Origin of the sequence: Streptomyces sp. NPDC005931 (assembly GCF_042871235.1) — a bacterium.
Classification (GTDB): Bacteria; Actinomycetota; Actinomycetes; order Streptomycetales; family Streptomycetaceae; genus Streptomyces.
On record NZ_JBIAIG010000003.1, the window covers coordinates 1 to 230,686 of the forward strand.

The 230,686-nt window shown below is 72.4% G+C and carries 184 protein-coding genes, 1 tRNA gene, 1 rRNA gene, 7 pseudogenes and 2 riboswitches (1 of these 195 cut by a window edge); of the genes and pseudogenes, 120 read left to right on the forward strand and 73 right to left on the reverse strand.

Features of this window, described 5'->3' with window-relative positions:
• From rrf to ACFYOV_RS07715, 3 genes are all read left to right on the forward strand, one after another.
• Positions 1-95 (forward strand): 5S ribosomal RNA (rrf, locus tag ACFYOV_RS07705); the annotation flags it as partial.
• Positions 96-209: 114 nt separating this feature from the next.
• Positions 210-872 (forward strand): DegT/DnrJ/EryC1/StrS family aminotransferase, encoded by a 663-nt coding sequence (locus ACFYOV_RS07710; protein ID WP_389085581.1) that lies wholly within the window; start codon positions 210-212, stop codon positions 870-872.
• Between the two features lie 73 nt (positions 873-945).
• Positions 946-1,018: transfer RNA gene (locus ACFYOV_RS07715), tRNA-Thr, on the forward strand.
• A 50-nt stretch (positions 1,019-1,068) separates the two neighbouring features.
• Here the strand turns inward: ACFYOV_RS07715 and ACFYOV_RS07720 are convergent.
• Positions 1,069-3,822 carry a SpoIIE family protein phosphatase gene (locus ACFYOV_RS07720; protein WP_389084151.1) on the reverse strand — a complete coding sequence of 918 codons (2,754 nt, stop codon included), beginning with the start codon at positions 3,820-3,822 and terminating at the stop codon, positions 1,069-1,071.
• Between the two features lie 412 nt (positions 3,823-4,234).
• On the opposite strand from ACFYOV_RS07720, the gene ACFYOV_RS07725 reads away from it, so the two are divergent.
• From ACFYOV_RS07725 to ACFYOV_RS07770, 10 genes are all read left to right on the forward strand, one after another.
• The gene (locus tag ACFYOV_RS07725; protein WP_389084154.1) at positions 4,235-9,703 is read left to right on the forward strand and encodes a HAMP domain-containing protein; all 5,469 of its coding nucleotides are present in this window, start codon (positions 4,235-4,237) and stop codon (positions 9,701-9,703) included.
• A gap of 305 nt (positions 9,704-10,008) precedes the next feature.
• On the forward strand, positions 10,009-10,689 hold the full coding sequence (locus tag ACFYOV_RS07730; protein WP_389084156.1) for a two-component system response regulator: 681 nt from the start codon (positions 10,009-10,011) through the stop codon (positions 10,687-10,689).
• A gap of 156 nt (positions 10,690-10,845) precedes the next feature.
• A complete protein-coding gene (locus tag ACFYOV_RS07735; RefSeq protein ID WP_389084159.1) occupies positions 10,846-13,572 on the forward strand; it encodes a DNA translocase FtsK in 2,727 nt (908 codons plus the stop codon).
• A gap of 264 nt (positions 13,573-13,836) precedes the next feature.
• Positions 13,837-14,670, forward strand: a complete 834-nt coding sequence (locus ACFYOV_RS07740) for a helix-turn-helix domain-containing protein (RefSeq protein WP_389084161.1) — start codon at positions 13,837-13,839, stop codon at positions 14,668-14,670.
• Positions 14,671-14,764: 94 nt separating this feature from the next.
• The gene (gene rimO, locus ACFYOV_RS07745) at positions 14,765-16,240 is read left to right on the forward strand and encodes a 30S ribosomal protein S12 methylthiotransferase RimO (protein ID WP_389084164.1); all 1,476 of its coding nucleotides are present in this window, start codon (positions 14,765-14,767) and stop codon (positions 16,238-16,240) included.
• Positions 16,237-17,145, forward strand: coding sequence for a CDP-diacylglycerol--glycerol-3-phosphate 3-phosphatidyltransferase (gene pgsA / locus ACFYOV_RS07750; protein WP_389084166.1), 909 nt, complete (start codon positions 16,237-16,239; stop codon positions 17,143-17,145). The genes rimO and pgsA overlap by 4 nt, the downstream gene beginning before the upstream one ends.
• Positions 17,142-17,687 carry a CinA family protein gene (locus ACFYOV_RS07755; protein ID WP_389084169.1) on the forward strand — a complete coding sequence of 182 codons (546 nt, stop codon included), beginning with the start codon at positions 17,142-17,144 and terminating at the stop codon, positions 17,685-17,687. Before pgsA ends, ACFYOV_RS07755 begins: the two co-directional genes overlap by 4 nt.
• 109 nt (positions 17,688-17,796) lie before the next feature.
• Positions 17,797-18,177, forward strand: a complete 381-nt coding sequence (locus ACFYOV_RS07760) for a helix-turn-helix domain-containing protein (protein WP_389084172.1) — start codon at positions 17,797-17,799, stop codon at positions 18,175-18,177.
• A 200-nt stretch (positions 18,178-18,377) separates the two neighbouring features.
• The gene (locus tag ACFYOV_RS07765) at positions 18,378-18,848 is read left to right on the forward strand and encodes a Dps family protein (protein ID WP_389084174.1); all 471 of its coding nucleotides are present in this window, start codon (positions 18,378-18,380) and stop codon (positions 18,846-18,848) included.
• Positions 18,849-19,098: 250 nt separating this feature from the next.
• A complete protein-coding gene (locus tag ACFYOV_RS07770; protein ID WP_389084176.1) occupies positions 19,099-19,410 on the forward strand; it encodes a hypothetical protein in 312 nt (103 codons plus the stop codon).
• An 89-nt stretch (positions 19,411-19,499) separates the two neighbouring features.
• On the opposite strand, the gene ACFYOV_RS07775 is transcribed toward ACFYOV_RS07770, so the two are convergent.
• A complete protein-coding gene (locus tag ACFYOV_RS07775; RefSeq protein WP_389084179.1) occupies positions 19,500-20,324 on the reverse strand; it encodes an Fpg/Nei family DNA glycosylase in 825 nt (274 codons plus the stop codon).
• 66 nt (positions 20,325-20,390) lie between these two features.
• Entirely contained in the window at positions 20,391-25,358 is a 4,968-nt protein-coding gene (locus ACFYOV_RS07780) for an ATP-dependent helicase (RefSeq protein WP_389084181.1), read from the reverse strand.
• Positions 25,359-25,503: 145 nt separating this feature from the next.
• Between ACFYOV_RS07780 and ACFYOV_RS07785 the strand changes: the two are divergent.
• From ACFYOV_RS07785 to ACFYOV_RS07795, 3 genes and pseudogenes are all read left to right on the forward strand, one after another.
• Positions 25,504-26,256, forward strand: a pseudogene (locus ACFYOV_RS07785) (AraC family ligand binding domain-containing protein); the annotation flags it as partial.
• A gap of 125 nt (positions 26,257-26,381) precedes the next feature.
• Positions 26,382-27,140, forward strand: a complete 759-nt coding sequence (locus tag ACFYOV_RS07790; RefSeq protein ID WP_389084184.1) for an AzlC family ABC transporter permease — start codon at positions 26,382-26,384, stop codon at positions 27,138-27,140.
• Entirely contained in the window at positions 27,137-27,445 is a 309-nt protein-coding gene (locus ACFYOV_RS07795; RefSeq protein ID WP_389084186.1) for an AzlD domain-containing protein, read from the forward strand. Before ACFYOV_RS07790 ends, ACFYOV_RS07795 begins: the two co-directional genes overlap by 4 nt.
• 12 nt (positions 27,446-27,457) lie before the next feature.
• On the opposite strand, the gene ACFYOV_RS07800 is transcribed toward ACFYOV_RS07795, so the two are convergent.
• On the reverse strand, positions 27,458-28,402 hold the full coding sequence (locus tag ACFYOV_RS07800) for a hypothetical protein (RefSeq protein WP_389084189.1): 945 nt from the start codon (positions 28,400-28,402) through the stop codon (positions 27,458-27,460).
• Between the two features lie 79 nt (positions 28,403-28,481).
• Between ACFYOV_RS07800 and ACFYOV_RS07805 the strand changes: the two genes are divergently transcribed.
• The 4 genes from ACFYOV_RS07805 to recX all read left to right on the forward strand — a co-directional run bounded on the left by ACFYOV_RS07805 (position 28,482) and on the right by recX (position 32,233).
• Positions 28,482-28,676, forward strand: a complete 195-nt coding sequence (locus ACFYOV_RS07805) for a DUF3046 domain-containing protein (protein ID WP_389084191.1) — start codon at positions 28,482-28,484, stop codon at positions 28,674-28,676.
• Positions 28,677-28,736: 60 nt separating this feature from the next.
• Entirely contained in the window at positions 28,737-29,996 is a 1,260-nt protein-coding gene (locus ACFYOV_RS07810; RefSeq protein ID WP_389084194.1) for an AI-2E family transporter, read from the forward strand.
• Positions 29,997-30,277: 281 nt separating this feature from the next.
• Positions 30,278-31,399, forward strand: coding sequence for a recombinase RecA (gene recA / locus ACFYOV_RS07815; protein WP_389084196.1), 1,122 nt, complete (start codon positions 30,278-30,280; stop codon positions 31,397-31,399).
• 3 nt (positions 31,400-31,402) lie between these two features.
• Positions 31,403-32,233 (forward strand): recombination regulator RecX, encoded by an 831-nt coding sequence (gene recX, locus ACFYOV_RS07820; RefSeq protein WP_389084198.1) that lies wholly within the window; start codon positions 31,403-31,405, stop codon positions 32,231-32,233.
• A 91-nt stretch (positions 32,234-32,324) separates the two neighbouring features.
• On the opposite strand, the gene ACFYOV_RS07825 is transcribed toward recX, so the two are convergent.
• The 8 genes from ACFYOV_RS07825 to ACFYOV_RS07860 form a co-directional block, all read right to left on the reverse strand.
• A complete protein-coding gene (locus ACFYOV_RS07825) occupies positions 32,325-32,744 on the reverse strand; it encodes a rhodanese-like domain-containing protein (RefSeq protein WP_389084202.1) in 420 nt (139 codons plus the stop codon).
• Complete coding sequence (locus ACFYOV_RS07830; RefSeq protein ID WP_389084204.1) at positions 32,741-33,268, reverse strand: cysteine dioxygenase; 528 nt, start codon at positions 33,266-33,268, stop codon at positions 32,741-32,743. The genes ACFYOV_RS07825 and ACFYOV_RS07830 overlap by 4 nt, the downstream gene beginning before the upstream one ends.
• A gap of 88 nt (positions 33,269-33,356) precedes the next feature.
• Positions 33,357-33,404 carry a hypothetical protein gene (locus ACFYOV_RS07835; RefSeq protein WP_387543268.1) on the reverse strand — a complete coding sequence of 16 codons (48 nt, stop codon included), beginning with the start codon at positions 33,402-33,404 and terminating at the stop codon, positions 33,357-33,359.
• A gap of 198 nt (positions 33,405-33,602) precedes the next feature.
• Positions 33,603-35,222: an FAD-dependent monooxygenase gene (locus ACFYOV_RS07840; RefSeq protein ID WP_389084207.1), complete on the reverse strand. Its 1,620-nt coding sequence runs from the start codon at positions 35,220-35,222 to the stop codon at positions 33,603-33,605.
• 313 nt (positions 35,223-35,535) lie between these two features.
• On the reverse strand, positions 35,536-36,441 hold the full coding sequence (locus tag ACFYOV_RS07845; RefSeq protein WP_389084210.1) for an amino acid ABC transporter permease: 906 nt from the start codon (positions 36,439-36,441) through the stop codon (positions 35,536-35,538).
• Complete coding sequence (locus tag ACFYOV_RS07850) at positions 36,438-37,115, reverse strand: amino acid ABC transporter permease (RefSeq protein WP_389084212.1); 678 nt, start codon at positions 37,113-37,115, stop codon at positions 36,438-36,440. Before ACFYOV_RS07850 ends, ACFYOV_RS07845 begins: the two co-directional genes overlap by 4 nt.
• A gap of 131 nt (positions 37,116-37,246) precedes the next feature.
• Positions 37,247-38,095, reverse strand: a complete 849-nt coding sequence (locus tag ACFYOV_RS07855; RefSeq protein ID WP_389084215.1) for a glutamate ABC transporter substrate-binding protein — start codon at positions 38,093-38,095, stop codon at positions 37,247-37,249.
• A gap of 79 nt (positions 38,096-38,174) precedes the next feature.
• A complete protein-coding gene (locus ACFYOV_RS07860; protein WP_389084217.1) occupies positions 38,175-38,951 on the reverse strand; it encodes an amino acid ABC transporter ATP-binding protein in 777 nt (258 codons plus the stop codon).
• Between the two features lie 285 nt (positions 38,952-39,236).
• On the opposite strand from ACFYOV_RS07860, the gene ACFYOV_RS07865 reads away from it, so the two are divergent.
• Positions 39,237-39,920 (forward strand): response regulator transcription factor, encoded by a 684-nt coding sequence (locus ACFYOV_RS07865; RefSeq protein ID WP_389084220.1) that lies wholly within the window; start codon positions 39,237-39,239, stop codon positions 39,918-39,920.
• A 9-nt stretch (positions 39,921-39,929) separates the two neighbouring features.
• Positions 39,930-41,336 carry an ATP-binding protein gene (locus ACFYOV_RS07870; protein ID WP_389084222.1) on the forward strand — a complete coding sequence of 469 codons (1,407 nt, stop codon included), beginning with the start codon at positions 39,930-39,932 and terminating at the stop codon, positions 41,334-41,336.
• A 12-nt stretch (positions 41,337-41,348) separates the two neighbouring features.
• On the opposite strand, the gene ACFYOV_RS07875 is transcribed toward ACFYOV_RS07870, so the two are convergent.
• Positions 41,349-42,344, reverse strand: a complete 996-nt coding sequence (locus tag ACFYOV_RS07875) for a TAXI family TRAP transporter solute-binding subunit (protein ID WP_389084225.1) — start codon at positions 42,342-42,344, stop codon at positions 41,349-41,351.
• Positions 42,345-42,519: 175 nt separating this feature from the next.
• Between ACFYOV_RS07875 and ACFYOV_RS07880 the strand changes: the two genes are divergently transcribed.
• From ACFYOV_RS07880 to ACFYOV_RS07890, 3 genes are all read left to right on the forward strand, one after another.
• Positions 42,520-42,927 carry a MazG nucleotide pyrophosphohydrolase domain-containing protein gene (locus tag ACFYOV_RS07880; RefSeq protein ID WP_389084228.1) on the forward strand — a complete coding sequence of 136 codons (408 nt, stop codon included), beginning with the start codon at positions 42,520-42,522 and terminating at the stop codon, positions 42,925-42,927.
• A 76-nt stretch (positions 42,928-43,003) separates the two neighbouring features.
• Complete coding sequence (gene miaB / locus ACFYOV_RS07885; RefSeq protein ID WP_389084230.1) at positions 43,004-44,521, forward strand: tRNA (N6-isopentenyl adenosine(37)-C2)-methylthiotransferase MiaB; 1,518 nt, start codon at positions 43,004-43,006, stop codon at positions 44,519-44,521.
• Between the two features lie 128 nt (positions 44,522-44,649).
• Entirely contained in the window at positions 44,650-45,363 is a 714-nt protein-coding gene (locus tag ACFYOV_RS07890) for a class III extradiol dioxygenase subunit B-like domain-containing protein (RefSeq protein ID WP_389084233.1), read from the forward strand.
• A gap of 73 nt (positions 45,364-45,436) precedes the next feature.
• Here ACFYOV_RS07890 and ACFYOV_RS07895 read toward each other — a convergent pair whose 3' ends face one another.
• Together ACFYOV_RS07895 and ACFYOV_RS07900 are read right to left on the reverse strand one after the other, a co-directional pair.
• A complete protein-coding gene (locus ACFYOV_RS07895) occupies positions 45,437-45,748 on the reverse strand; it encodes an antitoxin (protein ID WP_389084235.1) in 312 nt (103 codons plus the stop codon).
• A gap of 22 nt (positions 45,749-45,770) precedes the next feature.
• A complete protein-coding gene (locus ACFYOV_RS07900) occupies positions 45,771-46,112 on the reverse strand; it encodes a hypothetical protein (RefSeq protein WP_389084237.1) in 342 nt (113 codons plus the stop codon).
• A gap of 182 nt (positions 46,113-46,294) precedes the next feature.
• Between ACFYOV_RS07900 and miaA the strand changes: the two genes are divergently transcribed.
• The 5 genes from miaA to hflX all read left to right on the forward strand — a co-directional run bounded on the left by miaA (position 46,295) and on the right by hflX (position 53,183).
• Positions 46,295-47,233 carry a tRNA (adenosine(37)-N6)-dimethylallyltransferase MiaA gene (miaA, locus tag ACFYOV_RS07905; RefSeq protein ID WP_389084239.1) on the forward strand — a complete coding sequence of 313 codons (939 nt, stop codon included), beginning with the start codon at positions 46,295-46,297 and terminating at the stop codon, positions 47,231-47,233.
• Between the two features lie 107 nt (positions 47,234-47,340).
• Positions 47,341-47,844 (forward strand): hypothetical protein, encoded by a 504-nt coding sequence (locus ACFYOV_RS07910; protein ID WP_389085584.1) that lies wholly within the window; start codon positions 47,341-47,343, stop codon positions 47,842-47,844.
• Between the two features lie 88 nt (positions 47,845-47,932).
• Complete coding sequence (dapF, locus tag ACFYOV_RS07915; protein WP_389084242.1) at positions 47,933-48,802, forward strand: diaminopimelate epimerase; 870 nt, start codon at positions 47,933-47,935, stop codon at positions 48,800-48,802.
• Positions 48,803-49,102: 300 nt separating this feature from the next.
• Complete coding sequence (locus ACFYOV_RS07920) at positions 49,103-51,259, forward strand: RelA/SpoT family protein (protein ID WP_389084245.1); 2,157 nt, start codon at positions 49,103-49,105, stop codon at positions 51,257-51,259.
• 430 nt (positions 51,260-51,689) lie between these two features.
• Entirely contained in the window at positions 51,690-53,183 is a 1,494-nt protein-coding gene (gene hflX / locus ACFYOV_RS07925) for a GTPase HflX (protein ID WP_389084247.1), read from the forward strand.
• Between the two features lie 105 nt (positions 53,184-53,288).
• Here hflX and ACFYOV_RS07930 read toward each other — a convergent pair whose 3' ends face one another.
• The gene (locus tag ACFYOV_RS07930; protein ID WP_389084250.1) at positions 53,289-54,497 is read right to left on the reverse strand and encodes a trypsin-like serine peptidase; all 1,209 of its coding nucleotides are present in this window, start codon (positions 54,495-54,497) and stop codon (positions 53,289-53,291) included.
• Positions 54,498-54,680: 183 nt separating this feature from the next.
• Complete coding sequence (locus ACFYOV_RS07935; protein WP_389084252.1) at positions 54,681-55,901, reverse strand: trypsin-like serine peptidase; 1,221 nt, start codon at positions 55,899-55,901, stop codon at positions 54,681-54,683.
• A gap of 414 nt (positions 55,902-56,315) precedes the next feature.
• Here ACFYOV_RS07935 and ACFYOV_RS07940 point away from each other — a divergent pair, with 414 nt between their 5' ends.
• The 4 genes from ACFYOV_RS07940 (at position 56,316) to ACFYOV_RS07955 (ending at position 63,233) form a co-directional block, all read left to right on the forward strand.
• Positions 56,316-57,965, forward strand: a complete 1,650-nt coding sequence (locus tag ACFYOV_RS07940) for an aminotransferase class III-fold pyridoxal phosphate-dependent enzyme (protein WP_389084254.1) — start codon at positions 56,316-56,318, stop codon at positions 57,963-57,965.
• Positions 57,966-58,071: 106 nt separating this feature from the next.
• The gene (locus ACFYOV_RS07945; protein ID WP_389084257.1) at positions 58,072-60,075 is read left to right on the forward strand and encodes an IucA/IucC family protein; all 2,004 of its coding nucleotides are present in this window, start codon (positions 58,072-58,074) and stop codon (positions 60,073-60,075) included.
• Positions 60,072-60,884 (forward strand): GNAT family N-acetyltransferase, encoded by an 813-nt coding sequence (locus ACFYOV_RS07950; protein ID WP_389084260.1) that lies wholly within the window; start codon positions 60,072-60,074, stop codon positions 60,882-60,884. Before ACFYOV_RS07945 ends, ACFYOV_RS07950 begins: the two co-directional genes overlap by 4 nt.
• Before the next feature lie 360 nt (positions 60,885-61,244).
• The gene (locus tag ACFYOV_RS07955) at positions 61,245-63,233 is read left to right on the forward strand and encodes an ATP-dependent DNA helicase (protein ID WP_389084262.1); all 1,989 of its coding nucleotides are present in this window, start codon (positions 61,245-61,247) and stop codon (positions 63,231-63,233) included.
• A gap of 196 nt (positions 63,234-63,429) precedes the next feature.
• On the opposite strand, the gene lexA is transcribed toward ACFYOV_RS07955, so the two are convergent.
• Positions 63,430-64,209, reverse strand: a complete 780-nt coding sequence (lexA, locus tag ACFYOV_RS07960; protein WP_389084265.1) for a transcriptional repressor LexA — start codon at positions 64,207-64,209, stop codon at positions 63,430-63,432.
• 694 nt (positions 64,210-64,903) lie between these two features.
• Here lexA and nrdR point away from each other — a divergent pair.
• Positions 64,904-65,461 (forward strand): transcriptional regulator NrdR, encoded by a 558-nt coding sequence (gene nrdR / locus ACFYOV_RS07965; RefSeq protein ID WP_389084268.1) that lies wholly within the window; start codon positions 64,904-64,906, stop codon positions 65,459-65,461.
• 163 nt (positions 65,462-65,624) lie between these two features.
• Complete coding sequence (locus ACFYOV_RS07970) at positions 65,625-68,513, forward strand: vitamin B12-dependent ribonucleotide reductase (protein WP_389084270.1); 2,889 nt, start codon at positions 65,625-65,627, stop codon at positions 68,511-68,513.
• A 219-nt stretch (positions 68,514-68,732) separates the two neighbouring features.
• Here the strand turns inward: ACFYOV_RS07970 and ACFYOV_RS07975 are convergent, their stop codons facing one another.
• Positions 68,733-69,266, reverse strand: a complete 534-nt coding sequence (locus tag ACFYOV_RS07975) for a TerD family protein (RefSeq protein ID WP_389084273.1) — start codon at positions 69,264-69,266, stop codon at positions 68,733-68,735.
• A gap of 156 nt (positions 69,267-69,422) precedes the next feature.
• Between ACFYOV_RS07975 and ACFYOV_RS07980 the strand changes: the two genes are divergently transcribed.
• The 3 genes from ACFYOV_RS07980 (at position 69,423) to ACFYOV_RS07990 (ending at position 71,728) form a co-directional block, all read left to right on the forward strand.
• A complete protein-coding gene (locus ACFYOV_RS07980) occupies positions 69,423-70,028 on the forward strand; it encodes a YdbC family protein (protein ID WP_389084276.1) in 606 nt (201 codons plus the stop codon).
• Positions 70,029-70,147: 119 nt separating this feature from the next.
• Positions 70,148-70,807, forward strand: a complete 660-nt coding sequence (locus tag ACFYOV_RS07985) for a histidine phosphatase family protein (protein WP_389084278.1) — start codon at positions 70,148-70,150, stop codon at positions 70,805-70,807.
• A gap of 12 nt (positions 70,808-70,819) precedes the next feature.
• Complete coding sequence (locus tag ACFYOV_RS07990; RefSeq protein WP_389084281.1) at positions 70,820-71,728, forward strand: ADP-ribosylglycohydrolase family protein; 909 nt, start codon at positions 70,820-70,822, stop codon at positions 71,726-71,728.
• 397 nt (positions 71,729-72,125) lie between these two features.
• Here ACFYOV_RS07990 and ACFYOV_RS07995 read toward each other — a convergent pair whose 3' ends face one another.
• On the reverse strand, positions 72,126-73,673 hold the full coding sequence (locus tag ACFYOV_RS07995) for an MFS transporter (RefSeq protein WP_389084282.1): 1,548 nt from the start codon (positions 73,671-73,673) through the stop codon (positions 72,126-72,128).
• 184 nt (positions 73,674-73,857) lie between these two features.
• Between ACFYOV_RS07995 and ACFYOV_RS08000 the strand changes: the two genes are divergently transcribed.
• The 3 genes from ACFYOV_RS08000 (at position 73,858) to ACFYOV_RS08010 (ending at position 75,960) form a co-directional block, all read left to right on the forward strand.
• Positions 73,858-74,481, forward strand: coding sequence for a TetR/AcrR family transcriptional regulator (locus ACFYOV_RS08000; protein ID WP_389084284.1), 624 nt, complete (start codon positions 73,858-73,860; stop codon positions 74,479-74,481).
• A 79-nt stretch (positions 74,482-74,560) separates the two neighbouring features.
• Positions 74,561-75,262, forward strand: a complete 702-nt coding sequence (locus tag ACFYOV_RS08005; RefSeq protein WP_389084285.1) for a ribonuclease HII — start codon at positions 74,561-74,563, stop codon at positions 75,260-75,262.
• Between the two features lie 68 nt (positions 75,263-75,330).
• Positions 75,331-75,960, forward strand: coding sequence for a hypothetical protein (locus tag ACFYOV_RS08010; protein WP_389084288.1), 630 nt, complete (start codon positions 75,331-75,333; stop codon positions 75,958-75,960).
• A 334-nt stretch (positions 75,961-76,294) separates the two neighbouring features.
• Here ACFYOV_RS08010 and ACFYOV_RS08015 read toward each other — a convergent pair whose 3' ends face one another.
• On the reverse strand, positions 76,295-76,909 hold the full coding sequence (locus tag ACFYOV_RS08015) for a hypothetical protein (RefSeq protein WP_389084290.1): 615 nt from the start codon (positions 76,907-76,909) through the stop codon (positions 76,295-76,297).
• 352 nt (positions 76,910-77,261) lie between these two features.
• Entirely contained in the window at positions 77,262-79,427 is a 2,166-nt protein-coding gene (locus tag ACFYOV_RS08020; RefSeq protein ID WP_389084292.1) for a RecQ family ATP-dependent DNA helicase, read from the reverse strand.
• Between the two features lie 197 nt (positions 79,428-79,624).
• On the opposite strand from ACFYOV_RS08020, the gene ACFYOV_RS08025 reads away from it, so the two are divergent.
• The 6 genes from ACFYOV_RS08025 (at position 79,625) to ACFYOV_RS08050 (ending at position 88,476) form a co-directional block, all read left to right on the forward strand.
• Complete coding sequence (locus ACFYOV_RS08025) at positions 79,625-81,448, forward strand: DUF4192 family protein (protein ID WP_389084294.1); 1,824 nt, start codon at positions 79,625-79,627, stop codon at positions 81,446-81,448.
• A gap of 263 nt (positions 81,449-81,711) precedes the next feature.
• Positions 81,712-82,470, forward strand: a complete 759-nt coding sequence (locus ACFYOV_RS08030) for an NUDIX domain-containing protein (protein WP_389084296.1) — start codon at positions 81,712-81,714, stop codon at positions 82,468-82,470.
• Positions 82,471-82,573: 103 nt separating this feature from the next.
• Entirely contained in the window at positions 82,574-84,412 is a 1,839-nt protein-coding gene (locus ACFYOV_RS08035; protein ID WP_389084299.1) for an ATP-binding cassette domain-containing protein, read from the forward strand.
• Between the two features lie 165 nt (positions 84,413-84,577).
• On the forward strand, positions 84,578-85,468 hold the full coding sequence (locus tag ACFYOV_RS08040) for a FadR/GntR family transcriptional regulator (RefSeq protein WP_389084301.1): 891 nt from the start codon (positions 84,578-84,580) through the stop codon (positions 85,466-85,468).
• A 497-nt stretch (positions 85,469-85,965) separates the two neighbouring features.
• Complete coding sequence (locus ACFYOV_RS08045; RefSeq protein ID WP_389084304.1) at positions 85,966-87,495, forward strand: RNA polymerase sigma factor; 1,530 nt, start codon at positions 85,966-85,968, stop codon at positions 87,493-87,495.
• Positions 87,496-87,642: 147 nt separating this feature from the next.
• The gene (locus tag ACFYOV_RS08050) at positions 87,643-88,476 is read left to right on the forward strand and encodes a S1 family peptidase (protein ID WP_389084306.1); all 834 of its coding nucleotides are present in this window, start codon (positions 87,643-87,645) and stop codon (positions 88,474-88,476) included.
• 176 nt (positions 88,477-88,652) lie between these two features.
• On the opposite strand, the gene ACFYOV_RS08055 is transcribed toward ACFYOV_RS08050, so the two are convergent.
• Positions 88,653-88,883: a hypothetical protein gene (locus tag ACFYOV_RS08055; protein WP_389084309.1), complete on the reverse strand. Its 231-nt coding sequence runs from the start codon at positions 88,881-88,883 to the stop codon at positions 88,653-88,655.
• Positions 88,884-89,322: 439 nt separating this feature from the next.
• Here ACFYOV_RS08055 and ACFYOV_RS08060 point away from each other — a divergent pair, with 439 nt between their 5' ends.
• From ACFYOV_RS08060 to ACFYOV_RS08070, 3 genes are all read left to right on the forward strand, one after another.
• The gene (locus ACFYOV_RS08060; RefSeq protein WP_389084310.1) at positions 89,323-91,446 is read left to right on the forward strand and encodes a type IIA DNA topoisomerase subunit B; all 2,124 of its coding nucleotides are present in this window, start codon (positions 89,323-89,325) and stop codon (positions 91,444-91,446) included.
• Between the two features lie 142 nt (positions 91,447-91,588).
• Complete coding sequence (locus tag ACFYOV_RS08065) at positions 91,589-92,161, forward strand: DUF485 domain-containing protein (protein ID WP_389084313.1); 573 nt, start codon at positions 91,589-91,591, stop codon at positions 92,159-92,161.
• Entirely contained in the window at positions 92,158-93,750 is a 1,593-nt protein-coding gene (locus ACFYOV_RS08070) for a cation acetate symporter (protein ID WP_389084315.1), read from the forward strand. Before ACFYOV_RS08065 ends, ACFYOV_RS08070 begins: the two co-directional genes overlap by 4 nt.
• An 80-nt stretch (positions 93,751-93,830) precedes the next feature.
• On the opposite strand, the gene ACFYOV_RS08075 is transcribed toward ACFYOV_RS08070, so the two are convergent.
• The 4 genes from ACFYOV_RS08075 to ACFYOV_RS08090 form a co-directional block, all read right to left on the reverse strand.
• The gene (locus ACFYOV_RS08075; protein WP_389084317.1) at positions 93,831-94,511 is read right to left on the reverse strand and encodes a response regulator; all 681 of its coding nucleotides are present in this window, start codon (positions 94,509-94,511) and stop codon (positions 93,831-93,833) included.
• Positions 94,508-96,181, reverse strand: coding sequence for an ATP-binding protein (locus ACFYOV_RS08080; RefSeq protein ID WP_389084318.1), 1,674 nt, complete (start codon positions 96,179-96,181; stop codon positions 94,508-94,510). Before ACFYOV_RS08080 ends, ACFYOV_RS08075 begins: the two co-directional genes overlap by 4 nt.
• A 192-nt stretch (positions 96,182-96,373) precedes the next feature.
• Positions 96,374-97,315 carry a sucrase ferredoxin gene (locus ACFYOV_RS08085; protein WP_389084320.1) on the reverse strand — a complete coding sequence of 314 codons (942 nt, stop codon included), beginning with the start codon at positions 97,313-97,315 and terminating at the stop codon, positions 96,374-96,376.
• Between the two features lie 24 nt (positions 97,316-97,339).
• Positions 97,340-98,632: a citrate synthase gene (locus tag ACFYOV_RS08090; protein ID WP_389084323.1), complete on the reverse strand. Its 1,293-nt coding sequence runs from the start codon at positions 98,630-98,632 to the stop codon at positions 97,340-97,342.
• A 301-nt stretch (positions 98,633-98,933) separates the two neighbouring features.
• Between ACFYOV_RS08090 and ACFYOV_RS08095 the strand changes: the two are divergent.
• Positions 98,934-99,751, forward strand: a pseudogene (locus ACFYOV_RS08095) (citrate/2-methylcitrate synthase).
• Here ACFYOV_RS08095 and ACFYOV_RS08100 read toward each other — a convergent pair.
• Positions 99,702-99,938: a hypothetical protein gene (locus tag ACFYOV_RS08100; protein WP_389084325.1), complete on the reverse strand. Its 237-nt coding sequence runs from the start codon at positions 99,936-99,938 to the stop codon at positions 99,702-99,704. The pseudogene ACFYOV_RS08095 and the gene ACFYOV_RS08100 overlap by 50 nt on opposite strands.
• 130 nt (positions 99,939-100,068) lie before the next feature.
• Complete coding sequence (locus ACFYOV_RS08105; RefSeq protein ID WP_389084328.1) at positions 100,069-100,620, reverse strand: DUF6082 family protein; 552 nt, start codon at positions 100,618-100,620, stop codon at positions 100,069-100,071.
• Positions 100,621-100,939: 319 nt separating this feature from the next.
• Here ACFYOV_RS08105 and ACFYOV_RS08110 point away from each other — a divergent pair, with 319 nt between their 5' ends.
• Positions 100,940-102,112: a CobW family GTP-binding protein gene (locus ACFYOV_RS08110; RefSeq protein ID WP_389084330.1), complete on the forward strand. Its 1,173-nt coding sequence runs from the start codon at positions 100,940-100,942 to the stop codon at positions 102,110-102,112.
• Between the two features lie 244 nt (positions 102,113-102,356).
• On the opposite strand, the gene ACFYOV_RS08115 is transcribed toward ACFYOV_RS08110, so the two are convergent.
• Entirely contained in the window at positions 102,357-104,810 is a 2,454-nt protein-coding gene (locus tag ACFYOV_RS08115; RefSeq protein WP_389084332.1) for a DNA topoisomerase (ATP-hydrolyzing) subunit A, read from the reverse strand.
• A 413-nt stretch (positions 104,811-105,223) separates the two neighbouring features.
• On the opposite strand from ACFYOV_RS08115, the gene ACFYOV_RS08120 reads away from it, so the two are divergent.
• The 4 genes from ACFYOV_RS08120 to ACFYOV_RS08135 all read left to right on the forward strand — a co-directional run bounded on the left by ACFYOV_RS08120 (position 105,224) and on the right by ACFYOV_RS08135 (position 110,085).
• Complete coding sequence (locus tag ACFYOV_RS08120; protein WP_389084335.1) at positions 105,224-106,663, forward strand: M16 family metallopeptidase; 1,440 nt, start codon at positions 105,224-105,226, stop codon at positions 106,661-106,663.
• Positions 106,660-108,048: a M16 family metallopeptidase gene (locus tag ACFYOV_RS08125; RefSeq protein ID WP_389084337.1), complete on the forward strand. Its 1,389-nt coding sequence runs from the start codon at positions 106,660-106,662 to the stop codon at positions 108,046-108,048. Before ACFYOV_RS08120 ends, ACFYOV_RS08125 begins: the two co-directional genes overlap by 4 nt.
• A gap of 202 nt (positions 108,049-108,250) precedes the next feature.
• Positions 108,251-108,415: riboswitch (cyclic di-AMP (ydaO/yuaA leader) on the forward strand.
• A 12-nt stretch (positions 108,416-108,427) separates the two neighbouring features.
• Positions 108,428-109,192 carry a M23 family metallopeptidase gene (locus ACFYOV_RS08130; protein WP_389084339.1) on the forward strand — a complete coding sequence of 255 codons (765 nt, stop codon included), beginning with the start codon at positions 108,428-108,430 and terminating at the stop codon, positions 109,190-109,192.
• Between the two features lie 197 nt (positions 109,193-109,389).
• Positions 109,390-110,085, forward strand: a complete 696-nt coding sequence (locus tag ACFYOV_RS08135) for a GntR family transcriptional regulator (protein WP_389084342.1) — start codon at positions 109,390-109,392, stop codon at positions 110,083-110,085.
• 217 nt (positions 110,086-110,302) lie between these two features.
• Here the strand turns inward: ACFYOV_RS08135 and ACFYOV_RS08140 are convergent, their stop codons facing one another.
• Positions 110,303-110,584 (reverse strand): HPr family phosphocarrier protein, encoded by a 282-nt coding sequence (locus tag ACFYOV_RS08140; protein WP_389084344.1) that lies wholly within the window; start codon positions 110,582-110,584, stop codon positions 110,303-110,305.
• A 180-nt stretch (positions 110,585-110,764) separates the two neighbouring features.
• On the opposite strand from ACFYOV_RS08140, the gene ACFYOV_RS08145 reads away from it, so the two are divergent.
• The 4 genes from ACFYOV_RS08145 (at position 110,765) to ACFYOV_RS08160 (ending at position 116,381) form a co-directional block, all read left to right on the forward strand.
• A complete protein-coding gene (locus tag ACFYOV_RS08145) occupies positions 110,765-113,746 on the forward strand; it encodes a GNAT family N-acetyltransferase (RefSeq protein ID WP_389084347.1) in 2,982 nt (993 codons plus the stop codon).
• 81 nt (positions 113,747-113,827) lie between these two features.
• Complete coding sequence (locus ACFYOV_RS08150; protein ID WP_389084349.1) at positions 113,828-114,415, forward strand: DUF5998 family protein; 588 nt, start codon at positions 113,828-113,830, stop codon at positions 114,413-114,415.
• Complete coding sequence (locus ACFYOV_RS08155) at positions 114,415-115,656, forward strand: alkaline phosphatase family protein (protein ID WP_389084352.1); 1,242 nt, start codon at positions 114,415-114,417, stop codon at positions 115,654-115,656. The genes ACFYOV_RS08150 and ACFYOV_RS08155 overlap by 1 nt, the downstream gene beginning before the upstream one ends.
• Positions 115,657-115,730: 74 nt before the next feature.
• Positions 115,731-116,381, forward strand: a complete 651-nt coding sequence (locus tag ACFYOV_RS08160; protein ID WP_389084354.1) for a thymidine kinase — start codon at positions 115,731-115,733, stop codon at positions 116,379-116,381.
• Between the two features lie 283 nt (positions 116,382-116,664).
• Here ACFYOV_RS08160 and ACFYOV_RS08165 read toward each other — a convergent pair whose 3' ends face one another.
• From ACFYOV_RS08165 to ACFYOV_RS08180, 4 genes are all read right to left on the reverse strand, one after another.
• A complete protein-coding gene (locus tag ACFYOV_RS08165) occupies positions 116,665-116,907 on the reverse strand; it encodes a DUF5302 domain-containing protein (RefSeq protein WP_389084357.1) in 243 nt (80 codons plus the stop codon).
• A gap of 101 nt (positions 116,908-117,008) precedes the next feature.
• The gene (locus tag ACFYOV_RS08170; protein WP_389084359.1) at positions 117,009-118,361 is read right to left on the reverse strand and encodes a DEAD/DEAH box helicase; all 1,353 of its coding nucleotides are present in this window, start codon (positions 118,359-118,361) and stop codon (positions 117,009-117,011) included.
• A 186-nt stretch (positions 118,362-118,547) separates the two neighbouring features.
• On the reverse strand, positions 118,548-119,375 hold the full coding sequence (locus ACFYOV_RS08175; RefSeq protein WP_389084361.1) for an SAM-dependent methyltransferase: 828 nt from the start codon (positions 119,373-119,375) through the stop codon (positions 118,548-118,550).
• Positions 119,376-119,474: 99 nt separating this feature from the next.
• Positions 119,475-120,278 carry a VOC family protein gene (locus ACFYOV_RS08180; RefSeq protein WP_389084363.1) on the reverse strand — a complete coding sequence of 268 codons (804 nt, stop codon included), beginning with the start codon at positions 120,276-120,278 and terminating at the stop codon, positions 119,475-119,477.
• 327 nt (positions 120,279-120,605) lie between these two features.
• On the opposite strand from ACFYOV_RS08180, the gene ACFYOV_RS08185 reads away from it, so the two are divergent.
• Complete coding sequence (locus ACFYOV_RS08185) at positions 120,606-121,457, forward strand: sulfurtransferase (protein ID WP_389084365.1); 852 nt, start codon at positions 120,606-120,608, stop codon at positions 121,455-121,457.
• Between the two features lie 128 nt (positions 121,458-121,585).
• Here ACFYOV_RS08185 and sepH read toward each other — a convergent pair whose 3' ends face one another.
• The 3 genes from sepH to ACFYOV_RS08200 all read right to left on the reverse strand — a co-directional run bounded on the left by sepH (position 121,586) and on the right by ACFYOV_RS08200 (position 125,573).
• Positions 121,586-122,620, reverse strand: a complete 1,035-nt coding sequence (gene sepH / locus ACFYOV_RS08190; protein ID WP_389084368.1) for a septation protein SepH — start codon at positions 122,618-122,620, stop codon at positions 121,586-121,588.
• A 435-nt stretch (positions 122,621-123,055) separates the two neighbouring features.
• A complete protein-coding gene (locus ACFYOV_RS08195) occupies positions 123,056-124,375 on the reverse strand; it encodes a D-arabinono-1,4-lactone oxidase (RefSeq protein ID WP_389084371.1) in 1,320 nt (439 codons plus the stop codon).
• Positions 124,335-125,573 carry an MFS transporter gene (locus ACFYOV_RS08200; RefSeq protein WP_389084373.1) on the reverse strand — a complete coding sequence of 413 codons (1,239 nt, stop codon included), beginning with the start codon at positions 125,571-125,573 and terminating at the stop codon, positions 124,335-124,337. The genes ACFYOV_RS08195 and ACFYOV_RS08200 overlap by 41 nt, the downstream gene beginning before the upstream one ends.
• Before the next feature lie 158 nt (positions 125,574-125,731).
• On the opposite strand from ACFYOV_RS08200, the gene ACFYOV_RS08205 reads away from it, so the two are divergent.
• Both ACFYOV_RS08205 and ACFYOV_RS08210 read left to right on the forward strand, forming a co-directional pair.
• Complete coding sequence (locus ACFYOV_RS08205; protein ID WP_389084375.1) at positions 125,732-126,859, forward strand: ferrochelatase; 1,128 nt, start codon at positions 125,732-125,734, stop codon at positions 126,857-126,859.
• An 8-nt stretch (positions 126,860-126,867) separates the two neighbouring features.
• Positions 126,868-127,683, forward strand: coding sequence for an inositol monophosphatase family protein (locus tag ACFYOV_RS08210; RefSeq protein WP_389084377.1), 816 nt, complete (start codon positions 126,868-126,870; stop codon positions 127,681-127,683).
• A 54-nt stretch (positions 127,684-127,737) separates the two neighbouring features.
• On the opposite strand, the gene ACFYOV_RS08215 is transcribed toward ACFYOV_RS08210, so the two are convergent.
• The gene (locus ACFYOV_RS08215) at positions 127,738-127,911 is read right to left on the reverse strand and encodes a hypothetical protein (protein ID WP_389084379.1); all 174 of its coding nucleotides are present in this window, start codon (positions 127,909-127,911) and stop codon (positions 127,738-127,740) included.
• 439 nt (positions 127,912-128,350) lie between these two features.
• Between ACFYOV_RS08215 and ACFYOV_RS08220 the strand changes: the two genes are divergently transcribed.
• The 4 genes from ACFYOV_RS08220 (at position 128,351) to ACFYOV_RS08235 (ending at position 131,921) form a co-directional block, all read left to right on the forward strand.
• Complete coding sequence (locus ACFYOV_RS08220) at positions 128,351-129,004, forward strand: response regulator transcription factor (RefSeq protein WP_010353034.1); 654 nt, start codon at positions 128,351-128,353, stop codon at positions 129,002-129,004.
• Positions 129,005-129,008: 4 nt separating this feature from the next.
• On the forward strand, positions 129,009-130,256 hold the full coding sequence (locus ACFYOV_RS08225; RefSeq protein ID WP_389084381.1) for a sensor histidine kinase: 1,248 nt from the start codon (positions 129,009-129,011) through the stop codon (positions 130,254-130,256).
• Positions 130,257-130,648: 392 nt separating this feature from the next.
• A complete protein-coding gene (locus ACFYOV_RS08230; protein WP_003993510.1) occupies positions 130,649-130,945 on the forward strand; it encodes a DUF4193 domain-containing protein in 297 nt (98 codons plus the stop codon).
• A gap of 13 nt (positions 130,946-130,958) precedes the next feature.
• Positions 130,959-131,921, forward strand: coding sequence for a hypothetical protein (locus ACFYOV_RS08235; protein ID WP_389084383.1), 963 nt, complete (start codon positions 130,959-130,961; stop codon positions 131,919-131,921).
• Between the two features lie 24 nt (positions 131,922-131,945).
• Here the strand turns inward: ACFYOV_RS08235 and ACFYOV_RS08240 are convergent, their stop codons facing one another.
• Positions 131,946-132,428 (reverse strand): DUF3093 domain-containing protein, encoded by a 483-nt coding sequence (locus tag ACFYOV_RS08240; protein WP_389084386.1) that lies wholly within the window; start codon positions 132,426-132,428, stop codon positions 131,946-131,948.
• A gap of 112 nt (positions 132,429-132,540) precedes the next feature.
• On the opposite strand from ACFYOV_RS08240, the gene ACFYOV_RS08245 reads away from it, so the two are divergent.
• The 6 genes from ACFYOV_RS08245 (at position 132,541) to ACFYOV_RS08270 (ending at position 137,217) form a co-directional block, all read left to right on the forward strand.
• The gene (locus tag ACFYOV_RS08245; RefSeq protein ID WP_389084388.1) at positions 132,541-133,125 is read left to right on the forward strand and encodes a PaaI family thioesterase; all 585 of its coding nucleotides are present in this window, start codon (positions 132,541-132,543) and stop codon (positions 133,123-133,125) included.
• Positions 133,126-133,208: 83 nt separating this feature from the next.
• Positions 133,209-133,739, forward strand: a complete 531-nt coding sequence (dut, locus tag ACFYOV_RS08250; RefSeq protein ID WP_389085586.1) for a dUTP diphosphatase — start codon at positions 133,209-133,211, stop codon at positions 133,737-133,739.
• A 1-nt stretch (position 133,740) separates the two neighbouring features.
• Positions 133,741-134,493: a DUF3710 domain-containing protein gene (locus ACFYOV_RS08255; RefSeq protein WP_389084391.1), complete on the forward strand. Its 753-nt coding sequence runs from the start codon at positions 133,741-133,743 to the stop codon at positions 134,491-134,493.
• Between the two features lie 757 nt (positions 134,494-135,250).
• Positions 135,251-135,931 (forward strand): response regulator, encoded by a 681-nt coding sequence (locus ACFYOV_RS08260; protein ID WP_389084393.1) that lies wholly within the window; start codon positions 135,251-135,253, stop codon positions 135,929-135,931.
• A 98-nt stretch (positions 135,932-136,029) separates the two neighbouring features.
• Positions 136,030-136,428 carry an OB-fold nucleic acid binding domain-containing protein gene (locus tag ACFYOV_RS08265; RefSeq protein ID WP_389084396.1) on the forward strand — a complete coding sequence of 133 codons (399 nt, stop codon included), beginning with the start codon at positions 136,030-136,032 and terminating at the stop codon, positions 136,426-136,428.
• 3 nt (positions 136,429-136,431) lie between these two features.
• On the forward strand, positions 136,432-137,217 hold the full coding sequence (locus tag ACFYOV_RS08270) for a DUF3159 domain-containing protein (protein WP_389084398.1): 786 nt from the start codon (positions 136,432-136,434) through the stop codon (positions 137,215-137,217).
• A gap of 79 nt (positions 137,218-137,296) precedes the next feature.
• Here ACFYOV_RS08270 and ACFYOV_RS08275 read toward each other — a convergent pair whose 3' ends face one another.
• The gene (locus ACFYOV_RS08275) at positions 137,297-137,974 is read right to left on the reverse strand and encodes a potassium channel family protein (protein WP_389084401.1); all 678 of its coding nucleotides are present in this window, start codon (positions 137,972-137,974) and stop codon (positions 137,297-137,299) included.
• Entirely contained in the window at positions 137,974-138,645 is a 672-nt protein-coding gene (locus ACFYOV_RS08280) for a potassium channel family protein (protein ID WP_389084403.1), read from the reverse strand. The genes ACFYOV_RS08275 and ACFYOV_RS08280 overlap by 1 nt, the downstream gene beginning before the upstream one ends.
• 235 nt (positions 138,646-138,880) lie before the next feature.
• On the opposite strand from ACFYOV_RS08280, the gene ACFYOV_RS08285 reads away from it, so the two are divergent.
• From ACFYOV_RS08285 to ACFYOV_RS08295, 3 genes are all read left to right on the forward strand, one after another.
• Positions 138,881-139,819: an adenosine kinase gene (locus ACFYOV_RS08285; protein WP_389084405.1), complete on the forward strand. Its 939-nt coding sequence runs from the start codon at positions 138,881-138,883 to the stop codon at positions 139,817-139,819.
• Positions 139,820-140,240: 421 nt separating this feature from the next.
• Positions 140,241-142,286 (forward strand): APC family permease, encoded by a 2,046-nt coding sequence (locus tag ACFYOV_RS08290; RefSeq protein WP_389084408.1) that lies wholly within the window; start codon positions 140,241-140,243, stop codon positions 142,284-142,286.
• Between the two features lie 67 nt (positions 142,287-142,353).
• Positions 142,354-143,682: a class I SAM-dependent RNA methyltransferase gene (locus tag ACFYOV_RS08295; protein WP_389084410.1), complete on the forward strand. Its 1,329-nt coding sequence runs from the start codon at positions 142,354-142,356 to the stop codon at positions 143,680-143,682.
• Between the two features lie 162 nt (positions 143,683-143,844).
• On the opposite strand, the pseudogene ACFYOV_RS08300 reads toward ACFYOV_RS08295, so the two are convergent.
• The 7 genes and pseudogenes from ACFYOV_RS08300 to ACFYOV_RS08330 form a co-directional block, all read right to left on the reverse strand.
• A pseudogene (locus tag ACFYOV_RS08300) lies at positions 143,845-144,126 on the reverse strand (thioesterase II family protein); the annotation flags it as partial.
• A gap of 50 nt (positions 144,127-144,176) precedes the next feature.
• Positions 144,177-144,903, reverse strand: a pseudogene (locus ACFYOV_RS08305) (glycosyltransferase family 4 protein); the annotation flags it as partial.
• A gap of 38 nt (positions 144,904-144,941) precedes the next feature.
• A complete protein-coding gene (locus ACFYOV_RS08310; protein WP_389084412.1) occupies positions 144,942-145,388 on the reverse strand; it encodes a hypothetical protein in 447 nt (148 codons plus the stop codon).
• A gap of 114 nt (positions 145,389-145,502) precedes the next feature.
• Complete coding sequence (locus tag ACFYOV_RS08315) at positions 145,503-145,889, reverse strand: hypothetical protein (protein ID WP_389084415.1); 387 nt, start codon at positions 145,887-145,889, stop codon at positions 145,503-145,505.
• Between the two features lie 235 nt (positions 145,890-146,124).
• Entirely contained in the window at positions 146,125-146,697 is a 573-nt protein-coding gene (locus ACFYOV_RS08320) for a hypothetical protein (RefSeq protein WP_389084417.1), read from the reverse strand.
• 210 nt (positions 146,698-146,907) lie between these two features.
• Positions 146,908-147,267, reverse strand: a pseudogene (locus ACFYOV_RS08325) (ABC transporter ATP-binding protein); the annotation flags it as partial.
• Positions 147,243-147,644, reverse strand: a complete 402-nt coding sequence (locus ACFYOV_RS08330; protein ID WP_389084420.1) for an ATP-binding cassette domain-containing protein — start codon at positions 147,642-147,644, stop codon at positions 147,243-147,245. The gene ACFYOV_RS08330 and the pseudogene ACFYOV_RS08325, both read right to left, overlap by 25 nt.
• 238 nt (positions 147,645-147,882) lie before the next feature.
• Between ACFYOV_RS08330 and ACFYOV_RS08335 the strand changes: the two genes are divergently transcribed.
• Positions 147,883-148,716 (forward strand): SDR family NAD(P)-dependent oxidoreductase, encoded by an 834-nt coding sequence (locus tag ACFYOV_RS08335; RefSeq protein ID WP_389084422.1) that lies wholly within the window; start codon positions 147,883-147,885, stop codon positions 148,714-148,716.
• A gap of 55 nt (positions 148,717-148,771) precedes the next feature.
• Here ACFYOV_RS08335 and ACFYOV_RS08340 read toward each other — a convergent pair whose 3' ends face one another.
• Positions 148,772-149,473, reverse strand: coding sequence for a DUF6545 domain-containing protein (locus ACFYOV_RS08340; protein ID WP_389084424.1), 702 nt, complete (start codon positions 149,471-149,473; stop codon positions 148,772-148,774).
• Between the two features lie 243 nt (positions 149,474-149,716).
• On the opposite strand from ACFYOV_RS08340, the gene ACFYOV_RS08345 reads away from it, so the two are divergent.
• Positions 149,717-150,292: an ArsR/SmtB family transcription factor gene (locus tag ACFYOV_RS08345; protein WP_389084427.1), complete on the forward strand. Its 576-nt coding sequence runs from the start codon at positions 149,717-149,719 to the stop codon at positions 150,290-150,292.
• Positions 150,293-150,430: 138 nt separating this feature from the next.
• On the opposite strand, the gene ACFYOV_RS08350 is transcribed toward ACFYOV_RS08345, so the two are convergent.
• The 3 genes from ACFYOV_RS08350 to ACFYOV_RS08360 are packed head-to-tail and all read right to left on the reverse strand — an operon-like array spanning position 150,431 to position 153,391.
• Positions 150,431-151,252, reverse strand: a complete 822-nt coding sequence (locus ACFYOV_RS08350) for an ABC transporter ATP-binding protein (RefSeq protein ID WP_389084430.1) — start codon at positions 151,250-151,252, stop codon at positions 150,431-150,433.
• A gap of 1 nt (position 151,253) precedes the next feature.
• Positions 151,254-152,324, reverse strand: coding sequence for a FecCD family ABC transporter permease (locus ACFYOV_RS08355; RefSeq protein WP_389084432.1), 1,071 nt, complete (start codon positions 152,322-152,324; stop codon positions 151,254-151,256).
• The gene (locus tag ACFYOV_RS08360; protein ID WP_389084434.1) at positions 152,321-153,391 is read right to left on the reverse strand and encodes a FecCD family ABC transporter permease; all 1,071 of its coding nucleotides are present in this window, start codon (positions 153,389-153,391) and stop codon (positions 152,321-152,323) included. Before ACFYOV_RS08360 ends, ACFYOV_RS08355 begins: the two co-directional genes overlap by 4 nt.
• Positions 153,392-153,527: 136 nt before the next feature.
• On the opposite strand from ACFYOV_RS08360, the gene ACFYOV_RS08365 reads away from it, so the two are divergent.
• Positions 153,528-154,526, forward strand: coding sequence for an ABC transporter substrate-binding protein (locus ACFYOV_RS08365; RefSeq protein WP_389084437.1), 999 nt, complete (start codon positions 153,528-153,530; stop codon positions 154,524-154,526).
• Between the two features lie 115 nt (positions 154,527-154,641).
• Here ACFYOV_RS08365 and ACFYOV_RS08370 read toward each other — a convergent pair whose 3' ends face one another.
• Complete coding sequence (locus ACFYOV_RS08370) at positions 154,642-155,526, reverse strand: iron-sulfur protein (protein WP_389084439.1); 885 nt, start codon at positions 155,524-155,526, stop codon at positions 154,642-154,644.
• 219 nt (positions 155,527-155,745) lie between these two features.
• Here ACFYOV_RS08370 and ACFYOV_RS08375 point away from each other — a divergent pair, with 219 nt between their 5' ends.
• The 5 genes from ACFYOV_RS08375 to ACFYOV_RS08395 all read left to right on the forward strand — a co-directional run bounded on the left by ACFYOV_RS08375 (position 155,746) and on the right by ACFYOV_RS08395 (position 162,929).
• Complete coding sequence (locus ACFYOV_RS08375; protein ID WP_389084442.1) at positions 155,746-156,936, forward strand: acetyl-CoA carboxylase biotin carboxylase subunit family protein; 1,191 nt, start codon at positions 155,746-155,748, stop codon at positions 156,934-156,936.
• A complete protein-coding gene (locus tag ACFYOV_RS08380) occupies positions 156,933-158,717 on the forward strand; it encodes an IucA/IucC family protein (protein WP_389084444.1) in 1,785 nt (594 codons plus the stop codon). The genes ACFYOV_RS08375 and ACFYOV_RS08380 overlap by 4 nt, the downstream gene beginning before the upstream one ends.
• A 77-nt stretch (positions 158,718-158,794) precedes the next feature.
• Positions 158,795-159,988 (forward strand): MFS transporter, encoded by a 1,194-nt coding sequence (locus ACFYOV_RS08385; protein WP_389085588.1) that lies wholly within the window; start codon positions 158,795-158,797, stop codon positions 159,986-159,988.
• Positions 159,988-161,730 (forward strand): IucA/IucC family protein, encoded by a 1,743-nt coding sequence (locus tag ACFYOV_RS08390; RefSeq protein ID WP_389084447.1) that lies wholly within the window; start codon positions 159,988-159,990, stop codon positions 161,728-161,730. The genes ACFYOV_RS08385 and ACFYOV_RS08390 overlap by 1 nt, the downstream gene beginning before the upstream one ends.
• A complete protein-coding gene (locus ACFYOV_RS08395) occupies positions 161,727-162,929 on the forward strand; it encodes a type III PLP-dependent enzyme (protein WP_389084449.1) in 1,203 nt (400 codons plus the stop codon). Before ACFYOV_RS08390 ends, ACFYOV_RS08395 begins: the two co-directional genes overlap by 4 nt.
• 783 nt (positions 162,930-163,712) lie before the next feature.
• On the opposite strand, the gene ACFYOV_RS08400 is transcribed toward ACFYOV_RS08395, so the two are convergent.
• The gene (locus ACFYOV_RS08400; protein WP_389084453.1) at positions 163,713-164,489 is read right to left on the reverse strand and encodes a TioE family transcriptional regulator; all 777 of its coding nucleotides are present in this window, start codon (positions 164,487-164,489) and stop codon (positions 163,713-163,715) included.
• 157 nt (positions 164,490-164,646) lie between these two features.
• On the opposite strand from ACFYOV_RS08400, the gene ACFYOV_RS08405 reads away from it, so the two are divergent.
• Positions 164,647-167,025, forward strand: coding sequence for an ATP-binding cassette domain-containing protein (locus tag ACFYOV_RS08405; protein WP_389085591.1), 2,379 nt, complete (start codon positions 164,647-164,649; stop codon positions 167,023-167,025).
• Between the two features lie 87 nt (positions 167,026-167,112).
• Here ACFYOV_RS08405 and ACFYOV_RS08410 read toward each other — a convergent pair.
• From ACFYOV_RS08410 to ACFYOV_RS08420, 3 genes and pseudogenes are all read right to left on the reverse strand, one after another.
• Positions 167,113-167,451: pseudogene (locus tag ACFYOV_RS08410) on the reverse strand (FG-GAP repeat protein); the annotation flags it as partial.
• Between the two features lie 147 nt (positions 167,452-167,598).
• Positions 167,599-169,119 carry a glycoside hydrolase family 3 protein gene (locus ACFYOV_RS08415; protein ID WP_389084455.1) on the reverse strand — a complete coding sequence of 507 codons (1,521 nt, stop codon included), beginning with the start codon at positions 169,117-169,119 and terminating at the stop codon, positions 167,599-167,601.
• Between the two features lie 126 nt (positions 169,120-169,245).
• Positions 169,246-170,010, reverse strand: a complete 765-nt coding sequence (locus ACFYOV_RS08420) for a GntR family transcriptional regulator (protein WP_389084457.1) — start codon at positions 170,008-170,010, stop codon at positions 169,246-169,248.
• A gap of 369 nt (positions 170,011-170,379) precedes the next feature.
• On the opposite strand from ACFYOV_RS08420, the gene ACFYOV_RS08425 reads away from it, so the two are divergent.
• The 4 genes from ACFYOV_RS08425 (at position 170,380) to ACFYOV_RS08440 (ending at position 175,059) form a co-directional block, all read left to right on the forward strand.
• Positions 170,380-171,657, forward strand: a complete 1,278-nt coding sequence (locus tag ACFYOV_RS08425) for an extracellular solute-binding protein (protein ID WP_389084460.1) — start codon at positions 170,380-170,382, stop codon at positions 171,655-171,657.
• Between the two features lie 88 nt (positions 171,658-171,745).
• The gene (locus ACFYOV_RS08430; RefSeq protein ID WP_389084462.1) at positions 171,746-172,732 is read left to right on the forward strand and encodes a carbohydrate ABC transporter permease; all 987 of its coding nucleotides are present in this window, start codon (positions 171,746-171,748) and stop codon (positions 172,730-172,732) included.
• Positions 172,729-173,559 (forward strand): carbohydrate ABC transporter permease, encoded by an 831-nt coding sequence (locus ACFYOV_RS08435; protein ID WP_389084465.1) that lies wholly within the window; start codon positions 172,729-172,731, stop codon positions 173,557-173,559. The genes ACFYOV_RS08430 and ACFYOV_RS08435 overlap by 4 nt, the downstream gene beginning before the upstream one ends.
• A 9-nt stretch (positions 173,560-173,568) precedes the next feature.
• Complete coding sequence (locus ACFYOV_RS08440; protein ID WP_389084467.1) at positions 173,569-175,059, forward strand: glycoside hydrolase family 3 protein; 1,491 nt, start codon at positions 173,569-173,571, stop codon at positions 175,057-175,059.
• A gap of 308 nt (positions 175,060-175,367) precedes the next feature.
• Here the strand turns inward: ACFYOV_RS08440 and ACFYOV_RS08445 are convergent, their stop codons facing one another.
• On the reverse strand, positions 175,368-175,958 hold the full coding sequence (locus ACFYOV_RS08445; RefSeq protein ID WP_389084470.1) for a YdeI family protein: 591 nt from the start codon (positions 175,956-175,958) through the stop codon (positions 175,368-175,370).
• A gap of 162 nt (positions 175,959-176,120) precedes the next feature.
• On the opposite strand from ACFYOV_RS08445, the gene ACFYOV_RS08450 reads away from it, so the two are divergent.
• The 10 genes from ACFYOV_RS08450 to fxsT all read left to right on the forward strand — a co-directional run bounded on the left by ACFYOV_RS08450 (position 176,121) and on the right by fxsT (position 191,604).
• A complete protein-coding gene (locus tag ACFYOV_RS08450; RefSeq protein WP_389084472.1) occupies positions 176,121-176,516 on the forward strand; it encodes a cell division protein SepF in 396 nt (131 codons plus the stop codon).
• Between the two features lie 77 nt (positions 176,517-176,593).
• Entirely contained in the window at positions 176,594-177,829 is a 1,236-nt protein-coding gene (locus tag ACFYOV_RS08455) for an ATP-binding protein (protein WP_389084474.1), read from the forward strand.
• Between the two features lie 8 nt (positions 177,830-177,837).
• On the forward strand, positions 177,838-178,200 hold the full coding sequence (locus tag ACFYOV_RS08460; RefSeq protein ID WP_389085593.1) for a nucleotide pyrophosphohydrolase: 363 nt from the start codon (positions 177,838-177,840) through the stop codon (positions 178,198-178,200).
• Positions 178,201-178,396: 196 nt separating this feature from the next.
• Positions 178,397-178,870, forward strand: a complete 474-nt coding sequence (locus tag ACFYOV_RS08465) for a DUF6099 family protein (RefSeq protein WP_389084477.1) — start codon at positions 178,397-178,399, stop codon at positions 178,868-178,870.
• Positions 178,871-178,988: 118 nt separating this feature from the next.
• Complete coding sequence (locus tag ACFYOV_RS08470; protein WP_389084479.1) at positions 178,989-179,912, forward strand: LLM class F420-dependent oxidoreductase; 924 nt, start codon at positions 178,989-178,991, stop codon at positions 179,910-179,912.
• 279 nt (positions 179,913-180,191) lie between these two features.
• Positions 180,192-181,655 carry a 3' terminal RNA ribose 2'-O-methyltransferase Hen1 gene (locus tag ACFYOV_RS08475; protein ID WP_389084482.1) on the forward strand — a complete coding sequence of 488 codons (1,464 nt, stop codon included), beginning with the start codon at positions 180,192-180,194 and terminating at the stop codon, positions 181,653-181,655.
• On the forward strand, positions 181,652-184,201 hold the full coding sequence (locus tag ACFYOV_RS08480; RefSeq protein ID WP_389084484.1) for a polynucleotide kinase-phosphatase: 2,550 nt from the start codon (positions 181,652-181,654) through the stop codon (positions 184,199-184,201). Before ACFYOV_RS08475 ends, ACFYOV_RS08480 begins: the two co-directional genes overlap by 4 nt.
• A gap of 147 nt (positions 184,202-184,348) precedes the next feature.
• Positions 184,349-185,890 (forward strand): hypothetical protein, encoded by a 1,542-nt coding sequence (locus tag ACFYOV_RS08485; RefSeq protein ID WP_389084486.1) that lies wholly within the window; start codon positions 184,349-184,351, stop codon positions 185,888-185,890.
• Complete coding sequence (locus ACFYOV_RS08490; protein ID WP_389084488.1) at positions 185,887-186,999, forward strand: AAA family ATPase; 1,113 nt, start codon at positions 185,887-185,889, stop codon at positions 186,997-186,999. Before ACFYOV_RS08485 ends, ACFYOV_RS08490 begins: the two co-directional genes overlap by 4 nt.
• Positions 187,000-191,604 carry an FxSxx-COOH system tetratricopeptide repeat protein gene (fxsT, locus tag ACFYOV_RS08495; RefSeq protein ID WP_389084491.1) on the forward strand — a complete coding sequence of 1,535 codons (4,605 nt, stop codon included), beginning with the start codon at positions 187,000-187,002 and terminating at the stop codon, positions 191,602-191,604.
• A gap of 76 nt (positions 191,605-191,680) precedes the next feature.
• Here fxsT and ACFYOV_RS08500 read toward each other — a convergent pair whose 3' ends face one another.
• Positions 191,681-193,006, reverse strand: coding sequence for a cation:proton antiporter (locus tag ACFYOV_RS08500; RefSeq protein ID WP_389084493.1), 1,326 nt, complete (start codon positions 193,004-193,006; stop codon positions 191,681-191,683).
• Between the two features lie 1,034 nt (positions 193,007-194,040).
• On the opposite strand from ACFYOV_RS08500, the gene ACFYOV_RS08505 reads away from it, so the two are divergent.
• From ACFYOV_RS08505 to argF, 4 genes are all read left to right on the forward strand, one after another.
• On the forward strand, positions 194,041-194,268 hold the full coding sequence (locus tag ACFYOV_RS08505) for a hypothetical protein (RefSeq protein WP_389084495.1): 228 nt from the start codon (positions 194,041-194,043) through the stop codon (positions 194,266-194,268).
• Between the two features lie 75 nt (positions 194,269-194,343).
• Positions 194,344-196,647 (forward strand): aKG-HExxH-type peptide beta-hydroxylase, encoded by a 2,304-nt coding sequence (locus ACFYOV_RS08510; protein ID WP_389084498.1) that lies wholly within the window; start codon positions 194,344-194,346, stop codon positions 196,645-196,647.
• A gap of 29 nt (positions 196,648-196,676) precedes the next feature.
• Positions 196,677-197,900: an arginine deiminase gene (locus tag ACFYOV_RS08515; protein WP_389084500.1), complete on the forward strand. Its 1,224-nt coding sequence runs from the start codon at positions 196,677-196,679 to the stop codon at positions 197,898-197,900.
• A 101-nt stretch (positions 197,901-198,001) separates the two neighbouring features.
• Positions 198,002-199,009 carry an ornithine carbamoyltransferase gene (gene argF / locus ACFYOV_RS08520; protein ID WP_389084503.1) on the forward strand — a complete coding sequence of 336 codons (1,008 nt, stop codon included), beginning with the start codon at positions 198,002-198,004 and terminating at the stop codon, positions 199,007-199,009.
• 8 nt (positions 199,010-199,017) lie between these two features.
• Here argF and ACFYOV_RS08525 read toward each other — a convergent pair whose 3' ends face one another.
• Positions 199,018-199,470 (reverse strand): ATP-binding protein, encoded by a 453-nt coding sequence (locus ACFYOV_RS08525; protein WP_389084505.1) that lies wholly within the window; start codon positions 199,468-199,470, stop codon positions 199,018-199,020.
• A 496-nt stretch (positions 199,471-199,966) separates the two neighbouring features.
• Between ACFYOV_RS08525 and ACFYOV_RS08530 the strand changes: the two genes are divergently transcribed.
• A complete protein-coding gene (locus tag ACFYOV_RS08530; RefSeq protein ID WP_389084508.1) occupies positions 199,967-200,794 on the forward strand; it encodes an enoyl-CoA hydratase family protein in 828 nt (275 codons plus the stop codon).
• Positions 200,791-203,142, forward strand: a complete 2,352-nt coding sequence (locus tag ACFYOV_RS08535) for a bifunctional salicylyl-CoA 5-hydroxylase/oxidoreductase (protein WP_389084510.1) — start codon at positions 200,791-200,793, stop codon at positions 203,140-203,142. Before ACFYOV_RS08530 ends, ACFYOV_RS08535 begins: the two co-directional genes overlap by 4 nt.
• 52 nt (positions 203,143-203,194) lie before the next feature.
• Here the strand turns inward: ACFYOV_RS08535 and ACFYOV_RS08540 are convergent, their stop codons facing one another.
• Positions 203,195-204,016: a PaaX family transcriptional regulator C-terminal domain-containing protein gene (locus ACFYOV_RS08540; RefSeq protein ID WP_389084513.1), complete on the reverse strand. Its 822-nt coding sequence runs from the start codon at positions 204,014-204,016 to the stop codon at positions 203,195-203,197.
• A 1-nt stretch (position 204,017) separates the two neighbouring features.
• Positions 204,018-205,658: an AMP-binding protein gene (locus tag ACFYOV_RS08545; RefSeq protein ID WP_389084515.1), complete on the reverse strand. Its 1,641-nt coding sequence runs from the start codon at positions 205,656-205,658 to the stop codon at positions 204,018-204,020.
• 118 nt (positions 205,659-205,776) lie between these two features.
• Here ACFYOV_RS08545 and ACFYOV_RS08550 point away from each other — a divergent pair, with 118 nt between their 5' ends.
• From ACFYOV_RS08550 to ACFYOV_RS08560, 3 genes are read left to right on the forward strand one after another with little or no spacing between them, the layout of a single operon-like run.
• The gene (locus ACFYOV_RS08550) at positions 205,777-206,904 is read left to right on the forward strand and encodes an acyl-CoA dehydrogenase family protein (protein WP_389084517.1); all 1,128 of its coding nucleotides are present in this window, start codon (positions 205,777-205,779) and stop codon (positions 206,902-206,904) included.
• Positions 206,901-207,299, forward strand: coding sequence for a RidA family protein (locus tag ACFYOV_RS08555; RefSeq protein ID WP_389084519.1), 399 nt, complete (start codon positions 206,901-206,903; stop codon positions 207,297-207,299). Before ACFYOV_RS08550 ends, ACFYOV_RS08555 begins: the two co-directional genes overlap by 4 nt.
• Before the next feature lie 23 nt (positions 207,300-207,322).
• The gene (locus ACFYOV_RS08560) at positions 207,323-208,147 is read left to right on the forward strand and encodes an alpha/beta fold hydrolase (protein WP_389084521.1); all 825 of its coding nucleotides are present in this window, start codon (positions 207,323-207,325) and stop codon (positions 208,145-208,147) included.
• 16 nt (positions 208,148-208,163) lie between these two features.
• Here the strand turns inward: ACFYOV_RS08560 and ACFYOV_RS08565 are convergent, their stop codons facing one another.
• From ACFYOV_RS08565 to ACFYOV_RS08585, 5 genes and pseudogenes are all read right to left on the reverse strand, one after another.
• Complete coding sequence (locus ACFYOV_RS08565; RefSeq protein ID WP_389084523.1) at positions 208,164-208,358, reverse strand: DUF5999 family protein; 195 nt, start codon at positions 208,356-208,358, stop codon at positions 208,164-208,166.
• A 1,167-nt stretch (positions 208,359-209,525) separates the two neighbouring features.
• The gene (locus ACFYOV_RS08570; RefSeq protein ID WP_389084525.1) at positions 209,526-210,371 is read right to left on the reverse strand and encodes an energy-coupling factor ABC transporter ATP-binding protein; all 846 of its coding nucleotides are present in this window, start codon (positions 210,369-210,371) and stop codon (positions 209,526-209,528) included.
• Positions 210,368-211,117, reverse strand: coding sequence for a cobalt ECF transporter T component CbiQ (cbiQ, locus tag ACFYOV_RS08575; RefSeq protein ID WP_389084527.1), 750 nt, complete (start codon positions 211,115-211,117; stop codon positions 210,368-210,370). Before cbiQ ends, ACFYOV_RS08570 begins: the two co-directional genes overlap by 4 nt.
• A 452-nt stretch (positions 211,118-211,569) precedes the next feature.
• Positions 211,570-211,873, reverse strand: a pseudogene (locus ACFYOV_RS08580) (energy-coupling factor ABC transporter substrate-binding protein); the annotation flags it as partial.
• Positions 211,870-212,571, reverse strand: coding sequence for an energy-coupling factor ABC transporter permease (locus ACFYOV_RS08585; protein ID WP_389084529.1), 702 nt, complete (start codon positions 212,569-212,571; stop codon positions 211,870-211,872). The gene ACFYOV_RS08585 and the pseudogene ACFYOV_RS08580, both read right to left, overlap by 4 nt.
• Positions 212,572-212,600: 29 nt before the next feature.
• Positions 212,601-212,785, reverse strand: a riboswitch (cobalamin riboswitch).
• Positions 212,786-212,999: 214 nt separating this feature from the next.
• Between ACFYOV_RS08585 and ACFYOV_RS08590 the strand changes: the two genes are divergently transcribed.
• The 6 genes from ACFYOV_RS08590 to ACFYOV_RS08615 all read left to right on the forward strand — a co-directional run bounded on the left by ACFYOV_RS08590 (position 213,000) and on the right by ACFYOV_RS08615 (position 218,567).
• Positions 213,000-214,586 carry an ABC transporter substrate-binding protein gene (locus tag ACFYOV_RS08590; protein WP_389084531.1) on the forward strand — a complete coding sequence of 529 codons (1,587 nt, stop codon included), beginning with the start codon at positions 213,000-213,002 and terminating at the stop codon, positions 214,584-214,586.
• Between the two features lie 20 nt (positions 214,587-214,606).
• Positions 214,607-215,575 (forward strand): ABC transporter permease, encoded by a 969-nt coding sequence (locus ACFYOV_RS08595; RefSeq protein WP_389084534.1) that lies wholly within the window; start codon positions 214,607-214,609, stop codon positions 215,573-215,575.
• 6 nt (positions 215,576-215,581) lie between these two features.
• Complete coding sequence (locus ACFYOV_RS08600; RefSeq protein WP_389084536.1) at positions 215,582-216,511, forward strand: ABC transporter permease; 930 nt, start codon at positions 215,582-215,584, stop codon at positions 216,509-216,511.
• Positions 216,512-216,692: 181 nt separating this feature from the next.
• Complete coding sequence (locus tag ACFYOV_RS08605; RefSeq protein ID WP_389084538.1) at positions 216,693-216,881, forward strand: hypothetical protein; 189 nt, start codon at positions 216,693-216,695, stop codon at positions 216,879-216,881.
• On the forward strand, positions 216,878-217,864 hold the full coding sequence (locus ACFYOV_RS08610; protein ID WP_389084540.1) for an ABC transporter ATP-binding protein: 987 nt from the start codon (positions 216,878-216,880) through the stop codon (positions 217,862-217,864). Before ACFYOV_RS08605 ends, ACFYOV_RS08610 begins: the two co-directional genes overlap by 4 nt.
• Entirely contained in the window at positions 217,857-218,567 is a 711-nt protein-coding gene (locus ACFYOV_RS08615) for an ABC transporter ATP-binding protein (protein WP_389084542.1), read from the forward strand. Before ACFYOV_RS08610 ends, ACFYOV_RS08615 begins: the two co-directional genes overlap by 8 nt.
• A 59-nt stretch (positions 218,568-218,626) precedes the next feature.
• Here the strand turns inward: ACFYOV_RS08615 and ACFYOV_RS08620 are convergent, their stop codons facing one another.
• Both ACFYOV_RS08620 and ACFYOV_RS08625 read right to left on the reverse strand, forming a co-directional pair.
• Positions 218,627-218,776: a hypothetical protein gene (locus tag ACFYOV_RS08620; protein ID WP_389084544.1), complete on the reverse strand. Its 150-nt coding sequence runs from the start codon at positions 218,774-218,776 to the stop codon at positions 218,627-218,629.
• A gap of 376 nt (positions 218,777-219,152) precedes the next feature.
• Positions 219,153-219,557 carry a DUF302 domain-containing protein gene (locus ACFYOV_RS08625; protein WP_389084547.1) on the reverse strand — a complete coding sequence of 135 codons (405 nt, stop codon included), beginning with the start codon at positions 219,555-219,557 and terminating at the stop codon, positions 219,153-219,155.
• Between the two features lie 179 nt (positions 219,558-219,736).
• Between ACFYOV_RS08625 and ACFYOV_RS08630 the strand changes: the two genes are divergently transcribed.
• The 3 genes from ACFYOV_RS08630 to ACFYOV_RS08640 all read left to right on the forward strand — a co-directional run bounded on the left by ACFYOV_RS08630 (position 219,737) and on the right by ACFYOV_RS08640 (position 222,302).
• On the forward strand, positions 219,737-221,104 hold the full coding sequence (locus tag ACFYOV_RS08630) for a rhodanese-like domain-containing protein (RefSeq protein WP_389084549.1): 1,368 nt from the start codon (positions 219,737-219,739) through the stop codon (positions 221,102-221,104).
• 68 nt (positions 221,105-221,172) lie between these two features.
• The gene (locus tag ACFYOV_RS08635) at positions 221,173-221,559 is read left to right on the forward strand and encodes a rhodanese-like domain-containing protein (protein ID WP_389084552.1); all 387 of its coding nucleotides are present in this window, start codon (positions 221,173-221,175) and stop codon (positions 221,557-221,559) included.
• Entirely contained in the window at positions 221,556-222,302 is a 747-nt protein-coding gene (locus ACFYOV_RS08640; protein ID WP_389084554.1) for a sulfite exporter TauE/SafE family protein, read from the forward strand. The genes ACFYOV_RS08635 and ACFYOV_RS08640 overlap by 4 nt, the downstream gene beginning before the upstream one ends.
• A gap of 45 nt (positions 222,303-222,347) precedes the next feature.
• Here ACFYOV_RS08640 and ACFYOV_RS08645 read toward each other — a convergent pair whose 3' ends face one another.
• The gene (locus ACFYOV_RS08645) at positions 222,348-222,635 is read right to left on the reverse strand and encodes a metal-sensitive transcriptional regulator (RefSeq protein ID WP_389084556.1); all 288 of its coding nucleotides are present in this window, start codon (positions 222,633-222,635) and stop codon (positions 222,348-222,350) included.
• 80 nt (positions 222,636-222,715) lie between these two features.
• Here ACFYOV_RS08645 and ACFYOV_RS08650 point away from each other — a divergent pair, with 80 nt between their 5' ends.
• Positions 222,716-223,303 carry a rhodanese-like domain-containing protein gene (locus ACFYOV_RS08650; RefSeq protein ID WP_389084559.1) on the forward strand — a complete coding sequence of 196 codons (588 nt, stop codon included), beginning with the start codon at positions 222,716-222,718 and terminating at the stop codon, positions 223,301-223,303.
• 107 nt (positions 223,304-223,410) lie between these two features.
• Here the strand turns inward: ACFYOV_RS08650 and ACFYOV_RS08655 are convergent, their stop codons facing one another.
• Entirely contained in the window at positions 223,411-223,863 is a 453-nt protein-coding gene (locus tag ACFYOV_RS08655) for an OsmC family protein (protein WP_389084561.1), read from the reverse strand.
• Positions 223,864-224,492: 629 nt separating this feature from the next.
• Between ACFYOV_RS08655 and ACFYOV_RS08660 the strand changes: the two genes are divergently transcribed.
• Positions 224,493-229,523: a beta strand repeat-containing protein gene (locus ACFYOV_RS08660; protein ID WP_389084564.1), complete on the forward strand. Its 5,031-nt coding sequence runs from the start codon at positions 224,493-224,495 to the stop codon at positions 229,521-229,523.
• A 186-nt stretch (positions 229,524-229,709) separates the two neighbouring features.
• On the opposite strand, the gene ACFYOV_RS08665 is transcribed toward ACFYOV_RS08660, so the two are convergent.
• A protein-coding gene (locus tag ACFYOV_RS08665; protein ID WP_389084566.1) for a glutamate--cysteine ligase crosses the window boundary here: on the reverse strand, positions 229,710-230,686 show its 3' portion. 118 nt of this gene lie beyond the right edge of the window; the window shows 977 of its 1,095 coding nt (coding positions 119-1,095); its start codon lies beyond the right edge, outside the window; the stop codon is at positions 229,710-229,712.

Consider the following 230,686-nt stretch of genomic DNA (forward strand, 5'->3'; position numbering starts at 1 on the left):
AAACGCCCGGTTACATTCCGAACCCGGAAGCTAAGCCTTACAGCGCCGATGGTACTGCAGGGGGGACCCTGTGGGAGAGTAGGACGCCGCCGAACAATCATTGAAAGGGTTGGACCCCGAACTTCGGTTCGGGGTCCAACCCTTTTTTGTTCTGCGTCACTTGACGTTCACATTGCGCAACCAGCATCCACCTCATGGGTACTGCTGCGCTGCTCAGGGCCGCCGGTGTCGGAGTCGGTGACGAGGTCGTCGTACCGGCCTTCGGGAACGCGGAGGTCGCCGAGGCCGTTGCTCTCGCGGGCGCGTTGCCGGTGTTCGCCGACATAGATCCGGTGACGTACTGCATCGAACCGGCTGCCGTGGAGGCGGTCATAACTCCGCGGACCGCAGCCCTCGTTGTCGTGCACCGCTTCGGCCGGCCCGCCGACCTCGGACGGCTGCACATGCTCGGCCGGCGGCACGGGCTGCTGGTGCTGGAGCGCTCGGAGACCGAGGCGTCGTACGACGAGATAGCGCGGAGACGCGAGCGGGCTGCCTACCTCGACGCCAAGTTGCGGGGCGTGAGGACGCCCGACGGCGGTGACGGGCACACCTACCAGCAGTACGTCGTGCGGGTGCCCGGGAACGGGCGGCCCGACCGGGACGCTTTCGCACGCGCCGTGCGGGCCAGGGGAGTTGACTGCCGGGTGCCCGTCAAGACGCCAGTGCACCGGCTGCCCGAGTTCCGACGCTGTGTGTCCCTGCCCGAGACCGAGCGGGCTGCCGACGAGACGCTCTCTCTGCCGGTCGACGGTTCGCTGACCAAGCGGGACATGCAACGGATCGCTGCCGCGTGCAATCAGCTCGGCGGGCTGCTGCAACCGGCGTTCTGAGCTGGTTGGGAGCACGGCAGTGTTCAGGGTATGATCTATTCCGTTGCCGCGAGGGAAACCTCGAAAGCGACCGGCCCCCATAGCTCAGTCGGCAGAGCGTCTCCATGGTAAGGAGAAGGTCAACGGTTCGATTCCGTTTGGGGGCTCTGACAGAGGCCCCGCCCCATCCGGGCGGGGCCTTTTTCGTGCCCGGGTGCTAGTCCACGTGGAGGCCCGGGACGCGCATCGCGAGGATCGCCATGTCGTCGGACGGGGCGTCGGAGGCGAAGCGTTCCACGGCGCGCATGATGCGAGCGGCCACCGCGCCGGCGGTCAGACCGGTGCACGTGGTGAGCACCTCGGCGAGACCGTCGTCGCCCAGCATGCGGCTGCCCTCACGGCGCTCCGTGACGCCGTCGGTGACACAGAGGAGGACGTCGCCGGGGTCGAGGGTGACCGTCTCCTCGTAGAGCTCCAGGTCCTCGATGACGCCGAGGAGCGGCTGGGGCTCGGCAGCCGGTTCCACGGTGCCGTTCTGGCGCAGGCGCAGCGGTAGGGGATGGCCGGCGCAGACCACCTTGAGCTCCGCGCTGCCGTCCTCCTGGGGACGCAGCTCACCGTAGAGCAGCGTCAGGAAGCGGCTGCGGGCGCCCTCGTCGAGGATCGCGGAGTTCAGGCGCTCCAGGACCGCCGGGCCGCTGAGGCCCTCGCGGGCCAGCAGACGCAGGGCGTGCCGGGCGAGGCCGGTGACCGCCGCGGCGTTCGGCCCCGTACCGCAAACGTCTCCGATGGCGAAGCCGTAGACACCGTCGCTGATCGGGAAGATGTCGTAGAAGTCGCCGCCCACTTCGTTGCCCTCGCCGGCCGCGCGGTAGATGACCTCGACCTCGACACCGTCGATGCTCGGCTGGTCCGGGGGCAGGAGGCTGCGCTGGAGGGACTGGCTGATCGCCGTGCGCTCGGAGTAGAGGCGGGCGTTGTCCAGGGCCAGGGCGGCCCGGCGGGACAGGTCCTCGGCGAGTTCCAGGATCTCCTGGCGGAAGTGCTCGTCGGTCGGCTTGCCGAGGGTCAGCATGCCGATCACGCGGTTGCGGGCGACCAGGGGCAGCACCACCGTCTCGCCGCCCACCGCGGCGGCGGTGGCAAGGGTGGGGCCGATGCCCGGGGTGACCTGGCGGGTGGGGCTGCCGCCCAGGCCCAGGCTGCGCATGGAGCTGCGCAGGGCCGCCTGGTGCGCCACCTCACCGGGCGCGGACCACACGCGGGCGCCGGGAGTGGGCACCGGGTCGGGTGGCGGGATCTTCGACAGCAGCGACTTGATGCCGTCGATGAGCTCCTCGTCCTCGTGCAGCACGTAGGAGAGATACGGATCGGAGGCCTGGTCGGCGATCGTGTAGACGGCGCACCAGGTGGCCAGGGTCGGCACTGTCATCTGGGCCATCAGCGCGAGCGTCTGGTCGCGGTCCAGGGTGCCGGCGAGCAGGTCGGACGCCTCGACGAGGAAGCTCAGCGAGCCCCGGCGCAGACGTTCCAGCTCGCCGAGACGGGCCGACTCGACGGCCAGGGCGATGCGGTCGGCCGCGAACTGCAGGCGCAGCGCCTCCTCGTTGGAGTACCTGCCCGGCGCCTCGGCGGCGACGCCGAGGGAACCGGTGAGGCGGCCCTCGACCTTCAGCGGGACCGTGACGACCGAACGCATGCCGGTGCTGTTGAGCAGGGGGACCGCGCCGGGGACGGCGGTCAGGTCGTCGTGGACGGCCGGCATGCGGGCGGAACCGTAGCGGCCGGGACCCGCCTCCACGGGGACGCGGGCGAAGCGCTGGCGGGCGGAGGGCAGGCCCGTGGAGGCGCGCACCTCCAGCTCCGTCTCGTCGTCGGTGGCGAGCAGCAGGAAGGCGGCGTCGCCGTCGAGCATGTCGCGGGCCCGTTCCACGGTGCGCTGGAGGAGGCCGTCGAGGTCGTCCGGGGCGGGGGAGCCGATGAACACCTCGAAGGGGTCGGTGCCCTGGCCCTCGGAGGAGCCGGACGCGTCCGAGGACGGCCCGCGCGAGGGGGTCTGGAGCACCGCCCGCTCGTGGTCCCGCACGACGAGGCAGACCGTCGACGGCTCGCCCGAGGTGTCGCGGACCCGCAGGTGGGAGGCGTAGACGGGGGTTACTCGGCCGTTGGCGCCCCTGACGCCGTAGCTGCCCTCCCAGCGGGAGAGCTGGAGCGCCTCGGCGATGCCGGTGCCGGTGCCGGGGGTGTGCGGCCAGGCCGCGAGGTCGGTGAGCGGCTTGCCGGTGACCTGTTCGGCGGTGTAGCCGAACAGCTCCTCCGCGTCCTCGTTCCAGGAGCTGATGGTGCCGGCCCGGTCGATCTGCACGACGGCGACCCGGACCCGGCTGTCGGCGAGAGGGAGCAGGTCGGCCGGGAGGCACGGGCCGGCCGCGCGGGTCCCCACGGGGCGCTGGGGCAGGTCGAGCTGGAACCAGACGGTCTTGTGGGTCGGCGTGTACTCCACGCCCCAGCGGCCGGCGAGCGCCGCACAGAGCTGGAGGCCACGGCCGCCCTCGCAGTCGGGGCTGCCCATGTTGACGGCGGACGACTGGACCGGGATCTCCCGCTCCGGATACCGGTCGGACACCTCGATCCTGGCGCCCTCCTCGCTGCGCAGGCACAGCACGTCCGCGGCGGTGCCGGCGTGCACCACGGCGTTGGTCACCAGTTCGCTGGTGAGCACCACGGCGTCGTCGACGATGTCACCGAAGCCCCAGCCCTGAAGGATGTCGCGCACGAAGGAACGGGCGCTTGCGACCGATCGCCCGACGGGCTCGAAGCTGGCGGCCGCACGCGCGGTGATCACAGAACTCCCCGACCGGTTGTCGACGGACATGGTTCCATGGCCGTCCGGTTCGCGCCGCTGCTGCGGCAGGCCTTCCGTCGGCCGTGGTTCCGGGGGTTGCTCCCCCGGGATCAGTCCGGTGGTCATGTTGTGCGGCCGCCCTCCGATGCCCGCTCGACTCCGTGCCACCGCCCAGGCCGGACGGACCGGTGCGGCTGGACAGCCGCATGCAAGGTTACTTACCTTCGCGCCCCCAGCGGATGCCGGTCGACGGTGTTTCCGTCCGGAGGGGTGCGACATCCGGAAGGTGTGCGGACGATGTGCGAAGCTGCCGAACTGTTATGGCCTGGTTCGGCATGGATGAAACACTGGGCAGGCTTGTTGTGAAGGTCCGGGCGGACCGGGTGTTTTCCGCGGTGGGTGGGCAGCAGCCTCCTGGCGGCGCCCTGGCATGCCGCGCGGGCATCGCAGTAGTACAGGAACGAGCAGCAGTAACAGGTACGCCCGGTGGTCGTACCCGAGCACAGCAGTAACGGTCGACCCCTGCGGGAGGGACACAGTGGAGTCTGGCGCAGCGACGCGGGGCAACAAGACGCGCGCGAAGGGCGGACCGTCCCTGAGTAGCCCCGGGAAGGCGCGGGGTGGGACGACCGTGGTGGACACGGTCGCCCTGAACCGGCTGTTGGTCGCTCTCGTGGCCATGCGGGACGGGAACTTCCGCAAGCGACTCACGGTGTCCGGCGACGGCGTGATGTCGGAGATCGCGGCGGTCTTCAACGAGGTGGCCGACCGCAATCTGCACCTCACGGGTGAGCTGTCGCGGGTGCGGCGCATGGTGGGGCGGGAGGGAAAGCTCACCGAGCGGCTGGAGACCGGGGCCTGCGAGGGCTCCTGGGCGACCGCGATCGACAACTCGAACGCGCTGGTCGACGACCTGGTGCGGCCCGTGTCCGAGGTCAGCCGGGTGCTGTCGGCCGTCGCGGAGGGTGACCTCTCGCCGCGCATGGAGCTGCGCACCCAGGCCCCGGACGGCAGCGGGCATCCGCTGCGGGGCGAGTTCCTGAAGGTCGGGCGCACCGTCAACAACCTGGTCGACCAGCTGTCGACGTTCACCGACGAGGTCACCCGGGTGGCCAGCGAGGTGGGCACCGAGGGCAAGCTGGGCGGTCAGGCGCGGGTGCGCGGCATGTCCGGCTCCTGGAAGGACCTCACGGACTCCGTCAACACCATGGCGGAGCGGCTGACGGCGCAGGTGCGCGACATCGCGCTGGTGACGACGGCGGTCGCGCGGGGTGATCTGTCGCGCAAGGTCACCGTGCACGTCGAGGGCGAGATGCTCGAGCTGAAGAACACCGTCAACACGATGGTGGACCAGCTCTCCGCCTTCTCCTCCGAGGTGACGCGGGTGGCGCGCGAGGTGGGTACCGAGGGCGCGCTGGGCGGCCAGGCGCAGGTGCCCGGGGTGGCCGGGGTGTGGAAGGAGCTCACCGACTCCGTCAACACCATGGCCGGGAACCTCACCGCCCAGGTGCGCGGTATCGCCGAGGTGACGACCGCGGTCGCCAACGGCGATCTGTCGCGGAAGGTGACGGTGCCGGCGCGCGGCGAGGTCGCGCAGCTGGCCGAGACGATCAACCAGATGACCGAGACGCTGCGGATCTTCGCGGACGAGGTCACGCGTGTCGCCAACGAGGTCGGTGCCGAGGGGCGGCTCGGCGGTCAGGCCAACGTGCCGGGTGCCGCGGGGACCTGGAAGGACCTGACGGACTCCGTCAACACGGTATTCCGCAATCTCACCACGCAGGTGAGGGACATCGCGGCGGTGACGACGGCGGTGGCCAACGGTGATCTGTCGCAGAAGGTCACCGTGGACGTGGCCGGCGAGATGCTGGAGCTGAAGAACACCGTCAACACGATGGTGGACCAGTTGTCCGCCTTCGGTGCCGAGGTCACGCGCGTGGCCCGGGAGGTCGGCGTCGAGGGCGAGCTCGGCGGCCAGGCGCAGGTACCGGGGGCGGCCGGAACGTGGAAGGACCTCACCGACTCCGTCAACACGGCGTTCCGCAACCTCACCGGGCAGGTGAGGAACATCGCCCAGGTGACGACGGCGGTCGCCAACGGTGATCTGTCGCAGAAGGTCACCGTGGACGTCTCCGGCGAGATGCTCCAGCTGAAGAACACCGTGAACACCATGGTGGACCAGCTGTCGAGCTTCGCCGACCAGGTCACGCGGATGGCGCGGGACGTGGGCACGGAGGGGCGACTGGGCGGTCAGGCCCGCGTGGACGGCGTGTCCGGCACCTGGAAGGAGCTCACCGACTCCGTCAACTTCATGGCCGGCAACCTCACCTCCCAGGTGCGGCAGATCGCCCAGGTGACGACGGCCGTCGCGCGCGGTGACCTGTCGCAGAAGATCGACGTCGACGCGCGCGGGGAGATCCTGGAGCTGAAGAACACCATCAACACGATGGTGGACCAGCTGTCGTCGTTCGCCGAGCAGGTCACCCGGGTGGCCCGTGAGGTGGGCACGGAGGGCCGCCTGGGCGGTCAGGCGCAGGTGCCCGGTGTGGCCGGCGTGTGGCGGGACCTGACGGACTCCGTGAACGGCATGGCGGGCAATCTCACGGCCCAGGTCCGCAACATCGCGCAGGTCGCGACCGCGGTGGCGCGCGGTGACCTGTCCCAGAAGATCACCGTGGACGCGCGCGGGGAGATCCTGGAGCTGAAGAACACGCTGAACACGATGGTGGACCAGCTGTCGTCGTTCGCCCAGGAGGTCACCCGGGTGGCCCGTGAGGTGGGTACGGAGGGCATTCTCGGCGGGCAGGCCGAGGTGCAGGGTGTCTCCGGTACCTGGAAGGACCTCACGCAGTCGGTGAACGGCATGGCGAACAACCTGACCCTCCAGGTGCGGAACATCGCCGAGGTGACGACCGCGGTCGCCAAGGGCGACCTGTCGAAGAAGATCACCGTCGACGCCAAGGGCGAGATCCTCGAGCTCGTCACCACCGTCAACACGATGGTGGACCAGCTGTCGTCGTTCGCCGAGCAGGTCACCCGGGTGGCCCGTGAGGTGGGCACCGAGGGCATCCTCGGCGGCCAGGCGCACGTGCCGGGTGTCACGGGCATCTGGAAGGACCTCAGCGACAACGTCAACCTGATGGCCAAGAACCTGACCACCCAGGTGCGGAACATCTCCCAGGTCTCCGCCGCCGTCGCCAACGGCGACCTGACGCGGCAGGTGAGCATCGAGGCGCGCGGTGAGGTCGCACAGCTCGCCGACACGATCAACACCATGGTCAAGACGCTGAGCGCGTTCGCCGAACAGGTCACCAAGGTGGCCCGTGAGGTGGGCACGGACGGCATCCTCGGCGGTCAGGCGCAGGTCCCGGGTGTGGCCGGTACGTGGAAGGACCTCACCGAGTCCGTGAACCAGATGGCGTCCAACCTCACCGGCCAGGTGCGCAACATCGCCATGGTGACCACGGCCATCGCCAAGGGCGACCTCACGAAGAAGATCGACATCGACGCGCGCGGGGAGATCCTCGAGCTGAAGACCACCATCAACACGATGGTCGACCAGCTGTCCTCCTTCGCCGAGGAGGTCACGCGCGTGGCCCGGGAGGTGGGCACGGAGGGCCAGCTGGGCGGTCAGGCGCGCGTGCGCGACGTGGACGGCACCTGGCGGGACCTGACGGAGTCCGTGAACGAGATGGCCGGGAACCTGACCCGGCAGGTGCGTGCCATCGCGCGGGTGGCGACCGCGGTCACGCGCGGCGACCTGAACCTGAAGATCGACGTGGACGCGTCCGGGGAGATCCAGGAACTCCAGGACTACATCAACAAGATGATCGCCAACCTGCGCGACACCACGATCGCGAACAAGGAGCAGGACTGGCTCAAGGGCAACCTTGCGCGGATCTCGGCGCTGATGCAGGGCCGCCGGGACCTGGACGACGTGGCCTCGCTCATCATGAGCGAGCTGACGCCGGTGGTCTCCGCCCAGCACGGCGCGTTCTTCCTCGCCATGCCCCTGGTCGACGGCGAGGACCTGAGCGCGGCCGACGACGACCAGTTCGAGCTGCGGATGCTGGGCTCGTACGGCTACTCGATGGGCTCCATGCCGACGTCGTTCCGGCCCGGCGAGGGGCTGATCGGGACGGCGGCGACGGAGAAGCGCACGATCCTGGTGGAGAACGCCCCCAGCGGCTACCTGAAGATCTCCTCGGGGCTCGGGGAGGCGCCGCCCGCGCAGGTGATCGTGCTCCCGGTGCTGTTCGAGGGCAAGGTGCTCGGTGTCATCGAGCTGGCGTCCTTCACGCCGTTCACGGCGATCCAGAAGGACTTCCTCAACCAGATCGCCGAGATGATCGCCACCAGTGTCAACACCATCTCGGTCAACACGAAGACGGAGCGGCTGCTGAAGCAGTCCCAGGAGCTGACCGAGCAACTGCGAGAGCGTTCCGCCGAGTTGGAGCAACGGCAGAAGGCCCTCCAGGCGTCCAACGCCGAGCTGGAGGAGAAGGCCGAGCTGCTGGCGCGGCAGAATCGCGACATCGAGGTGAAGAACACCGAGATCGAGGAGGCGCGGCAGGTCCTGGAGGAGCGTGCCGAGCAGCTCGCCGTCTCCATGCGCTACAAGAGCGAGTTCCTGGCCAACATGTCGCACGAGCTGCGCACCCCGCTCAACTCGCTGCTGATCCTGGCCAAGCTGCTCGCCGACAACGCCGAGGGGAACCTCTCCCCGAAGCAGGTGGAGTTCGCCGAGACGATCCACGGCGCCGGCTCGGACCTGCTCCAGCTGATCAACGACATCCTGGACCTGTCGAAGGTCGAGGCGGGCAAGATGGACGTCTCCCCGACGCGTATCGCGCTCGTCCAGCTCGTGGACTACGTGGAGGCCACGTTCCGGCCCCTGACCGCGGAGAAGGGCCTGGACCTGTCGGTGCGGGTCTCCCCGGAGCTGCCGGCCACCCTGCACACCGACGAGCAGCGGCTGCTCCAGGTGCTGCGCAACCTGCTGTCCAATGCGGTGAAGTTCACCGATTCCGGTTCGGTCGAGCTGGTGATCCGCCCCGCCCGTGACGACGTGCCGCGGCAGATCCGGGAGCAGTTGCTGGAGGCGGGGTCGCTGACCGACCCGGACGCGGATCTGATCGCGTTCTCGGTGACGGACACGGGCATCGGCATCGCGGCGAGCAAGATGCGGGTGATCTTCGAGGCGTTCAAGCAGGCCGACGGCACCACCAGCCGCAAGTACGGCGGTACGGGACTGGGGTTGTCGATCTCCAGGGAGATCGCCCAGCTGCTCGGCGGGGAGATCCACGCGCAGAGCGAGCCGGGCCGCGGCTCCACCTTCACGCTGTACCTGCCGCTGCACCCGAGCGAACTGCCTCCGCACGGCTACCAGCAGGCCATGCCCGCCCTGGAGGTCGGCGACCTGACGGCGCCGAGGGCCGAGCGGCCCGGCGCGGAGATCGAGACGCCGGCCGAGGTGATGTCGTACCGCGACACGCAGAACGGGCCGGCCGCGCTCTTCCGTCGCCGGCGCCGGATCGCGCCGCAGCCCGAGCAGCGGCCCGTCCCGGAGCCGGAGCAGTGGCCGAGCGTGGAACAGGAGCCGGCGCCCCGGTCGCACCGCGGCATCCGCCTCGGCGGGCAGAAGGTGTTGATCGTCGACGACGACATCCGCAACGTCTTCGCGCTCACGAGCGTCCTGGAGCAGCACGGCCTGTCGGTGCTGTACGCGGAGAACGGCCGCGAGGGCATCGAGGTGCTGGAGCAGCACGACGACGTGGCGGTCGTCCTGATGGACATCATGATGCCCGAGATGGACGGGTATGCGACGACCACGGCGATCCGCAGGATGCCGCAGTTCGCGGGGCTGCCGATCATCGCGCTGACCGCGAAGGCGATGAAGGGCGACCGGGAGAAGGCGATCGAGTCGGGCGCCTCCGACTACGTGACCAAGCCGGTCGACCCCGATCACCTGCTGTCCGTGATGGAGCAGTGGATGCGGGGGGAGTGAGGGCGGCGCCGAGGGGCGCGCGACACCAGGGCGGGCTTCGGCCTTCGTGCGCAGTCGCCGACGCGGTGCGGGCGAAGCCGTGTAGAAGTGCGGGAATCGGGGAACCTTCTGGTCTCCTGCTGCGTTTCTGCTACGTGCACAGTGACATCGCGGTGACAGGGTGTGGCGACGAGCGGGGTGCGGCTACGATGACCGGCACAAGGACGGGCGGCGCAAGGGAGTCGTCCCCTGGGGCGGCACCCGCCGGTGCTTTCCCAGGTCCTGCGGACAGGGGAGCCCCCAAGCCGGGGCGAGGAGGGCGGGCCATGGTGCAGAAGGCCAAGATCCTCCTGGTCGATGACCGGCCGGAGAATCTGCTGGCGCTGGAGGCGATCCTCTCGGCGCTCGATCAGACGCTGGTGCGGGCATCGTCCGGAGAGGAAGCGCTCAAGGCGCTGCTCACGGACGACTTCGCGGTCATTCTGCTGGACGTCCAGATGCCGGGCATGGACGGTTTCGAGACCGCGGCGCACATCAAGCGGCGCGAGCGGACCCGGGACATCCCGATCATCTTCCTCACGGCGATCAACCACGGCCCGCACCACACCTTCCGTGGCTACGCGGCCGGCGCGGTGGACTACATCTCCAAGCCGTTCGACCCGTGGGTGCTGCGCGCGAAGGTCTCGGTCTTCGTGGAGCTGTACATGAAGAACTGCCAGCTGCGCGAGCAGGCGGCGCTGCTGCGGCTCCAGTTGGAGGGCGGCGAGACGTCCGGCGGCGACCAGGCGAAGGAGCCGGCCGGCCTGCTCGCCGAGCTGTCGGCGCGGCTCGCGGCCGTCGAGGAGCAGGCCGAGGCACTGACCAAGCAGCTCAACGACGAGTCGACCGACGCGGCCGCGGTGGCCACGGCGGCTCATCTCGAGCGCAAGCTCACGGGGTTGCGGCGGGCGCTGGACGCGCTGGAGCCGGGCACCGGCAGCGCGTCCTCCCTCCCCTCGCCGAACTGACGCCGGGCGCTTGGGCATTGCTCTGTCGCCCGGCTTCCGTGTGAAGAGTCCTGCGCATGAGAGCGTGTCAATTCGGCGCCGCGACAAGAGCGACACGAACGGGTGAAGCGTCCGCCACGCGTGTCCCCTGCCGTCTCCACCGGTAACCTCACACCCATGGCCTCACGTCCCTCCGCAGCCAAGAAGCCGCCCGCGAAGAAGGCGGCCGCTTCAGCGAAGGCCCCGGCGAAGAAGGCCGCTGCCAAGAAGGCCCCTGCGAAGAAGGATCCCGCCCGGAAGGCCGCGGCGAGGAAGCCCGCGCCCAAGCCGGCACCGAGTCCGACCGGTGGGGTCTACCGGCTCGTGCGCGCACTCTGGCTCGGCCTGGCCCATGCCGTCGGCGCGGTCTTCCGCGGCGTCGGGCAGGGCGCGAGGAACCTGGACCCCGCCCACCGCAAGGACGGTCTCGCACTGCTGCTGCTCGGCATCGCGCTGATCGTCGCCGCCGGCACCTGGGCCGATCTCCAGGGTCCCGTCGGCGACCTGGTGGAGATCCTGGTCACCGGTGCCTTCGGCAGGCTCGACCTGCTGGTGCCGATCCTGGTCGCGGTCGTCGCCGTGCGCCTCATCCGGCACCCGGAGAAGCCGGAGGCCAACGGCCGGATCGTCATCGGCCTGTCCGCGCTCGTCATCGGCGTGCTCGGCCAGGTCCACATCGCCTGCGGCTCGCCGGCCCGCAGTGCCGGCATGCAGGCGATAAGGGACGCCGGCGGCCTGATCGGCTGGGCGGCGGCCACCCCGCTGTCGTACACCATGACCGACGTCCTGGCCGTGCCGCTGCTGGTGCTGCTCACGGTGTTCGGACTGCTCGTGGTCACCGCCACGCCCGTCAACGCCATCCCGCAACGCCTGAGGATGCTCGGGGTGCGGCTCGGGCTGGTGCACGAGCCGGTGGCGGAGGACTTCGGCGAGGACGACGAGCGCTACGAGGAGCAGTGGCGCGAGGCGCTCCCCTCGGGCCGCCGTCGGCGCGGACCGGTGCCCGAGGAGTACGACCCCGGCACGGCCGAGCAGGAGGCGCTGTCCCGCAGGCGCGGCCGGCCGCGCCGGTCCGCCGTGCCGCAGCCCGACATGAACCGGCCCCCGGACGCCGTGGACGTCGCCGCCGCCGCGGCCGCCGCGCTGGACGGTGCCGTGCTGCACGGGATGCCACCCTCCCCGGTCGTCGCCGACCTCACCCAGGGCGTCAGCGCCGGGGACCGCGAGCCGACCACCCCGGTGCCCGTCCCGGCCGCCCGCCCGCAGCGGGAGCGGGTGAAGCCCGGCGCGCCCAGGCAGGACGGGAACGGCGTCCCGGACCTGACGAAGACCCCGCCCGCCGAACCCCGGGACCTGCCCGCCCGCGCGGAGCAGCTCCAGCTGTCCGGTGACATCACGTACGCCCTGCCCTCGCTCGACCTGCTCACCCGCGGGGGCCCCGGCAAGGCGCGCAGCGCTGCCAATGACCTCGTCGTCGGGTCGCTCACCACCGTCTTCACCGAGTTCAAGGTCGACGCCCGCGTCACCGGCTTCACCCGCGGGCCGACGGTCACGCGCTACGAGGTGGAGCTCGGCCCCGCCGTGAAGGTCGAGCGGATCACGGCGCTGACCAAGAACATCGCGTACGCCGTCGCCAGCCCCGACGTGCGGATCATCAGCCCGATCCCCGGCAAGTCCGCCGTCGGCATCGAGATTCCCAACACCGACCGGGAGATGGTCAACCTCGGCGACGTGCTGCGGCTCGCGGAGTCCGCGGAGGACGACGACCCGATGCTGGTCGCCTTCGGCAAGGACGTCGAGGGCGGCTACGTCATGCACTCGCTGGCGAAGATGCCGCACATGCTGGTCGCCGGCGCCACCGGCTCCGGCAAGTCCTCCTGCATCAACTGCCTGATCACCTCGATCATGATGCGGGCGACGCCCGAGGACGTCCGGATGATCCTGGTCGACCCCAAGCGCGTGGAACTCACCGCGTACGAGGGCGTCCCGCACCTGATCACGCCGATCATCACCAACCCCAAGCGGGCGGCCGAGGCGCTCCAGTGGGTGGTGCGCGAGATGGACCTGCGCTACGACGATCTGGCCGCCTACGGCTACCGGCACATCGACGACTTCAACCGCGCGGTGCGCGAGGGCAAGGTCAAGCCGCCCGAGGGCAGCGAGAGGGAACTCCAGCCGTATCCGTACCTGCTGGTGATCGTCGACGAGCTCGCCGACCTGATGATGGTCGCCCCGCGCGACGTCGAGGACGCGATCGTGCGGATCACCCAGCTCGCCCGCGCGGCCGGCATCCACCTGGTGCTCGCCACGCAGCGGCCGTCCGTCGACGTCGTCACCGGTCTGATCAAGGCGAACGTGCCCTCCCGGCTGGCGTTCGCCACCTCCTCGCTCGCGGACTCGCGGGTCATCCTCGACCAGCCCGGTGCCGAGAAGCTGATCGGCAAGGGCGACGGGTTGTTCCTGCCCATGGGCGCGAACAAGCCGACCCGTATGCAGGGCGCGTTCGTGACCGAGGAGGAGGTCGCCGCCGTCGTCCAGCACTGCAAGGACCAGATGGCGCCGGTCTTCCGGGACGACGTGGTCGTCGGGACGAAGCAGAAGAAGGAGATCGACGAGGACATCGGCGACGACCTCGACCTGTTGTGCCAGGCGGCGGAACTGGTCGTCTCCACGCAGTTCGGCTCGACCTCGATGCTGCAGCGCAAGCTGCGCGTCGGCTTCGCCAAGGCGGGGCGTCTGATGGACCTGATGGAGTCCCGCAACATCGTCGGACCGAGCGAGGGTTCGAAGGCTCGTGACGTTCTTGTGAAGCCTGACGAGCTGGATGGCGTGCTCGCGGTGATCCGGGGGGAGTCTGAAGGGTAGGGAAACGGGAGACGGTGGTCGTCTCACGGGTCGGGACACGGCACCCGCGTGGTCGATCGTGACCCACCTGTAAGAGATCATTGAGCAACCGTTTCCCCTCGCCGCACGTCAAGTTGAGCGAAGCGACAAACACCTGCCCCAGCATCGGGATGTCGGGCCATTCCGATGGCGTACAAAGTCCCGTCGCCCGGTTGCCCCACCCTCTCGTACCCCTCCTAGACTGAACCTCCAGCACAGGCGGCTACACGCTCGAAAGGCGCCCCCGTGTCCATCGGCAACTCCCCTGAAGACGAGCGTCCCTTCGAAGACGTTTCCGAGGAAGCCCGCCCCTCCGTCGGCCGTGCTCTGCGGCAGGCGCGCATCGCCGCCGGGCTCACCGTCGACGACGTCAGTACCGCCACCCGGGTCCGTATCGCCATCGTGCACGCCATCGAGGCGGACAACTTCGCGGCCTGCGGCGGGGACGTCTACGCCCGCGGTCACATCCGGACCCTGGCCAAGGCCGTCCACCTGGATCCGGCCCCGCTCATCGCCCAGTACGACGCCGAGCACGGCGGCCGACCCGCCCCGACCCCGGCCGCACCCCTGTTCGAGGCCGAACGCATCCGCCCGGAGCGGCGCGGACCCAACTGGACCGCCGCCATGGTCGCCGCGATCGTCGTCGTGGTGGGCTTCGTCGGCTTCACCCTTGTCAAGGGCGACGACGGGAGCAACGCCAACGTCGCCGACGGCACCGCGCCCACCGCCGGTGAGTCCGCCTCGCCGACCCCGAAGTCCAAGAAGCCCGCCGACCCCGAGCCGGATCCCTCCGACAGCGCCATCGCGGCCGCGCCGCAGGACAAGGTGACCGTCCGGGTGAGCGCTCCCGACGGACGCAGCTGGATCTCCGCCAAGGACCACAACGGCCGGCTGCTGTTCGACGGCCTGCTCAAGCAGGGCGAGTCCAAGACCTTCCAGGACAGCTCGAAGATCAACCTGGTTCTCGGTGACGCGGGTGCGATCGACCTGTACGTGAACGGGAAGAAGATCGAGGACGACTTCCGGCCGGGAGCCGTCGAGCGCCTGACCTACACGAAGGGCGACCCGCAGGCCGGATGAACCGGTCGTGAGCGACGCTGTGGTGACGGGGTCGGCCGAGATGGGTCAACCCCGTCGACGTGGGGTGTCAGCGGGACGAAGTAGTCTTGAGCCCATGCCTGAACGCCGTACCGTCGCACTCGTCACCCTTGGCTGCGCCCGTAACGAGGTGGACTCGGAGGAGCTCGCAGGCCGTTTGGAGGCGGACGGCTGGCACCTCGTCGAGGACGCCGCGGATGCGGACGTCGCCGTCGTGAACACCTGCGGTTTCGTCGAAGCCGCCAAGAAGGACTCCGTCGACGCCCTCCTGGAGGCCAACGACCTCAAGGGGCACGGCAGAACACAGGCCGTGGTGGCGGTGGGCTGCATGGCCGAGAGGTACGGCAAGGAACTCGCCGAGGCGCTCCCCGAGGCCGACGGCGTGCTCGGCTTCGACGACTACACCGACATCTCGGACCGGCTCCAGACCATCCTCAACGGCGGGATCCACGCCCCGCACACCCCCCGCGACCGGCGCAAGCTGCTGCCGATCAGCCCGGCCGAGCGGCAGTCCGCGACCGACGTGGCCCTGCCCGGGCACGGTGCCCCCTCCGACCTGCCGGAGGGTCTGGCTCCGCAGTCCGGCCCGCGTGCGCCGCTGCGCCGCCGGCTGGACGGCGCCCCCGTCGCCTCCGTGAAGCTCGCCTCCGGCTGCGACCGTCGCTGCTCCTTCTGCGCCATCCCGTCCTTCCGCGGCTCCTTCATCTCGCGCCGCCCCGCCGACGTGCTGAACGAGACCCGGTGGCTGGCCGAGCAGGGCGTGAAGGAGATCATGCTGGTCTCCGAGAACAACACCAGCTACGGCAAGGACCTGGGCGACATCCGCCTGCTGGAGTCCCTGCTGCCCGAGCTCGCCGAGGTCGACGGACTCGAGCGGGTGCGCGTCAGCTACCTCCAGCCGGCCGAGATGCGCCCGGGACTGATCGACGTCCTCACCTCGACCCCGAAGGTCGCCCCCTACTTCGACCTGTCCTTCCAGCACTCGGCGCCCGACGTGCTGCGCGCCATGCGCCGCTTCGGCGACACCGACCGCTTCCTGGAACTGCTCGACACCATCCGGAGCAAGGCTCCCCAGGCCGGTGTGCGCTCCAACTTCATCGTCGGCTTCCCGGGGGAGTCCGCGGCCGACCTGGCCGAGCTCGAGCGGTTCCTGAACCACGCCCGGCTGGACGCCGTCGGCGTCTTCGGCTACTCCGACGAGGAGGGCACCGAGGCGGCGACCTACGGCGACAAGCTGGACGAGGAGGTGGTCGCCGAACGCCTGGCACGTGTGTCCCGGCTGGCCGAGGAACTCGTCTCGCAGCGTGCCGAGGAGCGGGTGGGCGAGACCCTGCACGTGCTGGTGGAGTCGGTCGACGAGGAGGAGGGGGCCCAGGGCCGCGCCGCGCATCAGGCCCCCGAGACCGACGGCCAGGTGCTCCTCACGAGCGGCGAGGGTCTGAGCATCGGCCGTATGGTCGAGGCGAAGGTGGTCGGTACGGAGGGCGTCGACCTGGTGGCCGAGCCGCTGTTCCAGGGTCCGCTCGCGCGCAGTGAGGAGGCGGGCAGATGACCGGTGTCCCGGCATCCGCGGCGGGAGGCCCCTCCGGCGCGAGGAGGGCGGCGGCGAGCGCGGCCTCCGGGGGAGTCTCCGGGCCGCAGGCCGCCCGTGCCGCGGCGGGCGAGGCGGAAGGCTCGGCTCCGGAAGCTTCCGGGGGCGGGGGCGCCCGCGCAGCCCGGCGGTCCGGGCGTGACGCCGTGTCCGCCGAGGACCTGTCCGGCGGGGAGGCGGCGCAGTCGGCCGCTTCCGGTGCCGCCGGTGCCGCTGCGGACGAGGCCGAGGGCAACGGCAGGCAGCGCGGCGGGAAGATCGCTGCCGCCGCGGTCAACCAGGCCAGCGTCTGGAACATCGCCAACCTGCTGACCATGCTCCGGCTGCTCCTCGTCCCGGCCTTCGTCGCGCTGATGCTCGCCGACGGCGGATACGACCCGGCATGGCGGTCGCTCGCCTGGGCGGCGTTCGCCATTGCCATGATCACCGACCTCTTCGACGGCCACCTGGCACGCACCTACAACCTCGTCACCGACTTCGGCAAGATCGCCGATCCCATCGCCGACAAGGCGATCATGGGAGCGGCGCTCATCTGCCTGTCCGCACTGGGTGACCTGCCCTGGTGGGTGACCGGGGTCATCCTCGGCCGGGAACTCGGGATCACCCTGCTGCGTTTCCTGGTCATCCGCTATGGCGTCATCCCTGCCAGCCGCGGGGGGAAGCTCAAGACGCTCACCCAAGGCGTGGCCGTCGGCATGTACGTACTGGCGCTGACGGGGTGGCTGGCCACTGCGAGGTTCTGGGTCATGGCCGTGGCGGTCGTGCTGACCGTCGTGACCGGGCTGGACTATGTGAAACAGGCCATTGTGCTGCGCAGGCGGGGAATCGCCGAGCGCAAGGCGGCGTTGGAGGAGACGGAAGCGTGAGCTCCACGGCCACCGAGGTGGTGCGACTGCTGACAGTGAACGGTGGAACGCTCGCTGTCGCCGAGTCGCTGACCGGTGGTCTGGTCGCGGCGGAGATTACCTCGGTGCCCGGAGCGTCCAAGGTGTTCCGGGGCTCGGTGACGGCCTACGCGACAGAACTGAAGCATGAACTGCTCGGCGTCGACGCCACCCTGCTGGCGCAGCGCGGAGCGGTGGATCCGCAGGTGGCGGCACAGATGGCCGCCGGAGTCCGCAAGGCGCTGGGCGCCGACTGGGGCATCGCGACCACCGGAGTCGCGGGTCCCGACCCCCAGGACGGCCAAGCCGTCGGCACGGTTTTCGTGGCCGTCGACGGGGCCTTCGCGGCGCGTTCCGGTTCCGCCGGCGGCGGAAAAGTGGAGCACCTGCGGTTGAACGGCGACCGCGCGGAAATTCGTATGGAGAGTGTACAGAGCGTACTCGCGCTGCTCCTTGGAGAGCTTGCGGGCGAACAGACCGGGAATGAGCGGGCACAGGATACGGAACGGAACGGGGGGTTTTGATGTTTGCAGCCCTGAGTGAACACGACATCGCTCCCCGCACGGCCGCGGCGCAAGGCGGTACGGTGGGGCGTAATGGATGCGGCTACGCGGTCCGAGGAGGGAGCCACCGATGATTCTGCTCCGTCGCCTGCTGGGTGACGTGCTGCGTCGGCAGCGCCAGCGCCAGGGCCGTACTCTGCGCGAAGTCTCCTCGTCCGCCCGAGTCTCACTCGGCTATCTCTCCGAGGTGGAGCGGGGGCAGAAGGAGGCTTCCTCCGAACTGCTCTCCGCCATCTGCGACGCGCTGGACGTACGGATGTCCGAGCTCATGCGGGAAGTGAGCGACGAGCTCGCCCTCGCCGAGCTGGCCCAGTCTGCTGCTGCGACCCCCAGCGAGCCCATGTCCACGCCGGTTCGCCCGATGCTGGGTTCCGTTTCGGTGACCGGTGTGCCGCCGGAACGGGTGACCATCAAGGCGCCCGCCGAGGCGGTGGACGTCGTCGCCGCCTGAGCGCGGTGTGACGAAGTGTGAGCGGCCCCGGTAGGGGCCCTTCCGGAGGATCCGGAAGGGTGCCGCCGGGGTTTTCGCATGCCCGGGGGCCACGGCGTCCCGCACGGGGCCGCGGTGTCGCCGTGGCCGTGCGTTTGCCCGGGCGCCGCGCGGCGGTCATGGTGGAAGGACCAGGTGGGGGGTCAGCCACGGAGGTGCGGATGTACGTCGTGAAGAGCCCGTTGTCCGACGCGAACCTGAAGACCGTGTCCGAGGCCCTTCAGGGTGCGCTCGTCGACCTGGTGGACCTCGCCCTGGTGGCGAAGCAGATCCACTGGAACGTGGTCGGACCGCGCTTCCGTTCGGTGCATCTCCAGCTCGACGAGGTCGTGACCCTGGCGCGCAGCCATTCCGACACGGTGGCGGAGCGCGCGGCGGCGCTCGGCGTCTCGCCCGACGGGCGGGCGGCGACGGTGGCCGTCGGCAGCGGCATCGGGGTGACGCCGGAGGGGTGGGTCGACGACACCGCCGCGGTGGGCGCACTCGTGGACGCGCTGGGCGCGGTGATCGCGCGGATGCGGGAGCGGGTCACGGCGACCGCTGATCCGGATCCGGTGACCCAGGACATCCTGATCACGATCACCGGGGACCTCGAGAAGCAGCACTGGATGTTCCAGGCCGAGAACGGGTGATGCCGGGCCTGCCGCCTCTGCCGGGCCTGCCGGGCCGGGAGCGCGGGGGTGCCGCGGGGATCGGCGGCGGTGTGCGGGGGGTCGTGGTGAGCGCGGTGGCCGACGGACCCGGAGGTGGCGCGGGACGCGGGGCCGGTGAGGTCGGCGGCGTTGCCGCGGTGGCCGGGGGCCGTGGTGCGCCCGTGTGCCGTCGGTGCGCCCTGTACGGGGGGCGCGGCGGCCTCATAGCGTCGGGCCGGAGGTGACGGCCGTGGCGGTGCGGTGGGTACGCCGGGGCGCCGTTCTGGGGCTCGGGGCGCTGTGGTGGTGGGCCGTGGCGCGGCTGGTGCTGGTACCCGACGCGGGGGTCGTGGAGGGGGCGGTGGCGGCCGGCGGATGGGGGCTGAGCGTACTTCCGGTGCACTGCATGCCCAGGGCGCGGGCCGAGGGAGCCCTGGAGGCCGGGCGCTGGCGGCGGGCCTGGCGGGCGGGTGCCGTCGGCCGCCCGGCGACCGGGAGGGACCCGGCGGTCGGCCGGGCATCGCAACAGCCCGACCGGGAGGGGCCGTCCGACCGGTCGTGACGAGTTCCGCGCCGGAGTCGGTGGCTCGCCCGAGGTGATCTCGGCACGGACTGTCCGGTGCGGGGCCGAGGGAGCGGCTCGAACCCCTGTCAGGGGGCGTCGCGGGGTGACCGGCGTGGCATGGGGACGGGGCCCGGCTGGCAGGTCGGGCACCAGTACGTGGGGCGCTCGCGCGAGCCGTCGCCCTGGTCGGCGAGGCGGATCGGGGTGCGGCAGCGCAGGCAGGGGCGGCGGGCGCGGCCGTAGACGAACAGGTCGTTGCCGCGGGCCCCCGTCGTGTTGCGGATCGAGCGGTCGCGGTTGTGTTCCAGCAGCTTCTTGGCGAGCTCGGGCACCTTCGGGACGCGGTCGGGGGGCAGGTGCCCCACGGGCAGCCAGGGCGTGACGCCGAGCAGGAAGCACAGCTCGCTCTTGAACACGTTGCCGATGCCGGCGAGGTTGCGCTGGTCGAGCAGGGCCTCGCCGAGGGGGCGGGCCGGGTCCTGAAGCAGGTTGGCGAGCGCCCGCTCCGGGTCCCAGTCGGTGCCCAGGAGGTCGGGGCCGAGATGACCCACCGCACGGTGCTCCTCGACGGTGCGCAGCAGTTCCAGGACGGGAAGGCGGTAGCCGACGGCGGTGCGGTCGGCGGTGCCGAGGATCGCGCGGATCTGGTGGGAGGGGCCGCCGGTCCAGCGCTGTCCGTCGGCGAAGACCCGCCAGGAGCCGTCCATCCGCAGGTGCGAGTGAAGGGTCAGGCCGCCCTCGATGCGGGTCAGGAGGTGCTTGCCGCGCGGGGTGACGTCCAGGACGGTCCGGCCGGTGAGGTCGGCGGTGGCGAACCTGGGCACACGGAGGTCGCTGCGGATCAGCACCTTGCCCGCGAGGGCGCCGTGCAGCCGTCGTGCGGCCTGCCAGACCGTGTCACCTTCGGGCATGGGTCAAGGGTCGCACGACGGGGAGGGCAGCCGGCACGGGTGTGGACCGGCGCGGCCGTGACCCGGTCAGGCGCGCAGGCGCAGGCCCCGGGGGGTGGCGACGAAGCCCGCGGTCTCCAGGAGGGTGCCGAGGGGGGACGTCAGGGCAGAGGCACCGTTGACGCGTTCCACGGTGACCGTGCCGAGGGAGCCCGCGCGGGCCGCAGCGGCGAGTGCCTCGGCGGCTGCGGGGAGCCGGGGATCGTCGGCCGGTTCGCCCTCCGGTTCGGCGGGCCAGGCCAGCAGCGTCTTGCCGCCGCGCTCCATGTAGAGCGTCAGCTCACCGTCGACGAGCACGACCAGCGAGCCCGCCTTGCGCCCCGGTTTGTGCCCCGCACCGGCCGGGGGCTCGGGCCAGCCCAGGGCGGCGCCGTAGGCGTTCGCCGGGTCGGCGGCGGCGAGGACCACGGCCCTGGAGGCACGGTCCGGGTCGGTCCGGCGGCCCGCGAAGGGGTCGTACGGCCCACGCCCGCCGTTGAACCAGGGCGGCGGGCTCTGGGGCGGGACGTCGCGCGGGGAGACGTAGTCGCCCGGTGAGGTGCGCGGGTAAGGCGGGTCGTCCCGGGCGTCCCCGGTGCCGGGAAAGCCGTCGTGGCCGGGGGCGGGCTCCTGGACGCCGTCGGAGGGTGCGGCGAAGCCGTGGACGGCGAACGGGTCGCCGAGGGCATCGGATCCGCCGCCCGCCGGGAACCCGTCGGAGGCGCCGGGGAGGGCCGGCGCGCCGGGGGCGCCCGGACCGGGGAGTCCGTCGCCGCGCTCGCGGGCGTTGGCCGCCGCGCGCAGGCGGTCCACCGCGCCGTCCATCGCGAACTGGGCGGCGCCCAGGCCCTCCACCACATAGCCGCGGCGGGCCTGACCGGTCTCCTCGAAGGCGGACAGGATGCGGTACGTCGCCGAGAACCCCCCCTCGACGCCCTCCGCCGCGACGGCGCCCCGGGTCACCACGCCGTGCCGGTCGAGCAGTGCGCGGGCCAGCGCGTGCGCGCGGACCGTGGGGTCGGCCTCCCGGTCCGGTAGCAGCGACCAGCGGCCGGCCACGGTCGGCGGCCCGGTGCGCGAGGTGCTGCGGACCGCCGCGGTCAGTGAGCCGTAGCGCCCGCGCGGGACCGCTCGCTTGGCGCGGTGGGCCGTGGAGCCCGCGGTGCGGCCCGAGCCCAGCAGGGAGCGCATGGGGGCGAGCGTGTCGTTGGTCAGCCGTCCCGACCAGGCCAGGTCCCACAGGGCGTCGGCCAGCTGGGGGTCGGTGACCTCGGGATGAGTGGTGGCGCGAACCTGGTCGGCGATCTGGCGGAAGAACAGTCCGTAACCACCGGAGAGCGCGTCCAGGACCGACTGGTGGAGGGCGGTGAGCTCCAGCGGATGAGGGGGCGGCAGGAGCAGCGGGGCCGCGTCCGCCAGGTAGAGGGAGACCCAGCCGTCCTTGCCGGGGAGCGAACCGGCGCCCGCCCACACCACCTCCCCGGCCGCGGTGAGTTCGTCCAGCATCGCCGGGGCGTAGTGCGTCACGCGGGAGGGAAGGACCAGCTTCTCCAGTGCGGAGGCGGGCACGGAGGCGCCCTGCAGCTGCTCGATGACGCGCACCAGGCCGTCGACCCCGCGCAGCGCGTGCCCCTTGCCGATGTGCTGCCACTGGGGGAGGAACTGGGCGAACGCGGCCGGCGGCACCGGCTCCAGTTCGTGCCGCAGTGCGGCCAGCGACCGGCGGCGCAGCCGGCGCAGCACGGCCGCGTCGCACCACTCCTGGCCGATTCCGGCGGGATGGAACTCGCCCTGGACGATCCGGCCCGCCGCCGAGAGCCGCTGGAGGGCGCCCTCGGTGACCGCCACGCCCAGGCCGAAGCGGGCCGCCGCCGTGGCCGACGTGAACGGACCGTGGGTGCGCGCATACCGCGCGAGGAGGTCGCCCAGGGGGTCCTTGACCGGTTCGGTGAACGCCTCCGGCACGCCCACCGGCAGTGCCGTGCCCAGCGCGTCGCGCAGCCGCCCGGCATCCTCGATCGCCGCCCAGTGGTCGGTGCCGGCGACGCGCACCCGGATCGCGCGCCGCGCGGAGGCCAGCTCCTGTGCCCAGTGCGGCTCGGCGCCCCGCTCGGCCAGTTCGGCGTCCGTGAGCGGACCGAGCAGGCGCAGCAGGTCGGCGACGCCCTCCGCGTCCTTGACGCGCCGGTCCTCGGTGAGCCACTGGAGCTCCCGCTCCAGCTCGGTGAGCACCTCCGCGTCGAGCAGTTCGCGCAGCTCCGCCTGGCCCAGCAGCTCGGCCAGCAGCCGCGAGTCCAGCGACAGCGCGGCGGCGCGGCGCTCGGCGAGCGGGGAGTCGCCCTCGTACAGGAACTGGGCGACGTAGCCGAAGAGCAGGGAGCGGGCGAAGGGGGACGGTGCGGGGGTGGTGACCTCGACCAGGCGGACCTTGCGGGACTCCAGGTCGCCCATCAGCTCGACGAGGCCGGGCACGTCGAAGACGTCCTGGAGGCATTCGCGGACCGCCTCCAGGATGATCGGGAACGAACCGAATTCGCCCGCCACCTGGAGCAGTTGCGAGGCGCGCTGGCGCTGCTGCCACAGCGGGGTGCGTCTGCCCGGATTGCGGCGCGGCAGCAGCAGCGCGCGGGCGGCGCACTCGCGGAACCGGGAAGCGAACAGGGCCGAGCCGCCCACCTGGTCGGTGACGATCTGGTCGACCTCGCCCTTGTCGAACACGGCGTCCGCCGCGCCGACCGGGGCCTGGTCCGCGTCGTACTCGCTGCCGGTCCTGGCCGGTTCCTGATCGAGCAGGTCCAGGCCCATCAGGTCGGCGTCCGGCAGGCGCAGCACGATGCCGTCGTCGGCGTGCATCACCTGGGCGTCCATGCCGTAGCGCTCGGAGAGGCGGGCGCCGAGCGCGAGCGCCCACGGGGCGTGCACCTGGGCGCCGAACGGCGAGTGGACGACGACCCGCCAGTCGCCGAGTTCGTCCCGGAAGCGCTCCACGACGATCGTGCGGTCGTCCGGGACATGACCGCAGGCCTCGCGCTGTTCGTCCAGGTACGACAGCACGTTGTCCGCGGCCCACGCGTCCAGACCCGCTGCGAGGAGCCGCAGCCGCGCGTCGTCCTTGGTCAGCGAGCCGACCTCGCGCAGGAACGCGCCGACCGCCCGGCCCAGCTCCAGTGGCCGGCCCAGCTGGTCGCCCTTCCAGAACGGCAGTCGGCCGGGCACGCCGGGCGCGGGGGAGACCAGCACCCGGTCGCGGGTGATGTCCTCGATGCGCCAGGAGCTGGTGCCCAGGGTGAAGACGTCACCGACGCGGGACTCGTACACCATCTCCTCGTCGAGCTCGCCGACCCGCCCGCCGCCCTTCTTCGGGTCGGCGCCCGCGAGGAACACCCCGAAGAGCCCGCGGTCGGGAATCGTGCCCCCGGAGGTGACGGCGAGGCGCTGCGCCCCCGGCCGACCGGTGATGGTGCCGGTGACCCGGTCCCACACCACGCGCGGGCGCAGTTCCGCGAACGCGTCGGACGGATAGCGGCCCGCGAGCATGTCCAGGACGGCCGTGAACGCGGACTCGGGGAGCGAGGCGAAGGGCGCGGCGCGGCGGACCATGGCGAGCAGGTCGTCGAACTGCCAGGGGTCCATCGCCGTCATGGCGACGAGCTGCTGGGCCAGGACGTCCAGGGGATTGGCGGGGACCCTCAGGGACTCGATGGCGCCGGTACGCATCCGTTCCGTGACCACCGCCGCCTGCACCAGGTCGCCGCGGTACTTGGGGAACACCACGCCCGTGGAGACCGCGCCGACCTGGTGTCCGGCGCGGCCGACCCGCTGGAGACCGGAGGCCACGGACGGTGGCGACTCGACCTGCACCACCAGGTCGACCGCTCCCATGTCGATGCCCAGCTCCAGGCTGGAGGTGGCCACCACCGCGGGCAGCCGGCCGGCCTTCAGGTCCTCCTCCACCAGGGCGCGCTGTTCCTTGGAGACCGATCCGTGGTGGGCGCGGGCGATGACCGCGGGCGCGCCCTGGGCGGCACCCGAGCCGCCCATGAGCTCGGCGGGGGAGTGGTGCTCGTCCAGGGGTTCCCCGGTGGCCCGCTCGTAGGCGATCTCGTTCAGCCGGTTGCACAGGCGCTCCGCCAGACGGCGGGAGTTGGCGAACACGATGGTCGAGCGGTGGGACTGCACCAGGTCGGTGATCCGCTCCTCCACGTGCGGCCAGATCGACGGGCGCTCCGCGCCCCCGTCGGCGTCGGCCACCGGGGAGCCGCCCAGCTCGCCCATGTCCTCGACCGGGACCACGACGGACAGGTCGAACTCCTTGCCCGACTCCGGCTGGACGATTTCCACCTTGCGGCGCGGGGAGAGGAAGCGGGCGACCTCGTCGACCGGGCGGACCGTCGCCGACAGGCCGATGCGGCGGGCGGGCCCGGGCAGCAGCTCGTCCAGGCGCTCCAGGGACAGCGCCAGATGGGCCCCGCGTTTGGTGCCGGCGACCGCGTGCACCTCGTCCAGGATCACCGTCTCCACGCCCGTCAGCGCGTCGCGCGCGGCCGACGTCAGCATCAGGAACAGCGATTCCGGGGTGGTGATCAGGATGTCGGGCGGGCGGGTGGACAGGGCGCGGCGCTCGGCGGGCGGGGTGTCGCCGGAGCGGATGCCGACCTTCACCTCGGGCTCGGGCAGCCCCAGCCGCACCGATTCCTGGCGGATGCCGGTCAGCGGGCTGCGGAGGTTGCGCTCCACGTCGACGGCCAGGGCCTTGAGCGGGGAGACGTACAGGACGCGGCAGCGCTTCCTGGGATCGGCGGGCGGCGGCGTCGAGGCCAGCTGGTCCAGTGCGGCGAGGAAGGCGGCCAGCGTCTTGCCGGATCCGGTGGGGGCGACCACGAGCACGTCCGAGCCCTCCCGGATGGCCTGCCACGCGCCCGCCTGGGCGGCGGTGGGCGCGGAGAAGGCCCCCGTGAACCAGCCACGGGTCGCGGGGGAGAAGCCGTCCAGGGCCCGGTGTGCGTCGCCGACCATGCGTCCATCCTGCACCCCGGGACTGACAATGGCGCTGACCTGGGCGGATGCGGAGGTGTCCGCGGGTGTGCGGCGGGCCGCAGGCCGACCACCGGCCCCCGGCGGGCGCGGCCGGGGACGGACCCGGTCGCGTGACAATGGCCGTATGGCGGAAGCGGGCGGGGAGCGTGCGCGGCACTGGCAGTACACCGAGCTGCCCGGCGTGGACCTGCTGCGGGCCCGGTACATCCACAAGAGGTTCGTCCGGCACACGCACGAGCACTTCGTGATCGCCGCCATAGCCGACGGGGTGGAGGTCTTCCACCACGGCGGCGGCGACCAGTACGCCGGCGCGGGTGCGCTCGCCCTGGTGAACCCGGACACGCCGCACACCGGGCGGGCCGGCGTCCCCGAGGGCTGGCGGTACGGGGCGGTGTACCCCTCGCCCGAGGTGGTGGCCGCGATCGCCGCCGAGACCACCGCGCTGCGCGGCACGCCGGGGTTCGTCTCGCCGGTGCTGGACGATCCGTACTCCGCCCGGTTGGTGCACCAGGTGCTGCGGGCCACCGACGAGGGCAACGCGCTCGCCGCCGACACCCTGTTGCGGGTCGCCGTGACCCGGCTGCTGAGGCTGAACGGCGGCCCGCTGCCGCTGCGCGAGGTACGGACGGCGGGGGCCCGGATCGCGGCCCGCGCGCGTGCCGTGCTGGAGGAGCGGATGGCCGCCCCGCCGACGCTGGAGCAACTGGCCGGTGAGCTCGGCACCAGCCCCTTCGCCCTGCTGCGCGCGTTCCGTGACACCTACGGGATGCCGCCGCACTCCTGGCTCACCGACGCGCGCGTGCGGCGGGCGCGCCGGCTGCTGGACGGGGGAACGACGCCCGCGGAGGCGGCCGTCGCGGTCGGCTTCACCGACCAGCCCCACCTGAACCGGCACTTCGGCCGGATCGTCGGCGTGCCTCCGGGCGCGTACCAGCGCGAGCGGCGCTACGGACGCAAGAACGTACAAGACGCCCCGCGCGGGCTGCTCGTACCGTCCGGGACGTGGCAGCAGAACAGACGACTCCCACAGACGTACGGGACGCCGGGGGAGGAAAGCCGGACCGCGCCGTCGTCCGGGACGCCCTCGGCGTCGGGATCGCCGTCGGACTCTCCGGGTTCGCCTTCGGGGTGACCTCGGCCGGCAGCGGGCTCACGCTGCTCCAGACCTGCGCGCTCAGCCTCCTGGTGTTCACCGGTGCCTCCCAGTTCGCGCTGGTGGGTGCGCTGGCGGCGGGCGGGAGCCCGTTCACCGCGGCGGCGGGGGCATTCTTCCTGGGTGTGCGCAACGCCTTCTACGGGTTGCGCCTGTCGCAGTTGCTGGCCCTCCCGCGCGCGGGGCGGCCGTTCGCGGCGCAGTGGGTCATCGACGAGACGACCGCCGTCTCGCTCGCCCAGCCCACCCGGCGCGGCGCTCGGATCGGGTTCCTGGTGACCGGGCTGAGCCTGTACGTGCTGTGGAACCTCACCACGCTGCTCGGCGCGCTGGGGGCCGAGGCCATCGGGGACACCGACGCGTGGGGCCTGGACGCGGCCGGGCCCGCGGTCTTCCTGGCGCTGCTCGCGCCCATGTTGCGGGCCGGCACCGAGCGGGCCGTGGCCGCTCTCGCGGTGCTGCTGGGGCTCGGTCTGCTGCCCGTCCTGCCCGCCGGAGTGCCGGTCCTGGTCGCCGCGCTCGCGGCACCGGCCGTCCTGTGGGCGCACGGCCGGCGCGGTGGCACACCGCGCGGCGACACGACGGCCGCGCGCGAGGAGGACCGTTGAACACCTGGATGGCGATAGGCCTGACCGCCCTCGGCTGCTACGCCGTCAAACTGGCCGGGCTCCTGGTTCCCTCCGGAGCCCTGGAACGGCCGGTCGTGAGACGGCTGGCGGCCCTGCTGCCCGTCGCCCTGCTCGCCGCCCTCACGGCCCAGCAGACCTTCGCCGACGGGCAGGCGCTCGTCCTGGACGCGCGGGCGGCCGGGCTCGGGGCCGCCGCGGTGGCGCTGGTGCTGCGCGCCCCGTTCCTGCTCGTCGTCGGCGCGGCCGTGGTGGTGACGGCGGGCGTGCGGGCCCTCGGAGGATGAGAGGGCCCGGGGTCAGCCGATGAGGCGGCCGTACGCCCTGAGAGTGCTCAGGGCCTCGATCGTCACCACGGGGCGCGCCTCCAGCACCGGGGCGGGCGCCCACTGGCGCCACCGGACGGGCCAGCCGCCGTCCTCCCGCTGTTCGGCGGCGAGGTGGTCGAGGGAGCGCTCCATCTCCTCGTCGCGGAACCAGCCGCGCGCCAGGGAGTGCGGCGTCGCCGCGTAGTCGTGGGGGAAGTGGTGCTCGCCCGGCGCGTAGCCGGGGGCGACCGGACAGGCGTCGAGGTCGTCCGGGTCCAGCACCGCCAGGCGCTGCCCGCGCACCAGGCCGCCCAGCCGCTCGGCGGCGGCCTCGGCGCGGGCTCGGTCCGGGGCGGAGTCCAGGAAGGCCACGGCGGCGCGGATCTCGTACGGGTGGGAGTGCTCCAGCGTCTCGATCGCCTGCCAGCAGAAGTCCGTGGCCCGGAACAACCACGCGTGCCACACCTCGTTGCGGTGCAGCAGGCCCACCACCGGTCCGGTGGCCAGCAACTCGCTGGGCGGATCGTCCACGACCGGCACGTAGGGGGCCGTCGGATAGCCGCGCTGAGCGGGGTGGACGGCGGGCAGCGCACCGTCCGCCGTGGAGACGGACGTCAGATAGCGGCACACCTGCTCCACGCGGCGGCCCCCGCAGCGGCCCACGGAATCCAGGACGCGCAGCGCGTGGGCCGTGTGCAGCGGCTGGCTGACCGGGCCGCGCAGATCGGGCTCCAGCGCGTGCCCGTACCCGCCGTCCTCGTTGCGGTAGGCGTCCAGTGCCGTCTCCACCGGGTCTGCGCCGCCGTCCCGGAACCGGTGGGCGAACAGGCGCTGCTCGAGCACACGCGCGGTGAGCCACACGAACCGTTCCGCACGCGCGAGCGGCGTGCGCGCCGGGGGCGTGGAGGGCAGGGGGGAAGCTCCGGTTTCGGCCATGGCACAAGACCGTAGAGCGGAAAGCGGTGTCCGCAGGCGGTCCTGCCCGGCCCCGCCCCGGAGGCGGGATACTGAGGTCATGCGGTTGACGGTCTTCTGGCAGCGGATGGCGGAGCACTTCGGTCCGGACTACGCCGACACCTTCGCGCGTGACCACGTCATGTCGGAGCTCGGCGGACGCACCGTGCACGAGGCTCTGGCGGCCGGCTGGGACGCCAAGGACGTCTGGCAGGTGGTGTGCGCGGCGATGGACGTTCCCCGGGAAAGGCGCTGATCGTCACAGAGATCGCCGGAGGGAGGACGGCTGTCGGTGGCGTGGGCGAGACTTGGTCCCGTGGCACCCACTGACGAGACCGGGCAGGCGGCCCGGAACCCCTCGGCGCACGACGCGCCGCCGCCCGCCGGGCCTCCGGTGGAGTCCGCGGGCGGGCCGGACGCCCGCATGCCGCGCTGGCTGCCGCGCGCGATGGTGCTCGCGTTCGCGCTGTACGGGCTCTTCCAGCTCGGCAGCTGGGCCTTCCATGAACTCACCGGCCTGCTGATCAACGTCCTGATCGCGTTCTTCCTCGCGCTCGCCGTGGAGCCGGCGGTCAGCTGGATGGCCGCGCGCGGAGTGCGCCGGGGGCTCGGTACCTTCGTGGTCTTCCTGGGTGTGCTGATCGTGGCGGCGGGCTTCGTCACGCTGCTCGGCTCCATGCTGGCGGGGCAGATCATCAAGATCGTCGAGGACTTCCCGGACTACCTCGACTCCGTCATCAACTGGATCAACACCCACTTCCGCACCGAACTGCGCCGGGTGGACATCCAGGAGGGCCTGCTCCGCTCCGACTGGCTGCGCAACTACGTGCAGAACAGCGCCACCGGCGTCCTGGACGTCTCCGCCCAGGTGCTCGGCGGGCTCTTCCAGCTACTGACCATCGGCCTGTTCTCCTTCTACTTCGCCGCGGACGGTCCGCGGCTTCGGCGCACGGTCTGCTCCCTGCTGCCGCCCGCCCGGCAGGCCGAGGTGCTGCGCGCGTGGGAGATCGCCGTGAACAAGACCGGCGGCTACCTGTACTCGCGCGGCCTGATGGCGCTGATCTCCGGCCTGGCGCACTATGTGCTGCTGGAGGTCCTGGACGTGCCCTACGCGCCCGTGCTGGCCGTGTGGGTGGGCCTGGTGTCGCAGTTCATTCCGACCATCGGCACCTACCTCGCGGGCTTCCTGCCGATGCTGATCGCCTTCACGGTCGACCCCTGGTACGCGCTGTGGGTGCTGATCTTCGTGGTGATCTACCAGCAGTTCGAGAACTACGTGCTGCAGCCCAAGGTGACGTCGAAGACCGTGGACATCCATCCGGCGGTCGCGTTCGGCTCGGTCATCGTGGGCACGGCCCTCCTCGGTGCCGTGGGCGCGCTGATCGCCATCCCCGCGGTCGCCACGCTCCAGGCGTTCCTGGGTGCCTACGTGAAGCGGTACGACGTCACGGACGACCCCCGGGTGCACGGCCACCGAGGCCCGGACGGTCCGGGCCTCCTCGCCCGCGCCCGGCGCCTGCGGGCGTGGCGGCCCCGGCCGGCGCGGCCCCGCGGCGAGGACCCCGGGGCTTCCTGAGCGGACTTCGGGGCTACCTGAGCGGGCTCCGGGGCTTCCTGAGCCGACGGGCGGGCATCGAGGGGCGTCGCCCGGTGCCGCGTGGTCCGCTTGACACAAAAATCGAACATCCATTCTTATGGGAGCGCCGGTGAGGGGTGACGGCGGGTGTTCCGACCCACTTCGGGTAGGTAAATACCCGAGTTATCCACAGGCCGGACTGGCGTCGGGGTGCGTTGTCAGTGGCAGGCGTTAGCGTCTTCGACGTGAAGCGATCGACTCAAGCAAACCGGGTGGAACCCATGGCAGGAACCGACCGCGAGAAGGCGCTCGACGCCGCGCTCGCACAGATTGAACGACAATTCGGCAAGGGCGCGGTCATGCGCATGGGCGAGCGGTCGAAGGAGCCCATCGAGGTCATCCCGACCGGGTCGACCGCCCTGGACGTGGCCCTCGGTGTCGGCGGCCTGCCGCGCGGCCGCGTGGTGGAGATCTACGGACCGGAGTCCTCCGGCAAGACGACCCTGACCCTGCACGCGGTGGCCAACGCCCAGAAGGCCGGCGGCCAGGTCGCCTTCGTGGACGCGGAGCACGCCCTCGACCCCGAGTACGCGAAGAAGCTCGGCGTCGACATCGACAACCTGATCCTGTCCCAGCCGGACAACGGCGAGCAGGCCCTGGAGATCGTGGACATGCTGGTCCGCTCCGGCGCCCTCGACCTCATCGTCATCGACTCCGTCGCGGCGCTCGTCCCCCGCGCGGAGATCGAGGGCGAGATGGGCGACAGCCACGTCGGTCTGCAGGCCCGGCTGATGAGCCAGGCTCTGCGGAAGATCACCAGTGCGCTCAACCAGTCCAAGACCACCGCGATCTTCATCAACCAGCTGCGCGAGAAGATCGGCGTCATGTTCGGCTCCCCGGAGACCACGACCGGTGGCCGGGCGCTGAAGTTCTACGCCTCGGTGCGCATCGACATCCGCCGCATCGAGACCCTGAAGGACGGCACGGAGGCGGTCGGCAACCGCACCCGCTGCAAGGTCGTCAAGAACAAGGTCGCGCCGCCCTTCAAGCAGGCCGAGTTCGACATCCTCTACGGCCAGGGCATCAGTCGCGAGGGCGGCCTGATCGACATGGGCGTGGAGCACGGCTTCGTTCGCAAGGCCGGCGCCTGGTACACGTACGAGGGCGACCAGCTCGGCCAGGGCAAGGAGAACGCCCGCAACTTCCTCAAGGACAACCCCGACCTCGCCAACGAGATCGAGAGGAAGATCAAGGAGAAGCTGGGCGTCGGCGTGCGCCCGGAGGAGCCGGCCACCGACCCGGGCACGGACGCCGCGGGTGCCACCGCTCCGGCCGACGCGGCAGCGGTTCCGGCGCCCGCGGCCAAGGCCACCAAGTCCAAGGCCGCGGCGGCCAAGAGCTGACCCGTGAACCGACGAACCGACTGGGCCGAGTACGAGTTCGCGGCCTCCGGTGTCCCACGGGGGAGGGGCATCGGGGCCGGCGCGGGCTCAGCCGCGGGCGGTGACGAGCCGCACGGGGACACCGGCGAGAGCCGGGAGGTCTCCGACAACAGCGGCAGCGCCGGTGACCGGCACCGGGGCGGCTCGCACCGTGCGGGTGGCTCGACGGACGGCGGCCCGCGTGACGGCGGGCCGCGCGGTGGACGCGGGCGCCGACGCCGGACCTTCGGCGACGCGGCCGCGCAGGACGGGGGTGCCTCCTCCTCGTCGAGGGCCGAGCAGGAGGAGCCTCCGGGGGACCCGGTCGAGCGGGCACGGGCGATCTGCCTGCGCCTGCTCACCGGGACCCCGCGCACGCGGAAGCAGCTCGCCGACGCCCTGCGCAAGCGGGAGATCCCGGACGACGCCGCCGAGGAGGTGCTGTCCCGGTTCGAGGAGGTCGGACTGATCGACGACGGTGCCTTCGCGGACGCCTGGGTGGAGTCCCGCCACCACGGCCGGGGGCTGGCCCGGCGGGCACTCGCCCAGGAACTGCGCACCAAGGGCGTCGACTCCACGCTGATCGACGGTGCCGTCTCCCGGCTCGACTCCGAGCAGGAGGAGGCGACCGCGAGGGAACTGGTCGCCCGCAAGCTGCGCTCCACCCGAGGGCTCGACCGGGACAAGCGGATACGCCGCCTCGCGGGCATGCTCGCCCGCAAGGGCTACTCCCAGGGCCTCGCCCTGCGCGTGGTCCGGCAGGCGCTGGAGGACGAGGGCGAGGACACGGACTTCCTCGAGGACGAGGCGTACTGAGCTCCCCGGCGGACGCTGGGTGCCGGACCGGAGGGACGGGGCCGACCCGCGCCCCCGGCCGCACGCCACCGGCGCGGTGCCCCGGCAACCCCTACGCCCGCGCGGGCAGTACCGGCAGCCCTGCCGCGCGCCAGGCCTGGAAACCCCCGATCAGATCCGTGGCGCGGTGCAGGCCCAGCCGGTGCAGGGACTCGGCGGCCAGGCTGGATGCATAGCCCTCGTTGCAGATCACGACGACGCGCAGGTCGTGACTCGTCGCCTCGGGGACCCGATGGCTGCCCCGCGGGTCGAGCCGCCACTCCAGCTCGTTGCGCTCGATCACGAGGGCGCCGGGGATGCGCCCGTCCCGGTCGCGCAGGGCCGCGTAACGGATGTCCACCAGCAGTGCCTCGCCGCTACCGGCGGCCGCGTGCGCGTCCCGGGGCGCAACGCGCTCGTATCCGGAGCGCACGCGCTCCAGCAGGTCGTCGATCGAGACCGCCCCGGCGGCCCGTCCGTGTGCCCCGTTCACTGCCAGTCCTCCGGACGCTCGATCTGCTCCAGGCGCAGGATCGGGCCGCTGCGGCTGTAGCGGCGGATCCGCGGCAGGGGCGGGTAGTAGGCGTGCACGGAGACCGCGTGCCGGTCCGGGGACGCGTTGAGCACCTCGTGGACGTGATGCCGGCCGAAGGCGCGGCCCTGCCCGGCCGTCAGCCGGCGTTCCCGGTCCACCCCCTCGGTCAGCTCCAGCGTGCGCCAGCCGTCGGTGGGCAACCGCGCGGCGAGCGAGTGCTCCTTGAGCACGCCCGAGGCGGTCACGAAGGCACCGACGGAGTCGGCGTGGTCGTGCCAGCCGGTTCCGGTGCCGGGCGGCCAGCCGATCAGCCAGGCCTCACTGCCGCCGGGCCCGTCGAGCCGCACCCAGGTGCGGCCCTCCGGGTCGAGCGGAAGCGAGGCGATCAGCTCGGCGTCGGCGGCGGTACGTCGTACGAAGTCGAGGAGGTCCGCCTGGGTCGGGGCGGAAACGGGTGCGGGAGCAGTGGGCGAGACAGACACGTGCACCGTCCTGGTGAAGGTTCGCGGGCGCGCGGCAGCGGCGCGGAAGGCGGCGCGCGGCGCGTGGGATGGGGAGAGGGACGCGAAGTCAGGAGGACGGGCGACACACGCAGCCCGCGTAGCGGACGAGGTCCATGTGGACCCTCCGCCACAGGCGTACACAGGTGTCGATCACGGTCCGGAGTACACCACGACCCCGGACGGCGATTCAACTCACCGTCACCATGTGGACCTCATGGCCACGGGCCAACCCATGCGCACCATGCGGACCATGAGGACTCGATGTGGCCACAGCGCGTCACACGAGGGGCCGACCCGCCCGGCACCCGTCGGCTCAGCGCGACCCGGCTCCGGCGTCGGCCCGGGCCCCGGTGCCGTTCGCCGCCGTCGCCGGGCCGCCCACCACCGCCTGCGCCGCCGCGTACAGGTCGGCCGGGCGGACCCCACTCAGCGCCGTGACGAGGTGGCCGTCGGGCCGCACCAGCAGCACGGTGTGGGCCGCAGCCCCCGGATAGCTCTCTGCGACCAGTAGTTCGGCCTGGTGCGGCAGCGCGGACACCGCCGCCACGAGCCTAGGCATGATCCCCGCGGACATCCAGTGCCGACGCTCCCACACCCCCGTGCCCGGCGCGATCAGCACCACCAGCAGCGCGCCCCGGCCGAGCCGGTCCCGCAGCCGTACGAAGGTGCCGTCCTCCGCCGTGACCCGCACGTCCACCACGGGCGCCCCGCGCGGAGTGTCGACCGGGACGTCGCCCTCGAGCGGCTCGGGTGTGAGCGGCGAGTCGGCGTACGCTCCGGGCGAGCCCACCGCCCCCTGCCCCAGATGACCGTCGGTCAGCAGCGCGTCGTGGCCGCGCGCCGAGCCGGGGACGTACGAGCGCAGACCTCCACCGCCGCGCAGCAACGGCAGGGCCTGGTCGGCGGCGCGCAGCCGCGCGGCGACGACCGCCCGCCGCTCGGTCTGGTAGCTGTCGAGCAGCGCCTCGTGCGGGCCGTGGTGCCAGGCGAGCGCCAGCTTCCAGGCGAGGTTGTCGGCGTCGCGCAGTCCCTCGTCCAGCCCCTGCGTGCCGAGCGCGCCGAGCAGATGGGCGGCATCCCCGGCGAGGAACACGCGGTCGGCACGCCAGCGCCGGGCCAGCCGGTGGTGGACGGTGTGGACGCCGGTGTCCAGCAGGTCGTAGGGCGGGGTCGGGCCGTCGGCCCAGCCGGCGAGGGTCTCCCGGATGCGGGCCAGCAGCATCTCCGGAGTGACGAGTTCCTTGCCCGGCGGCAGCAGCCAGTCCAGGCGCCACACGCCGTCCGGCAGCGGGCGGGCGGTGATCTCCCCGGCGGAGGGTCCGGAGGTCCGCCACGGCGGCGTCCGGTGCAGCAGTGCCTCGTCGCCCCAGGGGAGCTCCGTGCGCAGCGCGGCCACGGCGTGACGTTCCACCGCCGTACGGCCGGGGAAGCGGATGTCCTGCAGCTTGCGCACGGTCGAGCGGGGACCGTCGCAGCCGACCAGATAGCTGCCCCGCCACCAGGTGCCCTCGGGACCGCGGGTGTGGGCCGTGACGCCCGAGGGTTCCTGTTCGAGCGAGTCCAGACGACTGTCCACGGCGATCTTGACGAGCCGTTCGCCGGCGAGGGCGGCGCGCAGCGCGTGGGTCAGGACGTGCTGGGCGATGTGCACAGGAGCGGGTACGGCGTCGTCGAAGACGACCTCGCGGATCACCTGCTTGCGCCGCATCGACCGCCATCCGGCCCAACGGGTGCCGGCCTGCGCGAGCGGTGCACCGGTCAGCCGTTCCAGCAGGGCGGCGGTGTCCTCGCGCAGCACGACGGTGCGTGCCGGACGCGTTTCCTCCTTGCCCGGCCCCTCGTCGAGGACCACGCAGGGCACCTCCTGACGCGCCAGCGCCAGGGCGAGCGTGAGCCCGACGGGCCCCGCACCGACGATGATCACCGGGTCCACGGCGCGGCGCCCCCTGCTCGAAGTGACGTCCGGAGGGACGTGAGGGAACAGAAAGATGGAGCAGGGTGCACGATCACAGAACGTATGCAACCTATTGCCGGTGCTTGCGTCAAGTGACCGGTGGACAGTGGCGATCATGGGGCGGTGCGGGGCGTGCCACACCAGATGACTGGTCGTCACCCGGGCCCGGTCGGCGCCGGAACGCCACGACCGCACCACTGATGGGTGACCGTCCCTGGAACATGACTGCGGCCCGCCGTTCGTTCGGCGGGCCGCAGTCATGGCGTGCGGAAGGTGCACGGCAGGAAGGGCGTCAGACGACGTCCCCGTCCGTCTTGTGGGTACCCCCGACCTCGGCCGCGTTGAGCTCGTCGATCTCCCCGGCGCCGACCACGGCACCCGTGCTGCGCTTGCTGCGGCGCAGCCGCGCCTCCAGCCACGAGGCGAAGGAGGTGAGGATGAAGTTGAGGACGATGAAGACGACCGCCACCACGATGAAGCTGGGGATGACGTTCGCGTAGTTGGCCGCGAGCGTGCTGCGGGAGTTGAGCAGCTCGGTGAAACCGAGCATCACGCCGCCGAGCGCGGTGTCCTTCACGATGACGACGAGCTGACTGACGATCGCGGGAAGCATGGCGGTGACCGCCTGCGGCAGCAGGACGCTCCGCATCGTCTGGCCCTTGCGCAGGCCGATCGCCATGGCGGCCTCCGACTGCCCCTTGGGCAGCGACAGAATGCCGGCGCGCACGATCTCGGCGAGGACCGAGGCGTTGTAGAGCACCAGGCCCGTGACGACCGCGTACAGGGGACGGTCCTCACTGGGTACGTTCGTGTAGCGGACGTAGAACTCGGCGGCGAACAGCATCAGCAGCAGCACCGGGATCGCCCGGAAGAACTCGACCACGGCACCGGCGGGCACCCGTACCCAAGTGTGGTCGGACAGGCGCGCGATCCCGAGGACCGCACCGAGCGGCAGGGCGATGACCATGGAGAGGGCCGCGGCCTTCAGAGTGTTGGCCAGTCCCGGCAGCAGGTACGTCGTCCACGCCTGCGACGTGGTGAAGGGCTTCCACAAGGACCACTGGAGCTGACCCTTGTCGTCCATCACCTGCCAGACCCACCACAGCAGCAGGGCCAGCAGAAGGAAGAAGACGACCGAGAAGAGCAGGTTGCGCCGCTTGGCCTTCGGGCCGGGGGCGTCGTAGAGAACAGAAGTCATCGCTTCACCGCCAGGCGCTTGCTGAGCCAACCGAGGATCAGGCCGGTGGGCAGGGTCAGGACCACGAACCCGAAGGCGAAGATCGCGCCGATGAGCAGCACCTGGGCCTCGTTCTCGATCATCTCCTTCATCAGGAGCGCGGCCTCCGCCACGCCGATCGTGGCCGCCACGGTGGTGTTCTTGGTCAGTGCGATCAGCACGTTGGCCAGCGGCCCGATGACGGAGCGGAACGCCTGCGGCAGCACCACGAGCCTGAGCACCTGGCCGAAGCTCAGCCCGATGGCCCGGGCGGCCTCCGCCTGCCCGACGGGCACGGTGTTGATGCCGGAGCGGATCGCCTCGCAGACGAAGGCCGCGGTGTAGGCGACGAGGCCGAGCACGGCCAGCCGGAAGTACTTGAGGTCGAAGTCGTCCGTCGCCCCCATCGTCACACCGAAGATGTCGGCGAGGCCGAGCGAGGTGAAGACGATGATCACGGTCAAGGGGGTGTTCCGGACGATGTTCACATAGGCGGTGCCGAAACCGCGCATCAGGGGTACGGGGCTGACCCGCATGGCCGCCAGCAGCGTGCCCCAGACCAGGGAACCGATGGCCGAGAAGACGGTGAGCTGCACCGTGACCCAGAAAGCGCCCAGCAGGGACGGGTCGTCATAGTCTGAAAGAAAGTCGAACACGATCTCCCGCGCTTCCGGGTGTGTGGCGTACGTGGCGGACGTGGCGCGCCGCCGCCGGAGAAGCGATGGGCGGCGGCGCGTCTGCGGATCCCCGCGCGGACGCGGGGATCCTGCGTCGGCGGAGTCCCGCGTTACTGGACGATCTGGCCGATCTTCGGGGCCGGCTCGTTCTTGTAGTTGGCCGGGCCGAAGTTCTCCGTGACGGCCTTGTCCCAGGTCTTGTCGCCGACCATCTTCTCGAGCGCGGCGTTGATCTTGTTGACGAGTTCGGTGTCGCCCTTCTTCACACCGATGCCGTAGTTCTCGTTGCTGAGCTTGAGACCGGCGAGCTTGAACTGACCCTTGTACTGGTCCTGCGCGGCATAGCCGGCAAGGATCGAGTCGTCGGTGGTCAGCGCGTCCACAGCGCCGCTCTGCAGAGCCGAGAGGCACTCCGAGTAGCCACCGCGCTGAGTCAGCTGCGCCTTCGGCGCGAAGTCGTTCTTGACGTTCTGCGCCGAGGTCGAGCCCGTGACGGAGCACAGCTTCTTGTCGTTCAGGTCCGTGGCCTCGGTGATGTCCGAGTCCTTCTTGACCAGCAGGTCCTGGTGGGCCAGCAGGTACGGGCCGGCGAAGTCGACCTTCTGCTTGCGCTCGTCGGTGATCGAGTAGGTCGCCGCGATGAACTTCACGTCGCCCCGGGAGAGCGCGTTCTCACGGTCGGCGCTCTTGGTCTCGACCCACTCGATCTGGTCGGGCTGGTAGCCGAGCTCCTTGGCCACGTAGGTCGCCACGTCCACGTCGAAGCCGGAGAAGGAACCGTCCGGCTCCTTCAGGCCGAGACCCGGCTGGTCGTACTTGATGCCGATCTTGATCTTGTCGCCGCCACCGGAGCCGGAACCGGTGTCCTTGTCGCCGCCGTCGTCACCGCCGCAGGCGGTCGCGGTGAGGGCGAGGACGAGAGCGGTGGCGGCCGCGGCGGAGACCTTGCGGAACTTCATGGTGAACATCCTTTGCCGTGAAAGAGATGAGCCGTCGGAGCGGGTTGCGCGGGGCGTCGCGGGGGCGCGACGTGCGCCGTCAGTGGTGAAGGATCTTGGACAGGAAGTCCTTGGCCCGGTCGCTGCGCGGATTGCTGAAGAACTGGTCGGGCGCAGCCTCCTCGACGATGCGGCCGTCCGCCATGAACACCACGCGATTTGCGGCCGATCGTGCGAACCCCATCTCATGGGTGACGACGATCATGGTCATACCGTCGCGGGCCAGCTGCTGCATGACCTCCAGGACCTCGTTGATCATCTCCGGGTCGAGTGCCGACGTCGGCTCGTCGAAGAGCATGACCTTGGGTTCCATCGCCAGCGCCCGGGCGATGGCGACACGCTGCTGCTGCCCGCCGGAGAGCTGCGCGGGGTACTTCTCGGCCTGCGCGGCCACGCCGACCCGGTCGAGGAGGGCACGGGCCCGCTCCTCGGCCTGCTTCTTGTCCTTCCTGCGGACCTTGATCTGGCCCAGCGTCACGTTCTCGAGCACTGTCTTGTGCGCGAAGAGGTTGAAGGACTGGAAGACCATCCCGACGTCGGCCCGCAGCCGGGCGAGCTCCTTGCCCTCGTGCGGCAGCGGCTTGCCGTCGATCAGGATGGACCCGGAGTCGATCGTCTCCAGGCGGTTGATGGTGCGGCACAGGGTGGACTTCCCGGACCCGGACGGTCCGATGACCACGACGACCTCGCCGCGGGCGATCGTCAGGTCGATGTCCTGGAGTACGTGCAACGCGCCGAAGTGCTTGTTGACGCTCTTCAGGACGACCAGGTCGCCGGTCGCGGCCAGATCTTCCTTGGCCACCGATACTTTGGTCATCGCTCTCAGGCTCCGTCCTCCTCGGTTTCGGAGGACAGTAGTGATCCTCCGGACCTGCGTCATTACATCTGAGGGGAATCTGAGCATCACGATCCGATAGCAATCGGACACGTGTCGTAGCACTTGTGAGCAGCGGATATTTCGGCGGGGTAACGGTACTCGAGAGCAACCGGAACCCTCTTGACGCCGTCCTCATCCATCGGCGTCACTGCACAGTGCACGCGCGCGTGCACGCGTTTTCGTACACACAGAGATCGTACGGCCGATGAACCGAAGGGGGCCCGGATGAGACTGCTCCTCGTCGAGGACGACAACCACGTCGCCGCCGCCCTGTCGGCGGTCCTGGCGCGGCATGGTTTCGACGTCACCCACGCGCGCAGCGGCGAGGAAGCGCTCCAGGCGCTCGTCCCCGAGGGCAATGGGTTCGGCGTCGTCCTGCTCGACCTGGGCCTGCCCGACCAGGACGGCTACGAGGTCTGCGGGAAGATCCGCAAACGCACCAGCACCCCGGTGATCATGGTCACCGCCCGCTCCGACGTCCGCTCCCGCATCCACGGCCTCAACCTGGGTGCCGACGACTACGTGGTGAAGCCCTACGACACCGGGGAACTGCTCGCCCGGATCCACGCGGTCAGCCGGCGCACCGTGCAGGAGGAGGCCCCCGGCGGCGAGGACGAGCTGCGCCTCGGCGCCGTACGGATCGAGCTGCCGACCCGCCAGGTCAGCGTGAACGGTTCGGTCGTCCAACTGACCCGCAAGGAATTCGACCTGCTTGCCCTGCTTGCCCAGCGGCCCGGCGTCGTCTTCCGCCGCGAGCAGATCATCAGCGAGGTCTGGCGCACCAGCTGGGAGGGGACCGGCCGCACCCTGGAGGTGCACGTCGCCTCGCTGCGTGCGAAGCTGCGCATGCCCGCCCTCATCGAGACCGTACGCGGGGTCGGCTACCGGCTCGTCGCGCCCGCGGCGTAGCGGGGCCGGGTGCGCACACGTCTGCTTCCGCTGCTCATCGTCCTGATGGCGGCCGTGCTGCTCGCCCTCGGCGTGCCGCTCGCCGTCAGCCTGGCCGGCGCGCAGCAGCAGAAGGTCGTGGTCGACCGGATCGACGACACGGCACGCTTCGCCGCCCTCGCCCAGTTCGTCAGCGAGCCGTCCGACCCGTCCGGCGCGGACATCAACGAGCGCCGCGAGACACTCCGCAGCGAACTGCGCAGCTACCACGAGGTCTACGGCATCCGGGCGGGCGTCTTCTACCGCAACGACGTGCCCATGGCCCACGCGCCGGACGACTGGTTCCTGCCGAACTCCGGCGAGGTGCGCGACGCCTTCCAGGAGGCGCTGCTCAGCCGCCGCAGCCACGACCCGCAGCAGGTGTGGCCCTGGCAGCGACGCAGTCTCGTGGTGGCCTCACCGGTCATCCGGGACGGTGACGTGGTCGCGGTCGTCGTCACCGACTCGCCCACCGGGCCGATGCGCTCGCGCATCCTCGAGGGCTGGCTGGTCATCGGCGCGGGCGAGGCCGCCGCGATGCTGCTGGCCGTGGGCGCGGCCCTGCGGCTGACCGGCTGGGTGCTGCGGCCCGTGCGGATCCTGGACGCCACGACCCACGACATCGCCACCGGGCGGCTGAAGTCCCGGGTGGCTGCGGCGGGCGGGCCGCCGGAACTCAGACGGCTCGCCCGGTCGTTCAACGAGATGGCGGACAACGTGGAGAACGTGCTGGAGCAGCAGCGCGCCTTCGTCGCCGACGCCTCGCACCAATTGCGCAACCCGCTCTCGGCGCTGCTGCTGCGCATCGAACTCCTCGCCCTGGAGCTGCCCGAGGGCAACGAGGAGATCGCCTCCGTCCAGGCCGAGGGCAAGCGCCTGGCGCAGGTGCTGGACGACCTGCTCGACCTGGCGCTGGCCGAGCACAGTGAGGCCCACCTCCAGGTCACCGACATCGGCGCGCTGGCCGCCGAACGCGTGGCGGCCTGGTCGCCGACGGCCGGGGCCAAGCGGGTACGCCTGGTCGGCACCTGCCCGCCGACCACGGCATGGGCCGACCCAGTGGCGTTGTCGAGCGCCCTGGACGCGGTGATCGACAATGCCGTGAAGTTCACACCCGAGGGCGAGACCGTCGAGGTGTCGGTGGCGTCCAACGGCGAGACCTCGACCGTCGTCGTCACCGACAACGGTCCCGGCCTGACCGACGAGGAGCTGGCCCGCGTGGGCGACCGCTTCTGGCGCAGCGGCCGGCACCAGAACGTCAAGGGTTCCGGCCTCGGCCTGTCCATCTCCCGGGCCCTGCTCGCCGCGGGCGGCGGCTCCATCGCGTACGACCACCACGAACCGCACGGGTTGAAGGTGACGGTGACAGTACCGAGGAGCGCGTCCTCCACGGCGTGAGGCGTCCGTCGGTCACGGCTTCACGGACCGGTAGTACCGGCGGGCCCCCTCGTGCAGCTGGAGCGGGTCGGTGTAGATCGCGGTACGGACGTCGACGAGCTGGGCGGAGTGGACGTGGGCCCCGATGCCGTCCCGGCTCTTGAGCACGATGCGGGTCAGCCACTCAGTGAGCCGGGGATCCGCGTCCGCGCGGGTGATCAGCAGGTTGGACACCGCCAGGGTCGGCACGGTCGAGCCGTGCTGGCTGCCGGGATAGGCCGACTCCGGCATGTCGGTCGCCCGGTAGTAGCGCGTGGCCCCGCCGTCCTGGTGCAGCTCGGCGACGAGCTCGGCCTGGATCGGCACGAACCGCAGCCTCGCGTCCTCGGTGAGCGTCTTCAGCCCGTCCGTGGGCAGCCCGCCCGACCAGAAGAAGGCGTCCAGACCGCGTCCCAGCCGCCCGGGTCCGACGTCGATGCCGTCCGAGGAGGGGGTGATGTCCTTCTCCGGATCGATGCCTGCCGCCCGGAGGACACGGTTGGCGATGAGCCGCACACCCGACTTCGGCGGCCCTATGGCCACCCGCTTGCCGCGGAGGTCCGCCACGGATCGGATGTCCGAGTCCGGCGGCACGACGAGCTGCACGTAGTCGTCGTACAGCCGGGCCACCCCGCGCAGCCGGTCCGCGCCCGGCCGGTCGGCGAGCCGGTACGTCTCCACCGCGTCGGCCGCGGCGATCGCGAAGTCGGCCTGCCCGGTCGCCACGCGCCGCACGTTCTCCTGCGACCCGTCGCTCGTCTTCAGCCGCACGTCGAGGTCGGGCATGTGGGTGCGCAGCGATGCGCGCAGAAGCTCGCCGTACTTCTGGTAGACCCCCGCACGGGTGCCCGTGCTGAGGGTGACCGTCCCGCCGGGTGGCCCCTCGCCCCAGGGCGCCAGCCACCACACCAGGAGCCCGAGCGCCACGAATGCGGCGACCGCGCCCCGCAGGGCACGGTGCCCGGCGACACGGGACAGCACGTTGGACATGTGCGCGATCCTGCCAGCCCGCGGACCCGCCTGACCAGGGAGGGGGCTCACGGCACGGCACGCCCGCGCGGGCCGCGGGGGCGTGAGCGACGGGCCGGGAGGATGCCGAAGGAGGGCCGGGAGGGTGCCGGAGCCGGGCCGGGAGGGTGTCGGAGGCGGCGGCTACAGTCGCCGCATGACCCCATCGCCCGCCGACCTGGTCCGTGCGTTCCACCTCGCCTTCGGCCTCGACGCCCGCGACGTACCGTCCGAGGTCTCCCCGGACCTCGCCGCCCACCGGAGCGAACTGCTCGCGGAGGAGGCGGCCGAGGTCGCCGAGGTGTCGGTGCGGGGTCCGCTCGACCGGCTCGCGCACGAACTGGCCGACGTCGTCTACGTGGCCTACGGCACGGCACTCGTCCACGGCATCGACCTCGACCAGGTCATCGCCGAGATCCACCGTTCCAACATGACCAAGCTGGGCCCCGACGGAAGCGTCGCCCGCCGGGCCGACGGCAAGGTCCTGAAGGGCGACCACTACGAGGCCCCGGACGTGGCGGCGGTGCTGCGGCGCCAGGGGTGGGTGCCGCAGCGGGAGGCGTGAGTCGTGGCTCCCGGGGGCTGCGGGCGGATGCGTCCGGCGGCCGGGCCCACGTCCGGGACCGCCTACCCTGTATGCCATGAGCAGCATCGACCGGAGCCAGTCAGTGGGCGGCACGCGCACCTACGAAGTACGCACCTACGGGTGCCAGATGAACGTCCACGACTCCGAGCGATTGGCCGGGCTGCTGGAGGATGCGGGCTACGTCCGTGCCCCCGAGGGCTCCGACGGTGACGCGGACGTCGTCGTCTTCAACACCTGCGCCGTGCGCGAGAACGCCGACAACAAGCTGTACGGCAACCTCGGCCACCTCGCCCCGAAGAAGGCGCAGCGCCCCGGCATGCAGATCGCGGTCGGCGGCTGCCTCGCGCAGAAGGACCGCGACACCATCGTGAAGCGGGCCCCCTGGGTGGACGTCGTCTTCGGCACGCACAACATCGGCAAGCTGCCGGTGCTCCTGGAGCGCGCCCGCGTGCAGGAGGAGGCGCAGGTCGAGATCGCCGAGTCGCTGGAGGCGTTCCCCTCCACGCTGCCGACCCGGCGCGAGAGCGCGTACGCGGCCTGGGTGTCCATCTCCGTGGGCTGCAACAACACCTGCACCTTCTGCATCGTCCCCGCGCTGCGCGGCAAGGAGAAGGACCGCCGCCCCGGCGACATCCTCGCCGAGATCGAGGCCCTGGTCGCCGAGGGTGTCTCCGAGATCACCCTGCTCGGCCAGAACGTCAACGCCTACGGCTCCGACATCGGCGACCGCGAGGCGTTCAGCAAGCTGCTGCGGGCCTGCGGGAGGATCGAGGGCCTGGAGCGCGTCCGCTTCACCTCGCCGCACCCGCGCGACTTCACCGACGACGTCGTCGCTGCCATGGCCGAGACGCCCAACGTGATGCCGCAGCTCCACATGCCGCTCCAGTCCGGTTCGGACACGGTCCTGAAGGCGATGCGCCGCTCCTACCGGCAGGAGCGCTACCTCGGGATCATCGAGAAGGTCCGTGCCGCCATCCCGCACGCGGCGATCAGCACCGACATCATCGTGGGCTTCCCCGGCGAGACCGAGGAGGACTTCGAGCAGACCCTGCACGTGGTGCGGGAGGCCCGCTTCGCGCAGGCGTTCACCTTCCAGTACTCCAAGCGTCCCGGCACCCCGGCCGCCGAGATGGACGGCCAGATCCCCAAGAAGGTCGTCCAGGAGCGCTACGAGCGCCTGGTCGCCCTCCAGGAGGAAATCTCCTGGGAGGAGAACAAGAAGCAGGTCGGCCGCACGCTGGAGCTGATGGTCGCCGAGGGCGAGGGCCGCAAGGACGACACCACCCACCGCCTCTCCGGCCGGGCCCCCGACAACCGGCTGGTCCACTTCACCAAGCCGGAGCAGGAGGTGCGCCCCGGCGACGTGGTCACGGTCGAGATCACGTACGCGGCCCCGCACCACCTCCTCGCGGAAGGGGCGGTGCTGGACGTGCGCCGTACCCGCGCGGGCGACGCATGGGAGAGGCGCAGCGCCGAGAAGGCGGCGCAGCCGGCGGGCGTGCTGCTCGGCCTGCCGAAGATCGGCGCCCCCGCACCGCTGCCCGCCACGGCGAGCGCCTGCGGCTGCGACTGACGCCAGACCACGGGCGACGGCACGGCGTGCCGAGCCGGCGACCGGGCCCGGGCCCGATCCGCACGGGCGGTGCGGACCCGGGCCATGTGGGGCCGGCCGGCGCCCGCCCGGGAGCTACGCTGCCGATCATGCTTGTCGCCGCCGCCGTCTGCCCCTGTCCGCCGCTCCTCGTGCCCGAGGTCGCCGCGGGTGCCGCACCCGAGCTGGACGCCGCCCGTGCCGCCTGTACGGACGCGCTCGGTGTTCTCGCCGCCTCCCGGCCCGACCTGCTGGTGGTCGTCGGACCCATGGAAGGCGCCGGGCCCGAGCGCTTCCCGGAGGGCACCGCGGGGTCCTTCCGGGGCTTCGGCGTCGACCTCGGGGTGCGGCTGGGGCGGGACACCGGAAGGGCCCGCACGTGGGAGCTGCCGTACGGGCTCTCCGTCGGCGCCCGTCTGCTGGAGCGGACCGGGTGGGCCGATGCCCCGATCGAGGGACTCGGCGTCGGGGAACCACTGGAGGCCGAACGGTGCGTCGCAGAAGGACGGAGCGCCGCCGCGCGGGCGCAGCGGGTGGCGATGCTGGTCATGGGGGACGCCAGTGCGTGCCGCACGCTGAAGGCCCCGGGCTACCTCGACGAGCGCGCGGCGCCGTTCGACGCGGGAATCGCCCGCGCGTTGGAGGCGGTGGACACGGCGGCCCTGAGCGCGCTGGACAGGAGACTGGCGCGTGAGCTGAAGGTCTCCGGCGCGGCCCCCTGGCAGGTCCTCGCGGGGGCGGCCGGTGACACGGCCCTGCGGGGCGCGTTGCTGTACGAGGACGCACCGTACGGCGTGGGCTACCTCGTGGCCACCTGGTCGTAGACCGCGCCGGTACCAGGGAGTTCGGCGGACGGCCGGGAGCGTCCTGCTCCACGGCCGTCCGCCGATGTGTCCCTCAGGAAGTGGGCGGTGGCCCGGCCGGCGGTGTGGTGCCGCCCGCGCCCGGCCCGGTGCCGCCCGCGCCCGGCCCGGTGCCGCCCGCGCCCGGCCCGGTGTCGTCCCTGTGCGCGAGCCGGTCCATGGCCTGCTTGGCCTTGCCCGTGCCCGACTGGATCCTGTCGCTGTACTTGTGCTTGGTGCGGTCGTCGACGGCCTTCGCCGCCTTGTCCAAGCCGTGCTGGATCTTGCCCCCGTGCTGCTGCGCGAGGTCCGAGACCTTGCCCTTGGCGGGGCCCAGCTTGGCCTTCAGATTGTCCAGGAGACCCATGGTTCACCTTCCCTCGCGGGCACTACGTGCGGGCGCCGTCGCCCGCCCCGCTGTCCGCCGCCGCGTCGGAGGACTGCTGCCTGGGGATCTCGACGCTGCCGTCGCCGGCGACCGCGCCCGTCTCCTTCGCCGCCGGCTCGCCGGTCTGCGACCCCTCGCCCGACTCCTTCGTCGTCGCCGTCCCGGCCACCTCGGCCGCCTCTCGCGCCGCCCCGGGCCGGGCCGCTGTCCCGTCGGCCCGAGCGCCTGAAGCCTCCTCGGACCCGGGTGCCGCAGCAGTCTCGTCCCCGGCGACCTGGGCCTCGGCGGTCCGCGCCTCCTCCGTGGCCTTCGACCTCCGCAGAAGTCGTGCAAAAACGCCCATATCCACTCCATAGGTTACTCGTGCGGGCGAAATCCCGCGCAGCCCGGTGCGTTCGTTTGCGCGGACCGGGTCACCGCCCTCGCGATCGGGCGGCAGGGACCTCGCAACGGGCAACGACCCCGCGTCGGCCGCGTCACGTAACTCGTTCGGGGGCAGGGGCTGCGGTTTGGGAGACTGGTCCGGTGAGCAGCGCGCCCCCCGCCCCCCGTGTCATCGCCGTCGTCGGCCCCACCGCAGCCGGAAAGTCCGATCTGGGCGTCTTCCTGGCCCAGCAGCTCGGCGGTGAGGTCGTCAACGCCGACTCCATGCAGCTGTACCGAGGGATGGACATCGGCACCGCCAAGCTGACGCCCGAGGAGCGCGGCGGCGTACCGCACCACCTGCTGGACATCTGGGACGTGAGCGTGACGGCGTCCGTCGCCGAGTACCAGCGCCTGGCCCGGCAGCGCATCGACGCACTGCTCGCCGACGGGCGCTGGCCGATCCTGGTCGGCGGCTCCGGCCTGTACGTACGCGGTGCCGTCGACAACCTCGAGTTCCCGGGCACCGACCCCGAGGTCAGGGCGCGGCTCGAGGAGGAGCTCACGCTGCGCGGACCCGGCGCGCTGCACGCCCGTCTCGCCGCCGCCGACCCCGAGGCCGCGCGGGCCATCCTCCCGAGCAACGGCCGCCGTATCGTCCGGGCGCTCGAAGTGATCGAGATCACCGGACGGCCCTTCACCGCCCACCTCCCCGGCCACGACTCGGTCTACGACACCCTCCAGATCGGTGTCGACGTCGCCCGTCCGGAGCTGGACGAGCGCATCGCGCGACGGGTCGACCGGATGTGGCAGGCGGGTCTCGTCGACGAGGTGCGCGCACTGGAGGCGCAGGGGTTGCGCGAGGGGCGTACGGCCTCGCGCGCCCTCGGCTACCAGCAGGTGCTCGCGGCGCTCGCCGGGGAGTGCACGCTCGAGGAGGCGCGGGCCGAGACCGTCCGTGCCACCAAGCGCTTCGCGCGCCGTCAGGATTCATGGTTCAGACGGGATCCCCGGGTGCACTGGTTGAGTGGGGCCGTGGCGGACCTCCGGGAACTTCCGCGGCTCGCGCTGTCGTTGGTCGAACGACCGGTTACAGCCTGATCACGTCATGGCATCGGGACGCCCAGGCCGCCGTCCGGGCCTGTGGCGCCGTGCCATCATCAAGCTTCGATCGACCAGTGGAGTCCTAGTTGGGAGGGCGCGTGGCGATGGAGGCCGGCCCTCGCGACACCGCACATGGCACCGAGCACCTCACCACCGAGCGGGGTGCCCCGGAGCAGGAGACCGACCGTCTCAGCCCCGACGGGCCCGAGGAGACACAGGGCGGTGTGACCGACGACGGCCCCGAGCCGGACGAGATGTTCTCGCACGGCGACGAGGTCGAGGTCGATCTGCGCCCGCAGCGCCGCCTGCGCATCTGGCAGCTCGCGCCCATCGTGGGCCTCGCCGCGGTCGGCTCCCTGATGTTCGCCTTCCCGCTCGCCTTCGACTTCGGGGACAGCGGTGCGGTGATCGCCATGCTCGGCCTGCTGATCTGCTCCTGCGCGGCCGGCTGGGGCATGATGGCCGCCCGCCGGGTGGGCTACTCCCTGCCCGGCCTGCCGCCCCGCGGTTCGGGACGCAGACCCGACTGGCGGCTCGTGATCGCCTACGCCGTGATGGTCGCCGCGGTGGTGGCCCTGGCCGTCTGGCGGGTCGCCCGGCTCCGCTGAGCCCCGCCGAGCGGTTCACCGCCGCGCCGGGCTCCGTGCGCTTCACCGGGCGCGCGGGGTTGTCGTCGCCACCCCGTACGATCGAGGAATGAGCACGCGGATCGCCTTCCTCAAGGGCCACGGCACCGAGAACGACTTCGTGATCGTCCCGGACCCCGAGAACGCCGTCGACCTCCCCCCAACAGCCGTCGCCGCCCTGTGCGACCGCCGCGCCGGCATCGGCGGCGACGGGCTGCTGCACGTCGTGCGGTCCGCGAACCACCCCGACGCCCGGCACATGGCGGACGAGGCCGAGTGGTTCATGGACTACCGCAACGGCGACGGATCGGTCGCCGAGATGTGCGGGAACGGAGTGCGTGTGTTCGCGCGCTATCTCCAGCGCGCGGGCCATGTGGCCGAGGGAGACATCGCGGTCGCCACCCGCGGGGGAGTGAAGAGCGTGCACCTCGCCAAGGACGGTGACGTCACCGTCGGTATGGGCAGGGCGCGCCTCCCCGAGGGCGAGGTCACCGTGAGCGTCGGCGAGCGAAGCTGGCCCGCGCGCAACGTGAACATGGGCAACCCGCACGCCGTGGCCTTCGTGGACGACCTCGGCCACGCCGGCGACCTGTCCGAGCCGCCCCCGTACAGCCCCGCATCCGCCTACCCGGACGGCGTGAACGTGGAGTTCGTGGTGGACCGCGGCCCGCGTCACGTGGCCCTGCGGGTGCACGAGCGCGGCGCCGGGGAGACCCGCTCCTGCGGCACCGGCGCCTGCGCGGTCGCCGTGGCCACGGCCCGCCGCGACGGCGCGGACCCGGCCGTCACCGGCACCCCGGTGACGTACACGGTGGACGTGCCAGGTGGCACCCTCGTGATCACCGAGCGGCCCGACGGCGAGATCGAGATGACCGGCCCCGCGGTGATCGTCGCCGAGGGCCAGATCGAGGTGGAGTGGCTGGAGGGCGTGGTCCGTTGAGGGCCGCGGGGCCTTGGCATCCCAGCCCGGACGGGGGCCTGCGGTGGCGTCCGCGGGCCCGGGGAACCGGATAGGGCTTCGAGATCACGGCGAACCCCCGGCGAGGTGGCGTGAAACCGCCTCTGGACAGACCTTCGCTCGAATGGGTGATCCGTTTCACGCTCGACGAGAGGCGGTCGGCCGCACGTGCTGGGCTCGGTAGCATCAAGCACCGGCCCGGACGGGGGACGCACACCGCCCCCTGAGCCCGAGTCCGCCCTGGGGCACCCCGTCCGCCGGTCCACGCAGCCGGAGGTGCCCATGAACGCGGAGGCCGTGAATCCTGCGACCGACGGCCCTGTGACATCAGCGCACGCGACCCCCACAGGGACCCGCAGGAAGGCCCGCCCCCGGCTCGACCTGCGCCGGCTCGGCCGGGCCGCGCTGCTCGGCCCCACCGGCCGCGGCCGGCTGCCCGACGCCATCGGTCACGTCGTCGAGGCCCATCGCGCGCACCACCCCGACGCCGACCTCGAACCGCTGCGCCGCGCCTATCTGTTGGCCGAGTCCTCGCACCGCGGCCAGATGCGCAAGAGCGGCGAGCCGTACATCACGCATCCCCTCGCCGTGACCCTCATCCTCGCCGAACTCGGGGCCGAGACCACGACGTTGACGGCCTCCCTGCTCCACGACACCGTCGAAGACACGGAGGTGACACTGGATCAGGTCGGCGAACAGTTCGGTGAGGAGGTCCGCTACCTCGTCGACGGCGTCACCAAGCTGGAGAAGGTCGACTACGGCGCCGCCGCCGAGCCGGAGACCTTCCGCAAGATGCTCGTCGCCACCGGCAACGACGTCCGCGTGATGTCCATCAAACTCGCCGACCGGCTGCACAACATGCGCACCCTCGGCGTCATGCGCCCCGAGAAGCAGGAGCGCATCGCCAAGGTGACCCGTGACGTCCTCATCCCGCTCGCCGAACGGCTCGGCGTGCAGGCCCTCAAGACGGAGCTGGAGGACCTGGTCTTCGCGATCCTGCACCCCGACGAGTACGAGCACACACGAGAGTTGATCGCCCGCAACGCGGCCCGCGCGGACGACCCGCTCGCCGATGTCGCCGACGAGGTGGGCAAGGTGCTGCGCGAGACCGACATCCCAGCCGAAGTCCACATCCGGCCGCGCCACTTCGTCTCCGTCCACCGTGTGTCCCGCAAACGGGGCTCCCTGCGCGGCGCCGACTTCGGCCGGGTGCTGGTCCTGGTGAACGAGGACGCCGACTGCTACGGCGTCCTGGGCGAACTGCACACCTGTATGACGCCCGTCGTCTCGGAGTTCAAGGACTTCATCGCCGTACCCAAGTTCAATCTGTACCAATCGCTGCACACCGCAGTGGCCCGCGTCGACGGCCAGGTCGTCGAGGTCCTCATCCGCACCCACCAGATGCACCGGGTCGCCGAGGCCGGTGTCGTCGCGCTCGGCAATCCGTACGCCGCCCCGCCGGAGGAGCAGTCCGCGAGCGACGGCGAACGCGTCGACCCCACCCGGCCCGGCTGGCTCTCCCGGCTCCTCGAGTGGCAGCGGGCCGCGCCCGATCCGGACACCTTCTGGTCCACGCTGCGCGAGGACCTCGCCCAGGACCGCGAGATCACCGTCTTCCGTCCCGACGGCGGCACCCTGGGCCTGCCCGACGGAGCCACCTGCGTGGACGCGGCCTACGCGCAGTACGGCGAGGACGCGCACGCGTGCATCGGCGCCCGCGTGAACGGGCGGCTGGCGACGCTGAGCACCGTTCTCAAGGACGGTGACACCATCCAGCTCCTTATGGGTCAGGACCCGGCCTCCGAGCCGTCCCGGGAGTGGCTGGAGCACGCCCACACGCCCGCGGCCCGCATCGCCATCCAGCGGTGGCTGGCCACCCACCCAAGCCCGGGCGAAGCGCCGGGCGACGCCCCCGAGCCCGCCGGTGGACCGGCCGCACCACAGGCGCCAGGGACCGGTGAGGCCCGGGCGACGGCCGCTGACCGTCCCCCGGCCGCCCAGGTCCTGGTCGACCGGCCCGGCGCCACCGTACGGCTCGCCCGCTGCTGTACGCCCGTACCGCCCGACGAGGTCACCGGCTTCGCCGTGCGCGGGGGAGCGGTCACGGTGCACCGGGTCGAGTGCGCGGCGGTCGCGCGGATGAAGGACGCCGGGCGCGCCGAGGTCGACGTGCGCTGGGGGGAGGGGGCGGAGTGCCGGGTCACGCTCGTCGCCGAATCGTTCGTCCGTCCCCACCTGCTGGCCGATCTCACGGAGGCCATGGCCGTCGAGGGCGCCGAGATCGTGTCGGCGACCGTCGAGCCCCCGGACCAGCAGCAGGTGCGGCACACGTACACCGTGCAGCTCCCGGACGCCGCCCACCTGCCCGCGCTGATGCGCGCCATGCGCAACGTCGCCGGCGTGTACGACGTCCGCCGTGCCCGGACCTCGGACGCCTGACCGGTGCGACCACCGGGGGACGCCACCCGCGCGTCCCTCACGGGCGGCTCCGCCGTACGCGCCGAGGGCGGACGGGCGCCGCGCCGCTCTCCCGCGCCCCGGCACGGGACCGACCCCTCCGTGCCGCCGCCCCCATCGACGCCCGGACGACCACCGCGGATGCCCGGCCACCCGGACCGGAGGGCCACGGCACCGTCAGCCGCGCCGCGCATCGCCCCGGCCGGAACCGGGCAATAACACGGTGACGAGACGGGTCGTACCGTGCGACCATCGTCGGGATCGCACAACAGGGGACACGGGAATCTCCCGGGGTACCCGTGCGTTGTGCACAGTGACGGACCGGATGCCGCGGAGTGCTCCGCGGCGCCTGACGAGGCCGTGAGGCCCCGCTCCGTCGCCGCAGACGGTTTCCCAACGACGTAAGGACCCAATGACCTCCTCTTCTTCCCCTTCCCAGGACACCAAGCGCCTCGCGCAGACCTATCCCGAGGGCCTTCGGGCCGATGCCCTGATGGAAGAGGACGTCGCCTGGAGCCTCGAGATCGACGGAGAGCGGGACGGCGACCAGTTCGACCGCTCCGAGCGCGCGGCCCTGCGTCGCGTCGCGGGCCTCTCCACCGAGCTCGAGGACGTCACCGAGGTCGAGTACCGGCAGCTCCGCCTGGAGCGGGTCGTGCTCGTCGGAGTGTGGACCTCGGGAACCGTGCAGGACGCGGAGAACTCCCTCGCGGAGCTCGCCGCCCTCGCGGAGACGGCGGGCGCCCTCGTGCTCGACGGCGTGATCCAGCGCCGCGACAAGCCCGACGCGGCCACCTACATCGGCTCCGGCAAGGCCGAGGAGCTGCGTGACATCGTGCTCGACACGGGCGCCGACACCGTCATCTGCGACGGTGAGCTCAGCCCGGGCCAGCTCATCCACCTCGAGGACGTCGTCAAGGTCAAGGTCATCGACCGTACGGCCCTGATCCTCGACATCTTCGCCCAGCACGCCAAGTCCCGAGAGGGCAAGGCGCAGGTCGCGCTCGCGCAGATGCAGTACATGCTGCCGCGGCTGCGGGGCTGGGGTCAGTCGCTGTCCCGGCAGATGGGCGGCGGCAAGGGCGGCGGCCTCGCCACCCGTGGTCCCGGTGAGACCAAGATCGAGACGGACCGGCGACGGATCCGCGAGAAGATGGCGAAGATGCGCCGGGAGATCGCGGAGATGAAGACCGGCCGCGAGATCAAGCGCCAGGAGCGCCGGCGCAACAAGGTGCCGTCCGTCGCCATCGCGGGCTACACCAACGCCGGCAAGTCCTCGCTGCTCAACCGCCTCACGGGAGCGGGCGTGCTGGTCGAGAACGCCCTCTTCGCGACCCTCGACCCGACCGTGCGCCGGGCCGAGACGCCGAGCGGACGGCTGTACACGCTGGCCGACACGGTCGGCTTCGTCCGGCACCTGCCGCACCACCTGGTGGAGGCGTTCCGCTCCACGATGGAGGAAGTCGGCGACGCCGACTTGATCCTGCACGTGGTCGACGGTTCGCACCCCGTCCCGGAGGAGCAGCTGGCCGCCGTGCGCGAGGTGATCAGGGACGTCGGCGCCACCGACGTGCCGGAGATCGTCGTCATCAACAAGGCCGACGCGGCCGACCCGCTCACCCTCCAGCGGCTGCTGCGGGTGGAGAAGCACTCCATCGCGGTCTCGGCCCGCACCGGCCACGGCATCCAGGAGCTGCTCGCTCTCATCGACAGCGAGCTGCCCCGCCCCTCGGTGGAGATCGAGGCGCTGGTGCCGTACACCCACGGCAAGCTGGTCGCGCGTGCCCACGACGAGGGCGAGGTGATCTCCGAGGAGCACACCCCGGAAGGAACCCTGCTCAAGGTGCGGGTGCACGAGGAACTGGCGGCGGAACTCATGCCGTACGTCCCGACGCCCGCCGGCTGACCCCTCCGGTCCGGCGACACGGGTGAAGCCCCGCCCCCCGCCTCACGGCGGGGGGCGGGGCTTCCGCCTGAGCAGAGGACGGTGAGGGCAGGTCACCGGCCGGGGTCACTCACCGCCGTACGTCTGGCTCATGTTCTGGTAGAGCGCCTCGGCGTCCTCACCCAGCTGGGGACCGGCGAGCCAGGTGTTGTCCGACGGGCCGATGGAGGTGTTGGACACCAGCACGGTCTCGCCGTCGACCACCCGGAACCAGCCGCCACCGGACGAGCCGCCCGTCATGGTGCAGCCGATGCGGTACATCGTCGGCAGGCCGGAGCTGAGCGAGAACCGGCCGGGAGCATCGACGCACTTGAACATCCGCAGGCCGTTGTAGGGCGGTGCCGCAGGGTAGCCCCAGGCGCCCATCTGCCCCGCCTCGGCCGCAGACGGGGCGGAGAAGTCGACCTCCAGCGCCGCGCCGACCGTCTCCTCCAGGGACTTGCCGCCCTGCTCCGGCGTCACGTGCAGCACGGCGAAGTCGTACGCGGCTCCCGCACCGCCGGACTGCGAGCCACCCTCGATCCAGCCGTTGGAGGTCGAGGCCCAGTCCGCCCACCAGTTGCCGTAGGGGGCGATCTCGGAGGGGTCCGCGCTGCCCAGGTCGGCCTCGGACTTGCCGAGGTCGTTGTAGGCCGGGACGAACACCAGGTTGCGGTACCAGCCGCCCTGGCTGCCCGCGTGCACACAGTGGCCGGCCGTCCAGACCAGATTGGACCTGCCGGGGTTGTTCACATCCTTGATGACCGTGCCGGAGCAGACGGCCGGACCCTCGGGCGAATCGAAGAAGACCTTGCCGACCGGGGCCGCGTTGTCGTGGTACGGCGTCTGCTCGGCCTGTGCGTCGACCGGGGCCGGAGCCGGGTCGCTCACCCCTTGGGAGGCCTCCGCGTCCTTGACCGAGACGGTCTTCTCGGCCTCCTCGGCGGACCGCATCCGCTCGGGCTTCCACAGGCCCTCGATGACCGGATTGACGAAGTCCTTGGCCTCACTGAGCCATGTGTCCTTGTCCCAGTCCTTCCAGCCGCCGTCCTTCCACTGGTCGACGTCGATGCCGTGCTCCTCGAGACGGTCCGCGATGTCGGCCGGGATCGCGACCTTGCCCGCACCGTTGTCGGCGGCCTGCGAGGTGCTTGCGTCGGGCTTGTCGCTCGCCCTGTCCTTCTCGGAACCGCCGCAGGCGGTGGCCGTGAGCGTCAGAGCGGCCGCCAGGCCGGTGGCGACGACGACGGTACGACGTCCACGCCGGCGTGGAGCGGGCATGGGTAGGGAACGCATGGTGCTGTGACCCCCCGTTGAATAAATGCCGTGTGAAACCAGTGAAGGGCGTGCCGCGTCGATGCCCTGCCGGGCCGGCTCGAGGAGTGTGCGGTGGATGGTTCCGGTGGTGTTCGAGGCACCCGGGCCGCCTCCTCGGCCCGGGCCCGTGTGCGCGGCGGCACGCGGGCCCGGGGCCTCCGGTCACTGACCGGCGAACTTCTCGCTGACCGCGTCGTAGACGCCCTTGGCTTCCCCACCCAGTCGCGGACCGGCCAGCCAGCCGGATGTCACCGGGCCGATCGAGGTGTTGGACACCAGGGCCGGCTTGCCGTCCGAGCCCGTGGCGATCCAGCCGCCCCCCGACGACCCGGCGGTCATGCTGCACCCGATGCGGTACATCGTCGGGTCGGACGCGGCGATCGACAGCCGTCCCGGCTTGTCCTCGCAGCGGTACAGCGTCTGCCCGTCATAGGGCGGCGCGGCCGGGTATCCGATGGCCGTCATGCTCTCGGTCTGCTGCACCGCCGGGGCCTTGAAGTCCACCGGAAGCGCCGAACCGACCGTCTCCTCCAGCGACTTGCCCTCGCTGCCCTTCTCCGGCGTCACATGGATGACGGCGAAGTCGTACGCGGCGCCGTCCCCGCCCGTGGCGCCGCCCTGCTCGATCCACTGGTCCGAGGTCTGCGCCCAGTCACCCCACCAGACGCCGTAGGGAGCGACCTCCTCCTTCGTGGCGGTCTCGAGTTCCTGGGCCGACTTGCCCGCGTCGTTGTACGACGGCACGAAGGCGATGTTGCGGTACCAGCCGCCCTTCTTGCCCGCGTGCACGCAGTGGCCCGCCGTCCACACCATGTTGGACTTGCCAGGGTTCGCCGGGTCCTGCACGACCGTGGCCGAGCAGACCATGGTGCCCTCGGGCGAGTCGAAGAACACCTTGCCCGCCGTGGGGGCGTTGGCGTGGTACGACGGCGGCACCGTCTGCGCCTGCACCGGCTGCGGCGTGGGATCGGTCACGCCCTGGTCACCGGAGATGTCGCTGTCGTCGACACCCTGATCGGGCTCCTCGGCCTCCCGCATGCGATCCGGGTCCCACAGGTCCTCGATGATCGGGTTGATGAACTCGTTGGCCTCGCGCAGCCAGTCGTCCTTGCTCCAGTCCTTCCAGGCCCCGTTCTTCCACTTGTCCAGATCGATCCCGTGCTCCTTGAGCCGGTCCTTGATGTCGTCCGGGATCTTGAGCTTGCCGTCGTCGGCGGCAGCGGTCGCGGAGGGTTCGGCGCTCGCGTCGGTGTCGCCCGACTGACAGGCGGTGGCGGTGAGCGCCAGCACGGAGGCCAGCGCGACGGCGGTCAGAGCGGGGGAGGTCGTGCGCCGCGCCCTCCCCCCTCTGCGGGCGGTGGACGACGGCCGTATGGATCGCATGATCTGACTCCCCCTGATGTGGACGAACGTGGTGCTGAGCCGCGGCCCCGCACCGAACTCACCCGGAGTCCGGCGGTTTTCACGGCCTTGGGAACGGCCCACACACTATGCGTTCGCTGTCGGCGACAACCGACGGAACGGCAACGGTTCCGTCACGGCAAGGATCTTGAGGCAACCCGTAACCCCGTGAGCCGAACGGGGTTGGTAGCGGTGGGGGGCCCGCTGTCTGCGTGCGGCCACTCCAAGCGGGGTCGGTGGGCGGACAGCGGAGGACGGAGAACAGTGGCGGAATCCACACACGGGGGGCGCGCGACGAGACGGACTCCGGGGAGCACTGCGACCGGTGGCGTGACCGAGGGCCGTACGTCCGGACACGTCACTGGTGCGTGCGCACCCGAGGAGGCGCCGCCGCCGATGGCGGGCCCACTCGCCGACGCTCCGCGCCGCCCGTCGACGGGTGAGTCCGCGGCCCGCACCTACGCACGCGCCCTCCCGGTCGTGCCGGTACGAGCGCGCGGGCTGACCATCGAGGGCGCGGACGGCCGACGCTACCTCGACTGCCTCTCCGGCGCCGGAACCCTCGCCCTCGGGCACAACCATCCCCTCGTCCTGGAAGCCATCCGCAAGGTCCTCGACTCGGGCGCCCCCCTGAACGCTGCCGACCTGGCGACCCCGGTGAGGGACGCCTTCCTCGACGAACTGCTGCGCACCCTTCCGCCCGGTCTTGCCGGCCACGCCCGCGTGCGGTTCTGCGGACCGGCCGCGACGGATGCGGTGAAGGTCGCGCTCCGGCTCGCCCGGGCCGCGACCGGGCGGAGCGAGGTGATCGCCCTCACCGGTGCCCACCACGGGACGACCACCGCACTTCGGCAGGCCCCCCACCGCCCGTACATCTCCTGTGATGCCTGCGGCGTCCCTCGTGACGCGCACGCCGCAGGGCTGCTCCAGTACGCCCGAGACCACCGGTGCCCATCCGGCACCGGGGCAGAGCGCGGCCCCGAACTCGCCGCCCACCGGGCCGAATCGGTACTCCACGGCCCCCGACCGGGGACGCCCGTTCCGGCCGGCGTGATCGTGGAGCCGGTCCAGGGCGCCGGCGGGGTGATTCCGGCACCGGACACGTGGCTTCGCCGCATACGCCGGCTCACGGCCGACCGGTCCGTCCCGCTGATCGTCGACGAGACCCAGACGGGGATCGGGTGGACCGGGGCCTTCTGGGCGGTCGAGCACAGCGGAGTCACACCCGACGTGATGGTGCTGTCCGAGGCCGTCGGAGGGAGCCTGCCACTGGCCGTCGTCGTCCACCACGAAGACCTCGACGTCTGGACACCCGACGCCCCCACCGACACGTTTCCCGGCAACCAGCTCGCCCTGGCCGCCGGCACGGCAACCCTGGCGCACGTCCGTGAGAACGGGCTCGCCGGTCACGCGGCCACCCTGGGCACCCGCATGCGGAACCGACTCCTTGACCTCGCCGGGGAGTTCGCCTGCGTGGGAGAGGTGCGCGGGCGAGGACTGATGGTCGGGCTGGAACTGGTGGATCCGGAGAAGGAGCGGAACCAGGACGGAGATCCGGGGAGGGTACCGATCAGGGGGACCGACGGGACTGGGCCAGGGACTGGGCCAGGGGCCGGCCCGGAGGGCGGCCCGGGGAGCGGCCTCGGCCGGGGTGGCCCGGAACCGGTCGTCGCGCGGTGCGAGGCCCTCGGACCTCGCCGCGCCGCGCCGGAACTCGCGGCCGCCGTCCAGCGCGAGTGTCTGCGCCGTGGCCTGATCGTCGGCCTCTGCGGCCCCGACGCGAGTGTCGTACGGCTCCATCCACCTCTGACGATCACCGAGGAGCAGGTGACCGCCGTGCTCGACCGGTTGGCCGATGCGGTGGAGGCCGTGGCGCTGGACCGGTCGGGGGAGGAGGACGGTGCCGGGGGACCCGGTCGGCCCTTCCACGACGGTGTGCCCCACAGGGGCGCCGCGGCCCGCGGCCCTCAACGGCAGTCGGCAGAGCCTCAGCGCCCAACGCACCAGGAGGACCCCCTCGACGACCCTCGTGTGCCGGTGGGGTGAGGGGCGGTCGCACCGCACGGCGCCGCCACCCCGCACGGCCGGCCGGGCCGACGCCCGCCGGCGAGCCGACACCGCACGAGCCCCGACCACTTCACGAGGACCCGCCTTGTACACCACTTCCACTCCGGACGGCAGCACCCCGCGACGCACGCGGACCTCGGACCGCGCAGCCACCCGAGCCGACGCACGGCCCGCCGACGATCCGTCGGTGCCGCGTCCACGTGCACAGCCACGCGACAGCGGGCCGCCACCGGGCGCCATCGCCGGCTGTCGGGACCCCTTGGAGCACCCCGACGCGAGCCTCGCGGCCCAGGCGGCCGCGGTGGAGAACCTGCTGCGGTGCTGGGTGCGCGAAGCCGGCGTGGCCCCTCCCGACCGTGACATCCTTCACCTCCCCCTTCCGGCCAGCGGCACCACGCTGATCGTTCCTGTCCTGTACTGGTCCCCGACCGGCTGGCACCGCTTCGGGTTCCCGTCCTTGGCGACTGCCCCGGACGGCGCCCCGCCGGTGGACGCCGTCACGGTCGCCGCGCTCCTCGGCAGGGAACGGCCGGGTGACGGCGGCACCGACCTCGTGGCACGCGTCGCCGACTCGGCACGACGGGTCGCCCGCTTCATCGACGAGCGCCGACGTACCCCGGCAGACGGCACCGACCTCTTCCTCTCCGCAGAACAGGCACTCGTCCTCGGCCACCCCCTGCACCCCGCCCCGAAGAGCCGCGAAGGTCTCTCCGAAGCGGAAACCGCGCCGTACTCCCCCGAGCTGCGAGGCTCCTTCTCCCTCCACTGGCTGGCTGTCGCCCCCTCCGTACTGGTCACCGACTCCGCCTGGACCGAACGCGGTCGTCCGGTCGCGGCTCCCCATCTCACGGCCCGCCTGGCCGGCTCGACGCTGCCGCTGCCCGACGGGTACGCGGCCCTGCCCGTGCATCCCTGGCAACTGCGCGAGCTTCGGCACCGCCCCGAGACCGCCGCGCTGCTGGAGACGGGCCTGCTGCGCGACCTGGGCAGGCACGGTGCCGCGTGGTACCCCACCTCCTCGGTGCGCACCGTCCACCGGAGCGGTGCGCCCGCGATGCTCAAGCTGTCGCTGGGCCTGCGCATCACCAACTCCTGCAGGGAGAACCTCCGCAAGGAGCTCCACCGTGGTGTGGAGGTCCACCGCCTGCTGCGCACCGGCCTGTGCCAGCGGTGGCGGGCCGCCCACCCGGGGTTCGACATCGTCCGCGACCCGGCGTGGCTCGCCGTCGACGGGCCCACCGGTGCCCCCGTGCCGGGGCTGGACGTTTTGGTCCGGCACAACCCGTTCCGCCCCGAGGACCACATCGCCTGCGTGGCCGGACTGGTCTCACCTCGCCCGCGCCCCGGGGCGACCGCAGAAGCCGGAGCCGCTCCGCATTCCGCCGTGACCGTGACCGGAATCGCTCAGCCTGCTGCCGCGTCCTGGGCCGACACGGGCTCGGGCGCGGCGGGAAGCCCTGTCCCCCCTGTCGGTTCCCGGCTGGCCGCACTGGTCGCCCGCCTCGCCACCCGGACCGGACGTCCCCGGGCGGCCGTCACCGCCGAGTGGTTCCTGCGGTACCTGGACCAGGTGGTGCGCCCCCTGGTGTGGCTGGACGCGGAGGCCGGCATCGCCCTGGAGGCCCATCAGCAGAACACCCTGCTCCTGCTGGACGCCGACGGCTGGCCGGTGGGCGGCCGCTACCGGGACAACCAGGGCTACTACTTCCGTGAGTCCCGGCGTGCGGAACTCGACGCCCGGTTGCCCGGCATCGGCGAGCACAGCGACACGTTCGTCAGTGACGAGGTCGCCGACGAACGGTTCGCCTACTACCTCGGAATCAACAACGTGCTGGGGCTCATCGGCGCGTTCGGCTCCCAGCGCCTCGCCGACGAACGGCTGTTGCTGGCCGCCTTCCGCCGCTTCCTCGGCGCGCTCTCCTGCGGTCCGGCACCGCTGCGCAGCTCGCTGCCCGCCCTCCTGCTCGACTCGCCCGTGCTGCGCTGCAAGGCCAATCTGCTGACGCGTCTGCACGGCCTCGACGAGCTCGTGGGCCCGGTCGACACCCAGTCCGTCTACGTCACCATCACCAACCCCCTGTACTCATGACTCCTCCTGGTTTCCCCGAGACACCCGTCACCGCCGACAGCGCCCGTGTCCGTGGGCACGGTCCGGATCCGCGGACGAGGGGTGCTCCGAGCCTTACGGCCGGCCGCGCGGCGGGAGTGATGCACGCTTCCGAGCCGTGCGCGGGCAATGAGGACACGTTGGAGCTGCGTCTTCCTCTCGCATTCCTCGCCCGGTTCGGAGAGGACGGGCCCGAGCCGATCCTGGGCGCCCTCGACGGCGACCTGCTCGACTGCGTCTCCGACTGGGGCCCGGTCGGCACCCCCGTGGGTGAGTTCCAGCTCGTCCCCGTCCGCGTCGAACGGGATCTGCCGTTGGTCTCGCGGTGGATGAACGACCCCGCCGTCGCGGACTTCTGGGAGTTGTCGGGACCGCCGAGCGTCACCCAGGAACACCTGCGGGCCCAACTGGCCGGTGACGGACGCAGCGTTCCGTGCCTGGGGCTGCTGGACGACACCCCCATGAGCTACTGGGAGGTCTACCGGGCGGACCTCGACCCACTGGCCCGCCACTGTCCCGTCCGTCCTCACGACACGGGAATCCACGTCCTCATCGGTGATGTCGCCGACCGGGGGCAGGGCCTGGGCGGCATTCTGCTCAGAGCCGTCGCCGATCTGGTGCTCGACAACCGTCCCGCCTGTGCACGAGTCATCGCCGAGCCCGACCTTCGCAACATTCCGTCTCTCGCCGCCTTCCTGACCGCCGGTTTCCGGGTCTCCGCCGAGCTCGACCTGCCCGACAAGCGGGCTGCGCTCATGGTCAGGGACCGGTTGCTTCGCCATCTGCTGTAGCGCCCTGTCATTGCGCTTTCACTTCTGGTACACCGCTCGGGCCGATCCGGTTCCCACTCCCGGCGCGGAAAGCCGGCGGCGCGGGGACCGGCCACGCGCTGACCGTTCGGCCCGGTGCCGGTCACCAGGCAGAACGGTCACCAGCCCGGTGCCGATCACCAGCCCGTCGCCGGTCACTGCCCGAACTGATCTCCGCCCCCCCGTCAGCGTGGCCCGCCCGGCGGGTGTCACCCGGCCCGGGGACGGGACCGTGCAAAACGCCCCGCACGAGGAGCCCACCGTCTTGATTTCGTCCGCCCACCCCGCCGTCATCGCAGTGATCGCCCGATTGTCAGTGCCGGGTCGTAGGGTGGTCGGGCTATGACGAAGCCCTCACTCCCCGAACTCCTGCACGCCGCCGTCACTGCCGTCGGTGGCACGGAGCGTCCCGGCCAGGTGGCCATGGCCGAAGCCGTCGCCGAGGCCATCGACGACGGTTCCCACCTGCTCGTCCAGGCCGGCACCGGCACCGGAAAGTCACTCGGCTATCTCGTGCCTGCGCTCGCGCACGGGGAGCGAGTCGTCGTGGCCACGGCCACGCTGGCGCTGCAGCGCCAGCTCGTGGAGCGCGACCTTCCGCGCACCGTCGAGGCCCTGCATCCGTTGCTGCGCCGTCGCCCGGAGTTCGCGATGCTCAAGGGGCGCTCCAACTATCTCTGTCTGCACCGCCTGCACGAGGGTGTCCCGCAGGACGAGGAGGAGGGCCTCTTCGACCAGTTCGAGGCGGCCGCCCCCACCAGCAAACTGGGCCAGGACCTGCTGCGCCTGCGCGACTGGGCGGACGAGACGGAGACCGGCGACCGCGACAACCTCACGCCGGGCGTGTCCGACCGGGCCTGGTCCCAGGTGTCGGTGTCGTCACGGGAGTGCCTGGGCGCCACGAAGTGCGCCTATGGCGCCGAGTGCTTCGCCGAGATGGCACGTGAGCGCGCCAAGCTGGCCGACGTCGTCGTTACCAACCACGCGCTCCTCGCGATCGACGCCATCGAAGGTGCCCCGGTGCTCCCGCAGCACGAGGTGCTGATCGTCGACGAGGCGCACGAGCTGGTGTCCCGGGTCACCGGTGCCGCCACCGGCGAACTCACCCCCGGCCAGGTCAACCGTGCGGTGCGCCGCGCCGCGAAGTTGGTCAACGAGAAGGCAGCCGATCAACTCCAGACGGCCGCCGAGGGCTTCGAACGCCTGATGGAGCTGGCGCTTCCTGGGCGCCTCGAGGAAACCCCCGAAGACCTCGGGTACGCGCTGATGGCGTTGCGCGACGCCTGCCGGACGGTGATCTCCGCGATCGGCGCCACACGCGACAAGTCCGTCCAGGACGAGGACGCGGTCCGCAAGCAGGCCCTGGCCTCCGTGGAGACGGTGCACGACGTGGCGGAGCGGATCACGAACGGCTCCGAGTGGGACGTCGTGTGGTACGAGCGGCACGACCGCTTCGGCGCCTCCTTGCGGGTCGCCCCCCTGTCCGTCTCGGGTCTGCTGCGCGAGAAGCTCTTCGCCGACCGCTCCGTCGTCCTGACCTCCGCGACCCTGAAGCTGGGCGGCGACTTCAACGGTGTCGGGGCCTCCCTCGGGCTCGGTCCGGAGGGCGCCGAGGGCGACGACCTGCCGCAGTGGAAGGGCGTGGACGTCGGCTCGCCGTTCGACTACCCCCGGCAGGGCATCCTGTACGTCGCCAAGCACCTGGCGCGTCCCGCCCGGGACGGCGATCGCGCCGACATGCTCGACGAGCTGACCGAACTGATCCAGGCGGCCGGTGGCCGCACCCTGGGCCTGTTCTCCTCCATGCGCGCCGCGCAGCTCGCCGCCGAGGAGCTGCGCTCGCGCATCCCCGAGTTCCCGATCCTGCTCCAGGGCGAGGAGACACTGGGTGAGCTGATCAAGAACTTCGCGGCGGATCCCCGAACGTGTCTCTTCGGCACGCTGTCGCTGTGGCAGGGCGTGGACGTCCCGGGACCCAGCTGTCAGCTGGTGGTCATGGACAAGATCCCGTTCCCGCGTCCTGACGACCCGTTGATGAGTGCGCGCCAGAAAGCGGTGGAGGACGCGGGCGGCAACGGCTTCATGGCGGTCGCCGCCACCCATGCGGCATTGCTCATGGCGCAGGGAGCGGGCCGCCTCGTCCGGGCGTCGGGCGACCGCGGCGTGGTGGCCGTACTGGACCAGAGGCTCGCGACCGCTCGCTACGGCAGTTATCTGAAAGCCTCGTTGCCCGACTTCTGGTACACGACGGACCGTAACCAGGTCAGGAAGTCGCTGGCCGCGATCGACGCGGCCGCGATGCAGGCGGAGGCACAGGCCACCGGGCAGTGACGGGGGTGGAAGCCGGTGATCGCCGGATGCCCGTGACGGATGCTGAGACCAGCACGCGATCCCGTCGGAGGCCCGCCCGCGATCGAGCGCGGTTCGTGACCGGGATGCGGACGGAGCAGGGCCCCGGAACCGGCGCAGAGGTCCCGGGGCCCGGTCAGTGGGCGGGGCGCCGGTCGTGGCGGGCCCCACGCCCTGCTCAGACGCGGCGCAGAACGGCCACCACCTTGCCCAGGATGGTTGCGTCGTCGCCAGGGATCGGTTCGTATGCCGCGTTGTGCGGGAGGAGCCAGACGTGGCCGTCCTCGCGCTTGAAGCGCTTGACGGTGGCCTCGCCGTCGAGCATGGCCGCCACGATGTCGCCGTTCTCGGCGACGGGCTGGCGGCGGACCGTGACCCAGTCGCCGTCACAGATCGCGGCCTCGATCATGGAATCGCCGACGACTTTGAGCACGAACAGCTCACCGTCGCCGACGAGCTGACGCGGGAGAGGGAAGACGTCCTCGACGGACTCCTCGGCGAGGATCGGGCCACCGGCGGCGATACGGCCCACCAGAGGGACGTAGGAGGCGGCGGGCTTGCCGGAGGTGTCCGTGGGCTGTACCGAGGCGGCCTGATCGGAGCCGCGCACCTCGTACGCGCGCGGGCGGTGCGGATCGCGTCGCAGGAAGCCCTTGCGCTCCAAGGCCATCAGCTGGTGCGCGACGGAGGAGGTGCTGGAGAGGCCGACGGCCTGGCCGATCTCGCGCATCGACGGCGGGTAGCCGCGTCGCTGCACGGAGTCCCTGATCACCTCGATCACCCGGCGCTGGCGGTCGGTGAGCCCTGAGCTGTCGGCCCGGATGCCTGGAGGTCGGCCCGGCAGGGAACGCTTCGGCCCCTCTGGATTCACGGCTTCGTTCATCGCATGCACCGGCTCGAGTCGGCCCTGGGAGCGGTCCTGGGCAGTGATGGTGGCACTGTCTGCGGTGGTGGTCACGTCGGCCCCTCTCGATGGTCTCCCTGCAGGACAACGGTAATTGCTTTCGAAAGGTTGCGCCAAACACACGTTCGAGTGAAAAATCGCGAATTGCCTCACGCGATCTGGGCCCGAGGTGTATTGGCTGACGCGGTCCCCGCCGGACAAACGGCCCCATTGTTGTAGTCTTCACCGCCGAAGCGCCGGCCCCGCGGTGCGTGCCTCAGTCTGCCATCAGATGTCCCGGCCGCCGTGGACCGGCCCCCGGATTTCCGCGGCAGTCGCACGCCCTCTCCTCCCCGCATGCACGGCCTGCTCCTCGGGTGACCGTGGCGCGCGTGCGTACGCGGAGTGTCCATCGCCGCGCCGCGCGCATGCCCGACGGCGGTCGGGGCATGCGGACGACGGTGGGCCGGACGTGTCGGACGGTGGCGGTGCGAAACGGCGGGTGCGCCCGGGTGGCGTGGCCCGGTGCGCCGCGCGGCGCGCCCCCGTGGCCTTGGCCGCGTCACCAGGCTGTCCGCGAGCAACACGCGTGCACGGCGTGTATGTATGAGCCAATCCCCACATCTAGTGGTTGGATTGCAGCAGCAGCCCAGAAGTTGTGGTCCCCCCGGTCTTCGGACCCTCCACGATCGCCTATGCTGGAGCTGCTTCGAGGGGCCCATGAGGCCCAGCGAGGCTATTGAGTCTGCTGTGAGGAGGGTTGGAGTTCATGCACTGCCCCTTCTGCAGGCACCCCGACAGTCGTGTCGTCGACAGCCGTACGACCGACGACGGGACGTCGATCCGCAGGCGCCGCCAGTGCCCTGACTGCTCCCGTCGTTTCACGACCGTGGAGACGTGCTCGCTCATGGTGGTGAAGCGGTCCGGGGTCACCGAGCCCTTCAGTCGCACCAAGATCATCAATGGTGTGCGCAAGGCATGCCAGGGGCGACCCGTCACCGAGGACGCGCTCGCCCAGCTCGGCCAGCGCGTCGAGGAGGCGGTGCGGGCCACCGGGAGCGCTGAGCTGACCACCCACGACGTGGGGCTGGCCATCCTCGGACCCTTGCAGGAGCTCGACCTCGTCGCCTATCTGCGGTTCGCCTCGGTATACCGGGCCTTCGACTCGCTCGAGGACTTCGAGGCCGCGATCGCGGAGCTCAGGCAGACGGAGACGCCCGCAGCCGGCGACGGCGACCGCGAAGGGGTTGTCGCGGGGAGCCGGGAGGACGACAGCGGGTCCCGAGGGACTTCCCAGGTCCCCGAACCCGCCCGCGCCGCCGACTGACCGGTGGGCCGGACCCGGACGCCAGACACGGGACCGGCCGGGCGGCGGCGATGACAAGACCTGTTGCGGGCCGGTGAGTGGGTGCCCGCGACACCAGACAGAACACCGTGCCACGGGAACATCGGGGCACTTCAGGGCGTTTTCGCCCGTACAGGGAGGCGGCATGACAGAGACGGCGAGCGGTCCGGCACGGAGTTCCCGCGCCAAGGGCACGAAGACCGGCAAGGGGCTGCGGGTCGAGCGCATCCACACCACCCCCGGAGTCCACCCTTACGACGAGGTGGCCTGGGAGCGCCGTGACGTCGTCATGACCAACTGGCGCGACGGCTCGGTCAACTTCGAGCAGCGCGGCGTCGAGTTCCCCGACTTCTGGTCGGTGAACGCGGTCAACATCGTCACCAGCAAGTACTTCCGCGGTGCCGTGGGCACCCCGCAGCGCGAGACCAGCCTGAAGCAGCTGATCGACCGCATCGTGAAGACGTACCGCAAGGCCGGTGAGGACTACAAGTACTTCGCCTCGCCCGCCGACGCCGAGATCTTCGAGCACGAGCTGGCCTACGCCCTCCTGCACCAGATCTTCAGCTTCAACAGCCCCGTGTGGTTCAACGTGGGCACGCCCCAGCCCCAGCAGGTCTCCGCCTGCTTCATCCTGTCCGTCGACGACTCCATGGAGTCGATCCTCGACTGGTACAAGGAAGAGGGCATGATCTTCAAGGGCGGCTCCGGTGCCGGCCTGAACCTCTCCCGGATCCGCTCCTCCAAGGAGCTGCTGTCCTCCGGCGGCAACGCCTCCGGCCCGGTCTCCTTCATGCGCGGGGCCGACGCCTCCGCCGGCACCATCAAGTCCGGTGGCGCCACCCGCCGCGCCGCCAAGATGGTCGTCCTCGACGTGGACCACCCGGACATCGAGGACTTCATCGAGACCAAGGTCAAGGAAGAGGAGAAGATCCGCGTCCTGCGCGACGCGGGCTTCGACATGGACCTGGGCGGCGACGACATCACGTCCGTCCAGTACCAGAACGCCAACAACTCGGTCCGCGTGAACGACGAGTTCATGAAGGCGGTCGAGCAGGGCGGCCAGTTCGGCCTGCGTGCCCGTATGACCGGCGAGGTCATCGAGGAGGTCGACGCCAAGTCCCTCTTCCGCAAGATCGCCAAGGCTGCCTGGGCCTGCGCCGACCCCGGCATCCAGTACGACGACACGATCAACAACTGGCACACCTGCCCCGAGTCCGGCCGGATCACCGCGTCGAACCCGTGCAGCGAGTACATGCACCTGGACAACACGTCCTGCAACCTGGCCTCGCTGAACCTGATGAAGTTCCTGAAGGACGACGGCAAGGGCAGCCAGTCCTTCGAGACCGAGCGCTTCCAGAAGGTCGTCGAGCTGGTCATCACCGCGATGGACATCTCGATCTGCTTCGCGGACTTCCCGACCCAGAAGATCGGCGAGAACACGCGCGCGTTCCGCCAGCTCGGCATCGGCTACGCCAACCTCGGCGCCCTGCTGATGGCCACCGGCCACGCGTACGACTCCGACGGAGGCCGCGCCCTCGCCGGCGCCATCACCTCCCTGATGACCAGCACGGCGTACCGGCGCTCCGCCGAACTCGCTGCCGTGGTCGGCCCGTACGACGGATACGCCCGCAACGCGGACGCCCACAGGCGCGTCATGAAGCAGCACGCCGACGCCAACGGCACCGCTGTGCGCATGGACGACCTGGACACCCCGGTGTGGGCCGCCGCCACCGAGGCCTGGCAGGACGTGCTGCGCCTCGGCGAGAAGAACGGCTTCCGCAACTCCCAGGCGTCCGTCCTCGCCCCGACCGGCACCATCGGCCTGGCGATGTCCTGCGACACCACCGGTGTCGAGCCCGACCTGGCGCTGGTCAAGTTCAAGAAGCTCGTCGGCGGCGGCTCGATGCAGATCGTCAACGGCACTGTCCCGCAGGCACTGCGCCGCCTGGGCTACCAGGAGGAGCAGATCGAGGCGATCGTTGCCCACATCGCCGAGCACGGCAATGTGATCGACGCCCCCGGTCTCAAGCACGAGCACTACGAGGTGTTCGACTGCGCCATGGGCGAGCGCGCCATCTCCCCGATGGGCCACGTCCGCATGATGGCCGCGATCCAGCCCTGGATCTCGGGCGCGATCTCCAAGACGGTCAACATGCCGGAGACGGCGACCGTCGAAGAAGTCGAGGAGATCTACTACGAGGCGTGGAAGATGGGCGTCAAGGCGCTCGCCATCTACCGCGACAACTGCAAGGTCGGCCAGCCGCTCTCCGCCAAGAAGAAGGAGAAGGCGGAGGAGAAGGCCGAGGAGCCCGTCGCCGTCGAGCCCAAGGTCGAGAAGGTCGTCGAGTACCGCCCGGTCCGCAAGCGCCTCCCGAAGGGACGCCCCGGCATCACCACGTCCTTCACCGTCGGTGGCGCCGAGGGCTACATGACCGCCAACTCCTACCCGGACGACGGCCTCGGTGAGGTCTTCCTGAAGATGTCCAAGCAGGGATCGACCCTCGCGGGCATGATGGACGCCTTCTCCATCGCGGTCTCCGTCGGCCTCCAGTACGGCGTGCCGCTGGAGACGTACGTCTCGAAGTTCACCAACATGCGCTTCGAGCCGGCCGGTATGACGGACGACCCCGACGTGCGGATGGCGCAGTCGATCGTCGACTACATCTTCCGTCGCCTGGCGCTGGACTTCCTGCCCTTCGAGACGCGCTCCGCGCTCGGCATCCACTCCGCGGAGGAGCGCCAGCGTCACCTGGAGACCGGTTCCTACGAGCCGGCCGACGACGAGGTCGACGTCGAGGGCCTGGCCCAGTCGGCGCCGCGTGCCCAGGAGCTGAAGGCGGTCGTCACGCCGAAGGCCGAGGTGGAGGCGGCCAAGCCCGCCCCGAAGCAGGCCCACACCAGTGCCGAACTGGTGGAGATGCAGCTGGGCATCCAGGCCGACGCCCCGCTCTGCTTCTCCTGCGGCACGAAGATGCAGCGCGCCGGCTCCTGCTACATCTGCGAGGGCTGCGGCTCGACCAGCGGCTGCAGCTGACGACGGGCGGAATCGCGCCGGACTCGGTCTCCGGCGCGACCCGCCGGACGCCCTGAGGTCCCGGAGGGGGCCGGCCACGAGGCCGGCCCCCTCCGGCGTGTGCGGCGGCGAACGCTTCGCGCTCCGGGTGACGGCACGGCCGGCCCGAGGGCACGAGGAAAGGGGCACCGGCGTCGGACCAGTGCCCCTCGCGTGGTGAGACGCGCGATCCGCGGTGGTTCAGGGGCGGCGCGAGACACCCATGGCGCGGACGAAGGTCGCCGGGTCGCCCTCGAAGCCCTGGACGCCGGAGCGGAACTCCCACGGCCCGGAACCGTCCCGGACGAACTCCGCGACGGTCGCCGCCGTGGCGCCCAGGACGCCGCCGAAGTCGTCCTCCGCCATCACGGTGTAGCCCTCGCGGATGCGCAGAGAGGGGTGTCCGACACCCAAGAACGTCCGCCGCGCCTGATGCTGCTGTATGACGACGCCGACCACCACGCGCGCGTACCGCTCGTCGAGCCGGTCCAGCTCCAGCGTCATGACCTCGTCGTACCCGAAGCCCTTGCCGTCCTTGCTGTCCCGGTTGAGCGTGATCGTGCCGTCGGGGGAGCGGCTGTCGAAGTGCACCACATAGCCGGGCTCGCCGTGCGGATCGCTCGCCCGGTAGGGCGCGGCGACGAGGTCCAGGTCGGTGGACGCCTCCCCCGACGGACTCGGATCCCACTTCAGCGCGATCTCGACCTTGCGGATGCCCTTGTTGAGGCCGTTCACCAGTCTTCCCCTTTCCCCGTGACCGTCCCGCCGCTCACCCAACTGCCGTGCCGCGACGACAGGTTGTCTATCCTGCCACGCGAGCGGGAACATGCGCGGGCAAGCAGTCCGGCCGGGGGTGACCTGCGCCACCCTTGCTGGCCTTACCATGGCGCGGTGCTGGTCAAGTGGATTCGCTGCACCGTCGTGGACCGCCGAGGGTTCGAGCGGGGACAGCGAAAGTGGGCGGGGCTTCTGGGGGAGCCGGGGTTTCGCGGACAGGGCGGGGGCTGGAGCCGGGGGCGACCGGACGTGGCGCACATCTTCGCCTTCTGGGAGAGCCGCGCTTTCTACGACTCCTTCATGGCGCGCTCGCACGACCGGCTCGCCGCGGCCCAGTCGGGCACCTTCAAGGACGCCCAGGTCAGACTCTTCGACCACCGCTTCGACGTGAAGACCGGGTTCGAGCCGCGCTTCTCGGACGCCGACCTGCTGAGGGTGGCGCTGTGCCGCGTTCACGAGGAGCGGGCGGAACACTTCGTGCTGATGCAGGAGAAGGTCTGGAACCCGGCCATGGCCGGCTCGCCCGGAATGGTCCGCGGTCTGTTCGGTGAGGCGCCCGGGAACGAGTTCCTGGTGCTGTCGATGTGGCGGTCGGCCGCCGAGCACGGCAAGTACCGCACGGAACGCGTGGAGAGACTCGCCCTGCGGGCACAGACGGAGGCGGACATCGCGGCGCTGACGGGCGACGTCGTGGACATGGAATCGGCCTGGACGGTTTGAGTTCCGGACGCGTTGACGACTGCGCCTTGTGTGGTCCAGGGTGCAGGATCTGTGTGACTTACGCCGTATGGGGCCGCTACGGGTCCTCGGCAGGTCGTCAACCGATCTAGGGTTTTGGCATGGCACGACCACGGCGCATCGTCCTTGTCCGGCACGGCGAGTCAACGGGCAATGTTGATGACTCCGTGTACGAGCGTGAACCCGACCACGCACTGGCCTTGACCGAACGGGGCCGGTGGCAGGCAGAGGAGACCGGCCGGCGGCTGCGGAAGCTGTTCGGGGGCGAGCGCGTCAGCGTGTACGTCTCCCCGTACCGCCGTACGCACCAGACGCTGAGCGCCTTCCAGCTCGACCCGGGGCTCATACGGGTGCGGGAGGAACCCCGGCTGCGCGAGCAGGACTGGGGCAACTGGCAGGACCGCGAGGACGTGCGGCTGCAGAAGGCCTACCGCGACGCCTACGGCCACTTCTTCTACCGCTTCGCCCAGGGCGAGTCGGGGGCCGACGTCTACGACCGCGTCGGCGGCTTCCTGGAAAGCCTGTTCCGCAGCTTCGAAGCGCCGGACCACCCGCCGAACGTCCTCATCGTGACGCACGGTCTGGCCATGCGGTTGTTCTGCATGCGGTGGTTCCACTGGACCGTCGCCGAGTTCGAGTCGCTGTCCAACCCGGGGAACGCCGAAATGCGGATGCTCGTTCTGGGGGAGGACGGCAAGTACACGCTTGACCGCCCGTTCGACCGCTGGCGAGATCCGGAACCGTACGGGATCACCGGATAGAGTGGCAGGGCGATGACCGCTGATTCCTCTCCCGTCGGGCGCCTGGACCGCGCCCTGGCCGGCCTGCGCGGACTGTCGGTGGGGGACGCGCTCGGCTCCCAGTTCTTCGTGCCGGTGAACTATCCACTGCTCAAGCGGCGCGAGCTGCCCCCGGGACCCTGGCAGTGGACCGACGACACGGAGATGGCCTGCTCGGTCGTCGCCGTGCTGGCCACCCACTGCCGAATCGACCAGGACGCCCTGGCGCGGTCCTTCGCCGAGCATCAGGACTTCGACCGCGGATACGGCCCCGCCGTCGGCCGGCTGCTGCGGCTCGTCCGGGAGGGCGGCGACTGGCGGGAACTCGCCGCCGCGCTCTTCAACGGGCAGGGGTCCTGGGGCAACGGCGCGGCGATGCGGATCGCGCCGCTCGGTGCCTGGTACGCGGATGATCCCGAGCAGGCCACCCATCAGGCGGAGATCTCGGCCTATCCCACGCACCAGCACCGGGAGGCCGTCGTCGGTGCCATGGCCGTGGCAGCGGCCGCCGCGCTGGCCGGTGCTCCCGGCGGACCGCCCGGGGCGGAAGCCCTCCTCGACGGCGTCATCTCGCTCATACCCGGCAGAAGCGCGGTCGGCGCGGGTCTGCGCCGGGCCAGGGACATGCTCGACTACGCCGACCCCGCCACCGTCGCCGCCGTACTCGGCTGCGGCCGGCGCACGACGGCCCACGACACCGTGCCTTTCGCGCTGTGGTCGGCGGCCCGGTCCCTGGGCGACTACGAGCAGGCGTTCTGGACGACCGCGCAGGCGGGCGGGGATGTGGATACCACCTGTGCCATCGTGGGCGGGGTGATCGCCGCCGGGAAGGCGGGTGCGCCGCCCGCCGACTGGCTCGAACGCGTCGAGGCGCTGCCGGACTGGATGCCTGCCCCGGCCTAGCAGGCGGAGGGGACCCAGGCGCACTGGTGGAAGCTCTGCGTATCCACTGGGAACTCTCCGTGACCGTCCGCTCGTTCTCAGGACATCCGCCGTGTCAGCCATGAGGCTCCGGCGTAGGGAGTGTCCGTACGGGAGTGTCGTGGAGGGGGCGGTCTTGGAGACCCTGGTGCTCATGCTGCCCGGGCCGGCCATGGGGCCGGCGACGGTCTTCGTGCCGGCCGCGGTGACGCGGTCGGGTGCTGCCCACACACGGCCGGGGCAGCCGCGGGGTACGACCCCGGCGTTCCGGCGCGGTTCCGCGTGCCCGCGGCCGGACGGGAGCCGACCCGGCACTCTCCGGCCGACCCCCGTGACGACGGTCGGTGAACTGCCGGGTCGGGCTCCCGTTGTTCCCCGCTCAGCCGACGCCGGGGCCGGCCGTGCCGGACAGCGCGTCCAGGTCGCTCTTGCGAACCCGGATCACCAGCCAGGCGGTGGCCAGGGCGAGGACGGCCATGGCCGCGGCCGGGACGAAGGCCATGGAGATGCCCTGGGCGAGGACTTCGTGACCCCACGGCTCGGGCAGCTGGTGGGTCTGCGCGAATTCCGCCTTCTGCTCCGGTGTCCCTTCGGCGAGGAAGCGCGGGATCTGCTTCTCTGCCTCGTCCCTGCTGGCTGTGCCGAACACCGTGGTGAGGAGGGCCAGCCCCACCGAGCCGCCCACCTGCTGGGTGGCGTTGAGCAGTCCGGATGCCGCTCCTGCCTCGTGCTGTGCCACACCGGAGACTGCGGTGAGCGTCAGTGTCACGAAATTCAGGCCCATGCCGAAACCGAAGATCAGCATGGGGCCCAGGACTCCGCCCACGTAGCTGCTGTCGGAGCTGATCAGGGCCTGCCAGGCCAGACCGGTGGCTGCGAGCGCCGAGCCGATGAGCATGAACGGCTTCGGCCCGAACACCGGCAGGAACCGCTGGGACAGTCCGGCGCCGAGGGCGATCACGACCGTTACCGGAAGGAAGGCGAGGCCGGCCTCGATCGGGCTGTAGCCGAGCACGTTCTGCACGAAGAGGACGATGTAGAAGAACATGCCGAACATCGCCGCGGCCAGACTGAGCATGATCACGTACGTGCCCGAGCGGTTGCGGTCGGCGAACATCCGCAGGGGAGTGATCGGTTCCTTGGCCCGGGACTCGATGACGGCGAAGGCCACCAGCAGGACCACCGCGGCGACGAAGGAGCCGATGGTCAGGTTGTCCCGCCAGCCCTCGTCGGCCGCGCGGATGAAGCCGTAGACGAGGGATGCCATGCCGGCCGTCGAGGTCACCGCACCCGCGATGTCGAACCTGCCGGTGTGCCGCTCCGACTCGTTGATGTACATCGGCGTGAGCACCGCGATCAGCACACCGATCGGCACGTTGACGAAGAGGACCCACCGCCAGTCGAGCCATTCGGTGAGCATGCCGCCGGCGAGCAGACCGATGGCACCGCCGCCCGCGGAGACAGCCGCGAAGACACCGAAGGCCCGGTTGCGCTCGGGCCCCTCGGGAAAGGTGGTGGTGATCAACGCCAGGGAGGTGGGCGACGCGATCGCCCCGCCCATCCCCTGCAGGACGCGGGCCGCCAGCAACTGCCAGGGCTCCTGGGCGAACCCGCCGAGCAGCGAGGCGAAGGTGAAGAGCAGGATGCCGGTCATGAAGACCCGGCGGCGGCCCAGGATGTCACCGGCGCGGCCGCCGAGGAGCAGCAGACCGCCGAAGGTGAGTGTGTAGGAGCTGACCACCCAGGTGAGATCGGTGGTGCTGAACTCGAGAGCCTTCTGGATGTGCGGCAGCGCGATGTTCACAATCGTCGCGTCGAGTACGACCATGAGCTGACAGGCCGCGATGACGGTGAGCGCGATGCCGGGGTGTCCGTCCCGGCGCGCCGCTCCTGGCTTCCGGTCTTGAGTCAACGGAGAGGTTGTCACTATGGGTCCCCCACGAGTGCGTCAGTGAACGCTCGCGTTCACTGTTGCGTCAACGGTAGGAGTCCTCGACAGTGAACGCAAGCGTTCACTTACGCGGCGTCGCACGGCATGTCCCCCTTCGGTGCCGCGCGGCGCGTGTCCCATCCCCCAATGCCCGCTTCCTCTGCTCGTTGGAGAGAGTCAGATGGTTACTTCGAGCTGGGTGCCCGCCCATGCTCAGGCGGCCGCTTCCCGTCGCCGTGGAGCCGTACTGGAACGCGCGATCCTCGACGCTGCCCTGGATCAGCTCAGCACGGTCGGCTGGAACGGTCTGACGATGGAGGGCGTCGCCGCCGGCGCCCAGACCGGAAAGGCCGCCGTCTACCGCCGCTGGCCGTCCAAGGAGGATCTGGTCGCCGACGCCCTGCGGGCGGGTCTGCCGCGCTTCGACGCGGCGCCGGACCTCGGGAGCGTGCGCGAGGATTTGCTGTCCCTGTGCCGTCGGGCGCGCGACGCGATGTACTCCCGGCCGGGGGTGGCCCTGCGCTCGGTGATTCACGAGTGCGACACCGCGCAGGCCGAGCGGTTCCATGGCGTGATCTACGAAGGGGTCGTGGAGCCGACCCTCAAGACGCTTCGCGAGGTCATCGAGCGAGGAATCGAGCGTGGCGAGGTGCGGAGCGACGCTGCCAACGCCTACGTCTACGACGTCATTCCGGCGATGATGATGTACCGATCCAAGATGTGCGGAAGTGAATGGCCGGATGTCGATCTGGAGGAAATGATCGACCAGTTGATGGTTCCGCTGCTACGCCCGGGCGGTTCCTGACGGGGGCGTCCAGAGGCCGGGCTACTGCTCGGGGACCGGGTGCCGGGGGTCGTCACGGGCGGCGTACGCTAAGAGCGCCATGCCGTACGAACCACCGACTCACACCGTCGAGCGCTCTCTGCGCGCCACGACCGGGGCGAAGATCGTTGCGGGTGTCGACGAGGTGGGGCGCGGTGCCTGGGCCGGCCCCGTCACCGTCTGCGCCGCGATCACCGGCCTCCGCAGGCCCCCCGAAGGTCTTACCGACTCCAAGCTGCTCACGGTCAAGCGCCGCACCGAGCTCGCCGAGGCGCTGAGGCAGTGGGTGACGTCCTACGCCCTGGGGCACGCCTCCCCGGGGGAGATCGACGATCTGGGGATGACGGCCGCGCTGCGGCTGGCAGCGGTGCGCGCCCTGGAAGCCCTCCCGATCCGGCCCGACGCGGTGATACTCGACGGCAAGCACAACTACCTCGGGGCGCCCTGGCGGGTCCGTACGGTGATCAAGGGCGACCGGTCGTGCGTGGCGGTCGCGGCGGCCTCGGTGATCGCCAAGGTTCAGCGCGACAAAATGATGGCCGAACTGGGTATCGACCATGCAGACTTCGGTTTTGCGGACAACGCCGGGTATCCGTCGCCCGTGCACAAGGCCGCACTGGAGGTCCGGGGACCCACTCCGTACCACCGGTTGTCGTGGGCGTATCTTGATGCGCTGCCCCAGTGGCGGCACCTCAAGAAGGTCCGCACCTGGACGGACGGAAGCGTTCCGGAGATCGAAGGCCAGCTCGGCTTCGACTTCTGACGGTTCCGCTCGCACTCATGTGCCACCCGACGGCGCGAGCCGTACCAACGTTTGATAAAAATCAGCTCATGCCTCTCATTCCCGAGGAGCCTCAGATTCACGAGAGTGCCCAGGGTCCCCGCGCCACTCCGGCCACTGGCCGCACCGCGCCGACCCCCCGCCCCGTACCCGGTCCCCGCCCCGCGGCTCCGTCGCGCCCCGGTCGTCCCGGCCCGCTGCGGCCGGCTCCACCGGTGCAACGCGCGCCGCGGGACGCGGCTGCGCCGGCCAAGCCCGGCGCCTCGGCCCCGGCCGCCCCTGTCGCGGACGCCCCGCAGATCCAGCTGATCCCGGCCTCCGCCCAGGGCGCGCTCGACGCCGCCGAAGAGGCCGTGGACCTGCTCCTGGACTCGGGTCGTGCCCCCGGCGACGTCCTCGTCCTCACCACCGGCGACGCGCATCCGTGGGCCACCCACGAACTGTCCTTCGGTGAAGCGTCCTACTGGGCCCAGCACGACGCCCGCGACGACGTCTTCTACGCGGACGCCGGCGTCGCGGACCGTGCCACCACCCGCCCCGTCGTCGTGGTCGCCGTCAACGGCGGCAGCGAGGCGGTGGCCGCACGCGCCCTGTCGGCGGCCCACGCCAAGGCCGGAACCCTGCTGATCGTCTGCGGCGATCCGCAGCGGATCAACTCCGTGCTGGGCGCTGGCGTCTGAGCCGATGCCGTGGCGTCCTGACGGACGCCGGGGGGTGAAGCAGCGCCGCCGTCGCGGCGTCCGCACGGTGGTCGGCTCGGCGTGCGCCCGAAACCGGATGAGATCCGGTGCGCGTGCCTCGGCTGTCCCCTGCCGGGCGCAGGTCGTAGTGGTGGGCGAGCGGCAGGTCCCGTATCGGGCGAGTCGTGGGTCGTACGCCGGCAGGCGCTGACGTGCGCCACGCGGATCCCAACCGTGCGCCGCCTTCGGGTCCGCGCCTCCGCCGCTACCCGGCCCGGCCGGCGTCCCGCGACGGATTCACCGTGCGCCGTGTACCGCAGTCCTCGATGCTGCGTCAGCGTGCCGCAGCGCGGCGCAGGACCTCCGACGCCGCACCACCCGTGCGCGGTATTCGGGGCGGTGCCTCGGACGTGGCGAACGGCTCGGGGTCCGAGTCCGCGGTCGGGCGGCGTCCACCGCGGCCCTCTCCGAGGACCTGCCAGCCGTCACGGGTCAGGGTGATGTACGCCCCGCAGCGCAGCCCGTGCAGTGTGCAGGCGTCCCGCAGACCCCACATCCACGCGCCGTCCTCCTCCGTCCAACGCGCGTCGCCGTCGCGGCAGTAGAGCAGCACGGCGGTGCGTACCGGCGTGCGGCGCCGCAGGTCGTGGGGGATGACCCGGCGAAGCTGGGCCAGCAGTGCGTTGCGGAACATCCAGCCGTCCGCCGGTGCGGGGCGGCGGGTGAACGAAGCGCTCGCCCGTACCCGTTCGTCCGGATCGAGCACGGCCACGACCGCAGTCGACGGCCCGGGACTGTGCCGGGAGTGCAGCCCGCTGACGACCTCGCGGGGGTTGCGCAGCAGCGGGATGCCCGCGGCGGCCCATTCCGCGGGTTCGAGCACGCGGTTGGCGGAAGCGGCGGACGTCGACAGCGATGCCGCCGAGGCCGGAGCGAATCCGAAGGTCACGGTCCTCCCTTCGGCTACGCCCACACTGCGGGCGGGGTCGGATTCGGGGGAGCGCGCACGCAACAGAGCCCTACCTGAGCGGCGGACGTGCCGTGCGGGTGCGGACTTCAATTCTTCCTGTCGAACTTGGATGCGGCAACGAGCAATTGAGGCAGCCGACCATTATCCGATGATGCGCGGCTTATATCCCCACCCGGACTGCCGGTGCGCCGCGCATGGGGCGTTCGAGCACAACACGTTCGTACGTCACTTGAACGCACGGCGTCCAGATTCGTGCACGGACAGTTCCGGTCCCGGCGGATGTCGAGGGCCCGGGAGGCGTGCGGGGCGGCCGTCACGGCACTCACCGGGATCAGCCCGGAACCGCCAGCACCAGTGGCAGTACCCCCGATGCCCCGGCGCGTCGGAGCAGACGGGCGGCGACCGCGAGAGTCCACCCCGTCTCGGTGTAGTCGTCCACGACGAGGACCGGTCCGCCGGCGTCCGCGAGGGCGGCGGCGAGCGCGGGGGGCACGGTCAGCGCGCCGTCGAGAGCCTTCAGGCGCTGGGCGCTGTTGCTCCGGGGGAGCCGGGGCGCCTCGCCCGTGTACTCGACCGAACCGAGGAGCGGCAGGCGTCCGATCTCCGCGATGCGCGCGCCCAGCGAGTGGATCAGCGCGGGCCGGGTGCGCGAGGCGACGGTGACCACGCCCACCGGGCGGGGCGGGGCGTCCGCCGTTCCCGACGCCCAACCGCCCGGCCCCTTCGCCCAGTCGGCCAGGACGCCCACCACGGCCTTGGCCACATCGTCCGGTACCGGGCCGTCAGGCGCCCGGGGTGCGAGCAGCGGACGCAGCCGGTTGCCCCAGCCGATGTCCGTCAGACGGCCCAGGGCCCGGCCCTGGGCGGCCTGTTCCCCGGCTGGGATGCGTCCCTTGAGGTCCATGCCGATCGCCGGGAGGCCCGTGGGCCACATGCGGCGTGGCTCCACCTCGACACCCGCCCGTCCGAGGTCGACCCGGGCCGCCTCGAGCGCGGCCCCGGACGCCTCGGCGGTGTACCGGGCGCCCGCGCAGTTGTCGCAGCGGCCGCAGGGCTTGGCGGCGTCGTCGTCCAGTCGGCGCTGGAGGAACTCCATGCGGCAGCCGGGGGTCGTCGCGTACTCGCGCATCGCCTGCTGTTCGGCCCTGCGCTGGCGCGCCACCCACTCGTACCGCTGGGCGTCGTAGGTCCAGGGCTGGCCCGTGGCGATCCAGCCCCCCTTGACCCGCTTCACGGCCCCGTCCACGTCGAGGACCTTCAGCATGGTCTCGAGCCGGGAGCGGCGCAGCTCCACGAGGGGCTCCAGGGCCGGCAGGGACATCGGCGCGGCCGCGTGGGCGAGGACGTCGAGGGTGCGGCGCACCAGGTCTTCCGAGGGGAAGGCGAGCGACGCGAAGTACTCCCAGATCGCCTCGTCCTCCTTGCCCGGCAACAGCAGTACGTCGGCGTGCCGCACACCGCGCCCCGCGCGGCCCACCTGCTGGTAATAGGAGATCGGCGAGGACGGCGAGCCGAGGTGCACGACGAAGCCGAGGTCGGGCTTGTCGAAGCCCATGCCGAGGGCCGAGGTGGCGACCAGGGCCTTCACCTTGTTGGCCAGGAGGTCCTCCTCGGCCTGCTGGCGGTCTGCGTTCTCCGTCCTGCCCGTGTACGAGGCGACGGTGTGGCCGCGCCGGCGGAGGAAGGCCGTGACCTCCTCGGCGGCGGCCACGGTGAGGGTGTAGACGATCCCGGAGCCCGGCAGTTCGTCCAGGTGGTCGGCGAGCCAGGCCATCCGGTGTGCGGCGTCCGGCAGCCGCAGCACGTTCAGGCTCAGGCTCTCCCTGTCCAGCGGGCCCCGCAGCACCAGGGCGTCGGACGTGCCTCCCGTGCCGAGCTGCTCCGCGACATCGGCGGTCACGCGCGCGTTGGCCGTGGCCGTGGTGGCGAGTACGGGCACGCCGGGCGGGAGCTCGGTGAGCATGGTGCGCAGTCGGCGGTAGTCCGGGCGGAAGTCGTGGCCCCAGTCCGAGATGCAATGTGCCTCGTCCACCACGAGGAGGCCGGTCGCGGCGGCCAGTTGGGGCAGGACCTGGTCGCGGAAGTCCGGGTTGTTCAGCCGTTCCGGACTCACCAGCAGCACGTCGACGTGGCCTGCGGCGATCTCGCCCTGGATGGTGTCCCACTCCTCGCTGTTGGAGGAGTTGATGGTCCGGGCGTGGATACCGGCTCTGGCCGCGGCCTCGACCTGGTTGCGCATGAGCGCCAGCAGCGGGGAGACGATCACGGTGGGGCCGCTGCCCCGCGCCCGCAGCAGCGACGTGGCCACGAAGTAGACGGCGGACTTGCCCCAGCCCGTGCGCTGGACGACCAGGGCCCGTCGCCGCTCGGCCACCAGGGCCTCGATGGCCCGCCACTGGTCCTCGCGCAGCCGGGCCTCGCCCGAGGTGTCCCCGACGAGCCGGGCGAGAACCGCGTCGGCGGCCGCCCGGAGATCCGCGTTGCTGGTGTGCTCCATGCGTTCCATACAACAGGACGGGACCGACAAGCGGGTCCCGAGGCGGTGGAGTGGACGTGGGGCGGCTCGACGGCCGGAGGCGTGCGGTGTGCCCGGGCGGGTGGAGCGCAGGCTGGTCGGGCGGGGTGTGTCGTGTCCCTGATCGGACTTATCCACAGGGGTAAGCGGAGTCGCGGGATTCGCGAGATCGTCTCCGCATGACGCATCACAGCGAAATGACTGGATCATCCGAAAACGGAGACATCGCGGGACGTGACCCGAAGCGCCCGGCCGAGCGCATTCCGCAGGACATCGCCTGCACCGCCTTCGAGAGCCACGGGGGCGAGCAGCAGGTCACCCTGCGCAGCCCGGCCGAACTCGCCGACGCCCTGCCGTATCTCCTCGGGTACCGGCCCGAGGACAGCGTTGTCCTGGTCGCCCTGCACGACAAGGACGGGCGGGGCAGGTTCGGCGGACGCGCCCGCCTCGGCATCCCCGCGAACCCGGACGACTGGCCCGCAGCCGCCCGGCAGCTGGCCCACGGCCTGGTGACGGGCAGCGAACGCCGCGGTGCCCGGCCCGAGCAGGTGGTCGTCTTCCTTTGCCAGGACCCGGGGGACGGGCAGACCGGCCGGCAGGTCAAGGAGATGCTGGGGCCGCTCGCCCACGCGCTGCGACTGGAGTGCGGTTCCCTCGAGGTGCCGGTGGTCGAGGCCCTGTGCGTGTCGGACGGCCGCTTCTGGTCGTACTGCTGCGACGACGGGGGCTGCTGCCCGGCCGAGGGAACCCCGATGGGGCTGCCGGGCACTTCGGTGCTGGCCGCGGCGGCCACCTACGCGGGTCTCCAGGTGCGCGGCACCCTGCGCGAACTGCGGGCGAGGTTCCTCCCGTGGGAGGGTGCCGCCGCCCTCGAGCAGGAGGTCGCCCTGGACACCGCCGGCCTCGCGCTGGTGCCGAGGATCCTCGACGCCTCGGGCCGCGACGAAGTCGCCGAGGAGACGCTGGAACTGGCCGAGCGGATCATGGGCCGACTCGCGGACGCTCCACCCGTGTCCGGCATGCGCCCGGCCGATCTACGGGACGACGACCTCCTCGGGCACGACGAGGCCGCGGCACTGATTCTCGGCCTCCAGGACCGCACCACCCGGGACCGCGCCGCGGAATGGATGGAGGGCGAGGGGGCAGGACCCGCCCTCAGGCTCTGGCGGGCCCTGGCCCGCCGCTGCGTCGGACCGTACGCCGAGCACGCCGCGGCGCCGCTCACGCTCGCCGGATGGGTCGCCTGGTCCACGGGCGACGAACTCGAAGGGCGAGAGGCACTCGCCATGGCCCTCGCCGCCGACCCCGACTACCTCTTCGCCCGTCTCCTGCACCAGGCGTGCAACGAGGGCCTCGACCCGGAGTCCGTCCGCCGGTGCCTGCGCGCGGAACGGGGCAGCAGGGGGAGCACGGAAGCCCGCACCGCGCAGGAGGGGGCCGACACCGGGCCGAGGGCGGACGGGGAAGCGGATGCGGCCGACGGATCGGCCGTCGGCGACGGCCGATCGGCGGGCGGGGGAACCGCCCCGGACGGCGGACCGGAGGCGGACCTCGCCCAGAGGACGGGTGCCGAGTGTGCAGCAGGCGCCGGGTCGGTCGGGGACGCCGGGCAGGGAGGCTGCGTACCCGCCGAGTCCGCGCCTGCCGTGCCCGCGGGCGCCGCTTCCGTGCCGGAGGTGATCCCTCCGCGTCGCAGGCGGCGCACACGGGCCCCGGGTGCCCGTGCGGGCAGCGGTACCGCACGAGCCGGGCGGGCGGAGGACCGTCGGCCAGGCGTGCGGATCCCACGGCCGCGGACCACGGAGCAGGGCAGGCAGCCCCGAGCCGGAAAGCCGGGCGGTACGCACCCCGGTGCGGGCAGGGCGGGCGGTGTGCGTCCCGGCGCGGGCAGGGCGAAGGGTGCGCACCCGGACGGCGCGGTGGGGCCGGAGGACCTGCGGCGCCGCGGCGTCCGGCAGGAAGGCGCGCAGCCCGGCGGTCGGGGCGACGGCGGAGAGGAGTGAGAACGGGCGGGGAGAGAACCCGGGGATCTCCGGTCGGCGAAGCAGTGAGGCGGTCGGGAAGGCCGGGACGGGATCCGGAGCCGCACACGTGGGGAGACGGCCCCGCCGTCATGGCGCAAACCCCCGACGGGGACGGCGGGGGAGAGGCGCGGTATGACCAGCGGGCACACGCCGTGGACCCTGGGGTGAAGGGAAGTGGATCAGTCGGCGAAGCGGCCGGTGGAGGGAGTGTTTATCGTCAAGCAGACGACTATGATCGCCGCATGCCCTACGACCCGTCAGCCTTTCCGCCCTTTGCCGTGACCGTGGACCTGGTCGTGCTGACCGTGCGCCGCCATGCCCTGTGCGCGCTGGCGGTCCGCAGGGGGGAACCGCCGTTCCAGGGGCGCTGGGCGCTCCCCGGTGGCTTCGTACGGGCCGACGAGGATCTGGCTCAGGCCGCGGCGCGCGAACTGTCCGAGGAGACGGGGCTGCGCGTCCACGACCCGGCCGCCCCCGCCCAGGACAACGGCGCTCACTTGGAACAGCTCGCCACTTACGGCGATCCCAAGCGCGACCCCCGGATGCGCGTCGTGAGCGTCGCCCACCTCGCCCTCGCCCCGGATCTTCCCGCACCCCGGGCGGGCGGTGACGCCAGCAACGCGCGCTGGGCACCGGTCGAGGAACTGCTCCAGCAGGGCGGGTACGGCCGGGACGGCGAGCCGGTGGCGCCGCTCGCCTTCGATCACGCGCAGATCCTGGCGGACGGAGTGGAACGCGCCCGCTCGAAGATCGAGTACTCGTCGCTGGCCACGGCCTTCTGCCCGCCCGAGTTCACGGTCGGTGAACTGCGCCGGGTCTACGAGGCGGTCTGGGGCGTGGCGCTGGACCCGCGCAACTTCCACCGCAAGGTGACGGGCACCCCCGGCTTCCTGGTCCCGACCGGTGGTACGACCACCCGGCAGGGCGGCCGCCCTGCACAGCTCTTCCGGGCCGGCGGCGCCACCCTGCTCAACCCGCCCATGCTGCGCCCCGAGGTGTGACCCGGACCCGGGACCGCCTCCGGGGCGACGGGCCCCGATTCTCCATGGCGAGCGGGCCATGTGGTGCCCGAAAAACCCTATATGCCACGCTATCTTGCTTCAGGTGATCCAGGCTCTCGGACTGACCAGCACCCCCCGCAAGGAGCTTCCGCCCGCAGTCGACGACGTCTCCTTCGAGGCGCGGCCGGGCCACGTCACCATGCTGCTCGGAGCGCCTGGCGCGGGCAAGACGACGACGCTGGGGCTGATGCTCGCACTCCGGCCGGGCCGCGGCATCACCTACTTCAGGGGCCGCCCCCTGCACCGCATCGCCCACCCCTCCCGTGAAGTCGGCGTACTGCTGGGCGATGTACCCGGGCACCCCGCGCGCACGGTCCGCGGCCACCTCCGCATGCTGTGCGCCGCCGAGGGTGTCCCGGTTCGGCGTGCCGACGAAGTCCTCGAAGCGGTGGGGCTGGTGAGCCTGCGCGATGAACGGCTCGGCACGCTCTCGCGCGGCATGGACCGACGTATGGGTCTGGCCTGCGCGCTGCTGGCGGATCCGCACACGCTGGTGCTCGACGAGCCGGCCTCCGGCCTCTCCACCCGTGACAACCGCTGGCTGTACGGCATGCTCGGGGCCCACGCGGCACAGGGCGGCACCGTCCTGTGCACCATCACCGATCCCAGGGAGGCGGCGCGTGTCGCGGACCACGTGGTCACGCTGGAGCGGGGCCGAGTGGTGGCCGATCAGGACGCCGCGGAGTTCGCGCGCACGCGGCTGCGTCCGCGCGTCGCCGTCCGCAGTCCCCACGCCGCCCGCCTCGCCGCTCTCCTGACCAAGGAGGCTCGCACGGCCCGGCGTTCCGTCGAGGTGGTGCAGGAGGGCGGCAACCGTCTTTCCGTCTACGGCAGCAACTGCGCGGACGTCGGCGAGGCCGCGTTCAGGAACGGCATCGTCGTGCACCAACTCGCCGATGAGGTCGGTGACATGGGGCCGGGTGCAGGAACGGCCGCGGGAGATCCGACCGCCACTGCGACCACTTCCACCACATCGGTCACCACAACACCGACGAAGTCCTCCGGTCCCACGACGAACGTCACGTCGATGTCCGCCCACAGCTCCGCGGATCATGCCGACCGCGAGTCCGACGTCCTGGCCGAACTGCCCCCTCCCATCTCCGTCCGCCGCGCCCCCGGCCCCCTCCGTCCCCTGCGCTACGAGATCCGGCGTGTGGCGGGGACCGGCACGGCACTGCTCGTCGGGGCGGCGGTGATCGTGGTGTCCGCGCTCACCGCCGTCCTGCTGGCCCGAATCGGGCACACCCCCCAGTCGCGCCTGCTGGCCGCGTGGCCGAGGGAACTGCCCCTGCCCCCGGCGGCGCTGGGAGCGGGACTGCTGGGCGCGCTGGCCTTCGGCGACGAGTTTCGCCATCCCGCCCTGGCCCCGGATCGCGGCAGCGTGCCCCGGCGGCTGGGGCTGCTGGCCGCCAAACTCCTCGTCTCCTCGGCCGTCGCACTGGTGCTGGCCGTCGCCACCGTCGGATGCGACGCCGAACTTCTCCATCTCGTCTACGGCCCGGAACTGGTCGGGGTTCCCACGGACTGGCTGTCCCTGAGCATCAGTTGGGTCTGCCTCGTCGTCGCGTGCGCCTGGGCGGGCGTGCTGGCTGCGGGAGTCTTCCGGTCCACCAGCGCCGGGCTCGCCGCGGTCGTCGCCGTGCCGCTTCTCCTCGTGCCTCTTCTGCACAGGGTCACGGAGGCGCCCTCCGCGCGGAGTGCGGCCGGGCTTCCCCTGCGGCTGCGGGCGCTGTTCCCGCTGCGGTGGCCCTTCGGGGGCGAGCGGTACCTGGAAGGGGTGCTGCGGGTGCTCGCTCAACCCGTGGGCGGCGCTCTGACGTTGTCACTGGCCGTGCTGCTCTGCACCTATCTGCTCACCACCGCGCGCGGCAGGGTCCGATGACGACCGTCCACGTTCCAATCGGTCCGCTCCTTGCATACAACTCCTCGACGAGAAGCCAGAATCTTTCCGATAAGGCGTCAATTGCGACGGGGTGAGCGATCACCCTTTCGTGTGCTTTTCAGCAAAGACCTCAAGGGAGTTGGAAGCGGAGCCGACAAAGGATGCGTGAGTACCCTTGCAGCGCACACCATGATGACCGCCGCCCGCTCCGCAGACACCGGCCTCGCGAGCCCGGGCGAACTAGACCGCTACCCCTATGCGGAGGCGCCCGCCGCGGACCGCGTCCCGGCCCCTGTCTGGGAAGGCTCGGACCCCGAGCTGGCCCGTGTCGGCCGGCGAGCCGCGGGCAGTCGCGGCCGCGGACTGCACGGCCAACTCGTCCAGCAGCTGGGTCAGATGATCGTTTCGGGCGACCTGGGCGCCGACCGTCCGCTGGTGCCCGAGGAGATCGGCCAGCGCTTCGAGGTGTCCCGCACCGTCGTCCGCGAGTCGCTCCGCGTCCTGGAGGCCAAGGGTCTGGTCAGCGCCAGGCCCAACGTGGGCACCAGGGTGCGTCCCGTCAGCGACTGGAACCTTCTCGATCCGGACATCATCGAGTGGCGGGCGTTCGGGCCGCAGCGCGACGACCAGCGTCGTGAGCTCAGTGAGCTGCGCTGGACGATCGAGCCGCTGGCCGCCCGTCTGGCCGCCGGACACGGACGCGAGGACCTCCAGCGGCGCCTGTCCGACATGGTCGACATCATGGGGCAGGCCATGGGGCAGGGCGACGCCCTCACCTTCGCGCGGGCCGACTCCGAGTTCCACTCCCTGCTCATCCAGGTCGCCGGCAACCGCATGCTCGAGCACCTCTTCGGGATCGTGTCCGCCGCGCTCCAGGTCTCCGGTGGGCCGGTCACCGGCTGCGACCGGCCGAACGAGGCCTCGCTGGCCCACCACGGCCGGATCGTGGACGCCCTCGCCGGCGGTGACGCCGAGGCCGCCGAGGCGGCCATGCGCCAGCTGCTCACCGTCCACCCCGAGGTCGAACGCGTGGTGCCCGCCCCCCGCGAGCACTGACGGCGTTCCGCGGACGGTCCGGCCCGGAGTGCCATCCCCCTCCTGTGGCATCGCCCGACCGGTCAGTCGTCCTCCGTCGGGCCCCGCGGGATCGATTCACCGATCCCGCGGGGCCCGACGGTCGCAGAGCGGTGGGACACCGGGACCGACGCGTTGCCGAAAGCCGACGCGAGCGTTCCGCCGCCCGGCTGCCGAGGCACCTCACCCCTGGCAGTAACCACGTCGTCAGCCATGGGTGACCATCTCTGTCCCTGTCTGACCGCTTTTGAGTGCTTACGGGGTGTGACTCGGGCCACGCGAATTGGGCGTAACGCTCATGGGGAGAACGCGATGACCTAAGAGGTGACAGTCGCGGAGGGAATACGGACGCCGTACACGGCGCTGTGCTTCTCCCCGGCCCCCGCCCGCGCCGTCGGCCCATCCCCAAGCCGGCGGTCGGCTCCTGTCCACTGTGGACGGGGCCGGAAGCCGTTTTCCAACGTTCCGAGAGGTTGTTCGTGTCGGCCAGCACATCCCGTACGCTCCCGCCGGAGATCGCCGAGTCCGTCTCTGTCATGGCGCTCATTGAGCGGGGAAAGGCTGAGGGGCAGATCGCCGGCGATGACGTGCGTCGGGCCTTCGAAGCTGACCAGATTCCGGCCACTCAGTGGAAGAACGTACTGCGCAGCCTCAACCAGATCCTCGAGGAAGAGGGTGTGACGCTGATGGTCAGTGCCGCAGAGCCCAAGCGCACCCGAAAGAGCGTCGCAGCGAAGAGTCCTGCCAAGCGCACCGCCACCAAGACGGTCGCGGCCAAGGCGGTGACCACCCGGAAGGCCACCGCAACCGCCACGCCGGCGGCGCCTGCCGCCGAGCCCGCCGTCGAGGAGGAGGCAGCCGCCAAGAAGGCGGCTGCCAAGAAGACCACCGCCAAGAAGGCGGCCGCGAAGAAGGCCCCGGCGAAGAAGACGGCGGCCAAGAAGACGACCGCCAAGAAGGACGACGTCGAGCTGATCGAGGAGGAGGTCCTCGAGGACACCAAGGTCGCCGACGAGCCCGAGGGCACCGAGAACGCCGGCTTCGTCCTCTCCGACGAGGACGAGGACGACGCTCCCGCCCAGCAGGTCGCCGCCGCGGGTGCCACCGCCGACCCGGTCAAGGACTACCTCAAGCAGATCGGCAAGGTCCCCCTGCTCAACGCCGAGCAGGAGGTCGAGCTGGCCAAGCGCATCGAGGCGGGTCTGTTCGCCGAGGACAAGCTGGCCAACTCCGACAAGCTCGCGCCGAAGCTCAAGCGGGAGCTGGAGATCATCGCCGAGGACGGGCGCCGCGCCAAGAACCACCTGCTGGAGGCCAACCTCCGCCTGGTGGTCTCCCTGGCCAAGCGCTACACCGGCCGCGGCATGCTCTTCCTGGACCTCATCCAGGAGGGCAACCTCGGTCTGATCCGCGCGGTCGAGAAGTTCGACTACACCAAGGGCTACAAGTTCTCCACGTACGCCACCTGGTGGATCCGTCAGGCGATCACCCGCGCGATGGCCGACCAGGCCCGCACCATCCGCATCCCGGTGCACATGGTCGAGGTCATCAACAAGCTCGCGCGCGTGCAGCGCCAGATGCTCCAGGACCTGGGGCGCGAGCCCACCCCGGAGGAGCTGGCCAAGGAGCTCGACATGACCCCGGAGAAGGTCATCGAGGTCCAGAAGTACGGCCGCGAGCCGATCTCGCTGCACACCCCGCTCGGTGAGGACGGCGACAGCGAGTTCGGTGACCTCATTGAGGACTCCGAGGCCGTCGTCCCGGCCGACGCGGTCAGCTTCACGCTCCTGCAGGAGCAGCTGCACTCCGTGCTGGACACCCTGTCGGAGCGCGAGGCGGGCGTCGTCTCCATGCGGTTCGGTCTCACCGACGGTCAGCCGAAGACCCTCGACGAGATCGGCAAGGTGTACGGCGTCACGCGTGAGCGCATCCGCCAGATCGAGTCCAAGACCATGTCGAAGCTGCGCCACCCGTCGCGTTCGCAGGTGCTGCGCGACTACCTCGACTAGGACTGGACGGCTCGGCCGGACAGCGGTTGTGCGAAGGCCTGGTTCCCCGCTCGGGGAACCAGGCCTTCGCGCTGCTCCGGGGGTGCGGGGTGCGACGGGATGGATCACTCTGGGTGTTCGACTATCACCCCAGAGTGAGGAATGCGCATGCGTTGTCGTTTCGCCCGGGCGCTGGCCCGCCCCCTGGTCCTCGTCGCCGCCGCGTCCGCCATAGCCTTCGCTCCGGCCGCGCCGGCGGTCTCCGACAGTGTTGTCGTCGGCGGCTTCCCGGTCGACGTGTCCGAGAGTCCCTGGACGGTGGCCCTGTCCAGCCGTGACCGGTTCGGGGGTACGCGAGCCGGCCAGTTCTGCGGAGGTGTGGCGGTCGGCCCGACCACCGTGCTCACCGCGGCCCACTGCGTGGACGAGGAAGTACTGGGGGCTCCCCCGGACGAGGTGCGCGACCTCAAGGTCATCACCGGGCGCACAAGTCTGACCTCGCAGCAGGGGCACGAGATCGCCGTACGCTCCACCTGGGTGAACCCGGAGTACGACCCCGTCGGCAACTCGGGGGACTTCGCCGTGCTCACCCTGGCCGCGCCGCTGCCCTCCGGCTCCGCCATCGCCATGGCGCCGGCGGGCGACCCCGCCTACCGCGCGGACACGGCCGCCACCGTCTACGGATGGGGGGACACCACGGGCTCGGGCGCCTACGCCGACAGCCTGCACGCGGCGCGTGTGCGCGTGCTGCCCGATGCGCTCTGCGCGGCGGCGTACCCGGGGAACGACGAGGGCACCTACCGCGCCGACACGATGCTGTGCGCCGGGGAGCGGGCCGGGGGCCCGGACGCCTGCCAGGGGGACAGCGGCGGGCCGCTGGTGGCCCAGGGGAAGCTGATCGGCCTGGTGTCCTGGGGCAGCGGGTGCGGCTGGGCGGGCAGCCCCGGGGTGTACACGCGGGTGTCCGACGTACTCCGGAAGCTGGGACCGGCGGGGGCCTGAGAGCGCCCGGGAGCGGCTTCAGGGGGCCTGTGCACCCGCGGCCACGCCAGGGGGCATCTGCCTGCAGAGCACGGAACGGTTCACAGCACACACGACGGGCGGCCGCCTCTGGGAAACAGAGGCGGCCGCCCGTTGCACCGGCCTGTGCCGGGCTGCTCGTCGTCGGACGCGATGTGTCAGCGGTCCTCGTCGGAAGCGCTCGCCGGAGCGGACGTCAGCCGCTCCGTCTCGTCCTGTATCTCAGCGGCGATCTTCTTGAGTTCCGGCTCGAACTTGCGGCCGTGGTGGGCGCAGAAGAGCAGTTCTCCGCCGCTCAGCAGGACGACGCGCAGGTATGCCTGGGCGCCGCAGCGGTCGCAGCGATCGGCGGCCGTCAGCGGGCTCGCGGGGGTCAGAACAGTAGTCACGTCGCCTCTTCTCTAGCTCGACGAGCTGTCGTACCAGGGTCAACATCCAACCAGCCCCAAAACGTTCCCGCTCGTGGCTTTTCCTCGAAAAATCTTCCCGAGGTGGCCGGCTGTTGCCGGTTGGCGGCGAATGTGCCGTATTGCGTGTCTCTGTGTCGTACGGATTCGCGTGGTATCGGTGGTCGGCCCTCCCGGCTGGGTTGCCGGTTGTTCATGAGGACGTGCCCGGAGCCTAAATGGTTCATGCCTCGAAGGGAACGTGATGTGTGCTTCACTCCATCGAGGGATCGAACAAGCATACGACTCTCGACTAGGCTGACATCCTGACGAGGGTGGCGTTACAACGGCTCTACCAGGCCTCGGTACCCTCTCCCCGGTGACTGAAGCCGCGCCCTTACCCATGAGGGCCCCATCTGAAATTCAGCGAGGAGCGAACCGCGTGACCGCCGAGACGTCCGTGCCGTCCACAGCTCTGCTGGCAGGAGCAGACCGGGACGGTTCCAACTACACCGCGCGGCACCTGCTCGTCCTCGAGGGGCTCGAGGCCGTGCGGAAGCGCCCCGGTATGTACATCGGATCGACTGACAGTCGCGGTCTGATGCACTGTCTGTGGGAGATCATCGACAACTCCGTGGACGAGGCCCTCGGAGGCTACTGCGACCACATCGAGGTCATCCTCCATGACGACGGGTCCGTGGAGGTCCGGGACAACGGCCGTGGCATCCCGGTCGACGTCGAGCCGAAGACCGGTCTGTCCGGCGTCGAGGTCGTCATGACCAAGCTGCACGCCGGCGGAAAGTTCGGCGGCGGGTCCTACGCCGCCTCCGGCGGTCTGCACGGCGTCGGTGCCTCCGTGGTGAACGCGCTCTCCGCGCGGCTCGACGTCGAGGTCGACCGTGGCGGGCACACCCATGCGATCGGCTTCCGGCGCGGCGTTCCCGGCGTCTTCACCGGGACCGGCCCGGACGCGAAGTTCGAGGCCGGGAGTGGCCTGCGCAAGGCCAGGAAGATCCCGAAGAGCCGCACCGGCACGCGCGTGCGGTACTGGGCCGACCGGCAGATCTTCCTCAAGGACGCCAAGCTCTCCCTGGAGAACCTGCACCAGCGCGCGCGCCAGACGGCGTTCCTGGTTCCCGGCCTGACCATCGTCGTCCGCGACGAGTACGGGCTCGGTGAGGGCGGCAGCAAGGGCGAGGAGTCCTTCCGCTTCGACGGCGGCATCAGCGAGTTCTGCGAGTTCCTGGCCACCGACAAGCCCGTCTGCGACACTCTCCGCTTCACCGGGCAGGGCTCCTTCAAGGAAACCGTCCCCGTACTGGACGAGCGCGGTCAGATGACGCCCACGGAGGTCACCCGCGAGCTCGGCGTCGACGTCGCGCTGCGCTGGGGGACCGGTTACGACACCACGGTCCGGTCCTTCGTCAACATCATCGCCACCCCCAAGGGCGGCACCCATGTCGCCGGCTTCGAGCAGGCCGTCGCCAAGACGATGAACGAGGTGCTGCGCGCCAAGAAGCTGCTGCGCGTCGCCGAGGACGACATCGTCAAGGACGACGCCCTGGAGGGTCTCACGGCAGTCGTCACCGTCCGCCTGGCCGAGCCGCAGTTCGAGGGCCAGACCAAGGAGGTGCTCGGCACCTCGGCGGCCCGCCGCATCGTGAACACCGTGGTCTCCCGGGAGCTCAAGGCATTCCTGACCTCGACCAGGCGGGACGCCGCTCAGCAGGCCCGGGTCGTCATGGAGAAGGCCGTCGCCGCGGCCCGTACACGCATCGCCGCGCGCCAGCACAAGGACGCCCAGCGCCGAAAGACGGCCCTGGAGTCCTCCTCGCTGCCCGCCAAGCTCGCCGACTGCCGCAGCGACGACGTCGACCGCAGCGAGCTGTTCATCGTCGAGGGCGACTCCGCGCTCGGTACGGCCAAGCTCGCCCGGAACTCCGAGTTCCAGGCGCTGCTGCCGATCCGCGGCAAGATCCTCAACGTCCAGAAGTCGTCCGTGACGGACATGCTGAAGAACGCCGAGTGCGGCGCGATCATCCAGGTCATAGGGGCGGGCTCGGGACGCACCTTCGACATCGACGCGGCCCGCTACGGCAAGATCATCATGATGACCGACGCCGATGTCGACGGCTCCCACATCCGCACCCTGCTGCTGACCCTGTTCCACCGGTACATGCGGCCCATGGTCGAGGCGGGCCGGGTCTTCGCCGCGGTGCCCCCGCTGCACCGCATCGAGCTGATCCAGCCCAAGAAGGGCCAGGACAAGTACGTCTACACGTACTCGGACCGCGAGCTGCGGGACAAGCTCATGGAGTTCCAGAGCAAGGGCATCCGCTACAAGGACTCGATCCAGCGCTACAAGGGCCTCGGCGAGATGGACGCCGACCAGCTGGCCGAGACGACCATGGACCCGCGCCACCGCACGCTGCGCCGCATCAACCTCACCGACCTGGAGGCCGCCGAGCAGGTGTTCGATCTACTCATGGGCAACGACGTCGCTCCGCGCAAGGAGTTCATCTCCAGCTCGGCGGCGACCCTGGACCGCTCGCGCATCGACGCGTAGGCGCCACGGCGCCGGACCGGGAGGGCCCGGACGTGGGCACGCGCGGCGACTCGCGTGCTCACCAGGGGTTTGGGTCACCTGATGGGGTGAAGAGGACCGGGAAGAAGAGTCGGGGATCTTCCCGTTCTGTCCATCCTTGGGCATGCAGCCAAGCAACGGTCGCCCCCGCGTCGGCGGGGGTGGTCACGAGAGTTACGCCGGACACCCCGGTGATCACGGCGGCCCGGTCCTCGACGGAGGCCCCCGGGACGTCGGGTACGACGATCCCTGGTACGACGCCCTGGCCTCGGGCTGGGGCGAGTCCACCGGCGAGACCACTGGTACGGGCCCCTCGGAGGCCACGGCGGCGGTGCCCTCGCCGCGCGGCGAGGACGCTGCCGTGGCGGCCGCCGGCGTGTACCTCGAGGTCCAGCGCAGCGCGGCCTTCCAGGAGGTGCGCAGCAGGTACCGGAGGTTCGTGACGCCGACGGTGGTGGCGTTCTTCGTCTGGTACGTGGCGTACGTCGTGACCGCCACGACTGCGCCGGCCCTGATGGGCCGGCCCGTGGCGGGCGCCGTGAACGTGGGGATGCTGGCGGGGCTCGGGCAGTTCCTCACCACCTTCCTGCTCACCTGGGCCTACACCCGGCACGCGCGGCTGCGCAGGGACCGGGCCGCGCTCGAACTGCGCTGGGACACACAGGAATTGGCCCGTGGGAGAGGCGGTGCCGCATGACGGGCGATCACCAGGGGCCGGTGCTCCTGCTGTTCAGCGCTTTCGTCGCGGTCACCCTCGGGATCACCACCTGGGTGAGCCGCCACCGGCACGGATCCGCGGAGGAGTTCTACGCGGGCGGCCGGCTCTTCTCCCCGATGGAGAATGGTTTTGCCATCGCGGGCGACTACATGTCCGCCGCATCCTTCCTCGGTATCTCCGGGCTCATCGCCCTCTTCGGCTACGACGGGATGCTGTACTCGGTGGGCTTTCTGGTGGCCTGGCTGGTGGTGCTGTTCCTCGTCGCGGAACTGGTGCGCAACTGCGGGCGCTTCACGCTCGCCGACGTCGTGGCGGCGCGGATGCGGGAGCGGCCGGTACGGATCGCGGCGGGTACGTCGTCGGTCACCGTGTCCGTTCTGTACCTGGTGGCGCAGATGGTGGGCGCGGGCAGCCTGGTGGCGCTGCTGCTCGGGGGCACGAGCGGGGTGGCGCGGGCCTGGACCGTCATCGGCGTCGGCGCGCTCATGGTGATCTACGTGTCGTTGGGAGGGATGCGGGCCACCACGTGGATCCAGATCGTCAAGGCGGTCCTGCTGCTCGGCGGCACCGTCGCGCTGACCGTGCTCGTCCTGCTGCGCTTCCACGGCGACTTCAACCGGCTGCTGCTCACCGCTGCCGAGCGCAGCGGTCACGGTGAGGCGTTCCTCGCGCCGGGGCTCGCCTACGGCGGGGACTGGACCGCCCGCTTCGACTTCATCAGCCTGGGTCTGGCCCTGGTGCTGGGAACCGCCGGGCTGCCACACATCCTGTCCCGATTCTACACCGTGCCCACCGCGCGGGCGGCGCGGCGCTCGGTGGTCTGGGCGATCGGGCTCATCGGCGGCTTCTACCTGATGACCATCGTCCTCGGGTTCGGCGCCGCCGCCATCGTCGGACCGGACGCCGTGCGCGGTTCCAACGCGGCCGGCAACACCGCGGTCCCGCTGCTGGCGCTCGACCTCGGCGGTGGTGCCGGCTCCACGGGGGGCACGGTGCTGTTCGCGATCGTCGCCGCCGTGGCGTTCGCGACGATCCTCGCCGTGGTCGCCGGGATCACGCTCGCCTCCTCGGCCTCCGTCGCCCACGACCTGTACGCCTCCCTGCGACGGCGGCGCGGCAGACAGTACAGCGAGGTCGCCGTGGCCCGCGTCGCCGCGGTCGGCATCGGCCTGGTCGCGATCGGCCTCGGGCTGCTGGCGCGCGACCTCAACGTCGCCTTCCTGGTGGGCCTCGCCTTCGCCGTAGCCGCCTCCGCGAACCTGCCCGTGCTGCTCTACGCCCTGTTCTGGCGCCGCTTCACCACGCGCGGTGCGGTGTGGGCCGTCTACGGCGGACTGGTGCCGGCCGTGATCCTGGTCCTGCTGTCCCCCGTCGTCTCGGGCAGCCCCGAGTCCCTCTTCCCCGGCGCCGACCTCCAGCTCTTCCCGTTGCAGAACCCGGGCCTGGTCTCCATCCCCCTGGGCTTCCTCGCGGGCTGGCTCGGCACGATCACCTCGCGCGAGACGCCGGACGCGGCCAAGCACGCGGAGACCGAGGTGCGGTCGCTGACCGGAGCGGGCGCCGTCTAGGCCCCGGCAGAGACGGTTGGCGCCGGCATCCGTATGCAAGTGGGGCACGGCTCCTTCCCCCGCCCCCACGGGCCGTGTCCTCAGGCGCGGGTCGCCCACACGTAACGGTGTTCCGGGCGGCCCGCGTCCCCGTACTTGAGGGTCAGCGTGGCCCGTCCGGTGCGCTCCAGGAGCTTCAGATAGCGCTGGGCGGTCTGGCGGCTCACCCCGGTGCGTTCGGCGATCTCCTGGGCGGACAGCGGACCGTCGGCGTTCATCAGGGACCGGCGCACGAGTTCCGCCGTCGTGGGGGAGTGCCCCTTCGGCAGGTCGGGCTCCGAGGCGGCCGAGAGCGCGCCGAAGATGCGGTCCACCTCCGCCTGTTCGGCCTCACCGCCGCCGTCGAGGGTGCGGCGCAGCTGCGCGTACGCCTCCAGCTTGGCGCGCAGGCCGGCGAAGGTGAACGGCTTTACCAGGTACTGCAGGGCTCCGTGGCGCATCGCCGCCTGCACGGTAGACACGTCACGCGCCGCCGTCACCATGATCACGTCGGTCTGGTGGCCGCTGCGGCGCATCTCCCGCACGACGTCGAGGCCCGTCCCGTCGGGCAGATAGTGGTCCAGGAGCACGAGGTCCGGGCGGGGTGGCATCTCCAGCCGGCTCAGCGCGTCGGCCGCGCTGTGCGTCCGGCCGACGACGCGGAATCCGGGCACCTTCTCGACGTAGGCGGCGTTGACCCGCGCGACCCGGACGTCGTCGTCCACGACCAGGACCTCGATCATCGCGACTCCTCCTCCATGCCCCGCGGGGCGGACGCGGCCGTCAGGGCGGGCTGCGGGCCCGGCTCGGTGAGGGTCTCGGGCAGGACGACGGTGAACTCCGCGCCCCCGCCGGGTGCCTCGCCCACGGTGGCGCTGCCACCTTGCCGCTCGGCGAGACGACGCACCAGGGACAACCCGATGCCCCGCTCGCGGTGCGCCGGGGGCTGCTTGGTGGACCAGCCCTCCGTGAAGATCAACTCCCGTTGCCCGGGCGGGACACCGGGGCCGGTGTCGCGTACGACGAGCACCGCGGTGCGGCCCTCGGCGCGCAGTTCGACCTCCACGCGCGCGTGCGGCGTGCCCGCGACCGCGTCGAGGGCGTTGTCGACGAGGTTGCCGACGACCGTCACGAGTCCCCGAGGGTCGACCAGCCGGTCCGGCAGCAGCGTCCGGTCGGACAGGCTCAGGGCCACGCCGCGTTCGGCCGCGACCGTCACCTTGCCCACCAGCAGCGCGGCGAGCAGCGGGTCCCGGATCTTCTCGGTGAGCTGCTCCGCGGTGGCCCGGTGATCGCCGACCACCTCTCCGACGAACTCCACCGCCTCGTCGTACATCTCGAGTTCCAGCAGCCCGAGCAGGGTGTGCATGCGGTTGGCGTGCTCGTGGTCCTGGGCGCGCAGCGCGTCGATCAGACCGAGGGTGGAGTCCAGTTCCCGGCCGAGCCGGTCCAGCTCGGTGCGGTCGCGCAGGGTGACGACGGCGCCGCCGTCGTCGGTCGGCATGCGGTTGGCGACCAGGACGCGCTGCCCGCGGACGGTGAGCAGATCGGTGCCGGTCACCCGCCCGGCCAGGACATCGGCCGTACGGCCCTCGCCCAGCACCTCGCCGGGGGACCGGCCCACGGCTTCGTCCCCGATGCCCAGCAGGCGCTGTGCCTCGTCGTTGAGGAGCCGGACGCGGCCGGCGCGGTCGAGGGCGACGACGCCCTCCCGGATGCCGTGCAGCACGGCCTCGCGCTCGGCGAGCAGTGCCGCGATGTCCGAGAAGGCCAGGTCCCGGGTCTGCCGCTGAACCCGCCGGGAGATGAGCCATGCCGCGAGCGCGCCCACGGCCAGCGCGCCGCCCGCGTAGGCGAAGAGCCCCGGGATCGCGTGGATCAGCCGGGCCCGGACGCTGTCGTAGGCGATGCCGACCGAGACGGCGCCGACGACGCTGCCGTCGTCGTCGCGCAGCGGGACCTTGCCGCGCGCCGAGCGGCCGAGGGTGCCGTCGTCGATCTCCATGACGTCGTGGCCGGCCAGGGCCCTGCCGGGGTCGGTGGAGACGTGGCCGCCGATGCGCCGCGGGTCGGGGTGCGACCAGCGCACGCCCCGCCGGTCCATCACCACCACGTACTCGGCCCCGGTGGCCTCGCGGATGCGTTCCGCCCCCCGTTGCACCGGCCCGTCCGCCGACGGCGGTGTGCCGCGCAGCTCGCGCACGATCTGCCGGTGCTCCGCGGTGGTCTGCGCGATCGCGAGCGCGCGGCGCATGGCCTGGTCGTCCAGCTGCTCGCCGAGCGGAGCCAGGAACAGGCCGGTGGCGAGCACCGCGACACCCGCGGCGATCGCCAGCTGCATCAGCAGTACCTGCGAGAACACCCGCCGCGGCAGACCGAGCCGCAGGCGGCGTGCGGGGGGAGTGGGGCTCATGCCAAGACGGTACGTGGACGGCTCGGCGGCGCCGTAGGGGTCTGGCGTGGATCCTTGAAGTCCGGGAAGGGGGAGCACCAGCGGCGGCGACGACGCCGGTGCGGAAGAGGGGATCCCGCGCGTCCGGCGCGGCACGTGCGGGTGGTCGGCGGCCTGCTCCGGCAGGACCGCCCCGGGCGTCCGGTGGTCGCCTCAGCTCGCGAGTGCGGCCGGCACCTCTGCCTTGCGCATCGACAGGACGTCCATCCGCGCGGGCGACCCCAGCACCGAGCCGCAGCTCTCGGGGCGGGGCGGCAGCGATGCGCCCTGGGCCACGACGACGTGCCAGCGGCGTCCGTCGGTGTGCGCGACGGTCACGTGCCACCGTGGTCCCGTGCCGTCCGTCCGTACGACGCTCAGCACCTCCGCGGTGTGCTCACCCAGCGCCGCGCGCACGAACAGCTCGGCGGCCTGGCCGGGGCGCTCCCAGGCGGAGCCGCCGCGGCACCCGTCCAGCACGATCCGGCCCTCCTGAGCGCGGTGCAGGACCTCCTTGACCGCGTGGGCCTCTGCCCGGCCGTACGCGTAGCCGTACGGCAGCACGAGTACCGTCGGCGAGAAGCGGTGGCCGCCCAGGTGGGTGACCTCCCAGACGCCCTCGACACCGGAGGCGGCGAGTTCGGCGGCGAGGGGCCGCCCGAGGAGCGCGCAGCACCGGTCGCGCTTGCCGTTGGTGCACACGAGCGCGAGGGGATCGCCCTGGTGGGCCCGTCCACCGAGCGCCGCGTCGAAGGTGCCGTGCTCGCCCCGGCCCAGGGCGGCGAAGTCCAGGTCGAGCAGTTGTCCGGGGTCCTCGGTCGTGGCGGTGCGCAGCCAGACGTCGCCCGGGACGGTGTGCGCCGCGTACACCCGGCGGGTGGCGGGCACACGGCAGTCCGCGTGGCGGCCGGGGCGCCGGATGAGCGCGATGCGCACCCCGGTGTCCTCGGCCGCCGCCTCCAGGGCACGCCCGAGTGCGGGGTCGAGGTGGCTCGAGGTGAGCGCCTTGGCACCCCAGGGGCCGGGCTGTTCCAGCAGGAGCCAGGTCCTCGCGGTGGCCGCGGTTCCCGCGACGGGCTCGTCGAGCTCGCGGGAGACGGTTGAGCACGTACTCACAGAGGTGAGCCTAACCTGAGTTGCTCAGGAGTGGCCTGTCGGCCCGCCCGTGTCCCGCTCCGGCGGTGTCCGGGACGGCTTGGGCCCCACGTACAGTCCGCTGGGACGCATGCGCAGCGGGCGCTCGCCGTATTCCTCCAGGGCGTGCGCGATCCAGCCCGCCGTCCGCGCGACGGCGAAGACGGTCTCCGCCGCGGAGGAGGACATGCCGCAGGAGGTGGTGAACACGGCGAGCGCCAGATCCACGTTGGCGTGCAGCGGTGTGTGGCGCGCGGCCGTGGTGACGATGTCGCGGGCCGCCGCGAGGGCCGGCGCGGCGTGCGGGATCTCCTCCAGGAGGGTGAACAGGGCTCGCGCGCGGGGGTCTTCCCCGGGGTAGAGCCGGTGGCCGAGCCCCGGAATGCGGCGCCCGGCCCGCAGCTCCTCGGCGATGACGGGCCCCGCACTGCCGGTGTCGAGCACCTCCAGCAGCAGCCGGTGGGCGAGTCCGCCCGCCGCGCCGTGCAGGGGGCCCTCGAGCACGCCGAGCCCGGACGACACGGCCGCGTAGGCGTGGGCGCGGGCCGACGCGGCGACGCGCACGGCGAGCGTGGAGGCGGCCAGGTCGTGGTCGACGAGAAGGGCCAGAGCCGTGTCCAGTACGCGCACTCGTGCCTCGTCGGCCTCCACACCGGTCAGCCGCGCCCACAGCCGGTGGGCCAGCGGACCGGCGTCAATGTGGTCGAGCCGCACGGGCGGGAGCGCGGCGACGAGGGTCGGGATGAGTGTGCGCGCGGTGCCGAGGACGGCGTCCTCGGACAGGTCGAAGCGCAGGGGGTCGGCCGTGGCGGCGGCGATCGCGGCGACTCGGAGCCGGTCGGTGGGAGAGGCGTGGTCCGGCAGGGCGTCGACGGCCCGCCGGGCCACGGCGACGGAGGATTCGGGCGCGGTGAAGGTGACGCCGGGCCGCAGACGGCCGGTCCACAGCCACTCGGCAACCTCTTCGTAGGTGTGCCGGGTGGCGAGTTCCACCGCGTCGGCGCCCCGGAAGTAGTACCGGTCGCTGTCGATCAGGGTGAGGCGGGTCCGCACGGACAGCTCGCCACCGGAGCCGCCCGGGCCGGTGCCGCCGCCCCGTCTGCTGCGCCGCGCGAGGGCCTCCACCTCCTCGGCGTCGAAGGTGCTGCCCCGGCCACCGACCCCGCGCCGGCTGCCGAGCTGACCGCGGCTCACATACGCGTACACGGTCTCCGGCTTCACGCCCAGCAGTTCGGCGGCCTCCTTGGTGCTCAGGCGCCGTTCCGCGTCGCGGGGGGTGGCGGGCTCTTGATCGCGCATGTGCGTCACCGTATCCGTCTTGCTCCTCATGGATCGACCTCCCCTTTACGTTGATTAATCAACGTTGACAGGAGTCAAGTCAACGTCTGGACCCAGTGACCTGCCCGACGCGCAACGCGGCGCCCCCTTCGCCGCCGGGGCCACTGCGCTGGCGCCGACTGTCCGGGGAGGTTCGAGATGCCCTGCTTTGCCATCGCGCGGGTGGGCGGGCCACCCCGTCACCGGGATGGGCAGGCGGCCAATTGCCCCTGAATCCTGATCGGCCATCGGTTCCCAACCGGACGAGTGACGCGAGCGGGCCGTGGAGCGGTACCTGATCTCCACCACGGACCACGGCCTCGACGCGTCGGCCTTCACGGCCCGCGTCATCGCATCGACCGGCGCGGACGTGGCGGGCCTGCCCGGCGGGCGCCGTGGCCGCGCTGTCAGGCCCCGGACGGGGCGCCCCCAGCCGGGCGCCGGACACACGGGACGCCATGGGCACGCCGGACCGCATCGACGGCTGTGTGCGCGAACGGTCCTCGCGCGCAGGCGCATCATGGGCTTCGGCCACGCGGTCCACCCGGCGGAGGACCTCGCTCACGCATGCCCCGCGAAGTGGCCCGGGAGTTCGGCGGCCCTCGGGCCGTGCTCGTCATCGGAGCTCGAGCGGCACGTCGAGGCGGAGTCGCCGAGCTCAAGCCGGGCCGCGAACCGCACACCAACGTGGAGCACTGCACCGGTGTGGTCATGGAACGGTGCGGCCTGCCGCGCGAGATGCTCACACCGACGTTCGCGGCGGCGCGGGTGGCGGGGTGGAGCGCCAACATCCAGGCACAGGCCGAGAAGTCGAAGATCATCAGGTCGGTGGCGCGGTGCGTCGACCCCCGGGCACCGGTGAAGGTGCCCGAGGCGGTGTGTGGGGACGCGTGCGGCCTGGTGCCGTTCTGGCGCCAGGCCTCATCGGTTCGGTCGTCGAGCAGGGACGGGGTGCCGGGCTGCTCGCCGGGTCGGTGTCCGGCACGGCCAACGGTTGCGTGGGGCCGGGGCGGCGAGACGGTTCTGGGTGGAACGCGTGCTCGTGCGGGTCTCAGGCGTCCGGGATGTCGGCCTTGGCGCGGATCAAGGTCTCCCGGCTGACGACCACGATGCGTTCGTAGTCAGCGCGGGAGGCGTCCGCGGGCAGCTCGCGCTCCAGCGCCTCGGTGGCATCGGTGCCGATGACGGCGAAACTGCCGTCGCTCAACTCGAAGAGGTCCGGGCAGTTCGCGCCCGAAGCGCTGCCACGGGCACTGGGAGGCACACCGATACGGCGCACGATGTTCAAGGGGTACCGGTCCTTACAGACGATCTGGGCACAGTGCTGGGGAGCAGATTAGTGGTGCGCCAGGGGCGTCGGTGGCGAAACATGGCCCAAAGTCACCCCAGGGGGTCGGATGCCGCTCGGGCTGAGGGTCTCACTCCGAGGGCGGGTTGCCCACGACCCACCACTCGTCCGTGTCCGCTTCCTCGAGGTCACGGATGAGGCCGTCGACCATGTGGCCCATCCGGGCCTCGTCGGAGGTCTGCTTCAGCGTGGCCCGCTGGCCCCTCGAGGCCTCCCAGTACTCCCTCATCAACGGGTTCTGGAAGATCTCCCGCAGGTGCCCGAACAGCTCGTCCTGACTGACGATGCCCGCCCGGTACAGGTGGTAGAGGTTGACGTACCAGGCGTTCGCGTACAAGAACTGGCGGCGCTTGGCCGCCGGGATGTCCTTGTCGTAGGTGTCGATCACCGCGGCGAGGGAGGGATCGTCGATGGCCCGGGACAGCAACTCCCAGTGCATGCGCTGCTGGTGTGCCAGCGCCCTGCGCCGGGAGGTGAGCTCCTCGAGTTCCAGACGCCGTGCCTGTACGCGTTCCGCCTCCAGGCGCCTCTGGCGCGCGGCGAGCGTCAGCGTGGCGGTTGCGAGCACCAGACCGGTGGCTGCGGGACCAAGCCTCCCCGTGCTGTTCTTCCGTGTGGCCATGTCAACCCCCGAATCAGGCGTCCGTCCGCCGGTCGTCGGGTGCGGGTTCGACTCATGGGTACCGGCGAGCGATGGGCGCGGCGCGTGCCGCCTCCAGGGTGCCGAGCGGCTCTGATCGGCGGGGAGGCGGAGAAGAGGCGCACGGAGGGAAGCGGGGTCGCACGATCCGGCGCCTTGCACAACGTCTGCCCCGCGAGCGCTGCCAACAATCGTTCACTGCGGATCAGTGCGGGCAGCTCGTATCCTGGGGCGTCATTCATTCCTCGTGCGCACGCCGCTGCGTGAGCCGGGGTGCGCGTGGGCGGGAGAAGGGGGCGCGTTGGAGCAGGGAAGCACGCAGATTCCGGTGGTCGTCCTCGCCGGTTTCCTCGGCTCGGGAAAGACCACCCTCCTCAACCACCTCCTCCATCACAGCGGTGGCAGCCGGATCGGCGCCGTCGTCAACGACTTCGGGGCGATCGAGATCGACGCCATGGCCGTGGCCGGGGCGCTCGGGGACTCGACCGTGTCGCTCGGCAACGGGTGCCTGTGCTGCGCGGTGGACGGCAGCGAGCTGGACGCCTACCTGGAGCGGCTGGCCCGGCCCTCCGCCGGAATCGACGTGATCGTCATTGAGGCCAGCGGCCTGGCCGAACCGCAGGAACTCGTGCGGATGGTGCTGGCGAGCGAGCACCCGCGGATCGTCTACGGGGGCCTCGTCGAGGTCGTGGACGCCGCGGAGTTCGACCGGACGCGGGTCCGGCACCCCGAGATCGACCGGCATCTCGGCCTCGCCGATCTGGTGGTGGTGAACAAGCTCGACCGGGCGGCGGACGCCGCGCGCGTGCTCGATCTCGTCCGTGACCTCGCCGGCGGTGCCGCCGTCGTACCGGCCGTCTTCGGACGGATCGACCCCGAGTTCCTCTTCGACTGCCGGCCCAGCGAGGAGCGCATCGGGCAGCTGTCCTTCGACGACCTGACCCGACACGGGGCGGAAGAGGACGAGGACGGGCACGCCGGGCACCTGCACACCGGGCACCTGCACACCGGGTACGACAGCCTCTCGTTCGTCTCCGAGGTCCCGCTCGATCCCCGCCGGCTGATGACGTTCCTCGACGGCCGGCCCGAGGGGCTGTACCGGATCAAGGGCTACGTCGACCTCGGGCCGCACGACACTCGCAACCGGTACGTGGTGCACGCCGTGGGGCGGTTCCTGCGGTTCTACCCGGAGGCATGGCCGCCGGGCGAGGAGCGGCTCACTCAACTCGTACTCATCGGGGCCGGCATCGAGGCGGCCGCCCTCACCAAACAGCTGGAGGCGTGCGTGAGCGATACCCCGCACGCCGACGAGCAGGCCATGTGGGGCGTGCTGCGCTACGTCCGGGAGCCGCAGGACCCGGCCGACCGACCCGATCCCGAGCCGGACTGGACGGACACCGGAACCGACTCGACGGAACCCGGAACCGACGGGCCGGATCCCGGGGCCGGCGGGCCCGTGCCCGCCACCGACTGACGGAACCAATACCGACGGGCCGGCCCGGCCCGCCCCGAGCCGATGGTGCGGGCCTCAATGCCACGGCGGTCCCGTGCGACGGCCGGTCCCGTGCGACGGCCGGTCCCGTGCGACGGCCGGTCCGAACCGGCCGATCTCCCGCCCGGCGGTGTGCGGGCCGGCCCGGCAGCCTTCCGGACCGGCCCGGCAGCGTCTCGGGCCGGGACGGCTCAGCGGTACGCGGGCCGCCTCGACCTGTCCCGCCCTAGACCGGCCCCGCGACCACCGACACCGTCTTGGCCAGGGACACGCCCGAGCCGTCGCGGCGCGGGTCGGGCTCCGGCAGGGCGACCGGGGTGCCGTTCTTCTGTGCTGCGCGGGCCGGGACCGGACCCGCCCAGGCCAGGGACAGGCAGTCCTCGCCCTTGAGGAACCGCTGGCAGCGCACACCGCCGGTGGCTCGGCCCTTGCGCGGGAACTGGTCGAACGGCGTCAGCTTGGCGGTCGTCTGGACGGAGTCGTCCAGGGTGCCGCGCGAGCCCGCCACCGTGAACACCACCGCGTCCACCGCCGGGTCGACGGCCGTGAACGAGATGACCTTCGCGCCCTCGGCGAGCTTGATGCCGGTCATGCCGCCGGCGGGGCGGCCCTGCGGCCGGACCTGGGCGGCCGGGTAGCGCAGCAGTTGGGCGTCGTCGGTGATGAACGCCAGGTCCTCGTCGCCGGTGCGCAGTTCGACCGCGCCGACGATCCGGTCGCCCTCCTTGAGGGTGATGACCTCCAGCTCCTCCTTGTTGGAGGGGTAATCGGGCACCACGCGCTTGACGACACCCTGTTCGGTGCCGAGCGCCAGCCCCGGCGACGACTCGTCCAGCGTCGTCAGGCAGACCACCTGCTCGTCGTCCTCCAGGGAGACGAACTCCGCCAGGGGCGCACCACCCGAGAGGTTCGGCGTCGGCATCGTCTCCGGCAGCTGGGGGAGGTCGACGACGTTCAGCCGGAGCAGGCGGCCCGAGGAGGTGACCACGCCGATTTCGCCGCGGGCCGTCGCGGGCACCGCCGACACGATCACGTCGTGCTTGACCCGCTTGCCGGTGTCCTCCGCGAACGGCTCGTCGTTCGCCGTACGGGCCAGCAGGCCTGTCGAGGACAGCAGCACGCGGCACGGGTCGTCCGCCACCTGGAGCGGTACGGCGGCGGCCGGGGTGCCCGCCGACTCCAGCAGGAGCGTGCGGCGGTCGTTGCCGAACTTCTTCGCGACCGCCGCCAGTTCCGCCGAGACCAGCTTGCGCAGTTCCGCGTCCGACTCCAGGATCCGGGTCAGTTCCTCGATCTCAGTGTTCAGCCGGTCCTTCTCCGACTCCAGCTCGATGCGGTCGTACTTGGTGAGGCGGCGCAGCGGCGTGTCGAGGATGTACTGGGTCTGGACGTCGCTGAGCGAGAAGCGCTCGATCAGGCGCTGCTTGGCCTGCGCGGAGTTCTCGCTGGAGCGGATCAGGCGGATGACCTCGTCGATGTCCACCAGGGCCGTGAGCAGACCCTCGACCAGGTGCAGGCGGTCGCGCTTCTTGCCGCGGCGGAACTCCGAGCGGCGGCGCACGACGTCGAAGCGGTGATCGAGATAGACCTCGAGGAGCTCCTTGAGGCCCAGGGTGAGCGGCTGGCCGTCCACCAGCGCCACGTTGTTGATGCCGAAGGACTCCTCCATGGGCGTCAGCTTGTACAGCTGCTCCAGGACGGCCTCCGGCACGAAGCCGTTCTTGATCTCGATGACCAGACGCAGCCCGTGCTCGCGGTCGGTGAGGTCCTTGACGTCGGCGATGCCCTGGAGCTTCTTCGACCCCACCAGGTCCTTGATCTTGGCGATGACCTTCTCCGGGCCGACCGTGAAGGGCAGCTCGGTGACGATCAGGCCCTTGCGGCGGGCCGTCACGTTGTCCACGGTGACCGTCGCGCGGATCTTGAAGGTGCCGCGGCCGGTCTCGTACGCGTCCCGGACGCCGGACAGGCCGACGATCCGGCCGCCGGTGGGCAGGTCGGGGCCGGGCACGTGCTTCATGAGGGCGTCGAGATCGGCGGTCGGATGCCGGATGAGGTGGCGGGCGGCCGCGATGACCTCGCGCAGGTTGTGCGGAGGCATGTTGGTGGCCATGCCGACGGCGATGCCCGAGGCGCCGTTCACCAGAAGGTTGGGGAAGGCGGCGGGCAGCGCCACCGGCTCCTGCTCCTGGCCGTCGTAGTTCGGCGCGAAGTCGACCGTGTCCTCGTCGATGGACTCGGTCATCAGGCTCGTGGCCTCGGCCATCCGGCACTCGGTGTACCGCATGGCGGCCGGCGGGTCGTCGTTGCCCAGCGAGCCGAAGTTGCCGTGGCCGTCGACCAGGGGGACCCGCATGGAGAAGGGCTGGGCCATGCGCACCAGGGCGTCGTAGATCGACGCGTCACCATGGGGGTGCAGCTTGCCCATGACCTCGCCGACGACGCGGGCGCACTTCACGTAGCCGCGCTCGGGGCGCAGTCCCATCTCGTTCATCTGGTAGACGATGCGGCGGTGCACCGGCTTCAGACCGTCGCGCGCGTCCGGCAGGGCGCGGGAGTAGATGACCGAGTACGCGTACTCGAGGAAGGAGCCCTGCATCTCGTCGACGACGTCGATGTCGAGGATCTTCTCCTCGTACGAGTCGTCGGGCGGCGGGGTCTTCGTGCTGCGGCGGGCCATCGCTGCCGGCTCCTTGCTTGAAGCGTGTGACGGGATCTGACGCGGACCATTGTGGACCGCCGCACCGACAACCGGGACAAGGACCCGGTTGCGGCTCCCGCGCGGGGACGGGGCGGCGGCGCGAGCAGATTACGCGGACCGGCGGCCGCTCCCCGCCGCGGGTCGCGCCGAACCGGCCTGGGGACGGGCGAACGGTTCGGCGGAACGCCGGCGTCCGCCTCGTCGCCACAGAGGTCACGAAGGCCCCATCGTTCCGCCCCGCACCGCCGGCCTCTTCCCTGTGCCCGCTTCTCGCTCTCGGCGTACCCGATCCCGCCCGGGAACTTCGGCGGTGCTCCACACGCTTGCATACAGTGGCAGGACCGGCAGAAACGGCGGATCGACGACCCGCCTCCGCGATCGAAGGGACGTACATGCCCATGGGTCACACGGCCACAGCGCAGGCAGGCTCCGGCGGCCTGACAGCGACCGAGCATCGCCTGGCCAACGGCCTGCGCGTGGTGCTCTCCGAGGACCACCTGACCCCGGTCGCGGCGGTGTGCCTCTGGTACGACGTCGGTTCGCGGCACGAAGTCAAGGGGCGTACGGGCCTGGCTCACCTTTTCGAGCACCTGATGTTCCAGGGATCCGCCCAGGTGAAGGGCAACGGTCACTTCGAGCTCGTTCAGGGCGCCGGCGGCTCCCTGAACGGCACCACCAGCTTCGAGCGCACCAACTACTTCGAGACCATGCCGGCCCACCAGCTGGAGCTCGCCCTCTGGCTGGAGGCCGACCGCATGGGCTCGCTGCTGGCCGCCCTGGACGAGGAGTCCATGGAGAACCAGCGGGACGTCGTCAAGAACGAGCGCCGCCAGCGCTACGACAACGTGCCCTACGGCACCGCCTTCGAGAAGCTCACCGCCCTCGCCTATCCGGAGGGCCACCCTTACCACCACACGCCCATCGGGTCGATGGCGGACCTGGACGCGGCCACCCTCGAGGACGCCCGCCGGTTCTTCCGCACCTACTACGCCCCGAACAACGCCGTCCTCTCGGTGGTCGGCGACATCGACCCGGAGCAGACGCTCGCCTGGATCGAGACGTACTTCGGTTCCATCCCTTCGCACGACGGCAAGCCCGAGCCCCGCGACGGCACGCTGCCCGACGTGATCGGCGAGCAGTTGCGCGAGGTCGTCGAGGAGGAGGTCCCCGCGCGGGCGCTGATGGCCGCCTACCGGCTGCCGCAGGACGGCACGCGCGCGTGCGACGCCGCCGACCTGGCCCTCACCGTCCTCGGCGGTGGCGAGTCCTCGCGGCTCTACAACCGGCTGGTGCGGCGGGACCGTACGGCCGTGGCGGCAGGGTTCGGCCTGCTGCGACTCGCCGGGGCGCCCTCCCTGGGCTGGCTGGACGTGAAGACGTCCGGCGACGTCGAGGTGCCGGTCATCGAGGCCGCCATCGACGAGGAGCTCGCCCGGTTCGCGGAGGAGGGCCCCACGGCCGAGGAAATGGAGCGGGCCCAGGCCCAGTTGGAGCGAGAGTGGCTGGACCGGCTGGGCACGGTCGCCGGCCGCGCCGACGAACTGTGCCGGTTCGCCGTGCTGTTCGGTGACCCGCAGCTCGCCCTGACGGCGGTCCAGCGCGTCCTCGAGGTGACGGCCGAGGAGGTGCGGGAAGTCGCCGCGGCCCGCCTGCGCCCCGACAACCGCGCGGTGCTCGTCTACGAGCCCGTCGCCGCCGACGACGCGCAGGATGCGCAGGACGCGCAGGACGTGGCCGACCCGCAGGACGCGGCGGACACCGAGGGCGCCGGGGACACCGGGGAAGCCGCCGCGGCAGCCGGCACCGACGAGAACGAGGAGGCGGCGAAGTGACCGAGCTCGCCCAGATGGACTTCCACCCCCAGCCGCAGGCGGGCGAGGCCAAGCCCTGGGCCTTCCCGGCCCCCGAGCGCGGGACGCTGGGCAACGGCCTGACCGTCCTGCGCTGCCACCGCCCCGGCCAGCAGGTCGTGGCCGTGGAGGTGCTGCTCGACGCACCCCTGGAGGCCGAACCGGCCGGCCTGGACGGCGTCGCCACGATCATGGCGCGGGCCTTCTCCGAAGGCACCGACAAGCACTCGGCCGAGGAGTTCGCCGCCGAGCTGGAGCGCTGCGGCGCCACCCTCGACGCGCACGCCGACCACCCCGGCGTACGCCTGAGCCTGGAGGTGCCGGCCTCGCGGCTCGCCAAGGGGCTCGGGCTGATCGCCGAGGCCCTCAGGGCACCCGCGTTCGCCGACAGCGAGGTCGAACGGCTCGTCCGCAACCGCCTCGACGAGATCCCGCACGAGCTGGCCAACCCCTCCCGCCGGGCCGCCAAGGAGCTCTCCAAGGAGCTGTTCCCGGCGGGTTCGCGCATGTCGCGCCCGCGCCAGGGCACCGAGGAGACGGTCACCGGCATTGACGCGGCGGCCGTACGAGCCTTCTACGAGAAGCACGTCCGCCCCGCCACCGCCACCGCCGTGGTCGTCGGCGACCTCACGGGCGTCGACCTGGACGCGCTGCTCGGCGACACGCTCGGCTCCTGGACCGGCTCCCCGGCCCGGTCGCGTCCCGTGCCGCCCGTCGTCGCCGACGACACCGGGAGGGTCGTGATCGTCGACCGCCCCGGCGCCGTCCAGACCCAGCTGTTGATCGGCCGCATCGGCCCGGACCGGCACGACCGCGTGTGGCCGGCCCAGGTGCTCGGCACCTACTGCCTCGGCGGCACCCTCACCTCCCGCCTGGACCGCGTCCTGCGCGAGGAGAAGGGCTACACCTACGGCGTGCGGTCGTTCGGGCAGGTGCTCCGGTCCGCCCCGGACGGCACCGGCGCGGCGATGCTCGCCATCAGCGGCTCCGTCGACACCCCGAACACCGGTCCCGCCCTGGAGGACCTGTGGACGGTGCTGCGCACGCTCGCCGCGGAGGGGCTCACCGACGCCGAGCGCGACGTCGCCGTGCAGAACCTCGTGGGCGTGGCGCCGCTCAAGTACGAGACCGCGGCGGCCGTCGCGAGCACCCTGGCCGACCAGGTCGAGCAGCACCTGCCCGACGACTACCAGGCGCAGCTGTACCGGCAGCTGGCCGCGACCGGCACCGTGGAGGCCACCGCGGCCGTCGTGAACGCCTTCCCGGTGGACCGCCTGGTGACCGTCCTGGTCGGTGACGCGGCGCAGATCAAGGAGCCCGTCGAGGCCCTCGGCATCGGCGAAGTCGGCGTGGTGTCGGCCGAGTAGACGGCGCGGCAGGCGCACGCGCGCCCGGAGCCCTGGTGACACGAAAGTCACCAGGGCTCCCTTATGCCCGGATTGGGGCGGAGGTTGCCTGTCTGACCTGTGGGATGCGCTACAAAAACCGGGATTCGTTTGAGGATTGAAAGTCGCCCCGTTTAGCGTCGTCCGGGCTGTTCGTCAGGCAGTGCGCCGCACCCGCGGCACCGGACAGTCATCGCCGAGTCCCCGTACGGCGCGAGCCAGGGGAGCCGGGGACCCATCGCAGTCCCTGGGGTGAATCGGACGCCCGCGCGTGCCGCGAGGGGGTCCGTAGGAGACCTTCCTGCTCCGAACCCGTCAGCTAACCCGGTAGGCGAGAGGGAAGGAAAGGACCAGCCTGTACATGGCGTTCACCCGCGCCACGGGGAAGCACCGTCGTCCCAGCCGGATGCAGCGCGGCACCGCCCGCGCGGCGGGCGTCGCGGCCCTCACCACCACCGGCGTCATCGGATCCTTCACGGCCCCGGCGCTCGCGGCCGAACCCGCCGCCGAGCAGACCGGACTCACCCCCGTCGTCACCATCGGCGACGACGTCGCCGCCCAGATCGACGCCCAGGCGACCGCCCAGCAGGAGGCCGCCGAGGCGGCCGCCGCCCGCCGGGCCGCCGAGGAGGCCGCCCGCGAGGAGGCGGTCGCGGCCGCCAAGAAGGCCCGCGAGGACCGCGAGCGCGCCGCCCGCGAGGCCGAGCGTAAGCGCCTCAACACCTTCGTCTCCCCGATCCCCGGCTCCTACGTCTCGACCGGCTACAAGAGCGGCGGCGCCGTCTGGTCCTCCGGCAGCCACACCGGTGTCGACTTCCACGCCGCCGGCGGCACTCCCGTGCAGTCGGTCGGCATGGGCACCGTCGTCGAGGCCGGCTGGGGCGGCGCCTACGGCAACCAGGTCGTCATCAGGATGCACGACGGCACCTACACCCAGTACGGCCACCTGTCGTCCATCAGCGTCTCGGTCGGCCAGCAGGTCACCCCGGGCCAGCGGATCGGCCTCTCCGGTGCCACCGGCAACGTCACGGGAGCCCACCTGCACTTCGAGGCCCGCACGACCGCCGAGTACGGCTCCGACATCGACCCGGTCGCGTACCTGCGCACGCACGGCGTGAAGCTCTGACGCGACGCGCGCCCCCGCCCCACCTGCACGAAAGCCCCGGCCCCCGAGCCGGGGCTTTCGCCGTTTTCGAAGGAGTGGTTGTCCAAAAGATTCGCATGGAATCCGGCCCGCCGTCGGAATTTCCGGTCGATTGCAATAGAGTCACGGAACACACGTCCATCGTCGACGTTTCACGGGGATTAAGCCGGAGGTTCGTCATGCGTGTTCCCGCGCACTCGGTGTGCACGGCGATCCGGGACGACATCGTCGCGGGTGTCTACGAGCGCGGTGGCCGGCTCACCGAGGAACTCCTCGCCCGCCGCTACGGCGTCTCGCGCGTGCCCGTCAGGGAGGCCCTGCGCACCCTGGAGGCCGAGGGGTTCGTGGTGACCCGGCGGCACGCGGGCGCGTGCGTGGCCGAACCCACCGAGCAGGAGGCCGCCGACCTGCTGGAGATGCGCCTGCTGCTGGAGCCGCTCGGGGCCTCCCGTGCGGCGCAACGCCGTACCGAGGCCCATCTGAAGGTGTTGCGCGGCCTGGTGCGGCTGGGCCAGGAGCGCGCCCGCCGGGGCAGCAGCGACGACCTGCGCTCCCTGGGCGGATGGTTCCACGAGACGCTCGCCCAGGCCGCCGGCAGCCCGGCGCTGACGTCGATGCTGACGCAGTTGCGGCACAAGATCGCCTGGATGTACGCGGTGGAGGGGCCGTCCGACCCGGTGGAGTCCTGGGCGGAGCACGGCGCGATCGTGGACGCCGTGGCACGTGGCGACGGCGAGCGGGCGCGGGCCCTGACGGCGCTGCACACCGAGCGCCGGACCGGGGCGCACCGCCTCCGCTTCGGCCCCGGCCCGGACCGCGCGGAGCGTGTGAGGAACTCGCAACATCCCGTAAACACGCCGAGCCTGCGGCATTAACAAAAGGGCCGTATACAAAGAAGGGTCATTCGGTGGGGCGGTATTTCTGCTGCCCGTTTTCACGTGCTCGCGGAAATTGAAAGCCGCCTCCGGGTGAGGTGCCTTTGGATGCCGCTGGTGAATCCGGTGCGGCATGCACCCACGTGCAGAGCGACAGGAAAAGGGCGGAGCCGCGCCACCCGAGGGTCGGCGCCGCTCCGCCCCTTGCCGCAGGGGCTCAGACGGTCTCGGGAAGCTCCTCGAGCCCCTGGGAGACCAGCGTTGCCAGACGGTCCAGGGCGGCGTCCGCGCCCTCGGCGTCGGAAGCGAGCACGATCTCCTCGCCGCCCTGGGCACCCAGGCCCAGGACGGCCAGCATGGACGCCGCGTTGACGGGGGTGCCCCCGGCCTTGGCGATGGTCACCGGGACGCCTGTGGCCGTGGCGGCCCGGACGAAGATGGAGGCGGGACGGGCGTGGAGACCCTCGGCCCAGCCGACGTTGACGCGGCGCTCAGCCATGTGTTGCTGCCCTTCAGGTGTTCAGGGTTGTCTAGACCAGTTTCCCATATCGTCGAGCATGCCCGGAGCGGGGCGTCGCTCCCTCACCGGGGTGGTTCCGGACCGCGGCCTCGGCCCGGTTCTGTGTCCTCCACAGACTGCCTCGCGCCGTTGTCGGACGCGACCCGTACTCTGGGGCCCATGCAGACCTCGTCGGACCGGCACGAGTACCCCGCCCACTGGGAAGCCGACGTGGTGCTGCGCGACGGCGGCACCGCACGCGTCCGCCCCATCACCGTCGATGACGCCGAGCGCCTGGTCAGCTTCTACGAGCAGGTGTCGGACGAGTCGAAGTACTACCGCTTCTTCGCGCCCTATCCGCGTCTGTCCGCGAAGGACGTCCACCGCTTCACCCACCACGACTTCGTGGACAGGGTGGGACTCGCGGCCACGGTGGGGGGCGAGTTCATCGCCACCGTACGGTACGACCGCATCGGCGCCCACGGAGCGCCCGCCTCCGCACCGGCCGACGAGGCCGAGGTCGCCTTCCTCGTCCAGGACGCCCACCAGGGCCGCGGTGTCGCCTCCGCGCTGCTCGAACACATCGCCGCCGTCGCGCGGGAGCGCGGAATCCGCCGTTTCGCCGCCGAGGTGCTGCCCGCCAACACCAAGATGATCAAGGTGTTCACCGACGCCGGGTACACCCAGAAGCGCAGCTTCGAGGACGGGGTCGTCCGGCTCGAGTTCGACCTCGAGCCCACCGACCGCTCCCTGGCCGTGCAGTTCGCGCGCGAGCAGCGCGCCGAGGCCCGCTCCGTGCAGCGGCTGCTCGCTCCCGGTTCGGTCGCCGTCATCGGCACCGGCCGCACGCCGGGCGGTGTGGGCCGCAGCATCCTCGACAACATCCGGGACGCCGGGTTCACCGGCCGTCTGTACGCGGTGAACAGGGCCCTCCCCGAGGGGCAGACCGAGCTCGACGGGGTGCCCGCGCACCGCTCCGTGCGGGACATCGGCGCGCACGTCGACCTCGCGGTCGTCGCCGTGCCCGCCGAGCGGGTCCCCGAGGTGGTCACCGAGTGCGGCGAACACGGCGTGCAGGGGCTCGTCGTCGTCTCCGCCGGGTACGCCGAGTCCGGTCCGGAAGGCCGTGAGCGCCAGCGCGCCCTCGTGCGGCACGCGCGCACGTACGGCATGCGGATCATCGGACCGAACGCCTTCGGTGTCATCAACACCTCCCCGGACGTACGGCTGAACGCCTCGCTCGCGCCCCGGATGCCGCGCCCGGGCCGGATCGGGCTGTTCGCCCAGTCCGGCGCCATCGGCGTGGCCCTGCTCTCGCGGCTGCACCGGCGCGGCGGAGGCGTCACCGGTGTCACGGGCGTGTCGACCTTCGTCTCGTCCGGCAACCGCGCGGACGTCTCCGGCAACGACGTCCTCCAGTACTGGTACGAGGACCCCGACACCGACGTCGCCCTCATGTACCTGGAGTCCATCGGCAACCCGCGCAAGTTCACCCGCCTCGCGCGGCGCACGGCGGCGGCGAAGCCGCTGGTCGTGGTCCAGGGCGCACGTCACGGGGCGGCCCCGCAGGGTCACGCCGTGCGGGCGACCCGGCTGCCGCACGCCACCGTGTCGGCGCTGCTGCGCCAGGCCGGGGTGATCCGCGTGGACACCATCACGGAACTCGTCGACGCCGGCCTGCTGCTCGCCCGCCAGCCCCTGCCGGCCGGGCCCCGCGTGGCGATCCTCGGGAACTCCGAGTCGCTGGGCCTGCTCACCTACGACGCCTGCCTGGCCGAGGGACTGCACCCGCACCCCCCGCTCGACCTCACCACCGCCGCCTCGGCGGCGGACTTCCACGCGGCCCTGTCCCGGGCCCTGGCGGACGACACCTGTGACGCGGTCGTCGTCACCGCGATCCCGGCCGTGGGGGAGGGCTCGGTCGGCGACGCGGCGCTCGCGCAGGCCCTGCGCTCGGCCGCCGCGGCGACACCGTCCAAGCCGGTGCTGGTGGTCCACGTGGAACTCGGCGGCCTCGCGGAGGCCCTGTCCGCGGCGGCGAGCACGGCACGGCAGCCGGTGGCCGGTCCGGCACCGCAGCCGGTGCCGGACGCCGCCACGCCCCCCGTGCCGAACCCGGCCGCCACGCCCCCCACGGCTCCCACACCGGGCACGGCCCCCGCCTCCGGCACCCCCACGGCACCGGCGGCCGGCGCACCCCAGCAGCCACCCGCCGCCGGCCCCCGCCCCGTACCCACCACCCCGCACGGCACCCCCACCGCAGAGGCCGGGCACGCCGCCGTCGAGCCGCCCGAAGGCGCCCACCTCATCCCCGCCTACCCGGCCGCCGAACGCGCCGTCCGTGCGCTCGCCCAGGCCGTCGCGTACGCCCAGTGGCGACGGGACGCGGCCGACCCGGGCAAGGTCCCCGAGTACGAGAACATCGACCAGAAGGGCGCCGCCGCGCTCATCGACCGGCTGCTCACCCGCGGACAGGGCCTGACCCCCGGCGCCGAGGAGACCTGCGACCTGCTCGGCATGTACGGCATCCAGGTCCACCGCGCCCTGCCCGCGCCCACCCCCGACGCCGCCGTGGAGGCCGCCCGCGCCCTCGGCTACCCCGTCGCCCTCAAGGCCACCGCCCCGCACCTGCGCCACCGCGCGGACCTCGGCGGCGTGCGCCTGGACCTCGCCGATGAGGAGCAACTGCGCCGTGCGTACGTCGAGTTGACGCAGCTGTTCGGCACGTCGGAGGAGCTGCGCCCCGTGGTGCAGCGGATGGCGCCGCGCGGCGTCGACACCGTCGTACGGGCCGTGATCGACCCCGCGGCCGGTGCGGTGCTGTCCTTCGGGCTCGCCGGGGCCGCCTCACAGCTGCTCGGGGACATGGCACACCGGCTGATCCCGGTCACCGACCGGGAGGCGACGTCCCTGGTGCGGTCCATCCGGACGGCTCCCCTGCTGTTCGGCTGGCGCGGTTCCGCGCCCGTCGACACCCCCGCCCTGGAGGAACTGCTGCTGCGGGTGTCGCGGCTGGTCGACGACCACCCGGAGGTCGTCGCGGTGACCCTGGAACCGGTCGTCGTCGCCCCGCACGGCCTGAGCGTCCTAGGCGCCACCGTACGCCTCGCCCCGCCCCCCGCCCGGGACGACCTGGGTCCGCGGACCCTCCCCACGTACTGACGCCGCGCACGGACCGAGCGGAGAACGGGGAGAGCCGTGAGCGGTGCCTCGCAGTCAGTGGTCCCCCGTAGGATGGGCGTCATGGCCAAGACCAGTACGACGACCCAGGGGCTGCGGGCGGCGATCGAGCGCAGCGGCTACTACCCGGCCCTCGTGGCCGAGGCGGTGGAGGCCGCGGTGGGCGGCGAGCCCATCCGGTCGTACCTGGTCCACCAGGAGACGACGTTCGACCAGAACGAGGTGCGGCGGCACGTGACCGTCCTCGTCCTCACCGGCAACCGCTTCATCGTCAGCCACACCGACGAGCAGTCCGCCGACAGCACCTCCCCGACGCCGTACGCCACCACCTCCACCGAGTCGGTCAAGCTCGGCCGGATCTCGTCGATCGTGGTCAGCCGTGTGGTCGCCAACCCGGAGTCCTACACCCCGGGCACCCTGCCCCGCGAGATCGTGCTCACCATCGGCTGGGGCGCCGTCTCCCGCATCGACCTCGAGCCGGCCGCCTGCGGCGACCCCAACTGCGAGGCCGACCACGGCTACACGGGCAACTCCACGGCGGACGATCTCAGCCTTCGCGTCAGCGAGGCGGGGGACGGCCCGGAGACGGTGCGCCAGGCGCTCGCCTTCGCGCAGGCCCTCTCCGAGGCGACCGCGGACCAGACGCGCTGATGGCGCGGCCCACGCCCTCCGGGCACCCGGCGCAGCCGCTGCACGGCAGCAGCCACGCCACCGCCTGGGAGAACCACCCGGAACCCCTCCCCCTGGAGTCGGCTCCCGTGCCCGAGTACGGCACCGGGTCGCTCGCCGACCTGCTGCCCACGCTCGCCGCGGGCATGGGCGTCCCCGGCACCGCCGCGGCGATCCCCGAGCTGACCCCCGCCGACCGGAACTGCGTGTTCCTGATCGACGGCCTCGGCTGGGAGCAGCTGAGGGCGCATCCGGAGGACGCCCCCTTCATGACGTCCCTGCTCGCCACGTCGCGCGGGGGCACGGGGCGCCCCATCACCGCCGGTTACCCGGCGACGACCGCGACCTCCCTGGCGTCGGTCGGCACCGGTCTGCCCCCGGGCGCCCACGGCCTGCCCGGCTACACCGTGCGCAATCCGGACACCGGCGAGCTGATGAACCAGCTGCGCTGGCAGCCCTGGACCTCCCCGGGCACCTGGCAGCCGTACCCCACGATCTTCCAGGTGGCCCACCGCGCGGGGGTGCACGCCGCGCAGGTGTCCTCCCCGACCTTCGCCAACACCCCGCTCACCAAGATCGCGCTCAGCGGCGGCGCCTTCCACGGGCGGCTGACCGGCGAGGAGCGCATGGACTTCGCGGCCGAGCAACTGGCCGCCGCCGACCGCTCCCTGGTCTACACGTACTACGCCGAGGTCGACGGCGCCGGTCACCGCTTCGGCGTCGACTCCGACACCTGGCGCGGCCAGCTCATGTACGTCGACCGGCTGGTCCAGCGCCTGGCCGAACAACTCCCGCCGCGCAGCGCCCTCTACGTCACCGCCGACCACGGCATGGTCGACGTGCCCTTCGGCGAGGCACACCGCATCGACTTCGACGAGGACTGGGAGCTGCGCGCGGGGGTCGCCCTGCTCGGCGGCGAGGGGCGTGCCCGGCACGTCTACGCCGTGCCCGGCGCCGCGAACGACGTGCTGACCTGCTGGCGCGAGGTGCTCGGCGAGCAGTTCTGGGTGGCGTCGCGCGACGAGGCGATCGCGGCCGGATGGTTCGGTCCCCGGGTCGACGACCGCGTGTACCGGCGCATCGGCGACGTGGTCGCCGCCGCCCGGGACGACGTCCTGCTCATCGCCTCCGAGCGGGAGCCGAAGGAGTCGTCGATGGTCGGCAACCACGGGTCGATGACCCCTGCGGAGCAGCTCGTCCCGTTGCTCGAAGTACGCTCCTGAAGTCCGGCCTCCCCGCCGCCCTCGCCCGACGAACCACGCCCCGCCGAACCATGCCGAAAGGTGCTTCCCTCCCCATGCCCGAGCTGGTGTTCTTCTCCGGAACGATGGACTGCGGGAAGTCGACGCTGGCTCTCCAGATCGAGCACAACCGGTCGGCGCGCGGCCTCGTGGGCATGATCTTCACCCGCAACGACCGGGCCGGCGAGGGCAAGTTGTCCTCCCGCCTGGGCCTGGTCACGGACGCGGTGGAGGTCGGGGACGACACGGACCTGTACGTGTATCTCGTCGACCATCTCTCGCAGGGCCGCCGCGCGGACTACGTGATCGCGGACGAGGCGCAGTTCCTGGCACCTGGGCAGATCGACCAACTCGCGCGCGTCGTGGACGACCTGGAGCTCGACGTCTACGCGTTCGGCATCACCACCGACTTCCGCTCGAAGCTGTTCCCCGGCTCGCAGCGGCTGGTGGAACTGGCCGACCGGGTGGAGGTGCTCCAGGTGGAGGCCCTGTGCTGGTGCGGCGCCCGCGCCACCCACAACGCCCGTACGGTCGGCGGGGTCATGGTCGTCGAGGGCGCCCAGGTGGTCGTCGGCGACGTCACCGACTCCGCGGACGAGGTCGGCTACGAGGTGCTGTGCCGCCGTCACCACCGTCGCCGCATGACGGCCGCGACGGCCCGCGCGGCGGCCCTCTCCCCGGACGTGCTGCCGGTGCCGCCCACCTAGACCAGGGGGCCCGTCGTTTGGATCACACCGCAGACGCGGGGGCTGGCACGCACATCTGCGGTGTTGTCGTCACTCGCCGACGCTCCGCGTCGACTCCCTCCTCCGCCTTGCCGCTGCACGCACCAGCCCCCGCCCACCGGGCCGATCAGCCCCGTCGGCACCCCGTGATCCAACGACAGACCCAGGCGTCACCGGCCGAACGGGCCGTCGCACGCCCCGCAGTGGTCCGGGGCGGCCCCGCCGGCCGTGTCCGCACCGGTGACGCGGCCGGCGGGGCCACGGATCAGCCGCCGCTCTTGCGCCGGAACGACCGCTGGCTCGCCGCCGGGCCGTGTGCCCGGCGGACCTTCGACGCATCGGGGTTGGCGTTACCGCCGGCGGCATCCGCCTGGGCACCGCGCTTGCGCTCCAGGGCCTCGCGGAACTTGCGTTTCAGGTCGTAGTGGCCGTCGCTGTCCGGTTCCAAAGCGGATGTCTCGGGGGCAACCGGCTCCGAACCTTCGCTGGATGCGGACTCTGCGGTCATGGTGACCTCCTGGGTTCGGGCAGTGGAGAGCACAGCTTGTCATGCCGCCGCGGTGCGGGCACCGGCGACATCGTCGCGGCCCCGCGCGGGACCGAGGTCCCTCATCCGCCGCGACGCACCCGGGCCGCCTTGCGGGCCTCGGCGAGCCTGCGGGCCTCGCCGGCCTTCCGGGACGTGCCGCCGGCGCCGCGGGAGGCGTCCTTGCTCGTGCCCAGGCCGCGGAAGGGAGCATGGGTGTTCTTGGGGCGGGGCAGGGCAGGCCGGCCGTCGAGCGGCGTGCCGGAGGGGGCCCTGGCCCCGGTGATCCGGCTCAGCTCCGCCTCGCCCGAGGCCACCTTGGTGACGGTCGGCTCGATGCCGGCCCCGGCCAGCATCCGGCTCGTCTCACGGCGCAGGGCGGCCGGCACCAGCGTGACGACGGTGCCGGACGCACCGGCCCGGGCGGTACGGCCCGCGCGGTGCAGATAGTCCTTGGCGTCGGTGGGCGGGTCGACGTTGACCACGAGATCGAGGTCGTCGACGTGCAGGCCACGGGCGGCGACATCGGTCGCGACCAGGACGGTGACATGGCCGCTCTTGAACTGCGCCAGGGTCCGGGTGCGCTGCGGCTGGGACTTGCCACTGTGCAGGGCCGCGGCATGCACCCCGCTAGCCCGCAGATGCCGGGTGAGCAGGTCGACGGCGTGCCTGGTGTCCAGGAACAGCAGTACGCGGCCGTCGCGGGCGGCGATCTCCGTGGTGACGGCGTACCGGTCGGGGCCGTGGACGACCAGGACATGGTGGTCCATGGTCGTCACCACGCCCGCCGACGGGTCGACCGAGTGGACGACGGGATCGTGGAGGTGGCGGCGGACCAGCTGGTCGACGTCGTCGTCCAGGGTGGCGGAGAACAGCATGCGCTGACCGCCGGGGCGCACCTGGTCGAGCACCTCGCTCACCTGCGGCAGGAAGCCCAGGTCGCACATCTGGTCGGCCTCGTCGAGGACGGTGATCCCCACCCGTCCCAGGCGGCAGGCCCCGCGCTCCACGAGGTCGTGCAGCCGCCCGGGGGTGGCGACGACGACCTCGGCTCCCTGGCGCAGCGCGGTGGCCTGCCGGCCGATCGACATGCCGCCGACGACCGTGGCCGTCCGCAGCCGCAGCGCCTCGGCGTACGGTGCGAGCGCCTCGGTGACCTGCTGGGCCAGTTCTCGGGTGGGCACCAGGACGAGTGCGAGCGGATGCTTCGGCTCCGCGCGGCGCCCGGCCGTCCGGGCGAGCAGCGGCAGCCCAAAGGCGAGCGTCTTGCCCGACCCGGTACGCCCGCGCCCCAGGACGTCGCGCCCCGCGAGGGCGCTGGGCATGGTGGCCGCCTGGATCGGGAAGGGCTCGTGGACACCCAGTTCGCCGAGCGTGCGCAGCAGTTCGGCCGGCAGATCCAGACCGGCGAAGGAAGCGACCGGGGGGTGATTCACGAAGAGCCTTCCGCAGGGGAGACGTACCGAGGAAGGCCCGGTAGGAGGGGAGGAACAGCCGACGCGCCGGGGTGACCGAACAGGCGGAGTCGCCGTGCGCCAACAGCACGCAAAGGGATACAAAGGGATGAGCCTACATCACGTCGACCGCTGCGGGCTCCCGTCCGACCGCTGCGGGCTCCCGTCCTACGGCTTGCGGGCCAGTCCGGCGGCGATGAGGTGCTCCCAGACGGTGAGCTCGCGCTCGCCACCGCGGCCCCACGGGCTGTCCCCGGCGTCCGGACGCCACAGGGAGGCGGGGACTATCCCGGGGGCGAGGAGCTCCAGACCGTCGAGCAGCGAGGCGATCTCCTCGTGGGTGCGCCACCGGCCGCGGCCGAAGGTCTGCTGGAGGACCCGCTCGGCCTGCGCCGTCTCCGGGTTGTCGCCGGAACGGAAGTGGCTGACGAAGAAGAAGCTCCCGGAGGGCACCTGGTCCCGCCAGTAGCGCACGATACCGACCGGATCCTCGTCGTCGTTGACGTGGTGAAGGATGGCGCTGAACATCACGGCGACCGGCTGACCGAAGTCGATCAGCTCCACGGTGTCCGGGTGGGTGCGTATGGCCTCCGGGGCGCGCACGTCGGCCGGGACCACCCGCGTCCGGTCGTTCTCCTCCAGCAGCGCACGGCCGTGGACCAGCACCTGGGGGTCGTTGTCGACGTACACGACCCGGGACCGCGGAGCGTGCCGTTGTGCGACCTGGTGGACGTTGTCGGCGGTCGGCAGACCGCTCCCGAGGTCGATGAACTGCCGTACGCCGGTGGTCGTGGTGATCTCCCGGACCGCCCGGATCAGCGCGGCACGGTTGGCGAAGGCGATCGCCACCGAACCGGGCAGGTCACGCTTGAACACGTCGCCCACCTCCCGGTCCACGGCGTAGTTGTCCTTGCCGCCGAGCAGGTAGTCGTAGACCCGCGCGATGCTCGGTCTGGTGGGGTCGACCGCGGAGCCCTCATCCGTCATGGTGACCATCTTCTCCCGCAACTGCCCCCGCCCGCCCCGGTTTTGACAACCTGCCCCCAGGTGCACGACGGTTCCCGAGCACGTCCGCCCGACACGGCCGGGTGCGTGTCACCGTGGGCCCTGCAGCAGTGAGAACCGCGCCCCCTCCGGATCCGCCACCGTGGCCACCCGGCCGTGGCTGCCGTCGCGGGGCGGCTTGAGGACCTGGCCCCCCAGGTGCAGGACGTGGTCCACCGCGTCGTCGGTGTCGGTCACGGAGAAGTACGTCGTCCAGTGCGGCCCCCGGTCCCGCGCCAGCGCGTTGCCCACGCCGTGGACGGCGGCCACCGGCCGGCCCTCCAGGAGCAGGGTCACGCGGTCGAGGTCGGCGGAGACCTCGGGAACCTCCTCGTAACCGAACACCGTCGCGTAGAACTTGGCGACCCGCTCCGACTCGAACGTGGTCAACTCGTTCCACGCGGGGGCACCGGGCACGCCGGTGACGGCCGTGCCGAGGTGCGCGGCGGCCTGCCAGATCCCGAACACGGCGCCCGACGGATCGGAGCCGATCACAAGCCGGCCGGCGTCGGCGGCGTCCAGCGGCCCCACCCCGATGGTGCCGCCGCACGAGCGCACCGTCTCCGCCGTCCGATCGACGTCCGCCGAGGCGAAGTAGGGCGTCCACGCGATGGGCAGGTGCCGGTCCGGCGGCAGCAGCCCGACGCCGGCCACCTCGCGTCCGCCCAGCAGGGCGCGCACATAGGGCCCGAGTCGCTGTGGGCCCGGCCGGAACTCCCAGCCGAACAGCGCTCCGTAGAACTCCTGCGTGGTTTCCATGCCGTGCACCATCAGGCTCACCCAGCAGGGCGTGCCGGGTGTGTGCCGGGCGGGCGCCTCGCCGTTCGGGCGGGCGGACCCCCGTGCGTCGGTCATCGTCACTCTCTTCTCGGCCCTCGTGGTGGCCGTGCTCTCCCCGGCCCGGGTACGGGCCGGGTCGCGTCCGCTCGGCGGATCGTCCCCGTGGCGATGGTCGCACCGGCCGCGGCGCCGCGCGCTGCGGCGCGCCCCGTGGGAGCCTCCTCGTTCGGGGGTGAATGCCCGGGACGACGAGGACGTGTCGCTTCGGAGCGCCGGTCGGCGGATGACCATCGCCTGTACAGCAAGTGTCCGATCCCGTACGCCAGGTGATCGGGGCGGTTCGGCGGAGCAGAGTAGCCGGACTTCGGCGACGCGGCCACCCCGTGCGCGAGGATGGTGGCCATGAACGCCATCATCTCCGCATCCCGCCTCGCGATCGAACTGGCGGGCGACCGACCGCCGGTGCTGCTCGACGTCCGCTGGCAGCTCAGCATGGCCAAGGCGGCCGGCGAGCCGCCGTTCGACGGACGGGCCGCGTACCTGGCCGGGCACGTCCCGGGGGCCGTCTTCGTGGACCTGGACCGGGAGCTGGCCTCCGCGCCGGGTGGACACGGACGCCATCCGCTGCCCGACCTGGGGGAGTTCGGGGCCGCGATGCGCCGCGCGGGCGTGTCGGCCGGGACACCGGTGGTCGTCTACGACGGAGGGCTGGGCTGGGGTGCCGCCCGTGCGTGGTGGCTGCTGCGCTGGACAGGTCACCCGGACGTGCGGGTCCTCGACGGCGGGTTGCCGGCCTGGGAGGGACCGCTCGAGACGTCCGTGCCCACGCCCGCCGAGGGCGACTTCGTGCCGGCACCGGGCGGGACCGGGCTGCTCGACGCCGACGGCGCGGCGGAACTGGCCCGCACGGGAGTGCTGCTGGACGCCCGTGCGGGGGAGCGGTACCGCGGCGAGGTGGAGCCCATCGACCCGGTGGGCGGCCACATTCCGGGCGCGATCTCGGCGCCGACCACGGAGAACGTCGGCCCCGACGGCCGCCTCCTGCCCGCCGCGGACCTCCTCGCCCGCTTCAAGGAGCTGGGCGTGGACGGTGGTTCGCAGGTCGGTGTGTACTGTGGCTCGGGGGTCTCCGCGGCCCACGAGGTCCTGGCACTGGCCGTGGCGGGCATCCCCGCGGCGCTGTACGTCGGTTCCTGGTCCTCGTGGTCGTCGGACCCGGCGCGGCCGGTCGCGGTGGGGCCGGACCCGCAGTAGGCCGGCGCGGGAGGCACGACCGGTGGCCCGGAAGCCCAAGGGGGAGCCCACCTGCGGTGGACGCCCCCTTCCAGCCGAGGTGCCGGGGACGCCTGCCCCCGAAACCGTCAGCCGTCGAAGCCGCTGGGTTACTCCTGCTTCTTCCGGCGTGTCCCGAAGACGATCTCGTCCCAGCTCGGGACCGCCGCGCGGCGACCCGGTCTGACACCGTCCGCCTCGGCCTGGCGGTCGGTGGCGCCGATGAGCCGGTCACGGTGACTTCCGACGGAACGGGGCATGAGCACGTCCGCGTAGGCCGAACCGGCCGAGGCCGCGGGGGCCGGGGGCTCCTCCGCCTCGGGCTCGGGATCGGGCTCCTCGGGTACGGACTCGGGCGTGCGCTCGGGAACCACCAGGTCACCCCGGAAGCTCGGTACCGCCTCCAACAGGCTGGTCAGCGAGTCGCGTTCGCCGGCGCTCTCCTCGGCCGGCTCGGACGCCTGGGCGGGCGGGCTCGGGCGCTCACGGTCGGCGGAACGGTCCAGCGGGCGGTCGCGCGGCAGCCGGGCGATGCGCGGCACGAACGGGAAGCTGGGCTCGGGCGCCGCGAGGTCGTCGGACTCGCCGATCAGCGAGCGCGCCTCCTCGTCGACGGCCTGGACGAGCCGCCGGGGCGGGTCGTAGGTCCAGCTCGCCGAGTGCGGTTCGCCCGCCACCCGGTAGACCAGCAGCACCTCCCAGGTGCCGTCGTCGCGGCGCCAGGAGTCCCACTGCACGGAGTCCTTCTCGACGCCGCGCAGGAGCAGCCGCTCCTGGACGGCCTCGCCCAGCGGGGGACCGGAGTTCTCGCCGGGCCTGCGGACCGGTGTCTTGCGGGCGCGCTCGGCCATGAAGGCGCGCTCGGCGAGCACGGGGCCCTCGAAGCGGCGTACGCGGTCCACGGGGATGCCGGCCATCTGCGCGACCTCCTCCGCGGTCGCGCCGGCACGTATACGCGCCTGGATGTCACGGGGGCGGAGATGGCTCTCCACCTCGATCTCGATCTGGCCGAGGCGGGGACGGTCGCCGCGCACGGCGGCGCGGAGCCGTTCGTCGATCGGAAGCGTGTACTCCGTGCTGTCCGCAGCCTTCAGCACCAGCCGTGTGCCGTCATTCGAGACGGCCACGACACGCAGTTCGGGCATGGGGACCTCCCGGGTGGTGCCTGCCGACGTCACGTGCGTCGCTGCTTCCGCTAGTCGAGTGTGGCCTGCCCGGGTGCAGCCTGCCACAACCTTGCCGAGTTGCCCGGCGTGTCGGGCGCGGGCCCTGGATCGCCGTTATGGCACGGTTACCTATTCGCAACGCTAAGTGACCAACTGCGTCACCCTGTGCAACTAGCCCCCTCCCGGCGGTCCTCGAAGGTCCCGAGCACCCTGACGGGAGACCGGACCCAGGGCTCGCAACAGTACTCCATTTGGGCCACGTGCGTGGATTGGCACGCCGCCCGACTTCTGGCAAGGGGTCGGTCCCGGCCGCCGTTTCCCCGCTTCCATGATCTCGAACGTGGGGAACTTCACGCCATCACCGGAAACGGAATCGGGGGCTTCAACTGCGGGTCCACGGCTCGGACCCGCAGATTACGCCCCCAGGACGCGGCGCAAGTGGTCGTTGCCGAAAAGGCCTTCCGGATCGAGGCGGTTCCGCAGGGTCGTGAACTCGGTGAAGCGCGGATACACCCGGGAGAGGTACTCGGCGTCCCTGGTGTGGATCTTCCCCCAGTGGGGTCGCCCCTCGTGCGCCGTGAAGATGCGCTCGGCGGCGGTGAAATACCGCCGATAGGGGGTGCCCCTGAACATGTGGACGGCGATGTACGCGCTGTCCCGCCCGGACGCCGTGGACAGGGTGATGTCGTCGGCCGGAGCGGTGCGCACCTCGACCGGAAAGCTGATCCGCAGGTCCGAGCGGTCGATCATGCTCCTCAGTTCGCGCAGCGTGTCCACCACGGCCTCGCGCGGGACGGCGTATTCCATCTCCACGAAGCGCACGCGGCGCGGAGAGGTGAACACCTTGTAGGGGATGTCGGTGTAGGTCCGCGCGGAGAGCGCCCTGCTCGAGATCCGGGCGATGGCCGGAATCGCCGCCGGCGCCGCGCGGCCGACCCAGTTCGCCGCCTGGAACACGCCGTTGGAGAGGAACTCGTCCTCCAGCCATCCCTTGAGCGGCGGCACCGGCCGCTCAGGGCCCGCGCTGCGGTTGTTGCGCTTGGTGTTGGTGTGGCGGGTGTGCGGGAACCAGTAGAACTCGAAGTGCTCGTTCTCGGCGTGCAGGTGGTCGAACTCGGCGAGGACCCGGTCCAGCGGCATCGGCTCCTCACGCGCGGTGAGCAGGAACAGAGGCTCCACGGCGAAGGTGATAGCGGTGACGATGCCGAGGGCGCCCAGGCCGATGCGGGCCGCCGCGAAGACGTCCGGGTTCTCCTTCTCGGAACAGGTGAGCACCGAGCCGTCGGCGGTGACCAGTTCCAGGCCCCTGATCTGGGCGGCGATCGAGGCGGAGTCGCGGCCCGTGCCGTGCGTGCCGGTGCTGGTGGCCCCGGAGACCGTCTGCTCCATGATGTCGCCCATGTTGGTCAGCGACAGCCCCTCGCGTGCGAGAGCCACGTTGAGTCTCTTGAGCGGTGTCCCGGCCTCCACCGTGACGGTGCCGGCCTCGCGGTCGACGTCACGTATGCCGGTCAACAGGTGAGGGCGTATCAACACCCCGTCCGTCGCGGCTATGGAGGTGAAGGAGTGCCCGGTGCCGACCGGCTTCACCGGCAGGCCGTCCTCGGCCGCCCGGCGCACGGCCGCGGCCAGCTCGTCGACGGAGGCGGGCGTGACCTCCCGCGCGGGACGGGCGCAGACATTGCCCCCCCAGTTACGCCACGTGCCGTTCTTTCCGTGTGCTGTGCTGCCCAACGGAGCCTCCCCGACCCGGAGCCGGCCGCTTGAGCCGACGGTACCCGAGGAAACCGACCGCGACCGCGACGGCCCCGGCCACCGCCGGAACCCCGTACCCCGCTCGCGCCCCGGCCGCGTCGATCACCCAGCCGGCCACGGCGGAGCCGAGTGCGACCCCGACCGCGAGCCCCGTGCTCACCCAGGTCATGCCCTCGGTGAGCTGCGTGCGTGGTACGTGCTCTTCGATGAGGGACATGGTCGTGATCATCGTGGGAGCGATGGCCAGACCCGCAACGAACAGCGCCACGGCCAGAAACGGCAGGTTCCCGACCAGTAGGAGGGGGATCATACTCACGGCCATCGCGCACACGCCCAGCAGCCAGCGGCGTTCCGGCGCCCCCGCGAAGCGCAGCAGCCCGAACACCGCGCCGGCCACGCAGGAACCCGCCGCGTAGAGCGCCAGCACCACGCTGGCGGCCGCCTTGTGGCCGCGCTCGTCCGCGAAGGCAACGGTGACCACGTCGACCGCCCCGAAGATCGCCCCGGTCGCCACGAACGTGGCCACCAGGACCTGGAGCCCCTTCGAACGCAGCGCGGTGCCGCCGCCGCTCTGCCCCCTGGGGTGCGGCTCGGGCTCGGTGGCGCGCTGCGCGGTCAGCCAGAAGACGCCGACCGCCAGGAAACAGGCCGCCAGCAGCGGACCCGCCTCCGGGAACCACGCGGTCGACAGCCCGATGGAGATGATCGGCCCGAAGATGAAGCACACCTCGTCCACCACGGACTCGAAGGAGTACGCGGTGTGCAGCTGCGGGGTGCCCCGGTACAGGGCGGCCCAGCGGGCCCGGATCATCGCGCCGACGCTCGGCACGCAGCCGACGCCGACACACGCGGCGAACAGCACCCAGTCCGGCCAGTCGTAGTGCGCGGCGAACAGCAGCACCGCCGCCGCGGCCAGCGAGAGCAGGGTGGCCGGGCGCAGCACCCGGCGCTGCCCGTACTGGTCCACCAACCGCGACACCTGCGGACCGGCCACCGCCGCGGACAGCGCGATGGTGGCCGAGAGCGCACCGGCCAGTCCGTAGCGCCCGGTGAGCTGCGAGACCATCGTCACCACGCCGATGCCCATCATGGACAGCGGCATCCGGCCGAGGAACCCCGCGGCGGAGAATCCCTTCGTGCCGGGAGCGGCGAACAGGGCGCGATAGGGGCTGGGCACGGGGTCTCCGGGGGCTCAGTGAAGGCTCAGTAAGGTGCGAGCACAGTCGATACAGCTTACTGGCGGAGACCGGCCCGCGGCACCCGGCCGGGCTCCTCGCCGCACCGGACGCCACCCGCCGTTTCCCGGCTGTCGGCGCCGGGTGGCAGGATCGAGACATGCCAGACGTGCTCGACGCCAGCCCCTACGACGCCCTGCTCCTGCTCTCCTTCGGCGGCCCGGAAGGCCCGGACGACGTGGTCCCGTTCCTGGAGAACGTCACCCGCGGGCGCGGAATCCCCAAGGAACGCCTCAAGGAAGTCGGCCGGCACTACTTCCGGTTCGGCGGGGTCAGCCCCATCAATGCCCAGAACCGCACCCTGCTGGACGCGCTGCGCAAGGACTTCGCCGAGCACGGCCTGGACCTGCCGGTCCACTGGGGCAACCGGAACTGGGCGCCGTACCTGGCCGACACCCTGCGCGAGATGGTCCGGGAGGGCCGCCGCCGCATCCTGGTCCTGGCCACCAGCGCCTACGCCTCCTACTCCGGCTGCCGCCAGTACCGCGAGAACCTCGCCGACGCGCTCGCGACGCTGCGGGCGGAGGGCCTGGACCTGCCGAGGATCGACAAACTGCGGCACTACTTCAACCACCCCGGCTTCGTGGAACCCATGATCGAGGGGATCGTCCGCTCCCTCGCCGACCTCCCCGAGGGCGTCCGGGACGGTGCGCACATCGCCTTCACCACCCACTCCATCCCGCTCTCCGCCGCCGACACCTCCGGACCCGTCGAACAGCACGGCGACGGCGGTGCCTACGTCCGCCAGCACCTGGACGTGGCGCAGGTGATCGCCGAGGCCGTCCGCGAGCGCACCGGCGTCGAGCACCCCTGGCAGCTCGTGTACCAGTCCCGGTCCGGCGCCCCGCACATCCCGTGGCTGGAGCCCGACATCTGCGACCACCTCGAGGAGCGGCACGCGGCCGGCGTCCCGGCCGTGGTCATGGCGCCCATCGGCTTCGTCTCGGACCACATGGAGGTCCTGTACGACCTGGACACCGAGGCCACCGCCAAGGCCGAGGAGCTGGGCCTGCCGGTGCGCCGCTCGGCCACCGTCGGCGCCGACCCGCGCTTCGCCGCCGCGATCCGCGAGCTGATCGTGGAGCGGGCCGGTGCCGAGCGGGGCGAGCAGGTCGCGCCCTGCGCCCTGGGGGCCCTGGGCCCGAGCCACGACCTGTGTCCCGTGGGCTGCTGCCCGGCCCGCGCCCCGCGTCCCGCCGCCGCGGGCACCGACAGTCCCTACGCCTGAGGAGCCCCGTGACCGACCCCCTGCACGCGGAACTGCTGGAGCTGGCCCGTGAGGCCGCCCGCCGCGCGGGCGAGCTGCTGCGGGACGGCCGTCCGGCCGACCTCGCCGTCGCCGCCACCAAGTCCAGCCCCATCGACGTCGTCACGGAGATGGACATCGCGGCCGAGAAACTGATCACCACCCTGATCGCCGAGCGCCGCCCCGACGACGGCTTCCTCGGCGAGGAGGGAGCCGTCACCGAGGGCACCAGTGGTGTCCGCTGGGTGATCGACCCGCTCGACGGCACCGTCAACTACCTGTACGGGCTGCCCACTTGGGCCGTCTCCGTCGCTGCGGAGCAGGACGGCGAGACCGTGGTGGGCGTGGTCACCGCGCCGATGCGCGGCGAGACCTGTCACGCGGTCCGCGGTGGCGGCGCGTGGGCCACCGGCGCATGGGACGGCGAGCGCCGGCTGAGCTGCCGTCCCGCGCCGCCCCTGGACCAGGCCCTGGTCTCCACGGGCTTCAACTACGTCGCCGAGGTCCGCACCCACCAGGCCGGTGTCGCCCAGCGGCTGATCCCGCTCGTGCGGGACATCCGGCGCGGCGGCTCCGCCGCGGTCGACCTGTGCGACGTGGCGGCCGGCCGGCTCGACGGCTTCTACGAGCGCGGTCTGCACCCCTGGGACCTGGCGGCGGGCGAGCTGATCGCGCGGGAGGCGGGCGCGCTGACCGGTGGACGCCCCGGAGAGCGCCCGTCGGGGACCCTGACGATCGCCGCCTCCCCGGGCGTCTTCGAGCCCCTCCAGCGGCTCCTGGAGGACTTCGGCGCCTGGCACGACTGAGAGCACGACCGAGCCCCGGCGCTGGATTCGCCGGGGCTCGGTCGCACGGGCCGGTCAGACGGCGGAGGCGTTGACCTCCACGCCATGCTCCGCGGCGAGACGGCGCAGGTCGTCGAGCTCGCCCTGCTCCACCTCGACGAGGAAGTCGTCGCCCTCGTCGCGCGCCCGCGACAGATCGGACTCGGTCGCCCTTATGCGCTGCAGAAGTCCTGCGGTGAATGCGTCCATGCTCCGCCCCCTCGTCCTGGGTCGTGGGTCGATGGCACGGGGGTGTGCCGTTCGGAAGGGACGATCACGTCTCCGGTGGATGCCCAGCGCCACCCGGCTGGGCGGCGGCGGTGCCGGACACCCACGTCCGCCCTGCGGGAAGCGGAGTGAAGCGCACCGCACGGTGGTGCGGTACAAGCAGAGCGTGATCGCGGGATGTAAGACCCGTCCTCCCCAAGCTCCCTTCCGCGGAAACCTCACCGGACGAGAAAATCTCGTATTCCCGTGGCGTTCCCCGGGACGTTCCCCGGTCCCGCACCCCGTGTCACCGTCGGCCCCCTCGCCTTACAGCCGACTTATGGCCGAAAAGGGCAGGATGGAGGTCAACACACCCATCAGCACCCCTGCCCGCGTGCGCCCCGAGCGCCGCCGCGGCGGGTTTTCAGGAAGGACAAGCGACGTGCGCGTACTCGTCGTCGAGGACGAGCAGCTGCTCGCCGATGCGGTGGCCACCGGACTGCGCCGGGAGGCCATGGCCGTCGACGTCGTGTACGACGGTGCGGCCGCCCTGGAGCGCATCGGCGTCAACGACTACGACGTGGTGGTCCTCGACCGCGACCTCCCCCTCGTGCACGGCGACGACGTCTGCCGCAAGATCGTCGAACTCGGCATGCCCACCCGCGTGTTGATGCTCACGGCTTCCGGTGACGTCAGCGACCGGGTCGAGGGCCTGGAGATCGGCGCCGACGACTACCTGCCCAAGCCCTTCGCGTTCAGCGAGCTGATCGCGCGCGTGCGGGCGCTCGGCCGGCGCACCAGTGTGCCGCTGCCGCCCGTCCTGGAGCGCGCCGGGATCAAGCTGGACCCGAACCGCCGCGAGGTGTTCCGCGACGGCAGGGAGGTCCAGCTCGCACCGAAGGAGTTCGCCGTGCTGGAGGTCCTCATGCGCAGCGAGGGCGCGGTGGTCTCCGCGGAGCAGCTGCTGGAGAAGGCCTGGGACGAGAACACCGACCCGTTCACCAACGTGGTGCGGGTGACCGTCATGACCCTGCGCCGCAAGCTGGGCGAGCCGCCGGTCATCGTCACCGTGCCCGGCTCCGGCTACCGGATCTGATCCCGTGTCCGCCACCCCCACGCCCACACCGGCGCCCGCACAGGCCCCACCGAAGCCCACCTGGGACCCCCGCAGGCCGGTGCCGCCCTTCCCCTGGCTGCGCCCGACCATCCGGATACGGCTCACCCTGCTGTACGGCGGCATGTTCCTGATCGCCGGCATCCTGCTGCTGTCGATCATCTATCTGCTGGCCGCCAACGCGCTGACCGTGGGCAGCGACCTGCCCTTCAAGATCGTCTCGGGGCAGGTGTCCAGCGAGGTCTGCTATCTGCGCAGTGAGCAGCTGCCCGCGGACGAGCTCAACCAGGCGCTCAACGAGTGCGTCAACGAGCAGCGCCAGCACGCCCTGGACAACCTGCTGAGCCGCTCCCTGCTGGCCCTGCTCGGCCTGGCGATCATCGCCTTCGCCTTCGGCTATGCCATGGCCGGCCGGGTGCTGTCGCCGCTGGGCCGCATCACGCGCACCGCGCGGGCCGTGGCCGGCTCGGACCTGTCCCGCCGCATCGAGCTGGACGGCCCGGACGACGAGCTCAAGGAGCTGGCCGACACCTTCGACGACATGCTGGAGCGGCTCCAGCGGGCCTTCACCGCCCAGCAGCGCTTCGTCGGCAACGCCTCGCACGAACTGCGCACCCCCCTGGCGATCAACCGCACGCTGCTCGAGGTGCACCTGTCCGACCCGAACGCGCCGGCCGAGCTCCAGCAGCTCGGCAAGACCCTGCTGGCCACCAACGAACGCAGCGAGCAGCTCGTCGAGGGGCTGCTGCTGCTCGCCCGCAGCGACAACCAGATCGTCGAGCGCAAGCCCGTGGATCTCGCCGAGGTGGCCACCCAGGCGGCCGACCAGGTGCACGCAGAGGCGGAGGCCAAGGGCGTGGAGATCCGCGGCCGGCACGAGCCCGCGGTCGTCCAGGGCAACGGAGTGCTGCTGGAGCGGATCGCCCTGAACCTGGTGCAGAACGCCGTGCGGTACAACCTGCCCGAGGACGGCTGGGTGGAGGTCACCACCGAGGTCCAGCACGGCCAGGCGGTGCTGCTGGTGTCCAACACCGGGCCGGTCGTCCCGGCGTACGAGATCGACAACCTCTTCGAGCCGTTCCGGCGGCTGCGCACCGAGCGGACGGGCAGCGACAAGGGCGTGGGGCTCGGCCTGTCCATCGCCCGGTCCGTGGCCCGGGCGCACGGCGGGCACATCTACGCCCAGCCGCGGGAGGGGGGAGGGCTCGTGATGCGCGTCACCCTGCCGATGTGAGACCGGGCCCCGACACGCGGGCGTGTTCGCTCTGCGCGGAATTTTCCGAGCGCTTTCCGGGCGGGGCCCTGTGTGATCGATCACATGGGCGAATTTCCGGCCATCCACTCTCCGTGATCATGTCTCTGGTCGAAAAGTCGGAAAAATCCCGGTTTTCAGGGCGCTTGATCACGGGAAGTACACGGTGAGACGCCTTTGGCGTGCGGCTCGCGGACCGTGTACGGTCCCCATCGCCATCCAAGCCGATCACCCGTGAGGAGTCCGGTTGGGTGTCGATTGAGTAACAGACCTTGATGTGAGGCAAAATCTCCGCCTCGGGTCGGGCACAAGTCCGGCCTCTCACGCGTTACGTGCGCTGGAGACACCGCAGACACCCAGAGGGGGAGAGCGACATGGCAACCGATTACGACACTCCACGCAAGACGGACGACGACGTCGACTCGGACAGTCTCGAAGAGCTGAAGGCTCGCCGGAACGACAAGTCGGCCTCCGCCGTGGACGTCGACGAGTTCGAGGCCGCCGAGGGCCTCGAGCTCCCCGGAGCGGACCTCTCGAACGAGGAGCTGGCCGTCCGGGTGCTGCCGAAGCAGCAGGACGAGTTCACGTGCATGAGCTGCTTCCTGGTGCACCACCGCAGCCAGCTGGCCCGGGAGAAGAACGGTCAGCCGATCTGCCGCGACTGCGACTGAGGGCGGGTCGGCCGTGACTGGCTCGACCCCTCCCCGGAAGCGCCGCTTCTTCGCAAGGGGAGCGGACCAGGGGCCGCAGCAGGGCCCACAGCACGACGCGCGTGACGACGAGCGAGGCTCAACCGGTACAGGGGCGGCCTCGCTCGAAACCACGTCCGGTCAGGGTGACCTCCCGGTGCCCGCGGAGGTCGCCGCCCCGGTGACCGCCACACGGGCCGCCGCCTTGCGCCGGAAGGCCAGGGAAGGCGCCCACAAGGGCGGCCTCCGCGCCCGTGCGGGGCTGGCGTTCCTCGCGGACCGGATCATCGAGATGGCCCCGAGGGTGCCCGTACGCGACCTCGCCACGCTGCGCAGACAATTCCCGGGCCTCGGTCCCGAGGAACTCGCCGACAAGCTCGTCGGGGGCGCGGCGAAGGCCACCGCCACAGTGGGCGCCGGAGTGGGCGCGGCCGCGATGCTGCCCGTGCCGCCCGCGATGCCGGCGGAGCTGGCCGCGGAGATCACCGGCGTGGCGGCGATCGAGCTGAAGCTGATCGCCGAACTCCACGAGGTCTACGGCGCACGACCCGCCGGCACCCTCGCCCAGCGCAGCACCGTTTACCTCAACTCCTGGTCGGAGGAGCGCGGGATCGAGGCGACCAAGCCCTCGACCGTCAGCGCGGCGCTGAACAGCCGCATGAAGCGCGACCTGCGCCAGCGGATCGTCAAGCGCACGGTGCGCAATCTGCCGAACCTGATGCCGTTCCTGGTGGGAGCCGCCGTCGGCGCCGCGATGAACCGCCGGGACACCAGAAAGCTGGCCTCCCGCATCCGGGAGGACCTGCGCCGGATCCAGGTGCCGTGGGACGAGCTGTCCGCCCTCCCCGCCCTGGAGACACCGCCGGACGTCCTGGACATGGACCGCGTCACCGACGTCGACCCCCGCAAGCGGCTGGGCGGTCGCACGGACGGGGACGACGGGCGCCGGGCACCCTGACCCGGCCCGCCCCCCTCCGGCCCGCTACCGTGCCCCAGGGCCCTCCTGAACGGCGGCCTGCGCCGCCCGCAGGGCCTCGGCCAGGCGCTCAGGCTCGCGCGTCGACAGGAAGACGTAGGGGGTCGGGTCCTCCGGGTCCGTGATCTCGACGCGCAGGGCACCGGGGATGTAGGCGCGCAGGAGCATGAAGGCGCGCGGGTCGGCCTTGTGCGTGCGCCAGGCGCGTGCCTCCTGGGCGTCCAGGACCTCCGCCTCGCCCAGCGCGGTCACCGGGATCCTCGCCTCCCCCGCGATCAGGCTGCCGCCCACGACCCGGATGCGCGCGGAGCCGTACGAACTCGCCACCACCGCCGCCGCGGCGGTGCCGCCGGCCAGACCTCCGAGCGTCGGCAGCGTGCCGTACGGCACCAGGATCAGCCCCATCGAGACCCCCATCAGCAGGGAGATCAGCCACCAGGAGCGGGGGGCGGTCAGGCGTTCTTCGTACGGGGCGGCGGAGAGGTGCATGGCGTCAAGCTTGGCACGGTGCCGGGGCGCGGCCGTACCCAGGGCGGCCGCCGCGAAGCGCGGTCGGACGGGGCTCCGAGGGGTGACGGACGGGCGGGTAAGGTCTGCGCCTGTGAGTGGTACTTCCGCAGCTCTTCAGCCTCCGGCCGACGCCGTGAATCCGGTGCGCCATGCCGACGCTCCCGCTCCCGGAGAGCTCCTCGGCGCGCACTACGGCCACTGTTTCGGCTGTGGTGACGAACAGCCCCACGGGCTGCACCTCCAGGCACGCGCCGGCGAGGGCGTGTCCGTCACCGCCGAGTTCACCGTGCAGCCCGCCCACCAGGGCGCCCCCGGTCTCGCGCACGGCGGGGTGCTCGCCACCGCCCTGGACGAGACGCTCGGCTCGCTGAACTGGCTGCTGCGCACCATCGCGGTGACCGGCCGGCTGGAGACCGACTTCGTCCGGCCCGTGCCCGTCGGCACCGTGCTCCACCTGGAGGCGGAGGTGACGGCGGTGGCCGGACGCAAGATCTACTGCACCGCGACCGGACGCATCGGCGCCCCCGACGGCCCCGTCGCGGTCCGCGCCGACGCGCTCTTCATCGAGGTCAAGGTCGACCACTTCATCGACCACGGCCGCGAGGAGGAGATCCAGGCCGCCATGAGCGACCCCGACCAGGTCAGGCGGGCGCGCGCCTTCGAGGTGAACCCGTGAGCGGCGACGGCCCCGACAGCCCCGGAGAGCACGGCGGCCACGTCGGCACCGAGCACCCGGTCTCCCGCCGTGACCGGCTCGAGGTGCTGATCAGGCGCGTCGACCCGGACGTACCGCTTCCGGCGTACGAACACCCCGGTGACGCGGGAGCCGATCTGCGCACCACGGAGGCGTGCGAACTGGAGCCCGGGGAGCGGGCCGTGCTGCCCACCGGGGTGTCTGTGGCGCTGCCCGAGGGGTACGCGGCCTTCGTGCACCCGCGATCCGGCCTGGCCGCCCGCTGCGGCGTCGCCCTGGTGAATGCCCCGGGGACGGTTGATGCCGGGTACCGTGGGGAGATCAAGGTGATCGTGGTGAATCTCGACCCGCGCGAGACCGTGCGGTTCGAGCGCTTCGACCGGATTGCCCAACTGGTCGTCCAGCAGGTCGAGAGGGTCCGTTTCGTGCCGGTCGCGGAGCTTCCCGACTCCGCGCGGGCCGAGGGGGGCTTCGGGTCCACGGGCGGTCATGCTGCCGTGGACGCTGCGAGCGGCACAAGCGGTCAGGCCGCCGTGGGCGGCACTACGGGTGGGAATCGATACGCTTCGGTCGTATCCGACCGGGAAGGACAGTGACGTGTTCGGACGTCGCAAGAAGAGGGATGCCGCCGAGGACGCGGCCGGCGAGGCCGAGCAGGTCGTCGACGGTGTCGACACTGAGGCGGACGAAGGGGCCGAGCGCCTGAGGCTGGAGCCGGCGCCGCGGCCCGACGGGCCCTGGGACAGCTCCGAGGTCCGTGACCCCGGCGAGGGCCGGGTCGACCTGGGCGGTCTGTTCGTGCCCGGCGTCGACGGCATGGAGCTGCGGGTCGAGGTCGCGGGCGACGCGATCGTCGCGGCCACCGTCGTGCTGCGCGACAGCGCCATCCAGCTGCAGGCCTTCGCGGCCCCCAAGCGCGAGGGCATCTGGGGCGAGGTCCGCGAGGAGATCGCGGCGGGCATCACCCAGCAGGGCGGCATCATCGACGAGGTCGAGGGCCCGCTGGGGTGGGAACTGCGGGCCCAGGTGCCGGTGCAGCTGCCGGACGGCACCGGCGGCTTCCAGGTCGTCCGGTTCGTCGGCGTGGACGGGCCGCGCTGGTTCCTGCGCGGCGTGATCTCCGGGCAGGGCGCGGTGCAGCCGCAGGCCGCCGGGCTGCTGGAGCAGATCTTCCGCGACACGGTCGTGGTGCGCGGGGAGGGCCCGATGGCGCCGCGCGACCCGATCGTCCTGAAGCTGCCGAACGACGCCCAGATGGTTCCGGAGAACGTGCAGCAGGAGGAGGGCTCCCGGTTCGCGGGCGGCATGGGCCAGCTCCAGCGCGGACCGGAGATCACCGAGGTCCGCTGAGCCGGACCGCGACGGCGGGCATCCGACGAGGGCCGCACCCGGGTGGGTGCGGCCCTCGCGCATGTCCGGCCGAGGGGACGCGGGCGCCGCACGGCCCGCCCGGCTCGCACGGGTTGCAGGGCCCGGCTCGCACGGGCCCGTGGAGACCGGCCACGCCGTGGTGGAATTGCACGCGCCGTCGTACGCGGTGAGACGTCACCGCCCTGGTCGCCGCACACGACGCGGCCCCGCGCGATCCGGCCGACCGTGCTCCGCAACCGAGCGGCGGTGGGATGGCCGAGCGGTGAAACGGCGGGCCCCGCCCGGGCGGACGGTGGTGGGGCGCATCGGCCCACCGGCCGGGGCGGCGCAGGGGTGGGCGCCGGCGGTGAGGGCAGCGGCTACGGCTGGGCGCCGGTGGCCGCGACGCAGCGGGCGACGCCCGCGCCCGCCGGGCGGCGACGGACCGGATCCGGTGGCCACGTCGGCCCCTGCGGGTGCGGGGGCGGGCGCTCGTGCCGGCCGCGGCGAGCGGACCGGCGAAACCGAGGGCCCGGCGCTGCGGGGGGCCGTATCTTCGGAGTGGCCCGTGGTGGCTCGGTGGGCTCACGTGGCCTGGGGGCGTGCGGGTCCGTCGAGCGCGCCGACATCCCGGCGTGGAGGGGCATCGCTCGGCGTCTCGTGCCGTGCGGACCGCCTCGGCGCGCCGAGTGCGCCCGCCGCGCTCCTTTGAGCCGTTCCTCCCAGCCCGCACAACAGAACCGGAAAGGCGGCTTGCATGACCCGTGTGCTCGTGGTCGACGACGATCCGGTGGTCGTGCGTGCCCTCGTGACCGACCTCGAGGCGCGCTCGTACGAGGTCGACGTGGCGCACGACGGCGCCAATGCCCTCCGCACGGCCGCCGACCGGCGTCCCGACGCGGTCGTGCTCGACCTGGGCCTGCCGGACAAGGACGGCGCCGAGGTCGTCACGGAGCTGCGCGGGCTGACCCGGGTGCCGATCCTGGTGCTGTCCTCCCGGCAGGCGCCCGAGGGGGCGGCGCGGGCGCTCGCGGCGGGCGCCGACGGCCACCTCACCAAGCCGTTCGACAGGGACGAGCTGCCGGCCCGGCTGCGGATCCTCCTGCGTCGCGCGGAGGCCGCCGGAGGCGAGCACGACGTGGTGGTGGAGACCGGCGGCTTCACCGTGGACCTCGCCGCGCGAAAGGTCCGGCGCGGCGGCCGGGACGTACGGCTCACGCCCACCGAGTGGCGGCTGCTGGAGGTCCTGGTGCGCAACGGGGGCCGCCTCGTCGGGCAGCAGCAGTTGCTGCGCGAGGTGTGGGGGCCGTCGTACCGGACGGAGACCAACTACCTGCGCGTGTACGTGGCCCAGCTGCGCCGGAAGCTGGAGGAGGATCCGTCGTGTCCGCAGCACTTCATCACCGAGCCGGGTGCGGGCTACCGGTTCGAGAAGTGACGGTCGAGCGCGCCCGGCGGGAACGGCGGCAGCGCGCCGGTTCGGGCCGGGGAGACAGGGGGTACGTAACCGTCAGTGGCCCCCGGTACGCTTCAGATATGAGTGCTGTTCCTCGTCCCGAGAAGCCGGCCGGCCGGTTCCGGCGCATGCTCGACCGGCTTTCCTCGCCGCAGGAGGACCTGGAGTCCGAGGAACTGCGTGAGGACGCCGAGACCGCCGGCTGCACGCGGATAGGCGACTGCCAGGACCGTCAGGTGGTGACGGTTACTGGTACCTTGCGCACGGTCACCCTGCGGCCGCGCGCGGGAGTCCCGGCCCTGGAGGCCGAGCTGTTCGACGGCTCCGCCGCGCTGGACGTGGTGTGGCTCGGCCGGCGCTCCATCGTGGGCATAGAGCCGGGGCGCAGACTGATCGCGTCGGGCAGGGTCTCGATGAGCCGGGGCCGCCGCGTGCTGTTCAACCCGAAATACGAACTGAGACCCCTGGGACGGGAGTAGCCGGTGACGTCGCTCGACAAGCCGACCGAGGAGACATCTGCGGACGACGCCCGGGCGGTGACCGAGGCCGCCCTGTTCGAGGCGTTCGGCGGGGTCCGGGGCATGGTCGAGACGGTGCTGCCCGGTCTCCTCTTCGTCAGCATCTACACGGTCAACAAGGACCTGCACTTGTCGGCGATCGCGGCGCTGGCCGTGTCGCTGGTGCTGGTCGTGGTCCGGCTGGCGATGAAGGACACCGTGAAGCACGCCTTCAGCGGGGTCTTCGGTGTCGCCTTCGGCGTGGTCTTCGCGATGATGACCGGCAACGCCAAGGACTTCTACCTGCCCGGCATGCTCTACACGCTGGGCATGGGCCTCGCCTACATCATCACCACGCTGGCCGGTGTGCCGCTGATCGGTCTGATGCTCGGCCCGATCTTCAGGGAGAACCTTTCCTGGAGGACCCGTAATCCGGGCCGCAAGAAGGCGTACGCCAAGGCCAGTTGGGCCTGGGGACTGATCCTGCTCGGCAAGTGCGCGATCCTCTTCCCGCTGTACTGGTGGGCGGACACCACCCAGCTGGGCTGGGTGCTGGTGGCGCTCAAGATTCCGCCGTTCCTGCTCGCGGTGTACCTGACCTGGGTGTTCCTGGCGAAGGCACCGCCGCCGATCGACGTCTTCGCGGAGATGGAGGCGCGCGAGCGCGAGGAGGAGGAGCACCGGGCCGCCCTCGCCGGGGAGCGCGGGGCCGCCCCGGCCGAGGAGAACGACGCGGCGACGACGACCGGACGGCACCGCCGCCGCCCGTAACCGGGGCCGCACGCCCGTACGGGTCGGGGGCGCCCGGAGATCTCCACTCCGGGCGCCCCCGCTCGTGTTGCGCCGACCCTCAGTGCGCCCCGTCGTCCCGGCGCACCGACAGCAGGTCCTCCAGCTGTTCCTCCCGGGCCTGCGCGGCCACGAACAGCAGTTCGTCGCCCGCCTCCAAGGAGTCCTCCCGAGTCGGTGTCAGCACGCGCGTGCCGCGGATGATGGTGACCAGCGAGGTGTCCTCCGGCCACTCCACGTCCCCGACCTGGGTGCCGGCCAGCGCCGACTCCTCCGGCAGCGTCAGCTCCACCAGGTTCGCGTCGCCGTGGCTGAAGCGCAGCAGCCGGACCAGGTCGCCGACGCTGACCGCCTCCTCGACCAGGGCCGACATCAGGCGCGGTGTGGAGACGGCGACGTCCACACCCCAGGCCTCGTTGAACAGCCACTCGTTCTTCGGGTTGTTGACCCGGGCGACGACGCGTGGGACGCCGTACTCCGTCTTGGCGAGGAGCGAGACGACGAGGTTCACCTTGTCGTCACCCGTCGCCGCGATGACGACGTTGCAGCGCTGGAGCGCCGCCTCGTCCAGGGACGTGATCTCGCAGGCGTCGGCGAGCAGCCACTCCGCCAGCGGGACGCGCTCGACCGAGATGGCGGTCGGCGCCTTGTCGATGAGCAGGACCTCGTGGCCGTTCTCCAGCAGCTCGCCCGCGATCGAGCGGCCCACCGCGCCGGCACCGGCAATGGCGACCCTCATCAGTGACCGCCCTCCCCTTCGGGACCCTTGGCGAACGCCGCCTCGACCCGGTCGATCTCGTCGGTGCGCATCATCACGTGCACCAGGTCCCCCTCCTGCAGCACCGTCTGCGAGCTGGGCAGGACCGCCTCGCCGAGCCGCGTCAGGAAGGCCACGCGGACGCCGGTCTCGTCCTGCAGCCTGCTGATCCTGTGTCCCACCCAGGCCGTGGAGGTGTGCACCTCGGCGAGCTGGACGCCGCCGGTGGGGTCGCGCCACAGCGGCTCGGCGCCCGAGGGCAGCAGCCGGCGCAGCATCTGGTCGGCCGTCCAGCGGACGGTGGCGACGGTGGGGATGCCGAGGCGCTGATAGACCTCCGCGCGGCGGGGGTCGTAGATGCGGGCGGCCACGTTCTCGATGCCGAACATTTCGCGGGCCACCCGGGCGGCGATGATGTTGGAGTTGTCACCGCTGGAGACGGCGGCGAAGGCGCCTGCCTCCTCGATGCCCGCCTCGCGCAGGGTGTCCTGGTCGAAGCCCACGCCGGTGACCCGGCGGCCGCCGAAGGAGGAGCCCAGGCGGCGGAAGGCGGTCGGGTCCTGGTCGATCACGGCGACCGTGTGTCCCTGTTCCTCCAGGGTCTGGGCCAAGGCGGAACCCACCCGCCCGCAACCCATGATGACAATATGCATCGCGTCACACCGCGCTTCCTGCAGGCCCGTCGACCTTCATGACTCTCGTGCTCATGTCTCTCTTTCGGCTCGCCGGGCAACACGTCGCGGCCGGAGTGCGGGCCGCCAGGCAACATCATGCCGGGGGATCGCGGTCCTGATGCCCTCCGGGGCCCGGCCCGTCGCGTGGGCGTGCCGGTGTCCAACGTATCCGCACCACCGGGACCCACCGGCCCCGGCCACGAGAGGAAGAGCCATGACGACCGAGATCGACGTTCTCGTCCTGGGCGGCGCGGGCGTGGACACGATCGTGCACGTGCCCGAACTGCCCGTGCCGATCGCCGACAGTCACATGATCCGGCCGGGCATCGTCACGCGCGCGGGACAGAGCGGCGACTTCTTCGCCCTGGGCGCCGGTGCGCTCGGGCTGCGCACCCACCACCTCGATCTGATCGGCGACGACCACGAGGGCGACCTGGTGCGCGCCCTGCACCGCGACCACGGCATCGCGCTCACCGCCGTTCCGCAGCCGCGCGGCACCAAACGCGCCGTCAACCTCGTCGACCCGGCCGGCCGGCGCCTCTCCCTCTACGACGCAACCCGCGGGGACGACACCGACCGGCTGCCCGAGGACATGGTGCGGGACCTGGCCCGGACCGCCCGGCACGCCCACGTGGTCATCACCCAGCCCTGCGCGGCGGCCCTGCCCGTGCTGCGCGCGGCGGGCGTGACCATCTCCACGGACCTGCACGACTGGGACGGCGCCGATCCCTACCACGAGCCCTTCGCCCTCGCCGCGGACCTCGTCTTCCTCTCCGCCGCCGCGCTCGCCGACCCCGAGCCCACCATGCGCCGGATCGCCGAGCGGGGCCGGGCCCGGGTCGTCGTCGCCACCGCCGGGGCCGAGGGCGCCCACCTGCTGGCCGACGGCGCGACGGTCCACGTCCCCGCCGTCGAGCCGCCGGCACCGGTGGTGGACTCCAACGGCGCCGGTGACGCGTTCGCCGCCGCCTTCCTGCACGCCTGGCTGAACGGCGAGCCGCCGCATCGCTGCGCCCTCCACGGCGCGGTCGCCGGGGCCCACGCCTGCACGGTGCCCTCGACGCGGGTGGACAGCATCGGGCGGGCGGAACTGCTGGCCCGGGTTGCCCGGCTGGGCGGCCGGACCGGGAGCGCGTCGGTCCGCGGGGCGTAGGCGGGGCGCGGGGCCGGTTCGCGGGGCGTTGGCGGGGCGCGGGGCCGGTTCGCGGGGCGTTGGCGGGGCGTGGGCCGGTCCGCGGGGTGCAGGGCGTGGCGCCGGCCCGCACGCCGCTGTTTCCGTCGGCGCGCCAGGTCGGTCACCGGCGCGTGATGCTCCGCACGCTCGCCAGGGTGAGGAATCCGAGGCCGAGGAGGGCGCCCGCCGCGCCGATCAGTTCTGCGGTCGCGTGCACGGAACCTCCACGGGGCGGCAACAACGGTGAACGAACGGGGCTAAGTCATATAGGCATGGAAGCCCACCGACCTGCGGAATCCGCAGCCGACGCACCCGCGGATTTCACCCGTAGGGCAGAGGCCGTGCGGATGTGGGGTGGCGGGTGGGCGATACCCCGTTCGAAGGCTTACGATCCCCTGTTGTGTCCAAACTGACCGACGTGCCCAAGCGGATTCTGATCGGGCGCGCACTGCGCAGTGACCGGCTGGGGGAAACGCTCCTGCCGAAGCGCGTCGCGCTGCCCGTCTTCGCGTCCGACCCGCTGTCCTCCGTGGCCTACGCCCCCGGCGAGGTACTGCTGGTCCTGTCCATCGCGGGCTTGTCGGCCTACCACTTCAGCCCGTGGATCGCGGTGGCGGTCGTGGTGCTGATGTTCACCGTCGTCACCTCCTACCGGCAGAACGTGCACGCCTACCCGAGCGGCGGCGGGGACTACGAGGTGGCCAACACCAACCTCGGCCCCAAGGCCGGTCTGACCGTCGCCAGCGCCCTGCTCGTCGACTACGTCCTGACGGTCGCCGTGTCGATCTCCTCCGGCATCGAGAACCTGGGCTCGGCGGTCCCGTTCGTCGTCGAGAACAAGGTCGCCTGCGCGATCGCCGTGATCGTCCTGCTGACGCTGATGAACCTGCGCGGCGTCAAGGAGTCGGGCTCCCTCTTCGCCATCCCGACGTACGTCTTCGTCGCCGGCGTGTTCACCATGATCACGTGGGGCGCGTTCCGCGGGCTCGTGCTGGGCGACGACATGCGGGCGCCGACCGCGGACTTCGAGATCAAGCCCGAGCACGAGGGCCTCGCCGGATTCGCCCTGGTCTTCCTGCTGCTGCGCGCGTTCTCCTCCGGCTGTGCGGCGCTCACCGGCGTCGAGGCGATCTCCAACGGCGTCCCGGCCTTCCGCAAGCCCAAGTCGAAGAACGCGGCGACCACGCTGGCGATGATGGGCCTGCTCGCCGTCACCATGTTCTGCGGCATCATCGGGCTGGCCATGGCCACCGACGTACGCATGGCCGAGAACCCGGCCAAGGACCTCGTCCACGACGGTGTCCCGCTCGGCCCGGACTACGTGCAGGACCCGGTGATCTCCCAGGTCGCCGAGGCCGTCTTCGGCGACGGCAGCATCCTGTTCATCCTGCTCGCGGCCGCCACCGCGCTGGTACTCTTCCTCGCCGCCAACACCGCCTACAACGGCTTCCCACTGCTCGGCTCGATCCTCGCCCAGGACCGCTACCTCCCGCGCCAGTTGCACACCCGCGGCGACCGCCTCGCCTTCTCCAACGGCATCGTGCTGCTCGCCGGAGCCGCCGGGCTGCTGGTGTGGGTCTACGGGGCCGACTCCACGCGGCTGATTCAGCTCTACATCGTCGGCGTGTTCGTGTCCTTCACCCTCAGCCAGACCGGCATGGTCCGGCACTGGAACCGGCTGCTGTCCACCGAGGACGACCCGGCCAAGCGCCGCCACATGATCCGCTCCCGGGCCATCAACGCCTTCGGAGCCTTCTTCACCGGCCTGGTCCTGGTCGTGGTCCTGGTCACCAAGTTCACCCACGGCGCCTGGGTGGCGCTGCTCGGCATGTGCATCTTCTACGCGACGATGACGGCGATCCGCAGGCACTACGACCGGGTCGCCGAGGAGATCGCGGCGCCCGAGGGCCCGAGCGACGACAGCGTCCGCCCCTCCCGCGTCCACTCGGTCGTCCTGATCTCCAAGATCCACCGCCCCACCCTGCGCGCCCTGGCCTACGCCAAGCTGATGCGCTCGGACACCCTCGAGGCGCTCAGCGTCAACGTCGATCCGGCGGAGACCAAGGCACTGCGCGAGGAGTGGGAGCGGCGCGGCATCGACGTACCCCTGAAGGTGCTGGACTCGCCCTACCGCGAGATCACCCGGCCGGTCATCGAGTACGTCAAGAGCCTACGCAAGGAGTCGCCGCGTGACGCCGTGTCGGTGATCATCCCCGAGTATGTGGTCGGCCACTGGTACGAGCACCTGCTGCACAACCAGAGCGCGCTGCGGCTCAAGGGCCGGCTGCTGTTCACGCCGGGCATCATGGTGACCTCGGTGCCGTACCAGCTCCAGTCCTCCGAGGTGGCCAAGCGGCGCGCCCGCAAGCGGCAGGAGTGGAACGCTCCCGGCTCGGTGCGGCGCGGTCCGGCGGAGCGGGCGAAGGAGAACTCCACACCCACGTAGACTGGTGGGCTGTTGTCACGGGCCGTCCCCGGCCCGCCCGCTCTCGATGTTGTGGAGTCACCCCGCCATGCAGGCAGAACCTAGGAAATCGCTGGTGGGGGAGGAGTACGAGGTCGAAATCGGCCCCGTCGCCCACGGCGGCCACTGCATCGCCCGGACCTCCGCCGGCCAGGTGCTCTTCGTCCGGCACACGCTGCCCGGCGAACGCGTCGTCGCGCGGGTGACCGAGGGCGAGGAGGGGGCCCGGTTCCTGCGCGCGGACGCGGTGAAGGTGCTGGAGGCGTCCAAGGACCGGATCGAGGCGCCCTGCCCGTTCGCCGGCCCCGGCCGCTGCGGCGGCTGCGACTGGCAGCACGCCAAGCCGGGGGCCCAGCGGCGCCTCAAGGGCGAGGTCGTCGCCGAGCAGCTCCAGCGGCTCGCCGGGCTCACCCCCGAGGAGGCCGGCTGGGACGGCACGGTGATGCCCGCGGAGGGCGACAAGGTGCCCGCGGGCCAGGTCCCGGCGTGGCGCACGCGCGTGCAGTACGCGGTGACCGCCGACGGCCGCGCGGGGCTGCGCCGGCACCGCTCGCACGAGGTGGAGCCCATCGACCACTGCATGATCGCCGCGGAGGGCGTCAGCGAGCTCGGCATCGAGAAGCGCGACTGGACGGGCATGGACTCGGTCGAGGCGATCGCCGCGACGGGCTCGCAGGACCGGCAGGTCGTCCTGACGCCCAAGCCGGGGGCCCGGCTGCCCCTGGTCGAGCTGGACCGGCCGGTGTCCGTGCTGCGCGTCGACGAACGCTCCGGCCAGGTGCACCGCGTCCACGGCCGACCCTTCGTCCGCGAGCGCGCGGACGGCCGCACGTACCGGGTGGGCAACGGCGGCTTCTGGCAGGTCCACCCCAAGGCGGCGGACACCCTGGTGACCGCGGTGATGCAGGGCCTGCTGCCGCGCAAGGGCGAGACGGCCCTCGACCTCTACTGCGGCGTCGGCCTGTTCGCCGGCGCCCTGGCCGACCGGGTCGGGGACCAGGGCGCGGTCCTGGGCATCGAGTCCGGAAAGCGCGCGGTCGAGGACGCCCGGCACAACCTCGCCGACTTCCCGCGCGTCCGCATCGAACAGGGCAAGGTCGAATCCGTCCTGCCGCGCACCGGCATCACGGAGGTCGACCTCGTCGTCCTGGACCCGCCGCGCGCGGGGGCCGGGCGGAGGACGGTGGAGCACCTGTCGACGCTGGGCGCGCGCCGGATCGCGTACGTGGCCTGCGACCCGGCGGCACTGGCCCGGGACCTGGGGTACTTCCGGGACGGGGGGTACCGGGTGCGGACGCTGCGGGTGTTCGATCTGTTTCCCATGACGCATCACGTGGAGTGCGTGGCGATCCTGGAGCCCAGCGCAAAGAGCGTCTGATCTGCGGGTTCCTCCGGATGTGCAGGTGCGGCACGGTGTGCTCGATCTTGGAAACGGCCGAGGCAGGAGGGGAGCCATGTCTCCGACCGCACGACGGTCCCGCAGGTCCGGGTCGTCGAAGACGGCCGCCTGGGTGCCGCCGAGGGACCTGACCGCCTCCACCACCTCCTCGTCCGTCCGTAGGGCCGGGCCCGCGGCACCGTCGGGGGACCGGCCGGACACGCAGAGGCGGGTGATGTGGGCGGCGCCGTCCGCCTGTTGGAGGCGCAGGAGCGTCTCGTACGCCACGGCCGCGCCCATGCTGTGGCCGAAGAACGCCGTGGGCAGCGGCGGTTGGGTCAGCAGCTCGTCGGCGACGGCCGACGCCAGCGCGTCCATCGTCGGGATCAGAGCTTTTCGGAACCGGTTCTCGCGGCCCGGGTACTGGACGGCCAGCAGCTCCAGCGAGGGGTCCGCGTACCGGGACCACGGCCGGAAGAAGCTCGCCGCGCCTCCCGCAGTGCGAGCTTGCGCAGCCGGTTCTCGTCCGGGCCGCTGCCCACGATCACCAGCACCGCTTCCGGCACGGTCCGCCGTATGGCGGGCAGCGCCCGGATCAGCTGGTCCTGGCCCTTGCGCCGGACCAGCCGCGAGACGCACAGGACGACCTTGCGGCCCACGAGGCCGTGCCGCTTGCGGATCTGCCGGGCCCGGCCGGGCCCGGCAGGAACGCCGCCGTGTCCACTCCCGGAACCAGCCGTACCAGTTCGGCCCGCGGCCCCAGCGCCGGCGCGATACGGCGCCGGGTGTACTCGCCGAGGTACGTGACGGCGTCCACGTGGTCGCCGATGCGCCGCAACACCTGCCTGGGGCCCGGTGTGCGGGCCCACCAGATCTCGTGACCGTGCGTCGTGGCGACCATCCGCCGTATCCCTCCGCGCCGCAGCGTCGGCGCCATCGCCGCGAGCGGAGCGGCAGCTCCGAACCAGACCCGGTCGCAGCCGCACCGCCGGGCGATGTCCAGAGCCTGGTGGGTCACCCTGGGGTGGGCAGCAACATGCTGCTGGGGTCCCGGATCACCGGGAAGGGAAGCGTGGCGTCGTACGCGGTGGCACCCGGCTCACTGGAGGTGTACACGACCACGTCATGGCCGGGGACGCGTGTCGCCATGGCGTGGACGAACGTTTCGATGCCCCCTTGGCGGGGCGGGAAGTCGTTGGTGACGACGAGGGTGGTGCCCATGGTTGGTCGCTGCCTTCGAGAACGGAGTGGTCAGGCGGTCAAGAGGTAGGTGCGACAGTCGTCGGCGATGCGGCCGACGGGGACCCGGCGGCCGAGCCGCCGGCGGTGGGCCTGGCGGCCCGAGTCCCGCAGGTGCCCGAGGGCGACCTCGTGGGGTGCTGATCGAGGGTGCCGACCGGGGCCACCACGGTGTGGGAGGCGCGGAACTCGGCATGGGGGCCGGGCCCGTCCGCGCCCGCGGTCGGACAGGCCCGCCCGTGCACGGGCAGACCGCGCCGCACCGGCAGGCTGAGCCTGCCGCGCCCGCACCACCCACCCGGGGCGGTGCGGTGCACGGACACGTTGCGGGCCCCGAGGAGCCACGTGATGACGCGCAGCCACCGGTAGGGACCGGGCAGCGGCTCGGCGCCGTGCACGTGTCCGGACGGCCCGGTCAGGGTGGCCGGCATCCAGGTGTACGGCCCGTACTCGGCGCCCGCGTCCACGCCACCGACCCCGCCGGCACGAACGGCCGCAGAGCAGCTGCCTCGTCCTCCACGAACGGGAAGCGAGGGGCGCTTCAGCGCAGGGCCACCGCCACCGCCGCGGTACGACGGGCCTCACCGGGCACCCCACACGACCGGAACCGGGACCGGGCGCCGCCGTACGACGAGGTCGTGTGCCGGCTCCTTCCGGCCGGCGCCGCCCACGAGCCTGGAGATCACGACCAGGGCGACCGGCAGGGCGAGGTAGCCGAAGCACCCGGCTGGCGCCAGAAGGAACGCCACGCACAGGCCGACGGCAAGCCGGTCGGCGGCCGACACGAGATCGTGCGGCGGCCGTATCAGGAGGGACGCGGCGACGGCCAGCCCACCGGCCAGCAGCAGCGCGATCGCCGCGTACCAACCGGCCGGCCCGAGGTCGGCGAGCAGTCTGCCCGGCAGCGGACTGGCCGCCGGGGTCTTCCACGGGCCGCGCCCGGTCGGGAACGCGAACACCTGCTGCACCAGGGGACCGGGGACAACAGTGCGCTCGGCAGGGCGAGCAGGACCGTGCCCCCCACCGCCACGGCCGCCCCGCGCACAGCTTCCCGGAGCCCGCCCTGACGGGCTAGCAGCGCCACGGCGACCGCGACGGCGGGCCAGGCCGTCCACTTGAGGGAGCAGGCAGCGACCAGTGCCAGCCCGGCGGCCGCCGGCCGCCGTCGCGCCGCATACGCCAGCGCAAGAATCAGCAGTCCGGTCAGCGGCAGGTCCACTCCGCTGGCGCAGAGCGGGAGCGCCACGACCGGCGAGGCGACGAATGCGCCGACGGTGTATCCGTCGATCGTGTTTCCGGCGGCGACCGAAGGGCCGCCGGCCCGGTGCCGCGCCGCCGTCGGGCCGCCCACAGGCAGCCGAGGAACGCCGTCGCACACCACAGGCGGGCGTCACCCAGCAATCTGGGGAGTGGGCCGCCGTCGCCCAGAAGCGCACGCGGGACACCGAACACCGCCATGCCCGGGAGATAGGGGGTGACCTCGACCACCGTGCGGGGTTCCGCCAGGTAGGGAGTGAACTGACGCAGAGTCAGCAGTCCGGAGCGCTCGACCACACCGACCTCGCTCTGTGCCGCGCCGGTCAGCACCAGCAGCGCGAAGGGCACGACGACGGCGCCGGTGACGGCGAACCAGACCGAAACGGCGCGACCGCACCGGTGCGACGACCGCGCGGCGACCGCCGCGCAGAGGTAGCCCAGGCCGGCACTCATGCCCCACAAACGGTGCGGCTCGGGTGCCGCGATCAGCGGGAAGACGGTGGCCCACACGGCGGCCACAAGCCAGCCGCCGCACCACAATGTCCGTTTGTCCGAGAGAAGTTGAGCCCGATGAGTCAGCACTCGTCCATTGCATCGGGAGCGTCCCGCCGGATCACGACAGCCAGGTCGAGTCCTGGAGGTCGGGTTTTCCCGACCATCCCGCGCTACGCCGCTCCGGCGCGGGCCCCGTCGGCACTCGATGTCCGCACACGCATGGAGCGAGTCGTCTCACGTCTGCTGTCGTGCGAGCTCGGTGGCGATCTCGTCGGCCGTCGGCCAGTCGATCTTGCCGACGATACGACCGCGGACGAGAAGGACGGCCCGGTCGGCGTATGCCGCCACCGCCGGATCCCGGGTGACCATGACGACGGTGTGTCCTGCCCGCTCCACCAGAGCGCGCAGGACATCCATGATCCGGTGCCCGCCGGTGTGGCCGAGTGAGTCCGTCGGTTCGTCGACGAACAGGATCCCGGGGCCGGTCGGCAGAGTTCCGGCGATCGCGAGACGCTTCCGCTGCTCGTCGGAGAGGTCGGCGGGGTACTGCCCGGCCTGGTCCACGAGGCTCACCCGGTGCAGCGCTTCCAAGGCGTGATCCCCGGAGCCCTGCCGCCCGTCGTCGCATGATTCGCCCGGGCCACGTTCTCGTACGCCGTGAGCGCCGGGAGCAACGCGGGCTCACGTGGTACGAGAAGCCCTTGAAGCCCCGCGAGCTCCTGCTCGTCCATGGACCCCAGCTCCCGGGAGCCCCTGAAGACCCGTCCCCGGCTCGGCCGTTGCCAGCCCAGGGCGCACCGCAGGAGGGTGCTCTTGCCCGCGCCCGGGGGGCCTACGACCGCGGTCAGGGATCGCTCCGGAAAGCCGACACTGGCCTCGACGAGTGCGGGCCGGACAGCGGCGGAGCCGTGGTCGACGGAGACCCTGACCAACTGGACAACGGGCAGACGAATATCGGTCATCCGGGGCATGTCGGTCAGTCCAAGGGAAGTCGGCAGCTGGTGATCTCAGTGCAACAGGACGGCCCGATCGAGGCAGTGGACCTGACCGGAGAGTCCGAGGGCGGGTTTCCCCCACCACCGCCCGAACCGGCACCGGTGGCCCGCGCTCCGGCTCGGGGCAGGACGGCTTGTCTCAAAGTCCTCGGCAGGAGATCGACGGGTTCTAGGCTCAGTCGCGCCCCGCGGACCCGAAGGAGCGAGAACAGCAGTGACGGACGAGCAAGTTGTCATCGTGACCGGTGGAGGTACGGGCATCGGGGAGGCCACCGCCAGGCTGCTGCGCGAAGGGGGACACCAGGTGGTCGTCTCCGGTCGGCGCAGCGAGCCGCTGCGCCGTCTCCAGCAGGAGATCGGGGTGCTCGCGCACCCGTCCGACGTGCGGGACCCCGAGGCCGCCGACGGTCTCGTCGCGGCAGCCCTGGCCGCGTACGGACGGCTCGACGGACTGGTGCTCAACGCGGGCATCGGACGCGGGGGATCCGTGGGCGACCTGTCGCTGGAGGACTGGGACGACGTGATGCGCACCAATGTCACCGGCCCGCTGCTGCTCCTGCGCGCGGCGATCCCGCACCTGCTGGAGGCGAGCGGCGCGGTGGTCGCTGTCGCTTCGGTGTCCGCCTTGCGCAACGGCACGAGCAACGCCCCGTACGCCACGTCCAAGGCGGCCCTGCTCCAGCTGTGCCGTTCCGTCGCCGTCGACTACGGGCGTCGGGGGGTGCGGGCGAACGTCGTGTGTCCGGGCTGGGTGAGGAGCGAGATGGCCGACCGCCGCATGGCCCGCTTCGCCGCGGAAGCGGACCTGCGCGGAGACGGCGTGGAGACGGCCTACGAGGAGGTGACCGGACTCCTTCCCCTGGGTCGGCCCGGTGAGCCCCGTGAGATCGCGGAGGCCGTTGCCTGGTTGCTGTCCCCCGCAGCGTCGTACGTGAACGGCTCCGTGCTCACCGTCGACGGCGGGGCAACGGCCGTGGATCCCGGAACGCTCGGGTTCGACTTCCATGTCGCGCCGCGCCGCGCCGCGGTGGCAGATCCTCCCCGGTGAGCGCGGCTGGTCCCGCGACTCCCGGGCCCTCGCTCGTCGCCGACGGAGGGCCGGGTCAGGAACGCCGGGGCGAAGCGGGTTCGCCGTGGCGCGGCAGTGCGTCCGTCATCGACGGCCACAACCGGGCGACCGTCAGCAGAGCGGCCGGGTTTCCGTCCACCACGCCGGGGAGAGGGCGGGCGACGGACGGCGGTGCACCACCGAGTTTGGCGCGCCGGGCCTGTCCCAGTGCTCCCGCGAGAGCCGCTGCGGCAAGGCGATCGTCTCGCACCCCTGCCCGCTGGGCGTGGCGGCGAGCTTCCTCGTAGGCGTCCGGTCGAACGTACTGCTGCAGGACCAGGAGCGCGTCATAGGTCTCGATGGTCTGTCGGTGCGCCTGCAGCGTCAGGGGCGAACGCGGTCGCAGCACCTCCTGGATCCTGTTGAGCTGTGGTCCGGCGAGCGAGACGTGGGGCACTGCCATGACGAGATCGCGCCAAAGCGGCCACAGACGCCAGGTGACCCGCACTGCGGCCCACGTCCGGGCCAGGGCCGTCGCTGCCGGAACCAGCAGTGAGGCCGCACGCAGGAAACCGTGAAAGCCGATGATCAGCGACAGGTAGGGAAGCATGGCGGGGACGCCGCTGTGGAGGTGCCAGAGGTAGCCGCTCCAGAAGGCGACCGCGAAGACGCTTCCCGCCGCGAACAGCCGCAGCGACCAGACGAGATCGCGGTCCGCCGTACGCAGGCTGGCAGACCACGATGGCGACTGCGTCACCGATCAGATGGGTTACGACGAGGATCAGCCAGTAGGCGAAGGCCGGATCGGCGGGCCCCTGAACGGACGGACCCGCCTCGCCGGGGTGAGCCACCCGCACCAGGTCCAGGACAAGCATCGAGCCCATGGCCGTGCACAGCCCCGCCACCACGGAGAGATGCAGGCGAGGGGCGCGGGTGGAGTCGATCGAAGACTGCGGGGTCGGGCTCGGCACCTCACGCGGACATGCGTCGCTTCAGCTCGGTGGCAGTGGCTCCCTTCTGGGGACGCATACGGAACTACCTGGAATCGGAGCGTGAGACGCGCGGCCGTGCGGTCCTCTCCGGGGGTGTGGAAGGTGTCCTCAACGAGCTGCATCCGCACATCAGTTGGCACGCCCCGCTGCTCCGCGTGGACAACGAGCAGCAAGGGCAGCAGGTCGAGCCGCTCGGGCAGGGCCTGGTCATCGCCCCGTCGCTGTTCGCGCCCGGGCCCGTGGTCCTCGACGCGGACACGGGGGGACACGATGCTCCCGTCCTCGTCTACAACGTCACGCCCACCACCGATTCCGCGGCCGGACTCTGGCAGCAGCAGGGAGGGGACCGGGCCGCTGCTCTGAGCGACCTCCTCGGGCACACCCGCGCGAACGTTCTGGAATCCTTACGATCGCCCGTGTCCATCAGCGACATCGCACGCCGTCTCGACCTCTCGCACCCCTCCGTCAGCAGACATCTGGGCGTCCTGCGTCGGTCCGGGCTGGTCGCGGCCGAGCGCCGGAACAACCTGACCGTGCATCGCCTGACGCACCTCGGTGAGGCAGTTCTCGGCCGACGGGACTGAACTCGCCCCCGAAGCCGGCAGCGTCGGTGCGTCCCGTCCGCGGATGAGCCGACGGCTGGACCCGCGGACGGGACGCACCTCACTGGCGGGATGTGTCGCGGGCGACGCGGTGATGCCGTCAGTTTCGTACTCGGGGCGTCACACCGGCTCGGCCCGCCGGCCGCCCTCCGGTATGACCAGGGGGGTGCCGGCGACCGGGCAGTCGATGACCGCGGCGCGCAGCCCGAAGACCTCCTGCACCAGGTCCGGAGTGACGATGTCCGAGGCGGCGCCGGCGGCGACGACCCGGCCGTCGCGCATGGCGATGAGGTGGTCGGCGTAGCGGCAGGCGAGGTTCACCTCGTGGAGGACCATCACCACCGTGCGCCCGTCGGTGCGGTTGAGTTCGGCGACCAGTTCGAGCACATCGACCTGGTGGGCCAGGTCCAGGTAGGTCGTCGGCTCGTCGAGCAGGAGGACCGGGGTGTCCTGGGCGAGGGCCATGGCGATCCAGACGCGCTGGCGCTGGCCGCCGGAGAGTTCGTCGATGGACCGGGTCGCCAGGTCCGTGGCTCCGGTGGCCGCCAGGGCGGCGTCCACGGCGGCCTCGTCGGAGGAGGACCACTGGCGCCACCAGCGCTGGTGGGGGGTGCGGCCGCGGGCCACCAGATCGCGGACGGTGATGCCCTCGGGGGCGCTGGGCGTCTGCGGAAGCAGGGCGAGACGCAGCGCGAAGTCACGGGCGGACATGCCGGCGATGTCCTCGCCGTTCAGACGGACGGTGCCGCCGGCGGGCTTCAGGAGCCGGGCGAGGGCGCGCAGCGCGGTGGACTTGCCGCAGGCGTTGGGGCCGACGAGCGCGGTGATCTTCCCCGCCGGGATGGTCAGGTCGAGGCCGTCCGCGACGACGCGGTCGCCGTACCCGAGGCGCAGGCCGGCGCCGTTCAGGGCGGCAACGGCTTCGGTGAGCTGTGTTGTCATGTCAGCCTCCCTTTCCGGCCCGGTTGGTCCGGGCGAGGAGCAGCAGCAGATAGGGGGCGCCGACGGCGCCGGTGAGCACGCCGACGGGCAGTTCCGTCGGGGCCAGGACGGTCCGGGCGGCGAGATCGGCGAAGATGACCAGGACGGCACCGGTGAGCGCGCTGCACACCATCGGGATGCCGGGGGTGCCCGCGAGCCGACGGGCGATCTGCGGTGCGCCGAGGGCGATGAAGGCGATCGGGCCTGCTGCCGAGGTGGCCAGGGCGGTCAGGCAGGTGGCGAGGACGAGCAACGCGATGCGGGCGTGACGGAGCGGCACGCCCAGGCTGCGTGCGGTGTCGTCGTCGTACTGGAGCAGCTGGTACGGGCGGGCCAGCGCGACGGTCAGCGGCAGCAGGAGCGCGAGGGCGAGCCCCGCCCACTGGACGTGCTCGTAGCCGCGTCCGTTGAGGCTGCCGGTGAGCCACACCATCGCCCGGGAGGCCTGGTCGATGTCGGCGCGGGCGAGCATCCAGCGGGTGAGGGCGACGAGGGCACCGTTCGCGGCGATGCCGACGAGGACGAAGCGGTAGCCGGTGATCGTGCCGTCCCGGAAGGCCAGCAGGTAGATGACGGCCGAGGTGATCAGCGCGCCGGCCAGGGCGCCGAAGGGCACGGCCCCGAACGTCCCGGCACCGGCGGCTGCGACGCCGCCGATCAGGATGGCGCCGACCGCGCCGACGCCGGCACCGGCCGAGATGCCGATGAGGTCGGGGCTGGCCAGCGGGTTGCGGGTGACGGCCTGGTAGACCGCGCCGGCCAGGCCGAACGCGGCGCCGACCAGGAGGGCCGTGAGGGCGCGGGGCAATCGGAGTTGATGGATGATCAGGTCGGCGGCGCCGTCGCCGACGCCGAGCACGCCACCCAGGACCTCGCCGACGGGAATGGCGTACGTGCCGAGCGACACCGAGGCGACGAGGCCCGCGAAGCCCACCAGGATCAGCACGACGAGAGTGAGTGCCACCCGGAGACGCACGGCCGCTCCGAAGGGGCCGGTCTCCATGCGCAGCGTGGTCATGCGCGGGGTGCTCATCGGGTGTGCTCCTTGAGCTTGCCGCGCTTCACCATCGCGGCGAGGAACGGAGCCCCGAGCATCGCGGTGACCACTCCCGCCTCCAGCTCTCCGGGGCGCGCGACCATGCGCCCGACGACGTCGGCGGTGAGCATCAGCGTGGCGCCGCCGAGCGCCGAACAGGGCACCAGCCAGCGGGCGTCGGGCCCGGTGAACGCCCGCACGACGTGGGGGACGACGAGACCCACGAAGGTGACGGGGCCGGCTGCGGCGACGGCGGCCCCGGTGAGCAGGATGACGGCGAGGGCGCCGAGCGCGCGGGTGGTCCGCACGCGGGTGCCGAGGGTGGTCGCGAGGTCGTCGCCGAGGGCGAGGGCGTTGAGCCGCCCGCCGAGCCCGATCGCGAGCAGCAGGCCGACGACAATGAACGGCAGCAGTTCCAGGCCGAGTTGTGCGTCCCGTCCGGCGAGCGAGCCGACGGCCCAGAAGCGGAACTGGTCCAGGGTGCGGACGTCGAGCAGGACCAGCGTGTTGGTACCGGCGTCGAGCAGCACGGTCACCGCCGCGCCGGCCAGTGCGAGCTTGGCCGGCGTGGCGCCGCCATAGCCGGTGCCGCCGACGGCGTAGGCGATCAGGCCCGCGAGCGCCCCGCCGAGGAAGGCGAACCATATGTACTCGTACGAACTGGTCAGTCCGAAGGCCCCGATGCCGGCCGCGACGGCGAACGCGCCACCGGCGCTGATGCCGATGAGGCCGGGATCACCCAGCGGATTGCGGGTGATGTCCTGGGCGACGGCCCCGGCGGCACCGAGTGCCAGTCCGACGAGGAGGCCCAGGAAGGTACGGGGCATGCGCAGTTCGCGGATGACGATCGCGTCGCCGTCCGTGCCGCCGCCGAGCGCGTGCAGGACGTCGGAGAGCGGGACGGACTTGGTGCCGATGGCGAGCGAGGCGCAGGCCGCGGCGGCGAGCGCGGCCACGAGGAGGCCCGCGAACACGGCGCGCGGGGCAACTCGGGTGGGTCGGGGAGGTGGTGGGGTGGGCAGGGGCACGGCGGCCGCCCCGTCGGCGACGGACTTCACAGACACCTGCACAAGGTAAGGCATGCCTAACGGTTCTGTGTACGACCTTCTCATCCGTGTGGATCCGGCCACGCGGAGCCGCTATCCTCACAACGCCGTCGTAGGTAAGCCTTACCTAAGTCAGTCTGTGTAGGGGAGATCCATGAACATCCTCATCCAGCGCCGCAGGCCCGGCCGGTTCGCCGCCGCCCTGCTCACCGCAGCCCTGGCCTTCTCGGTGGCCGCCTGCGGAGGCGGAAGCGGCGACGACGAGTCCACCGCGGACAAGCCGGCCGCCGCCTCCGACGCCGGCTTCCCTCGCACCGTCACCCACGACAAGGGCAAGACCGAGGTCAAGACGAAGCCCAAGCGCGTCGTGGCGCTGGACAACAGCCTGGTCGAGGCAGTCGTGGCGCTGGACGCCCCGCTCGTGGGCGGCATCGGCTCGTACCGTGACCAGAAGGGCTTCCCTCCGTACCTCGGTGACGCGGTGAAGGACACCAAGGACGTCGGCCCGCTCGACAGTCCGAACCTGGAGGCGATCGCCGCGCTGAAGCCGGACCTCATCGTGTCGGCGACGGTGCGTCACGAGGACCTCTACGACCAGCTGAGCAAGATCGCGCCCACGGTCTTCGTGGAGACCACCGGCCCGATCTGGAAGGAGAACATCACCTTCCTGGGCAAGGCGTTGGGCGAGGAGAAGAAGGCAGCGGACAAGCTCGGGGCGTACCAGACGCGTGCCAAGAAGATCGGTGACGCGATCAAGGCGAAGAACCCCGAGCAGACCTACTCGCTGGTCCGCTTCCTCGACGGACCGACGCGCATCTACCTGCCGAAGACCTTCAGCGGCATCATCCTGACCGACATGGGACTCGCGCGTCCGGCGAACCAGCAGGACCCGGAGGAGTTCAACATCGAGATCAGCGAGGAGCAGATCGGCCAGGCCGACGCGGACCACATCTTCGTCACCACCTTCTCGGGCGGTGAGGAGCGCAGGGCGAAGTTCCTCGCCAACCCGCTGTGGAAGCGCCTGAACGCGGTGCAGAAGGGCAACGTCCACGAGGTCGAGGACGCCGCCTGGATGACCTCCGTCTCGCTCCAGGGCGCCGACCTGGTGCTCGACGACATGGCGAAGATCTTCGAGGTCGACCCGGCCAAGTAGGCAGGGGCCGTTCCGGGCGGGCCGGTGCCGGCGGTGTACGAGACCGTACGACCGCGGGACCTGCCCGTCGTCCTGCTTCCACCGTGTCCGTGTGCCCTGTGCCTCGGTGCGGCGCTCAGCCCGCGTGCTCGAGCCGGCGCAGCCGCTCGGCGTCGCCGGTCCTCGGGCAGGTCAGGCACGCTCGGTCCGGGTCGATCGTGTAGTACAGGCAACAGCCGAGGCGCGTGCGGGTCGGGTACTGGCGGCCGCCGCGCCCCGTGAGGCGCCGGAAGTCGGCCCCTCCCGGAAAGGGTGCGATCGCCGTCGGAAGCAACTCGGTCACCGCCCGCACCGCGTGCTCCTCCTGGTCGAGTATCCGGCCGAGGTACCAGACGCCGGAGAGCAGGTCGTCGGCGACCATGCCCCACAGGGCGCGTGGCCCGCGCCGGATCGACGGGCCGATCGCGGCCAGCAGCGGGCGCACGTGGTCGACGACCGCGGCCCGCAACTCGGCGCGCAGCTCTTCCTCGTGGCCTACGATCCGGGCGCCGGCCGTTCCTGACGCCGGGTCGTCCGGCAGACAGGCGAAGTCCTGCCCGGGGACGAGACCGATCGCGCCCGTGGTCAGGTCCACCCGGATGTCGTGCGGTGAGATGCGCGGCACGCGACGGTCCAGGTACCAGGCCCCGCTCATCAGCAGACTGACGGACCACAGGTATGCGTGCAGCGCCCGGGAGGCGGCGACGTCCCTGCGCGGGGCGTCGCCCCGGCGTGTGCCGGCACGGGCCGCGGAGGCGTCGAGAAAGGAATCCAGTACGCCGGGGGTGCCGGCCAGTTCCGCTCCGTCGGGCAAGGGCGCGGCGGTATCGTCCACCGCCCCCGGCTCGACGATCCAGGCGTCGAGCGCGTCGCAGGCGGCGATGACGCGCCGGTAGGTGCCGGTGAGCGCGGAGGCCTCACCGAAAGCCTCGCGCTCGGCCGTGCCCGCCGTCGCGGTCAACGTCCCCGGACCCGTCGTCATCGAAGCTCCTTCAGGCGAGTGAGTAAGGCCAGGCTTACCTTATCTCTAGTCGGCCTGCGGGCGGGGCGACACGCTCAGCCATCCTTTGCGGAAAGGTAGTTGGAGTTTCGGCCCGGTTGCTGCCTTAGGGTTGCCTAACCTAAACTGCGGGTCGCAGCACCGCGAGAGCGCCCCGTGCCCCGCACCATGCGTCCCCCTCCCCGGAAGGCCGGCATTCCCATGCGGCTGTACCTGCTCGCCCTGAACCCCACCGACTCGGTCACCGAGGGGTTCCTCCCCGCGGCAGCCCGACTCGGTCTCCACGTCACCGTCCTGACGGACCAGCCCGACTCCCACCGCCGGGCCCACCCGGACCTCGAGATCCTGGAGTGCGACGTACGCGACTTCCGCGCCGTCATCACCAGCATCGCCACCCACCACCGGCCCGACGCGGTGTTCACCAACAGCGACCACCTCCAGACCCAGGCGGCGCTGGCGGCGGAGTACTTCGGCCTGCCCGCCAAGGACTGGCGGGCCGCGCTGCGCGCGAAGGACAAGGCGCACCTGCGCCGCCATCTGGCCCTGACCGGAGCCGACACGGTCTGGTCGACCGAACTCCCGGCCGGGGCGGATGCGTCCGTGCTCGCCGGACTCGACGTGCCCTGTCCGTGTGTGGTCAAGCCGCGCGAGGGCGTCGCCAGCGAGGACGTGGTCCTGGTCGGCGACCCCGACGAACTCCTGCTTCGCTGCAAGGAGATACAGGCCCGGCGGCCCGAAGCGGCGCTGGTCGTCGAGGAGTTCCTGGCCGGCGAGCTGTACACCCTGGAGACGCTGGGCGACGGACGCGTCCGGCACGTCCTGGGCGGATTCCACACCGAGCTGTCGGCGCCGCCGTACTTCGTCGAAGAGCGCCTGACCTTCGTCCCCGCCCATCCCGAGCCGGTCGTCGAGCAGGTGCTCGCCCAACTCGACGCCCTCGGTGTGGGCTTCGGCGCCTGTCACACCGAGTTCGTCGTCCACGAGGGCCGGGCCCGCATCATCGAGGTGAACTACCGGGCCATCGGCGACCAGTGCGACCTGCTGCTCGCCCAGCTCCTCGACATCCCGCTCTTCGAGCACATCCTGCGCACCCACCTCGGGGAGCCGCTTCCCGCGGACCTCGGCGCCCGCACCGACGGCGCCGCCCGCCTGGAGTACCCCTGCGCCGAAGCCGCCGGGACGCTGGTGTCCGCCCCGGGCCCCGTCGACCTCGACGCCGACGGCGTGAAGCTGACCTACCGTCCACTGCGCGGGACCGGCGAGCGCCACGAGCTCTACCACACCAACCGCGACTACCTCGGCGTCCTGCGCGCCACCGGCACCGACCAGTCGACCGTCGACCGGGTCGTCACGGACTTCCTGGCCGCGCAGCGCTGGGAGATCGCCCCATGACGGCACTCGCCGCAACCGCCTCCGACCATGGGGCCGCAAGCGCGGAGCGGGACCTGCTCCTGCGGGTCCTGTCCGCGCTGCTGCGGGAGGACGTCGTCGGGCTGCGCAGTCGGAGTGCCCTCGTCCAGCGGGCGGACGGCCCGTGGCTGCGCCGCACCACGCGGGACGGTGACGCCCTGCTGCTGCCGGTCGCCGAGGACGGCTTCCAGAGCGCGTACGCGGCCCGGCTGCCGCTGCTCGTCCGGGAGGCGGACGGCAGCCGGCTCACCACGCACGACGAGATCGTCGGCGCCCTCAAGGACCTGGCCGAGCCGGTCGACCGGCCCGGATTCGACGCGTACACGGAGGAGTGCCGGCAGACCCTCGCCACCATGCGCCTGCACGAGCGAACCCGCGAGGAGACCGCCGCGCGGCTCACCTCCCGTCACGGGGCCGACCCCGCCCGCTGGGCCGGTTACGCAGGCGGGCTGGCGCACGACACGCTCGCCGCGCGCCTCGATCATCCCGTGTACCCGACGGCGCGTGGTCGCTCGGGCCTGGACGACGAGCAGGTGCGGGCGTACGCACCCGAGTTCCACCCGCGTTTCGCCCTGCACTGGGTCGCCGTGCCGCACGAGTCCGTCACCGTGCCGGGCGGTGCCGATCACCTGCCCGACCGCTGGCCCTCGCCGGCCGAGCTGGGACTGCCGGAGCTCTCCGGAACCCATGTCGCGCTGCCCGTCCACCCGCTCACGACGGGCGCGCCACTGGAGGAGGCGCTGCGGGCGGCCGGCCTGCACGCGCGCGCGGTGCTCGCCCCGCGTGCGCACCTGGAGGTCGTACCGACGCTGTCCATGCGGACCGTCGCCCTGGCCGACGAACCGTCCCTGCACCTCAAGCTGCCGCTGGCCACCGCGACCCTCGGGCTGCGCAACCGGCGCACCATCAAGCCCGGAACGCTCGTGGACGGTGCGGCGGGACAGCGACTCCTCGAAACCGTGATCGCCCGGGAGCCACGGTTCCGTGAAGCGATCCTGCACGCCGACGAGACGGTGTACGCCCACGCCGGGCACGAGCTCCTCGCCGTCCTGTGCCGCCGCTGTCCGGCCGGCCTCGACGACTCCGTCATCGTCCCCATGGCGGCGCTGCTCAGCGAGGCCCCCGGCGGCCGGCTGGTGATCGACCACCTCGCGGACCGGTTCCACGACGGCGACCCGGTGGCCCTGCTCGACGCCGTGCTGACCCTGCTGCTCGACTGGCAGACCACGCTGTTCGGCCATGGCATCGCCCTGGAATCCCACCAGCAGAACATCTCGCTCGTCCTGGACCGGCCGGCGGACGGCAGCAGCCGGCTCCGGCTGCTGCTGAAGGACAACGACGGCCCGCGCATCAACATCCGCCGACTGCGGGACGCCCTGGGCGCCGACACCCCCGACCCGGCCGAGTTCGACGACGCCCGCATCGTCGGTGACGACGACCGGGCCGTCAGCGACCTGTTCACCACCATCACCGTGCACCTGTGCGCGGGCGCCTACGCCTTCGGCCTCGCCCGGCACGGCCGCGCCCCGCTCACGACACTGCTGGCGCTGGTACGCGCCCGGCTCTCCGAGGCCGTCGAGCGGCTGGGAACCGGTCCCGGCGAGCCCGGCGCCGTACTGCGCACGCACCTCCTGGACGCGCCGGAACTGCCCGTCAAGGCCATGGTCACCGCCGGAACGCTGCTGTCCAAGGAGCGGTCGGGCGCCGCCGACATCAACAAGCACTACACCACCGGCCCCAACTACCTGAGGACCGAACGTTGAGTGCCACCGCCGCCCCGCCCAACGGCACCGCCGCAGCCCTCACACCCGCGGCGGGCCCCGTACTCGCCCGCCGGCAAGTGCACGCCGTGGCCGGATGCTACTTCGTGGCGTCCTTCGCCGCCCTCGGCCTGCCGCCCTTCCTCACCGAGATCCTGCCGGAGCTCGGCGACCCCACCGCCCGCTGGGCCGGGGTGCTCTACATCGTCCCGACCGTCTTCGGTGCCGTCGGCGCGCCCTTCTGGGGCCGTCTCGCGGACCGCTACGGCCGCAAGCGGCTGCTGCTGCGCGCCCAGCTCGGTCTCGCCGTGTCGTTCCTGCTCGCAGGCTGGGCCGACTCGATCGCCGCCTTCACCGCCGCGCTCGTCCTCCAGGGCATCCTCGGCGGCACGTTCGCCGCGTCCAACGGGTACCTGGGGGCGGCACTGGAGGGCCCCGCCCTGTCGAAGGCGCTCACCCTCATGCAAGGCGCGGCGCGCGCCGCCCTCGTCTTCGCGCCGATCGTCGTCGGCTCCCTCTCGCCCTGGCTCTCCCCGCACCGCCAGTACGCCCTGCTGGCCGTGCTGCCGCTCACCGCCGCCCTGTTGATCTGTGCGCTGCCGGAGTCGCGGGGCGAGCGCGCCGTGGCGCCGACGGTGCAGGACGCGCCGGAGGAGGACGAGGAGACGGCGGCACCGGAGACGGTCCCGGGGGCGGCATCGGCATCGGCGACGCCTCTGCGGGTCCTCTACGCCCTGGAGTTCGCCTTCGTCTTCTCCACCGTCATCTCCTTCCCGTACCTCGTCGCGCTCATCGAGGAGCGGCTGCCCGGCACCTCCCAGGCGATCTCCGGTGTCCTGTTCGCCCTGCCGCACCTGTGCTATCTGGTCACGGCGATGGCGGTGCACAAGGCGTTCCACCCCCGCCCCCGGCTCGGTCTCGCCCTCGGTTTCCTCTGCATCGCGCTCGGTCTCGCCGGACACGGCGTGGCCGTCTCGCTGCCCGCCCTCACCGCCGTACGTCTCGTGCTCGGAGCCGGACTCACCCTCGGGCTCGTCTGCCTGTCCGTACTGGCCGCCGACTGCGCCAAGGGCCGGGCGCCCGGCGGCCTGTTCGGCTCGCTCGAGTTCTTCTCGAAGGCCGGGGCCGTCGCGGCAGGCATCGCCGCCGCTGTCGGCAACAGCTTCTTCGGACCGGCGGCCCCGGTCCTGACGGGCACCGCCGTGGCCCTGGTCACGATCGTTCCCACCGCTCTGCCCCTTGTGAACCCCCTGCGCACTCGCTGGAGCCGTTGATGTCGCAGCCCCGATCCCAGGGCACCGTCCCCCGCCCCGCCGTCCCCGCCGAACTGCCCGACGCGGACACCATGGTGGCGCACACCCTCCTCAACTGCCTGCTGCGCGAGGTCTCCGGGCCGGAGCACCAGACGGCCGCCAGCGACGGCCACCTCCTGCTGCGCCTGCCCCGCCGCGGCGTGCTGCTGCGCGTGGCGCTGCGCCGCAGGTCCCTGCTCGGCGCGCACCGCTTCACCGGCCCCGTCCACGAACAGCGAGACGGTGAATGGGAGCGCATCGGCTGGCGACGCCTCGCCGAACACGTCCAGGACGAGCTGTCGTTGCGCACCGGGGTGCGCAACGACGAGTTCCTCGGCCAGATCGCCTCCAGCCACCAGGCCGTCACGGCGGCCCTCGCCGCCCGCGCGACCCGCACGGCCAACCAGGACACCTACCTCGCCTCGGAGCAGTCCCTGCTCTTCGGCCACCGATTCCACCCCACCCCCAAGGCCCGCACCGGTGACACCGCCTCCTGGCTCGCGTACGCCCCCGAGGTCGGCGCGTCCTTCCTCCTGCGCCACCTCGCCGTCCGCGAGGGGCTGATCATCGAGGAGACGGCCGAACCGGCGGCCACCGCCCGCCTGGACGGGCTCGTCGACGGCGTACCGGAGGGCTACCGGCTGCTGCCGGTGCACCCGTGGCAGTACGAGTTGCTCAGTGGCCACCCCGCGCTGCGCGCCGCCCTGGACCGCGGCGACATCCTGGACCTCGGGACCGGCGGCGCCCCCTTCGCCGCCACGGCCTCCGTCCGCACCCTCTACGACGGTGACACGTTCCTCAAGTTCAGCCTGAATGTCCGCATCACCAACTGCCTGCGCAAGAACGCCAGTTATGAGCTCACAGGCGCCGTGGCCCTGACCCGCCTCCTCGGGCCCGTCCTCGACGACCTGACCGACCGGTTCCCCGGCAGCGCCATGCTCCGCGAGCCCGCCTACCGCAGCCTCGCCCTGCCCGGCCCCGACGGCACGCCGGACCGGGCCCTGCTCGAGGGCTTCGGCGTGATCGTCCGCGAGGGGCTTGCCGCCCGGCTCCTGCCCGGCACCACCCCGCTCCTCGCCGCCGCCGTCGCCGACGAGTACCCCAGCGGCCCCGGCCACATCTCCCGCCTCCTCGACGGCACGGGCCCCGGCATCGCGCTCGACTGGTGGGCCGCGTACCTGAGGCTCCTCGTCCCGCCCGTCCTGGCCGCCTACTTCGACCACGGCCTGGTGCTGGAGCCCCACCTGCAGAACGTGGTCGTCTGCGTCGACGACGACGGCATGCCCGCCCAGGTGCTCTTCCGTGACCTGGAGGGCACCAAGCTGGTGCCCGAGGTCCACGCCGACACCCTCGCCGCGCTGCCCGCCGCGGTGTCCGGTCCGATGACGTACGACGCCGAGCGCGGCTGGGACCGTGTCGCGTACTGCCTGTTCGTCAATCACATCGCCGAGTTGCTGGCCGCCGTCGCCGATCTGCATCCGGAGACCGAGCACGCTCTGTGGGCCCAGGTCCGCGCCGCCCTCCAGGCGTACGCCGACCGCCACGGCTGCCCGCCCCGGCTCGCGGCGCTCCTCGCCGGCGTCCCGCTGCCCGCCAAGGCCAACCTCCTCACCCGCTGGGAGCGCAAGGCCGACCGCCAGGCCGGCTACGTCCGCCTGCCCTCCCCCTTCGCCGAGGACGTGCTGTCCGAGGCCGCCGACGACTCGTGGAGCCACGCCCGATGACCGCCCCCACCCGCGCGGTGCGCACCCTCGTCCGCGACCTGTCCTCCGACGGCCTGCCCGCCTACGTCTACGACCTGGCGGCGCTGCGCGCACACGCCGGCGCCGTGCGAGCCGCGCTGCCCGAGCGCGTCGAGCTCTACTACGCCGCCAAGGCCAATCCCGAACCGGAGCTGCTGGCCGCGCTCTCGCCGTACGTCGACGGGTACGAGGTGTCGTCGGGCGGCGAACTCGCGCACGTGGGCCGCGCCGTGCCCGGCCGCCCCCTCGCGTTCGGAGGCCCCGGCAAGACCCCGGCCGAGATCACCGCTGCCCTGGACCTCGGAGTGGAACGCTTCCACGTCGAGAGCCTCCACGAGCTGCGCATGCTCGCCGACCTGGCCGCCCGCCGGGCCCCGGAGACGCCCGTCGGCGTCCTCCCGCGCTGCAATCTGCCCCTGTCCGCCGCTTCACTGGAGGGCAGTTCCCTCGCCATGGGCGGCCGACCCACCCCGTTCGGCCTCGACCCCTGCGACGCCGACACCGCCGTCGCCCTGCTGACCGACGGCACGTTCCCGCACCTGCGGTTCCTGGGCGTCCACGCCCACCTGGCCAGCGGCCTGGAGGCGGAGGAGCAGATCGGCGTGGCCGAGTCGGTGGTCGACTGGGCCACCGAACTCGCCTCCCGCCACCGCGTCCGCCTCACCGAGGTCAACGTCGGCGGCGGCATGCACGTCGACTACACGACCCCCGACCGCCGGTACGACTGGGACACCTACGGCAAGGGACTCGCCCGGCTCGTCGAGCACCACCCGGACCTGACCCTGCGCATCGAACCGGGACGAGCGCTCACCGCCTACTGCGGCTGGTACGCCACCGAGGTCCTGGACGTGAAGCGCAGCCACGGCGAGGACTTCGCCGTCGTGCGCGGCGGCACTCACCACCTGCGCACCCCGGCGACCAAGGGCCACGACCAGCCCTGCTCGGTGCTGCCCGTGGACGCCTGGCCCCACCCGTGGCCACGGCCCGCCGCCGGATCCGGCACGGTCACCCTGAGCGGCCAACTGTGCACCCCCAAGGACCTCTTGGCCCGGCAGGTTCCGGTGCCGGGACTGCGGGCGGGCGACAGGGTGGCCTTCAGCCTCGCCGGTGCGTACGCGTGGAACATCTCGCACCACGACTTCCTCATGCACCCCCCGCCCGGGTTCCACTTCCTCGGCTGAGGACCGGAAGGGCGTGCCTCGACACACCGTCGAGGACGGGGCGGACCGGCCAAGAGCGTCGGATGGACGGCCGGTGAGCTGCCGACGAGCAGGCGTGCGGCGACCGTTCTCCGGCAGCGGGGCCTCGCGACACGGCGGACGTCAGGCCGCTGATCGGGCTCGGCCCGAGCGAGCGGCCCGGCACCGTGGCCAGGATGGCCGAAGCCCCGGAGCCGACCGGCTCGGCCCGCCGCCACCCGGGGGATCCGGCTCCGGCCGTCGCGCTCACCGAGTGCGGCGTCAGGGCGTGGAGGAGGCAGTCCTGGACGACGTGCCGGCGGACCCCGGGCCGCGGCCCGTTGACGCGCGCTCCAGGACACGCGGCGCCGGTCCTCGCCTGACGGTGACCGGCAAGGGGCAGATCCTCAGCCGGAGCACCGCCCCGTTCACCGGCCGACCGAGATGATCGGCCAGGGCGCGGCGCACCTCTTCGCCGAGATCGACCAGCCGGACACCAATGTCATCCTGCGAGCGGCCCGGGGCACGCGGAGGGAAACGGCCGTCGTGGCGCTGCCCGCCCATCAGTTCCGGTGTGACGTAACGGATTTCGGGCGCCGCAGGGTTACCGTGGTCTCCGCGGCGGCCACCCGCGGCAGCGCCGCGAGCCGGTCGCCGACGACGGTGCACAGGTCGTCGCCGGTGCGGCGGAGCACGCAGACCGCGGGGCCGACCCTCCGCCGACCGCCGCGGCGAACCGGACGTCGGGCCGCACGGCCACGGCCCGGCCCTTGCCGCCGCGCAGTCTCAAGGCGTGGGTGGGGACCCCGGCGCGGGGGCGGGTTGCCTGGTGGCCGGCGGTGCGGCCGGGGCGACGTCCAGGAGGGCCACGTATGTGCCCAGCACGGCCGCCGCGTCGAGCATGGACACACCGCGGGCGGTGAGCCGTCGCCGCCAGTCGTCGAGGGCGGCGGACAGCGCCTCGGTGCCGCCGGCCGTGCGGACCTGCCGAACCACCGTGCGGATGTGCTCCAGCGGGTAGCCTCCGCGCCGGAGGAGGTGGGTCAGCTCGGCGTCGCGTACGTCCGTGGCGCCGAACGCACGGTGGCCGGTGCCCGGCTCCCGGGCGGGGGTGAGGATGCCCACCGCCTCCCAGTTCCGCAGGGTCGCCGCGGTCACCCCCAGACGGCGCGCGAGTTCGCCGATGCTGAGCGGCTCCCGGCCGGAGGACGTGTGTCCGCCGACACCGGGACCGCGGGTGAGGTGCTCCACCGCCCGTCCCACCGCGTCCAGCGTGCTTCTGTCGCGCAGTAGTTGGGCGTGGCCGCGGTCGACGGCGGTCAGCGCGGCCTCGAGGTCGCCGGCGTTGAGCGACCGCATGATCTCGCCGCCCGTCGCGTGACCGTGGGCCCGGACCAGCGCCAGGTAGGCGCGCAGGGCCGCCGCGTGGATCTCGGTGTAGGTGCGGTAGCCGGACGGGGTGCGCCCGGCGAGCGGGATGAACCCGTCCCGCTCGTAGTTGCGGACCGCCTGGGTCGACAAGCCGTGCTCACGGGCCAGGTCGTGGGGGCGCAGGTACTTCACGGTTTGAGACTTTATCCGTGGAACGCGGCCCAGTTTCCCCATAACTCTCAACCGACTTTGCAGGTCTACGCTTTAGCCCATGAACCGGGACGTTCAGAAACGCGTCACCACGTCGCTCGACGAAGGCGCCCCGCGTCCGACCAACGGGAGGGACACCATGACGGCCGGCCCGGAGACGGACCTCCAGCCCGCTGCGCCGTGTGCAGCCGACAGCCACGATCTGATCCGCGTGCACGGGGCACGTGAGAACAACCTCAAGAACGTGCACGTGGAGATTCCCAAACGGCGGCTGACGGTGTTCACCGGGGTCTCCGGCTCGGGGAAGAGCTCCCTCGTGTTCGACACGATCGCCGCGGAGTCACAACGGCTGATCAACGAGACCTACAGCGCCTTCGTCCAGGGCTTCATGCCCACCCTGGCGCGGCCCGAGGTCGACGCGCTCGACGGGCTGACCACCGCGATCCTGGTCGACCAGCAGCCGATGGGCACCAGCCTCCGCTCCACGGTCGGCACCGCCACCGACGCGGGCACCTTGCTGCGCATCCTCTTCAGCCGGCTCGCCGAGCCGTACATCGGGTCGCAGAAGGCGTTCGCCTTCAACATCGCCTCGGCCGACGCGTCGGGTGTCCTCGTGGTGAACGGCAGGAAGATCGAGAAGGGCTTCAGCGTCGTGGGCGGCATGTGTCTGCGGTGCGAGGGCCTGGGCACCGTCTCGGACATCGATCCCGCCCAGCTCTTCGACGACTCCAGGTCGCTCGCGGACGGCGCGATCACGGTCCCCGGCTGGAAGCCCGACGGGTGGGCGGTGCAGTCGTTCACCGAGTCGGGCCTCCTCGATCCGCACAAGCCGATCCGTGACTACACCGAACGGGAAAGGCACGACTTCCTGCACGGGGGCCCGGTCAAGGTCAGGGTCAAGGGCGTCGGCACCACGTACGAGGGTCTCCTCGCGCGGGTGCGCAAGTCGTTCCTGTCCAAGGACAGGGAGACGCTCCAGCCGCACATCCGTGCCTTCGTGGAACGGGCGGTGGCGTTCTCCGCCTGCCCCGAGTGCCACGGCACCCGGCTCAGCGGGACCGCCCGGTCCGCGAAGATCGACGGCCTCGGCATCGCCGATGCCTGCGCCCTGCAGATCAGCGACCTCGCGGACTGGATCCGCTCCCTGACCGACCCGTCGGTCACCACGCTGCTCGCGGTGCTCGGCCAGACCCTCGACTCGTTCGTCCGGATCGGCCTGGGCTACCTCTCGCTCGACCGGTCCTCGAGCACGCTCTCGGGCGGTGAGGCCCAGCGCGTCAGGATGGTCCGCCACCTGGGCTCCGCGCTCACCGACGTCACCTACGTCTTCGACGAGCCCACCGCCGGGCTGCACCCGCACGACATCCAGCGGATGAACGACCTGCTGCTGCGCCTGCGCGACAAGGGCAACACCGTACTGGTCGTGGAGCACAGGCCGGAGACGATCACGATCGCCGACCACGTCGTCGACCTCGGACCGCACGCGGGTACCGAGGGCGGTGAGGTTGTCTTCGAGGGCACCGTCGAGGGGCTGCGGGCCGCGGGCACCGTCACCGGACGGCACCTGGACGACCGGGCCGCGCTGAAGCCGTCCGTGCGCGAGAGGTCAGGCGCGCTGGAGGTGCGCGGCGCCGACGCCCACAACCTGCGCAACGTCGACGTGGACATCCCGCTCGGCGTGCTCACCGTGGTCACCGGGGTCGCGGGCTCCGGCAAGAGTTCCCTGATCCACGGCTCGGTGGCGGGCCGCGACGGCGTCGTCACGGTGGACCAGTCGCCCATCAAGGGCTCCCGGCGCAGCAACCCGGCCACCTGCACGGGCATGCTCGAGCCGATCCGCAAGGCGTTCGCCAGGGCCAACGGGGTCAAGCCCGCCCTGTTCAGCCCCAACTCCGAGGGTGCCTGCCCCACGTGCAAGGGCGCCGGTGTGCTCTACACCGACCTGGCGATCATGGCCGGCGTCGCCACCACGTGCGAGGAGTGCGAGGGCAGGCGGTTCCAGGGCTCCGTGCTCCGGTACCGGCTCGGCGGCCGGGACATCAGCGAGGTGTTCGCGATGCCGGTGTCCGAGGCGGCCGAGTTCTTCCGGCGCGGGGACGCACGGACGCCGGCCGCGTGTGCCGTCCTCGACCGGCTCGCCGAGGTCGGCCTGGGCTACCTGAGCCTCGGCCAGCCGCTCACCACCCTCTCCGGCGGCGAGCGGCAACGGCTGAAGCTCGCCGGCCACATGGCCGGAACGGGCAGCGTCTACGTCCTCGACGAGCCGACCAGCGGCCTGCACCTGGCCGACGTCGAGCAACTGCTCGCCCTGCTCGACCGGTTGGTGGACGCCGGCAGGACGGTCATCGTCGTGGAGCACCACCAGGCGGTCATGGCGCACGCCGACTGGATCATCGACCTCGGCCCCGGCGCCGGCCACGACGGCGGCCGGATCGTCTTCGAGGGCACACCCGCCGATCTCGTCGCCGCGCGCTCCACCCTCACGGGCGAGCACCTCGCCCAGTACGTCGGCGCTTGACACGACGCGGCCATGGGCCCGCCCCCGCCCGGTGACGACTGCGCCGGTGCCGAGGTCGTCTGTGCGGCGGCCCGGGACGACCGTCACCAGGCCGGCGCGGGGCTTGGCCAGATCCTCGTAGGGGGTGCCGATCACGTTGTCGGCGAGTCCGTCCCGGTTGAGGTCGGCCACGGCGAGGGAGCCACCGAAGGCGTCGCCCTGCTCGCTCGCGCCGGGGACTCCGCTGGTGTTCTGGGTGATCCGTATGGGCGCGGCGTTGCTCGGGATGCCGGTCGCCGTGCCGAACCAGACCAGGACGCGACCGGGCGCCGCCCGTGGCCGGCCCGTGCCCGCGCCGAGAGACGACCTCGCCCCTGCCGTCGCAGGCGCACGACGGTCCGGTTCACCTCTTCCGGCCGCACCCTTCCCTGGCGCGGCGGCGATCAACGCGAGCCGACGGCACGTCCGCTGACGCCCGTTCAGCCTGCTTCTGCCGGCCCCGCGGACGCCCCGCCCGGTCGAGGCACGGTCACGGTGCGCCCGCTCGCCGGGGCCGCCCCGACGCGTGCGGCGTGGGGTGCGCTTGGCCGGACGCTACGGTCCCACGTGCCCCACGAGCACCTCGGCCGCGGCGATGCCCGACACGCGCGTGGCCCCGTGGGTGGCCAGGTAGACGGCACCGGGGCGCGAGCCCGCGGGCACGCCCATCTCGACGACCAGGGCGTCGGGCCGCCGGCGCACCAGGCCGGCCAGGGCCCTGGTCATCCAGCCGTGGCGGGCCGCGTCCCGGACGACCACGACGAGCGGGCGGCCCGCCGCCGGGGCCAGCGCCAGGCGGTCGAGGACCTGGTCGCCGCCCTGGAGCTCGCCCTCGCCGATGCGCACGGAGGTCGTGCCGGGGCGCAGCTCCTTCAGCGGTTCCGCCACGCCCCACGGGGTGCCGCGGTCGACGGCGACGGCGGTGCCGGGGGACAGCTCCACCACGTGGGCGGTGCCGGTGAGCGGGAACTCGGCGTCCGTGTCCGGCTTGTGGTGGACGCGCACGGCCCGCCGCGCCGCGGTCAGGCCGATGCCCGCGGTGTCGTCCGGCACGGCCGCGTCGTGCCGCAGCCCGGCCGACCACGCGGCGAACCCCCGTACGCGCTCGGCGGCCCGGGCGAGCCGCTGCTCCGGCAGCCGCCCGTCCAGCACGGCCCGCACCAGGGCGGCCGCCGACCGGGCCGTGGTCTGTTCGTCGGCGTCCTCGCCGCCGAGACGGACGGTGTCCGCGCCCGCCGCGACCGCGCGTACGGCGGTGCCCGTCGGACCGTGGCGGCCGGCGACGGCGCTCGCCCCGATGGCGTCGGTCACGATGAGGCCGGTGAAACCGAGTTCGGCGCGCAGCAGGTCCTGGAGGACCGGACGGCTCAGGGTCGCCGGCCACCGCTCGTCGTAGGCCGGGACGAGCAGGTGCGCCGCCAAGACGGCGCGCACACCGGCCTCCATCGCGGCGATGAACGGGGGCAGCGCGGTCAGGGCGAGGGTGCCGGCGGGCGTCGCGACGTGCGGCAGCCCGAGAGGGGAGCCGACGACGGTGTCACCGTGGCCCGGGAAGTGCTTGGCGCAGGCCGCCACGCCGGCGGACTGGAGGCCGCGCACCCAGGCGGCGGCGTGCCGGGAGACCACGTCGGTGCGCGAGCCGAACGAGCGGACGCCGACGACCGGGTTCAGCGGGTTGGTGTTGACGTCAGCGCTGGGCGCGTACGTCAGGGAGATGCCGAGGGAGCGCAGCTCCCGGCCGACGTCCCGGGCGACCCGCTCGGTGAGGTCGATGTCGTCGACGGCGCCCAGGGCGAGATTGCCCGGGCGGGACGCCCCGGTGCGGGCCTCGATGCGGGTGACGTCACCCGCCTCCTCGTCGACGGCGACGACGAGGTCGGGATTCTCGGCGCGCAGCGCGGCACCGAGCGCCGCCACCTGCTCGGGGTCGTGGATGTTGCGCCCGGACAGGACGACGGAGGAGAGCCCCTCGGCGATCCGGCGGCGCACCCAGTCCGGGACGGTGGTTCCGGCGAAGCCCGGCTGGAGCACCGCGTGCGCCCACCGCGTCAGGCGCGGGTGGCCGCGCTCAGCCATGCGGGACCTCCGAGGGACCGGGGGAGGGTCATTGGTTCAGACCAATTATGGGTCTGGGTCATTGACGCGTGTCAAGGAACGCCCGGTGAACCTCGCCCGCGACGGCCCGCCGCCGGGGCGCCGGAGTCAGGGCACCGGCCGGGTCAGGGTGGCCGTGAACCGGTAGCGCGACCCCCGGTACACCGAGCGGACCCACTCCACCGGCATCCCCCTCTCGTCGCGCGAGTGCCGGGACAGCAGCAGCATCGGCAGGCCGACGTCGGTGCCGAGCAGTGCGGCCTCGCGCGGGGTCGCCGGGGAGGTCTCGATGGTCTCGTCGGCCTCCGCCGGCCGCACTCCGTACACCTCGGCGAGGGTCGTGTACAGCGAGGTGTACCGGGCGAGGTTGCGGCGCAGGCCCGGGAAGCGGGCGGCGGACAGGTGGGTCGCCTCGATCGCCATCGGCTCCCCGCCCGCCAGCCGCAGCCGCTCGATCCGCAGCACCCGGTCACCCGGCTCCACCCCGAGCAGGGCCGCCAGTTCCTCCTCGGCCGCCACGTACCCGATGTCGAGCACCTGGGACGCGGGGTGGAGGCCCTGGGCCTCCATGTCCTCCGTGTACGAGGTCAGTTGAAGGGTGCGGTACACCTTCGGGCGGGCCACGAACGTGCCCTTGCCCTGGATCCGGTCCAGCCGCCCCTCGCCCACGAGCTCCTGGAGGGCCTTGCGGACGGTGGTGCGGGAGGTGCGGAACTCCACGGCGAGCAGCCGCTCGGCCGGCATCGGCGAGCCCGGCGCCCGCGCCTCGGTCATCTGCAGTAACCGCTGCTTGATCCGGTAGTACTTCGGGACGCGACCGGTGCGGCCCGGCGCCCCCGCGTGGGCCTGGGCGCTGCTGACGTCCGTGCTCATGACCTGCCTTCCGGCTGCGGTTCCGGCGTGCGGCCGGCAGGTGCCGGCCGCGGTGCACGTCGGCGGACGGCCGGGTTCGGCGCCGCACGCTCGGCGATCCCGTTATAACCGCGCGTCCTCTTTTGGTCTAGTCCAACCTTCGACACGTCCGTGTTTGGGTGGAGTTCTGTGCCCGGGTGGTGGTGTCCGACCCGTTACCTGCCGGGGAGGCGACGACCCTTGACAGGGCCATAGGTCTAGGCCAAGCTCCCCTTGCTGGTCTAAACCATTTAGCGGAAGCCGGGTCCCAGCCCGCCGAGCTGTTGCGCCGTTGTGAGGGTCACCGCCGAGGGCGTGGGTGTGCAAGGCATTCCTGAGGAGGGGTGGCGCGTGAAGCGCAAGCTGATAGCCGCGATCGGGGTCGCGGGCATGTTGTTCTCCGTCGCCGCGTGCGGCGGCGACGACGGTGACGACGGCAAGAAGACCGGCGCGGACGGTTACGCCGGCGAGACGCTCACCGTGTGGGTGATGGACGGCTCGTCGCCGGACCAGTGGCAGAAGGACCTCGCCGCCGAGTTCGAGAAGAAGACCAAGGCGAAGGTCACGTTCGAGGTCCAGCAGTGGAACGGCATCCAGCAGAAGCTGACCACCGCGCTGTCCGAGGAGAACCCGCCGGACGTCTTCGAGATCGGCAACACCCAGACCCCGGCCTACGCCAAGACCGGCGGCCTGGCCGACCTCGCCGACCTCAAGTCCGAGATCGGCGGCGACTGGACCGAGTCGCTCAACGAGTCGTCCCTCTTCGAGGGCAAGCAGTACGCGGCGCCCTGGTACTTCGCCAACCGCGTCGTCCTCTACAACAAGAAGGTCTGGGCGGACGCCGGCCTCAAGGACACGCCGAAGACCCGCGACGAGTTCTACGACGCGCTCAAGACGATCGGTGAGAAGACCGACGCCGAGCCGATCTACCTGCCCGGCCAGAACTGGTACCACTTCGTCGGCCTGGTGATCGGCGAAGGGGGCGAGCTGGTCAAGAAGGACGGTGACACGTACGTCTCCAACCTCGACGACCCGAAGGTCGCCGCCGCCGCGGAGACCTACAAGAAGTTCCAGGCGCTGTCCAAGGCGCCCAAGGACAAGGACGAGGCCACCCCGCAGCAGGGCGAGGTCTTCGCCAAGGGCAGGACCGGCGCGTTCATCGGCATGGGCTGGGAAGCCGGCATCGCGATCAAGGCCAATCCGAAGATCGAGAAGGAGATCGGCTACTTCACCATCCCGGGTGAGACCGCCGACAAGCCCGAGGGCGTCTTCCTGGGCGGCTCCAACCTCGCGGTCGCCGCGGGCAGCAAGAAGCAGGACCTCGCCAAGGAGTTCCTGAAGATCGCGCTGTCCGACAGGTTCGAGGGCCAGCTCGCCAAGCTCAACGGCGTCATCCCCAACAAGGAGTCGCTGCAGAGCAACCTCAAGGGCAACGCCCCCGCCGAGGCCGCCGCGCCGGCCGCCGCCGTCGGCGGCACCACGCCGCTGATCCCCGAGTGGGCCGCGGTCGAGAACGCCCCCAACCCGATCAAGACGTACCTGACCGCCGTGCTGAACGGCAAGTCCCCGGCCGACGCCGCGAAGCAGGTCGAGGGCGAGTTCAACAAGCGCCTGGCGCAGCAGCAGTAGAAGCGCAAGCACTCCGACCGGAGCGGGGACCGGCCCAACGACGGTCCCCGCCCCGGCGTTGAACAGGCCGAGAAGAGAGATCGCGAGCATGACCGTGCAGACCGAACGGCCGCCCTCCGGCCCGGCGGACGTCCGCAAGAAGGACGACGGGGGATCCGGCAGGCCCACACAGCGAGCCGCGTCGCGCGCCGGCGCGCTCGCCCCGTACCTGTTGCTGCTGCCCGCCTGCGCGGCCACCGTGCTGCTGCTCGGCTGGCCGCTGCTGAAGGACGTGCTGCTGTCGTTCCAGAACCTCAACATGGCGCAGCTGATCCAGCACGTCACCGAGTGGAACGGCATCGACAACTACAAGGAGGTCCTCACCGGCGAGGACTTCTGGCGGGTCACCCTGCGCTCCATCCTGTTCACGGCGGTCAACGTCGCCCTGACCATGGTCCTCGGCGCACTTACCGGCCTGCTGCTCGCCCGCCTCGGCAAGCGCATGCGGTTCACGCTGCTGATCGGCCTGGTGCTGGCCTGGGCCATGCCCGTCGTGGCCGCCACCACCGTCTACCAGTGGCTGTTCGCCCAGCGCTTCGGTGTGGTCAACTGGGTCCTGGACAAGCTCGGCTGGCACTCCATGGCCGACCACAGCTGGACCAGCAGCCAGATGTCGACGTTCTTCGTCGTCACCCTGCTGATCGTCTGGATGTCCATCCCGTTCGTCGCGATCAACCTCTACGCGGCGACCACCACCATCCCCGGCGAACTGTACGAGGCCGCCGCCCTCGACGGCGCCGGCGCCTGGCGGAGCTTCACCACGGTCACCCTGCCGGTCCTGCGGCCGTTCCTCTACGCCACGACGTTCCTGGAGATCATCTGGATCTTCAAGGCGTTCGTCCAGGTCTTCACCTTCAACGGCGGCGGCCCCGACCGGCTCACCGAGATCCTGCCCGTCTACGCCTACATCGAGGGCGTCGGCAACCAGCACTACGGGATGGGCGCGGCGATCGCCGTACTGACCGTCCTGATCATGCTCGGACTGACCGCCTACTACCTCAGGATCGTGCTCAAGCAAGAGGAGGACGAGCTGTGAAACGCTCGCTCTTCGGCCGCCTGTGGCCCAACGTCACGGCCGCCGTCCTGTTCGTCGTCTTCGTCTTCCCGGTGTACTGGATGTTCGCCACGGCGTTCAAACCGACCGGCGACATCATCTCGGAGACCCCCGTCTGGTTCCCGACCGAGGTCACGTTCGAGCACTTCAGGACGGCGACCGACGCCGACCACTTCTGGACGTACGTCCGCAACTCGCTGACCGTCACCGTCCTGGCTGTCGTCTTCTCCCTGATCATCGCGCTGGCCGGCTCCTTCGCCCTGGCCCGCATGCGGTTCAGGGGACGGCGCGGCTTCGTCATCGGCTTCATGCTCGCCCAGATGGCGCCCTGGGAGGTCATGGTCATCGCGATCTACATGATCGTGCGGGACGCCTCGATGCTGAACAGCCTGGTGCCCCTCACCGCCTTCTACATGATGATGATCCTGCCCTTCACCGTCCTGACGCTGCGCGGCTTCGTCGCCGCCGTGCCGAAGGAACTGGAGGAGTCGGCGATGGTCGACGGCTGCACCCGCGCCCAGGCGTTCCGCCGGGTCATCCTGCCGCTGCTCGCACCGGGCCTGATGTCCACCTCGATGTTCGGCTTCATCACCGCCTGGAACGAGTTCCCGCTCGTGCTGGTGCTCAACAAGGACGCCGAGGCGCAGACCCTGCCCCTGTGGCTCTCCAGCTTCCAGACCCAGTTCGGCAACGACTGGGGCGCGACCATGGCCGCCTCCTCCCTGTTCGCCGTGCCCATCCTGATCCTCTTCGTCTTCCTGCAGCGCAGGGCCGTCAGCGGCCTCACCGCGGGCGCCGTGAAGGGATAACGCCACCCGATGACGACATTCACCACCGGCACCGACACCCTCACCCGGGACGCGCTCGCCGTACTCCAGCCGGGCTTCGCCGGCACCACCGCGCCGGACTGGGTGCTGCGCAGGCTCGGCGAGGGTCTCGCCTCCGTCGCCCTGTTCGGTCGCAACGTCACCGACGCGGAGCAGGTCACCGCGCTCACCGCGCGGTTGCGGGCCGAGCGGGACGACCTCCTGGTCGCCATCGACGAGGAGAGCGGTGACGTCACCCGCCTCGAAGTCCGTACGGGCTCCTCCTTCCCCGGCAACCACGCGCTCGGCGCCGTCGACGACACCGGCCTCACCCGGGGCGTCGCCCGCGAACTGGGCCGACGCCTCGCCGAGTGCGGGGTCAACCTCAACTGGGCCCCGTCGGCCGACGTCAACGCCAACCCCGACAACCCGGTGATCGGCGTGCGCTCCTTCGGCCGCGACACCGACCTGGTGGCCCGGCACACCGCCGCCTACGTCGAGGGCCTGCAGTCCACCGGCGTCGCCGCCTGCACCAAGCACTTCCCCGGGCACGGCGACACCAGCGTCGACTCCCACCACGCGCTCCCGCACATCGACCTGGACGCCACGACGCTGCACGAGCGCGAACTCCGGCCGTTCCGGGCCGCGATGGCGGCCGGCACCCGCGCCGTCATGAGTGCGCACATCCGGGTGCCGGTCCTCGACCCGGACCGCCCGGCCACGCTCTCCCGGCGCATCCTCACCGACCTGCTGCGCGGCGAACTCGGCTACCAGGGACTGATCGTCACCGACGGCATGGAGATGCGGGCCGTCTCCGGCACCTACGGCCTGGAGCAGGGCGTCGTCCTCGCCATCGCCGCCGGCGCCGACGCGATCTGCGTGGGCGGCGGACTGTGCGACGAGGGCACCGTGCTCGGTCTGCGGGACGCGCTCGTGAACGCCGTGCGCTCCGGCGGGCTCGCCGAGGAGCGCCTGGCCGACGCCGCGGCCCGGGTGCGCGACCTGGCCGACTGGGCCGCGCAGGCGCGGCACGCCCCCGAGACGGCGTACGAGCCCGACCCGGACATCGGCCTGACGGCGGCCCGCCGGGCGGTGACCGTCACCCGTGCCGGTGCCACCGCGCCGGTGACCGGACCGGTGTACGTGGCCACGTTCAACCCCGTCGCCAACATCGCCGTCGGCGACGAGACGCCCTGGGGCGTCGGCACGGAACTGGAGCGGCTCCTGCCCGGTACCGTGACCGGCTGCTTCTCCGGCCCCGACGCGGGCGCCGAGGCATTGCGGGCGGCGGGCGGGCGCCGCATCGTCGCCGTGGTCCGCGACGAACACCGGCACCCGTGGATGCGCACGGCCCTGGACCTCCTCCTCGGCGCGGACCCCGACACCGTTGTCGTCGAGATGGGCGTCCCCCAGTCCGCTCCCCGGGGCGCCCTCCACATCGCCACCCACGGCGCCGCCCGGGTCTGCGGCGTCGCGGCGGCGGAGGCGGTCGTCGCGGGCTGACGGCACCGCCGTGCGGCAGGGCTGCCGCCACGCGACCCGACGGCCCGTCCGGCCGTCCGGCCCGCCGGGCCGTCGGTCGTCCGGGCCGTCGGTCGTCCGTGAGCGGGCGGCCGTCGACCGGGTGGGGCCGCCGGGCCACGGCCGGGCGGGCCGGTTGCCGGTGACCGGTCGTCGGGCCGGGGCGACCGGCCGGTCGGCTCCTCGGCCAACCCACTGACCCACCCCGGGCTACCCACCCGCCGCAGCCGGGACCGGGACGCCGCAGCGGCCGCGGGGCGCGCCCGGGGAGCGTGCGGTCGGCCCACCCGTCAGGGATGGGGCTTCCTGCCCTCCGCCAGCATGGCGACGTACTTCTCGATGCGCGCGGCGCGGGTCTGCGGTCGCTTCGCCTCCTGGACGCGGTACAGGATCGCGTAGCGGTTGCGGCTGTCGAGGGCGGCGAAGAGGTCGCGGGCCCGGGGCGCGGCGTCCAGGGCCGCACGCAGGTCGTCGGGCACCGTCGCCGTGCTCTGGGCGGGGTACGCCGCCTCCCAGCGGCCGTCCGCCCGCGCCCGCTCCACCTCCCGCAGACCGTGCTCCCGCATGCGGCCCTGCTCGATCAGCGCGGTGGCCTTGCGCCGGTTGATCTCCGACCACCTGCTGCCCGGCCGGCGCGGCGTGAACCGTTGCAGCCAGTGCGTGTCGTCCAGCGTCCGTTTCTGCCCGTCGATCCAGCCGAAGCACAGCGCCGAGTCCAGAGCCGTGGCGTAGTCCGGCCCCGACGCGCCGGAACCCCTGCGGGGGATCCGCAGCCACGCTCCCGTGGCGGCGTCGTGGTGCTCCTCCAGCCACTCCTCCCACTCCCGCTGCGTACCGAGGGCGAGGACCGGATCCCCGGTGCCGTGCGATCCACCAGCCATGAACCCATCGAAGCCGACCCCCGCACCCCGGTCAACGGCGGCCCCGCCGCAGGCCCCGCGCACGCCGTGCCGGAATGGCGGAGCGTGTCGTTGTTGGGCCGAACGGGTGACCATGCGTAAGAATTGCCCGATGCACACAGCCAGCGCGACCCAGGACGGAGCATGCCGGTGAACAGCCACGATGTCACCGACGAACAGTGGGAGGGGCTCGCCCAGGTCGTTCCGCTACGGGGCCGCGACGCCTGGCCGTCGTCGGTCGGCCACCGGTCGCTGCCCGAGGCCGAGACCGAGGCGCGACGCCGCTTCGTCGTACTGCGCGTGAACGTGTTCGCGGACGCCCGCGACGTCGCGGAGACGCTGATGGCGGGGATCCCCGTCCTGCTCGACCTGACCGGCGCGGAGACCGAGGTCGCCAAGCGGGTACTGGACTTCAGCACCGGAGTCGTCTTCGGCCTGGCGAGCGGGATGCACCGCGTCGACCGGAACGTCTTCCTGCTGACGCCCGCCGGCACGGAGGTGACCGGGCTGATGGAGGGGATCGGAGTCCCCGGAGTGTGACGCCCGCGTAGCCCGATCGTAGGAAGGCCGCTCGAGCGGAACGGTTCGCCCCGCACAGGGCCCCTACCGTCCCGCACATGAGCCTCCCCTCCCCGCGCCCCGGCACCGCCCGGTCCGTCCGGCTCGTCCCGGAGCCCCACCAGCCGGTCACGGACCCCGACGGGCCGGACGGCGCCCAGGGGCACCCCGACCGGCCGTGCGTCACCGAGCTGCTGCTGTCCGCCTTCGCCGGCCACCGCAACGCCGCTGTGCCGCTCGGTCCGTTCACCCTCCTGACCGGCCCCAGCGGCAGCGGCAAGAGCACCGCGCTGCGGGCCTACGAGGCGCTGTCCCGGCTGGCCGGCGGGACCGCGCTCGCCGAGGTGTTCCCCGACCCGGACGCCTGTGTGCCGGCCCGGGCCCGGCCCGACGCCCAGCGCCGCCGCGGCTTCCGGATCGGCTGCACGGCCGACGGCCCCGAGGGCCCGGTCCGGCTGGAGGTTGCCGTGCAGGCCGAACCCGACCTGCGGATCGTGGGGGAGCGGCTGACGGCGGGCGGCCTCGTCCTGCTGGAGACCGCGCTGCGCGACCCCGGGCGGCGCGTCGTGCAGGCCGCCTGGCACACGGCCGGGACGACACCGGTCACCCGCGGGCCGCTCCCGGACGACCGGCTCGGCACGGCCCTGTTGCCGCTGCGTGTCGCCGGCCGGACGCCCGGCCAGCGCAGGGTGCTCGCCGCCGCCGAGCAGATGGTGCTCGCCCTGCGCTCCGTCTTCGCCTGCGACCCCCGGCCCGAAGGCATGCGCGCCCCCGTGCCGGCCGGCACCGGGCGGCTGCTCGGCGGCTGCGACAACCTCGCCGACGTGCTGTGGCGCACCCGCACCGAGTGCGCACGCCGGCACGGACTGCTGGTGGCCGCGGCGGGGGCCGGCTGCGCCGGACCGGTCGCCGACGTGCTCGCCGAGCCGTGCCACGACGCCGGGCGGATCCGCGCCGTACTCGACCGCGGCGACGGCACCCGTACGGAGCTCGGGCGGCTCGGCGACGGGGAGTTGCGGTACCTCGCCCTGGCGCTGGTGCTGCTCACCGGGCCCGGCGTGCTGGAGGTGGACGCGCCCGGTGAGGTCCCCGCGGCGCTCCAGACCCTCACGGTGCTCGCCGACGGCCTCGACCGCTCCCTGGACGCGCGCCAGCGCGCGGAACTGCTGCGGCTGGCGGCGCGGATGTGCGAGCGCGGGCACATCCGCGCCGTCGGGACGGTGAGTGACGCGTCCTGGGCTGCGGGGGTGCCCGGAGTGGCGGTGGTGCGCCTGGGTGGTACACCTGGACCGTGACCGATCCCCTGGGCGCTCCCTCCGACCGCCCGGCCGGCGACCAGCCGGCCGGGGCCGCACCCGACCTGGCCGGGCTCCAGCGCCGCCTCGCCGAGTTCGCCGCGGCGCGGAACTGGCAGCCGTACCACACCCCCAAGAACCTCGTCGCCGCGCTCAGCGTGGAGGCGTCCGAACTGGTGGAGATCTTCCAGTGGTTGACGCCGGAGGAGTCGGCGCGGGTCATGCACGACCCCGACACCGCGCAGCGGGTCACCGACGAGGTCGCGGATGTGCTCGCGTACCTCCTCCAGTTGTGCGAGGTGCTGGGCATCGATCCGCTGGCGGCGCTGAGCGCCAAGATCGACCGCAACGAGCGCAGGTTCCCCGTCTGAGACCGGCCGGCGTGGAGAGTCGCGGCACCTGCTGTCACTGTCAGTAGTTGAAATCCCCGCCGTCTCCGCATTGTTGTCCACAGATTTCGGTCTTCCTCTGGCTTTTCGTCTCACCGCACCTCACTCTGGGTAGTGAACAAGGGAGTTCGTTCGGGTGGACGCGTGGGCAGCGCGTCGGGACAGACGGGGGCAGCGCATGGACGCTGTTCGACTCATCGTGACGAGCAGGCGGGCCCTGGCCGCGAGCGGTGGCGAGCCGGAGCTGCTGACCGAGGTGTGGCAGGCACAGGCCCTGGCCCAGGCGATAGGCAGCCGCCTCGCGGTCGCCGGACCGCCCGAACTGCGCGGCGAGGCCCTGGGGCTGACCGAGCTGGCGGGCCGTGGCTGCGGAGTGCTGGACACACCGGAACTCGCCCCCGGCGAACTGCGCGCGGCCCAGCTCACCGAGCTTGGCGACGCCCGCCAGTCCCTCCTGTATCTCGGCGGACTGCTCGGCGAGGTCGGCATCGCGCTGGTCGGCCTCGCCAGTTCGGCGGACGAGGAGGGCACCTACTGGCAGTGCATGGAGGCCATCGACGCGGCGGACGAGTCCCGTGACCGGGTCCTGGAGATGCTCCGCAGACTGGCCGACCGCGAGGAGGCCGCGGTACCGGAACGGGAGGCCGGGTAGCGGCCGGGGCACCGGGCCGGAGCCCCCGAAGCCCGCCCGGCGCCCCCGGGGCCGGCGGCCGCGGCAGGTCCGCGGCGACCTGCACGCCCTCGCGGGAGGCGCCGTGCAGGATGGAGACATGGATCTTCGCATCTTCACCGAGCCCCAGCAGGGGGCCACCTACGACACCTTGCTCACCGTCGCCAAGGCCACCGAGGACCTCGGGTTCGACGCCTTCTTCCGCTCGGACCACTACCTCAGGATGGGCTCCGTCGACGGCCTGCCCGGCCCCACCGACGCGTGGATCACCCTCGCCGGTCTCGCCCGCGAGACCAAGCGCATCCGGCTCGGCACCCTGATGACCGCAGGAACCTTCCGCCTGCCCGGCGTCCTCGCCATCCAGGTCGCCCAGGTCGACCAGATGTCCGGCGGCCGCGTCGAACTGGGCCTCGGCGCAGGCTGGTTCGAGGAGGAGCACAAGGCCTACGGCATTCCTTTCCCCAAGGAGAAGTTCGCCCGCCTCGAGGAGCAGCTGGAGATCGTCACCGGGCTGTGGGCGACCGAGACCGGCAAGACCTTCGACTTCCACGGCACCCACTACGACCTCACACGCTCGCCCGCACTGCCCAAGCCCGTCCAGTCCAGGGTCCCGGTGCTCATCGGCGGCCACGGCACCACCCGCACGCCGCGGCTCGCCGCCCGCTACGCCGACGAGTTCAACATGCCGTTCGCCTCCGTCGAGGACAGCGAGCGCCAGTTCGGCCGGGTGCGCACCGCCGCCCAGGAGGCCGGACGCGACCCGGACGAGCTCGTCTACTCCAACGCCCTGGTCGTCTGCGTCGGCAAGGACGACCAGGAGGTCGCCCGCCGCGCCGCCGCCATCGGACGCGAGGTCGACGAACTGAAGGCCAACGGCCTGGCGGGCTCCCCGGCCGAGGTCGTGGACAAGATCGGCCACTACGCCGGAACCGGCTCCCGGCGCATCTACCTCCAACTCCTCGACCTCACCGACCTCGACCACCTGGAACTGATCTCCTCCCAGGTCCAGTCCCAGCTGCCGTAACCCTCGGCTCCCGAACGGGACCGTCCGCCCGCCCCGAACGGGTCCGCCCACCTCGAACGGGACCACCCGCCCCGAACGGGTCCGCCCACCTCGAACGGGACCGCCCGCCCCGAACGGGTCCGCCCACCGCGGACGGTGCCGTTCGCCGTGGGCGCGCCCCGCGCCCCGGCCGGCCCCCGGAAAATCCGGCGGCGTCCGCGCCCGAGGCCTGTACGTTGGCACCAGCGCCGGATCCCCGTGCGTAGTCCCAGTTCAGAAGGTGTTTCGAGGTGTAACTCCGTGTTCCTCACGATCAGTACCACCGGCGCCCCGGAGCGCCCCGCGACCGACCTCGGCTTCCTGCTGCACAAGCATCCCGACAAGGCGCAGGCGTTCTCCACCTCCTACGGCACGGCGCACGTTTTCTACCCCGAGGCGGACGCCGCACGCTGCACGGCGGCGCTGCTGCTCGAGGTGGACCCGGTGGCACTGGTCCGGCGCGGCAAGGGCAAGGGACGCGGCGGCGCACCCGACGCCGCGCTCGCGCAGTACGTCAACGACCGCCCCTACGCGGCCTCCTCCCTGCTCGCCGTGGCGCTCAGCGGTGTCTTCTCCAGTGCCATGCGCGGCGTCTGCGCGGCCCGTCCGGACCTCCCCGCGCAGCCCCGCCCCCTGCGCATCGAGGTGCCCGCGCTGCCCGCCCGCGGCGGCCCGGTGCTGGTGCGCCGGCTGTTCGAACCGCTCGGCTGGACGGTCACCGCCGATCCCGTGCCGCTGGACACCGAGTTCCCGGAGTGGGGCGACTCGCGCTACGTGCGCCTGGTCCTGGAGGCCGGGACCCGCACCCTCGCCGAGGCGCTGCGGCACCTGTACGTGCTGCTCCCCGTCCTCGACGACGCCAAGCACTACTGGGTCTCCTCCGACGAGGTGGACAAGCTGCTGCGGGCCGGCGAGGGATGGCTGCCCGACCACCCGGAGCAGAAGCTGATCACCAGCCGCTACCTGTCCCGCCGCTGGTCGCTGACCCGGCGGGCGACGGAGGCGCTGGAACTGGTCCGGCTGGCCCAGGCGGACGACAGCGACGTCGAGGAGATCGACAACGCCGTCGAGGCGGAGACCGGGGACGAGGAGAAGCCGACCCCGCTCGCCGTGCAGCGGCGGGAGGCCATCGTCGCCGCGCTCCGTGCCCACGGCGCTTCCCGGGTCCTCGACCTCGGCTGCGGCCAGGGCCAGTTGGTGCAGACGCTGCTGAAGGACCCGGCGTTCACCGAGATCGTCGGCGTCGACGTGTCCATGCGTGCGCTCACCATCGCCTCCCGACGGCTGAAGCCGGACCGCATGGGGGAGCGGCAGTCGGCGCGCGTGACCCTGTTCCAGGGCTCACTGGCCTACACCGACAACCGGCTCAAGGGGTACGACGCCGCCGTGCTCAGCGAGGTGATCGAGCACCTCGACCTGCCCCGGCTGCCCGCCCTGGAGTACGCCGTGTTCGGCGCCGCCCGCCCGCGCACGGTCCTCGTGACCACGCCGAACGTCGAGTACAACGTGCGCTGGGAGTCCCTGCCGGCCGGCCACGTCCGGCACGGCGACCACCGCTTCGAGTGGACCCGCGAGGAGTTCCGCGCCTGGGCCCACCGCGTGGCCGAGCGGCACCGCTACCGCGTCGAGTTCGAACCCGTGGGGCCGGACGACCCCGAGGTGGGCCCGCCCACCCAGATGGCCGTGTTCACGGCCGAGACCGCGAAGGAGGCGAAAGCCGCGTGACGACCGCGACCCCCAACGCCGAGGCCCGGACGCTGTCCGTCACCGACCTCTCCCTCGTGGTGCTCGTCGGCGCCTCCGGTTCCGGCAAGTCCACCTTCGCGCGCCGCCACTTCAAGCCCACCGAGGTCATCTCCTCCGACTTCTGCCGGGGTCTGGTCGCCGACGACGAGAACGACCAGGGCGCCAGCCGGGACGCCTTCGACGTGCTGCACTACATCGCCGGCAAGCGCCTGGCCGCCGGGCGCCGCACCGTCGTCGACGCCACCAGCGTCCAGCAGGACGCCCGGCGCCAGTTGATCGAGCTGGCCAAGCGCCACGACGTGCTGCCCATAGCCATCGTGCTGGACGTGCCCGAGGACGTGTGCGCCGCGCGCAACGCCGCCCGCACCGACCGCGCCGACATGCCCCGCCGGGTCGTCCAGCGCCACATCCGCGAACTGCGCCGCTCGCTGCGCCACCTGGAGCGCGAGGGCTTCCGCAAGGTGCACGTCCTGCGCGGCGTCGAGCAGGTCGAGAACGCCACCGTCGTGACCGAGAAGCGGTACAACGACCTCACCCACCTCACCGGCCCCTTCGACATCATCGGCGACATCCACGGCTGCTCCGCCGAACTGGAGGCGCTGCTCGGCAAGCTGGGCTACGTCGACGGCGCGCACCCCGAGGGCCGCACCGCGGTCTTCGTCGGCGACCTCGTCGACCGCGGTCCGGACAGTCCCGGCGTGCTGCGGCGGGTGATGGCGATGGTGAGGTCGGGCAACGCGCTGTGCGTCCCCGGCAACCACGAGAACAAGTACGGCCGGTACCTGAAGGGCCGCAACGTCCAGCACACCCACGGACTGGCCGAGACGATAGGTCAGATGGAGGGCGAGAGCGAGGAGTTCCGCGCCGAGGTGCGGGAGTTCATCGACGGACTGGTCAGCCACTACGTCCTCGACGGCGGCCGGCTGGTGGTCTGCCACGCCGGTCTGCCGGAGAAGTACCACGGCCGGACCTCCGGCCGGGTCCGCAGCCACGCCCTGTACGGCGACACCACCGGCGAGACCGACGAGTTCGGCCTGCCGGTGCGCTACCCGTGGGCCGAGGACTACCGCGGCCGGGCGGCCGTCGTCTACGGCCACACCCCGGTCCCGGAAGCCACCTGGCTGAACAACACCATCTGCCTGGACACCGGCGCCGTCTTCGGCGGCAAGCTCACCGCGCTGCGCTGGCCGGAGCGGGAACTGGTCGACGTCCCCGCCGAGCGGGTCTGGTACGAGCCGGTGAAGCCGCTGCGCACCGAGGCGCCCGGCGGGCAGGACGGCCGGCCGCTGGACCTCGCCGACGTGCACGGCCGCCGCGTGGTGGAGACCCGGCACGCCGGCCGGGTGTCGGTGCGCGAGGAGAACGCCGCGGCGGCCCTGGAGGTCATGAGCCGCTTCGCGGTGGACCCGCGGCTGCTGCCGTACCTCCCGCCCACCATGGCCCCGACCGCCACCTCGCGTCTGGACGGCTACCTGGAACACCCGGCCGAGGCCTTCGCCCAGTACCGGGAGGACGGGGTGGCCCGGGTCGTGTGCGAGGAGAAGCACATGGGCTCGCGTGCCGTCGCGCTGGTCTGCCGGGACGCGGACGCGGCCCGCCGGCGCTTCGGGGCGGAGGGCACCACCGGGTCCCTGTACACCCGTACCGGCCGCCCGTTCTTCGACGACTCAGCGGTCACCGAGGAGATCCTCGGCCGGCTGCGGACGGCGGTCACCGACGCCGGGCTGTGGGAGGAACTGGAGACGGACTGGCTGCTGCTGGACGCCGAGCTGATGCCGTGGTCGCTGAAGGCGTCCGGCCTGCTGCGCGGCCAGTACGCGGCGGTCGGCGCCGCCTCCGCCGCGGTCTTCCCCGGCGCGCTGGCCGCCCTGGAACGCGCCGCGGCCCGAGGCGTGGAGGTGACGGACCTGCTGGACCGGCAGCGCGAACGCGCCGGCGCCGCGGCCGCGTTCACCGCGGCCTACCGCCGCTACTGCTGGACCACCGACGGCCTGGACGGCGTGCGCCTGGCCCCGTTCCAGATCCTCGCCGTCCAGGGCCGCAGCCTCGCCGCGCTGCCGCACGACGAGCAACTGGCCCTGATGGACCGGCTGGTGGAGCACGACGGCACCGGACTCCTCCAGACCACCCGCCGCCTCTACGTGGACACCGCCGACCCCGAGTCGGTGCGGGCGGGCGTCGACTGGTGGCTGGAGATGACCGGCCGCGGCGGTGAGGGCATGGTCGTCAAGCCGGTCGGCGCCCTGGTCCGGGACGCCGGGGGACGCCTGGTGCAGCCCGGCATCAAGTGCCGGGGGCGCGAGTATCTGCGGATCATCTACGGTCCGGAGTACACGCGTCCCGAGAACCTCGCCCGGCTGCGCTCCCGGTTCCTGAACCACAAGCGGTCCCTGGCGATCCGCGAGTACGCGCTCGGCCTGGAGGCCCTCGACCGGCTGGCCGGCGGCGAACCGCTGTGGAGGGTGCACGAGGCCGTCTTCGCCGTCCTGGCGCTGGAGTCGGAGCCGGTGGATCCGCGGCTGTAGCGAACGATTCCGGCCGAGTGTCCCCCGTGTGGGGGACTCGGCCGGACGTCGTGCCCCCGAGCACCACTCGTCCCTGGTGGACCGTCAGGTCCCGTGCTACCTTCGCAGGTCGGTCAGGCAGGCGTACCGACTCATGGGGGACAGTCGGTGGAGAAGGGCGAGGGTTTCGGCGGGCCCGAGGGCGACGCCTCGCGGGCGCAGGCCCTGGAACTGCTGTTGCGGCTCACCGCCGCCCTGTGCGAGCTGAGCTGCATGGAGGACGCCCAGGGTCGCACCCAGTTCGCGACGGTGCTCGGTGAACAGCTCGGCCGGACGGTCGACGTGCGCGGCGTCCGGCTGCGCGAGGACGTGGTCACCATGGTGCGCGCCGCGCTGAACGTGCCGGGCGGCGAGCGCGTACTCGTCGCAGTGGTCGAGGTCTTCGAGGGAGCCGTGCCGGCCGGTGAACTCGACCGGCTGCTCGCCCCCGCCGCTCCAGCGCACACCCTCCCGCCCGGCCCGCTCTCGGGCCACGACGCCGGCACCGCCCGCGCCCTGCTCGCGGAGGCCAAGGGTGAGGTGCCCGCCGCCCGCTTACGGGACGGGCTCGCGGAGGAGCTCAACGGCCTCTACCTGCCCGCCGGACTGACCCCCGACCAGCTCTTCGCCCACGTCCTGGAGTGGAACGCGCAACCCGACGGATTACCGCCCGCCGTCCTCCTGGTCGACGTGGCCGCCTCCCTCGCCGCCACCCCCGGCCACCGCGGGGCCCTCGTCAAATGGGTCGACGGCTGGGCCGGGCGCGCCCAGCTGACCGGGGAGGTGGCGCGGCGCAGGGAGGAACGCGCCCGGACGGCCCGCGACCCCGACATCCCCTGCTGCTTGATCGTCGCCGTGGAGCCCGCCTGCGACGGCTCCGGCGAGATCGTCGTGCGCCCTTGGCTCAACACCGTGCCCGGCCACTGGAACCCCCAGCCCGGCGAACCCGCCGTCACCACCTTGGACGACCTCGGCCAGGCCGTCGAGGAGGCACTCCAGCAGGGCGCGCGGCTGTGGTCCGCCCCGCCCGAACCGCACCCGGCCGGCCGTGAGCAGCCGACGTACGTGGAGTTCGTGCTGCCCTACGACCTGCTCAACCACGACGTCGCCGGGCTGCGGTTCAGGACCGGTCACGGCCGGCCGCTGCCGCTCGGGCTGAAGTACGGGGTCCATCTGCGCAGTCTGGAACGGATGCGCACCGACGACGTACTGGTCCGCCGGCAGTGGCAGGAACGCTGGCGGGCCCTGCGGCAGCACGGCGTGACCGTGCACGGCTGGACCGGTGCGGACGCCCAGCGGCTCGACGCCTGGCAGACCTCCCTGGCCGGGGAGTCGGGTCACACCGCCGTGGTGCTCGACGCACCCGCCGACTCGGCCGCGCTGGAAGCGCTCAAGGCCGCCATCGCGGAGGGCGTCGCGCTGGCCGTCTGGGACCGCCGGGGCGTCTTCGTGGAGGAGCGGCGCGAGGTCGTCACCGCGGTGTTCGCCGCCGTACCGATCGCCGCACAGATCCCGCTGGCCATCCACCGGCTGCGCCGCAAGGCGGTCGATCCCGCACAGAGTCCGGACCTGCTGGGGCGTCATATCGCCTTTTTCTGGGACGACCCGACCCGACTCGTTGACATCCACACCGACGACGGCGATCTCGCCGGCGAGGAGGCACCGGTATGACCGCGCAGGAGGAGCAGGCGTCCGCGTCGCAGGAGGAGCAGGCGTCCGCCGTGGGCTGGCGGATCTTCCACGCCACCGGCCACGCCTCGTCCTCCCCGCCCCGGCTGCCCGCGCCCCCGCCCTGGCGCCGGTTCCGCGGCGGCCCGCTCCAGCCCCCGCCGTCGGACGACCCCGAGGCGGCGCTGCGCCGGTTGGGGCCCGGCGAGGTCACTGCGCAGCTCGGCGCCGAGGAGATCGACACCGTCAACGCCGCGCTGCTGCTGCGTCGGCCCCTGCTGATCACCGGTCCGCCCGGAATCGGCAAGTCCACCCTCGCCTACGTGATCGCCCGGGAACTGGGGCTCGGCCGGGTGCTGGAGTGGAACATCGTCAGCCGTACCACCCTGCGTGACGGCCTCTACGTCCACGACGCCATGGGCCGCGCCCAGGCCATCGCCGCCTGGCAGGCGGGGCTGCGGGACGCGGCGGCGTCCGCGCCGCAGGACCCGGCGCCCGAGCGGGAGCCGGGCGGAGCGTCAAGGGACCGTCAACTGCCCCCCTGTCTCGGTGATTTCATCACGCTCGGGCCCCTCGGCACCGCTCTGCTGCCCTACGATCGTCCCCGGGTGCTCCTCGTCGACGAACTCGACAAGAGTGACATCGACCTGCCCAACGACCTGTTGCACGTCCTGGAGAACGGAAGCTATGACGTCCCGGAGCTGGTCCGCGACGGCGCCGACACCGCGCACGTGCACACCAGCGACCCCGGCGTCCGCGCCGAGGTGCGACAAGGGCGGGTCGAATGCCGGGAGTTCCCCGTCGTGGTGATCACCAGCAACGGGGAGCGCGAGTTCCCGGCGGCCTTCCGCAGGCGCTGTCTGCCGCTGGAACTGCGCACCCCCACCCGCGAACAACTGCTGGCCATGGTCAAGCGGCACCTCGGGGAACGTCCGCAGGGCACCGAGGACCTGGTGGACCTCTACCTCCGGCGCGTCCAAGCGGGCGGCACGCACTCCCTGGACCAGTTACTCAATGCTGTCCAGATCACTACCACGGGTGGTTTCCAGGCCGACGGAAACGGGCGTAAGCTCGTGGAAATGCTCCTCCGCGACCTCGCGAAGGGCCGCTGAATGGACAACGGCTTTCCCAGGGAGCGCGCATCCGGATCCGGCGACGGCGGACCTGTGTCGGGGTCGTCGCCTCCATCGGTGTGCCCCGACTCCGTCGAGCACGCGAGTGAGTACAGAGGCTCCCTCCGCGACGCCCCGCGCCACCCGGCCGGCGGACCCGACGTCGAGACTGAGGACGTTCCGCACTGGCAGGAGGTCGCCGACGCGGTCTGGCTCGCCGCCCACTGGGACCGCCACGGCGGCCCCGGCGCCACCGGGCAGGACGCCGCGCCGCACCCGGGTGCCGTCCGCACGACGGGTGGCCCCGCCCCCTCCGGGATTGCACCGGCCCCCGGGGACACCGGGGAACCCGCGGTGCCCTCCGAGCGCGCGGATCCGGCCGATCTCCCCTTCCCTTCCGCCCCGCGCCTCCCTGAAGCCCCGCACCCGTTCGGCGGCACCACCCCCCGCACGGGGCGCCCGGCCCGCCCCTCCGGAGGCGACCCCGACGGCGCCCCCGGTCCGCCCACGGCACCGGCGATCGCCGGCGGCGGGCTGTTACCCGACCCCGAGGGCCCCGCCACGTTCCCCGTCGGCGGCCCGTTGCTGCCCGAGGCCAACCTGCCGCAGCACGGCCCCGGCCGCCGTACCGCCCTGATCGCCCGTGCCCTGCACCAGCTCGCGCGCCGCGTCCCCTCCCGCGACGCGCTCGAACTGGACGAGGAGACCACCGCCGAGCAGGGCCTCGCCGACGGCATGTGGATGCCGTTCCTGAGGCCCGCCCGCACCCCCGCCTTCGACCTGGTGCTGCTCGCCGACGACGCACCCACCATGCGGATCTGGGAGGAGACCACCGCGCGCATCGCCGAGGCCGCCGAGCACAGCGGCGCCTTCCGCGCCGTGCGCGCCGTCGAGGTCACCGTCCCGCGGACCGGGATCGCCACCCTCAACTGGACCAGCGGGGGAGCGGCGGCCGACCCGGCCGAACTCCTCGACGGGCGCGGCGGCCGCGTCTTCCTCGTCGTCACCGACGGCCTCGCCCACGGCTGGGCCGCCCCCGCCGCCGACGCCCTGCTCGGGCGCCTCGCCCGCTCCGGCCCCACCGCGCTCGTCCATCTGCTCCCGCCCCACCTGCGGCACCGCACCTCCCTGTACCCGCACCCGGCGGTCCTGGAGGCCGGCGGTTTCGGCGTCCCCAACGACGGCCTCGCCCACTGGGCACCGCCCGGCGGACCCGACCCCATGCGGCCGCTGCCCGAGGCCGGCGACGACTCCGTGCCCGTCCCGGTGGTCTCCCTCAAGCCCGGCTCCGTCGCCGCCTGGGCCGACCTCGTCACCGGGGAGCGCGGAGTGCGTCGCTCGCTGCCGGTCGTGCTCGCCGGCACCCTCACCAAGGGCGCGCCGGCGCCCGGCCTGCGCGCCCCGCGCCTCCCGCGCGCCGCGGCCGGCGCCGTCCGCCGGTTCTTCACCCTGGCCACACCCGCCGCGCGTCGGCTCGCCACCCAACTGGCCGCCATTCCCTTCGAGTTCGACCTCATGGAGCAGTTGCGGCGCCGGGTCATGCCGGAGACCGGGCCCGACCACCTCGCCGAGATCCTGATGGGCGGCCTCGTCGACTGGGACAGCGGCGGCGAGGGCCGCCCCGAGTTCGCCGACGGGGTCCGCGAGGCGCTGCTCGCCACCACCACCCGCTCCCAGCTCGCCCGCACCGTGAGCGTGGTGGGCGAGCTGCCGGCCGCAGGTGAACGGGGGGTCGCACTGCGCGCCGCCCTGCGCGACCCGGTCGGCACCAGGCTGCCCGACCCGTCCGAGCGCGGCTGGGTGCGCAGCGAACTCGCCGTGATGCGCGCGCTCTCGGGGCCGTACTCCGAACGTGCGAACCGGATCGAGCCCGATCCGTCCAGGCTCCTGCCCCTTGCGGCCGATCGGGTGGCCGCCGGTTTGTCCGGAGGACCACCCGGTGGGGTGAACCACCCGGACGGCGGAGGATCGTCCGCCCCCCGAGAAGGCAGTGATCCAGCGTCGGACGTTCCTGACGCACCTGGAGACCCCGTGCCTGGCCTGGTAACCGCCCAACAAGAAGCCCCGGAGGCTGAGCCGCTCATGCAGAGCACCACGACCGCAACGCCGGCCCTTCTGGTGAACGTTCCGCTGCGGAACACCTCGTTCGTCGGCCGCCAGGCGCTGCTGAGGGCCGTGGAGGAGCAGCTCGGCGCGCAGGACACGGCGGCGGTGCTGCCGCACGCCCTGCACGGTCTGGGCGGCGTCGGCAAGTCCCAGCTGGCGCTGGAGTACATCTACACGCACCAGCACGACTACAAGGTGATCTGCTGGATCCCCGCCGAGCGGGAGAGCCTCGTCCTGGCCTCGCTGGCCACCCTGGCGGCCCAGCTGGGCGTGGCTCCCACGGGGCAGGACAGCCTGGGCGCCCCGGCCGCCAACACGGCCGTCCCGGCGGTCCTGGAGGCGCTGCGCGCCGGGACGCCGTACGAGAACTGGCTGCTCGTCTTCGACAACGCCGAGGACGTCGAGGCGGTGCGCCAGTACTTCCCGACCAACGGGCCCGGCAAGGTCATCGTCACCTCCCGGAACCGGGCCTGGGAGCGGGTCGCCACGCCGCTGCCGGTGAACGTCTTCGAGCGTGAGGAGTCCATCGAGCTGCTCCAGAAGCGCTCCCCGGACCTGTCGGCCGAGGACGCGGACCGGCTCGCCGAGGCCCTGGGCGACCTGCCGCTCGCGGTCGAGCAGGCGGGCGCCTGGCGGGCGGTCACCGGCATGCTCGTCGACGAGTACCTGGAACTGCTCGCCCAGCGCAGCCCGGAGATCCTCGAACTCGACCCGGCGCCCGACTACCCGGTCTCCGTCGCCGCCGCCTGGGACATCTCGCTGGAGCGGATCCGGGAGAACAACCCCGGCGCCCGCCAGCTCCTCGACATCTGCGCCAGCATGGCCCCCGAGCCCATCCCGCGGTCCATGCTCCGCGGCAGCCGGGGCGTCAACATCACCCCCGAGGTCGACCCGCTGCTGCGCGAGTCGATCAAACTCAACCGGGCCGTCCGCGACCTCAACCAGTTCTCCCTGGTCAAGGTGGACCCCCGGTCCGACACCCTGCAGATGCACCGCCTGCTCCAGACGGTGCTGCTGGCCAAGCTCGACCGCGAGCAGCGCGAGCGCATGAAGGACGCCGCCCACCAGCTGCTGTCGGCCGCCAAACCCGGCCACTACGCCTCGTCCCTGGAATGGCGCGCCTACCAGGCACTGCTGCCGCACATCCTCACCTCGCAGGCGGTGACCAGCACCGACACCTATGTACGCGAACTGGTCTACGACACCGTGCTGTTCCTCTACTACTGGGGCGACCACGAGGGCGCCGCCGACCTCGCCCGGCAGGCCTGGAGCGCCTGGCTCGCCGCCTCCGGCGAGGAGGACATTCATGTCATCCGCATGGCCAAGACCTTCGCGTTCACCCTGCGGCAGATCGGCCAGATCGCCGAGGCCATCCCGCTGACCGAGCGGGCCCTGGAGGTCTCCCGGCGCACCGACGTCGACCCCGAGGACCTGATCGACTCCCTGTGCGAGATGGCCGACGCCCGTCGTTACCAGGGCAGGTTCGCCGAAGCCCGGGACCTCGGCCAGGAGGCCACCGAGCTGGCCCGCTCCATGTTCGGCCCCGACGACCCGATCACCCTGCGGGCCACCCACAGCTGGGGCGTGGACCTGCGGCTGTGCGGGCAGTTCGACGAGGCGCTGCCGCTGGACCAGGAGAACGCCCGGCTGCGCGAGCTGATGTTCGGCCCCGCCAGCTTCCTCACGTTGAACACCCTCAACGGCCTGGCCATCGACATGCGCGAGAGCGGTGACTTCCCCGGCGCCCGCGACTTCCAGGAGGACGTCCACCGCAGGGCGCGCTCCGCGATGGGTGAGGAACATCCGCTCACCCTTCGGGTGGCCCGCAACCTGGCCGTGTGCCGACGCCGTGACGGGGCGCTCGCCGAGGCGGTCAAGCTCTCCGAGGAGACCCTCCGGCGCTTCGTCGCGCGCTACGGACCCGTGCACGCCGACTCGTTGTCCACGGCGATCAATCTCTCCGTCGACCAGCGACTCGCCGGGGACCTGGAGAAGTCCCGCCAACTGGGTGAGGAGACCGCGCGTCGCTACGCCACCCTGCTCGGCGAAAACCACGCCTACACGCTGCTGACCAAGGCGAACCTGGCCGCGACGCTGCGTGCCCTCGGTGCCCTCGACGGCGCGCAGGAACTGGAGGACGAGGCGGCCCGCCGACTGGCGGACACGCTCGGTCCCCGGCACGTGATGACCCTGACCGTAGAGGTCAGCCGGGCCAACACGGCCTATGCGCGACTGGACTTCGACCGGGCCCACGAGATGGACGAGGCGAATCTGGCGGCGCTCACCGAGGTCGCCGGCGCGGACCATCCGGTGACACTGGCCTGTACGGCGAACCTCGCGCTCGACCTGCGCGGGCTGGGTCGGGGCGCCGAGGCGGACGAGCGGCAGCGCACGGCGGTGGAGGGCTTCACCCGCGTGGTGCGCGCCGACCACCCGTGGCTCGTGGCGGCCCGTCAGCGCCGGCGGATCGAGTGCGACCTGGCCCCCATGCCGCTGTAGGCGCACGTGACGCACGTCGTCCGGGGCGGCATCCGGTGCCACCGGTGCCACCCCGGACGGATCGGGCGGAGGGGCGTCAGCCCAGGTCCGCCACCGGGGCCGGGCGCGTGTCGTCGTGTCCCGGGGGAGGCGACGGCGGTCCGGCGTCGCGCTCCACGGACTCGCGACGCCCGCGTGCGGACGGGGGGCGGGTCAGGAGCAGCAGCGGCTGGGTGAGCAGGGTCGTGGCGAGCGCCATGGAGACCAGGACGGTGTAGAGCGGGGCGCTCAGCAGGCCCGCCTCGTAACCGGCGTTCAGGGCGATCAGCTCGGTGAGGCCGCGGGCGCTCAGCAGGACGCCCACGGTACGGGCCTCGTACCGGTCGAGACCGCCGAGCCGCGACGCGAGGGCGCCGCTGCCGACCTTGGTGGCCACCGCCAGCACCGTCACCACCAGCAGGGCGGTCCACCCCGTGGCGTCCATGCTGTTCAGCGCCACCGACTGGCCCGAGGTCACGAAGAAGAAGGGCAGCAGCAGCGAACTGACGTCGTGCAGGGGCCGCAGCAGGTCGGGGTCCAGCGTGCCGCCGCGCTCCCGGGGCACCACCACGCCCGCGAGCAGCGCCCCGAAGATCACGTGCAGTCCCACGGAGTGCGTCACCCACGCCGAGGCGAGCGCGAAGCCGATGAGCAGCGCCAGCCGCAGCGAGGAGTCCATGTGCGTGCGCCACAGCAGCCGGCGCAGGAGCGGCCGGGCGCCGACGGCCATCAGGGCCACGAAGCACACAGCGAGCGCCATCCGCCACGGCCACCCGATCGTGTGACCCGCGCCATCCTCCATCAGTGCTCCGGCCAGCACCGTCCAGCACACCACGTCGAGCAGGCCGGCCGCGGAGACCGCCACCACCCCGGGCACCGTGGGTGCGAGGCCGTTCTCCCGCACGATGGCCGTCAGGACCGGAACCGCCGTTATCGACAGGGCGACCCCGGCGAACACCACCATGGACGGGGACGGGTCGCGCGGCATGCCGAGGGCGGTGAGCTGGTCCCGGAACAGCAGCGCACAGCCGCTGCCCGCCGCCATCGGCACCACGAACGAGGCCACCGCCACCGTCACCGCCGTACGCGCCCGGTCGCCGAGCAGCTTCAGGTCCAGCTCGTAGCCCACCGCGAACAGGAAGACCACCAGCGAGAACTGCGCGAAGCCGGTCAGCGCGGTGCCGATCTCGTCCGGGAACAGCGTCTCGTAGGCGCCGGGAGCCGTGCTGCCGAGGAGGGACGGTCCCAGCGCTATGCCCGCCGTCAACTGGCCGACGATGTACGGCTGCCTCAGCCGACGGGCCACCCAGCCGGCCGCGTGGGCGGCGACCAGGATGAGGGCCGAGGCCCCCACGAAGTGCGTGATCAGCGCGTCAGGGCTCACGTGTCCCCCTGTTGTCCCGTTGTCCGGCCGGTGACGAGGTTCCCGCGGCCGGTGTCGCACGTTTGCGCGACGTCAACTGTCCTAGGGTATCCATGATTTGACGGCGCATAAGGAGTCGTACACGCGATTCACCCGTGTCACGGGGGGCACGGTGAGGCGGTCGTCCCGGGCCGTGGGACCGGTCGTGCGCGCACCGGTCGGGGCGCCCCTGGGGGTGGGTGCGCGAGGACGGTGGCGGGGGTCTGATCTTCGCCCGCGCGTTCGACGGCGGCTTCGTCACCGGAAGGGCCTGGGGCGGGAACGCCGGTTTTCGCGGGCCTCCGACCCCGGGGCGTGGCCCGCCGAATGCGCCCCTTGTGCCCCGTACCGCCGGTTCGGCCGCTTCGCGTGCCGCCGTGCGCCGTGCGTGCGCTCTCGGCCCGGCGGTATGCCCGGCGGAGGGGCGATCCCGTGTTCCCCCGGGCGTGAGGTGGCCGCTTCATGCGGAGGGACTGTTTCCGGCCGTGCGGACACGCCCCGCAGCCCTCACAGGAGCGGGCCCTACTCTGCCGTCCCCGCGGAGGCGGTGTCCCGGACCGCGGCGTTCCGGGGTATGGACGTGCGCGGGGGTGACGGCGGGGCGGCGTCCCCGTACGGCGCCCGTCCGGGCAGCGGCCGCGATGTCCGGGTACTCGCTGATGGCGGCCCCGGCGCACGGTGCGCGGCGGGCACCGCGCCGATCCCCGGGGCACCGTCCGCCCGACCCGTCACACCGGGGCCCGCACCGGTGGCCCCAGCAGGCTCGGCACCCCCGCCCGGCACGCTCGCGGTGCCCTGGCCGCGCCCCTCGACGCCGCGCCGTGTCCGGACGGCACCCGACCGCACGGCGTCAACTCCTCCGACCGCCAATGGAGTTCGGGGCTGTCGCGCGACGGCTGCGTGGTCGATGATGATCGGGTGGCGTGATCGTACGGTTTTCGATGCGGGGCTCAATGGCCATGATGGATTAAGGACACGGGGCATTGCGTGCCACCGTGCGAGAAGGGGGACGCACCTTGCATCAGCCGCCCGCTCAGCGCACCGCCGAACCCGTCGCCCGGGAGCAGGTCATCGCGGCGGAGGCTCCTGCACGGGAGTCGGATCTGGCGGATCTCGCGGCCCTGCCCCTGACCGCCGTGGACGGCCTCGCTCCGCTCGGCCCCGGCGCCCGCCTTCTCGCGGAGGTCCTCAGGTCCCGGGGCGGCATCAGGGGCGGTGGCGAGCCGGGCGGCCGGGCCGAGTGACCGGCACCGCGCAGTGACCGGGGTGCCCGCGTGGTGCTCCCGCACGCCCGCCCATCGACCGGAGGTGCCCCGGCCATGACCAGCGAGCAGCGCGTACCCCCCTTCCGCATGCCCGGGGAACTCTTCGCGGAACTGGCCGCCGGGGGCGGTTCCGCACGGGCCGTCACCTTCCTCGAGCAGGGAGAGCGCGCACGCCGGTTGTTGCTCCTGCGCACCCTGCTGGACCATCTGCACGCACTGCCGACCCCGCTGACGCCGGCGGCCGAGGCGTGGCGGGTGTTCAAGGAGGCCGCGGAGCGGGCGCCGGTGCCGGTCGAGCGGCTGCTGCTCGCGCCGACGACCGGGGCGTGGATCGCGCACATGCTGCGCAGGACGCACGGCACGGCCACCGGGCCGCCGTTGTGGGCCGAGGCGGGCCGGCTCAACGTCCTCGCGGTGACCGCGTCGCTGCTCGCCGGCACGGAAACGGTTCTGCGCGTTCCCCTGACCGATGGTGCGCTGCCCCTGCCGGGCCTCGGTCTGGCCCGGCTGACCGGCGGCACGGGTGGCGTCACGACGGGCCGGGCGCGCACGCGGGCGGGACGGCTGACGCTCACCGGGCCGGATCGCTCCGGCCGGCCGACGGCCTTGGAGTGCCGACCGACGCCGGTACCGATCACCGGGGCCGGGCGGTGCACCGGAGGGCCGGGGACGGCCCCCAAGGCCCCCTCGCGTTCCGGGGGAGCGGCGCCGGTCCGCCCCGAGGGCCCGCGTGCGGGGGCGTCGGTAGGGGGCAGCGGGGCTGATGGCACTGAGGTGCCGACGCAGGTCGGCACGACTGGGCGCGCCGGGGCGTCGGGGGGCGGGTGGCAGGTGCCGACGGCTGGGGCGTCGGGGAGCGTGGGGGCCGCGCGGGTGGCCGAGGTCTCCGGTGGTGAGGGGTCCGTGCCGAGGGCGGCCGGGAGCACCGGTGGGGACGTGTCGACGCGGGTCGGCGAGGCCGGGCCCGCCGGGGCGTCGGTGCGGGTGGCCGCCGGGGCGTCGGAGGGCGGGCTGCCCGTGCCAGTGGCTCAGGCGCCGGGGGACGAGCAGGCCGTACCGGTGGCCGGCGCGTCCGGGCAGGAGGGGGCCGTGACGGTGGCGGCCGAGGGACCCGGATCCGCCGGGGCCGTGGCGGTGGACCGCGGTGCTCCCCCCGACGCGCAGTCCACGGCCGCCCCCGCAGGGGATGCCGTGCCCTGCTGGCTGCCCCTTCGGACCCTGACTCACTGCACGGCCACCGGGCCCGTCGCCATAGCGCTCGAAGACCTGGACCCCTACCGGGACCTCGACGGCGCCGTACCCCCCGCCCGTCTGGACGCCGACGAGGCCGAGGCGTGGCAGCGGTTGTTCGACGAGGCGGCCGGAATCCTGGCCGCGGGCGGTGCCGCGGGGCCGCCCGGGCGGCTCGACCCCTGCGTGATCCGGGCCGTCGTGCCCTGGGAGCGGACCAGCCCCAGCCCGGAGCCGCCCCCCGACGTCCGCGTGTCCGCCTCCAGCGGCGACTCCTACGGCGCGATGGTCATCGCCCGCCCCTCCTGCGCGGCGTCGCTCGCCGAGGCGATGGTCCACGAGTTCCAGCACAGCAAGCTCGCCGCCCTCGTCCATCTCTTCCCCCTGCTCGACGACGACCGCGCCGAGCGCTTCTACGCCCCCTGGCGACCCGACCCGCGGCATCTCACCGGACTGCTGCACGGCGCGTACGCCTTCACCGGCGTGGCCGGTTTCTGGCGGGACCACCTGGCCGACCGGGAGCACGCCGAGCCGGCCGCGTACCACTTCGCGCTGCGCCGCATCCAGGCACGGCTCGTCGTCCGCACCCTCCTGACCAGCGGCCGGCTCACCCCGGCCGGGCACGGCCTGGTCGGCGGGCTCGCCCGGACCCTGGACGGCTGGCTGCGCGAGCCCGTGGACCCCGCCGCGCTCGCCCGGGCCCGCACGGCAGCCGCCCTGCACCGCACGGAGTGGCGGCTGCGCAACGTGGCCCCGCCGGAACCAGACGGCGGCCTTCCCGCGAGGGAAGCGCCCGGCACCGGCGGCGACCTCCGTCTCCGCCCCGATCGCACTCCCTGGCCCGACACCCGCACCCACGCCTTCGCCGCCCGCCCCGCCGCCCCCCGTATCCCCGACGAACACCTCGCCGCCGGTGATGCCGCCGCTGCGCTCGACGGGTACGCCGAGGCGCTGGACCGCGAGCCCGGGGACCCGCACACGCTCGCCGGATGGATCGTCGCCCGCGCGTCGCTGGACCGGGGCCGGGCCGCCCGCCGGCTGCTGGCGCGGCCCGAGCTGGCGTGGACCGCGGCGGGCGGGTCGTCGACCGGTATCGATCGGAACTCTGTTCGTCCGGCAGAGGGGTGAACCCCCGCTCGGATGGTCAGGATGGAGGCATGACCTACCATGTCGACTCCGAGGCCGGGCGGCTGCGCCGCGTCATCCTGCATCGGCCCGATCTCGAGCTCAAAAGGCTCACCCCCAGCAACAAGGACGCCCTCCTCTTCGACGACGTGCTCTGGGTGCGCAGGGCGCGCGCCGAGCACGACGGATTCGCCGACGTCCTGCGCGACCGGGGAGTCGCCGTCCATCTGTTCGGTGACCTGCTCACGGAGACGCTGGCGATCCCGGCGGCCCGCTCGCTCGTCCTCGACCGCGTCTTCGACGAGAAGGAGTACGGACCGCTGGCCACCGACCACCTCCGCGCGGCGTTCGAGACGCTGCCCGCGCAGGAGCTGGCCGAGGCCCTGGTCGGCGGCATGACCAAGCGGGAGTTCCTGGACGCCCACCCGGAACCTACCTCCGTGCGCTTCCACGCCATGGAACTCGACGACTTCCTGCTCGGGCCGCTGCCCAACCACCTCTTCACCCGCGACACCTCCGCGTGGATCTACGACGGCGTCGCCATCAACGCGATGCGCTGGCCCGCCCGGCAGCGCGAGACCGTGCACTTCGAGGCGATCTACCGCCACCACCCGCTGTTCCGCCAGGAGTCGTTCAACGTCTGGTCCGAGGGTCAGGCCGACTACCCGTCCACCATCGAGGGCGGGGACCTGCTGGTGATCGGCAACGGGGCGGTGCTGATCGGCATGAGCGAGCGCACCACCCCGCAGGCCGTGGAGATGCTCGCGCACAAGCTGTTCGCGGCCGGTTCCGCCGAGACGATCGTGGCCCTGGACATGCCGAAGCGACGCGCGTTCATGCACCTCGACACGGTGATGACGATGATCGACGGCGACACCTTCACGCAGTACGCGGGCCTCGGCATGCTCCGCTCGTACACCATCGAGCCGGGCGTCGGGGACAAGGAACTGAAGGTCACCGACCATCCGCCGGAGCACATGCACCGCGCGATCGCCGCCGCGCTCGGGCTGAGCGAGATCCGGGTGCTGACCGCCACCCAGGACGTGCACGCGGCCGAGCGCGAGCAGTGGGACGACGGCTGCAACGTGCTCGCCGTCGAACCCGGCGTGGTCGTCGCCTACGAGCGCAACTCCACCACCAACACGCACCTGCGCAAGCAGGGCATCGAGGTGATCGAGATCCCCGGCAGCGAGCTGGGCAGGGGCAGGGGCGGGCCGCGCTGCATGAGCTGTCCGGTCGAACGGGACGCCGTCTAGGCGGCCTGTCACCCACGTCACCCGACACTGGTCGCATAGAAATTCAAGGGCTCGTATAGAATTCCAGCCGACCCTGTCCCTGCACCTCCTGGAGCGCCCCCATGGCGACAGTCCCGACCGCCCTCGCCGGCCGCCACTTCCTCAAGGAGCTGGACTTCACCGAGCAGGAGTTCCTCGGTCTGCTCGACCTGGCCGCGGAGCTGAAGGCCGCCAAGAAGGGCGGGACGGAACAGCAGTACCTGCGGGGCCGGAACATCGCGCTGATCTTCGAGAAGCCCTCGACCCGCACCCGTTGCTCGTTCGAGGTCGCCGCCGCCGACCAGGGTGCCTCCACCACCTACATCGATCCGAGCGGCTCGCACATCGGCAAGAAGGAGTCGGCCAAGGACACCGCCCGGGTGCTCGGCCGGCTGTACGACGCGATCGAGTTCCGCGGGGACGCCCAGTCCACCGTGGAGACGCTGGCCGAGTACGCCGGGGTGCCCGTCTACAACGGCCTGACCGACGACTGGCACCCCACCCAGATGCTGGCCGACGTGCTCACCATGACCGAGCACGGCGCCAGGCCGCCGAGGGAGATCGCCTTCGCCTATCTCGGCGACGCCCGCTTCAACATGGGCAACTCCTACCTCGTCACCGCCGCCCTGCTGGGCATGGACGTGCGCATCGTCGCCCCGAAGACCTACTGGCCCGCCCAGGAGATCGTCGACCGCGCCCGTGAGCTCGCCGTGTCCAGCGGGGCCCGCATCACGCTCACCGAGGAGATCGCCGAGGGGGTCGCGGGCGTCGACTTCGTGGCCACCGACGTCTGGGTCTCCATGGGGGAGCCCAAGGAGGTCTGGGACGAGCGGATCGCCGCCCTCGCGCCGTACGCGGTGACCATGGACGTCCTGCGCGCCAGCGGCAACCCGGACGTCAAGTTCCTGCACTGCCTGCCGGCCTTCCACGACCTGGGCACCAAGGTCGGCCGCGAGGTGTACGAGGCACACGGCCTGGAGTCGCTGGAGGTGACCGACGAGGTGTTCGAGTCGGCGCACTCGGTCGTCTTCGACGAGGCCGAGAACCGCATGCACACCATCAAGGCGGTCCTGGTCGCGACCCTCGCCTGACCGGTTCCTCAGGCCGGGCGGCGCTGGCGCGGCAGCACCGGCAGCCGGAACCACACCGCCTTGCCGGACTCCGTCGGGCGGTGACCGCACGACGAGCTCAGGGCGCGGATCAGCAGCAGTCCACGCCCGTGCTCCTGCCAGGGGTCCGGCACGGCGGGTGCCGGGCGGGTGAGATCGCCGGGTGGCACCGGATCCGCGTCGTGCACCTCGACCTGGCAGCCCGTCGGCAGCAGCTTCATCACCAGCTCTATCGGGGCGCTGCCGGACGTGTGCTCCACGGCGTTCGCCACCAGCTCCGCGGTCAGCAACTCCGCCGTGTCGGTGTCGGGGGAGTGCTCCAGCTCGGCCAGGGCCGTGCGGACCAGTGCGCGGGCCACGGGCACGGCCGCGGTCGTGTGCGGCAGCGCGACGCGCCAGGAGGCGGAGGCGGGCGGGCGTTCGTGCAAGGCGGGTCCGTTCATGGAGCAGGCTGTCCTGCTGTCAACAGGGAATCGTACGACGCGCCCGGCGAGGCCCGTCGAGCGGGCGCCGCCGGAACCCTCGTCGGGCACCGTCCGGAGCGTCCGGCCCCGGCAACGGGCGGCCTACCCGGGTCCACGCCCCGCCTCCCGCGCCGGCTCCGGTCGTTACGCGGATGTCGACGAGCCGTGACGGCCGTGACGGCGCCGGGCCGGGCGGCGAGGCGGCGCGGCGCGCCCCCGGGATCGCGATGGGCGGCCCCGTGGGATGGCGACGTGGCGGTCCCCCGGGCTCGCGGCGCGGTGCGCCCTGCGGGATCGGTGTGGTGCGCCCCGTGGGATCGCGGCGAGGCAGCCCCGTGGGATCGCGGCGGTGGAATGTGCCGGACCGCGGCCCCGCTGCCTATTGCGCTCTCGTGACGACAGTCATGAATCGGTGATAGCTTCGTGGGGTAGAGCTCAGTGAGCCGCGCAGTGCCCGCCCGAGGAGGCCGCCCTCATGAGTCCCTTCACCGGCTCCGCCGCCCGCACCGCCCGCTGGGAGCACCTGCGCGTCGATCTCGACGACGGCGTCGCCACCGTCACCCTCGCCCGCCCCGAGAAGCTGAACGCGCTCACCTTCGGCGCCTACGCCGATCTGCGCGACCTGCTTGCCGAGCTGTCCCGGGAGCGAGCGGTACGGGCCCTGGTGCTGGCCGGGGAGGGGCGCGGCTTCTGCTCGGGCGGGGACGTGGACGAGATCATCGGCGCGACCCTGTCCATGGACACCGCCCAGCTCCTCGACTTCAACCGGATGACCGGACAGGTGGTGCGCGCGGTGCGGGAGTGCCCGTTTCCGGTGATCGCCGCGGTGCACGGCGTGGCGGCCGGCGCCGGCGCGGTCCTCGCGCTGGCCGCGGACTTCCGGGTCGCCGACCCCACCACGCGCTTCGCCTTCCTCTTCACCCGCGTCGGCCTGTCCGGCGGTGACATGGGCGCGGCCTACCTGCTGCCGCGGGTGGTCGGCCTCGGCCACGCCACCCGGCTGCTGATGCTCGGCGAGCCGGTCCGCGCCCCGGAAGCCGAGCGCATCGGCCTGATCAGCGAACTCGCCGACGAGGGCGGCGCCGGCGAGGCCGCCCGCGCCCTGGCCCGCCGGCTGGCCGACGGACCCGCCCTGGCCCACGCCCAGACCAAGGCCCTGCTCACGGCCGAACTGGACATGCCACTGTCGACGGCGATCGAACTGGACGCCTCCACCCAGGCCCTGCTGATGAACGGCGAGGACTACGCGGAGTTCCACGCGGCCTTCACCGAGAAGCGGCCCCCGAAATGGAGGGGGCGATGAGTGCGCCGGCCCCAGCGGCGCGGGGCGCCGCGCGACCGGCCACGGACGACCGGCGGCCGCGGGCCACGACGGGCCACCCCCGGCGCATCGCGGTCATCGGCGGAGGCCCCGGCGGTCTCTACGCCGCCGCCCTCCTCAAGCGCCTCGACCCCGGCCGCGAGATCACCGTCTGGGAACGCAACGCCCCGGACGACACCTTCGGCTTCGGCGTGGTCCTCTCCGACGAGACCCTCGGCGGCATCGAGCACGCCGACCCCGACGTCTACCGCGCCCTCCAGCGCCACTTCGTCCGCTGGGACGACATCGACATCGTCCACCAGGGCGTGCGCCAGACCTCCACGGGACACGGCTTCGCCGCCCTCGGCCGGCGCACCCTGCTGGAGATCCTGCACGCGCGCTGCCGGACCCTCGGTGTCGACCTGCGCTTCCGCGCCGAGGCCCCGGACCCGGCGCGGCTGGCGCAGACGTACGACCTGGTCGTAGCCGCCGACGGCGTGCACAGCACCACCCGCGCGGCCTTCGCGGACGTGTTCCGGCCCCACGTCACCGGCCACCGCTGCCGGTACATCTGGCTGGCCGCCGACTTCGCCTTCGACGCCTTCCGGTTCGAGATCGCCGAGACCGAGCACGGCGTCGTGCAACTGCACGGCTACCCCTATGCGGCCGACGCCTCGACCGTCATCGTCGAGATGCGCGAGGAGGTGTGGCGTGCCGCCGGCCTCGACGCACTCGGCGGGAGCGAGTCGGTCGAGCGCTGCGCCAAGATCTTCGCCGACGCCCTCGTCGGGCGCCCGCTGAAGTCCAACAAGTCGGCCTGGACCACCTTCCGCACGGTCGTCTGCGAACGCTGGTCGCACGGCAACCTCGTCCTCCTCGGCGATGCCGCCCACACCGCCCACTTCTCCATCGGCTCCGGCACCAAGCTCGCCGTCGAGGACGCCCTGGCCCTCGCCGCCTGCCTCCACGAACAGCCCGACCTCCGGGCCGCCCTGACCGCCTACGAGGCGGAGCGGCGACCGGTCGTCGCCTCCACCCAGCGCGCGGCGCGGGCCAGTCTGGAATGGTTCGAGAACCTGGACCTGTACCTGGACCAGCCGCCCCGGCGGTTCGCCTTCAACCTGCTCACCCGCAGCCGCCGCGTCACCCACGACAACCTGCGGCTGCGCGACCCCCGCTTCACCGAGGCGGTGGAGCGGGAGTCCGGCTGCCCGCCCGGCACCCCGCCGATGTTCACCCCGTTCCGGCTGCGCGGCCTGACCCTGCGCAACCGGGTCGTCGTCTCGCCCATGGACATGTACTCGGCGGTCGACGGCGTCCCCGGCGACTTCCACCTCGTCCACCTGGGTGCCCGGGCGCTGGGCGGGGCCGGGCTGGTGATGACCGAGATGGTGTGCGTCAGCGAGCAGGGCCGCATCACGCCCGGCTGCGCCGGTCTCTACACCGGCCGGCAGGCCGAGGCATGGCGGCGGATCACCGAGTTCGTGCACACCCGGGCGCCCGGCACGGCGATCGGCGTGCAGCTCGGTCACAGCGGCCGCAAGGGCTCGACCAGACTGATGTGGGAGGGAATGGACGAGCCCCTGAAGGACGGCAACTGGCCCCTCGTGGCAGCCTCTCCGCTGCCCTACAAACCCGGCAGCCAGACCCCGCGCCAACTCTCTCGCGCCCAACTGACGGACATACGCGAGCAGTTCACCGCCGCCGCCCGGCGGGCCGGGCGAGCCGGGTTCGACCTGCTCGAACTGCACTGTGCCCACGGCTACCTGCTCTCCGGTTTCCTCTCCCCGCTGACCAACCGCCGTACCGACGCCTACGGCGGATCGCCGGAGAAACGGCTCCGCTTCCCGCTGGAGGTGTTCGACGCGGTGCGCGAGGTGTGGCCCGGGGACCGGCCCATGACCGTCCGCATCTCCGCCACCGACTGGGCCGAGGGGGGCACCACCGCCGAGGAGGCGGTGGAGATGGCCCGCGCCTTCGCCGCGCACGGCGCCGACGCCGTCGACGTGTCGACCGGACAGGTCGTGGCCGAGGAGCGGCCGGAGTTCGGGCGGTCGTACCAGACACCGTTCGCCGACCGCATCCGCCGGCTGGTGGGCGTGCCGGTGATCGCCGTCGGCGCCATCTTCTCCTGGGACGACGTCAACTCGCTGATTCTGGCAGGACGCGCGGACCTGTGCGCGCTGGCCCGCCCGCACCTCTACGACCCGCACTGGACGCTGCACGCGGCGGCCGAGCAGGGCTACGACGGACCGGGAGCGGTCTGGCCGGCCCCCTACCGGGCGGGCAGCAGACGCCCGCGGACCGGTCGCACGGACGCGCCCAAACCCCGGCTCACCCTCGGGACGTGAACCGGTCCGGCGTCGCGGTCGTGGTCCCGCCCGACGGGCCGGGGCGGTCCGGTCACACCCCGACGAACGCGGCCCCCGCGTCGTGCAGCCGCTCGTGCAGCCCGCGGAAGACGGCCGCCGAGCGGGCGCCCGGCCAGTTCCCGGGGAGCAGCCGGGCGGGCAGGCCGGGGTCGGCGTACGGGAGGTGGCGCCAGGAGTCCAGGGCGAGGAGGTAGTCGCGGTACGCCTCCTCGGCAGGGGTGTCCGCCCGCCGCTCCCAGGCGTGCAGCACCCGCTCGTGGCGGTCCAGGAAGGCCTCGTGCTCCTTGGCGATCCCGGCCAGGTCCCACCATCGGGCGACCGCGTCCGCGGTGGGCGTGTAGCCGAGGTGCTCACCGCGGAAGAACTCCACGTACCCGTCGAGGCGCAGCCGTTGCAGGGTGTGCCGGGTCTCCTCGTAGAGCCGCGCGGGCGCGACCCACACGCCGGGGGCGGCGGTGCCGAAGCCGAGGTCGGACAGCCGGGAGCGCAGCACGTGCCGCTTCTGCCGCTCGGACTCCGGCACGGAGAACACGGCGAGCACCCAGCCCTCGTCCTCGGGCGGCTCGCCGGCGTAGATGCGGCGGTCGCCGTCCTCCAGCAACTGACGGGCGTCCCGGGACAGTTCGTAACCGGCCGCGCCCCGGTCGGTGCGGGCCGGGACGAGCAGCCCGCGCCGCTTGAGCCGGGAGACCGAGGAGCGCACGGACGGGGCGTCCACGCCGACCGCGGCCAGCAGCCGGATCAGCTCGGCGACGGGCACGGGGCCCGGCACGAAGCGGCCGTACGCGCCGTAGAGCGTGATGATCAAAGACCTCGGAGCGTGCTGCGCTTGCTGGTCGGACACGTTGATCATCTTAGGTCGTGCGGTCGGGATCCGTTTCCCGGCCTCCCCGCGGACCGCCGGGACCCGTGGTCGCGTCACGCAGCCGGAACCGCTGGAGCTTGCCGGTGGCCGTGCGCGGCAGCGCCTCCATGAAGACGATTTCGCGGGGGCACTTGTACGGCGCGAGCTCCGACTTCACGAAGGCGCGCAGGGCGTCGGCGTCGCGTGCGGCGCCCCGGGCGACGACGTACGCCACCACCACCTGTCCCCGTGCCTCGTCGGGCCGCCCCACGACGGCGGCTTCGACCACGTCCGGATGGCGCAGCAGGGCGTCCTCGACCTCGGGGCCGGCGATGTTGTACCCGGCCGAGATGATCATGTCGTCGGCGCGGCCCACGTACCGGAAGTAGCCGTCGGGCTCCCGGACGTAGGTGTCGCCGGTGATGTTCCAGCCGCCGCGCACGTACTCCCGCTGGCGCGGGTCGGCGAGATAGCGGCAGCCGACCGGTCCGCGCACCGCGAGCAGCCCCGGCTCCCCGTCGGGCACCGGCGTGCCGTCGGCGTCCTGCACCCGTGCCTGCCAGCCGGGTACCGGCACGCCCGTGGTCCCCGGCCGGATGTCCTCGTCGGCCGCCGAGACGAAGATGTGCAGCAGTTCGGTGGCGCCGATGCCGTTGATGATGCGCAGCCCCGTCCGCTCGTGCCAGGCCCGCCAGGTGGCCACCGGAAGGTTCTCGCCGGCGGAGACGCAGCGGCGCAGGCAGGAGACGTCGTGGGCGTCGAGCGCGCCGAGCATCGCCCGGTAGGCCGTGGGCGCCGTGAACAGCACCGACACCCGGTGCTCGGCGATCGCGGGCAACAGCTGGGCGGGACCCGCCTGTTCGAGCAGCAGCGCGCTCGCGCCCGCCCGCAGCGGGAAGACGACGAGTCCGCCGAGGCCGAAGGTGAAGCCGAGCGGCGGGCTGCCCGCGAACACGTCGTCGGCGCGCGGCCGCAGGACGTGCCGGGAGAAGGTGTCCGCGATCGCCAGGACGTCCCGGTGGAAGTGCATGCAGCCCTTGGGCCGCCCGGTGGTGCCCGAGGTGAAGGCGATCAGCGCCACGTCGTCGGCCGCAGTGTCCACGGCGTCGTACGGGGTGCCGGGCGCCGGGCGGCGCAGCAGGTCGTCGGGGGAGTCACCGCCGTACGTGGTGATCCGCAGCCCGGGGACCTCGGCCCTGGCGAGGTCGTCGACCGAGCGGATGTCGCACAGGGCGTGGGAGACCCGGGCGATCGCGCAGACGGTGCTCAGTTCGTGCGGGCGCGCCTGCGCCAGCACGGTGACCGCGACCGCGCCCGCCTTGAGCACCGCCAGCCAGCACGCGGCCAGCCCCGGTGTGGTGGGCCCGCGCAGCAGCACCCGGTTGCCGGGGACGACGCCGAGCTCGCCGGTGAGGACGTGCGCCAGCCGGTCGACACGGGCGCGCAGGTCGCCGTAGGTCCAGCTGTCGCCGTCGGGCGTGCGGAAGGCGGGGCGGTCGCCGGGCGGGCCGTGCAGCAGCGCGGCGGCGCAGTTCATCCGGTCGGGGTAGTCCAGCTCCGGCAGGTCGAAGCGGAGCTCGGGCCACTGGCCGGGTGGCGGGAGATGATCGCGGGCGAAGGTGTCGACGTGGGCGGTGCCCCGTGGATTCATGACGATTCGCCCCCTTGGCGTGGTGGGCTCGCATCAGGAGCGTATCGTGTTGGTGACGACAGTCAACGGTCCGCGATAACCTCGGCAGTGGCCCAGCGGGGCGGAGAAGGGACCGGCGATGACCGCATTCTCGCTCGAACCGGCACAACTCGCCTGGTGTGCAGAGCTGCGCACGCTGGCCGCCGAACGGCTGCGCCCGCTCGCCGACAAGGGGGAACCGGGCCGGGTCGACCGCCCCCTGGTCGCCGAACTCGGTGCCCTCGGCCTGCTGCCCCGCCTGTTCACCTCCGGCGCCCTCGACCTGTGCCTGATGCGCGAGTCCCTCGCCTACGCCTGCACCGAGGCGGAGACCGCGCTCGCCCTCCAGGGACTCGGCGCCCATCCCGTGCATGCCCACGGAACCCCCGCACAGCGCGCCCGCTGGCTGCCCCGGGTGGGTGACGGCAGCGCGGTGGCGGCCTTCGCACTGAGCGAGCCGGGGGCCGGCTCGGACGCGGCGGCGCTGTCCCTCACCGCTCACCCGGACGGCCCCGGGCGCTGGCGGCTGACCGGCGAGAAGCGCTGGATCTCCAATGCGCCCGAGGCCGACTTCTACACGGTGTTCGCCCGCACCACCCCGGGCGCCGGTGCCCGGGGCGTCACCGCCTTCCTCGTGCCCGCCGACCGCCCCGGCCTCACCGGCACCGCCCTGGACATGCTCTCCCCGCACCCCATCGGGTCCCTCGCCCTCGACTCCGTGCCGGTGACCGCCGTCGACGTCGTCGGCGAGGTGGACGAGGGCTTCCGGGTCGCCATGGACACCCTCAACCTGTTCCGTGCCAGCGTCGGCGCCTTCGCCGTCGGCATGGCGCAGGCGGCCCTGGACGCGACCCTCCGGCACACCGCCGGGCGGGAGGCCTTCGGCGGCAGGCTGAAGGATCTCCAGGCCGTCTCCCACCAGGTCGCCGAGATGGCCCTGCGCACCGAGGCGGCCCGGCTGATGGTGTACGCGGCGGCCACGGCGTACGACGCGGGCGCCGACGACGTCCCCCAGCGCGCCGCCATGGCCAAGCTGCTGGCCACCGAGACCGCCCAGTACGTGGTCGACCGGGCCGTCCAGCTCCACGGCGCACGCGCCCTGCAACGCGGACACCTGTTGGAACACCTCTACCGCGAGGTCCGCGCGCCCCGGATCTACGAGGGGGCGAGCGAGGTGCAACGAAGCATCATCGCCAAGGAGTTGTACAAGGGCCTGGAGGACCGGTGACCACCGAGCGCGTCAACCCGCCCGACCTGTCCCCGCCGGCCGGTTTCTCGCACGCCGTCGTCGCCACCGGCAGCCGTGTGGTGTTCCTGGCCGGTCAGACCGCCCTCGACGCCGACGGCGGGGTCACCGGGGACACGCTGCCCGAGCAGTTCGAGCGGGCCCTCGCCAATCTGCTGGCCGCCCTGCGCGCGGCCGGCGGCACCCCGGCCGACCTGGCCCGCGTCACCGTCTACGCCACCGACGTGGCCGCGTACCGCGCCCACGCCCGTGAACTGGGCCGGGTGTGGCGCGAGTTGGCGGGCTTCGACTACCCGGCGATGGCCGTCGTGGAGGTCGTCCGGCTGTGGGACGAACGGGCGTTGCTGGAGCTGGACGGATTCGCGGTGCTGCCCTGAGCCCACGCGGATAGCCTTGCCGCATGCCGGACATCGAGCTGAGCGCGGGGACCGTCGAGTACGAGGACACCGGAGGGGACGGCCCGGTCGTGGTGCTGCTGCACGGACTGGTGCACGATTCCTCCGTCTGGCGGAAGGTCGTCGAGCAACTCCGGCACGACCACCGGCTGATCGCGCCCACCCTGCCCTACGGCTCCCACCGCAGGCCGATGACCCGGCCGCCCACGCCCGACCTGGTCAACGAGCTGATCCCGGAGTTCCTGGAGCGGCTCGACCTGCGCGACGTCACCCTCGTCGAGAGCGACTGCGGACGCGCCCAGACCGTCGCGGCCCGGCACCCCGAGCGACTGGCACGGCTGGTGCTGATCTCCTGCGAGGCGTTCGACAACTACCCGCCGGGGCTGCCCGGCAAGATGATCGGTCTCGCGTGCAGGGTGCCCGGCGGGATCCCGCTCATGGTCCGTGCCCTGGGCCTGAAACCGCTGCGCCGGCTGCCGGTCGGCATCGGGGCGCTCACCAAGCGCCCCGTGCCGGACGAGATCGTCGACCGCTGGCTGCGCCCCCTGCGCACCGACCCGGCTGTCCGGCGCGACTTCCGGCACTACAACACCCACGTACGGCGCACCGAACTGCTCGAAGCCGCCCAGGGCCTGCGCCGCTTCGACCGGCCCGCGCTGGTCGTCTGGGCGACCGAGGACCTGATGATGCCCCGTGACCACGGCGTTCGGCTGGCCGAGCTGCTTCCGCGGGGCCGGCTGGTCGAGATCGGCGACTCGCGGACCCTGATCGCCGAGGACCGGCCGCAGCGGCTCGCCTCGCTGCTGCGGTGGTTCGTCGCCGAGAACTGATCCGCCGCGGCGGGCGTCAGGCCGGGACCACGAGCAGGGCGGCGGGCGCGCGGTGCGGGGCGACCACCCGGCCGTCGGGCAGCAGCTCGCCGGTGTCGTCGAAGACGATCGCGCCGTCGCACAGCAGCCTCCAGCCCTGCTCGGGGTGCGCGGCGACCACGTGCGGGGCGGGGGACTCGGTCCGGGGGCACGAAGGCTGGTGGGCACACATGGCGTACCTCCACATGGGGTGGGACGTCCGGATGGCCGTCGTACGAGGGGTCCGTACGAAGGACGCGTGCGAAGGCTTCGCACGCAAGGTCGTACGAAGGGTTCCGGTCGGATGTTCAGGTGAACGGTTCGTACAGACGGACCATGCTCCTCGGCGGGCAGTGATCGGAACGGCGCGCCGCGAAACGTGACAGTTCCCGGACCTCCCCGGGACGGTTCCCCGACGGCCGGTGCCGACTCGTCGCCGGAAGGTGAGGCCACGCCGCGGAGCCGCCCCGCCGGGCACCGGCGGAGGCCCGGCCCGCGACCCGAACGGGCCGGTTCGTGTCCGCTCCTCCGCGATCCCGGGCCCGACCGGGGGCGCTCGGGGAACCGGCCCCGTCCTCGGCCTGCCGCTGCCCGACTTCCACGCTGGTCGAGCACGGAGACGTGACGTGGTCCGGGACCGACGGCACGGGGCCGTGCGACGGTCCCGCGCCCGCCGGGGCCTCCGCGTGGGGTGCCGGGCCTGACGGCCGCCCCGGTTCCGGTGCGGTGCCGGAAGCCGGGAGGGCGGCCGGCGCCGGTCCTGCCGCGTCGGGCATGGACCGGTGCCCGGCGGGTTCGCCACTCTGCCCCCACGGCCCGTGTCCGTCTCACCGTGGTGCGCGTCGCCGTCCCCCGCCTCCTCCTCCTCGACGCCCTTGCCGTGCTGCTGGAGCAGGCGGAGGGCTCCCGTGCGCGGGCGGGGCGGTGCTGCTTCCGGACGGGCGGCCGGTATCGCCTGCGGATCCAGCGGGTCATGAACGACGCCGAACTCGCCGCCGTCCTCGACGACCACTACACGGCCGAGGCGCAGACCCTCACCACCGGCGCCGGGGCCAACCTGCTCGAGCTCGCCGAGCTGCGCGGCACGCTCACCCCCGAACGGGCCGCCCGCTGGGCCGAAATGCAGGCCGCCACGTGCGCACCCGCACGCTCGCCGGCCCGGACGACGACGCCCTCACCCGCGCGATCGCCGCGCTCGCCCTCCTGGGCGACCGCATTGCGGCCGTCGAGTCGGCCATCACCCGCGTGGCCGATCCCCGGCCGCCGGCCGGTCCGGCGGCGCGCCAGGCCCACCGGCCGACCCGGGCGGCGGAAGGCGGGACGGTGGACGAGGGCCCCGGCGGGACGGCGTGTCCGCACCTCACCCCGCGCCGTTCGCCACCGCCACCGCCGCCAGCTCCTCCGGAGTACGGGGAGCCGGAACGTCCTCCGGCAACAATCCCCGGGACTGCAGCAGTTGTCCGACCGCCACGCCCCACGGCAGGGTCAGTCCCGCCTCCCGCAGGAGGTCCGTGCGGGCCAGCATCTCGTCCGCCGGACCGGTGCGCGCGCCGGAGGGGGTGAGCAGGGCCGCGTCGTCGGCCCAGCGCAGGGCGAGGTCCACGTCGTGGGTGGCCATCACCACGGTGGTGCCGTTGCGGCGCAGCCCGTCGAGGGTGGCGAGCAGCCTCTCCTGGCCGTCCGGATCGAGGCCCGCGGTGGGCTCGTCCAGGATCAGCACGCGGGGCCGCATGGCGACGGCGCCCGCGATCGCGGTCCGCTTGCGCTGCCCGTAGGACAGCAGGTGCGTGGGCCGGTCGGCGAGCGCGGCGATGTCCAGGGCGTCCAGTGCCTCCGCCACCCGGGCGCGCACCTCCGCATCGGACAGGCCGAGGTTCAGCGGCCCGAACGACACGTCCTGTCCGACGGACGCGGCGAACAACTGGTCGTCCGGGTCCTGCACCACCAGCTGCACGGTCGTCCGCAGCCGGGTCAGCCCCTTGCGGTCGTAGCGCACGGGGCTGCCCTCTACGGCCAACTCGCCGGTGTGCGGCTGCAGTCCGCCGCTGAGCAGTCGCATCAGCGTCGTCTTGCCGCTGCCGTTGCGGCCCAGCAGGGCGAGCGCACGCCCCTCGCGCACCTCGAAGTCGAGGCCGGTGAGCACGGCCGGGCCGTCCTCGTACGCGAAGGACGCGCCCCGCAGGGCGACCAGCACGGGGTTGCTCATGACAGCGGCCTTTCCAGTACGAGGGTGAGGGCGGCGAGCGTCGCCAGCAGCGCGACGCTCGCGGCGGTGAAGCGGACGGACACCCGGGCCTCGGGCACCAGCACGCGCAGGGTGCCGTCGTAGCCGCGCCCGGCGAGCCCGGTCTGGAGCCGCTGGGCCCGGTCGAAGGACCGGACGAACGCGGTCGCGCCGAGCCCCGCGAGGGAACGCCAGGTCGCGGCACGGGTGGTGTGCCCGAGCCGGGCCGCCTGCGCCTCCCGGACCCGGCGCACCGAGTCCAGGAGCAGGAAGCTCATCCGGTAGGTCACGAGGGCCACGTCGACGAGCGGAGCGGGCACCCCGGCGCGGACCAGGCGCGGCAGCAGGTCCGACATGGGGGTGGTGAACGCGAACAGCAGCACGCCGAGCGAGGCGGCGGAGGTGCGCAGCAGCAGCTCACCGGCGCGCAGCGGACCGTCGTCGGCCACGGAGACGAAGCCGCCGGACCCGCCCACCTGGACGAGCAGCGTCAGCGCTCCGGTGACGCAGAAGCCCAAGGGCACCCGGTACGCCCGCCACAGCCGCCGGCCGGGCACCCCCGCCGGGCCGAGCAGCACGGCGAGCGCCGCGACCAGCACCAGCGCGGCACCGGGCCAGGGGGGCAACGAGATGGCGAGCACGGTGAGCCCCAGGCCGAGCACGGCCTTGTCCACGGGATGACGGCGACGCCAGCGGCTGCTGTGCGCCGCCGCGTCCATCGGCAGCACGGCGCCTCAGTCCCTGGACCCGGACGGGGCGCCGTCCGCCCCGTCGGCGGGCGGGACGCCGGCTCCGGAACCGGTCCGCTGCTCCTCACCCGTGCGGGGGCCGCTCCCGGGGGCCCGGGTGCCGTCCGCCGGAGTGGCGGGCGCGGCACTGCTCGGGTGGCTCGTCGCCCTGCTGCCGCCCGTTCCGGGGCCCGCCGTGGTGGAGTTCGAGTCGTCGACGACCGTCAAGGCACCACCCGTGCCCGTGCCCGTGTCGGCGGCCGGGCCGGCGCCCGTCGCCCTCGCGCCGCCGCCGGCCGTGCGGCTGCCCGCGCCGACGACCGCCTGCTCCGCGCCGTCGGTTCCCGAGCCGTGCGTCTGCGAGGCGTCCGCGTCCGGCCCCGGGACCGAGGCGTCCGTGACCGCCCCGCCCGCGGCCGCCGCGTCCTGCGCACCGGCCGCCGCCCGTTCCCGCTCGCGCAGTTCCCCCTGCCGACGCCCCCGTCGCAGGCCGAAGTAGTACGCCAGCACGCCCGAACCGATCGCCGCCTGGAGGGAGAACAGGCCCGACTCGATCTCGCCGGACGGGGGTTCGTACAGGGGCGAGAACCAGGGCTCGTAATCCGGCTCCATCTCGGTGATCGCCGTCTCGGCCTCGCCGTCCGCGCCCGTGAACGGCTCCTCCTTGTGGTCGCCGAGACCGAGGGCCAGGGGCAGCACGGCGAGCGCGACCACGGCGAGCAGCAGCAGCGCGTTGATCCTCGCGTTGCGCCTCATCGGGTCACCGCCTCGCTCGTGGCCGGCGACTTCTTCTCCGCGGCCAGCACCCCGAGCCGCGTCAGGTCCCCCTTGCTCGACTGCACGAGCATGCGCATCACCAGGACGGTCAGCAGTCCCTCGCTCACCGCGAGCGGGATCTGCGTGAAGGCGAAGATGGAGCCGAACTTGCCGAGCGCGCCCAGGAATCCGCTGGCCGGGTCGGGGAAGGCGAGCGCCAGCTGCACGCTGGTCACGCAGTACGTCGACAGGTCCGCCAGGAACGCGCCGGCGAACACCGCGGCCATCAGCGGCGCGCCGAGGCGGCGCAGCAGCCGGTAGACGCCGTACCCGGCCCACGGGCCGACGACGGCCATCGAGAAGACGTTGGCGCCCAGCGTGGTCAGCCCGCCGTGGGCGAGCAGCAGAGCCTGGAAGAGCAGGGTGATGGTGCCCAGCACCGCCATGACCGGCGGCCGGAACAGGACGGCGCCCAGGCCCGTGCCGGTGGGGTGGGAGCAACTGCCGGTGACGGAGGGCAGCTTCAGTGCCGACAGCACGAACGTGAACGCGCCCGAGGCGCCCAGCAACAGTGTGCTCTCGGGGTGTTCCCTCACCTCACGGACGAGTGAGCGGGCTCCGTGGACGACGAACGGCGCCGACGCGACGCCCCAGGCGACCGCGTGGGCGGGCGGTAGAAAACCCTCGGCTATGTGCATGGCTCAGCAGACCCTCTCCAGCACCTCGTGGATGGACGACGCGCCTTGGCCGGTCTCCTGGCTGACGGGTACCACCGCCCGTGCTCCGCCTTCCCGGGTCCGTGAGGACCCAGTGGCTGCCCGCGAGGGCCGGAACCGGACTTCCCGATCACAGTGGCGAGGGCCGCACCGGCATCACACCGGATTTCCCGTCACCAAGGCGTGGTGACAGTAGTGCCCGTTCGGGGCCGGTGACAAGCGGCCACCAGGGGCGCGCGGACGGCACCCGGCGGCTCACACCCCGGCGCACACCTGCGGACTTGACATCGCTCCCACGGCACTGCCGGGCAGGAAGAGGACGAGGTGGGGGTCACCGGGAGAAGGTTGTTGCAACTAATATGCAACAACAAATCGAAAGCAACTGTAGTGCGACAGAGATGTGAGGCCCCATGACGACCCGACGCATACGAGGCGCCGCCGTGCTGGCGGCGACCGCGGTGACGGTCACCGCCTGCTCGGCCCCGGGGGTCACCGCCGAAGGCGCCGCGTCCGCCGGTTCCGTCGTGATCGGGGTCGCCTCCGAGCCGGACACCCTCAGCCCGCTGCTCGGCTACGGCAAGGACGGCAACTCCAAGCTCTTCGACGGACTGCTCGCCCGGGACGCCCGCGGGAAACTGCGACCGGCGCTGGCGAAGGAGCTGCCCGACATCACCGACGGCGGCCGCACCTACACCTACAGGCTGCGCACGGGCGTCAGGTTCAGCGACGGCGAACCCCTCACCGCCGAGGACGTCGTCTTCACGTACCGCACGGTGCTGGACGACCGGACCAACAACGCCGCCAAGAGCGAACTGGACGCCATCGAGGACGTACGGGCGGACGGCGACCGCACGGTCGTCTTCCGGCTCAGGTACCCCTACGCCGCCTTCGCCGCGCGCACGGTGCTGCCCGTCGTCCCCGAGCACGTGGCCGGGGGACAGGACCCCGACACCGGCTCCTTCAACACCGAGCCGATCGGCACCGGACCCTACGTCCTCACCGGCTGGCGCAAGGGCGAGAAACTCACCTTCGAGGCCAATCCGGACTACTGGGGCGGCGCCCCCAAGGTGAAAAAGCTCACGATGGCGATCGTCGCCGACGACGACGTCCGCGCCACCCGGCTGCGCTCCGGCGACCTCGACGGCGCCGTCCTGCCGCCCAACCTCGCCGCCACCTTCAAGAGCGACGACGACAGGAAGACGTACCGGGCGAGGTCGTACGACTTCCGCGCCGTCACCCTGCCCACGCGCAACCCCGTCACCGGCGACACCGCGATCCGCCGCGCGCTCGACCTGGCCATGGACCGCGAGGCCATGGCCGACACGATCCTCGACGGGGCCGGCCGCCCCGCCTACGGCCCGCTGCCCCTCGACGACCCCTGGTACGCCGAGGGCATCGAACGCCCACGCGACCTCGCCCGGGCCAGGTCCCTCCTCGACGCGGCCGGCTGGAGGCCCGGCGCGGACGGCGTCCGCGTCAAGGACGGCCGCCGGGCGGCGTTCACCCTCCACTACCCCGCCGGCGACAGGATCCGCCAGGACCACGCACTCGCCTACGCCTCCGACGCGAAGCGGGCCGGCATCGACGTGCGCGTCGAGAGCGGCACCTGGGAGGTCATCGAACCCCGGATGGAGCACGACGCCGTCCTCGCCGGGTTCGGCACCGCGGGAGACCCCGACTTCGGCCTCCACACCCTGCTGCACTCCTCCCTCGCCGGCGACGGCTTCAACAACATGGCGCGCTACGCCAACCCGGCCGTCGACAAGGCCCTCGACACCGGCCGCCGCAGCCAGGACCCCGAGAAGCGCCGGGCCGCCTACGACACCCTCCAGCGGGAGCTGGTGAAGGACCCGGGCTACACCTTCCTCACCCACATCGACCACCTCTACGTCCTCGCCGACCGCTGGGACGGCCTCACCACGCAGACCGAGCCGCACGAGCACGGCTTCGCCAGTGGCCCCTGGTGGAACGTCGAGGACTGGCGGCCGAAGAAGTGAGGCCCCTGCCCCGGCGAGCGATGGCACGCCTCGTGGCACGGCGGGCGCTGGCCGCCGTGCCGGTGCTGCTCGTCGTCACCTTCGGCGCGTTCGCCCTCGCCGCCGCCTCCCCCTTCGACCCCGTCAGGGCCTACGCGGGCACCGCCGCCCTCGGCGCGGACCGGGAGACCCTGGACCGGCTGCGGGAGAACCTCGGCGTGGACCGGCCGTTCGCCGTGCGCTGGTGGGACTGGCTCACCTCCGCGCTCACCGGCGACCTCGGCCGTTCGAGCGTGATGCGGCAGCCGGTGGCCGACGTGATCGGCGAACGGCTGGTGTGGTCGGTGCTGTTGTGCGCCGTCGCATTCACCGCCGCCGTGGCCCTCGGTACGCTGCTCGGCGTCCTCGCGGCCCGCCGCCCCGGTTCCCCGCTCGACCGCACGGTCACCTCGCTCGCGTACGCGCTCGAGGCGGCGCCCGTCTTCTGGATCGCGCTGCTCGCCATCTGGCTGTTCGCCCTGCGCCTGGACGTCCTCCCGGCCGGCGGCCTCAGCGACACCGCCGGCGAACGGGTCACCCCGGGCCGGGTGACGAGCCACCTCGTCCTGCCCGCCGGGGTCCTCGCCGTCTCCCAGCTGCCCTGGTTCACGCTCTACGTCCGTCAGGGCGTCGGCGACGCACTCGCCGAGGACCCGGTGCGCGGCGCCCGGGCGCGCGGCCTGAGCGAACGCACCGTGCTGCTCGGCCACGCGCTGCGCAGCGGACTGCTGCCCGTCCTCACCCTGAGCGGCTCCCGCGTGCCCGAACTCATCACCGGTGCACTGCTGGTGGAGACCGTCTTCAGCTGGCCCGGTATCGCGGCGGCCACCGTGGAGGCGGCCACCGCGGTCGACTTTCCGCTCCTGGCCGCGCTGACGACACTCGCCACGGCCGCCGTGCTCGCCGGAAACCTGCTCGCGGACCTGCTCTACGGGCTGATCGATCCGAGGGTGGAACTCAGTGAGATGTGACCTGCCATGACCGACCGCACAGCCCACACCACAGTCGGAACCACCACGGCCGGGGCCACGGCGGACGCCACGGCCGGCACCGTGTGGCGGGGGCACGGCACCGGCCGCCGCTCCACCCACACCCTCCGGCTGCGCACGTCCGCAACCCTGCTCGCCGTCACCGTCCTGGCGGTGCTGCTGGTCCCGCCGCTGGTCCCGCTCGACCAGCAGGCCGTCGACCTGGCCGCGAAGCTCCGGCCCCCCGGTGGGGCCCACCCCTTCGGCACCGACGGCGTCGGCCGCGACCTGCTGCTGCGCTGCGTGTACGGCCTGCGGGTGTCCCTGCTGGTCGGTGTGGTGGCGGCGCTCACGGCGACCGTCATCGGCACCGCCGTGGGAGCCGCCGCCGGGGCGCTCGGCGGCCGGGCCGACCGCGCGATCATGCGGCTGGTCGACACGGTGTCGTCCGTCCCGCACCTCCTCCTCGGCATCTTCGTCGTCGCGATGTTCCGCCCGGGTGTCTGGCCGGTCGTCGTCTCGGTCGCGCTCACCCACTGGCTGTCCACCGCCCGCATCGTCCGCGCCGAGATCCTGTCGCTGCGCTCCCGCCCGTACATCGACGCGGCCGTCGCCGCAGGCGCCTCGCGGTGGCGGGTGGCCGTGCGCCACCTGCTGCCCGGGGTCCTGCCCCACGCCGGACTCGCCGCCGTGCTGATGGTGCCGCACGCCATGTGGCACGAGTCGGCCCTGTCCTTCCTCGGTCTGGGCCTGCCCGCCCACACGGCCAGCCTCGGGATCCTCGTCCAGGATGCCCGCGGCTCCCTGCTGGCGGGCCAGTGGTGGCCGACCCTCTTTCCCGGCCTGTTCCTGATCGTCCCCACCCTCGCCGTCGCCGGCCTCGCCGGAGTCTGGCGCGAACGAATCAGTCCCCGTCACCGATCGGAGGTGACACGGTGAGCGAGCGATTCCCACGGCCTGCGGGTCCGCGCCGACCGGCCCGCCGTCCCGGTCTGCCCGCCGTGCCCGCGACGGCGGCCGTCACCGGACTCGGCGCTGCCCGGCCCGTCGTTCCGGTGCTCGCCATTTCCGGGATGCGGTGCGAGGCGGCCGTTCCCCGCCGCCGATCGGGGGTGACGCCGTGAGCGAGCGATCTCCCGTGGTGGCGGGTCCGCGCCGACCGGCCCGCCGTCCCGGTCTGCCCGCCGTGCCCGCGACGGCGGCCGTCACCGAACTCGCCGCTGCCCGGCCCGTGGTTCGCGTGTTCGCCGGCTCCGGGATGCGGCGCGAGACGGCTGTACGCCACCACCGACCGGAGGTGACGCCGTGAGCGAGCGATCTCCCGTGCTGTCGGTGCGCGGACTGTCGGTGCGTTTCATGATGCCCGGCGGGGAAGCGGTCGCGGCCGTCACCGACGTCCACTTCGACGTGGCGCCCGGCGAGTGCCTCGCCCTGGTCGGCGAGAGCGGCTGCGGCAAGTCCGTGCTCGCCTCCGCCCTGCTCGGCCTGCTCCCCGCCAACGCCCGGACGGCCGGAACCGCCCTGCTGGGCGACCACCTCGACCTGCTCCACGCCGACGAACGCACCCTCGCCCGCACGGTGCGGGGCCGCCGCATCGGCCTCGTCCCCCAGAGCCCGGCTGCCCATCTCACCCCCGTGCGCACCGTCCGCTCCCAACTGGGGGAGACGGTCGCCGAACTCACCGGTGTCCGGGGGCGTGCGGCCCTGCGCGCCGCCGCCGAGGCGGCCGCCGCACGCGCCGCGTTCCCGTCGGACCACCTCGACCGCCACCCGCACGAACTCTCCGGCGGCCTGGCCCAACGCGCCGCCACCGCCCTGGCCCTGGCCGGGGACGCGCCCCTGCTGCTGGCCGACGAACCCACGACCGGGCTCGACCGAGACCTGGTGGACCGCACGGCCGACGAACTGCGCCGCCACGTGGACGCCGACGGCGGTGGCCACGCACTGCTGATGATCACCCACGACCTGAACGCCGCAGAACGCATTGCCGACCGGGTCGCCGTCATGTACGCGGGGCGCCTCGTCGAACTCACCGACGCGAACGCCTTCTTCGGCGCGCCCGGCCCCCGCCACCCGTACAGCCGCGGGCTGCTCGCCGCCCTCCCCGAGCGTGCCTTCACGCCCGTTCCCGGGATGCCCCCCGAACTCGGCGCCCTTCCCGAGGGCTGCGCCTTCGCGCCCCGCTGCGAACGGGCGACGGACATCTGCCGCGCCGTGCTCCCCCCGCCGAGGGAGGGCTTCGCCTGCCACCACCCCGCCTCCGTCCCCTGGCCGGAGGACGCCCGTGCTTGAGCTGCGCGCCATCACCGCCGGATACGACCGCCGCGCCCCCGTCGTACGGAACGCATCCCTCGCCGTCGCCCCCGGTGAGGCCGTCGGTCTGCTCGGGCCCAGCGGCTGCGGCAAGTCCACCCTCGCCCGGGTGGCCGCGCTGTTGCACCGTCCCGACGCCGGCATCCTGCTCATCGACGGCACACCCGTACGCCACTGGCGCCATCGCGCACCGCGCGGCCTGCGCATCTCCCTCGGCGTCGTCTTCCAGCAGCCCCGCCTCGCCGCGGACCCCCGGCTGCGCCTCACCGACCTCATCGCCGAACCCCTGCGTGCCACGGGCCGTCGGGGAGAGAGCGCGGACCGCGTCGCCGAACTCGCGGACATGGTCGGTCTGACGGCGGATCTGCTCACCCGAGGCCCGCACGAGGTCAGCGACGGCCAGCTGCAACGCGCCTGCCTGGCCCGGGCGCTGGTGCTGCGCCCGCGCCTGCTGATCTGCGACGAGATGACCGCGATGCTCGACGCGTCGACGACGGCCGCGCTGGTCCGGGCCGTGGAGGACTACCGCGCGGGGACGGGGGCAGCCCTGCTGGCCGTGGGCCACGACCGCACCCTGCTGACCCGCTGGTGCGACCGGACGGTCCACTGGGAGACGGTGACGGCCGCCGAGGAGAGGGCGGCCACGGCGCCGCGGCCGGTCGGGGCCGGAGTGAACACGTAGGCGCGGCGTCGGCCGGTGCGCGGCGCCGGGCCCCCGCCCGGTTCCGGCCGCCCCGGCGGTCAGCCCTCCGTACCTCCGGCGTCCTCGTCCTCGCGCTCGCCCTCGGCCTGCGACGGTGTCGTCTGCTGCGCGGGCGGGTCCGGCTGCTCGCTCTGCGGGGCGCCCTGCTCCCGCTCGCCTTCCGCCTGGGACGGCGTCTGCTCGCTCATGAGGATCTCCCTGGTCTTCGGTGTTCTCTTCGTGTGTGCCGGCCGGTCGGCCGGGGCGCGCGGACCGCGGCCGAACGGGGTCCGGTCAGCCCGAAGTACCCCGGTGGCCGTCCTCCATGTGGCGCGGGGCCTCCTTCCCGCGGGCCGCGACGCCCCGGACGGCCGTGAGCGGGCCGTGGGTGCGGGCGAGCACGCCGGGGCGGGGCGCCGGCGGGGCACCGCTGCCCGCCCGAGCAGCGGTGGACACCGGCCGGACGGCGCCGCCGGCGCCCGGCCGGCACCTGCTCGGCGAGCGGCGGGCGGCGAGCGGCCGGCGGTGACTGCGACAGCACCGCGGAACCGGTGGCCGATCGGGTGCCTGCCGGCCGGGGCGGGGTCAGCTCTCGGCGTCGGCCTCGGTGAGCGAGGCGAGGGCGGCGTCGAGACGGCGGGTGGCCTCCTCGGCGACGGATCGCAGGGCGTCGAGCTCGGTGAGCGCGACCATCGTGTTCGGGTCGAGGGCCTGCACGGCGGTGCGGTCGCCGTCGGTGCGGACGACCACGTTGCACGGCAGCAGCAGGCCGATGGAGCGGTCGGCGTCCAGGGCGCGGTGGGCGAGGGGCGGGTTGCAGGCGCCGAGGATCACGTAGTCCTCCATCTCGAGGTCCAGCTTGGCCTTGAGCGTGGCGGTGACGTCGATCTCGGTCAGGATGCCGAAGCCCTGGGCGGCGAGGGCGTCGCGGGTGCGGGCGACGGCGGTGACGAAGTCGGTGTCGAGGTGCACGGTGCGGTCGTAGCGCATGAGCGGCCTTTCCAGGTGTTCGCCCGGCCGGGTACGGGTGTCCCGTCCGGGGCGCGGTACACGGGAGGTGTTCCGCGGCAGGCCAGGGATTCCCCTGGCCGGGAAATACCCCCCAGGGTATGGTTGCTACGGTGGATCGTATACCCCGAGGGGTAATTGCTCACCGAAGGGAGTACCTCGTGTTCTTCGTCGACACGATCGAGGTGCCGGGGCTCGGCAACCGCAGCTATCTGGCGGGCGGCGAGCGGACGGCGGTGGCGGTCGACCCGCCCCGGGACATCGACCGGGTGATCGCGGCGGCGGCCCGGCGCGGAGTGCGGATCTCGTACGTCGTCGAGACGCACGTGCACAACGACTACGTCACCGGCGGCCTGGAGCTGGCCCGGGTGGCGGGCGCCGCCTACCTGGTGCCCGCGGGCGCCCGCGTCTCCTTCGAGCGGGTGCCGGTGCACGACGGCGACCGCACGGACGTCGACGCCGCGGCGGGGCTGAGCCTGCGTGCGCTCGCGACGCCCGGCCACACCCCGCACCACACCTCCTACGTCCTGGAGGAGAACGGCACGGCCGTCGCGGTGTTCACCGGCGGTTCCCTGCTGATCGGCACCGTCGGCCGCCCCGACCTGGTCGAGCCGCGGCTGACCGAGGACCTCGCCCGGGCGCAGCACGCCTCCGCGCACCGGCTGGCCGACGAGCTGCCCGAGGAGACGGTGGTACTGCCCACCCACGGCTTCGGCAGCTTCTGCTCCTCCTCCCAGGCCGAGGGCGGCAGCACCACGATCGGCAAGGAGAAGGGCGCCAATGAGGCCCTCACCCGGGACGTCGACACCTTCGTCGCCGATCTGCTGGCCGCGCTGGACGACATCCCCGCCTACTACGCGCACATGGGACCGGTGAACGCCCAGGGCCCCGGGCCCGTGGACCTGACCCCGCCCGCCGTGGCCGACGCCGAGGAGATCGCCGCCCGGCTGGCCGCGGGGGAGTGGGTGGTGGACCTGCGCAACCGCGTCGCCTTCGCGGCCGGGCACGTCTCCGGCTCGTTCAACTTCGAGGCCGAGGGACAGCTCGCCACGTACCTGGCCTGGCTGATCCCCTGGGGCAAGCCGGTCACGCTGCTCGCGGAATCCCCCGAGCAGCTGGCCGCTGCTCAGCGCGAGCTGGTCCGCGTGGGCATCGACCGCCCGGCCGCCGCCGCCACCGGTGGACCGGCCGACTGGGTGCGCGACGGCGAGGAGCCCGTCTCCTTCCCGCGGGCCACCTTCGCCGATCTGGCCCGGCGGCGCCCGGAGGGTGGCGTCGTCGTCCTGGACGTCCGCCGTGACGCGGAACGAGCGGACGGACACGTCGAGGGCTCGGTGCACATCCCGGTCCACGCGCTGCCCCGCCGTATCGACGAGGTCCCCGCGGGCGAGGTATGGGTGCACTGCGCCGGCGGAATGCGGGCCGCCATCGCCGCATCCGTGTTGCACGCCACGGGCCGCGACGTGGTGGCCGTGGACGACGCCTTCGACGCGGCAGCCCGGGCCGGACTGACCGTCCGCAAGCCGTGAGGGGCCGGACGCCGCGGCGGCCGCCGGGCCCCGCGCACCCCGACGGCACACAGGAACGAGAGACCGAGATGAACATCTTCCGCCGGGCCCGGACCGGTCCGGGCCGCGTGACCGCGCAGGAGGCGGCCGTGCGCACCGGTCACCGCAACGAGGCCGGAGCCGGTGACGCCCTGCTGCTCGACGTCCGGGAGTCCTACGAGTGGCAGGCCGGACACGCCCCGGGAGCCGTCCACCTGCCCCTGTCCGCCCTGGTCGCGGGCGCCGGGCTGCCCGAGCGGGCGCAGGCCCGGCCGCTGGTCGTGATCTGCCGTTCGGGCCATCGCTCCCGGCATGCCGCCGAACTGCTCGCCGCCCGCGGGGCCGAGGCCGTCGACGTGATCGGCGGCATGCTCGACTGGGCGGGGGCGGGGCTGCCGGTGGTCGACTCGCGCGGCGGGACCGGGACCGTCGCGTGAGTGCTCTGGTCCTCGCCCTGACCGCCGGGGCCGTCATCGGCCTGGCGCTCGGTGCCCTCGGAGGCGGTGGCAGCGTGCTGGCCGTCCCGTCCCTGATCTACCCGCTCGGTTTCAGTCCCGTCGCGGCCACCACCGCGAGTCTGGTCATCGTCGCCGTCACCTCGGCCACCGCCCTGCCGGCCCATGCCCGCGACGGTCACGTGCGATGGCGTACGGGCCTGCTGTTCGCGGCGGCCGGGACCGGTCCGGCGATGCTCGGCGGCGCGGTCGCCGGCCTCCTCCCGGGAGCCGTGCTGACGGCGGCCTTCGCAGGAGTGGCCGCCGTCGCCGCCGTCCGCATGCTGCGGCACCGCCCGCCCGCGGACACCGTCGTGTCCGTGCGTCCGGGCCGGGCCGCGGCCGCGGGGGCGGGGCTGGGCGCCGTCACCGGTGTCCTCGGCGTCGGGGGCGGCTTCCTCGCCGTGCCGGCACTCGTGGGCGTCCTCGGCATGCGGATGCGGACGGCGGTGGGCACGAGCCTGCTGGTCATCACCGTGAACTCGGTGGCCGCGCTGGCGACGCGGGCCGGAACGGTCGACTCCCTCGACTGGGCGGTCGTCGGACCGTTCGTCGCGGCCGCGGTCCTCGGTGCCTGGGACGGCAAACGGCTGGCCGCGAAGGTCTCCGGGCCCACGCTCCAGCGGGTCTTCGCCCTGGTGCTGCTGGCCGTGGCCGCCTTCATGCTGATCGACGCGGTGGTCTGATGCGCCCGAGCACTCCCGCCCGGACGGCTCCCCCGCCCGCGGCGCTCACGCCAGGGACAGGAACAGCCTCTCCAGACGCGCGCGGATCTGCTCGCCGTCCTCGCCGTTCGTGCCGCCGGACTCGATGTCCGCCACACACTGCTGCAGGCCCGTCGCGATGATCGCGAAACCTGCCCGGTCGAGCGCGCGGGAGGCGGCGGCGAGCTGGGTGACGACGTCCTCGCAGTCCCGCCCCTCCTCGATCATCCGGATGACACCGGAGATCTGACCCTGCGCCCGGCGCAGCCGGTTCAGCACGGCCTTCAGGTCCGCACCCTTCAGCTCCAGTTCCACGATCACTCCTCTGCAATACCCCTAGGGGTACAGTACGTCCTGGTTCGGGACGGCGTCGACCATTAAGGATCACACCTGCCATGAGCAACTCCCCCGCCCCCACCGTCCTCGGCACCGGCCAGGCGCACACCAGGCTGCACGAACTCACCGTCGTCGACGTGCGCACGCCCGCCGAATACGCCTCCGGCCACCTGCCCGGCGCCGTGAACGTCCCGCTGGACCACATCCGGCGGGCGCTGCCCGAGATCCGGCACGCCGCCGGGCGGGGCGACCTGCTCGTCGTGTGCGCCTCCGGGGCCCGCTCGGAGAACGCCTGCAAGCTGCTGGCCGAGCACGGCATCCCCACCGCCACGCTGGCCGGCGGCACCGGCGCCTGGGCCGCCGAGGGGCACGATCTGCACCGTCCCGCCGCATGCGACACCCGCGCGGGGTGGAGCATGGAACGCCAGGTGCGCTTCACCGCCGGGACGCTGGTCCTGCTCGGCCTCGTGCTCGGTCTGCTCGTGCACCCGGCCTTCCAGTTCCTCTCGGCCGGCATCGCGGCCGGCCTGGTGTTCTCCGCCCTGACGAACACCTGCGGCATGGCGGTGGTCCTCGGCAGGCTGCCCCACAACCGGCCCCGTGCGGCCGACCTCGACACCGCGCTCGCCGCTCTGCGCGGCCGCTGAGATCCGCCCGGCCGCGCGACCCCGGGCACCCGCTCGATGCGGGTGCCCGGGGTCGCGCGGGTGCTCCACCCGGTCCGGACGCGCCGGGTCGCGGCCCTGCCACGTGCTCAGGGCTCCAGTTCGATGCCGACCTCGGGCGGCTGGTGGAGGGTGTTGTGCACGGTGCAGTGCGAGGCCACGGCCAGCAGGGCCGCCCGGCGCTGCTCGGGAAGCTCCGGGGGCGGCACGATCACCAGGCGCACGGAGGTGACGCGGGCCGGGCGGTCGGTCGCCATGGTGAACTCCGTGCGGACCCGCAGTCCGGCGCGGGGCAGCCCGTGGCGGTGGAGATAGCGGCCGGCGTAGAAGGCGACGCAGGTGGCCAGCGACGCGGCGAACAGTTCGGTGGGGGTGGGCGCGGTGTCCGTGCCGCCCGAGTCGGCGGGCTGGTCGACCCGGAACCGGTGGCCGCGGACGTCCACGGTGTAGGCGTCCCGGTCCGCGTGGACCACCTCGAGCCGGTGCGGCTCGGCGTCCCGGGGACGGTTCGGTTCGTGGGTGTGTGCTGCGGTACCGGTCATGGCCGGAGCCCTTCTCGTCGGTGTTGCCTCGCCCTCCCAGTCGACCGCGGGGCGACGCGCCGCGCGAGGGGCGGACGGGGTGCGACGGGGCCCGCTCGGCCCTCGCGCGGGAGGCGTCGAACAGATACCCTGCGGGGTATCTGGCCGAGTGTCCCGCGGGGATACGGCTGCGTCGGACCCGCACGGTGCCCTCGGAAACCCGGACCGGCTCGGTGCTCACCTCCCGGCGGACGAGGCGTTTTCGCAAGCCGCTCCGCACGCAGGTGCGTTGACCACCTGACGCATCGTCATGCGGCACCGCGCCGCAACTCCTGCTGCTCGAGGGCCCGGTGGGGCAGGGGATGCCGCGACACCCGGCGCTCAACCATCGCCGCACGCCGGTGACGCAGGCCGTGTCGCGCCGTTCGGGCGGCCCGCGCGCTCACCTGTTCGTGGGGTTGGACCCGGTGACTCTGGCGTATCGAAACCGCCCGTGCGCTTACTGGTGATACCGACCGGGGCCGCCCATCTCCTGTCGGGGACGACGGTACGTGATGCCCGGCATCCGTCACCGCCGACAGCGGCCGCCGGAATCGGGGGAACGAGTGGCGGCCGTGACCATCCTCGATCCCCTCTGGAGGGCCACATCCATGCCTGCCACCATAACCTTGGTCACCACGTCGCCGAATCCGTCGGTCTTCGGCCAGCCGGTCACCCTGAAGGCGACCGTCATCCCGATCGGAGCGGGAACGCCGACGGGCACGGTCACCTTCACCGTCGGCGGCGGACCGGCCGTGACGGCGCCCGTCGTGGGCGGTACGGCGACCGCGACCGTCGACGACCTGCCCGTCGGCACGCACCCGGTCACCGCCACGTACAGCGGTGACGCATCCTTCACCCCGTCGACCGGCACCACCCTGCAGGCCGTCATCCAGGCGACCACCCGGACGAAGGTGACCTCCTCGCCGGATCCCTCGGCCTACGGCCAGCCGGTCACGATCACGGCGACGGTGACGCCGGTCCCGCCCGGGGAGGGCACGCCGACGGGCACCGTCATCTTCGTCATCGGCGGAGGGCCGACGCTGACGGCACCGCTGGTGAACGGAACGGCCACGGTCACCGTCAACCTGCTGAGCGTCGGCCCGCACGCCATCACCGCGATCTACGGCGGCGACGCCACCTACCTGCCGTCCTTCGGGACGGACCGGCACACCGTGCAGAGCAAGGCGCTCACCACCACGACGGTGACGTCCTCACCGGATCCCTCGGTGGTGGGTCAGCCGGTCACCTTCACGGCCACCGTGGCGCCGGACCTCCCGCAGCTGGGCACGCCCACCGGCACCGTGACCTTCTCCTTCGGGGACGGTTCGGCGCCGGTCACCGTGCCCCTCGTGGGAGGCGTGGCCACCGTGAGCCACACCTACACCGATGCCACCGGCAGCCCGTACACCGTCACCGCCGCCTACAGTGGCAACTCCAACTTCAAGCCCTCCACCGGCACCGACACCCAGACCGTGCAGCCGGCGGACACGACCACGACCGTGGTCTCCTCGCCGGATCCGTCGGTGGTGGGCCAGCCGGTGACCTTCACCGCGACGGTGTCGCCGGTGGCCCCGGGCGCCGGGACCCCCACGGGAACGGTCACCTTCACCTTCGGGGACGGTTCGGCGCCCCAGACGGTGCCTCTGGCCGGTGGCACCGCCACGGTCACCCACGCCTACACCACGACCACCGGCAGCCCCTTCACGGTGACCGCCGCCTACAGCGGTGACGGGAGCTTCACCGCGTCGCAGGGCACCGACACCCAGACCGTCGGCGTCTCGGACACGACCACGACCGTGGTCTCCTCGCCCGATCCGTCGGTGGTGGGCCAGCCGGTGACCTTCACCGCGACGGTGGCTCCGGTGGCCCCGGGCGCCGGAACGCCGACGGGTACCGTCGTCTTCGACTTCGGCGACGGTTCGCCGGCCCAGAGCGGAACCCTGGTGGACGGCACGGCGACGGTGACCCACGCCTACACCTCCGCCGGCGGCAGTCCGTTCACCGTGACCGCCACCTACGCCGGAAACGGTGACTTCACCGGCTCCTCCGGCACCGACACCCACACCGTCGACCCCTCGGCCACCACCACCACGGTCACCACCGCACCGGACCCGTCGGCGGTCGGCCAGGAGGTCACGGTCACCGCGACCGTGGCACCGGTCGCGCCCGGAAGCGGCACACCCACGGGGAACGTCACCATCGACTTCGGTGACGGCAGCCCCGCCGTGACGGTGAGCCTCGCCGGCGGGACGGCGTCGGTGACGCACACCTACACCTCGACGAGCGGCACTCCGTACGTGGTGTCGGCGACCTATGGCGGTGACGCGGACTTCGCGGGTTCGTCGGGTTCGGACACGCAGACGGTGAATGCTGCGGCGACGGAGGTGACGCTGGCGTCGGCTCCGGATCCGTCGGTGGTGGGGGAGCCGGTGACGTTCACGGCGTCGGTGGCCGCGGTGGCTCCGGGCGCGGGTTCGCCGACCGGTGCGGTCACGTTCGACTTCGGTGACGGCAGTGCTCCGCAGACGGTGCCGGTCGCGGGGGGTACGGCGTCGGTGACGCACACGTACACCAGTGCCTCGGGCAGTCCGTACACGGCCACGGCGACCTATGGCGGTGACGCGGACTTCGCGGGTTCGTCGGGTTCGGACACGCAGACGGTGAATGCTGCGGCGACGGAGGTGACGCTGGCGTCGGCTCCGGATCCGTCGGTGGTGGGGGAGCCGGTGACGTTCACGGCGTCGGTGGCCGCGGTGGCTCCGGGCGCGGGTTCGCCGACCGGTGCGGTCACGTTCGACTTCGGTGACGGCAGTGCTCCGCAGACCGTGCCGGTCGCGGGGGGTACGGCGTCGGTGACGCACACGTACATCAGTGCCTCGGGCAGTCCGTACACGGCCACGGCGACCTATGGCGGTGACGCGGACTTCGCGGGTTCGTCGGGTTCGGACACGCAGACGGTGAATGCTGCGGCGACGGAGGTGACGCTGGCGTCGGCTCCGGATCCGTCGGTGGTGGGGGAGCCGGTGACGTTCACGGCGTCGGTGGCCGCGGTGGCTCCGGGCGCGGGTTCGCCGACCGGTGCGGTCACGTTCGACTTCGGTGACGGCAGTGCTCCGCAGACGGTGCCGGTCGCGGGGGGTACGGCGTCGGTGACGCACACGTACATCAGTGCCTCGGGCAGTCCGTACACGGCCACGGCGACCTATGGAGGTGACGCGGACTTCACGGGCTCGTCGGGAACCGACACCCAGACCGTCGAAGCGGCCGGAACCACCACCACGGTCTCCACCGGCCCCGACCCCTCGGTGGTCGGCCAGCCGGTCGACATCACGGTGACGGTCGCCTCCGTGGCGCCCGGTGGCGGAACACCGACCGGAGACGTGATCGTCACCTTCGGTGACGGATCACCCGCCGAGACCGTGACGCTCGCCGGCGGGACGGCGACGCTCACCCACACCTACAACAGCACCGTGGGCAGCCCGTACACCGTCATCGCCACCTACGCCGGGAACACCGACTTCGACGCCTCCACCGGCTCCGACAGCCAGGCCGTGGACATCGCCCAGACGACCACCACGGTCACGTCGGCGCCCGACCCGTCCGTCTTCGGTGAACCGGTCACCATCAGTGCCACCGTGGCACCCACCGCGCCCGGAGCGGGCACTCCCGGCGGAACGGTGTTCTTCTCGGTCAGCGGCGGACCGGCGCTCAGCGCACCCCTGGTCGGCGGCACCGCCACGGTCGTCACCGACGCCATCGCCGTGGGCACCCGGACCGTCACCGCCACCTACGGCGGCAGCACCGACTTCGGCCCGTCCGAGGGCATCGACACCCACACCGTGAACCAGGCGTCGACGACGACCGAAGTGACGTCGGCGCCCGACCCGTCCCCGGTCGGCGTGCAGGTGACGGCCACGGCCGCGGTCACCTCGACCCCTCCCGGCGCGGGCACCCCGACCGGCACCGTCACCTTCGACTTCGGCGACGGCTCCGCACCGGTCTCCGCGGGCGTCGTGGGCGGCACGGCCACGGCGACCCACACCTACGCCACCACGGCCGGCAGCCCCTACACCATCACCGCCACCTACGGCGGGGACGGCAGCTTCACCGGCTCCTCGGACACCGACTCCCAGACGGTCGGAGCCGTGGACACCACGACCACCGTGACGTCGGCGCCGGATCCGTCGGTGGTGGGCGAGTCGGTGGCGGTGACCGCCACGGTCGCCGCGGACAACCCCGGGGCGGGGTCTCCGACGGGGACCGTGACATTCGACTTCGGCGACGGCAGCCCGGCCGCGACGGGGACCCTGGTGGGCGGTACGGCCACGGTCACCCACACCTACGCCACCACGGCCGGCAGCCCCTACACCATCACCGTCGGCTACGTCGGCAACGGGGACTTCAACTCCTCCACCGGCACCGACACCCAGACGGTGAACCAGGCCGCGACCACCCTCGGGGTGACGTCGGCCCCGGATCCGTCGGTGGTGGGCGAGTCGGTGACGGTGACCGCCACGGTGGCCGCCGACAGCCCCGGCGCGGGCACCCCGACCGGCACCGTCACCTTCGACTTCGGCGACGGCAGCCCGGCCGCGACGGGGACCCTGGTGGGCGGTACGGCCACGGTCACCCACGCCTACACCGGCGCCGCCGGCAGCCCCTACACCCTCACCGCGACCTACGGCGGGGACGCCGACTTCGCCGCTGCGTCGGGCTCGGACACCCAGACGGTGAACCAGGCCACGACCACGGCCACGGTGACGTCCGCTCCGGACCCGTCGGTGGTGGGCGAGACGGTGACGGTGACCGCCACGGTGGCCGCCGACAGCCCCGGCGCGGGCACCCCGACCGGCACCGTCACCATCGACTTCGGCGACGGCAGCCCGGCCGTCACCGAGGCCCTCACCGGCGGCACCGCGACCACGACGCACGTCTACACGGACGTGACGGGCAGCCCGTACACCATCGGCGTCTCGTACGGCGGTGACGCCGACTTCGCCGGAGACACCGCGACGGACACCCAGACGGTGAACCAGGCCGCGACCACCCTCGGGGTGACGTCGGCCCCGGATCCGTCGGTGGTGGGCGAGTCGGTGACGGTGACCGCGACGGTGGCCGCGGACAGCCCCGGCGCGGGCACCCCGACCGGCACCGTCACCTTCGACTTCGGCGACGGGTCGGGCACGGTCTCCGCGACCGTGGCGGGGGGACTGGCCACGGCCACCCACGTCTACACGGACGCGGCGGGCAGCCCGTACACCATCGGTGCGACCTACGGCGGCGACGCCAACTTCGCCGGAGACACCGCGACGGACACCCAGACGGTGAACCAGGCCGCGACCACCCTGGCGGTGGCCTCGGGTCCGGATCCGTCGGTGGAGGGCGAACCGGTGACGGTGACCGCCACGGTGGCCGCCGACAGCCCCGGCGGGGGCACCCCCACCGGGACCGTCACCTTCGATTTCGGCGACGGCAGCGGGACCGTCACCGAGACCGTCACCGGAGGAATCGCGACGACCACCCACGCGTACGCGGACGACGCCGGTAGCCCGTACACCATCACCGCGAGCTACGGCGGCGACGCGAACTACACCGGGGACACCGCGACGGACACCCAGGTGGTGGGCCCGGTCGTGTAGCAGCCGTTCCGGAGCACCCGGTCCGGCCCGGAGGAGCCGGAGGAGCGGACAGCGCCGCGCCCCTCACCGATCCGCACCGTGCGGTCGGTGAGGGGCGCGGCGGCACGTGACCGTCCGTGCGCCCGGTCCGCACGCGCCGCGACAGGCGGCCGGTGCGTGCCGGTGTGGTGCCGGTGTGTGGCATGGTCACGGCATGCTGCTCTCGGCGCAGACGAGGTCCGTGACCGCCCGGGGGCCGCCCGCAGCCAGAGCGGCCCGCTGCCGGTCCGCGCCCGTTCCGTTCTGCAGCAGCCGGTGGATCAAGGCGGTGACCTGCCGGGAGGTGCCCGCCGCGTCGAGCGCGGGAGCGACGTACCGCTGGAGTTCGTACAGCACGTCACCGGCACGGCGCCGGTTGCCGACGGGGTCGATCAGGGCGTCGCTCAGACCGTGACGGGCGGCGTGCCACATGGATGCCTGCAGCAGTTCGGGGGCGCAGTCGGGCACGGGTACTTCGGCCGTCGTCTCCTGGATGGCGGTGACCACCAGGGCCTGGACGATGCCCGCGAGCATGACCGCGTCGTCCGCGTGCAGCTGGACGTCCATGCACCGCACCTCGACGGTGGGGTACCGGTCCGAGAGGCGTGCCAGCCAGTACAGCTGTCCGGTGTCGGAGATCAGACCGCTGTCGAGCAGATGCCGCACGCGCCGGTCGTGGTCGGCGACGTCGTGGAAGTACGGGGGAACGCCGCTGACCGGCCAGCGGCTGAAGATCACGGTGCGCCAGCTGGCGAAGCCGGTGTCGTGACCGTCCCAGAGCGGAGAGTTGGCCGACATGGCCGTCAGGGTCGGCAACCACACCCTGATCCGGTTCAGGACCTGTACGCCCGTCTCCCTGCTGGGCACGGCGACGTGCACGTGCATGCCGTTGACCAGCTGCTCCGCCACCAACTGGGGCGCCTGGGTGAGCATGGCCCGGTAACGGGCCTTGTCGGTGACCGCCACGGGGTGACCGTGGCGCAGCGGGGGCGTCCCGCAGGCCGCGATCCGGCAGCCGTGCGCCTCGGCGGCCGCCCCGATCGCGTGACGCAGCCGCAGCAGGTGCCCGCCGGCCTCGTCCGGAGTGGCACAGACCGGCGTGGCCACCTCGACCTGTGCCTGGAGCAGCTCGTACTGCACCTCCT

Bases quoted from the DNA above. Each gene is read 5' to 3' on its own strand.
- ACFYOV_RS07720 (WP_389084151.1), bottom strand. From the start codon at position 3,822: ATGACCACCGGACTGATCCCGGGGGAGCAACCCCCGGAACCACGGCCG.
- ACFYOV_RS07730 (WP_389084156.1), top strand. From the start codon at position 10,009: ATGGTGCAGAAGGCCAAGATCCTCCTGGTCGATGACCGGCCGGAGAAT.
- ACFYOV_RS07735 (WP_389084159.1), top strand. From the start codon at position 10,846: ATGGCCTCACGTCCCTCCGCAGCCAAGAAGCCGCCCGCGAAGAAGGCG.
- rimO (WP_389084164.1), top strand. From the start codon at position 14,765: ATGCCTGAACGCCGTACCGTCGCACTCGTCACCCTTGGCTGCGCCCGT.
- pgsA (WP_389084166.1), top strand. From the start codon at position 16,237: ATGACCGGTGTCCCGGCATCCGCGGCGGGAGGCCCCTCCGGCGCGAGG.
- ACFYOV_RS07760 (WP_389084172.1), top strand. From the start codon at position 17,797: ATGATTCTGCTCCGTCGCCTGCTGGGTGACGTGCTGCGTCGGCAGCGC.
- ACFYOV_RS07765 (WP_389084174.1), top strand. From the start codon at position 18,378: ATGTACGTCGTGAAGAGCCCGTTGTCCGACGCGAACCTGAAGACCGTG.
- ACFYOV_RS07775 (WP_389084179.1), bottom strand. From the start codon at position 20,324: ATGCCCGAAGGTGACACGGTCTGGCAGGCCGCACGACGGCTGCACGGC.
- ACFYOV_RS07780 (WP_389084181.1), bottom strand. From the start codon at position 25,358: ATGGTCGGCGACGCACACCGGGCCCTGGACGGCTTCTCCCCCGCGACC.
- ACFYOV_RS07800 (WP_389084189.1), bottom strand. From the start codon at position 28,402: ATGGCCGAAACCGGAGCTTCCCCCCTGCCCTCCACGCCCCCGGCGCGC.
- ACFYOV_RS07805 (WP_389084191.1), top strand. From the start codon at position 28,482: ATGCGGTTGACGGTCTTCTGGCAGCGGATGGCGGAGCACTTCGGTCCG.
- recA (WP_389084196.1), top strand. From the start codon at position 30,278: ATGGCAGGAACCGACCGCGAGAAGGCGCTCGACGCCGCGCTCGCACAG.
- ACFYOV_RS07845 (WP_389084210.1), bottom strand. From the start codon at position 36,441: ATGACTTCTGTTCTCTACGACGCCCCCGGCCCGAAGGCCAAGCGGCGC.
- ACFYOV_RS07855 (WP_389084215.1), bottom strand. From the start codon at position 38,095: ATGAAGTTCCGCAAGGTCTCCGCCGCGGCCGCCACCGCTCTCGTCCTC.
- ACFYOV_RS07860 (WP_389084217.1), bottom strand. From the start codon at position 38,951: ATGACCAAAGTATCGGTGGCCAAGGAAGATCTGGCCGCGACCGGCGAC.
- ACFYOV_RS07865 (WP_389084220.1), top strand. From the start codon at position 39,237: ATGAGACTGCTCCTCGTCGAGGACGACAACCACGTCGCCGCCGCCCTG.
- ACFYOV_RS07875 (WP_389084225.1), bottom strand. From the start codon at position 42,344: ATGTCCAACGTGCTGTCCCGTGTCGCCGGGCACCGTGCCCTGCGGGGC.
- ACFYOV_RS07880 (WP_389084228.1), top strand. From the start codon at position 42,520: ATGACCCCATCGCCCGCCGACCTGGTCCGTGCGTTCCACCTCGCCTTC.
- miaB (WP_389084230.1), top strand. From the start codon at position 43,004: ATGAGCAGCATCGACCGGAGCCAGTCAGTGGGCGGCACGCGCACCTAC.
- ACFYOV_RS07890 (WP_389084233.1), top strand. From the start codon at position 44,650: ATGCTTGTCGCCGCCGCCGTCTGCCCCTGTCCGCCGCTCCTCGTGCCC.
- ACFYOV_RS07895 (WP_389084235.1), bottom strand. From the start codon at position 45,748: ATGGGTCTCCTGGACAATCTGAAGGCCAAGCTGGGCCCCGCCAAGGGC.
- ACFYOV_RS07900 (WP_389084237.1), bottom strand. From the start codon at position 46,112: ATGGGCGTTTTTGCACGACTTCTGCGGAGGTCGAAGGCCACGGAGGAG.
- ACFYOV_RS07910 (WP_389085584.1), top strand. From the start codon at position 47,341: ATGGAGGCCGGCCCTCGCGACACCGCACATGGCACCGAGCACCTCACC.
- dapF (WP_389084242.1), top strand. From the start codon at position 47,933: ATGAGCACGCGGATCGCCTTCCTCAAGGGCCACGGCACCGAGAACGAC.
- ACFYOV_RS07920 (WP_389084245.1), top strand. From the start codon at position 49,103: ATGAACGCGGAGGCCGTGAATCCTGCGACCGACGGCCCTGTGACATCA.
- hflX (WP_389084247.1), top strand. From the start codon at position 51,690: ATGACCTCCTCTTCTTCCCCTTCCCAGGACACCAAGCGCCTCGCGCAG.
- ACFYOV_RS07930 (WP_389084250.1), bottom strand. From the start codon at position 54,497: ATGCGTTCCCTACCCATGCCCGCTCCACGCCGGCGTGGACGTCGTACC.
- ACFYOV_RS07935 (WP_389084252.1), bottom strand. From the start codon at position 55,901: ATGCGATCCATACGGCCGTCGTCCACCGCCCGCAGAGGGGGGAGGGCG.
- ACFYOV_RS07940 (WP_389084254.1), top strand. From the start codon at position 56,316: ATGGCGGGCCCACTCGCCGACGCTCCGCGCCGCCCGTCGACGGGTGAG.
- ACFYOV_RS07950 (WP_389084260.1), top strand. From the start codon at position 60,072: ATGACTCCTCCTGGTTTCCCCGAGACACCCGTCACCGCCGACAGCGCC.
- ACFYOV_RS07955 (WP_389084262.1), top strand. From the start codon at position 61,245: ATGACGAAGCCCTCACTCCCCGAACTCCTGCACGCCGCCGTCACTGCC.
- nrdR (WP_389084268.1), top strand. From the start codon at position 64,904: ATGCACTGCCCCTTCTGCAGGCACCCCGACAGTCGTGTCGTCGACAGC.
- ACFYOV_RS07970 (WP_389084270.1), top strand. From the start codon at position 65,625: ATGACAGAGACGGCGAGCGGTCCGGCACGGAGTTCCCGCGCCAAGGGC.
- ACFYOV_RS07985 (WP_389084278.1), top strand. From the start codon at position 70,148: ATGGCACGACCACGGCGCATCGTCCTTGTCCGGCACGGCGAGTCAACG.
- ACFYOV_RS07990 (WP_389084281.1), top strand. From the start codon at position 70,820: ATGACCGCTGATTCCTCTCCCGTCGGGCGCCTGGACCGCGCCCTGGCC.
- ACFYOV_RS08000 (WP_389084284.1), top strand. From the start codon at position 73,858: ATGGTTACTTCGAGCTGGGTGCCCGCCCATGCTCAGGCGGCCGCTTCC.
- ACFYOV_RS08005 (WP_389084285.1), top strand. From the start codon at position 74,561: ATGCCGTACGAACCACCGACTCACACCGTCGAGCGCTCTCTGCGCGCC.
- ACFYOV_RS08010 (WP_389084288.1), top strand. From the start codon at position 75,331: ATGCCTCTCATTCCCGAGGAGCCTCAGATTCACGAGAGTGCCCAGGGT.
- ACFYOV_RS08020 (WP_389084292.1), bottom strand. From the start codon at position 79,427: ATGGAGCACACCAGCAACGCGGATCTCCGGGCGGCCGCCGACGCGGTT.
- ACFYOV_RS08025 (WP_389084294.1), top strand. From the start codon at position 79,625: ATGACGCATCACAGCGAAATGACTGGATCATCCGAAAACGGAGACATC.
- ACFYOV_RS08030 (WP_389084296.1), top strand. From the start codon at position 81,712: ATGCCCTACGACCCGTCAGCCTTTCCGCCCTTTGCCGTGACCGTGGAC.
- ACFYOV_RS08050 (WP_389084306.1), top strand. From the start codon at position 87,643: ATGCGTTGTCGTTTCGCCCGGGCGCTGGCCCGCCCCCTGGTCCTCGTC.
- ACFYOV_RS08065 (WP_389084313.1), top strand. From the start codon at position 91,589: ATGCAGCCAAGCAACGGTCGCCCCCGCGTCGGCGGGGGTGGTCACGAG.
- ACFYOV_RS08070 (WP_389084315.1), top strand. From the start codon at position 92,158: ATGACGGGCGATCACCAGGGGCCGGTGCTCCTGCTGTTCAGCGCTTTC.
- ACFYOV_RS08075 (WP_389084317.1), bottom strand. From the start codon at position 94,511: ATGATCGAGGTCCTGGTCGTGGACGACGACGTCCGGGTCGCGCGGGTC.
- ACFYOV_RS08080 (WP_389084318.1), bottom strand. From the start codon at position 96,181: ATGAGCCCCACTCCCCCCGCACGCCGCCTGCGGCTCGGTCTGCCGCGG.
- ACFYOV_RS08090 (WP_389084323.1), bottom strand. From the start codon at position 98,632: ATGCGCGATCAAGAGCCCGCCACCCCCCGCGACGCGGAACGGCGCCTG.
- ACFYOV_RS08105 (WP_389084328.1), bottom strand. From the start codon at position 100,620: ATGGCCACACGGAAGAACAGCACGGGGAGGCTTGGTCCCGCAGCCACC.
- ACFYOV_RS08115 (WP_389084332.1), bottom strand. From the start codon at position 104,810: ATGGCCCGCCGCAGCACGAAGACCCCGCCGCCCGACGACTCGTACGAG.
- ACFYOV_RS08120 (WP_389084335.1), top strand. From the start codon at position 105,224: ATGCCCATGGGTCACACGGCCACAGCGCAGGCAGGCTCCGGCGGCCTG.
- ACFYOV_RS08130 (WP_389084339.1), top strand. From the start codon at position 108,428: ATGGCGTTCACCCGCGCCACGGGGAAGCACCGTCGTCCCAGCCGGATG.
- ACFYOV_RS08135 (WP_389084342.1), top strand. From the start codon at position 109,390: ATGCGTGTTCCCGCGCACTCGGTGTGCACGGCGATCCGGGACGACATC.
- ACFYOV_RS08140 (WP_389084344.1), bottom strand. From the start codon at position 110,584: ATGGCTGAGCGCCGCGTCAACGTCGGCTGGGCCGAGGGTCTCCACGCC.
- ACFYOV_RS08145 (WP_389084347.1), top strand. From the start codon at position 110,765: ATGCAGACCTCGTCGGACCGGCACGAGTACCCCGCCCACTGGGAAGCC.
- ACFYOV_RS08150 (WP_389084349.1), top strand. From the start codon at position 113,828: ATGGCCAAGACCAGTACGACGACCCAGGGGCTGCGGGCGGCGATCGAG.
- ACFYOV_RS08155 (WP_389084352.1), top strand. From the start codon at position 114,415: ATGGCGCGGCCCACGCCCTCCGGGCACCCGGCGCAGCCGCTGCACGGC.
- ACFYOV_RS08160 (WP_389084354.1), top strand. From the start codon at position 115,731: ATGCCCGAGCTGGTGTTCTTCTCCGGAACGATGGACTGCGGGAAGTCG.
- ACFYOV_RS08165 (WP_389084357.1), bottom strand. From the start codon at position 116,907: ATGACCGCAGAGTCCGCATCCAGCGAAGGTTCGGAGCCGGTTGCCCCC.
- ACFYOV_RS08175 (WP_389084361.1), bottom strand. From the start codon at position 119,375: ATGGTCACCATGACGGATGAGGGCTCCGCGGTCGACCCCACCAGACCG.
- ACFYOV_RS08180 (WP_389084363.1), bottom strand. From the start codon at position 120,278: ATGACCGACGCACGGGGGTCCGCCCGCCCGAACGGCGAGGCGCCCGCC.
- ACFYOV_RS08185 (WP_389084365.1), top strand. From the start codon at position 120,606: ATGAACGCCATCATCTCCGCATCCCGCCTCGCGATCGAACTGGCGGGC.
- sepH (WP_389084368.1), bottom strand. From the start codon at position 122,620: ATGCCCGAACTGCGTGTCGTGGCCGTCTCGAATGACGGCACACGGCTG.
- ACFYOV_RS08205 (WP_389084375.1), top strand. From the start codon at position 125,732: ATGCCAGACGTGCTCGACGCCAGCCCCTACGACGCCCTGCTCCTGCTC.
- ACFYOV_RS08215 (WP_389084379.1), bottom strand. From the start codon at position 127,911: ATGGACGCATTCACCGCAGGACTTCTGCAGCGCATAAGGGCGACCGAG.
- ACFYOV_RS08230 (WP_003993510.1), top strand. From the start codon at position 130,649: ATGGCAACCGATTACGACACTCCACGCAAGACGGACGACGACGTCGAC.
- ACFYOV_RS08240 (WP_389084386.1), bottom strand. From the start codon at position 132,428: ATGCACCTCTCCGCCGCCCCGTACGAAGAACGCCTGACCGCCCCCCGC.
- ACFYOV_RS08260 (WP_389084393.1), top strand. From the start codon at position 135,251: ATGACCCGTGTGCTCGTGGTCGACGACGATCCGGTGGTCGTGCGTGCC.
- ACFYOV_RS08265 (WP_389084396.1), top strand. From the start codon at position 136,030: ATGAGTGCTGTTCCTCGTCCCGAGAAGCCGGCCGGCCGGTTCCGGCGC.
- ACFYOV_RS08275 (WP_389084401.1), bottom strand. From the start codon at position 137,974: ATGAGGGTCGCCATTGCCGGTGCCGGCGCGGTGGGCCGCTCGATCGCG.
- ACFYOV_RS08280 (WP_389084403.1), bottom strand. From the start codon at position 138,645: ATGCATATTGTCATCATGGGTTGCGGGCGGGTGGGTTCCGCCTTGGCC.
- ACFYOV_RS08285 (WP_389084405.1), top strand. From the start codon at position 138,881: ATGACGACCGAGATCGACGTTCTCGTCCTGGGCGGCGCGGGCGTGGAC.
- ACFYOV_RS08295 (WP_389084410.1), top strand. From the start codon at position 142,354: ATGCAGGCAGAACCTAGGAAATCGCTGGTGGGGGAGGAGTACGAGGTC.
- ACFYOV_RS08330 (WP_389084420.1), bottom strand. From the start codon at position 147,644: ATGCCCCGGATGACCGATATTCGTCTGCCCGTTGTCCAGTTGGTCAGG.
- ACFYOV_RS08350 (WP_389084430.1), bottom strand. From the start codon at position 151,252: ATGACAACACAGCTCACCGAAGCCGTTGCCGCCCTGAACGGCGCCGGC.
- ACFYOV_RS08355 (WP_389084432.1), bottom strand. From the start codon at position 152,324: ATGAGCACCCCGCGCATGACCACGCTGCGCATGGAGACCGGCCCCTTC.
- ACFYOV_RS08365 (WP_389084437.1), top strand. From the start codon at position 153,528: ATGAACATCCTCATCCAGCGCCGCAGGCCCGGCCGGTTCGCCGCCGCC.
- ACFYOV_RS08370 (WP_389084439.1), bottom strand. From the start codon at position 155,526: ATGACGACGGGTCCGGGGACGTTGACCGCGACGGCGGGCACGGCCGAG.
- ACFYOV_RS08375 (WP_389084442.1), top strand. From the start codon at position 155,746: ATGCGGCTGTACCTGCTCGCCCTGAACCCCACCGACTCGGTCACCGAG.
- ACFYOV_RS08380 (WP_389084444.1), top strand. From the start codon at position 156,933: ATGACGGCACTCGCCGCAACCGCCTCCGACCATGGGGCCGCAAGCGCG.
- ACFYOV_RS08390 (WP_389084447.1), top strand. From the start codon at position 159,988: ATGTCGCAGCCCCGATCCCAGGGCACCGTCCCCCGCCCCGCCGTCCCC.
- ACFYOV_RS08395 (WP_389084449.1), top strand. From the start codon at position 161,727: ATGACCGCCCCCACCCGCGCGGTGCGCACCCTCGTCCGCGACCTGTCC.
- ACFYOV_RS08405 (WP_389085591.1), top strand. From the start codon at position 164,647: ATGACGGCCGGCCCGGAGACGGACCTCCAGCCCGCTGCGCCGTGTGCA.
- ACFYOV_RS08415 (WP_389084455.1), bottom strand. From the start codon at position 169,119: ATGGCTGAGCGCGGCCACCCGCGCCTGACGCGGTGGGCGCACGCGGTG.
- ACFYOV_RS08420 (WP_389084457.1), bottom strand. From the start codon at position 170,010: ATGAGCACGGACGTCAGCAGCGCCCAGGCCCACGCGGGGGCGCCGGGC.
- ACFYOV_RS08430 (WP_389084462.1), top strand. From the start codon at position 171,746: ATGACCGTGCAGACCGAACGGCCGCCCTCCGGCCCGGCGGACGTCCGC.
- ACFYOV_RS08440 (WP_389084467.1), top strand. From the start codon at position 173,569: ATGACGACATTCACCACCGGCACCGACACCCTCACCCGGGACGCGCTC.
- ACFYOV_RS08445 (WP_389084470.1), bottom strand. From the start codon at position 175,958: ATGGCTGGTGGATCGCACGGCACCGGGGATCCGGTCCTCGCCCTCGGT.
- ACFYOV_RS08450 (WP_389084472.1), top strand. From the start codon at position 176,121: ATGCCGGTGAACAGCCACGATGTCACCGACGAACAGTGGGAGGGGCTC.
- ACFYOV_RS08455 (WP_389084474.1), top strand. From the start codon at position 176,594: ATGAGCCTCCCCTCCCCGCGCCCCGGCACCGCCCGGTCCGTCCGGCTC.
- ACFYOV_RS08465 (WP_389084477.1), top strand. From the start codon at position 178,397: ATGGACGCTGTTCGACTCATCGTGACGAGCAGGCGGGCCCTGGCCGCG.
- ACFYOV_RS08470 (WP_389084479.1), top strand. From the start codon at position 178,989: ATGGATCTTCGCATCTTCACCGAGCCCCAGCAGGGGGCCACCTACGAC.
- ACFYOV_RS08490 (WP_389084488.1), top strand. From the start codon at position 185,887: ATGACCGCGCAGGAGGAGCAGGCGTCCGCGTCGCAGGAGGAGCAGGCG.
- fxsT (WP_389084491.1), top strand. From the start codon at position 187,000: ATGGACAACGGCTTTCCCAGGGAGCGCGCATCCGGATCCGGCGACGGC.
- ACFYOV_RS08510 (WP_389084498.1), top strand. From the start codon at position 194,344: ATGACCAGCGAGCAGCGCGTACCCCCCTTCCGCATGCCCGGGGAACTC.
- ACFYOV_RS08515 (WP_389084500.1), top strand. From the start codon at position 196,677: ATGACCTACCATGTCGACTCCGAGGCCGGGCGGCTGCGCCGCGTCATC.
- argF (WP_389084503.1), top strand. From the start codon at position 198,002: ATGGCGACAGTCCCGACCGCCCTCGCCGGCCGCCACTTCCTCAAGGAG.
- ACFYOV_RS08525 (WP_389084505.1), bottom strand. From the start codon at position 199,470: ATGAACGGACCCGCCTTGCACGAACGCCCGCCCGCCTCCGCCTCCTGG.
- ACFYOV_RS08530 (WP_389084508.1), top strand. From the start codon at position 199,967: ATGAGTCCCTTCACCGGCTCCGCCGCCCGCACCGCCCGCTGGGAGCAC.
- ACFYOV_RS08535 (WP_389084510.1), top strand. From the start codon at position 200,791: ATGAGTGCGCCGGCCCCAGCGGCGCGGGGCGCCGCGCGACCGGCCACG.
- ACFYOV_RS08540 (WP_389084513.1), bottom strand. From the start codon at position 204,016: ATGATCAACGTGTCCGACCAGCAAGCGCAGCACGCTCCGAGGTCTTTG.
- ACFYOV_RS08545 (WP_389084515.1), bottom strand. From the start codon at position 205,658: ATGAATCCACGGGGCACCGCCCACGTCGACACCTTCGCCCGCGATCAT.
- ACFYOV_RS08550 (WP_389084517.1), top strand. From the start codon at position 205,777: ATGACCGCATTCTCGCTCGAACCGGCACAACTCGCCTGGTGTGCAGAG.
- ACFYOV_RS08560 (WP_389084521.1), top strand. From the start codon at position 207,323: ATGCCGGACATCGAGCTGAGCGCGGGGACCGTCGAGTACGAGGACACC.
- ACFYOV_RS08565 (WP_389084523.1), bottom strand. From the start codon at position 208,358: ATGTGTGCCCACCAGCCTTCGTGCCCCCGGACCGAGTCCCCCGCCCCG.
- ACFYOV_RS08570 (WP_389084525.1), bottom strand. From the start codon at position 210,371: ATGAGCAACCCCGTGCTGGTCGCCCTGCGGGGCGCGTCCTTCGCGTAC.
- ACFYOV_RS08585 (WP_389084529.1), bottom strand. From the start codon at position 212,571: ATGCACATAGCCGAGGGTTTTCTACCGCCCGCCCACGCGGTCGCCTGG.
- ACFYOV_RS08590 (WP_389084531.1), top strand. From the start codon at position 213,000: ATGACGACCCGACGCATACGAGGCGCCGCCGTGCTGGCGGCGACCGCG.
- ACFYOV_RS08595 (WP_389084534.1), top strand. From the start codon at position 214,607: ATGGCACGCCTCGTGGCACGGCGGGCGCTGGCCGCCGTGCCGGTGCTG.
- ACFYOV_RS08600 (WP_389084536.1), top strand. From the start codon at position 215,582: ATGACCGACCGCACAGCCCACACCACAGTCGGAACCACCACGGCCGGG.
- ACFYOV_RS08620 (WP_389084544.1), bottom strand. From the start codon at position 218,776: ATGAGCGAGCAGACGCCGTCCCAGGCGGAAGGCGAGCGGGAGCAGGGC.
- ACFYOV_RS08625 (WP_389084547.1), bottom strand. From the start codon at position 219,557: ATGCGCTACGACCGCACCGTGCACCTCGACACCGACTTCGTCACCGCC.
- ACFYOV_RS08635 (WP_389084552.1), top strand. From the start codon at position 221,173: ATGAACATCTTCCGCCGGGCCCGGACCGGTCCGGGCCGCGTGACCGCG.
- ACFYOV_RS08650 (WP_389084559.1), top strand. From the start codon at position 222,716: ATGAGCAACTCCCCCGCCCCCACCGTCCTCGGCACCGGCCAGGCGCAC.
- ACFYOV_RS08655 (WP_389084561.1), bottom strand. From the start codon at position 223,863: ATGACCGGTACCGCAGCACACACCCACGAACCGAACCGTCCCCGGGAC.
- ACFYOV_RS08660 (WP_389084564.1), top strand. From the start codon at position 224,493: ATGCCTGCCACCATAACCTTGGTCACCACGTCGCCGAATCCGTCGGTC.